General features: G+C 66.9%; 194 protein-coding genes and 2 pseudogenes (2 of these 196 only partly in view). 124 read left to right on the top strand and 72 right to left on the bottom strand.

The window, feature by feature from the left end:
- On the top strand, positions 1-2,292 hold the 3' portion of the coding sequence (locus Q9Q79_RS10280; RefSeq protein ID WP_049397284.1) for a hybrid sensor histidine kinase/response regulator. Its footprint begins 108 nt before the window's first position; the window shows 2,292 of its 2,400 coding nt (coding positions 109-2,400); the start codon falls outside the window, past its left edge; it ends in the stop codon at positions 2,290-2,292.
- Positions 2,293-2,294: 2 nt separating this feature from the next.
- On the opposite strand, the gene Q9Q79_RS10275 is transcribed toward Q9Q79_RS10280, so the two are convergent.
- From Q9Q79_RS10275 to Q9Q79_RS10265, 3 genes are read right to left on the bottom strand one after another with little or no spacing between them, the layout of a single operon-like run.
- On the bottom strand, positions 2,295-2,987 hold the full coding sequence (locus Q9Q79_RS10275; RefSeq protein ID WP_032963797.1) for an oxidoreductase: 693 nt from the start codon (positions 2,985-2,987) through the stop codon (positions 2,295-2,297).
- A gap of 11 nt (positions 2,988-2,998) precedes the next feature.
- Complete coding sequence (locus tag Q9Q79_RS10270) at positions 2,999-3,673, bottom strand: ChrR family anti-sigma-E factor (RefSeq protein ID WP_049397282.1); 675 nt, start codon at positions 3,671-3,673, stop codon at positions 2,999-3,001.
- Positions 3,670-4,293, bottom strand: coding sequence for a sigma-70 family RNA polymerase sigma factor (locus tag Q9Q79_RS10265; protein ID WP_201862052.1), 624 nt, complete (start codon positions 4,291-4,293; stop codon positions 3,670-3,672). Before Q9Q79_RS10265 ends, Q9Q79_RS10270 begins: the two co-directional genes overlap by 4 nt.
- A gap of 134 nt (positions 4,294-4,427) precedes the next feature.
- Here Q9Q79_RS10265 and Q9Q79_RS10260 point away from each other — a divergent pair, with 134 nt between their 5' ends.
- The 12 genes from Q9Q79_RS10260 (at position 4,428) to Q9Q79_RS10205 (ending at position 16,266) form a co-directional block, all read left to right on the top strand.
- Entirely contained in the window at positions 4,428-5,195 is a 768-nt protein-coding gene (locus Q9Q79_RS10260; RefSeq protein WP_049397277.1) for a hypothetical protein, read from the top strand.
- An 80-nt stretch (positions 5,196-5,275) separates the two neighbouring features.
- Positions 5,276-6,226 carry an acyl-CoA desaturase gene (locus Q9Q79_RS10255; protein WP_043033535.1) on the top strand — a complete coding sequence of 317 codons (951 nt, stop codon included), beginning with the start codon at positions 5,276-5,278 and terminating at the stop codon, positions 6,224-6,226.
- Between the two features lies 1 nt (position 6,227).
- The gene (locus tag Q9Q79_RS10250) at positions 6,228-7,505 is read left to right on the top strand and encodes an FAD-dependent oxidoreductase (protein WP_012480158.1); all 1,278 of its coding nucleotides are present in this window, start codon (positions 6,228-6,230) and stop codon (positions 7,503-7,505) included.
- Positions 7,502-8,269 carry a DUF1365 domain-containing protein gene (locus tag Q9Q79_RS10245; protein WP_012480157.1) on the top strand — a complete coding sequence of 256 codons (768 nt, stop codon included), beginning with the start codon at positions 7,502-7,504 and terminating at the stop codon, positions 8,267-8,269. The genes Q9Q79_RS10250 and Q9Q79_RS10245 overlap by 4 nt, the downstream gene beginning before the upstream one ends.
- A complete protein-coding gene (locus tag Q9Q79_RS10240; protein WP_012480156.1) occupies positions 8,266-9,525 on the top strand; it encodes a cyclopropane-fatty-acyl-phospholipid synthase family protein in 1,260 nt (419 codons plus the stop codon). Before Q9Q79_RS10245 ends, Q9Q79_RS10240 begins: the two co-directional genes overlap by 4 nt.
- A gap of 1 nt (position 9,526) precedes the next feature.
- Complete coding sequence (locus Q9Q79_RS10235) at positions 9,527-10,072, top strand: DUF2878 domain-containing protein (protein ID WP_099473148.1); 546 nt, start codon at positions 9,527-9,529, stop codon at positions 10,070-10,072.
- A complete protein-coding gene (locus Q9Q79_RS10230) occupies positions 10,069-10,854 on the top strand; it encodes a DUF1295 domain-containing protein (protein WP_012480154.1) in 786 nt (261 codons plus the stop codon). Before Q9Q79_RS10235 ends, Q9Q79_RS10230 begins: the two co-directional genes overlap by 4 nt.
- The gene (locus tag Q9Q79_RS10225) at positions 10,851-11,924 is read left to right on the top strand and encodes a cyclopropane-fatty-acyl-phospholipid synthase family protein (RefSeq protein ID WP_049397267.1); all 1,074 of its coding nucleotides are present in this window, start codon (positions 10,851-10,853) and stop codon (positions 11,922-11,924) included. Before Q9Q79_RS10230 ends, Q9Q79_RS10225 begins: the two co-directional genes overlap by 4 nt.
- Before the next feature lie 8 nt (positions 11,925-11,932).
- Entirely contained in the window at positions 11,933-12,466 is a 534-nt protein-coding gene (locus Q9Q79_RS10220; protein ID WP_049397265.1) for a lipocalin family protein, read from the top strand.
- A 54-nt stretch (positions 12,467-12,520) separates the two neighbouring features.
- On the top strand, positions 12,521-13,069 hold the full coding sequence (locus tag Q9Q79_RS10215) for a GNAT family N-acetyltransferase (protein WP_224481980.1): 549 nt from the start codon (positions 12,521-12,523) through the stop codon (positions 13,067-13,069).
- A 30-nt stretch (positions 13,070-13,099) separates the two neighbouring features.
- Positions 13,100-13,957 (top strand): response regulator transcription factor, encoded by an 858-nt coding sequence (locus Q9Q79_RS10210; protein ID WP_229302581.1) that lies wholly within the window; start codon positions 13,100-13,102, stop codon positions 13,955-13,957.
- A 2-nt stretch (positions 13,958-13,959) separates the two neighbouring features.
- The gene (locus Q9Q79_RS10205; protein WP_201862071.1) at positions 13,960-16,266 is read left to right on the top strand and encodes an ATP-binding protein; all 2,307 of its coding nucleotides are present in this window, start codon (positions 13,960-13,962) and stop codon (positions 16,264-16,266) included.
- Here Q9Q79_RS10205 and Q9Q79_RS10200 read toward each other — a convergent pair whose 3' ends face one another.
- The 9 genes from Q9Q79_RS10200 to Q9Q79_RS10160 all read right to left on the bottom strand — a co-directional run bounded on the left by Q9Q79_RS10200 (position 16,267) and on the right by Q9Q79_RS10160 (position 26,401).
- The gene (locus Q9Q79_RS10200) at positions 16,267-17,022 is read right to left on the bottom strand and encodes a SapC family protein (protein ID WP_005409617.1); all 756 of its coding nucleotides are present in this window, start codon (positions 17,020-17,022) and stop codon (positions 16,267-16,269) included.
- A 110-nt stretch (positions 17,023-17,132) separates the two neighbouring features.
- Entirely contained in the window at positions 17,133-17,405 is a 273-nt protein-coding gene (locus Q9Q79_RS10195; protein WP_005409616.1) for a hypothetical protein, read from the bottom strand.
- A gap of 250 nt (positions 17,406-17,655) precedes the next feature.
- Positions 17,656-19,692, bottom strand: a complete 2,037-nt coding sequence (gene fusA, locus Q9Q79_RS10190) for an elongation factor G (protein ID WP_201862054.1) — start codon at positions 19,690-19,692, stop codon at positions 17,656-17,658.
- A gap of 468 nt (positions 19,693-20,160) precedes the next feature.
- Positions 20,161-20,910, bottom strand: coding sequence for a hypothetical protein (locus tag Q9Q79_RS10185; protein ID WP_076738928.1), 750 nt, complete (start codon positions 20,908-20,910; stop codon positions 20,161-20,163).
- Positions 20,911-20,974: 64 nt separating this feature from the next.
- On the bottom strand, positions 20,975-21,736 hold the full coding sequence (locus tag Q9Q79_RS10180; RefSeq protein WP_076738927.1) for a heme ABC transporter ATP-binding protein: 762 nt from the start codon (positions 21,734-21,736) through the stop codon (positions 20,975-20,977).
- Positions 21,733-22,776: an iron ABC transporter permease gene (locus Q9Q79_RS10175; protein WP_201862055.1), complete on the bottom strand. Its 1,044-nt coding sequence runs from the start codon at positions 22,774-22,776 to the stop codon at positions 21,733-21,735. Before Q9Q79_RS10175 ends, Q9Q79_RS10180 begins: the two co-directional genes overlap by 4 nt.
- Positions 22,773-23,822: an ABC transporter substrate-binding protein gene (locus Q9Q79_RS10170; protein WP_060380375.1), complete on the bottom strand. Its 1,050-nt coding sequence runs from the start codon at positions 23,820-23,822 to the stop codon at positions 22,773-22,775. The genes Q9Q79_RS10175 and Q9Q79_RS10170 overlap by 4 nt, the downstream gene beginning before the upstream one ends.
- 51 nt (positions 23,823-23,873) lie before the next feature.
- Positions 23,874-25,250, bottom strand: a complete 1,377-nt coding sequence (locus Q9Q79_RS10165; RefSeq protein ID WP_201862056.1) for an ATP-binding protein — start codon at positions 25,248-25,250, stop codon at positions 23,874-23,876.
- A gap of 122 nt (positions 25,251-25,372) precedes the next feature.
- Positions 25,373-26,401, bottom strand: coding sequence for an alpha/beta hydrolase-fold protein (locus Q9Q79_RS10160; RefSeq protein WP_201862057.1), 1,029 nt, complete (start codon positions 26,399-26,401; stop codon positions 25,373-25,375).
- A gap of 321 nt (positions 26,402-26,722) precedes the next feature.
- Here Q9Q79_RS10160 and Q9Q79_RS10155 point away from each other — a divergent pair, with 321 nt between their 5' ends.
- Positions 26,723-27,097, top strand: coding sequence for a hypothetical protein (locus Q9Q79_RS10155; RefSeq protein WP_043033556.1), 375 nt, complete (start codon positions 26,723-26,725; stop codon positions 27,095-27,097).
- 73 nt (positions 27,098-27,170) lie between these two features.
- Here Q9Q79_RS10155 and Q9Q79_RS10150 read toward each other — a convergent pair whose 3' ends face one another.
- The 5 genes from Q9Q79_RS10150 to Q9Q79_RS10130 all read right to left on the bottom strand — a co-directional run bounded on the left by Q9Q79_RS10150 (position 27,171) and on the right by Q9Q79_RS10130 (position 34,461).
- Positions 27,171-27,560: a DUF805 domain-containing protein gene (locus Q9Q79_RS10150; protein WP_005413291.1), complete on the bottom strand. Its 390-nt coding sequence runs from the start codon at positions 27,558-27,560 to the stop codon at positions 27,171-27,173.
- 144 nt (positions 27,561-27,704) lie between these two features.
- Complete coding sequence (locus Q9Q79_RS10145; RefSeq protein ID WP_224481979.1) at positions 27,705-29,003, bottom strand: replication-associated recombination protein A; 1,299 nt, start codon at positions 29,001-29,003, stop codon at positions 27,705-27,707.
- 364 nt (positions 29,004-29,367) lie between these two features.
- Positions 29,368-30,006: an outer membrane lipoprotein chaperone LolA gene (gene lolA, locus Q9Q79_RS10140; RefSeq protein ID WP_005413289.1), complete on the bottom strand. Its 639-nt coding sequence runs from the start codon at positions 30,004-30,006 to the stop codon at positions 29,368-29,370.
- A 111-nt stretch (positions 30,007-30,117) separates the two neighbouring features.
- Entirely contained in the window at positions 30,118-32,061 is a 1,944-nt protein-coding gene (locus Q9Q79_RS10135; RefSeq protein WP_005409602.1) for a DUF3857 domain-containing protein, read from the bottom strand.
- Positions 32,062-32,100: 39 nt separating this feature from the next.
- Positions 32,101-34,461: a DNA translocase FtsK gene (locus tag Q9Q79_RS10130; protein WP_005409601.1), complete on the bottom strand. Its 2,361-nt coding sequence runs from the start codon at positions 34,459-34,461 to the stop codon at positions 32,101-32,103.
- Between the two features lie 233 nt (positions 34,462-34,694).
- Here Q9Q79_RS10130 and trxB point away from each other — a divergent pair, with 233 nt between their 5' ends.
- On the top strand, positions 34,695-35,666 hold the full coding sequence (gene trxB / locus Q9Q79_RS10125) for a thioredoxin-disulfide reductase (protein WP_005409600.1): 972 nt from the start codon (positions 34,695-34,697) through the stop codon (positions 35,664-35,666).
- A gap of 102 nt (positions 35,667-35,768) precedes the next feature.
- On the top strand, positions 35,769-36,893 hold the full coding sequence (locus Q9Q79_RS10120; RefSeq protein ID WP_201862058.1) for a GNAT family N-acetyltransferase: 1,125 nt from the start codon (positions 35,769-35,771) through the stop codon (positions 36,891-36,893).
- A gap of 123 nt (positions 36,894-37,016) precedes the next feature.
- Here the strand turns inward: Q9Q79_RS10120 and Q9Q79_RS10115 are convergent, their stop codons facing one another.
- The gene (locus Q9Q79_RS10115; RefSeq protein ID WP_201862060.1) at positions 37,017-38,285 is read right to left on the bottom strand and encodes a hypothetical protein; all 1,269 of its coding nucleotides are present in this window, start codon (positions 38,283-38,285) and stop codon (positions 37,017-37,019) included.
- Positions 38,286-38,357: 72 nt separating this feature from the next.
- Here Q9Q79_RS10115 and aat point away from each other — a divergent pair, with 72 nt between their 5' ends.
- From aat to Q9Q79_RS10100, 3 genes are all read left to right on the top strand, one after another.
- Entirely contained in the window at positions 38,358-39,098 is a 741-nt protein-coding gene (gene aat / locus Q9Q79_RS10110; RefSeq protein WP_099527800.1) for a leucyl/phenylalanyl-tRNA--protein transferase, read from the top strand.
- 86 nt (positions 39,099-39,184) lie between these two features.
- A complete protein-coding gene (infA, locus tag Q9Q79_RS10105; RefSeq protein ID WP_005409596.1) occupies positions 39,185-39,403 on the top strand; it encodes a translation initiation factor IF-1 in 219 nt (72 codons plus the stop codon).
- A gap of 200 nt (positions 39,404-39,603) precedes the next feature.
- Positions 39,604-39,987: a hypothetical protein gene (locus Q9Q79_RS10100; protein ID WP_099561828.1), complete on the top strand. Its 384-nt coding sequence runs from the start codon at positions 39,604-39,606 to the stop codon at positions 39,985-39,987.
- 78 nt (positions 39,988-40,065) lie between these two features.
- Here Q9Q79_RS10100 and clpA read toward each other — a convergent pair whose 3' ends face one another.
- On the bottom strand, positions 40,066-42,351 hold the full coding sequence (gene clpA / locus Q9Q79_RS10095; protein WP_005409594.1) for an ATP-dependent Clp protease ATP-binding subunit ClpA: 2,286 nt from the start codon (positions 42,349-42,351) through the stop codon (positions 40,066-40,068).
- A 138-nt stretch (positions 42,352-42,489) separates the two neighbouring features.
- On the opposite strand from clpA, the gene Q9Q79_RS10090 reads away from it, so the two are divergent.
- Positions 42,490-43,302, top strand: a complete 813-nt coding sequence (locus Q9Q79_RS10090; protein WP_201862062.1) for an APH(6) family putative aminoglycoside O-phosphotransferase — start codon at positions 42,490-42,492, stop codon at positions 43,300-43,302.
- A gap of 137 nt (positions 43,303-43,439) precedes the next feature.
- Here Q9Q79_RS10090 and clpS read toward each other — a convergent pair whose 3' ends face one another.
- Entirely contained in the window at positions 43,440-43,766 is a 327-nt protein-coding gene (gene clpS / locus Q9Q79_RS10085) for an ATP-dependent Clp protease adapter ClpS (RefSeq protein ID WP_005409592.1), read from the bottom strand.
- A gap of 112 nt (positions 43,767-43,878) precedes the next feature.
- On the opposite strand from clpS, the gene Q9Q79_RS10080 reads away from it, so the two are divergent.
- The 7 genes from Q9Q79_RS10080 to Q9Q79_RS10050 all read left to right on the top strand — a co-directional run bounded on the left by Q9Q79_RS10080 (position 43,879) and on the right by Q9Q79_RS10050 (position 48,874).
- A complete protein-coding gene (locus Q9Q79_RS10080; protein ID WP_005409591.1) occupies positions 43,879-44,349 on the top strand; it encodes a hypothetical protein in 471 nt (156 codons plus the stop codon).
- A 1-nt stretch (position 44,350) separates the two neighbouring features.
- Positions 44,351-44,812, top strand: a complete 462-nt coding sequence (locus Q9Q79_RS10075) for an NUDIX hydrolase (RefSeq protein WP_005409590.1) — start codon at positions 44,351-44,353, stop codon at positions 44,810-44,812.
- On the top strand, positions 44,809-45,951 hold the full coding sequence (gene mnmA, locus Q9Q79_RS10070) for a tRNA 2-thiouridine(34) synthase MnmA (protein WP_005413280.1): 1,143 nt from the start codon (positions 44,809-44,811) through the stop codon (positions 45,949-45,951). The genes Q9Q79_RS10075 and mnmA overlap by 4 nt, the downstream gene beginning before the upstream one ends.
- Positions 45,948-46,562 carry a high frequency lysogenization protein HflD gene (gene hflD, locus Q9Q79_RS10065; RefSeq protein ID WP_201862064.1) on the top strand — a complete coding sequence of 205 codons (615 nt, stop codon included), beginning with the start codon at positions 45,948-45,950 and terminating at the stop codon, positions 46,560-46,562. Before mnmA ends, hflD begins: the two co-directional genes overlap by 4 nt.
- Positions 46,563-46,725: 163 nt before the next feature.
- Positions 46,726-47,916, top strand: coding sequence for a methyl-accepting chemotaxis protein (locus Q9Q79_RS10060; protein ID WP_005409587.1), 1,191 nt, complete (start codon positions 46,726-46,728; stop codon positions 47,914-47,916).
- A 98-nt stretch (positions 47,917-48,014) separates the two neighbouring features.
- The gene (locus tag Q9Q79_RS10055) at positions 48,015-48,230 is read left to right on the top strand and encodes a hypothetical protein (RefSeq protein ID WP_032966708.1); all 216 of its coding nucleotides are present in this window, start codon (positions 48,015-48,017) and stop codon (positions 48,228-48,230) included.
- Between the two features lie 137 nt (positions 48,231-48,367).
- A complete protein-coding gene (locus Q9Q79_RS10050) occupies positions 48,368-48,874 on the top strand; it encodes a hypothetical protein (RefSeq protein ID WP_012480131.1) in 507 nt (168 codons plus the stop codon).
- A 142-nt stretch (positions 48,875-49,016) separates the two neighbouring features.
- Here Q9Q79_RS10050 and Q9Q79_RS10045 read toward each other — a convergent pair whose 3' ends face one another.
- Positions 49,017-51,776 carry a GGDEF domain-containing phosphodiesterase gene (locus tag Q9Q79_RS10045; RefSeq protein ID WP_049403812.1) on the bottom strand — a complete coding sequence of 920 codons (2,760 nt, stop codon included), beginning with the start codon at positions 51,774-51,776 and terminating at the stop codon, positions 49,017-49,019.
- Between the two features lie 131 nt (positions 51,777-51,907).
- Between Q9Q79_RS10045 and Q9Q79_RS10040 the strand changes: the two genes are divergently transcribed.
- The gene (locus Q9Q79_RS10040; RefSeq protein WP_062606983.1) at positions 51,908-54,010 is read left to right on the top strand and encodes a PAS domain-containing sensor histidine kinase; all 2,103 of its coding nucleotides are present in this window, start codon (positions 51,908-51,910) and stop codon (positions 54,008-54,010) included.
- Between the two features lie 4 nt (positions 54,011-54,014).
- A complete protein-coding gene (locus Q9Q79_RS10035) occupies positions 54,015-55,787 on the top strand; it encodes an EAL domain-containing protein (protein ID WP_005409582.1) in 1,773 nt (590 codons plus the stop codon).
- Between the two features lie 939 nt (positions 55,788-56,726).
- On the opposite strand, the gene Q9Q79_RS10030 is transcribed toward Q9Q79_RS10035, so the two are convergent.
- From Q9Q79_RS10030 to flgA, 4 genes are all read right to left on the bottom strand, one after another.
- Entirely contained in the window at positions 56,727-57,944 is a 1,218-nt protein-coding gene (locus Q9Q79_RS10030) for an ATP-binding protein (protein WP_005409581.1), read from the bottom strand.
- Between the two features lie 91 nt (positions 57,945-58,035).
- Entirely contained in the window at positions 58,036-58,374 is a 339-nt protein-coding gene (locus tag Q9Q79_RS10025; protein ID WP_005409580.1) for a flagellar protein FlgN, read from the bottom strand.
- A complete protein-coding gene (flgM, locus tag Q9Q79_RS10020) occupies positions 58,371-58,676 on the bottom strand; it encodes a flagellar biosynthesis anti-sigma factor FlgM (RefSeq protein WP_005409579.1) in 306 nt (101 codons plus the stop codon). The genes Q9Q79_RS10025 and flgM overlap by 4 nt, the downstream gene beginning before the upstream one ends.
- A 75-nt stretch (positions 58,677-58,751) precedes the next feature.
- Positions 58,752-59,408 carry a flagellar basal body P-ring formation chaperone FlgA gene (flgA, locus tag Q9Q79_RS10015; protein WP_099473118.1) on the bottom strand — a complete coding sequence of 219 codons (657 nt, stop codon included), beginning with the start codon at positions 59,406-59,408 and terminating at the stop codon, positions 58,752-58,754.
- A 265-nt stretch (positions 59,409-59,673) separates the two neighbouring features.
- On the opposite strand from flgA, the gene Q9Q79_RS10010 reads away from it, so the two are divergent.
- The 61 genes and pseudogenes from Q9Q79_RS10010 (at position 59,674) to Q9Q79_RS09710 (ending at position 124,499) form a co-directional block, all read left to right on the top strand.
- Positions 59,674-60,618, top strand: coding sequence for a chemotaxis protein (locus tag Q9Q79_RS10010; protein ID WP_005409577.1), 945 nt, complete (start codon positions 59,674-59,676; stop codon positions 60,616-60,618).
- 137 nt (positions 60,619-60,755) lie between these two features.
- On the top strand, positions 60,756-61,151 hold the full coding sequence (flgB, locus tag Q9Q79_RS10005) for a flagellar basal body rod protein FlgB (protein ID WP_005409576.1): 396 nt from the start codon (positions 60,756-60,758) through the stop codon (positions 61,149-61,151).
- 3 nt (positions 61,152-61,154) lie between these two features.
- A complete protein-coding gene (flgC, locus tag Q9Q79_RS10000; protein ID WP_005409575.1) occupies positions 61,155-61,562 on the top strand; it encodes a flagellar basal body rod protein FlgC in 408 nt (135 codons plus the stop codon).
- Between the two features lie 23 nt (positions 61,563-61,585).
- Positions 61,586-62,269, top strand: coding sequence for a flagellar hook capping FlgD N-terminal domain-containing protein (locus tag Q9Q79_RS09995; protein ID WP_005413273.1), 684 nt, complete (start codon positions 61,586-61,588; stop codon positions 62,267-62,269).
- Positions 62,270-62,301: 32 nt separating this feature from the next.
- The gene (flgE, locus tag Q9Q79_RS09990) at positions 62,302-63,525 is read left to right on the top strand and encodes a flagellar hook protein FlgE (protein WP_012480126.1); all 1,224 of its coding nucleotides are present in this window, start codon (positions 62,302-62,304) and stop codon (positions 63,523-63,525) included.
- A 32-nt stretch (positions 63,526-63,557) separates the two neighbouring features.
- Positions 63,558-64,307: a flagellar basal body rod protein FlgF gene (locus Q9Q79_RS09985; RefSeq protein WP_049402746.1), complete on the top strand. Its 750-nt coding sequence runs from the start codon at positions 63,558-63,560 to the stop codon at positions 64,305-64,307.
- 102 nt (positions 64,308-64,409) lie between these two features.
- A complete protein-coding gene (gene flgG / locus Q9Q79_RS09980) occupies positions 64,410-65,195 on the top strand; it encodes a flagellar basal-body rod protein FlgG (RefSeq protein WP_005409571.1) in 786 nt (261 codons plus the stop codon).
- A 22-nt stretch (positions 65,196-65,217) separates the two neighbouring features.
- Positions 65,218-65,910, top strand: a complete 693-nt coding sequence (gene flgH, locus Q9Q79_RS09975; RefSeq protein WP_005409570.1) for a flagellar basal body L-ring protein FlgH — start codon at positions 65,218-65,220, stop codon at positions 65,908-65,910.
- A 2-nt stretch (positions 65,911-65,912) separates the two neighbouring features.
- Entirely contained in the window at positions 65,913-67,049 is a 1,137-nt protein-coding gene (locus Q9Q79_RS09970; RefSeq protein ID WP_032966707.1) for a flagellar basal body P-ring protein FlgI, read from the top strand.
- A gap of 1 nt (position 67,050) precedes the next feature.
- Entirely contained in the window at positions 67,051-68,250 is a 1,200-nt protein-coding gene (flgJ, locus tag Q9Q79_RS09965) for a flagellar assembly peptidoglycan hydrolase FlgJ (RefSeq protein ID WP_059034399.1), read from the top strand.
- Between the two features lie 8 nt (positions 68,251-68,258).
- On the top strand, positions 68,259-70,139 hold the full coding sequence (gene flgK, locus Q9Q79_RS09960; RefSeq protein WP_012480121.1) for a flagellar hook-associated protein FlgK: 1,881 nt from the start codon (positions 68,259-68,261) through the stop codon (positions 70,137-70,139).
- The gene (flgL, locus tag Q9Q79_RS09955) at positions 70,136-71,338 is read left to right on the top strand and encodes a flagellar hook-associated protein FlgL (protein ID WP_005413268.1); all 1,203 of its coding nucleotides are present in this window, start codon (positions 70,136-70,138) and stop codon (positions 71,336-71,338) included. Before flgK ends, flgL begins: the two co-directional genes overlap by 4 nt.
- A 417-nt stretch (positions 71,339-71,755) precedes the next feature.
- Positions 71,756-72,976, top strand: coding sequence for a flagellin (locus tag Q9Q79_RS09950; protein ID WP_005413267.1), 1,221 nt, complete (start codon positions 71,756-71,758; stop codon positions 72,974-72,976).
- Positions 72,977-73,048: 72 nt separating this feature from the next.
- Positions 73,049-74,224 (top strand): flagellin, encoded by a 1,176-nt coding sequence (locus tag Q9Q79_RS09945; protein ID WP_099473109.1) that lies wholly within the window; start codon positions 73,049-73,051, stop codon positions 74,222-74,224.
- An 86-nt stretch (positions 74,225-74,310) separates the two neighbouring features.
- On the top strand, positions 74,311-75,528 hold the full coding sequence (locus tag Q9Q79_RS09940) for a flagellin (RefSeq protein WP_060380936.1): 1,218 nt from the start codon (positions 74,311-74,313) through the stop codon (positions 75,526-75,528).
- 440 nt (positions 75,529-75,968) lie between these two features.
- On the top strand, positions 75,969-77,387 hold the full coding sequence (gene fliD, locus Q9Q79_RS09935; RefSeq protein WP_088429061.1) for a flagellar filament capping protein FliD: 1,419 nt from the start codon (positions 75,969-75,971) through the stop codon (positions 77,385-77,387).
- 128 nt (positions 77,388-77,515) lie between these two features.
- Positions 77,516-77,932: a flagellar export chaperone FliS gene (fliS, locus tag Q9Q79_RS09930; protein WP_049448908.1), complete on the top strand. Its 417-nt coding sequence runs from the start codon at positions 77,516-77,518 to the stop codon at positions 77,930-77,932.
- Complete coding sequence (locus Q9Q79_RS09925; protein ID WP_005413263.1) at positions 77,929-78,222, top strand: hypothetical protein; 294 nt, start codon at positions 77,929-77,931, stop codon at positions 78,220-78,222. Before fliS ends, Q9Q79_RS09925 begins: the two co-directional genes overlap by 4 nt.
- Positions 78,219-78,797, top strand: coding sequence for a PilZ domain-containing protein (locus Q9Q79_RS09920; RefSeq protein WP_005413262.1), 579 nt, complete (start codon positions 78,219-78,221; stop codon positions 78,795-78,797). The genes Q9Q79_RS09925 and Q9Q79_RS09920 overlap by 4 nt, the downstream gene beginning before the upstream one ends.
- A gap of 92 nt (positions 78,798-78,889) precedes the next feature.
- Positions 78,890-79,522 (top strand): response regulator transcription factor, encoded by a 633-nt coding sequence (locus Q9Q79_RS09915; RefSeq protein WP_005413261.1) that lies wholly within the window; start codon positions 78,890-78,892, stop codon positions 79,520-79,522.
- 438 nt (positions 79,523-79,960) lie between these two features.
- Complete coding sequence (gene rpoN / locus Q9Q79_RS09910; protein ID WP_012480114.1) at positions 79,961-81,370, top strand: RNA polymerase factor sigma-54; 1,410 nt, start codon at positions 79,961-79,963, stop codon at positions 81,368-81,370.
- A 14-nt stretch (positions 81,371-81,384) separates the two neighbouring features.
- Positions 81,385-81,762: a response regulator transcription factor gene (locus tag Q9Q79_RS09905; RefSeq protein ID WP_005409556.1), complete on the top strand. Its 378-nt coding sequence runs from the start codon at positions 81,385-81,387 to the stop codon at positions 81,760-81,762.
- On the top strand, positions 81,759-83,264 hold the full coding sequence (locus Q9Q79_RS09900) for a sigma-54 dependent transcriptional regulator (protein WP_012480113.1): 1,506 nt from the start codon (positions 81,759-81,761) through the stop codon (positions 83,262-83,264). The genes Q9Q79_RS09905 and Q9Q79_RS09900 overlap by 4 nt, the downstream gene beginning before the upstream one ends.
- A 140-nt stretch (positions 83,265-83,404) precedes the next feature.
- The gene (locus Q9Q79_RS09895) at positions 83,405-83,884 is read left to right on the top strand and encodes a hypothetical protein (protein WP_012480112.1); all 480 of its coding nucleotides are present in this window, start codon (positions 83,405-83,407) and stop codon (positions 83,882-83,884) included.
- A 177-nt stretch (positions 83,885-84,061) separates the two neighbouring features.
- Positions 84,062-84,478 carry a hypothetical protein gene (locus tag Q9Q79_RS09890; RefSeq protein ID WP_201861713.1) on the top strand — a complete coding sequence of 139 codons (417 nt, stop codon included), beginning with the start codon at positions 84,062-84,064 and terminating at the stop codon, positions 84,476-84,478.
- Between the two features lie 447 nt (positions 84,479-84,925).
- Complete coding sequence (fliE, locus tag Q9Q79_RS09885) at positions 84,926-85,291, top strand: flagellar hook-basal body complex protein FliE (protein ID WP_005409552.1); 366 nt, start codon at positions 84,926-84,928, stop codon at positions 85,289-85,291.
- Between the two features lie 13 nt (positions 85,292-85,304).
- Entirely contained in the window at positions 85,305-86,951 is a 1,647-nt protein-coding gene (gene fliF, locus Q9Q79_RS09880) for a flagellar basal-body MS-ring/collar protein FliF (RefSeq protein WP_012480110.1), read from the top strand.
- Between the two features lie 7 nt (positions 86,952-86,958).
- Positions 86,959-87,945 carry a flagellar motor switch protein FliG gene (fliG, locus tag Q9Q79_RS09875; RefSeq protein WP_024958226.1) on the top strand — a complete coding sequence of 329 codons (987 nt, stop codon included), beginning with the start codon at positions 86,959-86,961 and terminating at the stop codon, positions 87,943-87,945.
- On the top strand, positions 87,942-88,583 hold the full coding sequence (locus tag Q9Q79_RS09870) for a FliH/SctL family protein (RefSeq protein WP_012480109.1): 642 nt from the start codon (positions 87,942-87,944) through the stop codon (positions 88,581-88,583). Before fliG ends, Q9Q79_RS09870 begins: the two co-directional genes overlap by 4 nt.
- Complete coding sequence (locus Q9Q79_RS09865) at positions 88,580-89,965, top strand: FliI/YscN family ATPase (RefSeq protein WP_005413257.1); 1,386 nt, start codon at positions 88,580-88,582, stop codon at positions 89,963-89,965. Before Q9Q79_RS09870 ends, Q9Q79_RS09865 begins: the two co-directional genes overlap by 4 nt.
- Positions 89,966-89,968: 3 nt before the next feature.
- Positions 89,969-90,436: a flagellar export protein FliJ gene (fliJ, locus tag Q9Q79_RS09860; protein ID WP_201861715.1), complete on the top strand. Its 468-nt coding sequence runs from the start codon at positions 89,969-89,971 to the stop codon at positions 90,434-90,436.
- Entirely contained in the window at positions 90,436-91,593 is a 1,158-nt protein-coding gene (locus Q9Q79_RS09855; protein WP_099561932.1) for a flagellar hook-length control protein FliK, read from the top strand. Before fliJ ends, Q9Q79_RS09855 begins: the two co-directional genes overlap by 1 nt.
- A 246-nt stretch (positions 91,594-91,839) precedes the next feature.
- Positions 91,840-92,355, top strand: a complete 516-nt coding sequence (locus tag Q9Q79_RS09850; RefSeq protein ID WP_099523900.1) for a flagellar basal body-associated FliL family protein — start codon at positions 91,840-91,842, stop codon at positions 92,353-92,355.
- A 10-nt stretch (positions 92,356-92,365) separates the two neighbouring features.
- A complete protein-coding gene (fliM, locus tag Q9Q79_RS09845; protein ID WP_005409544.1) occupies positions 92,366-93,370 on the top strand; it encodes a flagellar motor switch protein FliM in 1,005 nt (334 codons plus the stop codon).
- Positions 93,367-93,702: a flagellar motor switch protein FliN gene (fliN, locus tag Q9Q79_RS09840; protein ID WP_005409543.1), complete on the top strand. Its 336-nt coding sequence runs from the start codon at positions 93,367-93,369 to the stop codon at positions 93,700-93,702. The genes fliM and fliN overlap by 4 nt, the downstream gene beginning before the upstream one ends.
- Positions 93,699-94,118: a flagellar biosynthetic protein FliO gene (fliO, locus tag Q9Q79_RS09835; RefSeq protein WP_005409542.1), complete on the top strand. Its 420-nt coding sequence runs from the start codon at positions 93,699-93,701 to the stop codon at positions 94,116-94,118. Before fliN ends, fliO begins: the two co-directional genes overlap by 4 nt.
- A 1-nt stretch (position 94,119) precedes the next feature.
- A complete protein-coding gene (gene fliP, locus Q9Q79_RS09830) occupies positions 94,120-94,899 on the top strand; it encodes a flagellar type III secretion system pore protein FliP (RefSeq protein WP_049404621.1) in 780 nt (259 codons plus the stop codon).
- A gap of 82 nt (positions 94,900-94,981) precedes the next feature.
- A complete protein-coding gene (locus tag Q9Q79_RS09825; RefSeq protein ID WP_005413254.1) occupies positions 94,982-95,251 on the top strand; it encodes a flagellar biosynthetic protein FliQ in 270 nt (89 codons plus the stop codon).
- 13 nt (positions 95,252-95,264) lie between these two features.
- Positions 95,265-96,056, top strand: a complete 792-nt coding sequence (gene fliR / locus Q9Q79_RS09820) for a flagellar biosynthetic protein FliR (protein WP_005409539.1) — start codon at positions 95,265-95,267, stop codon at positions 96,054-96,056.
- A 164-nt stretch (positions 96,057-96,220) separates the two neighbouring features.
- Positions 96,221-98,356: a bifunctional diguanylate cyclase/phosphodiesterase gene (locus Q9Q79_RS09815; protein ID WP_005409538.1), complete on the top strand. Its 2,136-nt coding sequence runs from the start codon at positions 96,221-96,223 to the stop codon at positions 98,354-98,356.
- Between the two features lie 116 nt (positions 98,357-98,472).
- On the top strand, positions 98,473-100,722 hold the full coding sequence (locus Q9Q79_RS09810; RefSeq protein WP_201861718.1) for a CocE/NonD family hydrolase: 2,250 nt from the start codon (positions 98,473-98,475) through the stop codon (positions 100,720-100,722).
- An 84-nt stretch (positions 100,723-100,806) separates the two neighbouring features.
- On the top strand, positions 100,807-101,937 hold the full coding sequence (flhB, locus tag Q9Q79_RS09805) for a flagellar biosynthesis protein FlhB (protein WP_012480102.1): 1,131 nt from the start codon (positions 100,807-100,809) through the stop codon (positions 101,935-101,937).
- Between the two features lie 44 nt (positions 101,938-101,981).
- Positions 101,982-104,042: a flagellar biosynthesis protein FlhA gene (flhA, locus tag Q9Q79_RS09800; RefSeq protein WP_169449112.1), complete on the top strand. Its 2,061-nt coding sequence runs from the start codon at positions 101,982-101,984 to the stop codon at positions 104,040-104,042.
- Positions 104,043-104,187: 145 nt separating this feature from the next.
- The gene (flhF, locus tag Q9Q79_RS09795) at positions 104,188-105,810 is read left to right on the top strand and encodes a flagellar biosynthesis protein FlhF (protein ID WP_164173460.1); all 1,623 of its coding nucleotides are present in this window, start codon (positions 104,188-104,190) and stop codon (positions 105,808-105,810) included.
- Positions 105,797-106,684 (top strand): P-loop NTPase, encoded by an 888-nt coding sequence (locus Q9Q79_RS09790; protein ID WP_005409532.1) that lies wholly within the window; start codon positions 105,797-105,799, stop codon positions 106,682-106,684. Before flhF ends, Q9Q79_RS09790 begins: the two co-directional genes overlap by 14 nt.
- Complete coding sequence (locus Q9Q79_RS09785; RefSeq protein ID WP_005413248.1) at positions 106,681-107,424, top strand: RNA polymerase sigma factor FliA; 744 nt, start codon at positions 106,681-106,683, stop codon at positions 107,422-107,424. The genes Q9Q79_RS09790 and Q9Q79_RS09785 overlap by 4 nt, the downstream gene beginning before the upstream one ends.
- Before the next feature lie 57 nt (positions 107,425-107,481).
- Positions 107,482-107,874, top strand: a complete 393-nt coding sequence (cheY, locus tag Q9Q79_RS09780) for a chemotaxis response regulator CheY (protein WP_005413247.1) — start codon at positions 107,482-107,484, stop codon at positions 107,872-107,874.
- Positions 107,874-108,479 (top strand): protein phosphatase CheZ, encoded by a 606-nt coding sequence (locus Q9Q79_RS09775; protein ID WP_010482455.1) that lies wholly within the window; start codon positions 107,874-107,876, stop codon positions 108,477-108,479. Before cheY ends, Q9Q79_RS09775 begins: the two co-directional genes overlap by 1 nt.
- A 2-nt stretch (positions 108,480-108,481) precedes the next feature.
- Positions 108,482-110,311, top strand: coding sequence for a chemotaxis protein CheA (locus tag Q9Q79_RS09770; RefSeq protein ID WP_100438500.1), 1,830 nt, complete (start codon positions 108,482-108,484; stop codon positions 110,309-110,311).
- Between the two features lie 101 nt (positions 110,312-110,412).
- Positions 110,413-111,153, top strand: a complete 741-nt coding sequence (locus tag Q9Q79_RS09765; RefSeq protein ID WP_005409527.1) for a flagellar motor protein — start codon at positions 110,413-110,415, stop codon at positions 111,151-111,153.
- Position 111,154: 1 nt separating this feature from the next.
- Positions 111,155-112,000 (top strand): annotated as a pseudogene (gene motD, locus Q9Q79_RS09760) (flagellar motor protein MotD); the annotation flags it as partial.
- Positions 112,001-112,175: 175 nt separating this feature from the next.
- A complete protein-coding gene (locus tag Q9Q79_RS09755) occupies positions 112,176-112,958 on the top strand; it encodes a ParA family protein (RefSeq protein WP_099484538.1) in 783 nt (260 codons plus the stop codon).
- Positions 112,955-114,169, top strand: a complete 1,215-nt coding sequence (locus Q9Q79_RS09750) for a chemotaxis protein CheW (RefSeq protein ID WP_012480095.1) — start codon at positions 112,955-112,957, stop codon at positions 114,167-114,169. The genes Q9Q79_RS09755 and Q9Q79_RS09750 overlap by 4 nt, the downstream gene beginning before the upstream one ends.
- 286 nt (positions 114,170-114,455) lie before the next feature.
- Positions 114,456-114,764 carry an STAS domain-containing protein gene (locus tag Q9Q79_RS09745; protein WP_012480094.1) on the top strand — a complete coding sequence of 103 codons (309 nt, stop codon included), beginning with the start codon at positions 114,456-114,458 and terminating at the stop codon, positions 114,762-114,764.
- Positions 114,761-115,126, top strand: coding sequence for a response regulator (locus tag Q9Q79_RS09740; RefSeq protein WP_005409521.1), 366 nt, complete (start codon positions 114,761-114,763; stop codon positions 115,124-115,126). Before Q9Q79_RS09745 ends, Q9Q79_RS09740 begins: the two co-directional genes overlap by 4 nt.
- Before the next feature lie 45 nt (positions 115,127-115,171).
- Positions 115,172-117,163 (top strand): chemotaxis protein CheA, encoded by a 1,992-nt coding sequence (locus Q9Q79_RS09735; RefSeq protein WP_005409520.1) that lies wholly within the window; start codon positions 115,172-115,174, stop codon positions 117,161-117,163.
- 370 nt (positions 117,164-117,533) lie between these two features.
- Positions 117,534-119,783 carry a methyl-accepting chemotaxis protein gene (locus Q9Q79_RS09730; protein ID WP_201864111.1) on the top strand — a complete coding sequence of 750 codons (2,250 nt, stop codon included), beginning with the start codon at positions 117,534-117,536 and terminating at the stop codon, positions 119,781-119,783.
- Positions 119,784-119,987: 204 nt separating this feature from the next.
- Complete coding sequence (locus Q9Q79_RS09725) at positions 119,988-120,761, top strand: flagellar brake protein (RefSeq protein ID WP_005413239.1); 774 nt, start codon at positions 119,988-119,990, stop codon at positions 120,759-120,761.
- 246 nt (positions 120,762-121,007) lie between these two features.
- Entirely contained in the window at positions 121,008-121,499 is a 492-nt protein-coding gene (locus Q9Q79_RS09720; RefSeq protein ID WP_005409516.1) for a chemotaxis protein CheW, read from the top strand.
- 136 nt (positions 121,500-121,635) lie between these two features.
- Positions 121,636-122,019 carry a hypothetical protein gene (locus tag Q9Q79_RS09715; protein ID WP_005409515.1) on the top strand — a complete coding sequence of 128 codons (384 nt, stop codon included), beginning with the start codon at positions 121,636-121,638 and terminating at the stop codon, positions 122,017-122,019.
- 101 nt (positions 122,020-122,120) lie between these two features.
- Positions 122,121-124,499: a methyl-accepting chemotaxis protein gene (locus Q9Q79_RS09710; RefSeq protein ID WP_012480092.1), complete on the top strand. Its 2,379-nt coding sequence runs from the start codon at positions 122,121-122,123 to the stop codon at positions 124,497-124,499.
- A 278-nt stretch (positions 124,500-124,777) separates the two neighbouring features.
- Here the strand turns inward: Q9Q79_RS09710 and Q9Q79_RS09705 are convergent, their stop codons facing one another.
- Positions 124,778-125,692, bottom strand: coding sequence for an IS110-like element ISStma7 family transposase (locus tag Q9Q79_RS09705; RefSeq protein WP_012479096.1), 915 nt, complete (start codon positions 125,690-125,692; stop codon positions 124,778-124,780).
- 760 nt (positions 125,693-126,452) lie between these two features.
- Here Q9Q79_RS09705 and Q9Q79_RS09700 point away from each other — a divergent pair.
- The 6 genes from Q9Q79_RS09700 (at position 126,453) to Q9Q79_RS09675 (ending at position 134,007) form a co-directional block, all read left to right on the top strand.
- The gene (locus Q9Q79_RS09700) at positions 126,453-128,723 is read left to right on the top strand and encodes a methyl-accepting chemotaxis protein (RefSeq protein WP_201864110.1); all 2,271 of its coding nucleotides are present in this window, start codon (positions 126,453-126,455) and stop codon (positions 128,721-128,723) included.
- 37 nt (positions 128,724-128,760) lie between these two features.
- Positions 128,761-129,630 carry a CheR family methyltransferase gene (locus Q9Q79_RS09695; protein WP_185695447.1) on the top strand — a complete coding sequence of 290 codons (870 nt, stop codon included), beginning with the start codon at positions 128,761-128,763 and terminating at the stop codon, positions 129,628-129,630.
- Positions 129,627-130,223 (top strand): chemoreceptor glutamine deamidase CheD, encoded by a 597-nt coding sequence (gene cheD, locus Q9Q79_RS09690; RefSeq protein WP_005409511.1) that lies wholly within the window; start codon positions 129,627-129,629, stop codon positions 130,221-130,223. The genes Q9Q79_RS09695 and cheD overlap by 4 nt, the downstream gene beginning before the upstream one ends.
- A complete protein-coding gene (locus Q9Q79_RS09685) occupies positions 130,220-131,293 on the top strand; it encodes a chemotaxis response regulator protein-glutamate methylesterase (RefSeq protein WP_005409510.1) in 1,074 nt (357 codons plus the stop codon). Before cheD ends, Q9Q79_RS09685 begins: the two co-directional genes overlap by 4 nt.
- A gap of 92 nt (positions 131,294-131,385) precedes the next feature.
- Positions 131,386-132,972, top strand: coding sequence for a hypothetical protein (locus Q9Q79_RS09680; protein ID WP_201862415.1), 1,587 nt, complete (start codon positions 131,386-131,388; stop codon positions 132,970-132,972).
- 90 nt (positions 132,973-133,062) lie between these two features.
- Positions 133,063-134,007, top strand: a complete 945-nt coding sequence (locus Q9Q79_RS09675; protein ID WP_201862413.1) for a hypothetical protein — start codon at positions 133,063-133,065, stop codon at positions 134,005-134,007.
- Positions 134,008-134,098: 91 nt separating this feature from the next.
- Here the strand turns inward: Q9Q79_RS09675 and acnB are convergent, their stop codons facing one another.
- The 3 genes from acnB to Q9Q79_RS09660 are packed head-to-tail and all read right to left on the bottom strand — an operon-like array spanning position 134,099 to position 137,363.
- Positions 134,099-136,690 carry a bifunctional aconitate hydratase 2/2-methylisocitrate dehydratase gene (acnB, locus tag Q9Q79_RS09670; protein WP_005409507.1) on the bottom strand — a complete coding sequence of 864 codons (2,592 nt, stop codon included), beginning with the start codon at positions 136,688-136,690 and terminating at the stop codon, positions 134,099-134,101.
- A gap of 43 nt (positions 136,691-136,733) precedes the next feature.
- The gene (locus tag Q9Q79_RS09665) at positions 136,734-137,132 is read right to left on the bottom strand and encodes a type II toxin-antitoxin system VapC family toxin (protein WP_005409506.1); all 399 of its coding nucleotides are present in this window, start codon (positions 137,130-137,132) and stop codon (positions 136,734-136,736) included.
- 6 nt (positions 137,133-137,138) lie between these two features.
- Positions 137,139-137,363 carry an AbrB/MazE/SpoVT family DNA-binding domain-containing protein gene (locus Q9Q79_RS09660; protein ID WP_005409505.1) on the bottom strand — a complete coding sequence of 75 codons (225 nt, stop codon included), beginning with the start codon at positions 137,361-137,363 and terminating at the stop codon, positions 137,139-137,141.
- A gap of 193 nt (positions 137,364-137,556) precedes the next feature.
- Between Q9Q79_RS09660 and bamE the strand changes: the two genes are divergently transcribed.
- Both bamE and acnA read left to right on the top strand, forming a co-directional pair.
- Positions 137,557-137,928: an outer membrane protein assembly factor BamE gene (bamE, locus tag Q9Q79_RS09655; protein WP_005409504.1), complete on the top strand. Its 372-nt coding sequence runs from the start codon at positions 137,557-137,559 to the stop codon at positions 137,926-137,928.
- A 260-nt stretch (positions 137,929-138,188) separates the two neighbouring features.
- Positions 138,189-140,942: an aconitate hydratase AcnA gene (acnA, locus tag Q9Q79_RS09650; RefSeq protein WP_201862411.1), complete on the top strand. Its 2,754-nt coding sequence runs from the start codon at positions 138,189-138,191 to the stop codon at positions 140,940-140,942.
- A gap of 151 nt (positions 140,943-141,093) precedes the next feature.
- On the opposite strand, the gene Q9Q79_RS09645 is transcribed toward acnA, so the two are convergent.
- Positions 141,094-142,644: a BCCT family transporter gene (locus tag Q9Q79_RS09645; protein ID WP_005409502.1), complete on the bottom strand. Its 1,551-nt coding sequence runs from the start codon at positions 142,642-142,644 to the stop codon at positions 141,094-141,096.
- A gap of 170 nt (positions 142,645-142,814) precedes the next feature.
- Here Q9Q79_RS09645 and betI point away from each other — a divergent pair, with 170 nt between their 5' ends.
- The 5 genes from betI (at position 142,815) to Q9Q79_RS09620 (ending at position 149,669) form a co-directional block, all read left to right on the top strand.
- Positions 142,815-143,405 carry a transcriptional regulator BetI gene (gene betI / locus Q9Q79_RS09640; protein ID WP_005409501.1) on the top strand — a complete coding sequence of 197 codons (591 nt, stop codon included), beginning with the start codon at positions 142,815-142,817 and terminating at the stop codon, positions 143,403-143,405.
- Between the two features lie 38 nt (positions 143,406-143,443).
- Positions 143,444-144,916: a betaine-aldehyde dehydrogenase gene (gene betB / locus Q9Q79_RS09635; RefSeq protein WP_005409500.1), complete on the top strand. Its 1,473-nt coding sequence runs from the start codon at positions 143,444-143,446 to the stop codon at positions 144,914-144,916.
- 101 nt (positions 144,917-145,017) lie between these two features.
- Positions 145,018-146,700: a choline dehydrogenase gene (betA, locus tag Q9Q79_RS09630; RefSeq protein WP_012480082.1), complete on the top strand. Its 1,683-nt coding sequence runs from the start codon at positions 145,018-145,020 to the stop codon at positions 146,698-146,700.
- Positions 146,701-146,922: 222 nt separating this feature from the next.
- On the top strand, positions 146,923-148,599 hold the full coding sequence (locus Q9Q79_RS09625; RefSeq protein WP_012480081.1) for a long-chain fatty acid--CoA ligase: 1,677 nt from the start codon (positions 146,923-146,925) through the stop codon (positions 148,597-148,599).
- A gap of 200 nt (positions 148,600-148,799) precedes the next feature.
- Positions 148,800-149,669 (top strand): crotonase/enoyl-CoA hydratase family protein, encoded by an 870-nt coding sequence (locus Q9Q79_RS09620; protein ID WP_012480080.1) that lies wholly within the window; start codon positions 148,800-148,802, stop codon positions 149,667-149,669.
- Positions 149,670-149,681: 12 nt separating this feature from the next.
- Here Q9Q79_RS09620 and Q9Q79_RS09615 read toward each other — a convergent pair whose 3' ends face one another.
- From Q9Q79_RS09615 to Q9Q79_RS09580, 8 genes are all read right to left on the bottom strand, one after another.
- Positions 149,682-151,862, bottom strand: a complete 2,181-nt coding sequence (locus tag Q9Q79_RS09615) for a response regulator (protein WP_180881253.1) — start codon at positions 151,860-151,862, stop codon at positions 149,682-149,684.
- Positions 151,863-152,406: 544 nt separating this feature from the next.
- Positions 152,407-153,546, bottom strand: coding sequence for a two-component system response regulator (locus Q9Q79_RS09610; protein ID WP_006364528.1), 1,140 nt, complete (start codon positions 153,544-153,546; stop codon positions 152,407-152,409).
- 205 nt (positions 153,547-153,751) lie between these two features.
- The gene (lysS, locus tag Q9Q79_RS09605; RefSeq protein WP_201862409.1) at positions 153,752-155,263 is read right to left on the bottom strand and encodes a lysine--tRNA ligase; all 1,512 of its coding nucleotides are present in this window, start codon (positions 155,261-155,263) and stop codon (positions 153,752-153,754) included.
- Positions 155,264-155,492: 229 nt separating this feature from the next.
- A complete protein-coding gene (locus Q9Q79_RS09600; protein ID WP_099527240.1) occupies positions 155,493-157,133 on the bottom strand; it encodes an acetolactate synthase large subunit in 1,641 nt (546 codons plus the stop codon).
- 63 nt (positions 157,134-157,196) lie between these two features.
- The gene (locus Q9Q79_RS09595; protein WP_049460614.1) at positions 157,197-158,582 is read right to left on the bottom strand and encodes an NAD-dependent succinate-semialdehyde dehydrogenase; all 1,386 of its coding nucleotides are present in this window, start codon (positions 158,580-158,582) and stop codon (positions 157,197-157,199) included.
- A gap of 695 nt (positions 158,583-159,277) precedes the next feature.
- Positions 159,278-160,060, bottom strand: coding sequence for a helix-turn-helix transcriptional regulator (locus tag Q9Q79_RS09590; protein ID WP_087803342.1), 783 nt, complete (start codon positions 160,058-160,060; stop codon positions 159,278-159,280).
- A gap of 154 nt (positions 160,061-160,214) precedes the next feature.
- Positions 160,215-161,340 (bottom strand): peptide chain release factor 2 gene (gene prfB, locus Q9Q79_RS09585; protein WP_014037064.1). Its coding sequence is split into 2 segments (ribosomal slippage): positions 160,215-161,264 and positions 161,266-161,340, totalling 1,125 coding nucleotides; the frame shifts between segments, so codons are not numbered across the junction.
- A 144-nt stretch (positions 161,341-161,484) separates the two neighbouring features.
- A complete protein-coding gene (locus Q9Q79_RS09580; RefSeq protein WP_005409489.1) occupies positions 161,485-162,405 on the bottom strand; it encodes a LytTR family DNA-binding domain-containing protein in 921 nt (306 codons plus the stop codon).
- Positions 162,406-162,580: 175 nt separating this feature from the next.
- Here Q9Q79_RS09580 and Q9Q79_RS09575 point away from each other — a divergent pair, with 175 nt between their 5' ends.
- On the top strand, positions 162,581-163,780 hold the full coding sequence (locus Q9Q79_RS09575) for an acyltransferase family protein (protein ID WP_201862139.1): 1,200 nt from the start codon (positions 162,581-162,583) through the stop codon (positions 163,778-163,780).
- Positions 163,781-163,882: 102 nt separating this feature from the next.
- On the opposite strand, the gene Q9Q79_RS09570 is transcribed toward Q9Q79_RS09575, so the two are convergent.
- Both Q9Q79_RS09570 and recJ read right to left on the bottom strand, forming a co-directional pair.
- Positions 163,883-166,795 (bottom strand): VIT domain-containing protein, encoded by a 2,913-nt coding sequence (locus Q9Q79_RS09570; protein ID WP_201862137.1) that lies wholly within the window; start codon positions 166,793-166,795, stop codon positions 163,883-163,885.
- Positions 166,796-166,939: 144 nt separating this feature from the next.
- Positions 166,940-168,697: a single-stranded-DNA-specific exonuclease RecJ gene (recJ, locus tag Q9Q79_RS09565; protein ID WP_201862154.1), complete on the bottom strand. Its 1,758-nt coding sequence runs from the start codon at positions 168,695-168,697 to the stop codon at positions 166,940-166,942.
- 145 nt (positions 168,698-168,842) lie between these two features.
- Between recJ and Q9Q79_RS09560 the strand changes: the two genes are divergently transcribed.
- The gene (locus Q9Q79_RS09560) at positions 168,843-169,883 is read left to right on the top strand and encodes a DUF1176 domain-containing protein (RefSeq protein ID WP_201862135.1); all 1,041 of its coding nucleotides are present in this window, start codon (positions 168,843-168,845) and stop codon (positions 169,881-169,883) included.
- Positions 169,884-170,192: 309 nt separating this feature from the next.
- Here Q9Q79_RS09560 and Q9Q79_RS09555 read toward each other — a convergent pair whose 3' ends face one another.
- The 5 genes from Q9Q79_RS09555 to Q9Q79_RS09535 form a co-directional block, all read right to left on the bottom strand.
- The gene (locus Q9Q79_RS09555) at positions 170,193-171,110 is read right to left on the bottom strand and encodes a phosphoglycerate mutase (protein WP_099527200.1); all 918 of its coding nucleotides are present in this window, start codon (positions 171,108-171,110) and stop codon (positions 170,193-170,195) included.
- A 4-nt stretch (positions 171,111-171,114) separates the two neighbouring features.
- Positions 171,115-171,579 (bottom strand): transcription elongation factor GreA, encoded by a 465-nt coding sequence (greA, locus tag Q9Q79_RS09550; RefSeq protein ID WP_026347191.1) that lies wholly within the window; start codon positions 171,577-171,579, stop codon positions 171,115-171,117.
- Between the two features lie 8 nt (positions 171,580-171,587).
- Positions 171,588-174,830: a carbamoyl-phosphate synthase large subunit gene (carB, locus tag Q9Q79_RS09545; protein ID WP_049448962.1), complete on the bottom strand. Its 3,243-nt coding sequence runs from the start codon at positions 174,828-174,830 to the stop codon at positions 171,588-171,590.
- Between the two features lie 149 nt (positions 174,831-174,979).
- Positions 174,980-176,107 carry a glutamine-hydrolyzing carbamoyl-phosphate synthase small subunit gene (gene carA / locus Q9Q79_RS09540; protein WP_005413213.1) on the bottom strand — a complete coding sequence of 376 codons (1,128 nt, stop codon included), beginning with the start codon at positions 176,105-176,107 and terminating at the stop codon, positions 174,980-174,982.
- Positions 176,108-176,416: 309 nt separating this feature from the next.
- The gene (locus Q9Q79_RS09535; RefSeq protein WP_032966043.1) at positions 176,417-177,088 is read right to left on the bottom strand and encodes a dihydrodipicolinate reductase C-terminal domain-containing protein; all 672 of its coding nucleotides are present in this window, start codon (positions 177,086-177,088) and stop codon (positions 176,417-176,419) included.
- A 120-nt stretch (positions 177,089-177,208) separates the two neighbouring features.
- On the opposite strand from Q9Q79_RS09535, the gene Q9Q79_RS09530 reads away from it, so the two are divergent.
- The 4 genes from Q9Q79_RS09530 to Q9Q79_RS09515 all read left to right on the top strand — a co-directional run bounded on the left by Q9Q79_RS09530 (position 177,209) and on the right by Q9Q79_RS09515 (position 179,634).
- Positions 177,209-177,988, top strand: coding sequence for a 3-oxoacyl-ACP reductase (locus tag Q9Q79_RS09530; RefSeq protein WP_201862149.1), 780 nt, complete (start codon positions 177,209-177,211; stop codon positions 177,986-177,988).
- Between the two features lie 4 nt (positions 177,989-177,992).
- Positions 177,993-178,388 carry a MerR family transcriptional regulator gene (locus Q9Q79_RS09525; protein WP_012480067.1) on the top strand — a complete coding sequence of 132 codons (396 nt, stop codon included), beginning with the start codon at positions 177,993-177,995 and terminating at the stop codon, positions 178,386-178,388.
- A 55-nt stretch (positions 178,389-178,443) separates the two neighbouring features.
- The gene (locus Q9Q79_RS09520) at positions 178,444-179,025 is read left to right on the top strand and encodes an NAD(P)H-dependent oxidoreductase (protein ID WP_109337580.1); all 582 of its coding nucleotides are present in this window, start codon (positions 178,444-178,446) and stop codon (positions 179,023-179,025) included.
- 147 nt (positions 179,026-179,172) lie between these two features.
- Positions 179,173-179,634 carry a DUF4304 domain-containing protein gene (locus Q9Q79_RS09515; protein ID WP_012480065.1) on the top strand — a complete coding sequence of 154 codons (462 nt, stop codon included), beginning with the start codon at positions 179,173-179,175 and terminating at the stop codon, positions 179,632-179,634.
- 54 nt (positions 179,635-179,688) lie between these two features.
- Here the strand turns inward: Q9Q79_RS09515 and Q9Q79_RS09510 are convergent, their stop codons facing one another.
- Genes Q9Q79_RS09510 through Q9Q79_RS09500 form a run of 3 tightly spaced genes read right to left on the bottom strand, consistent with a single transcriptional unit; the run spans position 179,689 to position 182,059 of the window.
- Positions 179,689-179,943, bottom strand: coding sequence for a DUF6587 family protein (locus Q9Q79_RS09510; RefSeq protein WP_005409475.1), 255 nt, complete (start codon positions 179,941-179,943; stop codon positions 179,689-179,691).
- Positions 179,943-181,808, bottom strand: coding sequence for a ferrous iron transport protein B (feoB, locus tag Q9Q79_RS09505; RefSeq protein ID WP_088430887.1), 1,866 nt, complete (start codon positions 181,806-181,808; stop codon positions 179,943-179,945). The genes Q9Q79_RS09510 and feoB overlap by 1 nt, the downstream gene beginning before the upstream one ends.
- Positions 181,805-182,059, bottom strand: coding sequence for a FeoA family protein (locus Q9Q79_RS09500; protein ID WP_005409473.1), 255 nt, complete (start codon positions 182,057-182,059; stop codon positions 181,805-181,807). Before Q9Q79_RS09500 ends, feoB begins: the two co-directional genes overlap by 4 nt.
- Before the next feature lie 119 nt (positions 182,060-182,178).
- On the opposite strand from Q9Q79_RS09500, the gene Q9Q79_RS09495 reads away from it, so the two are divergent.
- The 5 genes from Q9Q79_RS09495 to yeiP all read left to right on the top strand — a co-directional run bounded on the left by Q9Q79_RS09495 (position 182,179) and on the right by yeiP (position 185,751).
- Positions 182,179-182,967, top strand: coding sequence for an enoyl-CoA hydratase/isomerase family protein (locus Q9Q79_RS09495; protein ID WP_087803362.1), 789 nt, complete (start codon positions 182,179-182,181; stop codon positions 182,965-182,967).
- Positions 182,968-182,969: 2 nt separating this feature from the next.
- Positions 182,970-183,371 (top strand): VOC family protein, encoded by a 402-nt coding sequence (locus tag Q9Q79_RS09490; protein ID WP_005409471.1) that lies wholly within the window; start codon positions 182,970-182,972, stop codon positions 183,369-183,371.
- Positions 183,368-184,264 (top strand): hydroxymethylglutaryl-CoA lyase, encoded by an 897-nt coding sequence (locus Q9Q79_RS09485; RefSeq protein ID WP_088430885.1) that lies wholly within the window; start codon positions 183,368-183,370, stop codon positions 184,262-184,264. Before Q9Q79_RS09490 ends, Q9Q79_RS09485 begins: the two co-directional genes overlap by 4 nt.
- A gap of 100 nt (positions 184,265-184,364) precedes the next feature.
- Entirely contained in the window at positions 184,365-185,135 is a 771-nt protein-coding gene (locus Q9Q79_RS09480) for an SDR family NAD(P)-dependent oxidoreductase (RefSeq protein WP_005409469.1), read from the top strand.
- Between the two features lie 49 nt (positions 185,136-185,184).
- On the top strand, positions 185,185-185,751 hold the full coding sequence (yeiP, locus tag Q9Q79_RS09475) for an elongation factor P-like protein YeiP (RefSeq protein ID WP_005409468.1): 567 nt from the start codon (positions 185,185-185,187) through the stop codon (positions 185,749-185,751).
- A gap of 154 nt (positions 185,752-185,905) precedes the next feature.
- Here the strand turns inward: yeiP and Q9Q79_RS09470 are convergent, their stop codons facing one another.
- The 4 genes from Q9Q79_RS09470 to Q9Q79_RS09455 form a co-directional block, all read right to left on the bottom strand.
- Entirely contained in the window at positions 185,906-186,598 is a 693-nt protein-coding gene (locus Q9Q79_RS09470; RefSeq protein WP_005413200.1) for an MliC family protein, read from the bottom strand.
- A gap of 83 nt (positions 186,599-186,681) precedes the next feature.
- Positions 186,682-187,074 carry a nuclear transport factor 2 family protein gene (locus Q9Q79_RS09465; protein WP_005413199.1) on the bottom strand — a complete coding sequence of 131 codons (393 nt, stop codon included), beginning with the start codon at positions 187,072-187,074 and terminating at the stop codon, positions 186,682-186,684.
- On the bottom strand, positions 187,055-190,204 hold the full coding sequence (locus tag Q9Q79_RS09460; RefSeq protein ID WP_201862133.1) for a multidrug efflux RND transporter permease subunit: 3,150 nt from the start codon (positions 190,202-190,204) through the stop codon (positions 187,055-187,057). The genes Q9Q79_RS09465 and Q9Q79_RS09460 overlap by 20 nt, the downstream gene beginning before the upstream one ends.
- A gap of 36 nt (positions 190,205-190,240) precedes the next feature.
- On the bottom strand, positions 190,241-191,386 hold the full coding sequence (locus Q9Q79_RS09455; RefSeq protein WP_024958332.1) for an efflux RND transporter periplasmic adaptor subunit: 1,146 nt from the start codon (positions 191,384-191,386) through the stop codon (positions 190,241-190,243).
- Between the two features lie 129 nt (positions 191,387-191,515).
- Here Q9Q79_RS09455 and Q9Q79_RS09450 point away from each other — a divergent pair, with 129 nt between their 5' ends.
- Together Q9Q79_RS09450 and Q9Q79_RS09445 are read left to right on the top strand one after the other, a co-directional pair.
- Positions 191,516-192,232, top strand: coding sequence for a response regulator (locus Q9Q79_RS09450; RefSeq protein ID WP_005413196.1), 717 nt, complete (start codon positions 191,516-191,518; stop codon positions 192,230-192,232).
- A complete protein-coding gene (locus Q9Q79_RS09445; protein ID WP_005409462.1) occupies positions 192,232-193,308 on the top strand; it encodes an ATP-binding protein in 1,077 nt (358 codons plus the stop codon). Before Q9Q79_RS09450 ends, Q9Q79_RS09445 begins: the two co-directional genes overlap by 1 nt.
- Here Q9Q79_RS09445 and Q9Q79_RS09440 read toward each other — a convergent pair.
- The 3 genes from Q9Q79_RS09440 to Q9Q79_RS09430 form a co-directional block, all read right to left on the bottom strand.
- Positions 193,286-195,082: a DUF4105 domain-containing protein gene (locus tag Q9Q79_RS09440; RefSeq protein WP_201862132.1), complete on the bottom strand. Its 1,797-nt coding sequence runs from the start codon at positions 195,080-195,082 to the stop codon at positions 193,286-193,288. The two genes, Q9Q79_RS09445 and Q9Q79_RS09440, sit on opposite strands and share 23 nt — an antisense overlap.
- Before the next feature lie 40 nt (positions 195,083-195,122).
- Positions 195,123-195,422: a DUF2388 domain-containing protein gene (locus Q9Q79_RS09435; RefSeq protein WP_005409460.1), complete on the bottom strand. Its 300-nt coding sequence runs from the start codon at positions 195,420-195,422 to the stop codon at positions 195,123-195,125.
- 62 nt (positions 195,423-195,484) lie between these two features.
- A complete protein-coding gene (locus Q9Q79_RS09430; RefSeq protein ID WP_100437311.1) occupies positions 195,485-196,873 on the bottom strand; it encodes an FAD-binding oxidoreductase in 1,389 nt (462 codons plus the stop codon).
- A gap of 169 nt (positions 196,874-197,042) precedes the next feature.
- Here Q9Q79_RS09430 and serA point away from each other — a divergent pair, with 169 nt between their 5' ends.
- Positions 197,043-198,284 (top strand): phosphoglycerate dehydrogenase, encoded by a 1,242-nt coding sequence (gene serA / locus Q9Q79_RS09425; RefSeq protein WP_005409458.1) that lies wholly within the window; start codon positions 197,043-197,045, stop codon positions 198,282-198,284.
- Between the two features lie 79 nt (positions 198,285-198,363).
- Here the strand turns inward: serA and Q9Q79_RS09420 are convergent, their stop codons facing one another.
- Positions 198,364-198,978, bottom strand: coding sequence for an NUDIX hydrolase (locus tag Q9Q79_RS09420; protein WP_012480055.1), 615 nt, complete (start codon positions 198,976-198,978; stop codon positions 198,364-198,366).
- A gap of 133 nt (positions 198,979-199,111) precedes the next feature.
- Here Q9Q79_RS09420 and Q9Q79_RS09415 point away from each other — a divergent pair, with 133 nt between their 5' ends.
- On the top strand, positions 199,112-200,587 hold the full coding sequence (locus Q9Q79_RS09415; RefSeq protein ID WP_099497646.1) for an amino acid permease: 1,476 nt from the start codon (positions 199,112-199,114) through the stop codon (positions 200,585-200,587).
- Positions 200,588-200,669: 82 nt separating this feature from the next.
- Positions 200,670-202,097 (top strand): amino acid permease, encoded by a 1,428-nt coding sequence (locus Q9Q79_RS09410; protein WP_043035619.1) that lies wholly within the window; start codon positions 200,670-200,672, stop codon positions 202,095-202,097.
- A gap of 264 nt (positions 202,098-202,361) precedes the next feature.
- Here the strand turns inward: Q9Q79_RS09410 and Q9Q79_RS09405 are convergent, their stop codons facing one another.
- Both Q9Q79_RS09405 and Q9Q79_RS09400 read right to left on the bottom strand, forming a co-directional pair.
- Positions 202,362-202,487, bottom strand: coding sequence for a hypothetical protein (locus tag Q9Q79_RS09405; RefSeq protein ID WP_254913578.1), 126 nt, complete (start codon positions 202,485-202,487; stop codon positions 202,362-202,364).
- Between the two features lie 342 nt (positions 202,488-202,829).
- Positions 202,830-203,204 (bottom strand): hypothetical protein, encoded by a 375-nt coding sequence (locus Q9Q79_RS09400; protein ID WP_032957971.1) that lies wholly within the window; start codon positions 203,202-203,204, stop codon positions 202,830-202,832.
- Positions 203,205-203,456: 252 nt separating this feature from the next.
- Between Q9Q79_RS09400 and Q9Q79_RS09395 the strand changes: the two genes are divergently transcribed.
- The 3 genes from Q9Q79_RS09395 to mtnC all read left to right on the top strand — a co-directional run bounded on the left by Q9Q79_RS09395 (position 203,457) and on the right by mtnC (position 205,447).
- Complete coding sequence (locus Q9Q79_RS09395) at positions 203,457-204,098, top strand: methylthioribulose 1-phosphate dehydratase (RefSeq protein ID WP_032967162.1); 642 nt, start codon at positions 203,457-203,459, stop codon at positions 204,096-204,098.
- Between the two features lie 92 nt (positions 204,099-204,190).
- A complete protein-coding gene (locus tag Q9Q79_RS09390) occupies positions 204,191-204,748 on the top strand; it encodes an acireductone dioxygenase (RefSeq protein ID WP_005409451.1) in 558 nt (185 codons plus the stop codon).
- Between the two features lie 3 nt (positions 204,749-204,751).
- Positions 204,752-205,447, top strand: a complete 696-nt coding sequence (gene mtnC / locus Q9Q79_RS09385; protein WP_033833463.1) for an acireductone synthase — start codon at positions 204,752-204,754, stop codon at positions 205,445-205,447.
- A 390-nt stretch (positions 205,448-205,837) separates the two neighbouring features.
- On the opposite strand, the gene Q9Q79_RS09380 is transcribed toward mtnC, so the two are convergent.
- The 6 genes and pseudogenes from Q9Q79_RS09380 to Q9Q79_RS09355 all read right to left on the bottom strand — a co-directional run.
- Entirely contained in the window at positions 205,838-208,456 is a 2,619-nt protein-coding gene (locus Q9Q79_RS09380; protein WP_201862130.1) for a glycoside hydrolase family 2 protein, read from the bottom strand.
- A gap of 91 nt (positions 208,457-208,547) precedes the next feature.
- Positions 208,548-209,774 (bottom strand): AGE family epimerase/isomerase, encoded by a 1,227-nt coding sequence (locus Q9Q79_RS09375; RefSeq protein WP_012480048.1) that lies wholly within the window; start codon positions 209,772-209,774, stop codon positions 208,548-208,550.
- The gene (locus tag Q9Q79_RS09370) at positions 209,771-210,766 is read right to left on the bottom strand and encodes a carbohydrate kinase (protein WP_012480047.1); all 996 of its coding nucleotides are present in this window, start codon (positions 210,764-210,766) and stop codon (positions 209,771-209,773) included. Before Q9Q79_RS09370 ends, Q9Q79_RS09375 begins: the two co-directional genes overlap by 4 nt.
- 7 nt (positions 210,767-210,773) lie before the next feature.
- Complete coding sequence (gene fucP / locus Q9Q79_RS09365) at positions 210,774-212,087, bottom strand: L-fucose:H+ symporter permease (RefSeq protein WP_005409446.1); 1,314 nt, start codon at positions 212,085-212,087, stop codon at positions 210,774-210,776.
- Positions 212,088-212,147: 60 nt separating this feature from the next.
- Positions 212,148-213,197 carry a LacI family DNA-binding transcriptional regulator gene (locus tag Q9Q79_RS09360; RefSeq protein WP_005413180.1) on the bottom strand — a complete coding sequence of 350 codons (1,050 nt, stop codon included), beginning with the start codon at positions 213,195-213,197 and terminating at the stop codon, positions 212,148-212,150.
- Between the two features lie 96 nt (positions 213,198-213,293).
- Positions 213,294-215,633 (bottom strand): annotated as a pseudogene (locus Q9Q79_RS09355) (GH92 family glycosyl hydrolase); the annotation flags it as partial.
- A gap of 1,164 nt (positions 215,634-216,797) precedes the next feature.
- On the opposite strand from Q9Q79_RS09355, the gene Q9Q79_RS09350 reads away from it, so the two are divergent.
- Both Q9Q79_RS09350 and Q9Q79_RS09345 read left to right on the top strand, forming a co-directional pair.
- Complete coding sequence (locus tag Q9Q79_RS09350; protein WP_109337437.1) at positions 216,798-219,875, top strand: TonB-dependent receptor; 3,078 nt, start codon at positions 216,798-216,800, stop codon at positions 219,873-219,875.
- A gap of 200 nt (positions 219,876-220,075) precedes the next feature.
- Positions 220,076-220,270: a heavy-metal-associated domain-containing protein gene (locus Q9Q79_RS09345; RefSeq protein ID WP_005409441.1), complete on the top strand. Its 195-nt coding sequence runs from the start codon at positions 220,076-220,078 to the stop codon at positions 220,268-220,270.
- Between the two features lie 80 nt (positions 220,271-220,350).
- Here the strand turns inward: Q9Q79_RS09345 and cueR are convergent, their stop codons facing one another.
- The 8 genes from cueR to Q9Q79_RS09305 form a co-directional block, all read right to left on the bottom strand.
- Positions 220,351-220,806 carry a Cu(I)-responsive transcriptional regulator gene (cueR, locus tag Q9Q79_RS09340; RefSeq protein ID WP_005409440.1) on the bottom strand — a complete coding sequence of 152 codons (456 nt, stop codon included), beginning with the start codon at positions 220,804-220,806 and terminating at the stop codon, positions 220,351-220,353.
- An 11-nt stretch (positions 220,807-220,817) separates the two neighbouring features.
- Positions 220,818-223,319, bottom strand: a complete 2,502-nt coding sequence (locus tag Q9Q79_RS09335; RefSeq protein ID WP_201862128.1) for a heavy metal translocating P-type ATPase — start codon at positions 223,317-223,319, stop codon at positions 220,818-220,820.
- 173 nt (positions 223,320-223,492) lie between these two features.
- A complete protein-coding gene (locus tag Q9Q79_RS09330; RefSeq protein WP_099527185.1) occupies positions 223,493-226,450 on the bottom strand; it encodes a TonB-dependent receptor in 2,958 nt (985 codons plus the stop codon).
- A 400-nt stretch (positions 226,451-226,850) separates the two neighbouring features.
- Positions 226,851-227,582: a copper homeostasis protein CutC gene (locus tag Q9Q79_RS09325; protein ID WP_024956874.1), complete on the bottom strand. Its 732-nt coding sequence runs from the start codon at positions 227,580-227,582 to the stop codon at positions 226,851-226,853.
- Entirely contained in the window at positions 227,579-228,577 is a 999-nt protein-coding gene (locus tag Q9Q79_RS09320; protein ID WP_201862126.1) for a N(4)-(beta-N-acetylglucosaminyl)-L-asparaginase, read from the bottom strand. Before Q9Q79_RS09320 ends, Q9Q79_RS09325 begins: the two co-directional genes overlap by 4 nt.
- A gap of 51 nt (positions 228,578-228,628) precedes the next feature.
- Complete coding sequence (locus Q9Q79_RS09315) at positions 228,629-229,651, bottom strand: glucokinase (RefSeq protein WP_138969631.1); 1,023 nt, start codon at positions 229,649-229,651, stop codon at positions 228,629-228,631.
- An 84-nt stretch (positions 229,652-229,735) separates the two neighbouring features.
- Positions 229,736-230,020, bottom strand: a complete 285-nt coding sequence (locus tag Q9Q79_RS09310; protein ID WP_012480039.1) for a hypothetical protein — start codon at positions 230,018-230,020, stop codon at positions 229,736-229,738.
- Between the two features lie 35 nt (positions 230,021-230,055).
- Positions 230,056-230,686 carry the final stretch of a calcineurin-like phosphoesterase family protein gene (locus Q9Q79_RS09305; protein ID WP_172711738.1) on the bottom strand. The gene runs 959 nt beyond the window's last position, so the window shows 631 of its 1,590 coding nt (coding positions 960-1,590); the start codon falls outside the window, past its right edge — the gene reads right to left on this strand; the stop codon is at positions 230,056-230,058.

The raw sequence follows: 230,686 nt of genomic DNA, 5'->3' as shown, positions 1-230,686 counted from the left end.
TTCGAGGCCGAGCGCCTGTGGACCCGCAACGCGTTCATCGAGGCCATCGACAGCCGTGCGTTCGACGTGATCCTCGCCGACCACGTGCTGCCCGGATTCGATGGCGATGCGGCCCTCGCACTGGCACGCGAGCGGACTCCGCAGACCCCTTTCATCTTCGTCTCCGGCACGCTGACCGAAGAGCTGGCGGTGCAGGCGCTGACCCGTGGCGCGCGCGACTATGTAGTCAAGCAGCGCCTGCAGCGCCTGCCGGATGCGATTCGCCGCGCCCGCCAGGAAGCCCATGAGCGCAACCAGCTGCTTCATGCGCAGGCTGCGCTGAATGAGAGCCAGGCGCAGCTGCAGCAGGTGACGGATGCCGTACCCGCGCTGATCGCCCAGCTCGACAACGCGCATCGCTACCGGTTCGCCAACAAGGCGTTCCTGGACTGGCATGGATTCAGCCTGGCCGAGCTGCTGGGCCGGACAGCGCGCGAGGTCAGCGGCATTTCCGCCTTCGAACACGCCCTGCCGAGCCTGGAACGGGTACTGCAGGGCGAGCGCACCAGCTTCCAGGTCGAACTGGTGCACCGCAGCGGGCAATCACGATTCGTGCAGATGGACTGCGTGCCTGAGCATGCGGCCGACGGCAGCGTGGCCGGCTACATCTGCCTGGGTAGCGACGTCTCGCAGCTGAAACAGGCCGAGCTGGCCCTGCGCGAGGACAACCAGCTGCTCGAGCAGCAGGTGCAGGCGCGCACGGCCGAGTTGCGCGCCAGCAAACGGCGCCTGCAGGCGATCTTCGAATCCAGCTTCCAGCATCAGATGCTGCTGGATCTGTCCGGGCGCGTGGTGGATGCCAATGACGCGTCACTGGCCGCAGTGCTGGCGGAAAAGAAGGACGTGCTTGGCCAACGCTTCGGTGAATCGCTCTGGTTCGCCACAACCGATGGCATCGGCGCGCTGATCGATCGGGCCGTCGCTGCAGCCGTGCAGGGCCGGAGTTCGCTGCATTCATTGGAGCTGGAACTCCCGACCGGGCCGCGCAGCTTCGATTTTTCGTTCCGCCCGCTGCTCGATGCCGAAGGCGTGGTCACCGCCGTGGTCTCCGAGGCCGTGGAAACCACGGCGCGCCTCCAGGCCGAACATGCACTGCGCCAATCACAGAAGATCGAGGCGGTCGGCCAGCTCACCGGCGGCATCGCGCATGATTTCAACAACATCCTGACGGTCATCTCCGGCAACGTCGAGCACGCCATGCTGCTGAATGAGCGCGCGGGGGAAGCCGGGGCGATGGTCAGCCGGGCGCTGGACAACGCGCTGAAGGGTGTCGGGCGTGCCGCCAGCCTGACCCAGCGCCTGCTGGCGTTTGCCCGACGCCAGCCGCTGCACAGCCAGGCCGCCAACCTCCACGAGCGCCTGCTGGACATGCACGACATGCTGCAGCGTGCACTGGGTGAGCTGGTGCAGCTGGAGATCCGCAGCGCCGAGGACATCTGGTGCGTGGAGATCGACATCAGCCAGCTGGAGGCCTCCGTACTGAACCTGGCGGTGAATGCCCGCGATGCGATGCCGCACGGCGGGCGGTTGGTGATCGAGGTCGACAACAGCCACCTCGACCACGACTACGCTGCCCTGTTCCCGGATGCAGCACCAGGCCAGTACGTGATGTTGCGGGTGCGCGACAACGGCCATGGCATGGACGCGGCCACCCTGGCCCGGGTGTTCGAACCGTTCTTCACCACCAAGCAGGTCGGCCGCGGCACCGGGCTGGGACTGTCGATGGTGCATGGGTTCGTCAAGCAGTCCGGCGGCCACGTGCTGATCGATTCGGTGGAAGGCGGCGGCACGAGCATTACCATGATGTTTCCGCGCTCGCCGCTGACCCTGCCCCGCGAAACACGCACCCCGCAGACCGGCCTGGCCGACTACTCGCCGCGCGAGGAAACCATTCTGGTGGCCGAGGACAACGACGATGTCCGCGCCTACACGGTGGATTCGCTGCGGCTGCTCGGCTACCGCGTGCTGGAAGCCCACGATGGCCCCTCCGCGCTACGGTTGCTGGAGCGCCCCGACACCAGGGTGGACCTGCTGTTCTCGGACGTGGTGATGCCCGGCATGTTGGGCTGGGAGCTGGTCCGTCAAGTCCGCGAACGCTGGCCGGAAGTCGCCGTCCTGTTCACGTCGGGCTATCCACGTGACCACGATCAGGCGGGCAGCCAGGGACGCGCGGTTGCCCTGCTGCCGAAGCCGTTTACGCGAAGTGACCTGGCGCTGGCGGTACGCACTGCGCTGGAGGCCGCGCCGCACTGAGCTCAGGAGGCCGGGTCGACTACGCCAGCGGCGATCCGGTTGATGTCCGCGCACTCCACCGTGGCCGGCGGATGCTCCCTGCCGGCCAGTGCAATCATCGCCTGACCGAGAGCCAGATTGCTGGTCATCAGCGATGGCGCAATCGCGCTGGCCAGCTTCATCAACGGCGCGCCGCCCCAGTACAGGGGCTTCAACAGGGCATGACGGGTGCCGGTGCCCGGGACCGGCCTGACACCGCCCGGGCGCAGCATCACGGTGCGCACCGGCAGGCCCTGCAATGCGACCTCGGTCTCGCCCTTGATCCTCAACGGCATCAGCCGGCTCCGAGGGTCCGCGCCGGCACCGGATACATACAGAAAGCACCCTTCGGGATTCGCAACCGCCCAGGCACGGGCCACCGCCAGGGTGGTGTCCAGGGTCACGCGTCGGTACTCGGCCTCTGCCGTGCCAACAGGTGGCGCCCCGGCACAGTAGAAGCAGGCATCGAACCCGGCCAGTTCATCCGACCGGTCCTGGATGCGCAGGAAGTCCGGAACGATCAGTTCGCTGCCGGCGCCGCTCAGACTTCCCGGATGGCGGACCAGCGCTGTCAGGCGGGACACCTGTGGTGAGCGTTGGCAGGCCAACGCCACACCCTGCCCGACCAGGCCTGCGGCACCGGTCAACAGAATCCGTAATGCGCCCGTCCCGGCCATCGTCGTCCCCGCTAGAGTTTCACGAAACGCTGGATCTTCCGCGCCAGCCAGCCACTGAACACCAGCGGCGCATCCAGCGCTGACACGCAGATGCAGGGGACACCGGGCGCGGTCACCGGTTGATGCTCCACGTCTTCGTCCAGATCTGCCACGTCGCCCGGCGCGAACAGCCCCAGCGCATCGTTGTACGAACCCCGCAGGATCTGGGTCAGTTCGCTGCGGCCATGGCTGTGCATGGGCAGGCATTTGCCCGGGGCGATCTTCAGCATGATCAGCGAAGGCATCTGCTCTGCACGGATGCAGTGCACGCCCGGCGCCATCCAGCGCCAGCGCAGGTCGCTGAGCGAGGCGCCGAAGTACGGATGCAGCGATGCAGGCAGACGGTCCGGATTGGCCTCGGGGCGCTCCTTCGGCACGGGGCGTGCGACCCCAGCCATGGGCACCGGCGCCTCCGTGGCCAGCTGCATCAGCATTGCCTCGCGCAGTTGTTCGCGTCGCGTCTCCGCTGCAGGTGGTTGGGTCTGCTCCAGCAGCACCGAGCCGATCGCTTCGGCGTCACGCAGGCGCTGACGGCAATGCGGGCACTGCTCCAGATGGGCACCGGCGACGATGCTCAACGGCGCCGGCAGCGCGCCGGCGGCATAGCTCATCAGGGTCGATTCGTGCAGATGGTGGTGCGGATTCACAGCGCACCTCCCACTTTGGCCTGAAGCTGCAGGAAGGCGCGGCGCAGGTGCGATTTGACCGTTCCCAGCGGCATGCCCAGCGCCTCTGCGATCTCGCTGTGGCTCTTGGCCTCGAAATAGGACATCCGCACCAGCCGCGCCTGTACGGCGGGCAGTTCGTTGATGCGCTGGCGCAGACGTGCCTGGTCGGCGAACTGCTCGGCACTGCTGCGCTCGATCACATCCAGTGTGGCAGCGTCCTCCACCGCTGCCTGCACCTGCATCCAGCTGCGCTCGCGACGGATGCGATCGATATGCAGGTTTCGCGCAATCCGGTACAGCCACGTACTGAGGGCGCCTTGGGCTGCATCGTAGTCGGCTGCCCGCAGCCACAGGCGCAGCAGGCATTCCTGGGCCAGTTCCTCGGCGACGCCGTCGGGTGCACCCAGGCCACGCAGGTACACGCACAGCCGCGGCATGAAGTAGTCATAGATCCGCATGAAACAGTCGCGGTCGCGCAGGCGCGCCACGCCGTCCATGTCACCGGCCCAGTTCATCGGCTCGCTGCTCGGCTGCTGGGAACTGGACACGGTGCGTGCGCTATCGAAGTTGAGGAGTGTGCTGGCGGCGTCAGGGTACATCTGGGTTCGCGGCGGGAGGGTGAAGGTCTGTCCTCTGTACGCGCAGGGGCAGCAATTGGATGCAGACGGCACGACGCATCCAACCGGCCGCCCCCGCCGTATGACCTGGGCCCTCCTCTTCCGGATGAAGACCCATGCGCACTGCCTGGCTGCTGCTGTGCCTGCCCCAAGCCGCGCTGGCGGCACCCTGGTTGCGGAGCGAGGGCGTGGCCACCTCCGCGCAGGGCGACCTCCTCTACCGTGAAGTGCACTGGCGACGCGAGGCAACGGAGGGCGCCGAGCGCTGGGTGCTGTACCAGTGCCCGGATGGCCAACCCTTCGCCCGCAAGCATCTGCCCGCCAGCGCCCGCCCGCAGGCGCGGGGATATTCGCTGGAGGACCGCCGCAGCGGCCAGACCGCCGAGGTCGACGCCGCTGGCGACTCGGTGTCGATTGCATGGAAGGAGGATGCCGCCAGTGAGCTGCGCAGGCGCCGGCTTGAACAGCCGGCGGACGCGGTGATCGATGCGGGGTTTGATGCCGCAGTACGCCTGCACTGGCCGGCGCTGCTGCGCGGCGAACGCATCACACTGCCGTTCCTGGTGCCTGCACGCCAGCGCTACTTCCCGGTGCAGGTGCGGCGCGTCGGCCCGGTACGCTGGCAGGGCATCGACGCCCAGGCCATCGAGGTCAGCCTGGACACCTGGTACGGCGGCATCGCGCCGCGCCTGGCCCTGGTCTACGCCACGGCCGACCGTCGCCTGCTGGAGTTCCGCGGCACCAGCAACCTGCGCGATGCGCGCGGCACTTATCCGCAGGTGACGGTGCGCTTCCGGTCGCCAGCTGCCGAGCGACCGGCAGGTGACTGGCAACAGGCGTGGGCGCAGCCCCTGGCCGAGCGTTGCGCCGTGACGCCCAGGTGAAGCGAAATTCAGTTCGAAGTGGCGCATCCATTGCGCACCCTGCTGCGTAAAGGAAGACACGACACCCGCCGAGATCCGCCATGGCCTCTGTAGCGCCCCTCCCCCGTCGACGCTGGCGCCTGCTGCGTACGTTGCAGCGGTGGGTGGATACCAGCAACGCCACAGAGACCACCGGCGAACAGCCAGGACGCATCGACTGGGTGCGCGCGGTACCCTTTGCACTGATGCATCTGGCCTGCATCGCGGTGATCTGGGTGGGCGTGTCATGGACGGCGGTCGTCGTGGCCACGGCGCTCTACGCCGTGCGCATGTTCGCCATCACGGCGTTCTATCACCGCTACTTCTCGCACCGCACCTTCCAGGCATCGCGTCCGGTGCAGTTCGTGTTCGCGGTCATCGGCGCCTCCAGCGTGCAACGCGGTCCGCTGTGGTGGGCTGCCCATCATCGCCACCACCATCGGCATGCCGACCAGCCGCTGGACCCGCATTCGCCGCGCGAAGGCGGCTTCTGGCGCAGCCACATGGGCTGGTTCCTCACCCGCGAGGCATTCGCCACCGATCTGTCGCGGGTACCTGACCTGGCGCGCTTCCCCGAACTGCGCTGGCTCGACCGTTTCGATACCGCCATTCCCGTGCTTCTGGCCGTCGGACTGTATGCATTGGGTGCAGCACTGGAACGCTGGGCGCCCGGCCTGCACACCACGGGCCCGCAATTGCTGGTGTGGGGCTTCTTCATCTCCACCATCGTGCTGTTCCACGCCACCGTCACCATCAATTCGCTGGCCCACCGTTTCGGCCGCCGCCGCTTCGAGACCCGCGACGACAGCCGCAACAACCTGTGGCTGGCGCTGCTCACCTTCGGTGAGGGCTGGCACAACAACCATCACTTTTTCCCCGGCACCGTGCGCCAGGGCTTCCGCTGGTGGGAGGTGGACCTGACCTGGTACGGACTGCGCGCGATGGCGGCGCTGGGCCTGGTCAAAGGGCTCAAGCCCATCCCCGAGTGGGTTCTGGCCAAGGCGAGGTACTGAGATGCGCATCGCGGTCATCGGCTCGGGTATCGCGGGGCTGGCCAGTGCCTGGTGGCTGGATGGCCAGCACGACGTCACGCTGTTCGAGGCCAACGATTACCTCGGCGGCCACACCCATACCCACGACGTGCAGGTGGCGGGCCGAGGCATGGCGGTGGATACCGGTTTCATCGTCTTCAACCCCCAGCACTATCCCTTGCTGTCGGCGCTGTTCGACGAGTTGGGCGTGGCCTCGCAACCGACCACGATGAGTTTCTCCATGCACAGCGAGCGCAGCGGCGTGGAGTACAACGCCACCTCGCTGGATGGGCTGTTCTGCCAGCGCCGCAACCTGGTATCGCCGCGCTTCTGGGGCATGCTGGCCGACCTGCGCCGGTTCTATCGCGACGCGCCGTTGCTGCTGGCCGAAGAAGACGGGCCCACGCTCGGTGATTACCTGCGAAGCCAGCGCTATGGCGAGGCGTTCATCGACGAGCACCTGCTGCCGATGGCCTCCGCGCTGTGGTCCTCGCCGACGGCCACCGTGCAGGCGTTCCCGGCGCGCTACCTGGCCCAGTTCATGGCCAACCACCAGATGCTGCAGATGACCGGGCGGCCAAGCTGGCGGGTGGTCAGCGGGGGATCGACGCGCTACGTGGATGCGCTGCGTCGCCGCTGGCGCGTGCATGAGCGGCTCCAATGTCCGGTCAGCAGGGTCGAGCGCATGCCCTGGGGTGCACGCGTGCACAGCAGCGCCGGCGTGGAGGCCTTCGACGAAGTGATCCTGGCCTGCCACAGCGACCAGGCACTGGCGTTGCTTGCCGACGCAGATCCCGTCGAGCGTGAGGTCCTCGGCGCCATCCGCTATCAGTCCAACGAAGCGGTGCTGCATACCGATGCGTCGTTGCTGCCGCGCAACCGCAAGGCGTGGGCGGCCTGGAACGCGCACGTACCACAGGATCGCGCGGCGCCCTGCACGGTCAGCTACTGCATGAACCTGCTGCAGGGCCTGCCGGGCGACATCCCCCTGGTAGTGACCCTCAACCGCAGCGAGGCAATCGATCCGGCCAAGGTGCTGCGGACCCTGCATTACGCGCACCCGGTACACGACCACGCTGCAGTGCGCGCACAGCAGCGCTGGGCGGAACTGCAGGGCCGCCGCCACACATGGTTTGCAGGCGCCTATTGGGGCTGGGGATTCCACGAGGATGGCATCCGCAGTGCCCGCCACGTGGTCGATGCCCTGCAGGCCTGCGCTCCGCATCGGAACGTATCCGCCTCGGATGAGGTGGCGGCATGAGTGCCAGCGCGCTCTACATCGGGCAGGTGATGCATCGCCGGCATCATCCGCATCCGCATGCATTCCGTTACCCCATCGCGCAGCTGCTGCTCGACCTGGATGAACTCGACACGGTGTTCGCCGGGCGCTGGTTGTGGTCGGTCAATCGCCGCAACCTGGCCGAGTTCCGCCGCAGCGACTACTTCGGTGATCCCGCCCGGCCGCTGGCCGATGCGGTGCGCGACCACGCTGCGGGCACGCTTGGCTACCGGCCAACCGGTCCGGTGCGCCTGCTCACCCATCTCCGCTTCGCCGGGCATGTCTTCAACCCGGTCAGCTTCTACTACTGCTACCAGGCCGACGGCAGCACGCTGGACTGCATCGTGGCCGAGATCACCAATACCCCCTGGAAGGAACGGCACGCCTATGTGCTGCCGGTTGCCACGGCGCTCCACGAAGGGGCGTCATTGCGTTGGCAGTTCGACAAGCGCTTCCATGTCTCGCCGTTCATGCCGATGGATTGCCGCTACGACTGGCGCTTCAACCGACCGGACCAGGACCTGCGCGTGCACATGCAGGTCTGGCGCGACGGGGTGCGCCAGTTTGATGCGACCCAGGCCATGCAGCGACATGCCTTGAACGGCCGCGGGCTGGCCCGGGTGCTGGCCTGCTATCCGCTGATGACCACCCAGGTGGTGGCCGCCATCCACTGGCATGCACTTCGGCTGTGGATGAAACGCAACCCCGTGCACGACCACCCTGCTCTTGCCGAGAAACCACGATGAACTCGATGACCCCTCTGGTCGCCCTGCCGCGCCCCGGCGCCCTGGATGCGTTCCTGCGCCGCCGCCTGCTGGCCCAGCTTGCCCCCATGCGCGACGGTCGCCTGTGCGTACGTGACGCATTGGGCGAGGTCTGGCTGGGCGATGCCTGTGGCGAACTGCATGTCACCGTCACCATCGATGACCCGGGGTTCTATCGCAAGGTTGCAGCGCAAGGCAGTGTGGGCGCAGGTGAAAGCTACATCCAGGGCGAATGGCACTGTGATGATCTGGTGGCACTGATCCGGCTGTTGGTACGCAATCGCGACCTGCTGGACGGCATGGAGCGTGGCCCGGCCCGCGTGGGTGGCTGGCTGCTGCGGGGCTGGAACCGCCTGCGCCGGAACAGCCGTGAGGGCAGCCGCCGCAACATCGCCGCGCACTATGACCTGGGCAACGATTTCTTTGCCCTGTTCCTGTCGCCGGACCTGATGTACTCGTCGGCGTTGTTCGCCAGTGAGTCCGAACCACTCGAATCGGCCTCGCGGCGCAAGCTGGACCGCATCTGCCAGCAGCTGCAGCTCAAACCCGGCGACCGCGTGGTGGAAATCGGCACCGGCTGGGGTGGTTTCGCGGTCCATGCCGCCCGGCACTATGGCTGCCATGTCACGACCACCACCATCTCTGCAGAACAGCATGCGCTGGCCGCCCGGCGCGTACGGGAGGCGGGCCTGCAGGACCAGGTCACGCTGCTGATGCAGGACTACCGCGACCTGCAGGGCCAGTTCGACAAGCTGGTGTCGATCGAGATGATCGAAGCGATCGGCGCCGAATACCTGGACACCTACATGGCCACGCTGCAGCGCCTGCTCAAGCCTGATGGCGTTGCCCTGCTGCAGGCCATCACCATCGAGGACCACCGCTACGAACAGGCCCGGCGCAGCGTCGATTACATCAAGCGCTATGTGTTCCCGGGCAGCTTCATCCCATCGATCAACGCGATCATGGCCGCCAAGAGCCGATCCAGCGACCTGCAGCTGATCGCCCAGCAGGATTTCGGCCACTCCTACGCATTGACCCTTCGCGCCTGGCGCCAACGTTTCCTGGCCCAGCTGCCGGCAGTGCAGGCGCAGGGTTTTGACGCGCGCTTCTGCCGGCTGTGGGAATTCTACCTGGCCTATTGCGAGGGTGGCTTCCTGGAACGTTCGATCGGCGTCTCGCATCTGCTGCTGGCCCGTCCGGACCACCGGCCCATTTTCGCTGCGACCGACAGCCACTGACATGCATCGCTTCTGGGCCAATCTGCTCGGCAACCAGCTGGTCTGGCTGTGTGCCGTGGCCGGCGCGGGCCGCGGCTGGCAGTGGCCCGCGCTACTGGCCGCTTCGCTCTACATCGGCAGCCAGCTGTTGACCTCACCGCGCCCCCGGCTGGATCTGCGGCTGTTGATGTTGGCACTGGCCTGCGCATGGCTGGTCGACGCCAGTGCCGCCGCCAGCGGCACGGTGCGCTACGCGGCGGCCCCACTGGGTTGGGCGCCACCGCCGTGGATCATGGCGTTGTGGGCGGCGTTCGCGATGACGCTGACCACGTCGATGCGCTTCCTGCAGCACCACCCGGCCCTGCCGGCCCTGTTCGGCCTGCTGCTGGCACCGCTGGCCTATCTGTCTGCCGCACGCGGTTTCGACGCAGTGCGGTTCGCAGATCCCGTATGGCCAGGACTGCTGGTGCTGGGCGCGGGCTGGAGCATTGCGCTTTCCCTGCTGTGCCGGACCGCCCGTCGCGGCATGCACATCCCGCAGCCGCCCTTCGCAGGAGCGTCGTCATGATCAATCTGATGTGGGTCCTGCTGTACGCCGTACTGGTGATGAGCTGGGGCTGGGCCTGGCAGCGCCGCCACCACAACATCGGCGTGGTCGATGTGCTCTGGGCAAAGGGCGTGGGCGCCTCGGCGCTGTTGCTGGCGCTGCTGGGCGACGGTGCGGTGATGCCGCGGATCGCGCTGGGCGTGCTCGGCGGCTTGTGGGGCAGTCGACTCGCCCTGCATCTGTGGCACCGGGTCCGTCACGAAGAAGAGGACGGACGCTACCGCTACCTGCGCCAATACTGGCACGGCCACCAGGGCAAGATCTTCGGCTTCTTCATGGCGCAGGCGCTGCTGATCCTCCTGTTCGCCCTGCCCTTCGTGGCGGTGGCTGCCAACCCTCGGGCCGACCTGACCCTGTGGGTGGTGGCCGCAGCGCTGGCCTGGCTGCTGAGCGTCGGCGGCGAAAGCCTGGCCGACCGCCAGTTGGCCCGCTTCCGCGCCGACCCGGCGAACAGGGGCCGCACCTGCCGCGCCGGGCTCTGGCGCTATTCCCGCCACCCCAACTACTTCTTCGAGTGGCTGCACTGGTTCACTTATGTCCTGCTCGCGGTCGGCTCGCCACTGTGGTGGCTGGCCTGGGCCGGCCCGCTGCTGATGTACGTGTTCCTGCGCTATCTGAGCGGCGTTCCATTCACCGAGAAACAGGCGCTGCGCAGCCGCGGCGACGACTATCGCGCCTACCAGCGCAGTACACCGATGTTCTTTCCCTGGTTTCCCCGTTCTTCCAAGGAGCATTCCGCATGAGCGCGATCCCGTCACTGAACCCAGCCGAAGATGCGGAAACCGGGTTGATCGCCTGGGCCGAACGCGGGCTGATCCCCGATGCGGCGCTGCGTGCGGGCATCCGCCGCTTGTGCGCGCAGCGCCTGCATGAAGAAAGCGAGGGTGGCATCGAAGGCCAATCGGCACGCTTCAGCCGGCGCATCGTCGAGCTGGCCGACAGCCCGCTCGCGTTGCATACCGACGCAGCCAACCGCCAACACTATGAAGTGCCGGCAGCCTTCTTCCAGGCCTGCCTGGGCAAGCGACTGAAGTACAGCAGCTGCTACTACCCCACCGGGCGCGAAACGTTGGACCAGGCGGAGGACGCCATGCTGGAACTGTACGGCCAGCGCGCCGGACTGGCCGATGGCCAGCAGATTCTTGAGCTGGGCTGCGGCTGGGGCTCATTGACCCTGTGGATGGCCGAACGCTACCCGCAGGCGCATATCACTGCCGTCTCCAACTCGCACAGCCAACGCCAGCACATCATGGCGCAGTGCCAGGCGCGCGGCCTGGACAACGTCAAGGTGCTGACCTGTGACGTCAACCAACTTGATCTGCCGACAGCCCGGTTCGACCGGTGTGTCTCGGTGGAGATGTTCGAGCACGTACGCAACTACGAGCGCCTGCTGGCAGGCATCGCACGGTGGCTGAAACCGGATGGCGCGTTGTTCGTGCACATCTTCGCCCATCGCACACTGATGTATCCGTTCGAGACCGAGGGTGGCGACAACTGGATGGGCCGCCACTTCTTCACCGGCGGCCTGATGCCGGCCGCCGACACGCTGCTGCATTTCCAGCGCGACCTGAGCCTGGATCAACGCTGGTTGCTGGACGGCACCCACTATCAGCGCACGGCCGACCACTGGCTGGCCAACCAGGATGCCGCCCGCGAGCAGGTGATGCCGGTGCTGATCGCCACCTACGGCCAGGCTGCAGCGAAGGTCTGGTGGCAGCGCTGGCGGATGTTCTGGATGGCATGTGCCGAACTGTTCGGCTACGACGACGGCCAGCAGTGGCTGGTCGCCCACTATCTGTTCCGACCCCGCTGAGGTGCCCCATGCGCATGTTCTCGCTGCTTCCGCTGATCGCAGTCGGCCTGTTCGGCTCAGGCTGCTCCTCCAGCGACACCCGGCCGCTTCCGCGTGCGCCGTCGGTGGATGTGCCACGCTTCATGGGCGACTGGTACGTGATCGCCCATATTCCGTCCTGGCCCGAACGCGATGCCTACGATGCGGTGGAAAGTTATGCCTTGAAGCCCGACGGGCGCATCCAGACCACCTTCACCTATCGCAAGGGCAGCTTCGATGCGCCGCAGAAGTCGATGCACCCCGTCGGCCGTGTCGAGAAGGAAGGCAATGGCGCGATCTGGGGCATGCAGTTCATCTGGCCGATCCAGGCCGAGTACGTGATCGCCTGGCGGGATGACGACTACCGCCAGACCATCGTGGCGCGCAGCAAGCGCGACTATGTCTGGTACATGGCGCGTACGCCGCAGGTGTCCGACGGCGACTACCAGAAAGCCGTGCAGCGCATCGCCGAAATGGGCTACGACATCCGCCGGCTGCGGCGCGTGCCGCAATCCATCCGGTAGTGCGTGGCAACAACGACCCGATTGCGCCCTGCGTCATGCATCACCCGGCAGAGGATGCCAGAATTCCCGGACAGACCTGAGCCGGGGATCAGCACGATGGGCAGCCACGCAGAAGCGACATGGAACGGGCTTGAAGTGCGGCAGATCCGTGCGAGCGACCTGGATGTGATCTGTGCCCACCGCGAAGCCATGTTCCGCGAGAGTGGGCGGACCGAGGAGGTCCTGCGGGCGATGGCGGCTCCTTTCCGTGCCTGGCTGGCGCCGCGCCTGGCCTCGGGCGAGTACTTCGGCCATGTTCTTGCAGACCAGGGCAGAACCATCGCCGGCATTGGCCTGATGCTGATCGACTGGCCACCCCACCCTGCCCATCCGGAACAGGGCTGCCGCGGCTACGTCCTCAACGTGTATGTGGAACCGGAGTACCGCCGCCGGGGCATCGCCCGGAAGCTGATGGTCCTGGCAGACCACGCCTTCGCCGAGCGTGGCGCCACCTACGCGGTCCTGCATGCCACCGCGCAAGGGAAGCCGCTGTACGCCGACCTTGGCTGGGCCGGAACCAGCGAGATGGCACGCAGCCTGCGCGACGAGGGGCGAACGCCCTGAAGTCGATCCCGGCCGGTGCGGATCGGTGGCATGCCGCACCGGAAGCTTCCCGATGACATCCACGCCAAGCGCCATCACGCTTGCGGAAACGGCTTGTTTCCGCCCTGGCAATCCATCCCGCCAATGGATAGCCCCGAATCGATGGATAAAGCGCATCGATTCTTAGGAATAATCGCAAAAATCAAGCATTTTCGATGTTCGCCGCGACAGCAGCGCCAGAATGGTCATCACGCCCCATGGGCGCCGATCACCTCCCTGCGCATGAATGGACTTCCTGCCCCGCGCCCGCTGCGACTGGCACTACTGGACGACCACGAAGTCGTCCGTCGCGGCACTGCCCTGCACCTCTCCCGCGACGCCCGCTTCCGTATCGTCGCCAGCCACGCCCGCAGCGACGAACTCATCGACAGCCTCCAGCAGATGCGGGTGGATGTCGCGATCATCGATCTGACCCTGGCCCGCGATGATCGCAGCGCGTCCGAGCTGACCCCGCTGCTGCGCGAGCACTTTCCTCGCGTCACCCTGCTCGCTTTTGCGACCCTTTCACCCTCGATCCACATCAACCAGCTCATCGCCACGGGTGTCGGTGGCGTGGTCAGCAAGGCCGAACCACTGCCGATGCTCTCGGACGCGATCGTGCGCGTATCGCAGGGCCTTCCGCGACTGCCACCCGACTGCACGCTGCCGGGAGACTGCGAAGAGCTCAGCCGCAACGAGCGCGAAGTACTGGAGCTCCTGCTGGCGGGCCTGACCGTTTCGGAAATCGCGCTCCGCCGCCATCGCAGCATCAAGACCGTCAGCACACAGAAGGTTGCCGCCCTGCGCAAGCTCAGGCTGCGCAACGATGCCGAGATCTACGCCATGCGGCAGCAGCTGGAATCACCGTGAAGATGCGCGATCGAATGCGTACATCCGCCCTCCTGCTGTTGGCGCTCATCCTGCTTCCCGCCGCGTCGGCCGAGGATGCGTCATCACTTGAATGGGGGCCGGGGCGCGAAGTCCGGGTAGCGACCACGCCGTCGCTGCACCCGGTACCCGCTGCACTCGCTGGCGGCACGACGTTGCCAAGCCTGGCCCATGGCTACGCCAATCTGGTTGCACGGCGTTCGCAGCTGCAGTTCCAGGAGCACCAGCATCCCAGCACCGGCGCATCGGTGGCTGCCGTCTGCAGACGCGAAGCGGATCTGGTACTGGTGATTGGCAACCACCTGCAGCCACCCTGCCCCGGCCTGGTGGCATCCAGCACGTTCCGCGGTGGCAAGACGATGCTCGCCGGCCGCAGCGGCGAACGCCTGCCACGCGATATCACGGAGCTGGACCACCAGGTCCTGGCCGTGCTCGAAGGGGGGCCGTATGCGGAATGGCTGGCCGCGCGCCATCCGCACGTCCGCCTGCTACACCTGGCCGATCGGCACGCCACGCTGGCAGCTGTTGAAAACGGCACCGCCGATCTGGCAATCGGCCTGGAAACGACCCTGCGGCCCCTGATCCGTCGGCATTTCGCCGGGCACCTGCACCTGCAGCCTTTCGACAGCGATTTCTCCACCGACCTGCACCTGCTTGCGCGCCACGAAGATCGCCAGCTGCTGGAGCGCATCGAGCGGGCATTGCACGACATTACGCTGGAGGAACATGCCGGCCTGTTGCAGCTATGGGCCCAACAGGCGGCCCCCGCCTCGCTGGAGCACGTCCTGGACTGGATGCGTCAGCTGCCCCCGCAGTGGCTGCCGGCCCTGGCTGCCGCATTGGCAGTCGCCCCGTTCCTGTGGCATGCCTGGCACAGGCGCCTGCGTGCTGAAGGCCGTGCCCGCGCCCGCGCGATTGGCATGTTGAGCCACGAGGTGCGCAATTCGGCCCAGGCAGTCCTTGCCTCGATCGACCTGCTCAGCCAGCCGTCGGCGCCCATGGGGCAGCGAGAAGCGCTGGCGGCTGCACATGCCGCGGGCTCCTCGCTGCGCAACCTGCTCAACCGCTCGCTGGAGTTCTCACGCCTGGCCAGCGGCACCTTCAAGCCGCACGTAGAACCTTGCGACATTGCACGACTCTGCCGCCAATCGCTGGATGCAATTCGTCCCCAGGCTCGGCAGCGCGGGCTGGCGCTTCGCTTCGACTGCCTCCCCGAGCCCTGCCCCATTGTCGCCATCGATCCGGAAGGACTGCGCCGGATCATCGACAACCTGCTGGGAAACGCACTCAAGTTCACCGACGTCGGCGGCATCGAGCTGCGCCTTCAACTGACGCCAGGCAACCACCCTCGTGAGCTCATGCTGGATGTGATCGACAGCGGAATCGGCATCACTGCAGAGCAACTCACCGTGCTGTTCCAGCCATTCCAGCAGGGCGAAGACGGCAAGGAGCGCGGAGGCAGCGGATTGGGACTGATGATCGCGCATGCGCTTGCCCGCGCAATGGGCGGCAACCTGTCAGTACACAGCGTCCCCGGGCGCGGCAGTCGCTTCACCCTGCGCCTGCCGGTACGCCCGGCCAAGGCCAAGGTCACGTCAGCCGCCACCGCCGGCGCGGGAACGCCGCTGGGCGGGCTTGAGCTGCTGCTGGTGGAGGACCATGCCCTCAATCGCCGGGTCATCAGCGAGCAGCTGCGCCGCCTGGGTGCCGATGTACACGCGTCTGGCGACGCCGCCAGCGCGCTTGCCGAGCAGGCCGTGAGACCGCGCAGCGTGATCCTGCTCGACATCGGGCTCGGGGACATGGATGGCTATGCGCTGGCCATGCAGTTGCGCAGGCAGGCGCGCGCCCCGCTGCGACTGATCGCGCTGTCGGCACGCCGTGATCGTCGGCATGTGGCGCGCTGCCGGAAAGCAGGGTTCGACGCCACCCTGACCAAGCCACTACAGCTTGAGTCACTGCTGCGGGCGCTGGAGCTGCCGGCGACCGGACAGGCCATCGCAACGGGCACAGCCGCAGGTGACCCCGACTACATCACGGACATCGGCCACGAGCTGCTGCGGATCGAACAGGCCATCGATGACGCCAGTGCCACTGACCTATGCCATCACGCGCATCGGCTTCAGGGGGCCCTGCAGATATACGGGGCTGCCGCAGAGGCGGACACGGCGGGCGACCTGTGGGAGCTGGGTCGCGACGCCACACCCGACTGGGCCGATGCGCGACGCCTGTTGCGCGTCCTTCAGCAATGGCATGGCTCCCGCGCTGCGGAAGCCATGCCCGGGGCCTGATCAGGCCGCCAGACGCTCGACCTGGCGACGGGTCAGGTCGTTGAAGCGACCCAGCGACATCAGATGCTGGTGGATCAGCGCCAGCCAACCACTGCGATGCCACTCGATCACAGTGGCTTCCGGCAGCGCGACGAACTTCTCGACGTCGACGACCTGGAAACCATTGAGGTTGAATTCACGGCCATCCGGGGTACGCACGGTGGCGTTGCGCTCGACCAGCAGGCCGTTGTCGATCAGGGCCTTGGAGAAGGCCTGGGTCTGTTCGTGCTCACGGGTGAACTGGCCACAGAACTCCAGCGCCTGCTGCACCATGTCGGTGGCCTTGCCATCGACGAACAGCGGCTGGCCTTCGTCACCGCCCTTGACCACGCGCGAGCTCTCTTCGTCGATGCCCAGCAGGAAATCATTGTCCGAGCCGGTGTCGATGAAGATGAAGGGGTGGCGACGCAGGTAGGCCGGGATATAGGCCTCGTCTTCCCACAGGCCATCCTTGATGAACAGGTTCTGGTCGGATACGCCAACGGCAGCCATCGGCACTGCGGTCGGGCCAGCGAAGAGGATCGGGAAGTGGTGCAGCGCCAGCGAGAACTCGCCGAGCACCAGCGGAATGGCGTTGTTGCCCGCGGCAAACTCGAGCCTGCCCGGCAGGATGCGCAGGTCGGCGTGCACATCGGCCTGCAGCGGCACCGGACGGGTGTAGAACAGGGGGGCGTTGCTCGGCGCCGCTTCGGTGGTGGTGTCGCTGGTGGTGGTCATCTTGGGAACCGTTCGATCATGCGCGCCTGCCATCCCGGGCGCGCCAGCGGGAACAACCTGAATCCCGCATTATCAACAAGCTCGATGACAACGGCCACCCCATCGTCGGCCTATTTCAGCTGCAGGGGGTAGCGCTGCCAGAGCACATGGACCAGGAAACCGGCCAGTTCGGTGTCACGCGCGCTGACCGCCGCGCGGATCTTGTCCAGCAGCACCATGTCCGAACAGGACCGCACATCCGCGTGGTTGGCCTGCCCTGCCCGGCGCGCGCGGTAGCGCGCGGCCCGTTGCGCGTCACTCATGGCGTACCCGAACTTGGGCGGACGGCCGCGCTTTCGCGGCAGGGTCAGCTCCAGGGTTCCGGGGTCTTTGTCATCACGCATGAGAAGGGTGCGGGCGGCGGCGAGCAACGGGGGGTGCGCAATTTATCGTGAGGCATCACTTTAATCCAGCCTTTTCTGCAGTTTTGTTGCGATGCAATGCAAAAAATCGCATCCCGAGGACCCCATCCACGCATGGCGTGGATCTACTGCAGAGCTCGCGACCCGATCGCCCTGTAGATCACGCCATGCGTGGATGCGCGCCCCCGAACACAAAAAGGGGAGCCCGCGAACGGGCTCCCCCCACGTTTCCTCATGCAGCGCGTACCGGCTCGTAGCCGTGCAGGTGCGCCTCGCTACTCGCCCGCCCCTGGCTGAGCGAACGCAGCGACGTGGTGTAACCCACCAGCTGCGCCAATGGCGCAAAACCACTGACCTCAGCGCGACCGTCCTGGTCCTCGATGCGGGCGATGCGACCGTGGCGCCGGTTGAGGTCGCCGACCACATCGCCCACCGACGCCGACGGCGAATGCACCGTCACCGCCATCACCGGTTCCAGCAGCTGCGTGCCACCTTCGGCCAGCGCGGCCTTGATCGCCTCGGCACCCGCGCGATGGAACGCCATCTCCGAAGAGTCCTTGGCATGGGTCTGGCCATCGACAAGACTGACCTCGATGCCGACCACCGGATGACCCTGCGGCCCTTCCGACAGCGCGGCACGTACGCCCTTCTCCACCGCAGCGATGAAGCTGCGCGGCACCACGCCACCGACGATGCGGTCGTTGAACACCACCTGGTCGTCCTCGCGCGGCGACACATCCAGCACCACGTGCGCGAACTGGCCCTGGCCACCGGTCTGCTTGACCAGCCGCCCGACGACGCCGGTCATCGCACGCAGCGGCGTCTCCTGGTAGGCCACGCGTGGCGCACCTACGCCCACGTCGACCTTCCATTCGCTGCGCAGGCGCTCGACCATCACCTCCAGGTGCAGCTCGCCCATGCCCCAGACCAGGGTTTCCGCCGTGTCGCGATCGGTTTCGACGCGGAACGACGGATCTTCCTGGGCCAAGCTGGCCAGGCCCTGCGCCATCCTGATCAGGTCGGCCGCACGCGCCGGCTCCAGGCGCCACGCCAGCACCGGCGCCTGGGCCTGGATGTTCTCCAGGCGCAGCGGCTGCGCACGGCCGCTCAGCGTTTCGCCACTGACCGCATCCTTCCAGCCCAGCACCGCGACAATGTCACCGGCCACGGCCTGCTCGATGTCGTGGGTCTGGTCGGCCTGCACCCGCACCAGCCGGCTGACACGCCGTCCCTGTGGGTGCTGCGAGCTGGCCACCGCGTCGCCCACCTTCAAGGTCCCCGAGTACAGCCGCACGAAGCTCAGCGCGCCGTGTTGCTGGTGGGTGATCTTGAACAGCAGGCCCGCCAGCGGACCGTCCGGATCCGGCGGCAGCACCACCTCGCCGCTCTCGCTTTCGGCGGTCACGGCAGGGCGATCCAGCGGCGACGGCAGGTAATCGACCACGGCATCGAGCAGCGTCTCGATACCCTTGTCCTTGAACGCAGCACCGGCCAGCACGGGCACGCCCGCACCCGCCAGCGTCGCCCGGCGGATCGCCGCGCGCAGCTGTTCGGCATCGATCACGCGACCTTCCAGCCAGGCATCGGCCAGTTGTTCATCGTGATCGGCCACGGCCTCGACCAGCGCATCGCGCTGAGCCTGCCACTGCGCGCGTGCCGCGTCGTCCCACGGGGCCACCGTGGTTGCGGCGCCATCCTGCCACTGCAGCACGCGCTCATCGACCAGGTCGACCCAGCCATTGAAGCCGCTTTCGCTGCCCAACGGCACGCCCAACGCCCACGGTCGCGCCTGCAGTTTGTCCTGCAGCTGCTCCAGCACGCGCTCGAACGAAGCACCGACGCGGTCCATCTTGTTGACGAAGGCGATCAGCGGCACGCGATGGCGACGCGCCTGGCGCCATACCGTCTCGGACTGCGGCTGCACGCCGTCCACGGCCGAGAACACGGCCACGGCACCGTCGAGCACGCGCAGTGAACGTTCGACTTCGATGGCGAAGTCGATATGGCCGGGGGTGTCGATCAGGGTCAGCCGATGCGACGGCAGGTCACGTGGCGCCCACTGCGCCTGCACGGCGGCAGCGCCGATGGTGATGCCGCGTTCGCGCTCGATCGCCGAGAAATCGGTGGTCGCATTGCCGTCGTGCACTTCGCCGACGCGGTGGATCTCGCCGCTTTTCCACAGCAGGCGTTCGGTCAGCGTGGTCTTGCCGGCGTCGATGTGGGCAATGATGCCGAGGTTGCGACGGCGGGAAAGGACGTGGGTGTTCATAAAGAGGTTCCTGCAAAGCCAACTTCAGGGGCCGCACACCCCGGTTGGCGACAGGGTGCGCGGCTAGCGTTCGGTCTCGGCGATCTGGTGCATGGCACGTTCTCCTTCGCAGTACTGGGTAGAGTCGAGCAGGTAGCGTCGACTGGGTAGCGTCGACTGGGTAGAGTCGACTGTTAGTCGACTAATGAGAAACAAAAACAAAAAGAGCGCCCCGGAGGGCGCTCTGTCGAAGGTCCAGCGATGGCCGCTTCAACGGCCTCGTGGGGCTCCAGGCAGACACGCCCGTTCCGCGCTTGCGCGGGTCAGGGTGAAAAACTTCAGGAGCGGCATCCGGTTCATGGGGCGCATTCTAGACCTGCCAATCTGGCGCGCAAGTGAATATTGCACACATTAATAGAACGATGAAGCCGACCGACATCGGGGTCGGGTCCCTTTGCCCAAAGCAAAGGGCTCTGCCCCTGCCATGTCCTACTTGCAGTCGTGCAGCTTGCGCGCCTCACCCACGGTCGCCGCCTGGTCGTCGCCCATCGAGATCCACCCCTTCAGCGACGTCGCCGGGTCCATGTGCGGCAGCCGTGCGCCACCTTGGATCAGCACTTCGGTCCAGCTCCCCACCGGCGCCAGCTCGGACAGGCGTGCCGCCTGATCGTCCTCGGTACTGAACATGTCGTCCGGGCCCGCCGGAGGCGTGGTATTCACGGTTTCCGTCTTGTGGGTCCGGACCCGAAGTGCACCGTCCGGCAGCCGCTGGGTGATCACCTCGTATCGCTCAACACCATACGCCCAGCTGCTTTCGCCAACGCTGCGGGTCTCGCTGCCGTCATCGGCCACGGCCACCACCTCGCCGGCCGGCCCGATGACGCCCGCGACAGCCCCCAGGCCTGACATCAGCGCCTGATAGACGATCATCTGCCGCTGTTCGGAGGTCAACGCACCGGCCTTGAGCTTGGTCGCAGGAATCTTCAGGTACGCCGTCTCCCTGCACAGCACCAGCACCTGCTGGTCGTCCCAGCTCACCGACATTTCCTCGTTGGCGAAGTACTGCGTCTTCATCGACGTCACAGCGGCACCGTCGCTATTGGAATGTCGGGTCTCGATCAGCGAGGCGTTCTCGGCCGCGTCGGTCAGCGAAACCTGAGAGGTCGAAGCCGCATTGGCAGCGCAAGCGGAAGCAATCATTGCCGCGAGCAGCACGCTGCAGGTAACGGTGCGGAACATGGCATCAGTCCATTGAAGAAGACGAAGCAATCATGATACCCGGAGCAACCTGGCGGGCCCTCGCTCAGGTCACCACCACCAGCGGCACCCCGCGCCTTGGGTGCTCCAGCACCACCACATCCTGCTGGTAGACCCGCTGCAGGTTGTCTTCGGTCAGCACCTGCAGCGGCGTGCCATCGGCCGCCACCCTGCCCTGTTCCAGCAGCACGATGCGATCGGCGTAGCCAGCCGCCAGGTTCAGATCGTGCAGCACCACGATCACGCACGCACCAGCTTCGGCACTGGCACGCACGCTACGCAATGTGCGCTCCTGGTGGCGCAGGTCCAGCGCGGCGGTCGGCTCATCGAGCAGCAGCAGCGGCGTATCCTGCGCCAGCACACGCGCGAACGTGGTGCGGGCGGACTCGCCACCGGACAGCTGCTGCACCTCGCGCAGGCGCAGCGCCTGCAGTTCGGCGGCATCGATGGCCGCTTCCACCCGGGCTTCGTCCGTGACCGGGTCCGGCGGGTGTGGCAACCGGCCCATCGCCACCACCTCCTCTACGCTGAAGGCGAAACGAACGCCGTGCTCCTGCGGCATTACCGCGCGCTCGCGCGCCAGCGGCCCGGCCTTGTAGCTGGCCAGCGGTTTGCCCAACAGGCTCACCTCGCCCGCATCGGCGCGCAGGTCGCCGGCCGCTACCGCCAGCAAGGTGGACTTGCCTGCGCCGTTCGGGCCAACCAGCGCGGTCACCGTACCCGGCTCGAACGCGAGCGAGATGCCATGCAGGATCTCGCGCTGCTGGCGGCGCACCACCACCTCGTGCAGCTTCAGCAGTACGCTCATGGCGCCGCCTTGCGGCGCTGCTGCAGCACCAGCCAGAGGAAGAACGGCGCGCCCAGCGCGGCCGAGAACAAGCCCAGCGGAATCTCCGCCGGCGGATCGAGCGTGCGGGCCGCGGTGTCGGCCACCACGATCAGCAGCGCGCCCAGCAGGCCGGACAACGGCAGCAGCCAGCGATGCCCGGGGCCGACCAGCAGGCGCGCCACGTGCGGCACCACCAGGCCAACGAAACTGATCGAACCGGCAAAGGCCACCGCCGCGCCCACCAGCAGCGCACTGAACGCCACCAGGCGACGCCGCGTGCGGGTCACGTCCAGCCCGAGGTGCTGCGCCTGGCGTTCGCCCAGCGCCAGCATGTCCAGCGGCGTGGCCAACCGCTGCAACGCGAACACGCCGATGGCAAACAGGGGCACCACCGCCGCCACATCGGCCCAGTTGGCACGCGCCAGCGAGCCCATCTGCCAGAACACCAGCGACTGCAGTTCGCTTTCGCTGGCGATGTAGGTGAGGAAACCGATCAGCGCCGAGCAGAACGCGGCCATCGCGATGCCGACCAGCAGCAGCGTGGCATTGCCACTGCCTTTGCCGGGTCGCGCCAGCGCGTAGGTCAGGCCGATCGCCAGCGCACCGCCGGCGAATGCCGCTACAGGCACCAGCCAACCGGCTGCGCCCGCAGCGCCGAGAACAATGGCTGCGACTGCACCCAGCGCAGCACCCTGGCTGACACCGACGATGCCGGGGTCGGCCAGCGGATTGCCGAACAGGCCCTGCAGGCTGGCGCCGGCCATCGCCAATGACGCGCCGACCATCGCGCCCAACAGGGCACGCGGAATGCGCAGCTGCCAGACCACGGCCAGGTCGCGGCCGCTGACCGCCTGCGGATCGTGCAGCCCCAGCTTCACCGCCAACGCCTGCATCACCTCCAGCGGCGGCAGCCGCAGCGGGCCCACGGCGAACGAGGCCAGCACCGCACCCAGCAGTGCCAGCAACGCCACCAGCAACATCGTCCGCCCGCGACGGCGGCGCCGATCCGCTGGACTCATGCCTTCGGCAACGCCGCCAGGGCCTTGGCCAGCGCCAGCGCGCCCGCACCGGAACCGACACTGGTGTACTTCAGCTGCACGTCCGGCATCACCCAGACCCGATTGGCCTGCCCGGCCGGGGTCTGCTTCAGCGTCGGGTACGCCTTCCACAGGCCCTCGGCACCGCCGAACAGCTGCAGGTCATGCTCGGTCACCAGGATCACCTCCGGCGCTGCGGCGACCACGCCTTCATTGCTCAGCTGCGAGTAGTTCTTCACCCCCGCCTCGGTGCCGATGTTGACGCCGCCAGCCAGCGCGATCAGCTGCGCCGAGGCGCTGTCGGCACCGGCAACAGTCGGTGAGCCGCCAGCGCCGGTGGCCGACACGTGGATCAGTCGTGGCGCATGGCCCAGGCCCTTGCCAATCGCTGCAGCCTCGTCGAGCTGACGCTGCACCTGCGTGGCCAGTGCTTGCCCTGCCTCGGCCAGCCCTAGTGCCGCGGCGACCTTGCGCACCTTGTCCGGCGCTGGCTGCAGGTCATCGATGACTACCGCCGGCTCGCCCACTTCGCGCAGCTTCTTGGCCAGTTCGGTATGGCGGCGCAGGCTGTTGCCGAGGAACAGCGAGCCCTGCAGGCTCAGCACGCCCTCCACGCCAGTGGTTCGGTTGAACAGGAACTGGTGCGGCGCGGCCAGGCCGGCCTGGGTGGTGGTGTTGGTCGGCGCGGCAAATACCTGCTTGCCCAGCCCCAGTGCTTCGATCACCGCGATGACGTCGTCGCCACCGGCGATGATCCGGCTGGTGTCGGCCACTTCGATATCGGCGCCATCATCGGAATGCACCTTGGCCGGCAGCACCGCCTTCTGGCCGTGCACGGCCGGCATTTCGGCTCCTGCCACGCGCTGCCAGCCTACCGGCAGCACGGTTTCCGCAGCGGCCGCCGTTGCTGCGGGCGACTCGGCAGGCGTATTGGCATCAGAGGGAGCCGACGAGCCGCCACAGGCAGCCAACGCCAGCGAAACAGCGAACGGAAGCGCACACAGGCGCAGACGGGACGCGATGTTCATGCACATTCTCCTTGCTGGCAGGGCGACGCGCACGCCACCCTGCCCTGTGACTTACTGCTTCGGGGTGATGCGGGTGATGCGGTCACCCTTCGGGTCTTCAGCGCCGCGCGACTTGTTCACCGCGAACACGTTGCCCTTGCCATCGGCGCGGACGTGGTTCGGCAGCGTGCCGCCATCAAGATTGGCGACCACCTTGCCGTCACCGTTCACCACGGTGACCGTGCCAGCGCCACGGTTGCTGACGTAGGCGAGGCCGGAGGCATCATCGAAGGCGACGTTCAGCGCGCCGGCGCCGACCGGCACATCGTGCAGCACCTTGCCGGCGGCCACGTCGACGATCAGCAGGTTGTCGGTGCCCTGCGAGGCCACGTACAGGCGGTTGCGTGCCGCGTCGTAGGCCACGCCCGAGGCACTGATCGAATTGCCCAGATCGATGACCTTCTCGACCTTGCCGCTGGCCACATCGATCACCGCCGCTTCCGGGGTGCCGATGCTGACGGTGAACAGCTTGCCGCCCTTCTCATCCAGCACCAGGCTCATCGGGGTGAACTTGCCGTCGTCCACGCCGGATTCCAGCGTCACCTGCGGCAGTTCCTTGAAGGTCTTCGCATCGAACACCGACAGGTGGTCCTCGCCGGTGGCAGAAGCGAACACCTTGCCGCGCGTGCCGTCGACCACCACGTCGCGCGCGTGCGGCACGGCATCGACCGGGAACTGATGGACCAGCGACAGGTCCTTCTGGCGATAGACCGCGATGGAGTTCTGGCGGGTGTTGGTGACCCAGACATTGCCGTTGGCGTCATCCACGCCCACGCCGTAGACCGCGTACACCGCGCCATTGGTGCTGCCCGGCACTTGCGCCGGGGTGATCGCCTTGGTCACCTTCAGCGACTTCGGGTCCAGCTTCAGCAGCTGCGACTGGGTCACCGGCGGGCGGCCCACCGCCGAGGTCACGAACACCGCATTGCTGGCGGCGCTGTAGGCCGACTGGTACAGGCCCGGCACCAGCTTGTTGGACTGGGTGGCGAACTGCGCCTGGCCGGACAGCGGCAGCTGCGGCGAGACGCGCAGCTTCAGCACGGTGGCCGCAGCCGGTTGGCTGGCGCGCACCACCACCGGATGGGTGCCCGGCACCGCGTCGGCCGGAATGCTCAACTGGGTCTTGAAGTTGCCATCAGCGTCGACCACCAGCGGCTGCGCGTTGAGCACGCTGTCACCGCGCAGCAGGCTGACCTTCTGGCCCGGCACGAACCCACGGCCGACCACGTCGGCAGTGCTGCCGGGAACCACGTTCTCACCGCGTGAGACGACTTCACCCTTGAAGGTGGCGTTGGCCGGCTGGTCGAACACCGGCTGCGCGGTGGCGGTCACCGCCAGCAACAGGCCGGCGGCGAGAGAGGTGAGACGGAAAGACGGACGGAACGACATGGAAGGCTCCTTGCACACGTAGGCCGCGCCACGTGACGCGGGATTCATCGGTTGCCTGGGCCGCTGCACGCCGGCAGCCTCGCCTGGGTAGTGGGGTCGCACGGCATCGCGTGCGAAGGGATTCACTCGGCGGCGTTGTCACCACCCGTGGGGGCACCGTCACCGGCGCTGCGGTCGGTCACGCCGTACAGTTCATGCAGCGCGGCATGGAACGAGGCCGGCAGCATCGGGCCGTGTCCCAGCCCCGGGAACTCGCGGTACTGCACGCTCATGCCCGGCACCTTGGCCAACCGTTCTGACAACTGCCACGCCGCATCCGGCGTGGCGCCACCGATGCGGCGCAGGTGCGCGACCACCCGTGGGTTGCTCATGTCACGCTTGCCACGATCGCCAACACGCTCGGCACCGCCCAGCATCAACCAGAGCTTTGCCGGCTGGCCATGCACGTTCTGCACGAACTGCTGTTCCGGATCACCCAGCGCCGCGCCCTGGCTCCACCACAGCGAGGGACTGGCCGCCAGATAGGACTGGAAGGCGGCGGGACGGGTGTACAGCGCATTGAGAACGAACAACCCACCCAGCGAGTGGCCCCACAGCGCTTGCTGCTGCGTATCGATGCGTGCGCGACGCTCGACTTCCGGCTTGATGCGGCGTTCGATCACATCCAGGAAGGCCGCAGCACCACCGCCGACCGCCTGGGTCGTACCGCTCTCATCGTCGGCGCGGTCGATCCACGCGGTGTAGTCGCGGGTGCGCGCCTTGGAATCGATGCGCAGGTCATTGTCGTAGCCGATCAGCACCAGCACCGGCGGCGCCTCGCGCGCGGCCAGTTCGGCCAGCAGCGGCTGGTCCAGCACCATGGCGACGGCATTGCCGTCCAGCGCGTAGAGCACCGGGGATGGCGTCTTGCCGGCCTTGGCCGGAATCGCGAGGTTCACCCGCCAGCGGCGTTGCTGGTCGGGACTGTCCACCACGAAATGCTCGAAGCGATAGCTGGCCGCCGGCTCGTCGAGTACGGTATGGCCGATCTTCTGCAGCGGATTGCGCTGCTGCGCATGGGCGTACGGGGTGGCCAGGAGCAGACCCATCATCAAGGCGGCCAGGCCGCGGGCCAGCGGACCACGGCGCGAAGGCGGGACGAAATGCATCATCGGCGGCGGCAGGAGCGGCCAATGGCCGCCCGTTCATAGGGGACCGCAGTCTACCTTAAACGCGAATGATTATCACATCGATCAAACGTCACACTGTGTATCACGCGCGCGCTACGTTCATTTTCCCGGTTGCACCGGAAACACTGAATCCACTATTTTGCCCGGCAGCGGGACGCAGGAGCGCCCTACCCTCGCAGGGCTGCGGATGGATGGGTGATCGAGCCATCGGCCGCGCCCTGTCTATTGCCAAACCTATCCACGCATGGCGTGGATCTACTGACCACCACCCACGGGAATGGATCCCGTGACTGCGAGAACGCCTTGAAGCGCACCACCCTGATCGTCCTTTCCCTTGGCCTGCTCGCACCGCTGGCCGCCCATGCCGCACAGGACCTGCCAACGCTCTACCAGGCCTTTGAAGAGGCCGGCAATTCGTCACTGGGCATGGACCAACTCAACCAGACGGTGACATTCACTGCCGTAGCACTGAGCGTCTCCAGCAACCTGGCGGGCGAGCCACTGATCGAGGCCGGCGATGACCAGGGCAATGTCCTGGCTCGGCTGACCAGCGACGACGAACAGCAGGCGGCCAAGCTGGGCGCACTGGAAGAAGGCGCGACCTTCACCGCCAGCTGCACGTTGCAGTTCAGCTCGGGCACCGATTACCTGTCCTTCGGCGATTGCACCATCAAGTAAAGATGAAGCCGGCAAAATGCCGGCTTCATTTCTTTGCCTCTGTAGCGTCGAGCCATGCTCGACTCATGCATCATCACGGCCCCGTAGGCACCGGACCATAAACGTTCTCCTGCGGCGTGCCCGGCAGCAGCGAGAAGATCATGATCACGATCCCGCCCCCCGGCACCAGCGCCAGCAGGAACAGCCAGCCCGACTGGTTGCAGTCATGCAGGCGGCGTACGGTCACTGCGATCAGCGGCACGATCGTGGCCAGCCACATCACACACAGCAGCACCACCATGCCGATCAGGATGCCGGCCAGCGCTTCGGCACTGTTGCGCAGGAGGATCGCCAGCACGCCGGCCAGCAGCATCACTGCCGTTGCGACCAGGAACAGGAACAGCTGGTACATCCAGTACTCGCGGCGGTTCGCGCGGCCTTCGAACTGGGCGTAGCGCTTCAACGGCAGAATCATTTCCTGCACGGCATCGATCCTTGAAAAAGTAGCCGCGCAGTGTGCCAAATGAACGCGTGCAGGACAATGTAGAGCCAAGCCATGCTCGGCTGTCGGGAGCCGTGAAGTGCTGCGAAAAGCAGTCGAGCATGGCTCGACGCCACATGAACCGGGTCAGCGGCCCTTCGCGGCCCTTGCCGCCTCACGCTCGGCGCGCAAACGATCCAGCTTTTCCTTCAACTTGATTTCCAGCCCGCGCGGCACCGGGTTGTAGTACACCCGTTCGCCCATCGCATCCGGGAAACCGGTCTGGTCGAGCGCGATGCCACCCTCCGCATCGTGGTCATACTGGTACTCGGCGCCGTAGCCCAGTTCCTTCATCAGCTTGGTCGGCGCATTGCGCAGGTGCAGCGGCACTTCTTCTGTGCCGCTCTCGCGCACGTCGGCCTTGGCCTGGTTGAAGGCCGCATAGCCGGCATTCGACTTGGCGGTGCTGGCCAGATAGAGCACCAGTTGCGCGAACGCGAGCTCGCCCTCTGGGCTACCCAGCCGCTCGTAGATGTCCCAGGCTTCCAGCGCCATGCTCTGCGCGCGCGGATCCGCCAGGCCGATATCCTCGATGGCCATGCGGGTCAGCCGGCGCGCCAGGTAGGATGGATCGCAGCCACCATCGAGCATGCGGGTCAGCCAGTACAGCGCGGCATCCGGGTTGGAACTGCGTACCGACTTGTGCAGTGCCGAGATCTGGTCGTAGAACTGCTCGCCGCCTTTGTCGAAGCGACGGGTACGGTCGGCCAGCACCTGGGTCAGGGTCTGCGGGGTGATGCGACCGCCCTCCCCGCCCGCCAGCTCGGCGGCGATTTCCAACAGGGTCAACGCACGGCGCACGTCGCCATCGGCGGCGGTGGCGATTTCCAGCAGCAGTTCGGGAGCGACCTCGATGCCCTCCTCGCCCAGGCCGCGTTCGCGGTCGCCCAGCGCACGTTCCAGCGCCTCGACGATGTCGGTCGGCGAAACGCCTTCCAGCACATGCACGCGGCAACGCGACAGCAGCGCCGAGTTCAGCTCGAACGATGGATTCTCGGTGGTGGCGCCGACGAACAGGATCGTGCCGCGCTCGATGTGCGGCAGGAACGCATCCTGCTGCGCCTTGTTGAAGCGATGCACCTCATCCACGAACAGCACGGTACGCCGGCCTTCGGCAAACCGCTGCGCGGCCTCGGCCAGCACCTGGCGCACCTCCGGCAGGCCGGATAGAACCGCGGAGATGGCGCGGAACTCCGCATCGGCGTACTCGGCCAGCAACAGCGCCAGCGTGGTCTTGCCACAGCCTGGCGGCCCCCACAGGATCATCGAATGCACGCGACCGGATTCGACCGCGCGGCGCAGCGCACTGTCCGGCGCCAGCAGGCGCTTCTGCCCGACCATTTCGTCCAGGGTGCGGGGGCGCATGCGCTCGGCCAGCGGGCGCATGTGTTCCCGATCGACGCTCAGCAGATCGGGTCCGGGGAATGAAGTGGAGCGATGTCTTGGCACCCGGTCATTGTACCGCGCCGCCCAACGGTAGCGCCGGACCGTGCCCGGCGGGCGGGACGCGATGTCTGGTAGTGCCGGCCGCTGGCCGGCAGATCAAAAGCATGTCAACCAAGGTTGACACCCACCAAAGCGGTGCCGGTTGAAACCCACCAGAGCGGTTGGCGCCGGGCCACAGGATTCGGTAGTGCCGGCCGCTGGCCGGCAGATCAAAAGCGTGTCAACCAAGGTTGACACCCACCAAGGCGGTGCCGGTTGGCACCCACCAGAGCAGGTAGCGCCAGGCCATGCCCGGCGACCACCATTAATTACCGATGACGTCGGTGCCCTTCGGCGGCGTAAAGCTGAAGGTGCCGGCGGCGAAGCCCGGGTTGCGCTTCCAGCCACTGAAGCTGATCACGGTACGCTGGCCAACCGCATCGGTGATTTCCATCTTGGCCAGCCCCTGCGCGTTGAAGCCCAGCGCGGCGTACTGGAAGCTGGCTTCGGTCTCGCGCTTCGGCGACAGCGACAGCCACTGCAGGCCGTCGCGCTGCGCGGCCTCTTCGCTGACGTCGTACTGCTGCTCCAGCAGCGCCGGGTTGATCAGCGCGGTCAGCGGGCTGTTCTGCTCTTCCTTGCCCTGCTCGCGCACGGTGGCCTGCTCCAGGTCCGGCTCATACATCCAGACCTTCTTGCCGTCAGCCACGATCAACTGCTCGTGCGGGCGCACGTATTCCCAACGGAACAGGCGCGGCGCCGACAGGGCCACGCGGCCACTGGTCGATTCCTTCACCTTGCCGCGGCTGTCGAACACCTGCTGGCTGAACTGGCCATCCAGGCCCTTCAGGCCGCTGGTGAAGGTCTTCAGGTCATCGCGGGCGCCAGCCCAGGCGCTGCCGGCGGCGGCGCAGGCCACGGCCAGGGTGGTGGTGGCAAGGAAACGGCGGAAGCGGAAGTTCATGCGGGAATCCTGTGGGCGCGGGCGCCAGGAAAGGTGGTTGCCAGTGTGCCCGGGGAAAGATGAATGGGCGATCAGGACGACATTATGCCGCCCTGAACGTCCATCGGCGATTCAGCCACCGGATCCCGGCAGCTTGCCGTACAGCACCTGGCCGCGGAAGCCACGCCGCACTTCGCGATACAGCGCGCGGAACGCCGGATAGTCCTGCGGCTGGCACAACGCCTCTGGCCCACGCACTGCATTCTGCTGCAAGCGGTGGTGCACGATCACCTCCTGACCCTCGCGACTCCAGTCCACCCGGTACTCGCCGGCGGCATTGGCGAAACGCTGGCTGGCCGGGATGGCGATGATCGGCGCATTGGCCGGGAACTGCAGGCGATAGGTTTCCTCGCGCAGGCTGGCATTGCAGTAGAACGGTGTCTCGTTGGCCGGCGCCGAGGCGGTGGCGTACAAGCCACGCACCGACTCGCCACCCGGCGGGTCCGGCACGGCCATGCCGCCGGCCACGCTGAAGTCGGCGTAGTCCTCGGCCTGGAACGCCATGCGATAGCCAAACGGCCGGGTCAGATCGACCGGCACGCCCTGGATCTGCAGCTGCCCTCGCCCATCGAAACCTGAGGCGGCCATGATCTGCTCTTCAGCGCGCGCACGGTTCTGCGCGTTGAGCTGGGAGAACTGGGCGCGCATGCCGATCTCGGCGTTCTCGCCCAGCTTCGGAATGGTCTCTCCACGCAGGTTGCCGTTGGCGTCGAAGGTGAAACGTACTTCCATCGAGGTGGCATTGCGCTCGGGCGTGTTGGCCGGGGTGCGTGCCAGCGTGGCGTCGCGGGTACGCATCACCGGCGCACCCAGGTCACCTTCCGGCAGCTGACCGAAGCGCGCCCACGCGGTGGTCGAATCCAGGTACAGATCAAACTCGGGAATGTAGGTGATGGCGTGGTTGAAGCGGCCCAGCACCGGAATCTTCGGCAACGTCGGGCCACCGCCGGCACCGATCAGCACCGGCGAGCTGGCGATGCCCTTGGCTGCCAGCAGCGCCTCCAGGATCGTCACATGGTCCTTGCAGTCACCATAGTGGTTGTCGAGGATGCTCTGCGCGCTGTTCGGCTCCAGCCCGCCATTGCCCAGGTACACCGCCACGTAGCGGATGTTCTGCGCAACCCAGCGATACAGCGCATCAGCCTGCTCGCGGCGGTCGCTGATACCCGCGGTGATCTCATCAGCCAACGCCTGCAGCGCCGGGGTCACCTCAGCCGCCGGGCCCGCCTTGAGCTGGTAGGCGCGACCCATCTGCGACCAGTCACGATAGGTACTGGCCATGATGTTCGGACCGAACTCCCAGCCCGCCGCCGACCAGTTCTGCGCCGGCATCGCCTCGCGACGCTGGTAGCGCCAGCGCCACTGCGCCTGGCCATTCTTCACCGTCGGGCGATCGCTGCCCTGCACGCCGCGGCTGTCGATGAACATCGGCAGGTTGGCCGGCGCACTCAGGGTGACTTCGGCGTCCTCGTACTCGGTGAACACATTGAAGGTCTCCCACAGGCCGAAATAGCCCGGGAAGTACGGCGTGGCCTGGGTGCGGCGCACCTGGTAGTAAAGGCGGGTGCCCGGGGCCAGGTTCGGGAACACGATCACCCGCACCTTGCGGTCGGCATACATCGCCGCCGAGGCGCTGGAGTAGCTTTCCTGGGTGTAGATGCGGTCGGCCGGCACGTCACGGCGCTGGCCGTCGGCGGTGATGGTGTAGGCGCCAAGCACCTCCAGGGTTTCCATCTTCTCGCTGTAGCTCAGCCGCACCTGGCTGAACTGCTCGACCGAGGCCTTGGTCTTGAGCAGCACTTCGTAGGTTTCGGTCTGCACATTGCCGGCATCCGGCCGCACCTGGTAGTCGGCGCGGTAACGGACAATGCTGAAGTTATTGCTGGCTTCGGTATCGCCGCTGGTGGAAGGCGGCGCCGTGGCGGGCGCGGAGGTGGCGGTGTCTGCCAGTGCCGGGCCGGCAGCCAGGAAGGCTGCCAGCGCCAGTGCCAGCGCGCTTGGTACGGGGTGAAGCATGCGTCGGTTCCTTGGACGTCGTGGGGGATACGTCGGGTCTTACTTCGGCGGCGGCGGTGCCAGCACCGTGCGGTCGCCGTTGTGCTCGGGCGGGCTGACCACGCCGGCCGCTTCCATGGCCTCGATCAGTCGCGCTGCACGGTTGTAGCCGATCTTCAGCCGGCGCTGCACGCCGGAAATCGATGCACGGCGGGTCTCGGTGACCACCCGCAGCGCTTCGTCATACAACGGGTCGGACTCGTCGCCGGACGAACTGTTCTCGGGCAGGCCGGTGGCGCCGACGACCACGCCGTCGCCCATCGTCTGCACTTCGTCCAGCACGCCGTCGACATAGTCGGCAGGTCCCATCGCCTTGAGGTGCTCGACCACGCGATGCACTTCATCGTCGGACACGAACGCACCATGCACGCGCTCGGGCAGCGCGGTGCCCGGCGGCAGGTACAGCATGTCGCCGTGGCCCAGCAGTGTTTCCGCGCCGGACTGGTCGAGGATGGTGCGCGAGTCGATCTTGGAGCTGACCTGGAAGGCGATACGGGTCGGGATGTTGGCCTTGATCAGGCCGGTGATCACGTCCACCGACGGGCGCTGCGTGGCCAGGATCAGGTGGATGCCGGCCGCACGCGCCTTCTGCGCCAGGCGCGCGATCAGCTCTTCCACCTTCTTGCCGACGATCATCATCATGTCGGCGAATTCGTCGATGAAGATGACGATGAACGGCAGCGTTTCCAGCGGGCGCGGCGCCTCGCCCAGTTCCGGGTTCGGCTTGAACAGCGGGTCCATCAGCGGCTGTCCTGCGTCCTGGGCTTCCTTCACCTTCTTGTTGAAGCCGGCCAGGTTGCGCACGCCCACTGCGCTCATCAGCTTGTAGCGGCGCTCCATCTCGGCCACGCACCAGCGCAGGCCGTTCGCGGCCTCCTTCATGTCGGTGACCACAGGTGCCAGCAGGTGCGGGATGCCCTGGTAGACGCTCAGTTCGAGCATCTTCGGGTCGATCATCAGCATCCGCAGGTCTTTCGGCGAGGCCTTGAACAACAGGCTCAGCACCATCGCGTTGACCGCCACCGACTTGCCCGAACCGGTGGTACCAGCCACCAGCAGGTGCGGCATGCGTGCCAGGTCGGCCACGGTCGGGCGACCGGCGATGTCCTTGCCCAGCGCCAGGGTCAGCACACTGGTCGACTTGTCATATTCCTTCGAGCGCAGCAGCTCGGACAGGAAGATCATCTCGCGGGTGACGTTGGGGATTTCCAGGCCGATCACCGACTTGCCCGGAATGACGTCGACCACGCGCACCGACTTCACCGACAAGCCGCGCGCGATGTCCTTGTCCAGCGAACTGATCTGGCTGACCTTGATGCCCGGTGCCGGCTCGATCTCGAAGCGGGTGATGACCGGGCCGGGATTGGCGCCGACCACCTGCGCATCGATGCGGAAGTCCTTCAGCTTGAACTCGATCTGCCGCGACAGGGTCTCCAGCGTCTCTTCGTCGTAGCCCTTGGGCTGCGGCTTGGGATCATCCAGCAGCGCCAGCGGCGGCAGGTCCGAGCCATCACCGTTGACGCCGCGGAACATCGGAATCTGGGTATCGCGCTTGGCCCGATCGCTCTTCTCGATCACCGGCTCCGGACGCGGCTCGATCTTCACCGGCTCGCGCTTGGCGCGCACCTCGGCGTCGGCCTTGCGCACTTCCTGGCGCTCCTCGCGCATCACCCGGGTCTGCTTCCACTCGGTGACTTCTTCCTTCTTGCGTTCCAGCAACGGCGCCAGCGACATCACGCCGCGGCCGATCTTCTCCATCACCGTGAACCAGGACAGCCCGGTCGCGAGCGTGATCGAGGCCAGCAGCAGCACCAGCACGAACAGGTTGGCGCCCAGCGCGCCGAAGCCCACCGTGAGCGAATTGCCCACCAGCTTGCCGAGGATGCCGCCGGCGCTGGAGACGTCGCCACTGAACAGGCGCACGTGCAGGAAGCCGGTGCCGGCGATGAGGAAACCGACCAGGCCGACCAGGCGCAGCGCAGGATCCAGGTCGTTCTCGCCCTTGCTCTCGCGCTTGAGCCCGAACATGGCGATCCACGCCAGCGCGCCGAGCACCACCGGCAGCAGGAAGGCGATGTAGCCGAACAGCTGCAGCAGCACGTCGGCGATCCAGGCCCCGGCGCGGCCACCCAGGTTGTGCACCGGCGCGACCACGCTGCCGGTATGCGACCAGCCCGGATCAGTCGCTGAATAGGTGAAAAGACTGGCCGCCAGGTACAGCAGGGCCGGCGCGATGGCGATCAGGCCCAGATCGCGCCAGAGACGCTGGCGGCGTGGATTGTCGGTCGTCGCCGCCGCGGCCGTGCGACGTGACGCCTTGCTGTCGTCGGACTTGGAGCGTTCGGGGACCTGCTTCGCCACCTTAGACCATACCTTTGGAATGCGCTGTTAGTGATTGATAATAAATGAGACGGCGTCAGTTTTCAGTTATGCGACGTCCGGCAGGCCAATCCGGGGGCCGAAACCACTGCTGGATGACGGCGTTCCGTTCATCGGCTTGAATCGCCCTGCCCCAGCCGCCACTCTATGACCAGCCAAGGATGCTGCGCAAACATCGCCAGCGCCTTGTCCCATCTACCTTTTCGCGAGTTTACATGAGCACCAGCCTGCCCTCCCGCCACCAGCGCCTCGTCATCCTCGGTTCCGGCCCGGCCGGTTGGACCGCCGCCGTCTACGCCGCCCGCGCCAACCTGAAGCCGGTCGTCATCACCGGCCTGCAGCAGGGCGGCCAGCTGATGACCACCACCGAGGTGGACAACTGGCCGGGTGACGCCCACGGCCTGATGGGCCCGGACCTGATGGCGCGCATGCAGGCCCATGCCGAACGCTTCGAGACCGAGGTCATTTTCGACCACATCCACACCGCCGACCTGTCGCAGCGCCCGTTCAAGCTGATCGGCGACAGCCACGAGTACACCTGCGATGCGCTGATCATCGCCACCGGCGCCACCGCCAAGTACCTTGGCATCCCGACCGAAGACGAGTTCAAGGGCCGCGGTGTGTCCGCCTGCGCCACCTGTGACGGCTTCTTCTACCGCGACCAGGACGTGGTCGTGGTCGGTGGCGGCAACACCGCCGTGGAAGAGGCCCTGTACCTGTCCAACATCGCCCGCAAGGTCTACCTGGTCCACCGCCGCGACACACTGAAGGCGGAAAAGATCATGCAGGACAAGCTGTTCAAGAAGGTGGCCGAAGGCAAGATCGAGACCGTCTGGCACCACCAGGTGGAAGAAGTGCTGGGCAATGATGCCGGCGTGACCGGCGTGCGCGTGAAGTCCACCCTGGACGGCAGCACTCGCGACATCGACGCCCACGGCTTCTTCGTGGCCATCGGCCACCACCCGAACACCACCCTGTTCGACGGCCAGCTGGCGATGAACAACGGCTACCTGGAAATCCGTTCGGGCCTGGGCGGCAATGCCACCCAGACCTCGGTGGAAGGCGTGTTCGCCGCCGGCGACGTGGCCGACCAGCACTACCGCCAGGCGATCACCTCGGCCGGCTTCGGCTGCATGGCCGCGCTGGATGCCGAGCGCTACCTGGACGCGCAGGGCAAGGCCAGCTGAGAGGCTGACCCGCTCCTGTAGGGCCGAGCCACGCCCGACTCCGGATGAAAGGCCGACGCCAGTGCGTCGGCCTTTCTGTTTCATCTGCCCTATCCTTCCCTCATGCCTTCCCCCCGCTTCCTCGACTCCCTGCAGTCCATCCCCGCCACCGACTGGGATGCCCTGCACGACGGTCAGAACCCCTTCGTCAGCCACGCCTTCCTCTCAGGCCTTGAACAGCACGGCTGCCTGCGCGAGGACTGGGGCTGGCAGCCCCGGCACTTCACGCTCTGGGAAGGCGACAGCTTGGTCGGCGCCATTCCGGGCTACCTGAAGACCAATTCGCACGGCGAGTTCGTGTTCGACCATGCGTGGGCCAACGCGTATGCCCGTCATGGCCGCGACTACTATCCGAAGTGGCTGGGCGCGGTGCCGTACTCGCCGGTCACCGGCCCGCGGTTGCTGACCCGTCACGATTCAGGTCGCGCCACCTTGCTGTCGGCATTGCGCGAGGCGCTGCCTGCACTGGACGTGTCCTCGGCCCATATCAACTTCCATACCGCAGTGGACGAGGCGCTGTTCGGCGATGACTGGCTGCTGCGCGAAGACGTGCAGTTCCAGTGGCAGAACCCGGGCGATTGGGCCACATTCGAGCAGTTCCTTGGCGCGATGAACCACAAGCATCGCAAGAACATCCGCCAGGAACGGGCCAAGGTCACCCGCCAGGGCATCACCTTCCGCGTGGTGCACGGCGATGAAGCCCGCCGTGCCGACCTGCAGGCGATGTATCGCTTCTACCTGCAGACGTTCCTCGAGTACGGCAACGCCCCGGCGCTGACCGAGGCCTTCCTGCGCCATCTGGCCATTTCATTGGGCCGCGGGCTGGTGCTGTTCCTGGCCGAACAGGACGGCGAGCCGATTGCCGGCGCGCTGTGCCTGCGCGGTGGCGACACGCTGTACGGCCGCTACTGGGGCGGCGCCACCCTGCCCGGCCTGCACTTCGAGGCCTGCTACTACCAGGGTATCGAATACTGCCTGCGCGAACGGCTGACCCGATTCGAACCGGGTGCACAGGGCGAGCACAAGCTGGCGCGCGGTTTCCTGCCGACGCTGGTGCGCAGCCGGCACTGGGTGGCTGATGCGGATTTCGCAGAAGCACTGCAGGACTGGTGCCGGCAGGAACGGCGCGATGTGCGGCGCTACCAGCAGGAGCTGCAGGGGCATGGACCGTTCCGCGTAGAGCCGTAGAGTCGGGCTTGCTCGACTGGCGCGGCGCCGAGAAGCGTGCCAACCAAGGTTGGCACCTACCAGGGCAGTGGGGCGCGCCAACCAACGTTGGCACCTATCAGGACAATGGCGAGCGCGCTGCGCTCAGGTGCACTGCCAGAAGTGCCCACTCACCCGACACGTCGCGCACCAGAACGTATAGAGCATGCCGCCGCTGCCCCACAGCAGCGTGCCCTCACTCGTGGTCGGCAGCGTCGAATCCAGCTGCATCACGAAGGGCATCTCCTCGCCGCAATCGATGCACGCCGGGTACCAGGCACTCTGCACCCAGCTGGGCGCGCCGCCCACGCGCGACAGGTTCTGCCGATGGTTGGACTGGCCCCAGTCCTGCTGCTGCCACCGCATGGTATCCATGGCGACCAGGCCGATCTCGGCACGCATCAGGTCACCGCTGTCGGTCGGCGTGGCCGGCACCTCCAGACGCTGGCTGGGGTGGCAGCTGGGCAGGCCGACGGCATCGTGGCGATAGAAGCGCACGGGCGGGTCTCCCCAGCCGCAGCAGTCCAGGCACAGGCACAGCGTGATCTCACCCGCCGCGCCCGGCTGCAGCGCGGCAGCGTCGGTTCGCAGCAGGCGCTGCAGCGGTGCATGGCAGCTGCCACACAACGCTTCCAGCGGCCCTCCCATCTGCCCGGCATGGTGCACCTGCCCACCATTCCAGGTCGGGTGCAGGCGCCAGATACGCTTGCGCCAGCTCGGTTCGTCCGCCTGCTGCGCGCGATGCTGCTCGCGGCCAAAGCGGATGTGCAGCGGCCGCTCCCCATGCAGGCGGCGCGGCAGCGGCCCATCCGCCACGCCGGCCCAATGCGCCCAGACCTCAGCATCCAGCGCGCCCCAGTCAGCGAGGTAGCCGCGGGCAACGGCATAGCTCTCGGGCTGCGCCGCGAGCAGCAGCGCCCTGGCCCGCGCCATTTCGCGATCGTCATCGGCTTCGGCCAGAATCTGCGCCCACTGCACGGCAGTGGCAGACGGCAGGCCCCGCCACACCTGCGAAGCCAGCTGCAGCTCATTCTCACTGGCAATCGCCAGCAAGGCCTCCCAGTCGTCCTGCAGCACCTGCGGCGCCTGGTAGCTGGCGAATTCGATCACGCTGGCCAGCAGCTCACCGCGCTCGCCATCACGATAGCGACGCCGGGCCTCGGCACAGACCGGCGCAACCGCTTCGTCGGGCAGCAGATCCAGCGTCATGTCGAGAAAGGCCGAGCTGGGTGAACGCCGGGCAAGGGCCAGCCGCATCAGCGCACCGAGCTGGCCCGGCTGCTCAGTCGCCAGCGCCAGCAGCATGCTCTGGCTGTCGTTGCACGTGCGCGGGTTGTCGTGCACATCGAGGATGGCGGTAATCGCGTCACTCATGCGTGGGCTCCTTGCCGTTGGACGCTGATGGTGCCAGACATCAGCGGTCACCACGGCGAATACAATGGCGGCATGACCCGCCAGCTGCCCTGGCGCCTGGCTGATGCGCCGGACGCCCCCTTTCCTCCAGCCGAGACCGCGCTGCGCCAGCCCGATGGCCTGCTCGCCGTCGGCGGTGACCTGAACCCGGTGCGCCTGCTCAATGCCTACGCTGGCGGCATCTTTCCGTGGTTCAGCGAGGGCGAGCCGATCCTGTGGTGGTCGCCGGACCCGCGCATGGTGTTCCGCACCGAGGGCGTGCATCTGTCCAGCCGGTTCCGCCGCCAGCTGCGCAGCAGTACGTGGGAGGTCACCGCCGACACCGCCTTCAGCCGCGTGATGCGCGCCTGTGCGGCAGCACCGCGGCCCGGCCAGGACGGCACCTGGATCAGCCCGGCGATGGTCGAGGCCTACGGCCAGCTGCACGACCTGGGCTTCGCCCATTCGTTTGAAGTCTGGGACCGGCAGACCCTGGTCGGTGGCATCTACGGGGTGGCAATCGGGTCGATGTTCTTCGGCGAAAGCATGTTCAGTGGTGCCAGCGGCGGCTCCAAGATCGCCCTGGCCGCCCTGGCATCCACCCTGCATGGTTGGGGCTGGGAACTGATCGATGCCCAGGTGGAGAATCCGCACCTGCTGCGGATGGGCGCCGAGCACCTGCCGCGCGCGGAATTCCTGCAGCACGTGCGCCGGGCCGTGCGCGGTGACGGCCGGGAAGGCCCGTGGACCCAGGCGGTTGGACGCTTGCCAGCACGGCGTTTGGCCGGGGGTTAACACAAACTTTGCAAGCTGGCGCCGTCACGCGTAAAATACCGCGCCTTAGGCCCAGCGTGGCCGTTTTCTGAACCGCACAGGACTACATGTCGAAAGACGATTCCATCGAGTTCGAGGGCACCGTCAGCGAGACGCTGCCGAACACCACTTTCCGCGTTCGCCTGGAAAATGGGCACGAAATCATCGCCCATATCTCCGGCCGCATGCGCAAGAACTACATCCGCATCCTCACCGGTGACCGGGTCAAGGTTGAAATGACCCCGTATGACCTGACCAAGGGTCGTATCACCTACCGCATGAAGTAAGCGGTCGGCGCCTGGCGCCACTCGACAAGGCCAGCCCTGGTTGCTGGCCTTTTGTCATGACCGGAATCCGGCCCTGCCGGAGGTCACCGTGACCGAGCTCACCGTGGCATCGGTCAGCCCCGCTTGCGGCAGATTCGCGCCTGCAGCCGCCGCGGCATCGTGGGATCCGATCCAGTCCGGATCGCCACCCCCTCCCGATCATGAACGCCCTGCTCCCGCACGTCCTGCTGCCGGCAGTTCTGCTGGTCAGCCTCCCCCTGGCGGCATTCGCCGCTGAACCCAGCAAGCCCTCCAACGCGTCCGAGTGCATTGCCCTCGGCGCCAATCGTGAAATCCGCCCCTCCAGCACGGAACGCGAGGTGCTGCTGCGCGACGGTGACAACCACTATCGGGTGCACCTGCAGAAGCGCTGCCTGGGCGCTGCCGCCTCGGCCAGCTATGTCTTCTTCACGCCCAGTACCCCTGAACGGATCTGCGGCGATGCCCGCAGCACACTGAAAACCGACAGCAACCACTGCACCGTGACCCGGATCGAACCGATCGATGCGGCGACCTTCAGGCGGCTGGCGCAGCAGGGGCGTTGAGTTGCAGTGCATGCGACAAGGGCGGCCGAAGCCGCCCTTGTCATTTCCAGTCTTTCGCGCCAAGCCTGCGGCGTCAGCTCATTCCACCGTGACCGGCAGCAGCCGCTCCGGCTCGGCCTGGGTCTCGACCACCAGCTCGTCGTCGCGCACGTCGATGCTGACCTTGCCGCCGTTGACCAGCTTGCCGAACAGCAGCTCGTCGGCCAGCGGACGCTTGATCTTGTCCTGGATCACGCGGGCCATCGGACGGGCACCCATCAGCGGGTCGAAACCATGGTGGGCCAGCCAGTCGCGCGCGGTCGGGGTGGCCGACAGGCTGACGTGCTTGTCCTGCAGCAGCATCTCCAGCTCGATCAGGAACTTGTCGACCACGCGCAGGATGTGCTCGAAGCCCAGCGCCTGGAACTGCACCACCGCGTCAAGACGGTTGCGGAATTCCGGGGTGAAGCTGCGGCGGATGGTCTCCATCGCGTCGGTGGCATGGTCCTGCTTGGTGAAGCCGATCGACCGCCGCGAGGCCTGCGCGGCGCCGGCATTGGTGGTCATCACCAGCACCACGTTCTTGAAGTTCGCTTCGCGACCGTTGGTATCGGTCAGCACACCGCGGTCCATCACCTGCAACAGGATGTTGAAGATGTCCGGATGCGCCTTCTCGATCTCATCCAGCAGCAGCACGCAATGCGGCGTCTTGACGATCTTCTCGGTCAGCAGGCCGCCCTGGTCGAAACCGACGTAGCCCGGAGGCGCGCCGATCAGGCGGCTGATCGAATGCGGCTCCATGTACTCGGACATGTCGAAGCGGACCAGCTCGATGCCCAGCTGCAACGCCAGCTGCTTGGTCACTTCGGTCTTGCCGACACCGGTCGGGCCGGCGAACAGGAAGTTGCCGATCGGCTTTTCCGGGTTGCCCAGACCCGAACGGGCCAGCTTGATCGCCGAGGACAGCGTCTCGATGGCCGGGTCCTGGCCGAAGATCACCATCTTCAGGTTGCGCTCCAGGTGCTGCAGCACATCCTTGTCGGTGGCACTGACCTGCTTGGCCGGGATCCGCGCCATCTTTGCGACGATCGCCTCGACCTCCTCGACGTCGATCAGCTCCTTGCGCTGCTCCTCGGGCAGCAGGCGCTGGCGGGCACCGGCCTCGTCGATCACGTCGATGGCCTTGTCCGGCAGCAGGCGGTCGCCGATGTGCTTCACCGACAGGTCCACTGCGGCCTGCAGGGCCTCGTCGGAGTAGGTCACACCGTGATGCAGCTCGTACTTGGACTTCAGGCCCTGCAGGATCTCGTAGGTCTCGCCCACCGTCGGCTCGACGATGTCGATCTTCTGGAAGCGGCGCGCCAGCGCGCGGTCCTTCTCGAAGATGCCGCGGTATTCCTGGAACGTGGTCGAGCCGATGCAGCGCAGCTCGCCCGACGCCAGCGCCGGCTTGATCAGGTTGGACGCATCCATGGTGCCGCCCGACGCCGAACCGGCACCGATGATGGTGTGGATCTCGTCGATGAACAGCACCGCGTTGGGCACCTTCTTCAGTGCCGTCAGCACGCTCTTCAGGCGCTTCTCGAAGTCGCCACGGTACTTGGTACCAGCCACCAGTGCGCCCAGGTCGAGCGAGTAGATCACCGCGTCGGCCAGCACGTCGGGCACCGAGCCTTCGATGATGCGGCGGGCCAGGCCCTCGGCGATGGCCGTCTTGCCTACGCCCGCCTCACCGACGTACAGCGGATTGTTCTTGCGGCGGCGGCAGAGGACCTGGATGGTGCGCTCGATCTCGTCGGCACGGCCGACCAGCGGGTCGATGCGACCGGCCCGGGCCTGGTCGTTGAGGTTGCTGGCGAATTCGGTCAGGGCATCTCCCTTGGGCTCGCCCTCCCCGCCTTCCATGCGGCTCTCGCCCTCCGGGGACGAAGACGACTGCTCGCCTTCATCGCCCAGCTTGGCGATGCCATGGGACAGGTAATTGACCACATCCAGCCGGGTCACATCCTGCTGGTTGAGGTAATAGACGGCGTGGGAGTCCTTTTCGCCGAAGATGGCGACCAGCACATTGGCGCCGGTGACCTCCTTCTTGCCCGAGGACTGCACGTGGTACACGGCCCGCTGCAGCACACGCTGGAAGCCCAGGGTCGGCTGGGTGTCGCGGCCATCGTCTTCCGCCAGGCGGGACACGGAGGCCTCGATGGCCTGCTCCAGCTCCTGGCGCAGGCGGTCGGCATCGGCACCACAGGCCTTCAGTACGGCCTGGGCTGACGGGTTGTCGAGCAGTGCCAGCAGCAGGTGTTCGACCGTCATGAACTCATGCCGGGCCTCACGGGCGCGCTTGTAGCACTGGCCGATGGTGTGTTCGAGGTCTTTGCTGAACATGGATTACTCCGGCGGCAGATGGGGACAATATGCGGCCTGACTACGCGATTTCCATCACCCTAGCGGATTGCTGCGTTCAGATGGCGTTAGCAGTACAGATCGCTTGATCTTCATTCACTCCAGGACAGCCCACCCAGCATGAGCGAACCCTACCTGAGCCGCTGGCGATTGCGGCGTGATGGCCCGGCCATCCGTACGCCCCACGCCCGGCTCTGGCCGGTGCTGACCGCTGCGGACGAGCCAGCGATGCTGAAGATCAGCAGCGAGACCGAGGAGCAGAACAGCCATCGCCTGCTACGCTGGTGGAACGGCGATGGCGCCGCCCGCCTGCTGGCCCACGAGGGGCCTGCGATCCTGATCGAGCGTGCCCGCGGTGACTCGCTGCGGCAACGCTCGATCGAGGGCGACGATGACGCCTGCACCGCGATCCTGTGCCAGGTCCTGCAGCGGTTGCACCGGCCACGGGGCGCGCCGCCAGCGGAACTGGTCTGCCTGCGTACATGGTTCGCCGACCTGCTGCAGCCAAGGGCTGTGCTGCCGCCACTGCTGGAACAGTGCAGATCACTGGCGGAGGGGCTGCTGCGTGACGAACAGGAGATCCGGCCGCTGCACGGCGACCTGCATCATGACAATGTGCTGGATTTCGGCCCGCGCGGCTGGTTGGCGATCGACCCGAAGCGACTGCTGGGGGACCGTGCGTTCGATTACACGACGATGTTCAGCAACCCGGACCTCTGTGGTCCGGGCATCCACGTTGCGACGCGGCCCGAGCGGTTTGCGATCCGCCTTGAGCAGGTCTGTGCGCTGGCCGAACTGGAACGCACGCGCCTGCTGCGCTGGATCGCGGCCAGCACTGCGCTGTCGGCAGTGTGGTTCAGGGATGACGGCGACCCGGCCGATATCGACGAGACATTCGCCCGGATGGCCCTGGAGGCGCTGGCGGAGAGGTGAGACCCGCGCTTGGCAGGTGCGCACCTTGGCGGGCACGCCCCATCCACGGTCGATACGGGCTTCTGCCTTGGTAGGTGCCCACCTTGGTGGGCACACCCATCCGGGATTGATGTGCCCGGACGAGAATCGGCAGCTGGTCAGGCCTTTTCCATCGTGCACAGCAGCGGGTGCTGGTTCATCCGCGAGTACTCGTTGACCTGGGCGACCTTGGTCTCGGCCACTTCGCGGGTGAACACCCCGCACACGCCGCGGCCGCGGGTGTGGACGTGCAGCATCACCTGCGTGGCCTTGTCCAGGTCCATGCTGAAGAACTGCTGCAGCACATCCACCACGAAATCCATCGGGGTGTAGTCGTCATTGAGCAGCATCACCTGGTAGAACGGCGGCGGCGCCACTTCCGGGCGCGCGGCCTCTACGGCGACGCCGTGCTCGTGCTGGGAATCGGGGGAAGACTCATGGGGCATCGGGCCATTATAGAGGCTCGGGCGCGCCTGCGTCGGCCTGCCGCAGATTGGACGGCACGCACGCCCACCGTCACAATTGCACCCTCTCTCAACACTGTTTCACAGGATCTTCATGAAAAGGACCCTTCTCCCCGCCCTCCTGATCGCTCTGGCTGCCACCGGCTCCGCTGCCGCCGCAGACGCCGACAAGGCCGTGGCCCGCCATCTGGACAAGCTGGGCTACACCTACGAAGTCGATGAGGACGGCGACTACCGCATGGTCTTCGACGTCGAGGGTGACCGCACCCAGATGGTCTATGTGCGTTCGTCGGTGGAGGATTTCGGCACCCACAACATCCGCGAGATCTGGTCGCCGGCCTACAACGCGAAGACCAAGCAGTTCCCGGTGGCCGTGGCCAACCGCCTGCTGGAAGATTCGCAGGATGCCAAGATGGGCGGCTGGGTAAAGCAGGACACCACCGCCATGTTCGTGGTCAAGATCGACGCCGATGCCACTGCCGACCAGCTCAGCGACGCCATCGATGCGGCCATCCGCACCGCCGACGCCATGGAGCTGGAACTGACCAAGAAGGACGAGTTCTGAGTTGAACGCCACGCCGGACCCGCGCTGGGCACCGCACGCCACCGTTGCCACGGTGGTGGTCGACGGCGGCCGTGTGTTGCTGGTTGAAGAGACCATCGATGGCCGGCAGGTGCTGAACCAGCCGGCCGGCCACCTCGAGCCGGGCGAAAGCCTGGCCGAGGCAGCCCTGCGCGAGACCCGCGAGGAAACCGGCTGGACGGTGCAGCTGACCCATTTCATCGGCTGCTACCAGTGGACTGCCGGCGACGGCACCGCCTTCCTGCGCTTCTGCTACGCGGCGCGCCCGGTCTCGCACGACCCGGCGCAGCCACTGGACACCGGCATCGACCGCGCGCTGTGGCTGACCCCGGCCGAACTGCAGGCCGCCGGCGAGCGCCAGCGCAGCCCGCTGGTCTGGCAGGTGGTGGCTGATTACCTGGGTGGCCAGCGCCATCCGCTTTCGCTGGTCCGGGAGGTCGCATGAGCACTCCGCGCGTGATGGTGGGCGTCTCCGGAGGTGTCGACTCTTCGGTCGCCGCCTGGCGTCTGGTACAGCAGGGCGAAGCCGTGGCCGGCCTGTTCATGCAGAACTGGGCCGACGATGGCAGCGGCGACTGCCGCGCCGAGGACGACCGCCGCGACGCGGTGGCCGTCTGCGGCCTGCTGGGCATCCCGTTCCACTTCCGCGACTTCTCCAGCGAGTACTGGCAGGGCGTGTTCGAGCACTTCCTGGCCGAGTACGCGGCCGGCCGCACCCCGAACCCGGACGTATTGTGCAACCGCGAAGTGAAGTTCAAGCACTTCCTGGATGCCGCCCGCGAGCTGGGCGCCGAACGCATCGCCACCGGCCACTATGCACGGGTGACCCAGCGCGGCCACCAGTGGCTGCTGCTGCGCGGCGCCGACCGTTCCAAGGACCAGAGCTACTTCCTGCACCAGCTGGGCCAGGAGCAGCTGGCGGCCACCCTGTTCCCGATCGGCGACCTGGAAAAGACCGACCTGCGCCGGATCGCGCGTGACGTCAGCCTGCCGACCCACGCCAAGAAAGACTCCACCGGCATCTGCTTCATCGGCGAGCGTGACTTCCGCGAGTTCCTTGGCCGCTACCTGCCGGCCAGGCCCGGCCAGATCCTCGACCCGGCCGACGGCAGCGTGATCGCCGAACATCCGGGCGTGTTCTATTTCACCCTGGGCCAACGCGAGGGCCTGAACATCGGCGGCGTGCGTGGACGCCCGGCCGCGCCGTGGTACGTGGTCGGCAAGGATGTGGCCAGCAACGTGCTGTACGTGGACCAGGACCGCGACAGCAAGTGGATGCTGTCCGAGCGGCTGCGTTCGGAAACCGCGCACTGGATCGCCGGTTCGCCGCCGGCACGGCGCTTCGAATGCACCGCCCAGACCCGCTACCGCCAGCCCGATGAGCCGTGTACGGTCCAGGTGCTGGACGATGGCAGCGTGCTGGTCACCTTCGCGCGCCCGCAGCGCGCCGTTACCCCCGGTCAATCGCTGGTGCTGTATGACGGTGACGTGTGCCTGGGTGGCGCGGTGATCGCCGCCACCGATGCGCCGCTGGAACAGCGCCTGCGCACCACCCCTTCCCCTTTTGAGGTAATCGCTGCATGAGTTTCACTGTCGACGACCGCGTCCTGGCCCTGGCCGGCATTGCCCAGGCCCTGCAGCAGGTACGCCGCATCGCCGATACCGGCCATTCCGACGCCGCCGCCGTGCGCACCGCCGTGGACAGCGTGTTCCGTGTCGATGCGTCCTCGCCGCAGGAGGTGTTCGGTGACCGCCATGCACTGAAGTCCGGCCTGCGCCTGCTGCACAACTACTTCCGCAGCCAGGGCCAGGACCCGATCCTGCCCAAGCTGGCCCTGTCGGTGCTGCAGCTGGAGCGCCGCTTCGTTCAGGATGGCGCCACCGTGAACAAGGTCGCCTCGGGCATCGAGCGCGCCCAGCGCCAGGCCAGCGAACTGGGCGACAGCGGCCACCCGGACGTGCTGGCCAACCTGGGAGGCCTTTACGCCGACACCATCAGCCACCTCAAGCCGCGGGTAATGGTGCAGGGCAACCCGCACTACCTGGGCCAGGCTGGCGTGGTGGCCGAGATCCGCGCCCTGCTGCTGGCCGCGGTGCGCGCTGCGGTGCTGTGGCGGCAGCTGGGCGGCAGCTACTGGGACTTCCTGTTCAGCCGCAAGGCGATGATCGAGGCCGTGGACCGGCAGCTGGCCTGAGGGTGTGGGGTCGGATCCCTTTCCGGCACGGAAAGGGCTCGGACCCCGAAGCCGCCAAGGCGCCGGAAAACCGGCGCATTCAGAATGCACTTCGAGGCACATCGACGTTAAAGAGAAAGGGGGTACGGCCGATACATCCTCCGTGCACCTCCCGAGAACGTCCATGTACTCACGCATTTTCATCCGTCTGGCCGCCCCCCTGGCTCTGACCCTGCTGCTCCCCTTCGCCATCGGTTTCGAATGGCCGGCCGCCCTGCGCTGGGCGATCCTGACCACGATGACGCTGAGCTGGCTCGGCTTTGCGTGGTGGACCACCCGCGCCCAGGCACACCGTTCCCCGGAACACGCCCGTGTCCTGCGTGAGCAGGACCAGCTGCTGACCGAACTGCGCAATTTCGTCGGCAACGAGATCGAGGGTTCGCGCGGCGAAGTGGAACGCGCCCGTGACCTGATCCGCCAGGCCGTCTCCAGCCTCGGTGGCAGCTTCGATGCGATGAACCGCAAGTCTCGCCAGCAGAGCCAGGCCCTGTCGCGCATCGTCGACCGCGCCGGTGACGAAGGCAATGCCGGCCTCGACGTTGCCCGTTTTGCCCAGCACGCCAGCCACCGCATGGAACAGCTGGTCGAAGCGCTGGAACAGGTGAGCGGCCAGAGCAGCACCACCGTGCAGCACATCGACCAGATGGCGCAGCACCTTGATGGCATCTTCGCGCTGCTGGAGGACGTCAAGTCGATCGCCGACCAGACCAACCTGCTGGCCCTGAACGCTGCCATTGAAGCGGCACGTGCCGGTGAAGCCGGTCGTGGCTTCGCGGTGGTCGCCGACGAAGTGCGCAACCTGTCCGAGCGCTCGACCACCTTCAACGAGCAGATCCGCAAGCTGGCACACAGCTCCAAGGACGCCATCGCCAAGGTGCGCGAGACGGTCTCGCACATGGCCTCGCGTGACATGGACCGCTCCCGCGAAGCGCGCCAGGAAGCGGCGGCGATGCTCGACAACGTCGCGCAGATCAACGCCTCGCTGGGTGACGGCATGCGCGAAGTGTCCGAGTGCGCCCGTTCGATCGATGGCAGCGTAGCCGAAGCCGTGCGCGCCCTGCAGTTCGAAGACATCGCCACCCAAGCGCTGGGCGGCGTGCACACCCACCTGGACCGCCTGACCGCGATCAACCGCGAAGCGGTGGCCCTGCAGGAACTGCTGCACCGCAATGGCGGCGTATTCGACGAAGAGATCGCCACCGCCCTGCAGCGCACCGGCAGCCGCCTGCGCGAACTGCGCAGCGAATGGGAGCGCCCGCCGCACAAGCCGGTTGCCCAGCAGAGCATGGGCGCCGGCACCGTCGAGCTGTTCTGATCCTGATGTCCGCTGCCCTCGCCGGCAGCCCGCAAGGCCCCGGTTCGACCGGGGCCTTTGCCTGTAACCCGCCGTTGGATGCATCCTGTACCCGCACGATGACACTGATCCGCGCCCTGCCCTCTCTCACCGATACCGAGCGCCCGCGCAACGCGAGCGTGCGTGAGCAGCTGCAGCAGCTGGAGGATGTGGCACGCGAGGAGATCCGCGAACTGCAGCAGCTGGCGGACGCGCGCCCCGCCCCGTCGCGGGCGGACGAGGCACTGCTGGGACTGGCCTGGGACCTGGGGTTGGACGGGGAAGCGCTGAAGTAGATCCACGCCATGGGTGGACAGCTTTCATCCGCCGGTGTGACGCCTGGCCCTCGCCGCAACATCCACGCATGGCGTGGATCTACCGGGGTGGCGAAATCGTTGTGGCATGATCCACCGATCCCGTTCATGGAAGACCGATGGCCATCACCCTGATCGCACTCCTGCTGATCGAGACCGTCCTTCTGATGGCCTGGGTGGCCGGTTATTTCAGTTGGGGCATCACCCTGTTCAACGAACGCATCGCGGCGTCACCGGCCATGCAGGCCCGGCTCTCGCTGGGCAGCCTGGAACGTGACCTGCCGCAGGACAGATGGCTGCAATTGGCCTTCCATGCGCTGCCCGATGGCAGCATGGCGTTCCGCGAGAGCTTCGCGCCAAGCTTCGGCCTGCGCTACTTCCCGGTGATGCGCGGTCGCATCGTACTCAACGCGCGACGGCACGAAGTGCGGGTGATCGGCCTGTGCAGCTGGTTCGTGGCGATCCTGTCGCTGCTGCTGTTGCCGCTGGTGGCGATGCGCCCGATGGTGGCGCCCATGCTGCTGGTGCTGCCGCTGTTCCTGGCCAGCTATCTGGTCCAGAAGCGGCGCTATGCGGCCATTGTAGAAGCACTGCGCATGCAGCTGAGGGCGGATTTTCCGAGGTAGATCCACGCCATGCGTGGATGATCGAGAGGCACAGGCATCCGTGCCGACCAACGGTCGGCACCCACCAAAGCGGGTTGTGGTAGATCCACGCCATGCGTGGATGGACACAGCAGCCAGGGTCAGTTCCAACCAGTGCAGCTGATCACCGCACCAGCATCACTTCCCCACTGGCATCGGTGCGCAGCGAAACCGGCTGTGGCTGGCGCAGCCACTGCGCCAGGTCGCGCGGGCTGAGCGGGCGCGAGTACAGGTAGCCCTGGATCTCGTCGCAGCCCTGGCGGCGCAGCATGTCCTCTTCCTGGTGCGTTTCCACGCCCTCGGCCACCACCTTCATGCCCAACGCGTGGCCCAGGTGCACGATGGCCTGGGTCACTTCAGCCGTACCCGAATCGTGCAGCATGCCCTGCACGAAACTGCGGTCGATCTTCAGGCGCCCCACCGGGAAGCGGTTGAGGTAGTTGAGATTGGAGAAGCCGGTGCCGAAGTCATCCACCGCCAGCGGCACGCCGTGCCGTTCCAGCACGTCGAAGCAATGGCGCAGGATGTCGGTGTCACGGATCAACGCCGACTCAGTCAGTTCCAGCTCCAGCCGCTGTGGTGGCCAGCCATGGGCGTGGCAGATTTCGATCACGCGCTCGGCAAAGCCGCGGTCTCGCAGCTGTACCGCAGAAACATTCACCGCAATGCGGTCGAAACGCAGTCCGGCACGGTCCCAGGCGGTTGCCTGGCGGCAGGCCTCATTCAGCACCCAGTCGCCGATCCGCACGATCTCGCCGCATTTTTCGGCAATGGGGATGAACTCGGCCGGGCTGCAGTAGCCGATCCCGGGGCGGTGCCAGCGCAACAGTGCCTCGATCGCCGGCGGCTCGCCGTGGTGGGCGTGCAGCAGCGGCTGGTAGGCCAGGCTGAACTCTTCGCGCTCGATGGCGCCGTGCAGGGCATGCTCCAGCTCCAGCTTGCGCTGGATGCGGGCCAATGCGTCCTGGCTGTAGTACTGGTAGGTGTTGCGCCCCGCTTCCTTGGCCGCGTACATCGCGGCATCGGCGGCACGCAGCAATGAATCGAAATCGGTCTGTGCATCGCCCAGCATCGCGATGCCGACGCTGGCGCCGACCTTCAACGTGGTCTCGCCACGCCGCAGTGGCTCGGCCAGCGAAGCGATCAGCTTGCGCGCGACGTGGCCGGCGTCTTCCGGCTCGGCCAGGTCGCGCAGTACCACGATGAATTCATCACCACTGAAGCGGCCGAACAGATCGTTGTTGCGCAGGTTCTGGTGCAGGCGCGTCGCCGCGGCCTTCAGCAGTGCATCACCGGTGGCGTGGCCGAAGCTGTCGTTGATGGTCTTGAAGCCATCCAGGTCGATGAACAGCATCGCCAGCGATGTGCCACGGTCACGTGCTTCTTCGATGGCCTCTGCCGTCTGCTCGCCGAGCAGCACGCGATTGGGCAGGCCGGTCAGCAGATCGTAGTGGGCCAGCAGTTCGATGCGCTCGTTGGCCTCGCGTTCGCGGGTGATGTCACGGAACAGCACCACGAAGCGCGGTGGCAGGCCGTCACGGCGGTCCAGCTCGATCAGCACCTGCACCCAGACGCGCAGGCCGGACTGGCGGTAGAAGCACAGGTCCAGCTGCTCGGGCAGCCCGCCGTTGGCGATGCGCGCCAACGCCGCTTCGAAGGCATTGCGTGAGTCCTCGGTGTACAACGCCAGCGCCTGGTCGAGGGTGATCGGTTCCTTGCGCAGGCCGTGAATGCGATAGCACTCCTCGGTCCACTGCATGTGCCGGGTCTTCACCTCGATCTCGCAGCCGCCGATGCGGCCCAGCGCGGAGACGCGGTTGAGCAACTCGGTGCGCCAGCGGATCAACGCGTCGGTCTGGTGCTGCTCGGTGATGTTCTGCACCTGTCCGAGCAGTCGCTTGGGCTGTCCGTCCATGTCCAGCAACGGCTGCATCCACAGCCGCAGGTGCTGCGACGGCTCATTGCCCCGGGTCAGTTCCAGTTCGAGATTGGCGGCACGGCCATCGCGCCACAACCGCCGCCACGCCGCACGCAATGCGCCACGTGAACGTGGGTGCAGCTGCTTCAGCCAGCGCCGCTGGCCGGGTACGGCGCCCTGCTCCAGCGCAAGCATCGAACGCAGCTCCGGCGACCACCAGAAGTCACCACTGTTGGGGTCGAACGACCAGCTGCCCATGCTGGCGATGCGCTGGGCCTCGCTCAGGTGCAGCTGCTGTTCCTGCAGCAGCCCTTCCAGCTGCTTCTGCTGTTCGATATCGGTATGGGTACCGACCATGCGCAGCGGCTGGCCATCGGCGGTGCGCGCGACCACGCGGCCCCGGTCCAGTACCCAGCGCCACTGGCCATCGGCCTGGCGGAAACGGAACTGCGCGCTGTACTGCTCGCTCAAGCCACGCAGATGCTCTTCCAGTGCGGCCCGCACCTGGGCGATGTCCTCGCCGTGCACGCGGGCCAGCATCTCGGTGGCGGTTTCATCGCCCACTGCCGGGGTGCGCACCACACGGTCACTGGGAATGTCCCAGTCCCACAGGCTGTGGCCGGCACTGTCCAGCGCCAGCTCCCAGCGCCCACCGCCGCCGAGCGGCACCGGTTCGGGAATGCTCAACGTGAAGGCCAGCAGGTTGCCGGCGCCATCGTGCACGGCGCGCAGGTGGCCATCGTAGTGCCCGTGCGGGCCACCCGGCAGCGTGCAGGCCACGATGCCGCCATCGGCAGCCATCAGGCGCAGATCTTCCAGCATCGGCGCATACGCAGCCACGGTGGCCGGCAGGCCATGCTCGCGCGCAGCCGGATTGGCCGCCAGCGGGCGACCCGTGCGGTCGACGATGACCAGCGCCGACGCAAGCGGGTGCTGCAGCAGGCTGGCGATGATCCCTTGGTCCACGCGATCTTGCTCCGGATGACACGCCCGTCAGCGGGGCACGCAGTGGTTAACGGCGCCTGCGGCGGATAATTGAGTGGTCTGGGCGCACCTGCGCGGTAAGATGGCCGGCGCCCCTTTCAACCAGCCCGTCCATGCCTGCAGAACCGACCGGCACCGCCCTTGTACCCGATCCGCGGATGGCGCAGGCGCTGAGCCGCGACCGGCGACGGGTGGTCCTGAGCTACCTGGTGATGGCATTGGCCTGGATGATCGCTTCCGACAGTGCCGTGCAGGCGCTGGTGCCGGATCCGCAGCAGGCGGCGATGTGGCAGAGCGTGAAGGGCTCGTTCTTCGCGCTGGCCAGTGCCGGCCTGCTGTATCTGCTGTTGCGGCCGCTGGCCGAGCATGTGCTGCACACCCATGCGCGCCAGCAGGCCTCGGAGCTGCGCCTGCGGCAGATGTTCGAGGGCAACCCCGGCCCGATCCTGGTCTACGACCTGGACACGCTGGCGATCCTCGATGCGAATCCGGCTGCCTGTATCGCCTTCGGCTGGGAGCGTGACGAACTGCTGGAGCAGACCATCGACGCGTTGTGGCCGCCAGGCCAGGACCAGGCGCTGCAGACCAAGCTGGAGGCGATCCGCGAGGCGCCGGAGGAACTGTGCATCCTGCGTGCCCAGCTGCAGCTGCGTGACGGCTCGCTGCGGCAGATGGAACTGCGCTCCAACGCCATCAGCTATGACGGCCACAACGCCCGCTTGTTGATTGCCATCGACCGCACTGCCGAAGACCTGGCCCAGCTGCGCCGTGACCAGGCGCTTGCGCGGGTGGAAGAAGCCCACGAACTGGCGCGCATCGGCGCCTGGGAACTGGACCCGTCCACCGGCATGGGCCGCTATTCCAACCAGGTCTACCGCCTGCTTGGCCGCCGGCCGCCGGAAGCCCGCCGCTGGCACCGCTTCGACGAGCTGCTGGTTCCCGCCGACCCTGCCACCGCCACCCAGACCGAACAGCTGCTGGCCGACCTCTGCTCGGGTGATCCGGTGCAGGTGGACGTACTGCTGCCCCTGCTGTCGATGGACGGACGCGCCCTGATGGTGCACCTGCGTGCCGCCAGTGGTGTCGATGAGTCCGGCCGCAGCCGCGTGCTGGGCACCCTGCAGGACGTGACCGAGCGGGAGCAATCGCGGCGCCTGCTACGCGAGCGCGAGGAGCAGTTCCGCGAACTGGTGCGGGTGCTGCCCGATGGCGTGGTGATCCTCTCCGACGAGCACGTGCTGTACACCAACGCCTGGGCGGCCAGCCTGTTCGGCTATGGCAGCCATACCCTGCTGGGTGAGCCGCTGTCGGCGCTGGTCGCTGCCGGTGATCTGGCCCGCGTCCGCGGCCAGCTGCGTGCAGGGCAGCCACACCTGGGCCCCGGCCACAGCAGCGTGGTGGCCATGCAGCGCGCCGACGGCCGCAGCTTCCATGCCGGCCTGGCGGTGGGCGAGGTTCGCTATGGTGGCCGCGACTGCAAGCTGCTGATCGTGCGCGACCTCAGTGATTCCGAACGGACGCGCAGTGCACTGGAAACCAGCAACCGCGAACTGCAGGCGATGGCCGGCCGCCTGTTCTCCCTGCAGGAAGACGAGCGCCGCGCGATCTCGCGCGATCTGCACGACGACATCGGCCAGGCGATCACGGCGATCAAATTGTCCGCCCATGCCGCGCAGGACGAGCACGATCCGCAACGCCGCGCCGAGGACCTGGCACAGATCGTCAGCCTGGCCGACACCACGGTAGCCAAGCTGCGCGACATCTCCACCCTGCTGCGCCCTCCGCAGCTGGACGCGCTGGGCCTGGAAGCGGCCCTCAGCTGGCAGGCACGGGTGCTGTTCCGTTCTTCGCAGGTGGAGCTGCTGGCCGAGATCGAGCCCCTGCCTCATCGCCCCGACAACAGCATCGAACAGGCCTGCTTCCGAATCGCACAGGAGAGCCTGACCAACGTGCTGCGGCACGCGCGCGCGAGCCAGGTACACCTGCAACTGCGCGACATCGGCAAGCGCAGCCTGCACCTGCAGATCCGCGACGACGGCGAAGGTTTCGACCCGGACGGCCCGCGCGGCCTGGGCCTGATCGTGATGCGCGAGCGCGCGCAGAGTGTCGGCGGCCATGTGCGCATCGAGTCCGCACATGGCGAAGGCACCCTGATCGACGTTCACCTCCCCTACCAGGCGGCCAGCATGGCCGCCGTTGAGTCACCGGAATACTGAGCCTATGTGGAATCCCAACCAGCCGCCGGTCAGCATCGATGATGCACCCGATCGCCTCGGTGCCGGCAACCCCGAGCTGCAGGCGATGGTCGCCGAAGCGGCCTCCGGCGGCACCGCGCTGATGCTGATGCACGTGGACATCGACCACTTCGCTTCCGTCAACGAGAACATGAGCGCCGAGGTGGGTGACCAGGCGCTGGTGCTGGTGGCGCAGCGGCTGCAGTCCTACCTGCGGGGTCGCGGCAAACTGTGGCGGCATGGCAGCGACGAGTTCCTGATCGCAGTCCCGCGCAACGCCGACGTGCCGCTGCCGGAGGACTTCGCCGAGGAGATCCGGCAACAGATGGAGTTGCCCCTGTCGGTGCTGCCGTACACGCTGTTCATGACTGGCAAGCTGGGGGTGAGCCTGTGCCCGGAACACGCCAGTAACGCCTCGCGACTGCTCGACCACGCCGAGGATGCGCTGTACCAGGCGGCCCGCGAAGGTGGAAACGCGGTGCGCATCCATGCAGTGGATACCCCGCCGAGCGCGCACAGCGAGAGCATCATCGCGCGCCAGATCGTCGACGCGATCCCCAACGGCGAGCTGAAACTTCGCTACCAGCCGCTGGTCAGTGCCCGCGACGGCCATGTGGTGGGCATGGAGGCGCTGCTGCGCTGGCAGTCCCCCACGCTGGGCATGCTGGTGCCGGAGCGCTTCATGCGCACCGCCGAGCGGCTGGGCATCATCGTGCAGATCGGCACCTGGGTGCTGGAAGGCGCGCTCAAGCAGGCCCGCCTGTGGCGCGACCAGGGCTTCGACGACTTCACCATTGCCGTGAATGTCTCCACCCTGCAGCTGCTGCGGCCGAACTTCTTCGCTGAAGTGATGGGCCTGATCCAGGCCGCGGGCGTGCCGGCACAGATGCTGACGCTGGAGATCAACGAAAGCGCGCTGACCAACAATGTCAATTTCGTGCACGAGACACTGGCCAACCTGCGCAACGAAGGCATCAGCCTGAGCCTGGACAACTTCGGCACCGGCGATTCCAGCCTCAGTGCGCTGGTGCGTTACCCGGTGGACAAGCTGAAGATCGACCGCAGTTTCATCAAGAGTGCACCAGCCGGCAACCGCGAGGCAGCCATCGCACGCGCGATCATCGCCATGGGCCACCAGCTGGGCATGACGGTCATTGCCAACGGCGTGGAATCGCAGGCGCAGCTGGGCTTCCTGCGCCGCAACGACTGCGACGTGTTCCAGGGCTACCTGTTCGGCGAACCGATGTCGGCCGATGCCGCCGGCATGACCCTGCGCCGCCGCTACCTGCGCCCGGAAGCCTTCGCCGAGACCCGCCCGGACCGCACACTGCTGCTGCTGGACGACGAGGAGAACGTGCTGCGCTCGCTGGTGCGCCTGTTCCGCCGCGATGGCTACCGCATCCTGGCCGCCGGCAACGTGCGCGATGCGTTCGATCTGCTGGCGATCAACGACGTGCAGGTGATCCTGTCCGACCAGCGCATGAGCGACATGAGCGGCACCGAGTTTCTGGGCCGGGTGAAGATGCTGTACCCGGACACGATCCGCCTGGTGCTGTCCGGCTACACCGATCTGAACACGGTGACCGACGCGATCAACCGTGGCGCGATCTATCGCTTCCTGACCAAACCGTGGAACGACGATGAGCTGCGCAAGCACATCCACCAGGCGTTCCGCACCTATGAGGAGCAGCGTCGCAGCAACGCCGGTCCGGCGCCTGCGGAGAGCGGCGATGGCGGCGAGGATCGCCCGCTGCGGTAACGATCCCGTCTGGTAGAGCCGGCCGCTGGCCGGCTGCTCTCGATGCCTGGCTCAAAGGGGTTGCCGGCCAGCGGCCGGCACTACCCGAAGCGCGAATCCGGTCGGGGACAAGCCCTGGCAGAGCCGGCCGCTGGCCGGCTGCTCTCGATGCCCGGTTCAATGGGTTGCCGGCCAGCGGCCGGCACTACCCGAAGCGCGAATCCAGGTCGGGAACAAGCCCTGGTAGAGCCGGCCGCTGGCCGGCTGCTCTCGATGCTGGATTCAATGAGGTTGCCGGCCAGCGGCCGGCACTACCCGAAGCGCGAATCCAGGCCGGGGACAAGCCCTGGTAGAGCCGGCCGCTGGCCGGCTGCTCTCGATGCCTGGTTCAAAGAGGTTGCCGGCCAGCGGCCGGCACTACCCGAAGCGCGAATCCAGGTCGGGGACAAGCCCTGGTAGAGCCGGCCGCTGGCCGGCTGCTCTCGATGCCTGCTTCAAAGGGATTGCCGGCCAACGGCCGGCACTACCCGAAGCGCAAACCCAGGTGGGGGACAAGCCCTGGTAGAGCCGGCCGCTGGCCGGCTGTTCTCGATGCCTGGTTCAAAGAGGTTGCCGGCCAGCGGCCGGCACTACCCGAAGCGCGAATCCAGGTCGGGGACAAGCCCTGGTAGAGCCGGCCGCTGGCCGGCTGCTCTCGATGCCCGGTTCAATGAGCTTGCCGGCCAGCGGCCGGCACTACCCGAAGCGCGAATCCAGGTCGGGGACAAGCCCTGGTAGAGCCGGCCGCTGGCCGGCTGCTCTCGATGCCCGGTTCAATGGGGTTGCCGGCCAGCGGCCGGCACTACCCGAAGCGCGAACCCAGGCCGGGGACAAGCCTTGGTAGAGCCGGCCGCTGGCCGGCTGCTCTCGATGCCGGATTCAATGAGGTTGCCGGCCAACGGCCGGCACTACCCGAAGCGGTCAGCGCGGCTGCTTCACCGGCAGCACCACGCGGAAGCGCGAGCCCACGCCCGGGGTGCTGTCCAGGTCGATGCGGCCATGGTGCTTGTTGATGATGCTGTAGGAGATCGACAGGCCCAGGCCGGTACCGCTGCCCACCGGCTTGGTGGTGAAGAACGGATCGAAGATGCGCTGGCGCAGTTCCGGCGAGATGCCGCCGCCAGTGTCTTCAAATTCGACCCATACCTGGTCACCGTCGACACCAGTACGCACGGTGATCGTGCCACGCTCGGCAATGGCGTGGCCGGCGTTGAGCAGCAGGTTCATGTAGACCTGGTTCAACTCGGACGGCAGGCATTCCACCAGCGGCAGCTGGCCGAACTCACGCACCAGGGTGACCTTGTACTTGAGCTCGTTCCAGATGATGTTGATGGTCGATTCCAGCCCGGCGTGCAGGTCGACCAGCTTCCACGATTCGTCGCGGCCGGAATACGAGAAGTCCTTCAGATCACGCACGATGCGGGTCACCCGTTCGATGCCTTCGCGCGATTCGGCCATCAGCTGCGGCAGGTCGCGGCTGATGAAATCGATGTCCAGGCGGTCACGGATATCGTCGATTTCCGGAATCAACGCCTTCGGGTCGGGCGCACGAAGGGCGCGTTCGTAGGCTTCGATCACCGTGAACAGGCTGCGCAGGTACTCCTGCAGGCTGCCCAGGTTGGAGTGCACGTAGCCGATCGGGTTGTTGATCTCGTGCGCCACACCGGCAGCGAGCTGGCCGATGGACGCCATCTTTTCCGACTGCAGCAGCTTTTCCTGGGTACCGTTGAGGCGCAGGTAGGCCTGGCGCAGCTCGGCATGGCGCTGCTGCAGCTCGCGCTCGTAGTCTTCCTGCCCTTCGATATGGCGGAACAACGCCAGGAAGTGCCCTTGGCCGACCGGGCCGTGGTGGTAGAGGTGGGCGATGACCACACCCTCCCCCAGCGGCAGGCTGCCGTTCCAGTGACCATGCTGCCGCGCCTGTTCCAGCGCATCGGGTGGCAGCAGCTCACGCAGCCGCTGCGGCGGCAATGCACCGTCCTCCCCACCGGCCAACAGGTTCTGCGCAGCCGGATTGGCCAGCGCCACCTGCCCGTCTTCAGTGAACAGCAGCAACCCTTCGCGCAGGCGCTCAAGCAGGGCCTGCAGCACCGGCTGCGGAGGAAGGGGGGCGGTAACCAGGGCGTTGGCAGCGGACACGGCGACTCGGGACGTTCGAACAGGCGCCCAATATACGCGGTCACGCAGCGGGCTTCAGCCCGCGGGGGTGGGTAGTGCGACCGCCGTCGCGTCAGGCGACGGCGAGTGGGCGGCGGGCAGTGACGGTGTGTGACTGGCCCTTGGCGTCATAGGCCGAGGCGTCTTCGGTACGGCCCAACTGGCGCAATGCCCAGTTGACTTCGCGTCGGCGCCGCGAAAGCAGCACGCCATTGGCGCGGTTGCGCTCGGCCAGTTCCTGCAGCTGCTCGCCCTGCCCCACCGGCGGCGCGCCTTCCAGCGCACGCAGCGCTTCCAGCTTGGCGCCGGTGGCCCGGATCAAGGCGTGTACGTCGTGCTCGACCAGGGCCTGGCGTTCAACGTCCAGGGCCTGGGCGAGGCGCTGCAGCGGCTCGCTCATCGCCGCGGTCATCCGTGCAGCTGCTGGTCCAGATCGAGCATGCGCGATGCGATCGCGTCCGGATTGATCTTGTAGGTGCCGTTCTGCAGCGACTCGCGCACGGCGGCCACGCGCTGGGCGTCGATCGCCGGGGCGGTGGTCAGCTCACGCTCGATGGCCTGCAGATTGGTGGCCTCGCCGGTCAGGCGCAGGCTGTCGGCCGCCTCGACCGGGCGCGCCGCCGCATCGGTGCTGACGCCGGGCTTGTTGGCCGGGGTCGTCACGCTGCGCAGTGCCTGGGGGACCTGCAGGTTGCCGTCGATTTTCTGGCTCATGGGGTGTCCTGGAGTTGCCGTTCACAAGGGATAACGGCCGCAGGGCCGTGATCTTTAGGGATATTTTGCGGTAATTCAACGCGCCACGATTACGTCACCTGCGGCATCAACCGTGCCCTGCACGATCCGCCGCGAGGACAGGTTCTCGACCGAGACCCGCTCGTTCTCACCGGCATCACCCATCGCACGGCCGGCAATGCGGACCTCGACCGAACCGCGACGCGACACCAGGGCCACATTGTCTCCTCGCTTGATGAGACGCTGAACCACGAGGTCGTTGTTCGACAGCAGGGCTCCGGCCTGCAACGGACGGCGGGCGATGCGGCCGATCGCTGCATTGGGATCGGCCAGCACCGCACCGGCAATCCGGGCAGCGTCACGCTGGGCAGTGGTGATATCGGCGGCGGTGAGGGTTTCTCCAGTGCCGATTCCACGATTGAGCACCAGCACGGTCTGGTTGCGCCGCACCTTCACCGGCACGAACAGGCGCCAGCCCCCCGCATCAGGGCAACTGACCTCCACCGTGGTGTTGGCGGTAGGCTGCACCTGCAGCGCGCCGCCACACTTGGGCAGGCGCAGCGCATCGGCCACTTGGGCCTCACCCTCGCTGCCGGCAGGCAGCGTCGACAACGCTGCGGTGCGGATGCTGGCTACGGGTTGCCAGTCGGCGGCCGCCGCCCACGGCGAGGCCAGGGCAAGCGCGATGGCCAATAGAGATGTGACCCGGCGCATGGCGCCTCCTGTCGATGGGACCTGGCCCAGCTGCGTGCAAGGTGTGTGCCAGAGACCGGGTCTCGGGATGGGGCCTGTAGAGTCGACTGTTAGTCGACTTTCGCGTCAGTCGACTTTCGCGCGAAGCGCGGGATTTCCCGCGATCGGATAAGAGCAGTCGACTATAAGAGCAGTCGACTCACAGTCGACTCTACAGAAGCGGTGTGGAGCGCGTGGGCGGCAGAGCGCCCTCAAGTTCGGCGCCTACCCCGCCGATACAGCAGCCATGTCCCATGACCTGCTCAACCGGATCGACCAGCGGACCCGTCTGGCCGGCCACAATCGCCTGGCGCTGCTGCTGTTCCGTCTCGGCGGACGTCAGCTTTTTGGCGTCAATGTCTTCAAGGTGCAGGAAGTCCTGCGGCGCCCGGAACTGTTCCAGGTGCCCGGGCTGCCCAGCCAGTTCTCCGGCGTGGCCGACGTGCGCGGCCGCTCGGTGCCGGTGCTGGACCTCGGCCTGGCGATCGGCCATCCCGAGCGCGAGCCGGAGGCGGACACCTCGCCCGGCTACCTGGTCGTCACCGAGTTCAACCGCTCGATCCAGGGCTTTTTGGTCAGCGGCGTGGAGCGCATTGTCAACATCGCGGTGGAAGACATCCATCCGCCGCCGGAACTGGGCGCCGAATCGAGCTACCTGACCGCAGTGACCCGCTTCCAAGGTGAACTGATTCAGGTGATCGACGTGGAAAGCGTCCTGGCCGACATCGCCCAGGTGCGCGGCGAAGCGGTGCTCGATCCGGCGATGGCGATGCCCTCCGACGGCCCGCAGCTGCAGGTGCTGGTGGTGGATGACTCGCGCGTGGCCCGCCAGCAGATCCGCAGCGTGCTCGACCAGCTGGGCGTGGGTGCCACCCTGCTCTCCGATGGCAAGCAGGCGCTGGACCATCTGCTGCAGATCCACGCCTCGGGCGAGAACCCGGCCGAGCGCTATGCCATGGTCATCTCGGACATCGAGATGCCGGCCATGGACGGCTATACGCTGACGACGGAAATCCGGCGCCATCCGGGCCTGGCCGGCCTGTACGTGCTGCTGCACACCTCGCTGTCGGGCGTCTTCAACAACGCCATGGTCGAGCGCGTGGGCGCCAACGCCTTCGTCGCCAAGTACTCGCCGCACGAGCTGGCCGATTTCGTGCTGGACCGCCTGCGCAAGGTGGCGCTGGCGGCCTGAGGCCACTGATCCGGTAGTGCCGGCCGCTGGCCGGCAACCGCAGATCCATCGGGGAGCCGGCCAGCGGCCGGCACTACCCTCTCGAATTTGGCACACCCCTTGCAGCTTCCCGGGCAACGTTCCCGTGGGAGTGCACCGTGCGCAACCTGATTACCGACTACCTGGGCGTCCATGCCCAGGCCATGCCGTTGCGCGAACAGCGGATGAAGCTGATCGCCAGCAACCTCGGCAATGCCGACACTCCCGGCTACAAGGCCCAGGACCTGGACTTCGATGCCGCCCTGCGCCATGCCCAGGGGCAGGATGCCAATGGCCTGATGGCCACCACCCATGAGCAGCACTACGAAATCAGTAGTGGCCTGAACCCGTTCCAGATCGCGCGCGAAGGCGTGCAACCCAGCCTGGACGGCAACACCGTCGATCCCGATGCCGAGCGTGCGGCCTATGGCCGCGCCGCGCTCGAGTACCGCGCTTCGCTCAGCTTCGTCGAGAGCAAGGTGCGTTCCATGTTGACCGCGATCACGGGGCAATAAGCCATGAGCAACCTGCCGATCTTCGATATCGCCGGCTCCGCGCTGCAGGCGCAGTCGGTGCGCATGAGCACCATCGCCTCCAACCTCTCCAACGCCGATACCGTCGCCGGCTCCGCCGACGCGGTGTACAAGCCGCTGGAGCCGATCTTCCAGGCCGTCACCAGCAAGAACGATCCGAACATCACCTCGGTGAAGGTGAAGGAGATCACCCAGAGCGATGCGGCGCCGATCAAGCGCTATGAGCCGGGCCACCCGCTGGCCGATGGCGATGGCTACATCTACCAGCCCGACGTCGACCCGGTGGCGCAGATGGTCAACCTGATCTCGACCTCGCGCAACTACCAGGCCGGCGTGGAGATGCTGACCACCGCCAAGGAACTGGCCCTGGCCACCCTGACCATGGGCCGCTGAGGCCCGCAGTACCGGATACCGCCATGACCACCGCCGTCAACAACCAGACCAACCAGGACGTCTACACCGCACTCGGTCTGAACGCCCCGAACAGCAACGCCACCAAGAAGAAGAACACGCTGGACCAGGCCGATTTCCTGCGCCTGATGACCGAACAGCTGCAGCACCAGGATCCGCTGAAGCCGATGGACAACACGCAGATGGTCGCGCAGATGGCGCAGATGTCCACCGTGCAGGGCATCACCGATCTGAACAAGACGGTGAAGGGCTTCCAGGAATCGATGGCCAGCGACCAGGTGCTGCGTGGTGCGGCGCTGGTCGGCCACCAGGTGCTGGTGCCGTCGGAAAAGCTGGTGCTGGAAAAGGAAGGCAACGTTGAAGGCACGGTGGCCGCGCCCTCGGCCGGCATCATCACCGTCGACATCACCGATGCCACCGGCGCCAAGGTCACCTCGCTGAGCGTGGAAGCCAAGGCCGCCGGCGAGACTGCGTTCCAGTGGGACGGCAAGGATGCCAACGGCAAGCGCATGGAGCCGGGCAAGTACTCCATCGTTGCCAACCACGTCGATACCGCCGGCAAGAGCACCAAGCTATCCACCTACGTGCAGGCGCCGGTGGAAAGCGTGACCGTCGGTTCCGACGGCCTGTACCTGAACCTCAAGGGCCTGGGCACGGCCCCGATCGACTACGTGCTCCGCGTCAGCTGAGCCGCACACCCCGCACTTACCAGGAGCATCCCATGGGCTTCAATGTCTCGCTGTCCGGCATCAATGCCGCCAATTCCGACCTGAGCGTCACTGCCAACAACGTCGCCAACGTCAACACCACCGGCTTCAAGGAATCGCGCGCCGAGTTCGCCGACCTGTTCTCGGCCACCGGCTATGGCCTGTCGAAGAACGCGGTCGGCTCTGGTGTGCGCGTTTCCAATGTCGCCCAGCAGTTCAAGCAGGGCCACAACGAACAGACCGGCCGCAGCCTGGACATGGCCATTTCCGGTGAAGGCTTCTTCACCATGAACATGAACGGCACCCGCGTGTACTCGCGCGCCGGCAACTTCCAGACCGATGCATCGGGCTACGTGGTCAACCCGCAGGGCGCGCGCCTGCAGGTGTTCGCACCGAATGCCGACGGCACCAACTTCGATGCCGGCCGCATGGTCGACCTGCAGCTGCTCACCACCGACAGCCCGCCGAAGCAGACCAGCGAAGTGAAGGTCGGCTTTACCCTGCCGGCCAACGCGAAGCAGCCGACGGTCACCACCTTCGATCCGACCGACTCCAACAGCTACAACCACTCCAGCGGCGGCATCACCGTGTACGACTCGCTGGGCGTCAGCCACATCCAGGTCTCGTACTTCGTGAAGGGTGCCAACCCGAACGAGTGGACCGTGCGCAACTACGTGGACGGCCAGCCGGCCGGCGCGCCGACCCCGGTCACCTTCGACAACAGCGGCAAGCTGACCGCACCGGCGGACGGCAAGGTCAGCCTCGGCACTTTCACCCCGACCACCGGTGCCGGCGTGCTTAACATGACGCTGGACGTGAGCGGCTCGACCCAGTACGGCGAAAAGTTCGCGCTGCGCAACACCCAGCAGGACGGCTACGCCGCCGGCAAGCTCAATGAGATCACCGTGTCGGAAACCGGCGTGGTCTACGCGCGTTACTCCAATGGCGCCGACAAGCCGCTGGGCCAGGTCGCGCTGACTACCTTCAACAATCCGCAGGGCCTGGAATCGAAGGGCAACAACCTGTGGGTGGACACTTTCAGCTCGGGCACCCCGCGCACCGGCATGCCGGACACCTCCAACCTCGGCAAGATCCAGGCCGGCTCGCTGGAAGCATCCACCGTCGACCTCACCGAGCAGCTGGTCAACATGATCACCGCGCAGCGCAACTTCCAGGCCAACGCACAGATGATCACCACCCAGGACCAGATCACCCAGACCGTCATCAACATCCGTTGATGAGCTGCTGACCCTGTCACGGAACTCCCCGCATGGATAAAGCCCTTTACGTGGCGATGACCGGTGCCCGCGCCTCCCTGCAGGCGCAGGGAACGCTCAGCCACAACCTCGCCAACTCGGACACCCCTGGCTTCAAGGAAGCGCTGGCCAACACCGAAGCCTTCCCGATCAAGGGCCCGGGCTTTGCCTCGCGGGTGGATGCGCTGCACGTCGATGCCGGCTTCAACCGCACGCCCGGCTCGCAGCACATTACCGGCAAGCCGCTGGATCTGTCCCTGCAGACCGGCACCTGGCTGGCGGTGCAGTCCAGCGACGGCAGCGAGGCGTACACGCGCGGTGCTGCACTGTCGGTCACCCCGAACGGCCAGCTGGTGACCTCCAGCGGGCGCACGGTACTGGATGACAACAACAATCCGATCGCCATTCCGCCCTACCAGGCCATGGAGATCGGTGCCGACGGCACGATCTCGATCATTCCACAGGGCGAAGGCCCGCAGACGATGGCGCAGATCGGCCGGATCAAGGTGGTGCAGGCGCCGGACGAGCGCCTTGAGCGTGGCCTGGATGGCCTGTTCCGCAACACCGACCCGCGCCAGCCGTTCGCCCCGGCACAGGGCACGGCCGTGCACAGCGGCCAGCTGGAAGGCAGCAACGTGGACGCCGCTGGCGCGCTGGTGCAGATGATCCAGCTGCAGCGCCAGTACGAAATGCAGGTGCAGGTGATCAAGCACGGCGACGAGAACGCGCGCAGCGCCAACAGCATGCTGCGCCTGGGCAGCTGACGGAATTCCGGCGCCGGCTGACAGCGGCGCTGGCACACCGCTTGCACACCCGCATACAAGGGCCGCACCACGCGGCCGGCTTCACCAGACAGGACATCGAAGATGAACCAGGCATTGTGGATCGCGAAAACCGGACTGGATGCGCAGCAGATGCGCATGTCGGTGGTTTCCAACAACCTCGCCAACACCAACACCACCGGCTTCAAGCAGGACCGTGCCAGTTTTGAAGACCTGCTGTACCAGCAGGTGCGCCAGCCCGGCGGCTCCTCCTCGGCACAGACGCAGCTGCCAACCGGCCTGCAACTGGGTACCGGCGTGCGCGTGGTCGCCACCGCCAAGAATTTTGAACAGGGTGGCCAGCAGCAGACCGGCCGCGCCCTCGACGTGATGGTCAATGGCCGCGGCTTCTTCGAGGTTCAGATGCCTGATGGCAGCTCGGCCTACACCCGTGATGGCTCGTTCAAGATCAACCAGGACAGCGAGCTGGTCACCAACAGCGGCTACCCGGTGCAGCCAGGCATCCAGATTCCCGAAGGCGCGCAGTCGGTAACCATCGGTACCGACGGCACCATCAGCGTGAAGATGGCCGACGGCGCCGCCTCGGTGGAAGTCGGCGCGCTGACCCTGACCGACTTCGTCAATCCGGCCGGCCTGCAGGCCCGTGGCGAGAATCTGTTCCTCGAGACCACGGCCTCCGGCCCGGCACAGAACGGCAACCCCGGCCTCAACGGCCTCGGCACCGTGGTGCAGGGCGCGCTGGAAGGCAGCAACGTCAACGTGGTGGAAGAGCTGGTGTCGATGATCGAAACCCAGCGCGCCTACGAAATGAACGCCAAGGCGATTTCCACCACCGATTCGATGCTCGGCTACCTCAACAACAAGCTCTGACCGGCCAACCCGGGAAACCGCCATGTCGCCCATTTCCAACTTCGCCCGCACTGCCCTCGCCTGCACCGTGGCTGCCCTGCTCGGTGGCTGCGTCATTGCCGGCGATGTGCGCCCCTATCCGGCAATGGCACCGATCCAGCCGATCATGCCACCGCAGGCCGAACCGACCGCCGGCGCGATCTACGCGGCCGGCCCGACCCTGCAGTTGTATTCGGACCGTCGCGCGCGCGATGTCGGCGACCTGCTGACCATCACCCTGCTGGAGAACACCACCGCGCAGACCAGCGCCAACACGGCCACCAACAAGGAATCCAACCTGAGCCTGGGCACGCCGTCCATCCTCGGTGCGCCGGTCACCCTGGGCGGCAAGGACATCCTCAGTGCGACGGCCAAGGGCGCGCGTGACTTCACCGGCAAGGGCAACAGCGCACAGAGCAACCGCCTGCAGGGCAGTGTCACGGTCACGGTGATCCAGCGCCTGCCCAATGGCAACCTGGTGGTACAGGGGCAGAAGAACCTGCGGCTGAACCAGGGTGATGAACTGGTGCAGGTGCAGGGCATCGTGCGCCCGGGCGACATCAGCCAGGACAACACCATTCCTTCCAGCCGCGTGGCCGAAGCCCGCATCGTCTACGGCGGCCGCGGCCCGGTCGCGCAGTCCAACGCGATGGGCTGGCTGAGCCGCTTCTTCAATTCCGGCCTGACGCCGTTCTGAGTATGGCCATGAAACTCCTCCCCTCTTCTTCCTGGCAGCGCCGCGTGGCGTCGTTCGTCGCGCTGATGCTGATGATCGTGGCAGCCCCGGCCAGCGCCGAGCGCATCAAGGACCTGGCCCAGGTCGGCGGCGTGCGTGGTAACGCCCTGGTGGGCTACGGCCTGGTGGTCGGCCTGGATGGCAGCGGCGACCGCACCAGCCAGGCGCCCTTCACCGTGCAGAGCCTGAAGAACCTGCTCGGCGAGCTGGGCGTGAATGTTCCGCCGAACGTCAACCCGCAGCTGAAGAACGTGGCCGCCGTGGCGATCCACGCTGAACTGCCGCCGTTCGCCAAGCCGGGCCAGCCGATCGACATCACCGTGTCCTCGATCGGCAACGCGGTCTCGCTGCGTGGCGGTTCACTGTTGATGGCCCCGCTGCGCGGCGCCGACGGCCAGATCTATGCCATCGCCCAGGGCAACCTGATCGTGGGCGGCTTTGGTGCACAGGGCAAGGATGGTTCCCGTGTCTCGGTGAACGTGCCCAGCGTCGGCCGCATTCCCAACGGTGCGACCGTGGAGCGTGCGCTGCCTGATCCGCTGGCCAACGGCGGCGAGATCACCCTGAACCTGCACAACAATGACTTCACCACGGTCTCGCGCATGGTCGCTGCGCTCAACAATGCGTTCGGCGACGGTGCGGCGCGTGCGGTCGACGGCGTGACCGTGGCGGTTACCGCGCCGACCGATCCGGGCGCACGCATCGGCCTGCTGGCGCGCATCGAGAACCTGGAACTGACCCCGGGCAGCGCTCCGGCCAAGGTGGTGGTCAATTCGCGTACCGGCACCGTGGTCATCGGCCAGCAGGTGCGCGTGGGACCTGCCGCGATCTCGCACGGTTCGCTGACCGTGACCATCCAGGAAAACACCAACGTCAGCCAGCCCAATGCGCTGTCCGGCGGCCGTACCGTAGCCAGCCCGCAGTCGACCATCACCGCCACCAACGACGGCAGCCGCATGTTCAAGTTCAGCGGCGGCACCACCCTGGACGAGATCGTGCACGCGGTGAACGCCGTGGGCGCAGCACCAGGCGATCTCATCGCGATCCTGGAAGCCCTGAAGCAGGCCGGCGCATTGAGTGCCGAGCTCGAGGTGATCTGATATGCGCATCAATCCCGCATTCGATCTGCACCCGGCACAACAGAACGATCCGGCGAAGATCGACAAGGTCGCGCGCCAGCTGGAAGGCCAGTTCGCGCAGATGCTGGTCAAGAGCATGCGTGACGCCAGCTTCGGCGACTCGCTGTTCCCCGGCGAAAACAAGATGTTCCGCGAGATGTACGACCAGAAGATTGCCGAGGCGATGACCCGCGGCAAAGGCCTGGGCCTGTCCGGCATGATCAGCCGGCAGCTGTCCGGCCAGGCCGCCGATGGCCCGGCGCTGGATACCCGCGTGGACCCGGCCAAGGCCAGCCGTGCCTATCAGCTCAATGCACCGGCCAAGCCGGCACCGTCGCTGCCGCTGGAAGACGGTAGCCAGGCCGTGCGTTTGCTGCAGCAGATGGCCGCCGGCGCCCAGTCCGGCGCACACGCGGCGGTTGCACCGATGGAACAGGCGCTGGACCTGATCGCCGGGCGCGAAAGCAGCAGCATGCACCGCTCGCTGGGTACCGAAGATCCTTACATCGGCGGCCTGCAAGGCGAGGACTGGGCTGCCAACAGCGACCAGTGGTCGGCCACCGCCAGCAACCGCGGCACGGCAATCAGCCCGGCCGATGCGATGGCGACCCGCACCGCCGTCGCCCAGCTGGGCGAACACACTCCGGAAGGCTTCGTCGCCAGCATCTGGCAGCACGCGCAGCGTGCGGCCAAGGAACTGGGCGTGGATGCCCGCGCCCTGGTTGCCCAGGCGGCGCTGGAAACCGGCTGGGGCAAGCGCCACATCAAGCATGCCGACGGCAGCACCTCGCACAACCTGTTCGGCATCAAGGCCAATGGCTGGAACGGCCAGCGCGCCGTGGCCGGCACCCACGAGTACGTCGACGGCGTGCGCCGCAACGAGACCGCCAGCTTCCGTGCCTACAGTTCGCCGGCCGAGAGCTTTGCCGACTACGTGCGCCTGCTGAAGACCAGCCCGCGCTACCAGCAGGCCCTGCAGGCCGGCACCGACGTGCAGGGCTTCGCCCGTGGCCTGCAGCGCGCCGGCTATGCCACCGACCCGCGCTACGCGGCCAAGATCGCCGCGATCGCCGGCGGACCGACCATCGAGCGCGCCGTCAGCGCCGTGGCAGACGCCGGCTCGCGCCTTGGCCAGACCTTCGCCAGCACCGCAACCGCGGCGCTGGGTATCACCCGTCGTTGAGGAACCCCATGTCCAGCGTACTTTCCACCGGTACCGGTGCCCTGCTCGCCTTCCAGCGTGCGTTGGCGACCACCAGCCACAACGTGGCCAACCTCAATACTCCGGGCTATAGCCGGCAGAAGGTCAACTTCGCCACGGCTGATCCCCAGAACTACGGCTACGGCACGGTCGGCAACGGCACCCGCATCACCGACATCCGCCGTACCGCCGACCAGCTGGCGATCTCGCGCCTGCTCGACAGCAGCGGCGAGCTGGCGCGCCTGAAGCAGCTCTCCGGCATGGCCGACCGGGTCAATTCGTTGTTCTCCGACGCGGCAACCAACGTGTCCGGCGTCTGGTCGAAGTTCTTCGATTCGGTCAGCGGCCTGTCCTCCAATGCCGCCGGCACCGCCGACCGCCAGAACATGCTGGATGGTGGCAAGGCGCTGGCCAACCGCTTCGTGCAGCTCAACACGCACCTGAACAACCTCAACAGCGAGGTCAACAACGGCCTGCTGGCCGGTGCCACCGAGGTCAACCGGCTGGCGCAGGAGATCGCGCAGATCAACGGTGCGATCGGCACCAACATCGCTACCGCCGCACCGGACCTGCTTGACCGCCGCGACCAGCTGATCACCCAGCTGATCGGCTACACCGGTGGCACAGCGGTGATCCAGGACGGCGGCATCATGAATGTCTACACCGCCGGCGGCAACGCACTGGTGGTGGGCACCACGGCGACCAAGGTCACCACCGTGGCCGACCCGTACCAGCCCGAGCGCCTGCAGGTGGCGCTGGAAACGCAGGGCAACACCATCCGGCTCGACCCGAAGGCGGTCGGTGGCCAGATCGGCGGCCTGCTGGAATTCCGCGACACCGTGCTGACGCCTGCCCAGGCCGAGCTGGGCAAGCTGGCGGTAGGCCTGGCCGAGAGCTTCAACCAGGTGCATCACCAGGGCGTGGACCTGTATGGCCAGCTCGGGGGGGACTTCTTCAATATCGGCAACCCGCGCGTCACCGCCAACAATGCCAACACCGGCACCGCCAGCCTCAGCGCCACTTACGGCGACCTCGGCAAGCTGGACGCGCAGAACGTGGTGCTGCAGTTCGATGGCACCAACTGGAAGGCCAGTCGTGCCGACACCGGTGCGAACGTTCCGCTGACCGGCACCGGTACGGCCGCCGATCCACTGGTGATCAACGGCGTCAAGCTGGTGGTCGGCGGTACCCCGGCGGCCAACGACCGCTTCCTGCTGCAGCCGACCGCAGGCGTGGCGGGCAGCATGGAAGTGGCGATCACCGATCCGTCGCGCATCGCCGCTGCCGCGGCGGTGAAGGGCGCGGCGGCGACGTCCAACACGGGCACCGGCAAGCTGAGCGGTGTCACCGTCAGCGATTCGACCAACGCCAACCTGCGCAATCCGGCCGCGATCGTGTTCACCTCGGCCACCACCTACACCATCGATGGGGGCCCGCCGCAGACCTACACGCCCGGCCAGACCATCAGTGCCAATGGCTGGAGCTTCGTGCTGGACGGTGCGCCGAAGGTCGGCGACACCTTCAATATCACCCCGACTCCGGCGGGCTCGTCGGACAACAGCAACGCCTCCAGGCTGTCCAAGGTGGAGAGCGCCAAGGCATTCAACAGCGGCACGGTCACCCTCAACGGCGCCCTGGGGGGCCTGACCACCCAGGTCGGTGCAGCCGCCCGCTCGGCCGAGTATTCGCTGGAAGCGCAGCTGGTGATCAATGACAAGGCGCAGGAAGCGCGCGATGAGGTATCCGGCGTCAACCTGGACGAGGAGGCGGCCGACATGCTGCGCCTGCAACAGGCCTACCAGGCAGCCTCGCAGCTGATCTCCACCGCCGACAGCATGTTCCAGACCATCCTGGGAGCCGTCCGTCGATGAGCAGCCGTATCTCCACCAGCATGATGTTCAACCAGTCCGTGTCGCTGATGATGGCCAAGCAGGCCAAGCTCAGCCACCTGGAGCAGCAGATCGCCACCGGCAGCAAGATCGTCAGCGCCAAGGACGATCCGGTTGCCGCTGGTGCGGCGGTCGGGCTTGACCGCAGCCTGGCCGCACTGGACCGGATGAAACTCAATGCCGGCAACGTGCAGAACCGACTGGGCGTACAGGAAAACACCCTGGCCCAGGTCAACGACCTGATGGCGCGCGTCAACGACCTGACCATCCAGGCCAGCAATCCGGCACTGGGCGCCGCCGACAAGAAAACGCTGATCACCGAACTGAACCAGATCCGCGAGGGCCTGCTGTCGCTGGCCAACGCCGACGACGGCACCGGCCGCTACGTGTTCGGCGGCACCAACGATGGCGATCCGCCGTTCGCCAAGATCAATGGCAAGGTGGTCTACCGTGGCGACCAGACCCAGCGCCAGATTGAAGTCGGCCCCGATACCTATGTGCGGGATGCCCTGCCCGGCAGCGAAATCTTCATGCGCATTCCTACTGGCGACGGCTTCGTCGATGGTGTTGCCGCGGCCAGCAATACCGGCAATGGCGTGCTGACCAACATCACCCGCGATGGCAGCGACAGCTGGAACGGCCAGTCCTTCAGCATCCGCTTCACCGCCGCCGACCAGTACCAGGTACTGGACGGCGCTGGCAACGTGACCGGCACCGGCACGTTCAAGGCTGGTGACAACGTCGAAGTCAACGGTGTACGCCTGCAGATCACCGGCGCACCCGCTGCCGGTGACAGTTTCAGTGTGAAGCCGGCAACCAGCCGCGACATCTTCGACACCATGGACAAACTGATTGCCGCGCTTGATGCCGACACCGGCACCACCGCCAAGATGAGCGCGCAGCAGAACGAACTGCAGAGCGCCCTGCGCGATGTGGCCCGTGCGTCGGAGCGGATGATCGATTCACGTGCGGCCGGCGGTGCGCAGCTGAAGGCACTGGACAATGCCGCCGACATGCGTGAAGCCAACAGCGTGACCCTGAAGACCACGCTGTCGCAGATGCGCGACCTGGACTATGCCGATGCACTGAGCCAGTACCAGCTGCAGAGCACCGCGCTGCAGGCGGCACAGACGATCTTCTCGCAGATGCAGTCGATGTCGTTGTTCAACAAGATCCGCTGACGCATCTCCTGCGTCACCCCTGAAAGGCCGCGATGCCCTGCATCGCGGCCTTTTTCGTTCCTGCGTGCCCGTTCCGTCGCACTCGTCGGGCGTGGGCTGGCGCTACCGGAAACATGCTGCACGCATTTTCCGTGATTGCCCATCAAGCCAGGCCCTGCCCCGCCGATACCTTCATCAGCGCTGGTTGGGCATGCCCAACCGCCCCTTCCGGGGTCGCCTTCACGCCCGGCCAGGGCTGGAAAACCCCGGAAAAACAGCCTCCGGCACCGGATTTCAGCGTCGACGGAATTCACGGCTAAAGGTTGTTGACAAAGCGCCGTTATTCATTTGGCAACAGCGAAGCACACAGCCACACAAAAAAACAGGCGGCGCTTCGTTTCATTCACCAACGGGTTCCATATAAGAGGAGACGACCCCATGGCACAGGTAATCAACACCAATACGATGTCGCTCAACGCTCAGCGCAACCTGAGCACCAGCGGCAGCTCGCTCGCTACCACCATCCAGCGCCTCTCGTCCGGCCTGCGCATCAACAGCGCGAAGGACGACGCGGCCGGCCTGGCCATCAGCGAGCGCTTCACCACCCAGATCCGCGGTCTGGACGTGGCCATCCGCAACGCCAACGACGGTATCTCGCTGGCCCAGGTCGCCGAGGGTTCGCTGAGCGAAGTCGGCAACAACCTGCAGCGCATCCGTGAACTGGCCGTGCAGTCCTCCAACGCCACCAACTCGGCCAGCGACCGCAAGGCCCTGCAGGCTGAAGTGACCCAGCTGGTCTCGGAAGTCGACCGCGTGGCCAAGCAGGCTGACTTCAACGGCACCAAGCTGCTGGACGGCTCCTTCACCAGCCAGCTGTTCCAGGTCGGCGCCAACGCCGGCCAGGCCATCGCCATCAACAGCGTGGTCAACGCCAAGGCCGATTCGCTGGGCGCGGCAACCTTCGCCAACGGCTACACCGGCACCAGCCTGGCCGCCGCCGACAAGGCCACCGCCGACACCACCTACTCCGGCCTGCAGATCTCGGTGACCCCGCCGGGCGGCACCGCCACCACGGTCACCATCAACGACTTCACCGTGAAGGCGGGCGAATCGATCACCTCGGCCACCTCCGCCGCGATCAACAACAAGCTGGGCGAAACCGGCGTCATGGCCTCGGTCAATGCCGGTGTGATCAGCCTGGCCTCGGTCAAGGACGGTCAGACCTTCACCCTGGGCGTCAGTGCCGCAACCCCGCCGGCTGGCGCCACCGCCGCGACCATCGCCGGCCTGGGCCTGACCGAAACGAGCACCAACGGCGGCCTGCTGACTGGCGCCACGGCCAACTTCGTCAAGGACCTGAACGTCACCACCGCCGAAGGTGCGCAGAAGGCGCTGTCGATCGTCGACAAGGCCCTCGAGTCGGTCAACAGCGTGCGCGCCGACCTCGGCGCGATCCAGAACCGCTTCACCTCGGTGGTGGCCAACCTGCAGACCTCCTCGGAGAACCTGTCGGCCTCGCGCAGCCGCATCCGCGATACCGACTTCGCCAAGGAAACCGCCGAACTGACCCGCACCCAGATCCTGCAGCAGGCCGGTACGGCCATGCTGGCCCAGGCCAACCAGGTACCGCAGAACGTGCTCAGCCTGTTGCAGCGCTGACATGAGCCGCCCCCGGGGCACGTCGGGGGCGTCTAACCCAACTCACGTGCAACCGCTCAAGGACCTCTCCTCATGGCACAAGTCATCAACACCAATACGATGTCGTTGAATGCTCAGCGTAACCTGAGCACCAGCGGCAGCTCGCTGGCCACCACCATCCAGCGCCTGTCCTCCGGTTCGCGCATCAACAGCGCCAAGGACGACGCCGCCGGTCTGGCGATCTCCGAGCGCTTCGGCACGCAGATCCGCGGCACCGACGTCGCCATCCGCAATGCCAACGACGGTATCTCGCTGGCCCAGGTCGCCGAAGGTTCGCTGACCGAAATCGGCAACAACCTGCAGCGCGTCCGCGAGCTGTCGGTGCAGGCCTCCAACGCCACCAACTCGGCCAGCGACCGCAAGGCCCTGCAGGCCGAAGTGACCCAGCTGGTTTCGGAAATCGACCGCGTCGCCAAGCAGTCGGACTTCAACGGCACCAAGCTGCTGGACGGCACGTTCTCCAGCCAGCTGTTCCAGGTCGGCGCCAATGCCGGCCAGGCCATCGCCATCGACAAGACCATCGATGCCAAGGCCAACGCCCTGGGTGGTGCACAGTTCTCCAGCGGTACCGCAACCGCAATCGCCGGTACCGCTGACACCGACACCGCAGTGGGTGCGTTCACCATCACCGACAGCAAGGGCACCGTCTTCAACTTCGGCGCCATGACGGTCAAGAGCGTCGGTGACGCTGCCGCCAACACCGCTGCGAACGGCAAGGCCGTCGCTGCCGCCATCAACGCCAAGATCGGCGAAACCGGCGTGCTGGCCGAAACCGATGCCGCCGGCGCACTGACCCTGACCTCGGTCAAGGACAGCGTGAACAACGCGGGCGCTTTCACTGCCATCGGCAGCTCGCTGGCCGGCTTCGCCGCGGCAACCCCGGTCCCGGGCAAGCAGTTCGCCGACAAGATCGACGTGTCCACCGTGAAGGGTGCACAGCAGGCAATGGAAGTGGTCGACAAGGCCCTGGGTGCGATCAACAGCACCCGCGCCGACCTCGGCGCGATCCAGAACCGCTTCACCTCGGTCGTGGCCAACCTGCAGACCTCGTCGGAGAACCTGTCGGCTTCGCGCAGCCGCATCAAGGATACCGACTTCGCCAAGGAAACCGCAGAGCTGACCCGCACCCAGATCCTGCAGCAGGCCGGTACGGCCATGCTGGCCCAGGCCAACCAGGTGCCGCAGGGCGTGCTCAGCCTGCTGCGCTGATCCGCTCGCTGATCGACCTCCGGGCGCTGCATGACGCGGCGCCCGGATCCTGAAACACGTTCCACCTTCGCCAAAGGAAAAGCACCATGGCACAAGTCATCAACACCAATACGATGTCGTTGAATGCTCAGCGCAACCTGAGCACCAGCGGCAGCTCGCTGGCCACCACCATCCAGCGCCTGTCCTCCGGTTCGCGCATCAACAGCGCCAAGGACGACGCCGCCGGTCTGGCGATCTCCGAGCGCTTCGGCACGCAGATCCGCGGTACCGACGTCGCCATCCGCAATGCCAACGACGGCATCTCGCTGGCCCAGGTCGCCGAAGGTTCGCTGACCGAAATCGGCAACAACCTGCAGCGCGTCCGCGAGCTGTCGGTGCAGGCGTCCAACGCCACCAACTCGGCCAGCGACCGCAAGGCCCTGCAGGCCGAAGTGACCCAGCTGGTCAGCGAAATCGACCGCGTCGCCAAGCAGTCGGACTTCAACGGCACCAAGCTGCTGGACGGCTCGTTCTCCAGCCAGCTGTTCCAGGTCGGCGCCAATGCGGGCCAGGCCATTGCCATCGACAAGACCATCGATGCCAAGGCCAATGCCTTGGGTGGTGCGATGTTCGATTCGGTCAGCTTCACCACGGCCGTTCCGGCTGACGGTGCAACCGGCCTGAAGATCAGCGGCATGACCATCACCAATGGCGCAGGTACTGCCGTTGCGATCGACACCGTTGACGTTGCAGCACAAGGCGGTGCCGATGGCACCAAGACCCAGGATGCTGCGACCAAGGCGCTGGTCAGCGCGATCAACGCCAAGATCGGTGAGACCGGCGTCCTGGCCGAGGTCGACGCTGCCGGCGGCGGCAAGATCAACCTGAGCTCGGTCAAGGACAGCGTCGACAAGAACGGCGCCTTCCTGGGTATCGCCGTCGAGACTGGCACTTGGTCTGCCGGCACTGCGCCGACCGACATCGCCGCCAGCACCACCGCAGTGGGCAAGAGCTTCGCCGACAAGATCGACGTGTCCACTGTGAAGGGTGCACAGCAGGCGATGGAAGTGGTCGACAAGGCCCTGGGTGCCATCAACAGCACCCGCGCCGACCTCGGTGCGATCCAGAACCGCTTCACCTCGGTCGTCGCCAACCTGCAGACCTCGTCGGAAAACCTGTCGGCGTCGCGCAGCCGCATCAAGGACACCGACTTCGCCAAGGAAACCGCAGAGCTGACCCGCACCCAGATCCTGCAGCAGGCCGGTACGGCCATGCTGGCCCAGGCCAACCAGGTGCCGCAGGGCGTGCTCAGCCTGCTGCGCTGATCCACGGCAAGAAGGCGCCGCTACCGTCGGGTCGAACCGACGGTAGCGGCAACCGGGAAGCCACGATGCACGAAGGCGCGGGCCATGCCCGGCCCGGGATCACTCCCGAACCGGCTTGGCATCGCCCGCTCCTGCGGACCTCTCTTTCAGCGCTGTACCTTTGACTGTACGTACCGGGCGGCTTCGTCTCCCCCCGATTGTCAGTAGCCTGATCCCTCCCCTGCATTGGGGGAGGGCTTTTTGCAGACTCCCGGCAGCCCGCGGTGAACCTACCCGCACCCTGCCCCAGCCCTCCTGCAACCCGCGTGCCAGAACCTGCGCCAGACCATTGGCACGGCACGTGCATCAACGAAGTCCTCAAGACCCAGCGGCGCAGGCCGCTATTTTCGTTGACGACGGGCCACCGCACGACGGCCAGGCCCGGATACCAGGAGAATCACATGGCAAGCTTTGGATACGGTGGCATTGGCTCGGGGCTCAACATCTCGGACATCGTCAACCAGCTGGTCGCGGCCGACCGCAAGCCCGCCGACAACGCGCTGAACCTGCAGCAGTCCAAGGCCAAGATGCAGCTGTCGTCGATCGGCACCGTCACTGCGGCCTTCGACAAGCTGAAGACCGCGCTGACCGCACTGAAGGCCACCACCGCCTTCGATACCCGCACCGTGACCGCCACCGGCAAGGCGCAACCCGCCAACACCGACGACGTGCTGACGGCCTCGGTGGCACTGTACGACCTTGGCACGACCAAGGCAGCGGCCTCCAATGGCACCCACCAGGTGGAGGTGAAATCCCTTGCCACCGCACACAAGCTGATTGCCAGTACCTCGGTGGGGAAGACCGACACCTTCGGCGCCGGAACCTTGACGCTGACCGTTGGTGTGGGCGACAAGGCAAAGACGATGAAGGTCGAGGTGGAAGCCGGCGATACGCTGACCACCGTGCGCAACAAAATCGACGCCGCAGGCCGCAAGGAAGGCGTGCAGGCGACCCTGATCGCCTCGGGCGACAACCAGTATCTGTCGATCGCCCAGGAAAAGACCGGTGCCGCCAATGCCATCAAGCTCGAGTACGGCGGCAGCGACCCGAAACTGACCGCACTGGTGGGTAGCCTGCAGGAAAACACCGCGGCAGCCGATGCCGAGCTGACCATCGATGGCGTCACGGTGGTCAGCGCCAGCAACACCGTGGCCGATGCCGTGCCGGGCCTGACCCTGAACCTCAAGGTCAAGGGCAAGAGCACCGTCGTGATCAGCACCGATACCACTGCAGCCACCAAGGTGATGCAGGAGTTCGTGACCGCCTACAACGCAGCAATCGCGGCGATCAACACCGAGACCAAGTACGACGCCAAGACCAAGGAAGCCGCCACGCTGACCGGCGACGCGCAGATGCGTGGTGCCTCCAGCCAGTTGCGCTCGGTGATGTCGGGCGTGCTGAAGGAGCTGTCCGCCGATGGCCTGGACCCGAAGACGCTGGGACTGCAGACGCGCGGCTATCCCAACGCCGACGGCAGCCTGGTGCTGGACGCCACCAAGTTTGCCGCCGCGCTGGCCAGCCAGCCCGAGAAGATCCGCTCGGCGATCACCGGCGACACCGGTGGTGCCGGCACGCTGTACACCATGGTCGACGGCTACGTCAGCACCACGGTCGGCAAGGAAGGCGCCTTCGTCGCCCGCACCAAGGGCCTCAACACCACGCTGGACAACATCGACAAGCGCCGCAAGGACCTCGACACGCGCATGAAGAACGTGGAAGAGCGCTACAAGAAGCAGTTCATCGCGCTGGACAGCCTGATGGGCAAGTTGCAGCAGAGCAATACGTCGCTGCAGCAGCAGCTGGCACAGCTGAACCGCTAAAGGACTGCGTGCAACGCTCAAGTTTGGCGTGTAACGCACCGATAACGGACGCAACAGCAATCAACGCCGCACCGCCGGCAACGGTCCCCACGACCCGCCGGCGGCACCCCGCGCAAGGAGAATCACGAATGTACGGTTCCAGCCGTCAATATGCCGAGCAGTACCGCCAGGTGGGAGTGACCAGTGCGGTCGCCGATGCCGATCCGCACAAGCTGGTGGCGATGCTGCTGGCCGGCGCGCTGGAGCGCGTGCGGCGCGCCCTGGCCAGCCTCGAGCGTGGCGACCAGGCCGGCAAGGGCAAGGCGATCGGCGAGGTCTGCGCGATCGTCGGCCACCTCAATGGCTCGCTGGATCATGAGGCTGGCGGTGAAATCGCCGGGAACCTGTCGGCACTCTACGACTACGTGCTGCAGCGCCTGACCGAGGCCAACCTGCACAACGACCGTGCCGCCCTCGATGAGTCCCTGCAGTTGCTGGGCGAGATCGACAGCGCCTGGAATGCGATCCCGATGGAACAGCGCCGCCCGGCTGCGGTGGCGCCATGAGCCTGCACGAACTGCACGCCCAGCTGGACGCCTTCGAAAAGGCCCTGGGCGAAGACGCCCTCGACCAGGCCGACAGCCTGCTCGACGGTCACGACAGCACGCTGCATGCCCTGCTCAGCCAGCCGCTGACCTCGGACGACCACGCACCGCTCAGTGCGCTGTTCGAGCGCCAGCAGAACCTGCTGGGCCTGCTGCGCCAGCGTCGCGATGCGGTGGCAGCACTGATGAATGACGGCCAGCGCTCTCTTCGCGCGGCCCATGCCTACCTGCAGGCAGAATCGCTGGCATGACCCAACTGCCGACAACGTCACTGCACCATCCCGCCGAAAGCGAGCTGTTCGACGAAACGCTCAGCTGCGAGCTGGCACTGCCCGCCGAATTCCAGGCAGGCAGTGGCACCGGCCGTACCGGCAGTGCCGAGGGCCTGCTGCGCAGCCTGGCGCTGGTTGAAGACAGCCGCGTTGACGAGCATGACGACCGCAATGAAGCCAGCCTGCAATTGCAGCGGCTGGAGGCGAAGCTGGATCTGGCGATGGTGTTGCTTGGCCGCCTGGTCCGCCAGCAGGGCCAGGAACTGACCCTGCGCCCGGTGCGCTGGTCGCGCCGTGGCATCCGCCTGCAACTGGGCCCGCGCAGTGGCGCCAGCCCCGGCCAGGCGGGCCTGGTCCGTCTGCAGCCCAGTGATTGGCTGCCCGACCATATCGACCTGCCGGTGGAAGTGATTGCCGAAGCGGCCGATGGCGGCGGCGGCCACTATCTGTGGCTGCGCTTCCAGCGCCTTGGCGATGGCCTGGAAATGGCCATGGAGCGCCACCTGTTCCGCCTGCACCGGCGCCAGGTGGCCGAGGCACGCCGGGCGCGCTGAAACCTGCCACCATCACGCTTGGCGGGCAAGCCTTGGCGCGCCCGTTCAGCTAAGTTAAGGTGGACTCCCCTACACGGACCTGCTGCGTGCCTGTGCGAGTTCTCATCGTCGACGATCACACCCTGGTCCGCGCCGGCCTGGCGCGGCTGCTGCAGGGGTTTGCCGACGTGCAGCTGGTTGCAGAGGCCAGCAACGCCGAACAGGCGCTGCAGCTGGCCCTGCAGCACGCCCCGGACGTGGTCCTGATGGACCTGTCATTGCCTGGCCGTACGGGTCTGGAAGCGCTCAGCGATATCCGGCTGCGCGCGCCCGGTACCCGGGTTGTGATGATGACCATGCACGACGACGCCGCGCACGTGCGCGATGCCCTCGACCGCGGCGCGGTCGGGTTCGTGGTCAAGGATGCGGCGCCGCAGGAACTGGAGCTGGCGCTTCGCGCGGCGCATGCCGGCCAGGTGTTCCTGAGCCCGCAGATCTCCGCCAAGATGCTGGCACCGATGCTCGGGCGCGAGAAACCCACCGGCATCGCCGCACTGTCGCCGCGCCAGCGCGAGATCCTGCGCCGCATCGGCAAGGGCGAGAGCAACAAGGAAATCGCCGCCGACCTCGGCATCAGCGTCAAGACAGTGGAAACCCACCGCGCCCGCATGATGGAGTCACTGGGCTGCCGTCGCGCCAACGATCTGCTGCTGCTGGCCGCGCGCCATCAGCACGAGCTGGAGTAAGCGCCAGCCTCGGCGTGACGAAGCGATGGCTGGGTAGAGTGGGCTGTTGGTAGAGTCGACTGTCAGTCGACTTGCGCGCGGAGCGCGGGACTTTTCCTTGGTCTGATCGGAGAGCAGTCGACTGACAGTCGACTCTACCGGTGATCGTCTCTATCGACAGCCGACGCAGCCAACCCGCACCCGGCGTCGAATTCCCGTCATCCCGACATTCCCCGACAGGAATCCGTACACGGTGCAGCCCGATCAATCCCGGCCTTGCACCGAAAATCAGCAACTTAGCAGCGATCATCGTCAACATTCCGCACCACTGTAGGGAATACCCCTACACGCCGTAAGGAAATTCACCAAGCCCCTCAGGAACCCCCCGATTCCGCCACCGCCGGATCAAAAGCAAGATGCGTTCCACAAGGCGCCGGGGAGCGGCGCCGGGGAACCACGATGAAGGCTGCACTCTCGACCCAGCTGGGCCAACAACTTCACCTCACCCCGCAGCTGCTGCAGTCGATCCGGCTGCTGCAGCTTGATGGCCTGCACCTGGAACAGGAAATCCAGCGCCTGCTGGACTCGAATCCCCTGCTGGAAATCGAAGAACCCGAAGCACCGGCCGCCGACGCCACCGACGTTGCCACCGCGACGCTGGAAACCGCCGCGTTCGACGAGCTGCCTGAGTCGTCGATGTGGGACGTGGCCGGCGCCAGCTGGCAGGACGGCGACGACGACCGCATGGCGCGCATCGCCGCCGGCGAATCCACCGACCCGCAGCTGCGCGTGCTGCAGCGCCTGTCGCTGGACATGGATGATCGCCAGCTGGCAGTGGCCGCATTCTGGCTGGACCACTGCGACGAGGCTGGCTACCTGCAGGCGCCACTGGGCCAGCTGCAGCTGCTGGCCAGCGCCCAGTTCGACATCGACGCCGACGGCGTCGAAGCCATCCGCCAGCAGCTGCTGCACGGTGACCCGGCCGGCATGGCCGCCCAGGACCTGCGCGAGGGCCTGCAGGCGCAGCTGCGCAGCCTGCACGGCGCGGTGCCTGCCCGCCACCTGGCCACGCGCATCCTGGACGGCGCACTCGATGCGCTGGCCGCACATGATTACCCCGCCCTCGCCCGCCAGCACGACGCCGAGATCGACGATGTGCGCGAATCGGTACGCCTGATCCTGTCGCTGCAGCCACGCCCAGGCGACAGCCTGCTGCCGGAACGCAATGCCGTTGTGGTTCCGGATGTGGTCGCCTGGCACGCCGATGGCCAGTGGAAAGTGGCATTGAACCCGGCCACCAGTCGCCGCGTCTCCATCAACAGCCAGTACGAACAGGCGCTGGCAGAGACCAGTGAGGCCGCCCCGGCACTGCGCGAGATGCTGCAGGAAGCGCGCTGGTTCAGCCGCGGCCTGTCGATGCGCTACGACACCCTGCTGCGCACCGCACGGGTGATCGTTGAGCGCCAGGCCGCGTTCCTGGTGCGTGGCGAGGAAGCCATGGCACCGCTGACCCTGAAGGAAGTGGCCGAGGAAATCGGCATGCACGAGTCCACCGTCTCGCGCATCACCACCGGCAAGTTCCTGCAGACCCCGCGCGGCACCTTCGAACTGAAGCATTTCTTCGCCGTCCGACTGGAAGGCGCCAGCGTCTCCGGGCAGGCGGTCAAGGCCATGGTCCGCCGCCTGATCGACGCCGAACCGGCCGGTCGGCCACTGGCCGATGAGGCGATCGCCGGCCTGTTGTCACGCCAGGGGGTGAACATTGCCCGCCGAACCGTCGCAAAATACCGGGAACAACTGGACATCGCCCCGGCCCGTGAACGGCGCCGGCTCGGCGCCAGGCAACCACAGCTGGCCCGGGTGGGCTGAAAAGGATGTTGCACATGAACAAGCTTACCGTCCTGCTGGTCGATGACCACGAGGGCTTCATCAACGCGGCAATGCGCCACTTCCGCAAGATCGACTGGCTGCAGATCGTCGGCAGCGCCGGCAACGGCCTGGAAGCGATCGAGCGTTCGGAAACGTTGCGCCCGCAGGTCGTATTGATGGATCTGGCAATGCCTGAGATGGGCGGCCTGCAGGCCACCCGCCTGATCAAGTCGCAGGACGACGCACCGTACATCGTGATCGCCAGCCACTTCGACGACGCCGAGCACCGCGAGCACGCGCTGCGTGCCGGTGCCGACAATTTCGTCAGCAAGCTGTCCTACATCCAGGAAGTCATGCCGATCCTGGAAGGCCTCAGGGAGGAACAGTCGTGAGCGAATCGCGCATCCTTGTGCTGGACAACGACGCCGTGCGTGCAGAGCGCACCGTTGCCCTGCTGGAGTTCATGGACTTCAACCCGCGCTGGGTCTCCGACGCGGCCGACTTCGATCTGGGCCGGCAGCGCCAGAACGATTGGATGGCAGTGATCGTCGGCAGTCTGGACGACAACGCCGCCAGCGCCGCACTCTACAACTGGCTGGGCGGCAGCAGCCTGCCACCGCCGGTACTGCTGGCCGACGGTGATGCCGCAGCCTTCGCGCAGCAGCACGGCCTGCACGAAGCCAACATCTGGCCGCTGGAGACGCCGCTGCGCCACGCGCAGATGGAAGCCCTGCTGCGCCGCGCCAGCCTCAAGCGCCTGGATGCCGAGCACCAGGCCGGTGCGGCGCAGGAGCAGGGACCGACCGGCAACGGCCCGGCGGTCACCGCGCTGCGCACCATGATCGAGCAGGTCGCCGCGTTCGACACCACCGTGCTGGTGCTGGGCGAATCCGGCACCGGCAAGGAAGTGGTGTCGCGCGCCATCCACCAGCGCTCGCCGCGCCGTGATGGCCCGTTCGTGGCGATCAACTGCGGCGCCATTCCGGCCGACCTGCTGGAAAGCGAACTGTTCGGTCACGAAAAGGGTGCCTTCACCGGCGCATTGACCGCGCGCAAGGGCCGCTTCGAGATGGCCGAAGGCGGCACCCTGCTGCTGGACGAAATTGGCGACATGAGCCTGCCGATGCAGGTGAAGCTGCTGCGCGTGCTGCAGGAACGCAGCTTCGAGCGCGTCGGTGGCAACCAGACCATCCGCTGCAACGTGCGTGTCGTGGCCGCGACCCACCGTGATCTGGAAACCCGCATCGCCGAAGGCAAGTTCCGTGAGGATCTGTTCTACCGCCTCAACGTGTTCCCGATTGAAGTACCCGCGCTGCGCGAGCGTCGCGAGGACCTGCCGGCACTGGTGGAAACCATCGCCGCACAGCTGGCGCGCACCGGCCGTGGCGAAGTGCGCTTCACCCCGGAAGCCCTGCAGGCACTGGCGGGCTACGAATGGCCGGGCAACGTGCGCGAGCTGACCAACCTGGTCGAGCGCCTGGCCGTGCTGCATCCGGGTGGATCGGTGCGCGTACAGGACCTGCCGGCCCGCTACCGTGGCGATGCCGCGCTGGCCGCCGTCGCTACGCCGGCGCCGGCACAGCCCGCCACCAGCGAAGAGCGACTGGACCTGCGCAGCTTCTCGTTCCACACGCCCGGCAGCGGCAACCAGCCGGCGCTGGAGCACGGCATCGCTGTCAATCGCCCGGCGGCACCGGCCGCCCTGCCCGACGAAGGCATGGACCTGCGCAACCACATGGCCAACATCGAACTGGGCCTGATCAACGAAGCACTGGAACGCACCCAGGGCGTGGTCGCCCACGCCGCCCAGCTGCTCGGCCTGCGCCGCACCACCTTGGTGGAAAAGCTGCGCAAGTACGGCATCGAACGCGAGCAGGCCGAACTGGCCGGCTGAAGCGCGCTACCAGCATGAAGGGGGCACGAACGCCTGGGCTTGCCCGGGCGTTCGTGTTTTTGAGATTTACAACTTTTCCCAATGCGTTCTGCTTCGTTACGCAATAGCCTCAAGGGTTGTGATTTCGACCAGGGAATGCCATGAACGGGACCTTCGAAGATTCCATGCAGGAAATACTGGAATCAATGCTGAGCGTTTGCCTGGAGTACGGAGAGCATCGCGTGGATGGGGTCTACCTGTACGGTGCAGCGGAAGATGGGACGTCATCTGCAGACGTCTTCTATGACATTGGCGGTCACCTCTACAGGACCAACCAGTTGAACGACGCTCCCGCGGCCGGAAGTGGTCAGCCGTTTGACCTTTCCGATTCCCGTGGCAGCGCCCTGCTGGATTTTCTCTTGGACGATCTTGATCGCCTACTTGAACTTCATAAGAATCATGATCGAGAACCCCCTACCCAGCTGAAGGCGCACTTCGACGCCGTTACGGAAAAGCTGAGCGTCAAGTTCAGCCACGATCTCCATTTCTCCAATACCGAAGATCTCCTGCCTTCCGATATGTTCGAAGCGTGGCTGCAGGAAGTGAAGGAACGCTCCTCAAATGCCCGAGGCAACGGTTAACCCGAAGCCCATGCGAGGCGTCGAATGCGAGCACGCCGCGCCGACCAGCTGAACGAACTCGCAGGGGTCAAAGTGCCACCTGCGGTAGGGAGCCGAAACTCCCGCGTTTACAAGTCTTCCTAAAGACAGCAGCGCCGAACTGCGGTGCATTGGCAAGGACATCCCAAGGAGGTCCACATGCATCGCTTGATCCTGCTCGCCGTCCTGCTCTGCCCGGCCCTGGCCACCGCGGCCAACTGCATCCTGCCCGCCACGCTCGACCAGCGCCAGTTCACCAACCTCAGCGACCCGCTGTACGCCCCGGACAACCCCAATGCCGGACGCATGGTCCAGGTCAGCTTCGCCGGCAGCCAGTACGTGCTCGACATCCTCGGCACCGACCTGCGCATCGGCGGCAGCTACCGCTACCAGCGCCTGGCCCCGCATATCGCGGAACTCCACATGACCGAGGCCCACCCGGCCGGCCCCGCCCACTACACCCTGCTGCTGACCTGCCAGAGCGACCGCCAGGGTCGCTTCATCTACACCCAGCACGACGGACCCATTGCCCCGCTCCAGCGCCAGAATTCCGGCCGCTGGACCCTGCAGCCGTAGGCCAGAAAACCGACGCCGGTTAAATGGCGCCACGACCGGAGTCAGAGCCCGTTGCGTTGCAACGGGATCCGACCCCGTGCCGACCAACGGTCGGCACCCACCATCATCAGAAGCACCATCAGAAGCACCATCAGACGCAGGTTCCAACAGATCGCGGCCACCTGTCGAAGGCGGGGTGGGTCCGGTTGCGGGGGCGTGAGCGCCATGGATGGCGCGACCGAGCCTCCATGGACGGATTTACGGCGTCCCCCGTAACCGGACCCACCCCGCCACCCCACGGATAGCCCGATTTTGACGTTGATGTTGACGTGGCCTCTGCGGGTGCAGGGCGCAGCCCTGCCACCAAACACCCCCACCCTCACTTCACTGAATCGAAAACCGGTTTCGGCACGGCACTTGCACTGGCTACAGCAGACAACCCCATCCCTGTTTCTGGAACCGTTGCAGATGTCCCACTCCGTCACTTCGATCCTTTCGCAGATCCGCTCCTATCAGACCCAGATGGGACAGCCGGCGCTCAACCCGCTGGGCGAAACGCCTCGCAGCAACGCCCTGCCGGGCACGGTGCTGGATGCACCGCAGGCCCAGCCGGCCAGCTTCACCGAAACCCTGCGTGGTGCGATTGCCGGCGTCAACGATGCGCAACAGAAATCCGGCGCCCTCGCCAAGGCCTTCGAAATGGGCGACCCCAGCGCCGACCTCGCCAAGGTGATGGTCGCCTCGCAGCAGTCCCAGATCGCCTTCCGCGCCACCGTGGAAGTCCGCAACCGTCTCGTCCAGGCTTACCAGGACGTGATGAACATGCCGCTGTAAGGAATAGAGACGCATGGCACTGACGCTCTCCAAGGACAGCCTGAACGCCGAAAAGGCCGGGCAATGGTTCGACCGCCTGCAGAGCCTGCAGATCACCCGTCGGCTGGGCCTGATGGCGATGATCGCGGTGGCGGTGGCGGCAGGCCTGTCCGTGTTCTTCTGGTCGCAGAAGCCGGGCATGGTCCCGCTGTACACCGGCCTGGACCAGAAGGCCACCGCTGAAGCCACCGACCTGCTGCGCGCCGCGCAGATTCCGTTCGCGCTCGACCCGGCCACCGGTGGCATCACCGTGCCGGAAAAGAACCTGCACGACGCCCGCCTGAAGCTGGCCGGTTCCGGCCTGACCGACAGTGGCAAGCTCGGCTTCGAGCTGATGGAACGCGACCCGGGCTTCGGCGTCAGCCAGTTCGTCGAAAGCGCGCGCTACCAGCACGCGCTGGAAACCGAACTGTCGCGCACCATCAACACGCTGCGCCCGGTGCGCGATTCGCGCGTGCACCTGGCCATTCCCAAGCCCAGCGCCTTCACCCGCCAGCGCGACGTAGCCAGTGCCTCGGTCACCCTGGAACTGCGTGGTGGCCAGCAGCTGGAACGCAGCCAGGTGGATGCCATCGTGCACATGGTTGCGGCCAGCATCCCGGATCTCGCGCCGGAGCGGGTGACCGTCGTCGACCAGAGTGGGCGCATGCTCAGCATCACCGACCCGAACAGCGAAGCGGCGGTCAACGCTGCCCAGTTCGAGCAGGTGCGCCGCCAGGAAACCTCGTTCAACCAGCGCATCCGCGAGCTGCTGGAACCGATGACCGGCCCTGGCCGCGTCAACCCGGAAGTGAGCGTGGACATGGATTTCTCGGTGACCGAGGAGGCCCGCGAGCTTTACAACGGTGAGCCGCAGAAGCTGCGCAGCGAGCAGATGAGCGAGAACACCACCAGCACCCCTGGCCCGCAGGGTGTGCCGGGTGCGACCAGCAACAGCCCGCCGGGCCAGCAGGCTGCACCGGCCACCGCGCAGACCCCGACCGAAAGCAGCAAGAACGCCACCCGCAACTACGAGCTGGACCGCACCCTGCAGCACACCCGCCAGCCGGCAGGCCGCATCAAGCGCGTCTCGGTGGCGGTGCTGGTGGACAACGTGCCGCGCGCCGGCGCCAACGGCAAGATGAGCCCGCAGCCGCTGTCGGCCGCCGAACTGACCCGCGTCGAAGCGCTGGTCAAGCAGGCCGTCGGCTTCAACGCCGAGCGTGGCGATACCGTGTCGGTGATGAATGCCCCGTTCGTGCGGGATACCACGCCGGTCGAAGGCCCGGCCTGGTGGGAGCTGCCGTGGGTGCACGATGCCGGCCGCATGCTGCTCGGCGCGGTGGTGGTGCTGGCGCTGCTGTTCGGTGTGCTGCGCCCGGCACTGCGTGCGATCACCGGCCAGAACAAGAAGAACGACGAACCAGCACTGGAACCGCACACCGCGGATGTGCAGCTGGTCGATGACGATGGCATGCCGCTGCCGGCGCTGGGCGCCGACCGGGCCAGCCTGGCCGGACCAGACGCACTGGCCCTGCCGGTGGATTCTTATGAGGAACGACTGCGGATGGCGCGTGAAGCCGTGAAGACCGACTCCAAGCGCGTGGCCCAGGTGGTCAAGGGCTGGGTGGCCAATGACTGAGGCACAACTGACCGGCGTACAGCGCGCGGCCGTGCTGCTGCTGTCCCTGGGTGAGCTGGATGCGGCCGAAGTGCTGCGCCACATGGAACCCAAGGAAGTGCAGAAGATCGGCATCGCCATGGCCACCATGACCGACATCACCCGCGAGCAGGTGGAACGGGTGATGGACCAGTTCGGCCAGGAGCTGGGCTCGAAGACCTCGCTGGGCGTGGGCTCGGACGACTACATCCGCAACATGCTGGTGCAGGCGCTGGGCAGCGAGAAGGCCGGCAACCTGATCGACCGCATCCTGCTCGGCCGCAACACCACCGGCCTGGACGCGCTGAAGTGGATGGACCCGCGTGCGGTGGCCGACCTGGTGCGCAACGAGCACCCGCAGATCATCGCCATCGTGATGGCGCACCTGGAAACCGACCAGGCCGCCGACGCGCTGAAACTGCTGCCGGACCGTACCCGCGTGGACGTGCTGCTGCGCATCGCCACCCTCGACGGCATTCCGCCGAACGCACTCAATGAACTCAACGAGATCATGGAGCGCCAGTTCGCCGGCAACCAGAACCTGAAATCGTCCAACATCGGCGGCGTGCAGTGCGCGGCCAACATCCTGAACTTCATGGACAGCGGCCAGGACCAGGCGATCCTGGGAGAAATCGCCCGCATCGATGCGCCGTTGAGCAACCGCATCCAGGACCTGATGTTCGTGTTCGACGATCTGGTCGACCTGGATGACCGCGAAATGCAGCTGGTGCTGCGCGAAGTGAGCGGCGAGCGCCTGGGCCTGGCCCTGCGCGGTGCCGACATCAAGGTGCGCGACAAGATCACCCGCAACATGTCGCAGCGCGCGGCCGAAATCCTGCTGGAAGACATGGAAGCTCGTGGCCCGGTGCGCCTGTCCGACGTGGAAGGCGCACAGCGCGAGATCCTGGCCATCGTCAAGCGCATGGCCGATGAAGGCACCGTCACCATCGGTGGCAGCGCGGAGGCCATGCTGTGAGCAACGTCGTGCGCTGGCTTGCCCCGGACCTGCTGGCCCAGCCCGAACCGGTGCTGGAGCAGGAGGATGGGTTCGAACTCACCGAGCCGGACCCGGAGCACGAGCCGGAGCCGCCGCTGCAGCTGCCGACCCTGGAGGAAATCCAGGCCATCCAGGACAGCGCCGAGAAGGAAGGCTTCCAGCACGGCCATGCCGAAGGTTACGGCCAGGGCCAGGCCGAAGTGCGTCGCCTCGCCGCGCAGATCGAAGGCATCCTCGACAACTTCAGCCGACCGCTGGTGCGGCTGGAGAACGAAGTGGTCGGCGCACTGGGCGAACTGGCGGTACGCATCGCCGGTGCGCTGGTCGGCCGCGCCTATGAAGCTGACCCGGCACTGCTGGCACAGCTGGTCGGTGAGGCCATCGACGCGGTGGGTGGCAGCACCCGCGAGGTCGAAGTGCGACTGCATCCGGATGACATCGCCGCCCTCGCCCCGCTGTTGAGCCTGCCGCCACAACAGCGCCTGGTGCCAGACACCAGCCTCAGCCGCGGCGATCTTCGCGTGCACGCCGAGGCCGTGCGCATCGACGGCACCCTGGAAGCCCGCCTGCGCGGCGCGCTGGACGCGGTGATCCGCCAGACCGGAGCCAATGCATGAACCCCGATCCGCAGCCGACGCCGCCACCGGCCGACTGGGCCATGGCCCGCAACCTGCGCCTGGCCCGTCGCCTCGATGGACTGCGCGTGGATACCGCCCATGGCCGTGGCCTGATCCGCGAAGGCGTGCTGCGCCGCGCGGTCGGACTGACCCTGGAAGCTGTCGGCTGCGAGGCGCCGCTGGGGGCCAGCTGCAAGGTGGAAGTGGTCGACGGCGGCTGGGTCGATGCCGAAGTGGTCGGCTTCGCCGGCGAGCGCACTTACCTGATGCCCAGTGCCGAGCTGCATGGCCTGTTGCCCAACGCCCGCGTGGTGCCGTCGGCGCGCCGCGGTGGCGTGGAAGTGGGCGAAGGCCTGCTTGGCCGCGTCATCGACAGCGATGGCGTGCCGCTGGACGGCAAGGGCCCGATCCGCGCCGAAGGCCATGTCGGCATGGCCGGCGTGTCGATCAATCCACTGGCGCGTGAACCGATCACCCAGCCGCTGGACGTGGGCGTGCGCGCGATCAACGCGCTGCTGCCGATCGGCCGCGGCCAGCGTGTCGGCCTGTTCGCCGGCTCCGGCGTCGGCAAGTCGACGCTGCTGGGCATGATGACCCGCTACACCGCCGCCGACGTGATCGTGGTCGGCCTGATCGGTGAACGTGGCCGCGAAGTGCGCGATTTCGTCGAGACCACGCTGGGCGAGGAAGGCCTGCGCCGCGCCGTGGTAGTGGCCAGTCCCGCCGACCGGCCGCCGCTGGCGCGCCTGCACGGTGCCTACCGCGCTACCGCCATCGCCGAATGGTTCCGCGACCAGGGACTGAACGTGCTGCTGCTGATGGACTCGCTGACCCGCTTCGCCCAGGCACAGCGCGAGATCGGCCTGTCGGTGGGCGAGCCGCCGACCACCCGCGGCTACCCGCCGTCGGTGTTCGCCAAGCTGCCGGCACTGGTCGAACGCGCCGGCAATGGCGCCAAGGGCCGTGGCTCGATCACTGCGTTCTACACGGTGCTGACCGAAGGCGATGATCCGCAGGACCCGATCGCCGATGCGGCGCGCGCGATCCTCGACGGCCACATCCTGCTCTCGCGGCGCGTGGCCGACAGCGGCCTGTACCCGGCCATCGACGTTGAATCGTCGGTCAGCCGTGTGGTCACGGAAATCGCCGACGAGCCGTGGCGCCTGCGCATCCGCAAATTGAAGCGACTGGTCTCGGCCTACTCGGCCAACCGTGACCTGATCGCCATCGGTGCCTACCAGCGCGGCAACGACGCGGCCACCGACGAAGCCCTGGAACGCTGGCCGGAAATCATGGAGTTCCTCGGCCAGGACGTTGCCAAGGCCGCAGATCTCCCGCACAGCCAGGCGGCGCTGCAGCGCCTGGTGGAACAAGAGAGTTAAGCCATGAACCAGTCCAAGCGCATTGATCCCCTGCTCAAGCGGGCCCAGGAACACGAGGACGCGGTCGCCCGCGACCTGGCCGAACGCCAGCGCGTGCTCGATACCCATCTATCGCGACTGGACGAACTGCGCCGCTACGCCGAGGAGTACGCCAACGCTCAGATGGCCGCCACCAGCCCGGTGCAGCTGCTCAACCGACGCGCTTTCCTCGACCGGTTGGACAGTGCCGTCGAACAGCAGCAGGCCACGGTCAATGGCAACCGCGAAAAGGTGGAAGCCGAGCGCGCCCGGCTGATCCTGGCCAGCCGTGACAAGGCCGTGCTGGAACAGCTGGCCGCGAGCTACCGCGCGCAGGAAAAAGTGGTGACCGACCGCCGCGACCAGCGCGAGATGGACGATATCGGTGCGCGCCGCGCGCGCCTGGTCCAGGCCGAAGACCAGGACGGCACCGAGCAGGGAGGTCGCTCGTGATGCCCTCCCCACTCGCCGGCAGTGCCAACCCTGCCACGCCGGCCACCAGCAACAGTGCGGCGCGCGCCCCGCGCAGCGAAGGCGGAAAGGACTTCAGCCAGCTGCTGCAGGACGGCGCGCCCTCTGCACCCGCCCCTGCCGGCAGCGCCACCACGCCGTCGCCATCCACGTCGAGCCAGCCGTCGACCACTGACAGCAGTGGCCAGGCACCAGGCGAACGCAGCGACGCCGAAGCGGTAACCGCTGAAGCGCCGCCGCTGCCGCCCGTTGCCGTGACCCCGGCTGCACCCGCTACCGACAAGGACAAGCCCGCCGCGACCGAAGACGCCCCTTGGCCGCCGCTCGGTCTGGCCGGCCTGGTGCTGGCGATGCCGACGCCCGTGGATGCGGCCGCTGCCCTGCCGACCACCGCTGCACCGTCGCAGGCCAGCGACGGCAGCGCACTGCCCGTTGCCCCTGCCGCGAACCCGGCACTGCCTGCAACCGCGCCAGCAGCGGCCACCGCAGCGACGGCCGACGGCAAACCGGCGGCGACCAGCGCGGACGATGCCACCGCGCTGCCACTGCCGGAGATGATCCTGCCCGGCAAGCGCAGCGAGCGCGGCGAAGGCAGCGACGTGGCTGTCCTCGGCGACCGCGCCAGTGCACCACTGCTGCATGCACCGGCGGGGGCCGCCGTACAGGACCTGAAGGCGGCGCTCGCCACCGGCAACGCGATCTTCAATGGCGAACCCACACCGAAGCCCGTGCTGGGTGACGACGGCTTCGACCAGGCCATCGGCGCACGCCTGGGCTGGCTGGCCGACCAGAAAATCGGCCACGCCCATATCCGCCTGAGCCCGGACGATATGGGCCCGGTCGACGTGCGCCTGCAGTTGAACGGCGACAAGGTGCACGCCAGCTTCAGCAGCCCGCACGTGGACGTGCGGCAGGCGCTGGAAAGCAGCCTGCCGCGCCTGCGCGAGCTGCTGGGCGAACAGGGCTTCCAGCTGGCACACGCTGATGTTGGCCACCAGGCCCCGGGGGGCGACGGCAATGCGTCGGGAGCATCTGGCAACGGTGGGACGGCCGGTGACGGAGAACCGTCGCCCGGCGACACCAACGTGTCGTCCGCACAGTTGATCCGCCAGCGCGGGTTGCTGGACGCCTACGCCTGACAGGCGTGCCAACCAAGGTTGGCACCCACCAGGGCAGTGCGGTTGGCACCCACCAGAGCGGGGCGGTCGGCACCCACCAGGGCACCGGGGCAATAGAGCCGCACCGGCCAGTATCGCGTTGGTGGGTGCGGAGCTTGCTCCGCACGGCCCCACCGCCCCCCGACGGAATTCCGTCGCACCCCTCTGCCCCGCCTTCGGCACACCCCTTGCATATCCCGGTGAAGCAACCCTCAGGAGCTTCACCCCGTGGCCGCAGCCGCTGACAAAACCAAGAAGACCGCCGAGAAGGACAAGGCCGCCAAGCCGCGCAGTCCGATCCTGATCACCGCGCTGGTGGCCGTACTGGCCGCCGCTGCCGCCGGTGGCGGCGTCTGGTTCTTCACCCAGTCCAAGCACGAAGACAAGGCCCCGCAGGCCCCGAAGAAGACCATGACCCCGGCACCGGCCCAGTATTTCGCGCTGGACCCGGCCTTCGTGGTCAACCTCAACGGCCCGGTCGACGGTCCGCGCTACCTGCAGCTGGAAGTGCAGCTGATGACCCGCGACCCGTCCGCGCTGGAAGCGATCAAGACCCATGCACCCGCCATCCGCGCACGCCTGCTGATGCTGTTCTCGCAGGTCAGCCCGGACCAGATCGCCGATGTCGCCGGCAAGCAGAAGCTGCAGGCTGCGTCGCTGGCCGAAGTGCAGAAAGTGCTCAAGGCCGAGACCGGCAGCAATGGTGCCGACGACCTGCTGTTCACCAGCTTCGTGACCCAGTAAGGGCCCACCGATGAATGATCTGTTGTCCCAGGACGAGATCGATGCCCTGCTCCACGGCGTGGACAGTGGCGCGGTCGAAACCGATCCGGAACCGCCGTCAGGCGAAGCGCGCTCGTACGACTTCGCCAGCCAGGACCGCATCATCCGCGGTCGCATGCCAACCCTGGAAATGGTCCACGAGCGTTTCGCGCGCCTGTGGCGGATCGGCCTGTTCAACCTGATCCGTCGCTCGGCCGAGCTGTCGGTGCGCGGCATCGAGCTGATCAAGTTCAACGACTACATGCACTCGCTGTATGTGCCGACCAACCTGAACCTGATCCGCTTCAAGCCGCTGCGCGGTACCGGCCTGATCGTGTTCGAGCCGACCCTGGTGTTCGCCATCGTCGACAACTTCTTCGGTGGCGACGGGCGCTACCCCACCCGCATCGAAGGCCGCGAGTTCACCGCCACCGAAATGCGGGTGATCCACCTGCTGCTGAAGCAGACCTTCGCCGACCTGCGCGAGGCCTGGGCACCGGTGATGGACGTCGACTTCGAGTACATCAACTCGGAGATCAACCCGCACTTCGCCAACATCGTGACGCCGCGCGAATACGTGGTGGTGTGCCGCCTGCACGTCGAACTCGATGGCGGCGGTGGCGACATCCACGTCACCCTGCCGTATTCGATGCTGGAGCCGATCCGCGAGCTGCTCGACGCCGGCATCCAGAGCGACCGCAACGACCGCGACGAGAGCTGGGGCAAGACCCTGCGTGAACAGCTCAACATCGCCGAAGTCACCCTGTCCAGCGTACTGGCCAGCAAGCGCATGACCCTGCGTGACCTGACCCAACTGAAGGTCGGCGACATCCTGCCGATCGAGCTGAGCCCGCAGGTGCCGGTGTGCGTGGAGAACATCCCGGTGTTCACCGGCGAGTTCGGCATCGCCAACGGCATGAACGCCGTGAAGATCACCGCTACCCATCCGCCGGGCACCCGCCCGCGCGTACCCGTCATCCAGGAAGACCCGCAATGAACGATATCGACGCCCTCGAACCCACTCCGGCCCAGTTCAGCAGCCTGCAGGCCGATGAGGCGAACGGCCCGGACCTGAACCTGGACGTGATCCTCGACGTACCGGTGACGCTGTCGCTGGAAGTCGGTCGCGCGCGCCTGCCGATCCGCAACCTGCTGCAGCTCAACCAGGGTTCGGTGGTGGAACTGGAACGTGGTGCCGGCGAGTCGCTGGATGTGTTCGTCAACGGCACCCTGATCGCCCATGGCGAAGTGGTGGTGATCAATGACCGCTTCGGCGTGCGCCTGACCGATGTGGTCAGCCCGAGCGAGCGGATCCGGAGACTGCGTTGAGCCTGCTGGCCTCCACCCTGCTGGCGGTCGGCAAGACCGCCGCTCCGGCCGGCCCGCAGATCGGCCAGCACGCAGCCGCCGCACCGAGCCTGTTCGGCGCGGTGCTGGCGCTGCTGGCAGTGCTGGCGCTGGTCATCGGCCTCGGCTGGCTGCTCAAGCGCCTGCCCGGCAGTGGTTTCCGCCCGGCCGAAGGCATGAAGGTGGTGGCCAGCCTGAGTGTCGGTGCCAAGGAGCGCGTGGTGGTGGTCGAGGTCAACGGCCAGCAGCTGCTGCTGGGCGTCACCGCCGGCGGCATCAACACCCTGCACACCCTGCCCGAACCGCTGCCGCCGCCCGCGCCCGTGCGCGTGCCGGACTTCAAGAATCTTCCGAATTTCGCCCAGCTGCTGCAGCAGCGGCTGCGCAAGGACCCCTGACATGCGTGTCGCCCGTACCCGTCTTGCCACCCTGATGCCGTGGCTGCTGATGCTCGCCCTGTGCCTGTTGCCGGCACTGGCCTTCGCTGCACCCGGCGCACCGACCACGCCACTGCCGGACATCAACGTCGGCAAGATCGGAGGTGCGCCGGTCAGCCTGCCGCTGCAGACCCTGCTGCTGATGACGGCGATCACCCTGATCCCGTCGATGTTGCTGGTGCTGACCTCGTTCACCCGCATCATCATCGTGCTGGGCCTGCTGCGCCAGGCGCTGGGTACCGGGCAGACCCCGTCCAACCAGGTGCTGCTGGGCCTGGCCCTGTTCCTCACCGCGATGGTGATGATGCCGACCTGGGACAAGGCCTGGAGCACCGGCATGGCGCCGTACCTCAATGGCGAGATCGACTTCCAGACCGCCTGGACGCTGACCACCACGCCGTTGCGCGGCTTCATGCTGGCGCAGATCCGGGAGACCGACCTGATGACCTTCGCCGGCATCGCCGGGCACGGCACCTACGCCAGCCCCGACGCGATCCCGTTCCCGGTACTGGTCGCATCGTTCGTCACCAGCGAACTGAAGACCGCCTTCGAAATCGGCTTCCTGATCTTCATCCCGTTCGTGATCATCGACCTGGTCGTGGCCAGCGTGCTGATGTCGATGGGCATGATGATGCTGTCGCCGATGCTGGTGTCGGCACCGTTCAAGATCCTGCTGTTCGTGCTGGTGGATGGCTGGGTGCTGACGGTGGGTACGTTGGCGGCGAGCTTCAATCCGGCGTGATTGAGAGGCAGTCGGGCATGGCTCGGCTCTACAGAAGCACAGTCGAGCGCGGCTCGACTCCACACAAGCAGATGGACCCCGAATGTCTCCCGAACTTGCCTTGACCGAACTGCGTGGCGGCCTGATCACCGTGTTGTGGGTGGCCGGCCCGCTGCTGCTCACCGTGCTGGTGGTGGGCGTGGTGGTGGGCGTGGTGCAGGCCGCGACCCAGCTCAACGAACCGACCATCGCCTTCGTTGCCAAGGCGGCGGCACTGACCGCGGTGCTGTTCGCGCTCGGCAGCCTGCTGATCGGCCACCTGGTTGAATTCACCACGCTGCTGTTCCAGCGCATTCCACACCTGATCGGCTAGGACACGCGCCTCGATGGACGCCGCCACCCAGATGGCTGCCGACGGCCTGCAGGCCTTTGGCATGATCGGCACCGTGCTGTGGACCATGCTGCGCATCGGCGCGGTGGCCATGGCCATGCCCATGGTCGGCACCCGTGCGGTGCCGGCACGGATCCGCGTGATCCTGGCCGGTACCCTTGCCATCGCGTTGGCACCGCTGCTGCCGCCGGTTCCGGACTGGACCGGCTTCGATGCTGCCACCGTACTGACCATCGCCCGCGAGCTGGCCATCGGCGTGTCCATCGGCTTCCTGCTGCGGCTGGTGTTCGAGGCCGGCGCGATGGCCGGCGAACTGATCGCCCAGGGCACCGGCCTGGCCTTCGCGCAGATGAGCGACCCGCTTCGTGGCGGCACCTCCGGCGTGATCGGGCAGTGGTTCTACCTGCTGTTCGGCCTGCTGTTCTTCACCGCCAACGGCCATCTGGCGCTGATCTCGCTGGTGGTGGACAGCTACCGGGCGCTGCCGATCGGCGCCCCGCTGCCGGACCCGCACGCCTTCTTCAGCATCGCTCCGACCTTCCTGCTGACCGTGCTGCGCGGCGCACTGACCCTGGCTATTCCACTGACCGTGGCGATGCTGGCGGTGAACCTGGCCTTCGGCGTGCTGGCGCGTGCTGCCCCGGCACTGAATCCGATCCAGCTGGGCCTGCCGGTCTCACTGCTGCTGGGCCTGTTCCTGCTGGCCCTGCTGGCCGGGGAAATGGGCCCGCCGGTACAGCGCCTGTTCGATGCCGCCTTCCAGGCTGCGGACGCGGTTACACACTGACCCGATCATCACGTTTTACTGCTTGCCCTTCCCCCGGGTCTGCGCGCTAGAGTGAATGCGCGGCAACCGGGGGGATGCCGCACGTGGCCGCCGCCCTGCGTCGGCCTGCCTCATGCATGCCCCACCGTGGTTTCCGTCGACAGGCAGGTCCGGGAGACTGACGAATGCTGGTAGGCACGTACAACCCGTGGCTGGTGGCGATCTCGTTGCTGGTTGCCGTGATGGCGTCATACACCGCGCTGGCGATGGCCGGGCGCACGGTCACCGCACCCGGCAAGGGCGCGGCCTGGTGGTGGCGCCTCGGTGGTGGCTTCGCCATGGGCCTGGGCATCTGGTCGATGCACTTCATCGGCATGCTCGCCTTCGACCTGCCCATTCCGCTCGGCTACGACCTGCCGATCACCCTGCTCTCCCTGGCCCTGGCCATCGCCTCATCGGTGTTCGCGCTGTGGCTGGTTTCGCTGCGCACCCTGCCGCACCCACGCCTGGCCGGCGGGGCATTGCTGATGGGTACCGGCATTGCCGGCATGCACTACGTCGGCATGGCGGCGATGCGCATGCAACCCGGCATCGACTATGACCCGGGCTGGCTGCTGTTCTCGCTGATCGTGGCGGTCGCCGCCTCATGGACTGCGTTGTATGTGGCATTCCGCCTGCGCGCGCAGCGCACCCGTGTCGGCGACCGGCTGGCAGCCGCTGGCCTGCTCGGGCTGGCCATCGTTGGCATGCACTACACCGGCATGGCCGCCGCACGCTTTCCGGAAGGCAGCATCTGCGGCGCGGCGGTCGGCGATGGCCTGCAGAACGAGTGGCTGGCGATGCTGGTAGTGGTGCTGACGGTCGCGATCCTCGCGGTGGTGCTGGTGGTGTCCTGGCTGGACCAGCGGGTGGAGGCGCAGCTGCTGCGGCTGCGCAATTCCATGCTGAGCACTTCGTTGACCGATGCGCAGCAGGAACTGACCCAGGCCGCACTGCATGATCCGCTCACCCGCCTGCCCAACCGCCTGCTGTTGCAGCGCCGCATCGTGCAGGCACTGGCCGAGGCCGAACAGGGCGGTAGCCGCTTCGCGGTGATGTTCATGGACCTGGACGGCTTCAAGCAGGTCAACGATGCCTATGGCCACCAGGCGGGTGACGCATTGCTGGTGGCGGTGGCCGAGCGCACCCGCCAGCTGCTGCGCCCGCATGACATGCTGGCGCGCCTGGGCGGCGATGAGTTCGTGCTGGTGGTGCGCATCGAGCACGATGAGGATCTGCCAACCCTCGCCCGGCGCATCCTGCAGGCGGTCGGCAGTGGGCCGTTGCTGCCGGACAACGAACTGCAGGTAACCGCCAGCATCGGCGTGGCGATCTGCCCGGATCACGCCGCCAGCGAGCGGCAGCTGATGGCCTTTGCCGACGCGGCGATGTACCAGGCCAAGGAATCCGGGCGCAACGCCTTCGTGCTGTTCGCCGACTGGATGAATGACAGCGCCGAACAACAGTTCCGGCTGCTGGCCGACCTGCGCCGGGCCATCGGCAGCGAGCAGCTGTTCCTGCACTACCAGCCCAAGATCCGCGTGGCCACGCAGAAGGTGGCCGGTGCCGAAGCATTGATCCGCTGGCACCACCCGGAGCATGGCCTGATTCCGCCCGATCGGTTCATCCGCCTGGCCGAGCGCAGTGGTGCGATCAACGAGATCGGGCGCTGGGCGCTGGACCAGGCCTGCCTACAGCTGCGGCGCTGGCACGATGCCGGTCACGAAGGCTGGTCGATGTCGGTGAACCTGTCGCCGGTGCAGTTCAGTTCGCCGCACCTGCTGCAGGATGTGCGCGCGGTGATCGAACGCCACAACATCGCCCCGCGCCACCTGGTGCTGGAAATCACCGAAAGCACGGTGATGCGCGATACCGACACCAGCCTGCGCCTGCTGCAGGCGCTGTCGGCGCTGGGCGTAGGCATCTCCATCGATGACTTCGGCACCGGCTATTCCAGCCTGCTGTACCTGAAGCGGCTGCCAGCCACCGAGATCAAGATCGACCATGCGTTCGTGCGCGACCTGGAACACAGTGCAGAGGACGTGGTGATCGTCTCGGCGATCGTGGCGCTGGGCCATGCGCTGGACATGGACATCGTCGCCGAGGGCGTGGAGACCGCCGCCCAGCGCGCCTACCTGGAGCGCCTGGGCTGCGACTACCTGCAGGGCTACCTGCTGGGACGGCCGGTCGATGCGGCGCGCTTCATGCAGCTGCACGACCTGCCCCGGCCGCGGGTGGAACTGGCGCAGAGCCCACCGCCCAGCGACAACGCGCCCCGGTAGCGCCGAGCCTGCGCTCGGCTCCCGCCGGGCACGGCCCGGCGCTACCATTGGTTGGCCTTCGGTAGATCCACGCCACGCGTGGATGCGCCGTTCCACCCTCATCCCAGGAAGCGCCCGTGGCCCTACGCACCCCCCTTGCTGGCCTGTTGCTGGCCCTTGCTGTTGGCCACGCTGCTGCCGCTGATCTGCCGTGGTCATTGCCAGCCGATGCTTCCCCGGCCCAGGTCGACGCTGCCCTGCAGGCCCTTGGCAAGGGCGTGCTGAAGTCGCCCAGCCTGACCGAGGTACAGCGCGGCCACGCGTTGGTGGCGGCGGGCCAGACGGCCGAAGCGCGGCAATCGATCCAGCGGGCACGCGCATCGCTTGCAAGCGACGGTGATACCGCAGCAGTGCAACGCTGGGTGCCGATGCTGCTGCTCGTCACCGCCGGCGAGCAGGACGCAGCGGAGTATGCGCGCGCCTTCCACGCCACCTTCGCCGCCCTCGACGACGTTGCGGCGGTGCAGGCCGGTGCCGCACTCTCGGCTGAGCCAGCCCCGGTGCGCGCCCAGCTGGAGCAGGCCGTCGCGGCACAGGCGGGGGCGACGACCATTGCCGAGGCCGTCGCCCTGGAACTGCTGCGCCTGCGGGCGGTACTGCGTGCGCAGACCCTGGCCGCTGCCCTGGCCCCTCCGCTGGTCGCGGCGGAAGAGCAGCGCCGCTTCGCCATAGACGACGCATTGCGCATCCCCGTTGGCGATGGCGTCGTGCTGTCGGCGCAGCTGGCCCGCCCTCGCGCCGCATCGGCGCCCCTGCCTGCGGCCATGCTGTTCACCATCTACACCGATCCACCCAAGAACCGGCAGAAGATGCTGCTGGCCGCCGCGCATGGCTACGCCGGCATCGTGGTCGATGCGCGCGGCAAGGGCCAGGGCAGTGGCACCATCGCCCCCTACGAGCATGACGGCGCGGACGCCAACGCGGCCATCGACTGGATCAGCCGCCAGCCATGGAGCGATGGCCGGGTGGCCATGTATGGCGGCAGCTACGAGGGCTTTACTGCCTGGGCGGCGGCGCGCCATCACCATCCCGCATTGAAGACCATCGTGCCCTACGTTGCCGCCATCCCCGGCCAGGGCCTGCCGATGGAGAACAACGTGTTCCTGAGTGCCAACTACGGTTGGGCGTTCTATGTGGCCAATGGCCCGATGCTGGACAACGATACTTACAACCAGAACGAACGCTGGTCACAGCTGCCCCGCCGCTGGTATGCCTCCGGCCGCCCTTACCGGCAGATCGACCAGATCGACGGCACGCCCAACCCCTGGCTGCAGCGCTGGCTCGATCACCCGACGTACGACGCCTACTGGCAGTCGATGGTTCCCTATGGCGACCAGTTCGACGACATCCGCATCCCGGTACTGACCATCACCGGGTACTACGACGATGGCCAGATCTCGGCGCTGCAGTACTTCAAGGAGCACCTCCGGCACCGCCCCGATGCCGACCATGCGCTGCTGATCGGCCCCTACGACCATCGCGGTGCGCAGTCGGCGCTCAAGCCGATGCAGCTGCGTGGATACGACCTGGACGCCGTCGCGCAGTTCGACACGCCCGCACTGACCTTCCAGTGGCTGGACCATGTGCTGCGCGGCGCGCCGCGCCCGGCGCTGGTGCCTGACCGCGTGAACTACCAGCTGATGGGCGCCAATCGCTGGGGGCATGCGGCAACACTGGACGCCGCCGCGGGTGCCCACCGCCGCTACCACCTGTCGGCTGCACCCGCTTCGCCCGATGGCTACCACCGCCTGCAGGAACAGCCGCCAGCGCCGGGCCAGCTGGGGCAGACCGTGAACATGGCCGACCGCAACGAAATGCGGCACGGCTACTACCCGTTCCCCATCGTCGCAGCACAGGATGAAGCCGACACCGCGCTGGCCTATGTCTCGGAACCCTTCACCGGCCCCATGGACCTGGTAGGCAGCTTCTCCGGAGACCTGAAGGTACGGATCAACAAGCGCGACTTCGATTTCACCGTCACCCTGTACGAGCTGATGGCCGATGGACACCGGATGCAGCTGTCCTATTACATGGGCCGGGCCAGCCACGTGCGTGACCCGGGTACGCGCCAGTTGCTGCAGCCCGGCCAATGGACCCACCTGCCCTTCGATCGCACGCGCATGGTCGCCCGCCGCCTGGCTGCCGGCAGCCGCCTGCTGGTGAAGGTGGATGTGCTGAAGGACGCCATGCACCAGGTCAACCACGGCAGCGGCCGCGATGTCAGCGACGAATCGGCCGCTGATGGGGGCACCCCGCTGCAGGTGGATTGGCACAGCGACAGTGTTCTGACGATTCCCCTGCGCCCCGCCAGCGACTCCCTACAGTAGATCCATACCATGCGTGGATAGGCAACGGCCCATCACGGAACACTTCTTGCACGCACCCCGGCATCCCCTGCCGCAGTGCCCGTGATGTCCGAGAACGAATCCGCCGGCGAAAAGACCGAACAACCTACCGAAAAACGCCTGCGCGACGCCCGTGAACAAGGCAACCTGCCGCGCTCGCGCGAACTTGGCACCGCCGCCGTGTTCGGTGCCGGCGTGCTGGCGGTGATGGCCATGAGCGGCTCGATCGGCCGTGGCGCCAGTGCCTGGATGAAGCACGCGCTCAGCCCGGAACAGGGCCTGCGGCAGAACCCGAAGGAACTGTTCGGCCACTTCGGCGACCTGCTGCTGCAGTTCATGCTGGTGATCGCACCGCTGGTGCTGGTCTGCCTGCTGGCCAGCTTCGTCGCCCCGTTGGTGATGGGCGGCCTGCGCTGGTCGCAGAAGGCGTTGCTGCCCGACATCAACCGCATGAACCCGATGAGCGGGCTCAAGCGCCTGTATGGCCCGGAGGCGATTGCCGAATTCACCAAATCGCTGCTGCGCGTGGCCTTCGTCGGCGTCGCCGCAGGGCTGGTGGTCTGGACCGGCTTCGACACCCTGCGCGGGCTGATCCACCACCCGCTGGAAACCGCCATCACCGATGGCCTGGGCTTCACCCTGCGCCTGCTGCTGGCCACCGCCGGCGCGATGCTGGTGCTGGCCGCCATCGATGCGCCCTACCAGCGCTGGAACTGGATGCGCAAGCTGAAGATGACCCGTGAAGAGCTGCGCCGGGAAATGAAGGAGAGCGAGGGCAGCCCCGAGGTGAAGGGCCGCATCCGCCAGCTGCAGCAGCAGATGGCCAACCGTCGGATGATGGAAGCGGTACCCACCGCCGACGTGGTGGTGGTCAACCCGACGCACTACGCGGTGGCCCTGAAGTACGAGGGTGGGACCATGAATGCTCCCACCGTGGTCGCCCTGGGCGTGGACGAAACCGCCCTGCGCATCCGTGAGGTCGCCGACGGCAACAAGGTCGCGATCGTCTCCGCCCCGCCTTTGGCACGCGCCTTGTATCGGGAAGGCCAACTCGGAAAGGAAATCCCCGTGAGACTGTATTCGGCCGTCGCCCAGGTCCTGTCCTACGTCTACCAGCTGCGCGCCTGGCGCACTGGCCCGATGCCGGACGCCCCGCACATCCAGGTGGATGAATTCGGCAAGGGGGGCCGCCCGTGAGCGCCCAGCCCTCCGCCGGCTTCAACACCCGCCGTGCCCTGGAAATGATCCGCCAGGGCCTTGGCGCGCCGCTGATCGTGCTGGCCCTGCTGGCCATGGTCGTGGTGCCGCTGGCCGCGCCGGTGCTCGATGCGCTGTTCACCTTCAACATCGCCATCTCGCTGATGGTGCTGCTGGCGGTGGTCTACGTGAAGCGCCCGCTGGACTTCACCATCTTCCCGATCGTGCTGCTGATCACCACCATGCTGCGGCTGGCGCTGAACGTGGCCTCCACCCGCGTGATCCTGCTCAACGGCCAGAACGGCCACGACGCCGCCGGCAAGGTCATCGCCGCCTTCGGCGAATTCGTGATCGGCGGCAACTATGCGGTCGGCATCGTGGTGTTCGCGATCCTGACCATCATCAACTTCGTGGTCATCACCAAGGGCGCCGGCCGCGTTTCGGAAGTGACCGCGCGCTTCATCCTCGACGCGATGCCCGGCAAGCAGATGGCGATCGACGCCGACCTCAACGCCGGTTTGCTGACGCGTGAAGAAGCCAAGCTGCGCCGCGAGGAAGTGCGCGAGGAAGCCGACTTCTACGGCGCGATGGACGGCGCCAGCAAGTTCATCCGCGGTGACGCCATCGCCGGCATCCTGATCCTGTTCATCAACATGCTCGGCGGCCTGGCCGTGGGCGTGTTGCAGCATGGCATGCCGTTCGGCGAAGCCGCTGCCACCTACACCCTGCTGTCCATCGGTGACGGCCTGGTGGCGCAGCTGCCGGCCCTGCTGGTCTCCAGCGCGGTGGCGATGCTGGTGACCCGCGCCTCGCGCTCGCAGGACATGGCCCAGGCGATGACCGGCCAGGTGTTCGGCCAGTACCGCGCGCTGGCGATCACCGCCGGCATCATCGGCGTGGTCGGCCTGGTGCCGGGCATGCCCAACGTCGCTTTCCTGACGCTGGCCGCTATCCTCGGCTTCATCGCCTGGAAGGTCTACCGCAAGGGCAAGGCCGCAGCCACCGACCCGGCAGCCGCCGGCAATGACGCGGCCGCACTCAACGCACTCGGCCGCCCGGCGGCACCTGCGCCGACCGCCGAACTGAGCTGGGACGAGCTGCGCCCGGTCGATCCGCTGGGCCTTGAGGTCGGCTACCGGCTGATCCCGCTGGTGGACAGCAACCAGGGCGGCGAACTGATGGCGCGCATCAAGGGCGTGCGCCGCAAGCTGACCCAGGACGTCGGCTTCCTGATTCCCTCGGTGCACATCCGCGACAACCTGGAACTGCCGGCCAACGGCTACCGCGTGCTGGTGCATGGCGTGCCAGTGGCCACCGCCGAGATCCACCCGGACCGCGAACTGGCGCTGGACCCGGGCAGCGCGCTGGGCACCCTGGAGGGCATTGCCGGCAAGGATCCCGCGTTCGGCCTGGATGCCACCTGGATCCAGCCGCACCAGCGTGCCCAGGCTGAAACGCTGGGCTACACCGTGGTCGACCCGGCCACCGTGGTGGCCACCCACCTCTCGCACCTGATCCGCGAACATGCGCCGGAACTGCTCGGCCACGAGGAAGTGCAGCACCTGCTGGCCAACCTGGCCAAGAGCGCGCCCAAGCTCGTCGAAGATCTGACGCCGAAGGCGCTGCCGCTGTCGGCAGTGGTGCGCGTGCTGCAGAACCTGCTGGTCGAGCGCATCCCGATCCGACAGCTGCGCAAGATCGCCGAAGCGCTGGTCGAACACGCGCCCAGCAGCCAGGACCCGGCGGTGCTGACCGCTGCCGTGCGCACCGCGCTGGGCCGCTTCATCGTGCAGGAGATCGCCGGAATGTCGGCGGAGCTGCCGGTGTTCACCCTCAACCCGCAATTGGAACGTGTCTTGCAGGAGTCCACGCAGGGCAACGGCGCCGCGCTGGAACCCGGACTCGCAGAGCGACTGCACCAGAGCCTGGCCGAATGTGTCAGCAAGCAGGAAGCGCGAAACGAGCCGGCGGTCGTGCTGGTACCGGGCCCGGTGCGCGCCGCGCTGGCGCGCCTGGTCCGCCACAGCGTTCCGTCGTTGTCGGTCCTGGCCTACAGCGAGGTGCCGGAGGACAAGCGCCTGAAGCTGGTCGGAACGATCAGCTGACGCCGCCCACCGATGCGCCAGAAAACAGACACCACCTTCGAACCAACGCAACAGACAGATACCAAGGGGAACCCGCACCGTGCAGACCACCGACCACCCGAGTTCTCCGACCGCCACCCCGCCGTCTTCGTCCCGTGACCACAGCATGAAAATCAAACGATTCGTCGCCGCCGACATGCGCTCGGCCATGAACCTGGTGCGCAAGGAACATGGTCCTGACGCCGTGATCCTGTCCAACCGCCGGATCGAGGAAGGCGTCGAGATCGTCGCCGCGGCCAACTACGACGAGAGCGCCGTGCAGCGTGCACTGGAAGCCTCGCGCCGTGATGTCGCACCGCCGCCGGCTCCCAAGCCGCGCACCGCTGCTGACGCGGTGATCGCCGCGGTCACCCGCCGCCGCAGCGCTGCCCCGGCGCCGGAGCCGGTGGCCGCCACCACCTCGGCCGTGGCCGCCCTCGCCCGTGCGGCCGTGGGTGCCACCGGCCGCACCTTGGACAGCGCCGACGAGATCGTGCCGACCCGCGGCAGCACCGGCTTCGCAGCCACCCTGGCGCGCGCCGCCGTCAACGAACCGGCGCTGCCCGAACAGATCTTCGCCCCGTTCGCCGAGGCCATCGTTGCACCGGGCCCGGCCGTCACCGCGCCGGCCAACCGCGCCCGCTTCCAGATCGACCCGCCGCACGACACGCATCACGAAAGCGTGCCCCCCGCCGTGCAGCCGCCGCCGCTGCCGGGCGCTGCCATGGCCGATGTCCAGCCTGACATCGCCGCCAGCGAAACGGCAGCGCTCGAAGCCGCCGGCGAAGCCAGCCCGGCCCCCATGCTGGCCCCGGCACCGACGCTGACCGTGGTTGCCCAGGACGACGCCGAAATCCGCCAGCTGCGCCAGGAAGTGGCCGGCATGCGCCAGGTGATCGAGCGCGAGATGAACCGCTTCACCGACGAGCGCCTGCGTGGCAGCCCGGTGCGCGCCACCGCGCTGGACCTGATGGACGAGTACGGTTTCGACGCCGGGCTGGCCCGCGACGTGGCCATGCAGATCCCGCTGGAGACCGAAGCCCATCGTGGCCGAGGCCTGATGCTGGGGCTGATCTCGCGCAAGCTGCCGATCGCCCCGGTCGACCCGCTGGAAGAAGGCGGCGTGATCGCCCTGGTCGGCCCGACTGGCGCCGGCAAGACCACCACCATCGCCAAGCTGGCCTCGCGCTTCGCCGAGAAACACGCGCCGCGTGACGTCGCCCTGGTGACCACCGACACCACCCGCATCGGCGCCCGCGAGCAGCTGTACGGCTACGGCCGCCAGCTCGGCATCGCGGTGCACGAAGCCAACAGCGGCACCGACCTGGACCAGCTGCTGGAACGCCTGAAGGACTACAAGCTGGTGCTGATCGACACCGCCGGGCTGGGCCCGCGCGACCGCGCGCTGGCCGCGCAGCTGCAGTGGCTGCGCGCCGCCCGCCAGGTACGCACCCTGCTGGTGCTGCCGGCCAACACCAGCTTCGGCGACATGGACGAGGTGGTCCGCCGCTTCGGCGCCGCCAACCTGCAGGGCCTGGTGTTGAGCAAGCTGGACGAGACCGGCCGCTTCGGCAACGCCCTGTCAGTGGCCGTGGACCACGCCCTGCCGATCACCTGGGTGACCGATGGCCAGGATGTTCCGGAGGACCTGCACCGGGCCAGTGCGGCCAATCTCGTACTTCGCCTTGAAGATTTGCGCCGCGCGGCCGATATGCCCTGCAACCCGGAGTTGAACCATGCCGTCGCGTGAGTACGCCAAGCTGACCAAGACCTTCCCGCTGTCGGCCACCCGCAGCGAGCCGCTCGGCCCTGTGCGCACCATTGCCGTAACTGGCGGCAAGGGCGGCGTGGGCAAGACGAATGTGTCCGCCAACCTGGCGGTGGCACTGGCCGGGATGGGCAAGCGCACGCTGCTGCTGGACGCCGACCTGGGCCTGGCCAACATCGACGTGATCCTGGGGCTGAACCCGACCTTCACGCTGGCCGACCTGGTCGCCGGCCGCTGCTCGCTGGACGACGTCATCGTCGAAGGCCCGAACGGCGTGCTGGTGGTGCCGGCCGCGTCCGGCCGCCGGCACATGGCCGAGCTGGCCCCGGCCGAGCACGTCGGCCTGGTCAACGTGTTCTCCGAGCTGGAACGCGAACTGGACATCATGGTGGTGGACACCGCCGCAGGCATCACCGACGGCGTGCTGACCTTCTGCCAGGCCGCGCAGGACACCGTGGTGGTGGTCTGTGACGAGCCGGCCTCGATCACCGACGCCTACGCGCTGATCAAGGTGCTGTCGCGCGAACGCGGCGTGGACCGCATCCAGGTAGTGGCCAACATGGTGCGCGACCCCAACGAGGGCCGCGTGCTGTACGAAAAGCTGACCCGCGTGTGCGAGAAGTTCCTCGCCGATGTTTCGCTGAACTACCTGGGCTGCGTGCCGCAGGACGACTGGCTGCGCCTGTCGGTGCAGCGCCAGCAGCCGGTGGTGAAGGCCTACCCGTCCAGCCCGGCCGCGCTGGCGATCACCGAGATCGCGCGTCGCACCGCACGCTGGCAGGCGCCGACCGAACCGCGTGGCGGCGTCGAGTTCTTCCTCGAGCGCATCCTCAAGCAGCGCGGGGTGGCCGCATGAAAGGCGCAGCCCAGTACAGGGAAGTCCAGCGCTCGGCGGCCAACGAGGTCATCGCCCAGCATTCGGACCTGGTGCGGCGCATCGCCCACCACCTGGCCGCGCGGTTGCCGGCCAGCGTTGAAGTGGACGACCTGATCCAGGCCGGCATGATGGGCCTGATCGAAGCGTCGCGCAGCTACGACGCCGACCAGGGCGCCTCGTTCGAGACCTATGCCTCGATCCGCATCCGCGGTTCGATGATCGACGAGATCCGCCGTGGCGACTGGGTGCCGCGCTCGGTGCACCGCCGTGCACGCGATGCCGCCGCCACCATCCGCCGCCTGGAACAGAGCAGCGGCCGCGCCGCCAGCGCCACCGAAGTGGCCGCAGCGATGGAGATGCCGCTGCCCGAATACCTGCGGTTGATGGAAGACGCCGCCCGTGGCCAGGTGCTGAGCCTGGAGTCGCGCATCGAGGACCAGGGCGAGCTGGACACCGTCGCCCAGGGCGGCCCGACCCCGCAGCAGGTACTGGAGCGTGGTGAGTTCGGCCGCGAGCTGGGCAAGGCCATCGGCCACCTGCCCGAGCGCGAACAGCTGGTGCTCTCGCTCTACTACGAGCAGGAACTGAACCTGAAGGAGATCGGCGCGGTGCTCGGCGTGAGCGAGTCGCGGGTCTGCCAGATCCACGGCCAGGCGGTGCTGCGCCTGCGTGGCCGGCTCAAGATTTTCGAGGCGGCGGACGCCGGCCTGGAAGAATGAACATGCCCGAGGCGGCTGCCCCCGGCCGCCCGGAATGAACAACAAAGGAACTCTGCTTTGAACAAGAACATGCGCATCCTGATCGTCGATGACTTCTCGACCATGCGTCGGATCGTCAAGAACCTGCTGGGCGATCTGGGCTTCACCAATACCGCCGAAGCCGAGGACGGGCATGCCGCGCTGTCGCTGCTGCAGAGCCAGCCGTTCGATTTCGTGGTCACCGACTGGAACATGCCGGTGATGACCGGCATCGAGCTGCTGAAGGCGATCCGTGCCGATGCCAAGCTGAAGACCCTGCCAGTGCTGATGGTCACCGCCGAAGCCAAGCGCGAACAGATCATCGAAGCCGCCCAGAACGGCGTGAACGGCTACATCATCAAGCCGTTCACTGCGCAGACGCTGGAAGAGAAGCTCGGCAAGATCTTCGAACGCCTGGCGGCCAGCGCCTGATGGATACCACGGTCGACAAGAGCGCCCTCGCCCTGCGCCTGCAGGAAGCCCTGGACGCACTCGAGTCCGGTGACGAGGCCGCCTGGCGGCAGCGCATCGACGGACTGGTCGCGCTGCGTACGCAGCCGATGATGAGCGGCCTCTCGCGGCTGGCCCGCGAGCTGGGGCAGGCACTGGGTGAGCTGCCGACCGTGCCCAGCGAGGCCGGTGAGCTGGACGACGCCTGCGCACGCCTGGACCACGTGGTGGCAATGACCGAACAGGCCACGCACCGCACCCTGGACCTGGCCGAGGAATGCCGCAGCCTGACCGAACAGCTGCGTGCTGAAGGCCTGCAGCCGGGCCAGGACGCGCAGCTCGAGCGCATCCGCCACAACCTGACCGAGATCGCCCTGACCCAGAGCTACCAGGACCTGACCGGGCAGATCATCCGTCGCGTGGTCGGCATCGTCCGCCGCGTGCACGAGGGCTTCGGCGCACTCGGCCTGCCGCCGGAACAGCATCGCACCGACCCGGAACTGGCCGGGCCGGCACTGAAGGGACTGGACCGCCACGCGGTCTCGCAGAACGACGCCGACGACCTGTTGTCGGATCTGGGGCTGTAAGCATGAGCGCGGTATCCGACGACATCACTGCCGACTTCATCATCGAGGCACAGGAAATCCTGGATCGCCTGGGCGAACAGCTGGTGTCGCTGGAGCAGGCACCGCAGGACACCGAGCAGCTCAACGCGGTGTTCCGTGGATACCACACGCTCAAGGGCGGTGCCGGCTTCCTTGGCGTCACCGCGATGGTCGAACTGTGCCACGCCGCTGAAGAGGCCCTGGGCATCGCGCGTGCCGGGCAGGCGGTGCTGCAGGCCCACCACTTCGACGCCGCCCAGCAATCGCTGGACTACCTGCAGTCGATGCTGGACGCCGTGTCCTCCGGCACCGAGCCAGGCTATGCGCCGCCGGACCTGATCGCGCAGTTCGACATGAACGGTGGCACTGCCGCGCCGGTCGCTGCGGCCGCCCCTGCGGCAGCTGGCAGCGACCTGATCACCGACGACGAATTCGAGGCCCTGCTCGACCAGCTGCATGGCGGCAACGCACCGACCGCGGTCGCGCCGGCCCGGAAGGCCGACGACGGCCTGATCAGCGAAGACGAGTTCGAAGCGCTGCTGGACCAGCTGCACGGTGGCGCTGCGCCAGGCGCGAAGCCTGCTGCCACCGTCGTGGCGGCACCTGCCGCTGCACCGCGCCCGGCGCCCGTACCGGCGCCCGCCGCCAAGCCGGCGGCCAAGCCGATGGCCGAGGCCGAGCACACCGTGCGCGTGGACACCAAGCGCCTGGATGCGATCGTCAACCTGATCGGCGAACTGGTGCTTTCCCGAAACCGCCTGAAGACCCTGCGTGCACGCCTGCGCGACGAGGAGCTGGACCGCGCCGTATCGACGCTGGACATCGCCACTGCCCGCCTGCAGTCGGCGGTGATGCGTACCCGCATGCAGCCGGTGGGCAAGGTGTTCTCGCGCTTCCCCAAGGTCGCCCGCGACGTCGCCCGCTCGCTGAAGAAGGAAGTGGACCTGGAGCTGGTCGGCGCCGAAACCGAACTCGACCGCAACCTGGTCGAAGCACTGGCCGATCCGCTGGTGCACCTGGTCCGCAACGCCATCGACCATGGCGTGGAAATGCCCGATCTGCGCGAAGCACAAGGCAAGCCCCGGATGGGCCATGTACGCCTGTCGGCGCAGCAGGAAGGCGACTACGTCAGCATCGAGGTGCAGGACGATGGCGCCGGCATCGACCCGGAGAAGCTGCGCGCGAAGGCGCGTGAGAAAGGCCTGATCGATCCGGAAGCCGCCGCCCGCCTGAGCAGCGAGGAGTGCCTGCACCTGGTGTTCCTGCCGGGCTTCTCGACCAAGCAGCAGGTCACCGACATCTCCGGCCGTGGCGTCGGCATGGACGTGGTGCAGTCGCGCATCCGCGAACTGAGCGGCCAGATCCAGATCCAGTCGGAACTGGGTCGTGGCAGCCGCTTCCTGATCCGCGTGCCGCTCACCCTCGCGATCCTGCCGACTCTGCTGGTGCAGGCCGGCGAGGACGTCTACGCGCTACCGCTGGCACGCGTGATGGAAGTGCTTCACGCGCCGCGCACCTCGCTGGGCTGGTTCGATGGCCGCGCCGTGCTTGATCGCCGCTCGCACACCCTGCCGCTGGTCGACCTGCGCCAGTGGCTGGATGTGACGCCGGCCGCGTCAACCCTGCTGACCATCGTGGTGCTGCAGGCCGGCGAAGCGCGCTTCGGCCTGGTCGTGGACCAGGTACGCGGGCGCGAGGAAGTGGTCATCAAGCCACTGCCAAAAGCCCTGCGCGGCCTGCGCGGTTATGCCGGTGCAACGTTGATCGGCGATGGTCGCATGGCACTGATCCTGGACGTGGACGGCATACGCTGAACGCCGCCGGGCATGGCCCGGCGACCCGAAAACTGTGACTACCGTCTGTACGCGTTCTCCCGGTGTCTCAAGTCCCATTCATACAAGCCGATACCGGAACCATGGATAGACTCAGCCTCATTGGACTCTTTCTCGCCCTGGCCTCGCTGGTCGGTGGCAGCATCCTCAAGGGCGCCGGCCTGGCGTCGCTGTGGTCGCCTGCGGCGTTCGTGATCGTCATCGTCGGCACCGTTGCCGCGATCCTGCTGCACACTTCGCCGGCGGTGTTCAAGCATGCGTTCAAGATCGTGCGCTGGGTCGTGCGCCCGCCGCACAGCGATCGCCGCGAACTGATCCAGCAGATCGTCGAGTGGAGCAACATCGCCCGTCGCCAGGGCCTGCTGGGCCTGGAATCCCAGGTGGAAGCGCAGCAGGACCCGTTCCTGCGCAAGGGCCTGCAGCTGCTGGTGGACGGCGTCGAGCCCGAATCGATGCGGCACATGCTGGAAATCGAACTGGGCAGCCAGGAACACCAGGACCAGGCCGGTGCCAAGGTATTCGAGGCGATGGGCATCTACGCGCCCACGCTCGGCATCATCGGTGCCGTGCTCGGCCTGATCGCGGTGATGAAGAACCTGGCCGACCCGAGCAAACTCGGCCACGGCATCGCCGCCGCATTCACCGCCACCATCTACGGCATCGCCTCGGCCAATCTGCTGTTCCTGCCGATCGCCGCCAAGCTCAAGAGCGTGATCTCGCACAACACCCGCGACCGCGAGATGGTCATCGAAGGCCTGATCTCGATCGCCCAGGGCGAGAACCCGCGCAACATCGAAACCAACCTCTCCGGCTTCCTGCACTGACATGGCCCGCCGCAAGCACCACGAAGAGCACGCCAACCATGAAGCATGGGCGATCCCCTATGCCGACCTGATGACGCTGCTGCTCGCCTTCTTCGTGGTCATGTACGCGATCTCCTCGGTCAACGAGGGCAAGTACCGGATCATGGCCGACGCGCTCACCGATGCCTTTGGTGGTGCGCCGCGCACGATCAACCCGGTGCAGGTCGGCAACAAGCAGGTGCAGGGCGGCGGCTGGGACAGCCCTTCGGTGATCAAGTCCGGCACCAAGATCGGCCCCTCCGCGCCGGCGCCGTCGCACGACCCGACCCTGCTGCCGTCGATGGCCTCGCAGATGCGCATGCCGGTCTCCGTCCACAACCAGGAACAGATCGCCCGTGCCGAGCGCCAGCTCAACGGCATCGCCGACCGCCTTACCGCTGCACTGGCGCCGCTGATCGACCGCGGCATGATCAGCGTGCGCCGCACCGAGTTGTGGATCGAAGTGGAGATCAACAGCGACATCCTGTTCCCCACCGGCTCGGCCGCGCTGGACGTGCACGCCCGGCAGACGCTGGCCAGCCTGGCCGAAGTGCTGCGTGACGTGCCCAACAGCGTGCGCGTGGAGGGCCACACCGACAACGTGCCGATCGCCACCGCCACCTTCCCTTCGAACTGGGAGCTGTCAGCCGGACGCGCAGCCAGCGTGGTGCATCTGTTCGCCGACCAGGGCGTGCAGCCGTCGCGGCTGGCAATGGTCGGCTATGGCCAGTTCCGCCCGCGCGAAGAGAACGACAGCGCGCAGGGCCGCAACCGCAACCGCCGGGTGATGGTCATCATCCTGGCTGACACATCGCACTCGGTGGATCCGCTGGGCCAGCGCCTGAACGCAGCCACCGGCGCCACCGACAGCACCGTCACCGAACAGGCCGCCGCAACTCCGGCCAGCGCCCCCACCTCCCCCATCGCACCGGTGAAGTTGCCGCCGGTGCCGGCTGGCAGCCGCGTCGGCGCCGCCGTTCCCCCGGCAATGAAGGAGTAATCCGATGCGCATCTGGGCAGTCGCCAACCAGAAGGGCGGAGTCGGCAAGACCACCACCACCCTCGCCCTCGGCCGTGGCCTGGCCGCCCTTGGCCATCGCGTGCTGCTGATCGACCTCGATCCGCATGCCTCGCTCAGCCGCGCCTTCGGCGTGCCGGTGGATCCGCCGCCGGCCGGCGTACTGGAACTGTTCGGCGCCCCGCCGGCCGATCTTTCCAGCCTGTGCCATGCCAGCAGCATCCACGGCCTGGACTACGTCTGCGCGCAGTCGGCGCTGGCCACGCTGGAGCGCCGCAGCGCCAACCAGCCCGGCCTCGGCCTGGCCCTGCAGAACGCACTGGCGCGTCACCAGGGCCAGCACGACTACATCCTGCTGGACTGTGCCCCCACCCTTGGCCTGTTGATGATCAACGCACTGGCCGCTGCCGACCGCCTGATCATTCCCACCCAGGCCGAGCCGCTGGCCCTGCATGGCCTGGACGGCATGGTCCGCACCGGCGAGATGGTCGAGCGCTCGCGCCGCCGCCCGCTGCCGATCTCGATCCTGCCGACCCTGTTCGACCGCCGCACCCGCGCCGGCAACGAATCGCTGCGCACGATGCAGGATCGCCACGGCACCCGCGTCTGGGAAGACGCCATTCCGATCGACACCCGCATCAGCAATGCCGCAGGCCTGACCCTGCCCAGCGCTGGTGAGGACTACCCGGGCCGCGGCCTGGCCGCCTATCGCCGCGCACTGAACTGGATCCTCGGTGAGGATGCCCGTGCCCTGGAGCAGGCCGCATGAACAGCACCGGCGTACTGGACGACTACCTGGACGAACTGCTGGGCGAAGCGATCGCCCCGGCGGCCGTCGTGCTGCCAACGCCGGACAGCGCCGCCCCGGCTCCGGACAGCACATCGGAACCGGAACGCGAGCCGACCTGGGATGACCTGCCGGCCGAGGTGATCTACGAAACCGACACCGTTGCCGCGGGGCCTGCCGTGGACAACGCCGCGCTCGAAGCCGCCTTCGAGGCGGCCACAACGGCCGAGCGCGAACCCACCTGGGACGATCTGCCCGCCGAAGTGATCTATGAGACGGGCACTGTTGCCGCTGCCCCGGCACAGGACGAGGCAGCACTGGAAGCCGCCTTCGAGGCCGCCGCAATGCCGGTCGCCGCTCCCGAGCGCGAACCGACCTGGGATGACCTGCCTGACGAGGTGATCCACGAGACGACCCCGGCCCAGGCCGGCCCGGAGCCCACCTGGGACGACCTGCCCGACGAAGTGATCTACGAGACCGACGCGGCCGACAGCCATCAGCTCGCCCACACTGACAGCCCCGGTCTGCAGGCTGCGTTCGAAGCCGCTGCGGGTGGCGAGGATGTCCCCACGCCGCCACCGGCCGTGGTTGCGCCCCCGGCACCGCGCGCTGCACCCGCGCCCGCCCCGGTCGCGCGTGCTGCCGCCGCGCCGCCGCCCCGCGTTGCCCTGGATGCCCCGGCCACCAACCGTCCCGGTACCTGGCAGGAGCTGCAGGCGCAGGCGCACCAGCCCGCCAGCAGCCCGCACCCGCAGAACCGCCGCGCCGGCGAGCGCACCTCGCGCTGGCTGCGCCTGCGCTGCGGGACCCAGGCCTATGCGCTGGAACTGCTGAAAGTGCAGGAAGTGGTGTTGCCGGTGCCACTGCTGCCGTTGCGTGGCACGGCACCGGCGATGCTCGGGATCATGAACCTGCGTGGCCAGGTGGTGCCGGTGATGGACCTCGGCCTGCACCTCGGCGCCGCAGCGGCAGAAGACGATGCCCAGACCCGCATCGTGGTGCTGGAAGAGGACGGCGAGACCATCGGCCTGCGCGTGTCGGCAGTGGAAGATGTCGCCAACCTCACCGATTCACAGATCGAACCCCCGGATACCGCCCGCATCTGCCAGATCTCCAATGATCTGTTCCGCGGCGTCGCCCGGGTCAGCCAGCGCCCGATGATCCTGCTGGACGCCACACGGCTGCTGAGTTGATCTGGAAAAAAGGGGACGGAGGGGATTAAGTCGCAAGTGGCTCGGCGCTTTGCGCCGAAGCGGTGCCTGTCGGGGACGCAAGGAGTTGATCCGTTGGATCAACACCTTGCGTCCCCACTGCGCGGTCGCCGTTGTCGAGGGGGCTGCAGTAGAGCCAGGTCGCTTGCGACTTGATCCCCGCCGTCCCCTTTTCAGCTGCGACCGCATCGACGCACCGCGTCGATTCCTCTAAAGAACCCCGCCGGGGTGCCGTTATGGATCACGGAACCGTTTGTCCGGAGCAACGATGAGCACTGTCGAACTGGGTGAGGATCTCGGCATCGAGAGCAGCACCGAGCTCAAGAACCGCCTCGCCCCGCTGGTGGCGCAGGCAGGCGAGCTGACCCTGGATGCAAGCCAGGTCGCCCGCATCCACACGGCCGCCGTGCAGGTGCTGTGTGCATTCGTGCAGGCCCGCCGCGATGCAGGCCTGGGCACCGGCTTCCACGGTTGCACCGCAACCTTCCGTGACGCCGCACGCCTGCTGGGCGTCACCCAGGCCCTGGGCCTGGACGTAACCCATGACAACCTGAAATCTGTGGAGAACGCTGCATGAGCGCACGTATCTTGGTGGTGGACGATTCGGCGTCGATGCGCCAGATGGTTTCCTTCGCCCTCACCTCGGCCGGTTTTGCCGTCGAAGAAGCCGAAGACGGCGCGGTCGCGCTGGGTCGCGCCAAGGGCCAGCGCTTCAACGCGGTGGTCACCGACGTCAACATGCCGAACATGGACGGCATCGCGCTGATCCGCGAACTGCGCCAGCTGCCGGACTACAAGTTCACCCCGCTGCTGATGCTGACCACCGAATCGGCCGCCGACAAGAAGTCCGAAGGCAAGGCCGCCGGTGCCACCGGTTGGCTGGTCAAGCCGTTCAATCCGGAACAGCTGGTCGCCACCGTGCAGAAAGTGCTGGGCTGATCGCCCCGCACCGCTCCCCTTCTTCGCTTCCGGACCACCACTGCCATGAGCATGGACCTGCAACGCTTCCACGCCACCTTCTTCGAGGAGAGCCGCGAAGGCCTCGACGCGATGGAGGCTGGCCTGCTGGCCCTGGAATCGGGGCAGCAGGACGCGGAGATCATCAATTCGGTGTTCCGCGCCGCCCACTCGATCAAGGGCGGCGCCGGCACCTTCGGCTTCGATGCCATCGCCGGCCTGACCCACGTGCTGGAAACGCTGCTCGATGAGCTGCGTGCCGGCAAGCGGGCCCTGGAAGGCCATGCCGTCGATGCCATGCTGTCCTCGGTGGATGTACTGCGCGCCCTGCTGCGCGAAGCCGAACATGGCCAGGCCGCAGACCCCGCTGCGGTCGCCGCAGTGAAGGCGCGCCTCGAAGCCGTTCTCTCCGGCCAGGCCGCACCGAGCGCGCCGGCCGCTGCCGCAGCCAAGGTGGACGATACGCCGGAAGCCTGGCAGATCGGGTTCACCCCGGCACCCTCGCTGTTCATGAGCGGCAACGACCCGTTGCGCATCATCCGCGAACTGGAACACCTCGGCTCGCTGCAGGTGGCCGCGCGCATGGAACGCCTGCCGGGCTTCGCCCAGCTCGACCCGCTCGAGGCCCACCTGGCGTGGGACCTGGGCCTGGTCGGCAAGGTGCCGCGCAGCAAGATCGAAGACACCTTCGCCTGGGTACTGGACGACTGCGAGCTGGACATCCGTCCGGCAGCGCCGCCGAGCCTGGCGACCCAGGCGCCCGTTGCTGCATCCCCTTCCACACCTGCTGCCGTCGTGCCGGCAGCGCCTGCTGCGCCTGCCGCCGGCGGTGCTGCCACCCAGGAAGCCGAAACGTCGATCCGCGTCAGCGTCGACAAGGTCGATGCGCTGATCAACCTGGTCGGCGAACTGGTCATCACCCAGGCCATGCTCAAGCAGGTCTCGCACGCGCTGGACCCGGTCCACGCCGAGAGCCTGTTCGCCGGCCTGGACCAGCTGGAACGCAACACCCGCGACCTGCAGGAAGCGGTGATCGGCGTTCGCATGCTGCCGGTCGACGCGGTGTTCCGCCGCTTCCCGCGCCTGGTCCGCGACCTGTCCAGCCGCCTCGGCAAGCAGGTGCGCCTGCGCACCGTCGGCGAGGGCACCGAGCTGGACAAGGGGCTGATCGAAAAGATCGCCGATCCACTGGTGCACCTGGTGCGCAACTCGATCGACCACGGCCTGGAAATGCCCGACGTGCGTCGCGGCGCGGGCAAGGACGAAACCGGCACGATCACCCTGGCCGCTTCGCACCAGGGCGGCCATATCGTCATTGAAGTGAGCGACGACGGCCGCGGCCTGGATCGCGCCAAGATCCTGGCCAAGGCCACCGAACGCGGCCTGGCCGTACCGGACAACCCGACCGATTCGCAGGTCTGGGACCTGATCTTCCAGCCAGGCTTCTCCACTGCCGATGCGGTCACCGACCTGTCCGGGCGTGGCGTCGGCATGGACGTGGTTCGCCGCAACATCCAGGCACTGGGCGGTGAGGTCCAGATCGAAAGCAGCCTGGGTACTGGCACCCGCACGCTGATCCGCCTGCCGCTGACCCTGGCCATCCTCGACGGCATGACCGTGGCGGTTGCCGGCGAAACCCTGATCCTGCCGCTGGCCTATGTGCTTGAGGCGTTGCAGCCGCAGGCCGAGGACATTCGCAGCATGGCCGGCGAAGGCCGCGTGCTGCGCGTACGTGGCGAGTACCTGCCGATCCTCTCGCTGAGCGAGTACTACGGCTACGGCAACCGTGCGCCGGGCAGTGAATCGCTGGTGGTCGTGGTCGAAGGCGATGGCCAGAAGATCGCACTGGAAGTGGATGAACTGGTCGGCCAGCAGCAGGTGGTGGTGAAGAACATCGAGAACAACTACCGCCGTATCGGCGGGGTGTCCGGTGCCACCATCCTTGGCGACGGCCGCGTCGCGTTGATCGTCGACATTGGCGGACTGGTGCGCTCGTTGCGGATGCCGCAGGCCGCCTGATCCACGCTGCATGCGTGTACTGGACCGCCGCCCTTCGGGGCGGCGGTTTTTGTTTGTGCGCGCTCTACCAAGGGGGTCGGATCCCTTTCCGCAGGAAAGAGCTCCGACCCCATCCCTTCTGTGAACTCCGTCGCCATGGTGGTTGCGGGCGCAACTACTTCATCCAAGCGAAAGCACGCCGCTGCAACGCTTTCGCGCTGTCATCCCTACGCAACCGAATGTGATCTGCGTCCATAAAGTCCACGCGGACGGCGCCGTTATTTCGCAATGACGGTCGTCACCGAACCCCACCGGGCACCCCCGTTCGCTCTGCAACCACCCCCGAACCGGCGCACAGACGCCGGCACTCTGCCCACCTGGAGCACCCTGCATGAAGTGGTTCCAAGATCTGCCCATCGCCCGCAAGCTGGCCGTGGGGTTCACCCTCACCACCTTGATGACCGTCGTACTGGGCGCCTTCGCCCTGGTCCGCCTGTCCGAGGCCAACGCGCAGTTGAGCGCGATGGCCTCCAACGATATTCCGTCCGTGCAGTACCTCGGCGAAGTGCGCTCGCAGCTGGGTGAGTTCCGCACCTATGAGCTGGCCCAGCTGAGCATGCTGGACCAGCCCGAGAAGGTGGCCGACTACAACAAGCGCATGGATGACACCGCCGCCGTTGTGCGCGAACAGCTGGCCGCATACGCCAAGCTGCCGGCCGGCGCCAAGGAACGCGAGCTCTACCGCGCCGTGCAGGCCGACGTCGATGGCTACTTCGCAGCCAATGCCAAGCTGCGCGAAGCGGCCACCGCCGGCGATGGCGTCGTCGCACGGCAGATCTCCGACGACCAGTCGCGCCCGCTGCGCCGCAAGGCCTTTGAAGACCTCAAGGCACTGGGCGCGTACAGCAGCTCGCTGATGCAGGGCAAGATCGACAACGCCAATGCCACCCACCGCAACAGCATGCTGGCGATCATTGCCGCCGTCGTATTGCTGGTTGTGGTCGCCGCAACACTGGCGGTGGTCATCTCGCGCGCCGTGACCGGCCCCCTCGGCAAGGCCGTGAACGCCATCCAGGCCGTCGCACGCGGCGACCTCAGCGTCACCACCCAGAGCACCGGCAAGGACGAGGCTGGCCGCATGCTGGCGGCCACCGCCGACATGACCGCGATGCTGCGCCGCTTCAGCGAACAGACCCAGCTGATGGCACAGATGCATGCCGGCCCGGACATCAGCCACCGTATTCCGGAAGACTTCCCGGGCGTCTACGGCCAGCTGGCCAGCGGCATCAACACGGTGATCTTCGAACACCTCGATGCGATCGTCGATGCCATTGAAGTGCTCAACCAGTACGCCATCGGCAACCTCGCCCCGGACGCCCGCCGCCTGCCCGGCAGCCGCGCGATCCTGCACGAGTCGATGGACGCGGCCAAGGCCAGCCTGCTGGCCATCAACACGCAGATCCAGCAGCTGGCCTCGGCCGCCGCCGCCGGCGACTTCAGCCAGCGCGGTGATGCGCAGCGTTTCGATCACGATTTCCGCGTGATGATCGAGCAGCTCAACAGCATGATGCAGGTGGCCGACGGCAACCTCGGCCAGCTCTCGCAGCTGCTGCAGTCGATCGCCGCCGGCGACCTGACCGCACGCATGGACGGCCAGTTCAACGGCGTGTTCGCGCGCATGCGTGACGACGCCAACACCACCGTCGCACAGCTGACCCAGATCGTCGGCCAGATCCAGGCCAGTGCCTCCAGCATCACCTTGGCCGCTGGCGAGATCGCGTCCGGCAACAGCGACCTGTCGCGCCGTACCGAGCAGCAGGCCGCCAACCTGGAAGAGACCGCCGCCTCGATGGAGGAACTGACCTCCACCGTGCGCCAGAACGCCGAGCACGCCCGCCAGGCCAACCAGCTCGCCATCGGCGCGCATGGCGTCGCTTCGCAGGGCGGCGAGGTGGTCGGCCAGGTGGTCACCACCATGTCGGCCATCGAAGCCTCGTCGAAGAAGATCGCCGAGATCATCTCCGTCATCGACGGCATCGCGTTCCAGACCAACATCCTGGCGCTGAACGCCGCAGTGGAAGCCGCGCGTGCCGGTGAACAGGGCCGTGGTTTCGCCGTGGTCGCCAGCGAAGTGCGTACCCTCGCCCAGCGTTCGGCTGCGGCGGCCAAGGAGATCAAGGGCCTGATCGATGATTCGGTCGGCAAGGTCGCCGAAGGCTCCAGCCTGGTGCACCAGGCCGGCAGCACCATGGGCGAGATCGTCGCCTCGGTGCAGCGCGTGACCGACATCATGGCCGAGATCTCCGCCGCTTCGCAGGAACAGTCGGCCGGCATCGAGCAGGTCAACCAGACCGTGGTGCAGATGGACGAAACCACGCAGCAGAATGCCGCGCTGGTGGAGGAAGCGACTGCTGCGGCGCGCGCCATGGAAGACCAGGCCGTGCAGCTGGGCGAAGCCGTGGCGCGCTTCCGGCTGGCATCGCAGGGCGTCGCCGCTGCGCCGGCACGCTTGGCAAATGCACCGCAGCCACGTCAGGTCGCGGCCGCCCTGCCCGTCACCAAGGCAGCACCGACACGGCCGCTGCGGGCGTCGGCCGCCCAGCCGGCGCTGGCTGCCGAGGGTGATTGGCAGGAGTTCTGACCCCACGCAGAAAGCATCCGCCCATGGGGTGGATGCACCAGCATGGCGGGCCACGGGGCCAGATCCCTTTCCCACGGGAAAGGGATCTGGCCCCTTATGCATGGAAAGTGATGCAAATCCCACTTCATAATCCAATGAAGAGGCCGATATCCCCATCGAGCCTGCAACAACGCGTGCTGGCGCCCGCCCCTGATCACAGACTCCATGTCCGACGGCCACGACACTGAACTGCATGATGTCCACGCGGCCGACGCCGCGGACGAACGCTTCCTGGTCCGCAACCCCCGCCAGCTGCGGCAGCTGCTGCGCTCGCTGATCGACCAGCGATCACTGATCAACGCGCATATCGACGGCCGGGATCGTTCCTTCCCGACCGCCCTGCTTGATCTCGACGAGGACGAAGACTACCTGCTGCTCGACGGCAGCCCGCAGGAGGCGTCGAACCGTGCCGCCGAGCAGGCCGACCACCTGCTCTGCTTCGCCCAGCTTGAACGTGTCCTTGTGCGGTTCCGCCTGCACGAACTGCAGCGCGTGGACAACGATGGCCACGTCGCCTTCCGCGCCCCGTTGCCGGACGAACTGGTGCATCTGCAGCGCCGTGAGCTGTACCGGCTGGAGACCCCGGTCACCGACTCGCCGCATCTGCTGCTGCCACCCGGCGAAGCACGTGCCGAAGCGCTGTCGATGCGGGTGGTGGACATCAGCGGTGGCGGCCTGGCCGTAGTGGTTCCCAACGACTGCGCCGTATTCGGCCTGCAGAAGCGCTACCCGGCGCAGCTGTCGCTGCCCGATGGCCCCGACCTGGACATCGAACTGGTGGTCTGCAACCTGCTGCCACAGCGACAGCCCAATGGCATCGAGGTCAAGCGCGTGGGAATGCGCTTTGACAGCCTGCCGCGCGGCGGCGACAGCGCCATCCAGCGCTACATCTTCCGCATCGACCGCCAGCGCAAGGCGCGCCGCAACGGCGAGCTCTGAGGCGCCTTCGACCGTTCGTGCCGGCCGGCGGCCGGCGGCCGGCGGCCGGCAACCCGCATGATGCCGTCGCCGGCCAGCGGCCGGCACTACCGATCTTCGGCGGATCCACGCCATATGCGCGTGCCGGCCGCGCCGCGGTAGATCCACGCCATGCGTGGATGCCTCTCCCCCGGCACCTAAAGTCCCCCCACGCGGGGCCGATATCGAGCCTGACACCGGGACTTCCGGCAGAACCAGGACCCCTCGATGAACGACAAGACCAGCTCCGCCGCCAGCGCCGGTGGCGAATTCCTCAGCTTCACCCTCGGCGCCGAGCACTACGGCGTGGACATCCTCAAGGTGCAGGAGATCCGTGGCTACGATGCGGTCACCCGCGTGCCGGACGCCCCGGACTACATCAAGGGTGTGATCAACCTGCGCGGCACCATCGTGCCGGTCATCGACCTGCGCTTGAAGCTGCGCCTGGACAACGCCCGCTACGACGCTTTCACCGTGATGATCGTGCTCAACGTCGAAGACCGCGTGGTCGGCATCGTGGTCGACAGCGTGTCGGACGTGATCCCGCTGTCGGCCGAGCAGATCCGCCCGACCCCGGAGTTCGGCGCTGCAGTCGACACCCGCTTCATCTCCGGCATCGGCACCCACGACGACCGCATGCTGATCCTGCTGGACATCGAGACCCTGCTCGACAGCGCCGACATGGGCCAGGCCTCCCTCGCCGAAGACGCTGCCGCCTGATCCATCGGACCTGCTTCACGTTCTGGTCACAAAACCCTTCAGTTCCCCCCAGCAGTGCCGATAGGGGGACAGAAGCCGGTCGCGCAGGAGCGCGCGGAACCGGAACGACCATCACCATCCCCGGAGATACACCTCGATGAAGTCCCTGCTTGCGTTCGTTTCGGCCGCTGTCCTGGCCACCACCGCTTCCTCCGCGTTCGCCCAGGCGGCCGACATGATCCCGCCGGAACTGGCCCCGCGTTCGGTCGGCAAGGACGGCATGGTCTGTGGCAAGGTCGAAAAGGCCCGCTACGCCGAAGGTTCCGAAGGCCAGCCGACCTTCCTGTACATGGGCGGTGCCTTCCCGCGCCACACCTTCTCGGCCCGCATCGCCGGCGAGAACCGCGGCAAGTTCTCCTTCCCGCTGGAAACCCTGGAAGGCAAGACCGTGTGCGTGATCGGCAAGATCCAGCGCGACGCCTCGCGCGCGGAAATCGAAGTCAGCTCGCCGGCGGGCCTGAAGCTGGCCAACATCAAGTAATCCGCTGTCCGTCGAACCACGCCGGAGCTTGTGCCGGCGTGGTTTCTGCTGCAACCGGGCCCGACGCCCGGACGCGTCTGCCTTAGGAGATCGCAACGCCCATGCCGTGGATCAACAACCTGAAACTGATGCCGAAGCTGCTGTTGACCTTCGGCGTCCTCCTGCTGGTGATGCTGCTGCAGGGCATCGTCGCCTATCGCGGACTGCATTCGCTGAACAACGTCACCACCGAGTTGGCGGGTTCGCGCATGGAAAGCATCCGCATGGCCGGCGAGATGCGCGGCATGCTGGGCGAGTACCGCAATGCTGCCTACCAGCAGCTGATCCGCGCCAGCGATGACGTCAAGTCCGACGCGCGCAAGCAGGCCGTCGACCTGCGCACCAGCATGGACACGTCGATCAAGGAATACCCGAAGCTGGTCGACAACGCGCAGCAGAAGAAGCTGTTCGATACCTTCGCCAAGGAATGGAAGGACGCCCTGGCCTCCTACGACAGCGTCACCGAGATGCTGGAGCTGGACCTGCCGGACGATGCCATCGATACCTTCGTGGGCGAGACCCGCACCAAGCACCGCAAGGCTGCATCCGCGCTGGAAGCGCTGATCGCCGAAGACAACCGCCTCGCCCGCGCCTCGCGCGAAGAGGCCGCGTCCACCTATTCCGCCTCCGCCGTGCTGACCGTGATCGCCCTGCTGGGCGGCGCCGCGCTCGGCCTGGTGCTGGTCTGGCTGTTCGCGCGCGCCCTGGTCGGCAGCGTGCGTGGCGCCGTGTCGGTTGCCAACGACGTGGCCGGTGGCAAGCTCGATGGCCACATCGACGTCAGCCGCCAGGATGAAGTGGGCGAACTGATGCAGGCCATGCAGCGGATGCAGCGCGACCTGCGCGAACGCATCGAAACCGACCAGGCCGTTGCCCGCGAGAACCTGCGCATCCGCACCGCGCTGGACTACAGCTCGACCGGTGTCTACCTGACCGATACCAGCAACACCATCGTCTACAGCAACCGCGCCCTGCAGCAGACCCTCAGCCAGTACCAGGATGAAGTCCGCCGCGACCTGCCGGACTTCGACGCCCAGGCCTCGTTGATCGGCAAGCCGGTCACCGTGCTGGAACACCGCGGCGAGATGGACCAGACGCTGTTGGGCAACCTGAAGGCCCACGGCGTCGCCCGTCGCCCGATGCAGTACGGCGATGCCCAGTTCGCGCAGGTGGTGTCGACCATCCGCAACGAAGGCGGCGACACCGTCGGCTACGTGGTGGAATGGCGCGACCGCACCCAGGAAGCACTGGTCGAAGCCGAAGTGGCGCGCGTGATCGCCCAGGCCGCCGCCGGCGACCTGTCCGGCCGCATCGACGCCAGCGACAAGGAAGGCTTCTTCCTGCAGCTGGCCCAGCAGATCAACGGCCTGCTGGACGCCAACGCCGGCAGCATCGAACAGATCTCCGGCCTGCTTGCCGCGCTGTCGCAGGGTGACCTGACCGTGCGCATGCACGGCGACTACCAGGGCGTGTTCGCCCGCATGCGCGACGACGCCAACGCCACCGCCGCGCAGCTGAGTGAAATCGTCACCCGCATCAAGCAGTCCAGCCGCGCGATCAGCTCGGCCGCCGGTGAGATCGCCTCGGGCAACAGTGACCTGTCGCGCCGTACCGAGCAGCAGGCCGCCAACCTGGAAGAGACCGCCGCCTCGATGGAGGAACTGACCTCCACCGTGCGCCAGAACGCCGAGCACGCCCGCCAGGCCAACCAGCTCGCCATCGGCGCGCATGGCGTCGCTTCGCAGGGTGGCGAGGTGGTCGGCCAGGTAGTCACCACCATGTCGGCCATCGAAGCCTCGTCGAAGAAGATCGCCGAGATCATCTCCGTCATCGACGGCATTGCCTTCCAGACCAACATCCTGGCGCTGAACGCTGCGGTGGAAGCCGCGCGTGCCGGTGAACAGGGCCGTGGTTTCGCCGTGGTCGCCAGCGAAGTGCGTACCCTCGCCCAGCGTTCGGCCGCTGCCGCCAAGGAGATCAAGGGCCTGATCGACGATTCGGTCGGCAAGGTCAACGACGGCTCGGCGCTGGTGCACAAGGCCGGCGCGACCATGGGCGAGATCGTCGCCTCGGTGCAGCGCGTGACCGACATCATGGCCGAGATCTCCGCCGCCTCGCAGGAGCAGTCGGCCGGCATCGAGCAGGTCAACCAGACCGTGGTGCAGATGGACGAAACCACCCAGCAGAATGCTGCGCTGGTGGAAGAAGCCACCGCCGCCGCGCGTGCGATGGAAGAACAGGCCGGCCACCTCAGCGAAGCGGTGTCGATCTTCGTGGTCGACGAAGCCGAGACCGTGGTTGCCCCGCGCATCGCCGCTGCCCCGGTCCCGCGTGCTGCCGCACCGGCCGCACCGGCCCCGGTCGCGCCGCCGGCCCGCCGCACCGCCGGTGGTCGTCCGATGGCCACCGAACTGGCCGACGGAGACTGGCAGGAATTCTGAGGCCTGCCTGACCTGACGCACGAGAACGCCCTGGCCCTGCGCTGGGGCGTTTTTGTTTACGGGGTATCTGGATATCCAGCCAGCGGCGAAGCCCCTCGGGATGGTCGGTCGAAGCGCTGGGTTACTGAGGGTTGGCCGCGAGGGTGGGCTGCGCAGGGCACGCCGTGAATACGTCCTTGTAGCAACTGTGTTGATGGAGGGACTTGGCCCCTCCATGAGACGGGCACGGTAGTGCCGGCCGCTGGCCGGCAGCCTTTGGTCTTGCGCCCTGGCTGGCCTTAGGCAGGGACCAGCCCGTTTTCAGCGTCGCGCACCCGGGCGTTGAGGATCACCAGCATCTTCCTCATCACCGCCACGATCGCTACTTTTCCTTCCTTGCCGCGGGCCCGCAGCGACCGGTAAAAGTCCCGCAATCGTGGCTCATGTCGCATGGCCGACATGGCTGCCATGTAGAGCACCTGGCGGATCTCGGCCCTGCCGCCATGGATGCTTCGCCTCCCTCGCATGGCTCCGCTGTCGTGGGAGATCGGCGCCACGCCGACCAGGCTGGCAATGGCTTTTCCGCTGATCTGACCCAACTCAGGCAGGTAGCTGGCCAGTACCGCCTGCAATGCCGGGCCGACCCCTTTCATTGACTTCAGCACTGCCAGTTGAGGCTGCTGCGCGACCTGTTCAGAGATCTGCTTGCCCAGCCGCTCGACCAGTGTTTGCAGGCGAATGATGTTGCCTTGCATCTGCCGGCGTAGCTCGCGGTCAGTCACCATTTCCTGCTGTTGGCGGGCTACGGTCAGTGCCTGCATCGTTTGTCGACGCGCCCGCACAAACTCACGCAGTTTCCGCTGCCAGGGCTCCAGCGGCTGATAGGAAGGCAATTCCACCAGCGCGGCCATCTGCGCCAATACAAGAGCGTCCAAGCGGTCCGTCTTGGCCACTTTACCCAGCCCCTGAGCCAGTCTACGCGCTCGCAGTGCGTTGGCACGGATCACCGGATGGCCGGCCTTGTGAAGGAAGTCCAGGACAGTCTGCTCATAGCCGCCGGTGGCTTCCAAAACGATCTGAATGGCCGGCCGCGTACTCAACCAAGTGCTCAACTCGGCATAGCCAGAGGGGCTATTGCTGACCTGCAGGGTCTGGCCGTCTGTCGTGCCGATATCCAATCGGCGCTTGCTCACATCGATCCCGATCCCGTTCATTGCCCGACTCCGTATAGTCTGGAAGGGTCGAGAGCTCCCCCGCTTGCCCAGTCTTATCGCTTCGAGTGTCAGCTCCAGCAACTGTTCGGGCGGATCAAGGGAGATTCCGGCGTGGGCGCCAAGCTACATGGCGATCGTCGAGATCCAGGCTCGTACGGCGGCCCACGCCGGCTCTCGACACCTACGCTGACAGATTTTCATCAGATAAGGCTCGGTCGCCGCATCCATGCGGCTCACGCCCCTGCGCAGCCCACCCTCCCGGCCACGGAAAATTTCCGTGCGCGTCCACCCCGGATTGAAGAAAGAAGAGCAAGAGCAACAGCCGTATTGCTTCCGGGGTCAGATCCGTTTTCCGCAGGAAAACGGATCTGACCCCTCTTTCCACTTGGAAACCCAATGCTCTTGCCGTCCGACACCGGGATATCGAATGGGCCGGGCAAGGGTGGGTTGGCGGGGGTGTCCGCGGCATGGATGCCGCGGCCAAGCCCCCAAGGACGGGTTTACGGCGTCCCCCGCCAACCCATCCTGGCCCGGCCCTTCTCGCAACCCCTGACCACCGACCAAGCGCCGTTGCTGTTGCTGTTGCTTCAAAACCAGCCTGCCGCAGGCAGCGCCGCAGCCGCCGCTGCAAGAAAACCTGAATACGTTCGGACACCGCACCTCAATCCCCCGCCCCAGCGGCCGATAACGGGGTTGTCACGGCATATCCCGCCGCTGACCGGCTCGGCGCCGCCCGCCCGTTTCGACCTGGTCCTGCTCGATGAATCTCCTGCATCGCTGGCAACACTACTTCAGCAATCTCTCCGTCCGGCGCAAGCTCAACCTGCTGACGCTGCTCATCGCGCTCTGCGTGATCGCGCTCTCGGTGATCGCCGCCCGCATGCAGTACCTGGACCTCACCGAGACCCGCAAGACCGCGCTGAAGACCCAGGTCGAACTCAGCTACGGCATCCTCCAGCACTACCACCGCCTGGCCGGCACCGGCGAACTCAGCGAGGACGCCGCGAAGAGCGCCGCGTTGCAGGCCCTGGAAGTGATGCGCGCCGAGAACGATACGTACTACTTCAACATCTACGACACCGGCTACCGCCTGCTGATGCACCCGTTCCGCAAGGACCTGGTCGGCAAGGACATGAAGGACTTCCGCACCGACGACGGCGTGCGCATCTATTACGACCAGGTCGAAGCGGCCAAGGCCGGCGGTGGCTTCGTCAACTATCGATGGGCCAAGCCGGGCAGCAAGGGCGAGGTCGAGAAGGTCGCCTACGCCGGCCTGTTCGCGCCGTGGAACTGGGTGGTCAGCAGCGGCGTCTACATGGACGACGTGCAGCGGCAGGCGCTGGTGTTCACCGCCATCATGGCGATCTCCGGTGGTGTGCTGGTGCTGATCGTGCTGGCCCTGAGCTGGGTCATCGGCAACCGTATCGCGCGCCCGCTGAAGCAGGCTACCGCCGTCGCCGAAGGCATCGCCAATGGCAAGCTGGACAGCCATATCGGCCCGCAGCCGCATGACGAACCCGGTCGCCTGCTGGAGGCCATGTCCGGCATGCAGCAGCAGCTGCATTCGGTCATCGGCGGCCAGCGCGAAATGGCCCGCCGTCACGATGCCGGCGAACTGAGCTATCGCATCGACGCCAGTGTCTTCCCCGGCGAGTACGGGCTGATGGTGCAGGAGACCAACACCCTGGTCGGCAGCCATGTGCAGACCCTGCATGACGTGCTGGACGTGGTACAGCAGTACGCAGTCGGCGACCTGAGCCGCGACATCGCCCGCTACCCCGGCGAAAAGGCGGCGATGACCACCACCGTCGACACCGTCAAGGCCAACCTCGGCCGCATCAATGCCGAGATCAAGCAGCTGGCCAGTGCCGCCGCCGCCGGCGACTTCAGCCAGCGCGGTGATGCGCAGCGCTTCGATCACGATTTCCGCCTGATGCTGGAAAACCTCAACGCAATGATGGCGGTCAGCGATGACAACCTCGGCAAGCTCTCGCAGTTGCTGTCGGCCATCGCCGAAGGCGACCTGACCGCACGCATGCACGGCAACTATCAGGGCGTGTTCGCACGCATGCGCGACGACGCCAACACCACCGTTACGCAGCTGACCCAGATCGTCGGCCAGATCCAGGCCAGTGCCTCCAGCATCACCCTCGCCGCTGGCGAGATCGCGTCCGGCAACAGCGACCTGTCGCGCCGTACCGAGCAGCAGGCCGCCAACCTGGAAGAGACCGCCGCCTCGATGGAGGAACTGACCTCCACCGTGCGCCAGAACGCCGAACACGCCCGCCAGGCCAACCAGCTCGCCATCGGCGCGCATGGCGTCGCTTCGCAGGGCGGCGAGGTGGTCGGCCAGGTGGTCACCACCATGTCGGCCATCGAAGCCTCGTCGAAGAAGATCGCCGAGATCATCTCCGTCATCGACGGCATCGCTTTCCAGACCAACATCCTGGCGCTGAACGCCGCAGTGGAAGCCGCGCGTGCCGGTGAACAGGGCCGTGGTTTCGCCGTGGTCGCCAGCGAAGTGCGTACCCTCGCCCAGCGTTCGGCTGCGGCGGCCAAGGAGATCAAGGGCTTGATCGATGATTCGGTCGGCAAGGTCGCCGAAGGCTCCAGCCTGGTGCACCAGGCCGGCAGCACCATGGGCGAGATCGTCGCCTCGGTGCAGCGCGTGACCGACATCATGGCCGAGATCTCCGCCGCCTCGCAGGAACAGTCGGCCGGCATCGAGCAGGTCAACCAGACCGTGGTGCAGATGGACGAGACCACCCAGCAGAATGCTGCACTGGTGGAAGAAGCCACCGCCGCCGCACGTGCGATGGAAGACCAGGCCGCGCAGCTGGCCGACGCCGTGGCGATCTTCCGCCTCGACAACCAGGTCTCGGCCGCGGTGAAGGCTGTCGCCGAACGCGTGGAACCGGCGCGCATCACCACCGTGGCACGTCCGCAGCCGACCAGCACGCCCACGCCGGTACGTCGCAGCAGCAACGCCAGCACCTTCGCCGCCAGCGACAGCGACTGGCAGGAATTCTGAGACCCACCCGCGGCGGCTTCGGCCGCCGCCTCTGCCGATGGACACGTCCCCCGTGCAAAGTCCTACTCCCATCGTCACCGGCCCGCGCGAGTTCGAGTTCGCCGACCGTGATTTCCGCCGCGTCTGCGACCTGATCTACCAGCGCGTGGGCATCGCCCTCGCACCGGCCAAGCGCGACATGGTCTATGGCCGCCTGTCGCGCCGCCTGCGCACGCTGGGCATGCGCAGCTTCCAGCAGTACCTGGACCATCTTGAGCAGGAAAACGGTGACGAGTGGCAGGCCTTCACCAACGCACTGACCACCAACCTGACCTCGTTCTTCCGCGAGCCGCACCACTTCGACAAGCTGCGCGAAGAACTGCAGCAGCGTTCCAGCCGTTCGCCGCTGCTGCTGTGGTCGTGCGCGGCGTCCACCGGTGAGGAACCCTATTCGATGGCGATCACCGCCTGCGAGGCCTTCGGTACGCTGAAGCCGCCGGTGCGCATCATCGCTACCGACGTCGATACCCAGGTACTGGCCACCGCCGGCCGCGGCGTCTACAACATCGACCGTGTCGCCAATCTCGACCCGGACCTGCGCCGCCGCTACTTCCAGCGTGGCAGCGGTCCCAACGAGGGGCAGTGCCGCGTGCTGCCGGCGCTGCGCGAGCTGATCGAGTTCCGTCCGCTGAACCTGCTCGCCCCGCGCTACGACGTCGGCGGCCCGTTCGACGCGCTGTTCTGCCGCAATGTGATGATCTACTTCGACAAGCCGACCCAGCGCGCCATCCTCGGCCGCCTGGTGCAGCACCTGGCCGACGATGGCCTGCTCTACACCGGACACTCGGAGAACTACCTGCACGCCGCCGACCTGATCCAGCCCTGCGGGCGCACCCTGTACCGCCGCGCGGCAAAGGCCGGCGCATGAACGCCTCACTGCGTACCGACGACGTGATGCGCTACCAGGATGCGCGCTTCCAGACCCTTGCCGCCAAGCTGCTGCCCACCCAGTACCTGGTGGTCGATGACACCACCGCGCTGACCACCACCCTGGGTTCGTGCGTGGCCGCCTGCCTGCGCGACCCGGTGCTGAAGATCGGCGGCATGAACCACTTCCTGCTCCCGGAGGGCAACGCTGGCGACGGCGCGCCCGCGCGTTACGGCAGCTATGCGATGGAACTGCTGATCAACGACATGCTCAAGCGCGGCGCGCACCGCAAGCGCATCGAGGCCAAGGTGTTCGGCGGCGCCAACGTACTCAAGGGCTTCACCAGCAATCCGGTCGGTACCCGTAACGCCGAGTTCGTGCGCCAGTACCTGCAGGCCGAGCATATTCCGATCATCGCCGAGGACCTGTGCGGCATCCATCCGCGCAAGATCTGGTTCTTCGCCGACACCGGCCGCGTGGTGGTGCAGCGCCTGCCGCATGCCCACGAAGCCGAAGTGGCTGCCACCGAATCGGCAGTGCGTGCGCGCCTGTCCAAGGCCCCGGTCACCGGTGGCGTGGAGTTGTTCGAATGACCCTGACCGGCAACGCCCCCTGCCGGGTCCTGATCGTCGACGACTCCGCCGTCGTGCGCCAGATGCTCACGGAAATCCTGTCCAGCGATCCGGCCATCGACGTGGTCGGCACCGCTGCCGACCCGCTGCTGGCGCGCGAGAAGATCAAGCGCCTGGCCCCGGACGTGATCACGCTGGACGTGGAAATGCCACGCATGGACGGCCTCGCCTTCCTGGAAAACCTGATGCGGCTGCACCCACTGCCTGTGGTAATGATCTCCTCTTTGACCGAGCGCGGCGCCGATACCACGCTGCAGGCACTGGCACTGGGCGCCGTGGACTTCGTCTCCAAGCCCAAGCTGGACGTCGCACGCGGCCTGCAGGGCTACGCCGACGAGATCATCGCCAAGGTGAAGATGGCGGCGCGCTCGCGGGTGCGCCCGCTGGTGCGTGCTGCCGCTCCGAAACTCCTGCTGGAAGCAGCTCCTGCAATGCGCCCGGCTGCACCGCAGTTCCGCACCACCGACCGCCTGATCGCGATTGGTTCTTCGGCCGGCGGCACCGAGGCGCTGCGCGTGGTGCTGGAAGGCATGCCGGCCGATGCGCCTGCCGTGGTGATGACCCAGCACCTGCCTGCCAGCTTCAGCAGCGCCTTCGCCGAACGCCTGGACCGGCATTCCGCGATGGCCGTGCGTGAGGCCAGCGACGGCGAGGCAGTGCTGCCTGGCCATGCTTACCTGCCACCGGGCGGCAAGCACCTGCGGATCATCCGCGACGGTGCGCGCTGGCGCTGCCGCGTCGATGATGGCCCTGCAGTGAACCGTCACAAGCCCGCGGTGGACGTGCTGTTCCGTTCGGTCGCGCAGAGCGCGGGCGGCAACGCCATCGGCGCCATCCTCACCGGCATGGGTGACGATGGCGCGCGCGGCCTGCTGGAAATGCGCCAGGCCGGCGCGCCGACGCTGGTCCAGGATGAAGCCACCAGCGTGGTCTGGGGCATGCCCGGCGCTGCCTTCAAACTGGGAGCGGCCGAAGAACAGGTGCCATTGGAACGAATCGCCGAACGACTCTTGGCGCTCGCCCGCGGCTGATCGTCCGCGGCATCGCACCGCCTGATTTCCTCTTTCAGATGCCGGCCCCGGAAGGGCCGGCACGGCTGTCGTGTTTTCCAAGGAGTTTGACCATGGCCCTGCGTCTCTTCCGTTACCAACCGTCACTGCTGGCGGCCGCTCTGCTGGCTCCGCTGGCAGCCACCACTGCCGGCGTGCCGGCATCGCCGCAGGCCACCCCGGGCCTTCCCCCCGCCCCCGTCGCGAAGGGCACCGCCTGGACCGATCGCGTCCACATCCAGAGTGGTCCGGATACCGCATCGAAGCGCCTCCACGCACCCGACGTGGCGTTGCGCATCGTCACCCCCGATGACAGCGAGTCGCTCACGCCAAAGGGCCTCGCACTGCTCTTCAGCGGCAATGAGCCGGACTACTTCCGGCGCAACACCCTGCCCGGCAGCATCGTCGAGAGCCAGGCCAGCCCCGCCATCACGCTGATGCCCAACGTAGCCAGGGCGCTGGTGGGTGGCTACTTCAGCTATGCGCCCGACGCGCTGCCCAACCAGAGCAGCACCCTGCGTTTCAGTGCGGACACCTGGGCGCTGGTGCACCAGGGCAACACGCGGAAGGATCCCCTTTACCGCCTCAACCACGTCAGCACCATCGAGCAACGCCGTGCCGATGGCACCCTGGCTGAAATCATCAGATGCAGTGACAGCGACGACCGGGCGACCCTGGGCGAGTGGCAGGCCAATGACTACGCCAGGCTCAAGATTGCCGCCCAGGTGATCACGATGAAGTGCACCGAGCAGCTCATCAAGCGAATACCGGCGATGTACCCTCGCCCGCTTGCTGCTGAAGATCTCACGGCCTACGCAGGCGGTGCCGTGCCGCCGGCACGGGTGCGCATCTATGCCAGCCTGGGGCGGACCACCACCCTGTACACCGACGCCGCCTGCCGCGAGGATTACCGTGACAGGATCGACGTCAAGTACAACAACGCCGGTGACAAGGGCGTGCTCGGCATCCCCGCCACGGAAACCCTGCGCAGCAAGGAGAACGAGCGGTTCTCCATGCTCAGCTATCAGGAGTACGAAGTCGCCGGCGGCAAGCCGCTGATCGTCGAAGCGCGCTTCGACGCATCAAGCCGCATGTACTGCGACGGGCAGTTGTCGGGTCAGTTCGTGGCCAAGCCCGGACAGGACTACGAAGTGGAAATGGAAGTGGCCGACAAGATGTGCCGCCTGCATCTTCGCCAGGTACACGCCGATGGCAGCACGACGCCACAGGTTGCGCGCAAGACCCCCAGCACCTGTGAGGGCACGCGTGCGCCGGTGCGCGTTGAACCGCGGCAGGACATGCAGGTCCTGCTGTTCAGCCCAGGCCAGCTGCAGATCCAGGATGCCAGCCAGGGCAGCGCACCGGAACGGTTGACCGACGACGCGGGCAGCACCGAGGCACTGCGGAAGATGCTGCAGCAGGCCAGCAGCAACCCCGGCACACGCCTGTGCGTGGTGGTACCGGCTACCGATTACAGCAGCGCCCTTCACGATGCCGTGCGCGAACGCGTACTGGACGCACCGCAGGTATTGCCCAGCCTGTGGGAAGAGGCGGCCACGGTGAACAGGCGCCGCAGTGCCGCCGCCGATGCTCCGGTCGACATCGCCGCTGCGATCGCCCATTGCAATGCGTTCCCGATCAGGGAATTCGCGCCGCGCTGAGCAATCGCTCCCCTACCTTCGGCCTTCGCCGGGCATCAACCACCAGAGTGCACACAGCGCCTCATCTTCGTTTCCCCAAGGAGTACTACCGTGGCATTACGCCCAACCTGCCTCACCGCCGCGATCGCGGTCACCCTGCTGCTGGCGCCGTCGGCCTACGCCAACGACGAAGCACCCACACCCACGCCTGCCGTGGATTCCGCAGTCACCCGCGGATCAACGCTCGATCCAGCAACGGATGCGGCGACCGCGCCAGACGCGGTGCACGCCCCCACCGCGGCCGATCCGGCCATCGGGAATGTCACAGCCGCCGTGGCACCTCCTGTCGACTACAGCAGCCTGCAGCACATCAAGGTCACCTCCGGACTGGGTGCAGGCCCCAACGGCAATCGCGTGGGCGATCACGTGCTGCGCCTGGTGATGCGTGCCGACACCGCTGCCGTCACCGCGGCCAAGGTCGGCCTGTCTGCTCTGGCGTTCGTCACTGGCGTGGGTGACATCGGTACCAGCAACAGCTTCAGCAAGAACAACGTCCGTGGCGAGGACATCCACTCTGTGCCCAGCCCGGCCTTCGGCGCATTGCCCGGCATGATCCGCGAGCAGCTGGCACTCTATTTCGCGGCCCACCCCGGCGCCATTCCCAGCGACGAGCGCACCGTGGAAGCCAGCGCCGGCCAGTGGTCGCTGGTGTACCAGAAGCTCAGCGATGCAGAGACCCCCTACGAGCTGCGCCACGATGTAACCATCGGCTTCCCGGTGGTGCGCAAGCTGTTCCGCAGCGCCAGTGGCGGCCAGGGCGTGCACTGCCGGGACGAAGCACGGGTTGCCCCGCTGCAGGAATGGCAGGCAGACGACTATGCGAAGGCCAAGGCGGCGTCGCGTGAGTTCGCCGAGGCCTGCATCGCGCGTTTCGTGGCTGAGCTGCCCCGCCTGTTCCCCGACCATGGCGCTCTGCCGCAGCCTGCGGTGGAAGCCGAGCTTCCGGCGGAAACGCCGGCCGTGACCGAGGAAGCGGCGGCCGTTACCCAGGCCTGAACCTGGGTACGCCCCCAAACGAAGAACCCCCGGCTCTCACCGGGGGTTCTTCGTTTCAACGGCGTGCCGGCCAGCGGCCGGCACTACCGCATCAGGCAGCGACCGTGTTGGCCACGTCCTGGTATTCCTCGATCTGGTCGAAGTTCATGTAGCGGTAGATCTCCGCACCATTGGCGTTGATTACGCCGATGTCCGCCATGTACTCCTCCTTGGTCGGGATGCGGCCCAGACGCGAGCAGATCGCGGCCAGTTCGGCCGAACCCAGGTACACGTTGGTGTTGCGGCCCAGGCGGTTCGGGAAGTTGCGGGTCGAGGTCGACATCGCGGTGGAGCCTTCGCGGATCTGCGCCTGGTTGCCCATGCACAGCGAGCAGCCCGGCATTTCCATGCGGGCGCCGGTGGCGCCGAAGGTGCCGTACACGCCTTCCTTGGTCAGCTCCGAAGCATCCATCTTGGTCGGCGGGGCCACCCACAGGCGGGTCGGCAGGTCACGCTTGCCTTCCAGCAGCTTGGCAGCGGCACGGAAGTGACCGATGTTGGTCATGCACGAACCGATGAACACTTCGTCGATCTTGGCGCCAGCGACTTCGGACAGGGTCTTCACGTCGTCCGGATCGTTCGGGCAGGCCACGATCGGCTCGTGGATGTCGGCCAGGTCGATCTCGATGACGGCGGCGTACTCGGCGTCGGCATCCGGCTCCAGCAGCTGCGGGTTGGCCAGCCACGCCTCCATCTTCTCGATGCGACGCTGCAGCGAACGCGGATCCTGGTAGCCCTCGGCAATCATCCACTTCAGCAGCGTGATGTTGCTGGTCAGGTACTCGATGATCGGTTCCTTGTTCAGGCGCACCGAGCAACCGGCCGCCGAACGCTCGGCCGAGGCGTCGGACAGTTCGAACGCCTGTTCGACCTTCAACTCCGGCAGGCCTTCGATTTCCAGGATGCGGCCGGAGAAGATGTTCTTCTTGCCAGCCTTGGCCACGGTCAGCAGGCCCGACTTGATCGCGTACAGCGGGATCGCGTTGACCAGGTCACGCAGGGTCACGCCCGGCTGCATCTTGCCCTTGAAGCGCACCAGCACCGACTCCGGCATGTCCAGCGGCATCACGCCGGTGGCCGCAGCGAAGGCGACCAGGCCCGAACCGGCCGGGAACGAAATGCCCACCGGGAAGCGGGTGTGCGAGTCACCACCGGTACCCACGGTGTCCGGCAGCAGCATGCGGTTGAGCCAGCTGTGGATCACGCCGTCGCCCGGGCGCAGCGAAACGCCGCCACGGGTGGAGATGAACTCCGGCAGGGTGTGGTGGGTCTTCACGTCCACCGGCTTCGGGTAGGCGGCGGTGTGGCAGAACGACTGCATCACCAGATCGGCCGAGAAGCCCAGGCAGGCCAGGTCCTTCAGCTCGTCACGGGTCATCGGGCCGGTGGTGTCCTGCGAGCCGACCGAGGTCATCTTCGGTTCGCAGTAGGTGCCCGGGCGCATGCCCTGGCCTTCCGGCAGGCCACAGGCGCGGCCGACCATCTTCTGTGCCAGCGAGAAGCCCTTGCCGGTGTCGGCCGGCTGCACCGGCAGGCGGAACAGGTTGGTCGGGGCCAGGCCCAGCGCTTCGCGCGCCTTGCCGGTCAGGCCACGGCCGATGATCAGCGGAATGCGGCCACCGGCACGCACTTCGTCGAACAGCACTTCGGACTTGACCTGGAACTCGGCGATCACTTCACCGTTCTTCAGCGCCTTGCCTTCGTACGGACGCAGCTCGACCACATCGCCGTGCTCCATCTTCGACACGTCCAGCTCGATCGGCAGTGCGCCGGCATCTTCCATGGTGTTGTAGAAGATCGGGGCGATCTTCGAACCCAGGCAGACGCCACCGGCGCGCTTGTTCGGGATGAACGGAATGTCATCACCGGTCCACCACAGCACGCTGTTGGTGGCCGACTTGCGCGAGGAGCCGGTACCGACCACGTCGCCGACATAGGCAACCAGGTGGCCCTTGTCCTTCAGGTCGAGGATCTGCTGGATCGGGCCGCGCTTGCCGTCTTCTTCCGGGGTGAACGGCGCGTCGTCGCGCTTGTTCTTCAGCATCGCCAGGGCGTGCATCGGGATGTCCGGGCGGGTGGTCGCATCCGGTGCCGGCGACAGGTCGTCGGTGTTGGTCTCGCCAGGCACCTTGAACACGGTGACCGTCAGGCTCTGCGGCACTTCCGGGTTGCTGGTGAACCACTCGGCATCGGCCCAGCTCTGCAGCACGGCCTGGGCGTTGGCGTTGCCGGCCTTGGCCTTTTCCTGCACGTCGTGGAACGCGTCGAACACCAGCAGGGTCTTCTTCAGGCCGTTGGCGGCAATGGTGCCGACGCTGGTGTCGTCAAGCAGCTGCACCAGCGGCGCAACGTTGTAACCGCCGAGCATGGTGCCCAGCAGTTCGGTGGCGCGCTCGCGGCTGATCAGCGGGTTCTGCTCGCTGCCCAGCGCGATCGCGGCCAGGTACGAGGCCTTGACCTTGGCTGCGTCATCGACGCCGGCCGGCACGCGGTGGGTCAGCAGGTCGAGCAGGAACTCGGCCTCGCCCTGCGGCGGGTTCTTCAGCAGTTCGATGACATCGGCCGTCTGCTGCGCGCTCAGCGGCAGCGGCGGGATGCCAAGCGCAGCGCGCTCGGCGACGTGGTGGCGGTAGGCTTCCAACATGACAACTCCCGGGTAATGCGTAGGTTGAAATAACAAAGTGGGCTCAGGCTTGCGGCACGATCAGCTTCAAGCCCTTGAAGTAGTCGCGGTAAAACGTGTCGTTCCAGGTGATCAGGCCGTCGCACTGCAGCAGTGCGTGGGCGCCGACCATGAATTCGTCCAGGCTGCGGCGGCTGCCGCCGCGCTGGCGATGACGGCGGTGCATCTCGCCGGCGCGCAGTGCCGACTTGGCTTCCATCGGGTTGAAATGCACGCCCATCTCTTCCAGCGCTTCGAGCACTTCGGCACCGCCGCGCAGCGATGCGCAGACTTCGGCCAACGTTGCGCCACAGACCACCACGCGGCCGCCGACCAGGCTCTGCCGCAGGATGGCTTCCACCGCATCGGCCTGCGGACCATTGCTGAGCAGCTCGACCAGAACTGGTGAATCGACGGCGATCATCACCGCTTACTCCTCGTCACGCACCGCGCGCACCGCCGCGTCGGACGATTCGAAGCCGTCCAGCGCGAACTTGCCGCGCGCCCGTGAGATGGCATCGTCAACACTCTTGCGCAGGATGATGCGGCTGCCGTCCAGCTCGACCTTCAGCAGCGTGCCCTTGGTCAGGCCGAGGGCATCACGCACCGCCTTGGGCAGGGTGATCTGTCCGCGTTCAGCGACGGTGGCTTCCATGGGGGGGTACGCCTCAAAAAGTATGCATGAATTATACATACTCGCGGCATCTGGAACAAACCCGCCCAATCCGTGACCGCGATCCTGCGCTGGTCGCATCCGGGGGTTAGACTGGCTCCGCAGCGACCTGCTGCGGCCCCGGGCTGGACGCACCGCGTGCCGCCCGCACCTACCCGCCATAAAAGGATGTTCCATGCGCGCCTTGACCCTTGCCCTGATGCTGGCTGCCCCGCTGGCCCTTTCGACGACGGCAGCCCACGCCAATCCGTTCGGCGCCTACACCACCGGCGTCGAGATCACCCAACAGCAGATGGACACCCTGGAAGTCGGCAAGACCAGCCAGGACCAGGTCCGTGAGAAGTTCGGCGCACCCGGCCGCCGCGAACAGCTGGGCGACACGCAGGTCTGGTACTACGACTACGTGAAGATCAAGACCTTCGGCAAGAACATCCAGGAAGCGACCGTCCTGGAATTCAACAAGCAGGGTGTGCTGACGGCCAAGTCCAAGAGCAACGCTGTTGGCAAGACCGGCAATCCGCTGCTGGATGCCGCCAACGGCAAGTAAGTCCTGCTCGACACGCACTTCCGGACGGGGCGCCCATGGGCGTCCCGTCTGCGTTCGGGCCAGCGGGCGACGACCGCACGCGCTGACACGAAGGCTACACACACCGCTGTAACCTTGCGTTCCAAGCCAGCCGGGTCATTGCCGGGCGCTGGATCGCCGATACTGGGCAGGATCCGGGGCCGGAATGCCACCGGCGACCGCAAGCAGGCCCCTGCACGCACGGGCCAGAGCAAGCCATCCGCAAGAAGGAGTTACCCCGCATGAGCGATTCGTTCTCCACCCGCAGCCAGCTGAACGTCGGCGGCAAGACCTACGACTACTTCAGCCTGCCCACGCTGGGCCAGCGCTTCGATATCTCCCACCTGCCCTACTCGATGAAGATCCTGCTGGAGAACCTGCTCCGGCACGAGGACGGCGGCATCACCGTCGGCAAGGACCACATCGAAGCCGTGGCCCGCTGGAATCCGGCGGCAGAACCGGACACCGAGATCGCCTTCATGCCGGCGCGCGTGGTCCTGCAGGACTTCACCGGCGTGCCCTGCGTGGTCGACCTGGCCGCGATGCGCGATGCGGTGGTCAAGCTCGGCGGCTCGCCGGAGCAGATCAACCCGCAGATTCCCTCCGAACTGGTCATCGACCACTCGGTGCAGGTCGATGTGTTCGGCAAGCCGGACGCACTGGACCTCAACGGCAAGATCGAATTCCAGCGCAACCAGGAACGCTACGGCTTCCTGCGCTGGGGCCAGAAGGCCTTCGACAACTTCAAGGTGGTGCCGCCGAACACCGGCATCGTCCACCAGGTGAACCTGGAAAACCTCGCCCGCGTGGTGATGACCGCGGAGAAGGATGGCAAGGCCGTGGCCTACCCCGATACCGTGTTCGGTACCGACAGCCACACCACGATGATCAACGGCATCGGCGTGCTGGGCTGGGGCGTGGGCGGCATCGAAGCGGAGGCCGCCATGCTCGGCCAGCCATCGTCCATGCTGATCCCGCAGGTGGTCGGCTTCAAGCTGACCGGCAAGCTGCCCGAGGGTGCCACCGCCACCGACCTGGTGCTGACCGTCACCCAGATGCTGCGCAAGCTGGGCGTGGTCGGCAAGTTCGTCGAGTTCTACGGTGACGGCCTGCAGCACCTGCCGCTGGCCGACCGCGCCACCATCGGCAACATGGCCCCGGAATACGGCGCCACCTGTGGCATCTTCCCGATCGACGCCGAGTCGCTGAACTACCTGCGCCTGTCCGGCCGCAGCGAAGAGCAGATCAACCTGGTCGAGGCCTACGCCAAGGCGCAGGGCCTGTGGCACGAGCCGGGCAGCCCGCACGCCCAGTACAGCACCACGCTGGAACTGGACATGGGCACGGTGAAGCCGTCGCTGGCCGGCCCGAAGCGCCCGCAGGACCGCGTGCTGCTGGAAGACGTGCAGAAGAACTACCGTGAAGCCCTGGTCGGCATGACCGCCAACCGTGACAAGCGCAGCGACGACGTCTCCTCGTTCGTCAACGAAGGCGGCGGCGCCGCGGTCGGCAACGAGCAGCTGGCCAAGGGCTTCGCCGACATCGAGATCGAAGGCCGCAAGGTCCGCCTGAAGGACGGCGCGGTGGTCATCGCTGCCATCACTTCGTGCACCAACACCTCCAACCCGGCGGTGATGATCGGCGCCGGCCTGCTGGCCCGCAACGCGGCCGCCAAGGGCCTGAACCGCCAGCCGTGGGTGAAGACCTCGCTCGGGCCGGGCTCGCGGGTGGTCACCGATTACCTGGAAAAGGCCGGCGTACTGAAGGAGCTGGAAAAGATCGGCTTCTACGTGGTCGGCTACGGCTGCACCACCTGCATCGGCAACTCCGGCCCGCTGCCGACCGAAGTCAGCGCCGGCATCGCCACCGGCGACCTGGTGGTCACCTCGGTGCTGTCGGGCAATCGCAACTTCGAGGGCCGCGTGCACCCCGAAGTGAAGATGAACTACCTGGCCAGCCCGCCGCTGGTGGTGGCCTACGCCATCGCCGGCACCACCGACATCGACCTGACCACCCAGCCGCTGGGCACCGGCAGCGATGGCCAGCCGGTGTTCCTGCGCGACATCTGGCCGAGCAACAAGGAAATCGGCGACGTCATCGCCGCCACCATCGGGCCGGAGATGTTCAAGCAGAACTACGCCGACGTGTTCAAGGGTGATACCCGCTGGAACACCATCGCCTCGCCGGACGGCAACCTGTACGCGTGGAGCGATGCGTCCACCTACATCAAGAACCCGCCTTACTTCGATGGCATGACCATGCAGACCGGCAGCATCGACGACGTGCACGGCGCACGCGTGATGGGCCTGTTCGGCGATTCGATCACCACCGACCACATCTCCCCGGCCGGCAACATCAAGAAGGACTCGCCGGCGGGCCGCTTCCTGCAGGAACGTGGCGTGCAGCCGGCCGACTTCAACAGCTACGGCAGCCGCCGCGGCAACGATGACGTGATGGTCCGCGGCACCTTCGCCAACATCCGCATCAAGAACCTGATGTTCGGTGGCGAGGAAGGCGGCAACACCCTGTACTACCCGGCCGGGGGCGGCCAGCCGGAAAAGCTGGCGATCTACGATGCGGCCATGAAGTACAAGGCCGACAAGGTGCCGCTGGTGGTGCTGGCCGGCAAGGAATACGGTACCGGCTCGTCGCGTGACTGGGCTGCCAAGGGCACCCTGCTGCTGGGGGTGAAGGCGGTCATCGCCGAAAGCTTCGAGCGCATCCACCGCTCCAACCTGGTCGGCATGGGCGTGCTGCCGCTGCAGTTCCGCAACGGCGAGAACGCGCAGAGCCTGGGCCTGGACGGCTCGGAAGTGATCGACATCACCGGCCTGCAGGACGGTGCCAGCAAGCGCGCCACGGTCACCGCGACCAAGACCGACGGCACGAAGAAGACCTTCGAGGTGTCGGTGATGCTGCTGACCCCGAAGGAAGTCGAGTACTTCCGTCATGGTGGCCTGCTGCAGTACGTGCTGCGCCAGTTGGCCAGCAAGTAACGTTCCGCTCTCGGTAGAGTCGACTGCTGGTCGACTACCCAACAAAAGGGCCGGATCCTCGCGGATCCGGCCCTTCCTGTTTCTCTGCAGACAGGCATGGCCTGGCTCTACCGCATCTCCGGCGGCACCGGGATGGGCGCCAGGTGCGCGCTCAGCGGCGCGGCGCGTCCGGGTCGGTGCGCAGCGCCTTCAGCAGGCCCCACATGTAGAACGCCAGGGTGAACGAGAATGGCAGGCCGCACAGCACCACCGCCGTCTGCATTGCGCTGAAATTGCCGGCCAGCAGCAGCCCGACGCTGGCCACGGTGATGCCGACGGCCCAGAACACGCGCAGCCAGATCGGCGCGTCATGACCGTCTTCCACGCCATCGTCAACGCGACGGGTACACAGGTTGGCGATCATCAGCGTGCCCGAATCGACCGGGGTCAGGAACAGCACGAAGCCGATCACCACCGCGGCACCGGCCACGTACGGCGCGGCGGGCAGGTATTCCAGCAGCTTGAACAGCGTCATCGCCGCATCGTGCTGGGCCACGTCACCCAGGATCGCCTGGCCATGGTTGAGCACCAGGTCGATGGCGGTGTTGCCGAAGATCGACAGCCACGCCAGGGTGAAGCCGAGCGGGATCAGCAGCACGCCCATGATCACTTCACGGATGGTGCGGCCACGCGAGATGCGTGCCACGAAAAGGCCGACGAACGGCGCCCAGGCGATCCACCAGGCCCAGTAGAACAGCGTCCACGAGCCCATCCACTCACGGCCCTTCGGGTCGTTGAGGTACATGTCGAAACTCTTGCGCACGAACGCACCGAGGTAATCGCCGGTGTTCTGGATCAGGCCATCGAACAGGTGCAGGGTCGGGCCGGTGACCAGCACGAACAGCAGCAGGCCGCACAGCAGACGCACGTTGAGGTTGGACAACCAGGCAATGCCCTTCTCCACACCGGCGACCACGCCGATGGTGGCCACCACCATCATCACCAGCACGATCGCCACCAGCACCTGCGGCGTATCCGGGATGTGGAACAGGTAGACCAGGCCGGACTGCACCACCAGCGCGCCGATGCCGAGGTTGGTGACCATCGAGATCAGCGTGGCGAGGATGCCGAAGCCATCGACCATGTCGCCGATGCGACCATGGATGCGCTCACCGAAGATCGGGTACAGCGCCGAGCGCAGCGCCAGCGGCAGGTCACGGCGGTAGGCGAAATAGCCCAGTGCCACGCCGACCAGCGCATACAGCGCCCAGCCGTGCAGGCCCCAGTGCAGGAAGGTCAGCACCATCGCCTCGCGGCCGGCGGCCACGGTGCCGCCGGGTTGCCCGGGCGGATGCAGGAAGTGGTCCAGCGGCTCGTAGGCGCCGTAGTACAGCAGCGCGATGCCGATGCCGGCCGAGAACAGCATCGAGACCCAGGCGACGTAGCCGAAGGCCGGCGATTCCTCGTTGTGACCCAGGCGGATGCGGCCATACGGCGAGAACGCCAGCCACAGCACGAAGCCCAGGCACAGCACGATCAGCAGCATGTACCACCAGCCGAACGCGGCCGACACCTCGGCCTGCGCCCATTGCAGCCAGTGCTCGCTGCCTTCGGGATAGAGAACGGTGAGCAGCCCGAGGATGCCGATCGACACCGAGGAGCTGAAGAAGACAAAACGGTTCAAGCGCAGGGGCGAACGCTTGGGATGAGCCAGGGAAGACATGGGGTCGTCTCATCAAGTCCGAGGGAGCACATGGGCGGGGCCGGACCGGTAAACCGGGCCCATGGCGTGGGGCGCGAGCGCATCCTAGGGTTTATTGATTGAACGTTCAATCAATAAAAAGCATAATGGCGGGCAGCCCGATCCTTCGGGTCGCAATCCGTGGAGAGACAATGCCGAAGAAAGGCGTGGAACCGGTACGGCGCGAACAGCTGATCCGGGCCACTTTCCAGACCATCGACGAGATCGGCATGGCCGATGCGACCGTCGCCACCATCGCGAAGAAGGCAGGGCTGTCCAGCGGCATCGTCGCCCACTACTTCGGCGACAAGGACGGCCTGCTCAATGCTGCAATGCGGCAGATCCTGCGCGAGCTGAAGGACGCGGTCGCCCGCTACCGCGCCGACGCCAGCGACGACCCACGCGAGCAGCTGCGCGCCATCGTCGACGGCAACTTCGACGACAGCCAGATCAACGGCACCGCGATGCGCGTCTGGCTCACCTTCTGGGCCGCGAGCATGCACCAGCCGGAACTGGCCCGGCTGCAGCGCGCCAACGACCAGCGCCTGTTCTCCAACCTGTGCCACCAGTTCAACCGCCTGCTGCCCCACCCGCAGGCCCGCCTGGCCGCCCGCGGGCTGGCCGCGATGATCGATGGCCTGTGGCTGCGCGGCAGCCTGGTCGGCGGCCAGTTCAACGCCGAGAAGTCCCGGCGCATCGCTTACGGCTACATCGACTTCCAGTTGCAGGCTGTCGCGCTATAAGCGCTCCAGCACCCGCCCCCTTCCAAGGAGTACGCCCCATGACCACCCTGCCCGTCCAACAGCTCTACATCCACGGCCAGCGCGTCGATGCCACCAGCGGCAAGACCTTCAAGACCGTCAATCCGGCCACCGGTGAGGTGATCGCCGAAGTGCAGGTTGCCAGCCAGGCCGACGTCGAGCGTGCCGTGCAGAGCGCGTCCGAAGGCCAGAAGGTGTGGGCCGCGATGACCGCGATGGAGCGCTCGCGCATCCTGCGCCGCGCCGTTGAGATCCTGCGTGAGCGCAACGACGAGCTGGCCCACCTGGAAACCCTGGACACCGGCAAGGCGCTGGCCGAAACCACCACCGTGGACATCGTCACCGGCGCCGACGTGGTCGAGTACTACGCCGGCCTGGCCACCGCCATCGAAGGCATCCAGCTGCCGCTGCGCGAATCGAGCTTCTTCTACACCCGTCGCGAGCCGCTGGGCGTGGTCGCCGGCATCGGCGCCTGGAACTACCCGATCCAGATCGCCATGTGGAAGTCGGCCCCGGCGCTGGCTGCCGGCAACGCGATGGTGTTCAAGCCCTCCGAAGTGACCCCGCTGACCGCGATCCGGCTGGCCGAGATCTACACCGAAGCCGGCGTGCCGGCTGGCGTGTTCAACGTCGTGCAGGGCCCGGGCCGCGAGATCGGCCAGTGGCTGACCGAGCACCCGGTGATCGAGAAGATTTCCTTCACCGGCGGCGTCGCCACCGGCAAGAAGGTCATGGCCAGCGCCGCGTCCTCCTCACTGAAGGAAGTGACCATGGAGCTGGGCGGCAAGTCGCCGCTGGTGATCTGCGATGACGCCGACCTGGACCGCGCCGCCGACATCGCGGTGATGGCCAACTTCTTCAGCTCCGGCCAGGTCTGCACCAACGGCACCCGCGTGTTCGTGCCGCGCAGCATGCTCGCCGCGTTCGAGGCCGCCGTTGTCGAGCGCGTCAAGCGCATCCGCATCGGCGACCCGATGGCCGCCGAAACCAACTTCGGCCCGCTGACCAGCTTCCCGCACATGGAAAACGTGCTGCGCTACATCGAAAGCGGCAAGGCCGAAGGCGCCCGCCTGCTGACCGGCGGTGGCCGTGCCACCGAAGGCGCGCTGGCCAATGGCGCCTACGTTCTGCCGACCGTGTTCTCCGACTGCCGCGATGACATGACCATCGTCAAGGAAGAGATCTTCGGGCCGGTCATGAGCATCCTCGCCTACGACGACGAAGACGAAGTGGTGCGTCGCGCCAACGACACCACCTTCGGTCTGGCCGCCGGCGTGGTCAGCAAGGACATCAGCCGCGCCCACCGCATCATCCACCGCCTGGAAGCCGGCATCTGCTGGATCAATACGTGGGGTGAGTCTCCGGCCGAAATGCCGGTCGGTGGCTACAAGGAATCCGGCGTCGGCCGCGAGAACGGCATTTCCACCCTCGGCCACTACACCCGCATCAAGTCGGTGCAGGTGGAACTGGGCGACTACGCCAGCGTGTTCTGACCGGCGCGCCCCGAGCGCGCACCCTCGTCCGGCCACCGCGCCGATCCGACATTCCGCCGGGACGCCTGCACGCAGCGCGCCCCGGCCTGCAGGAGACACCCATGAGCACCCACAACGAGTACGACTACATCATCATCGGCGCCGGTTCGGCCGGCAACGTGCTGGCTACCCGCCTCACCGAAGATGCCGATGTCAGCGTGCTGCTGCTGGAAGCCGGTGGCCCGGACTACCGGCTCGACTTCCGTACCCAGATGCCGGCGGCACTGGCCTTCCCGCTGCAGGGCAAGCGCTACAACTGGGCGTACAAGACCGATCCCGAGCCCTTCATGAACAACCGCCGCATGGACTGCGGCCGCGGCAAGGGCCTGGGCGGCTCGTCGCTGATCAACGGCATGTGCTACATCCGCGGCAACGCGATGGATTACGACAACTGGGCCAGCATGCCGGGCCTGGAAGACTGGACCTACCTGGACTGCCTGCCATACTTCCGCAAGGCGGAAACCCGTGACATCGGCCCCAATGACTACCACGGTGGCGACGGCCCGCTGCGCGTGACCACGCCGAAGGCCGGTAACAACGAGCTGTTCGCTGCGATGGTCGAAGCCGGCGTACAGGCCGGCTACCCGCGCACCGACGACCTCAACGGCTACCAGCAGGAAGGCTTCGGCCCGATGGACCGCACGGTGACCCCGAAGGGCCGTCGCTCCAGCACCGCCCGTGGTTACCTGGACCTGGCCAAGCCGCGCCCGAACCTGACCATCGTCACCCACGCGCTTACCGACCGCATCCTGTTCTCGGGCAAGCGTGCGGTGGGCGTGCAGTGGCTGCGCAACGACCAGCCGCAGCGTGCCACCGCGCGCCGCGAAGTACTGCTGTGTGGCGGCGCCATCGCCTCGCCGCAGATCCTGCAGCGTTCGGGCGTCGGCCCGGCCGACCTGCTGCGCAGCCTGGACATCGACCTGGTGCACCACCTGCCGGGCGTCGGCGCCAACCTGCAGGACCACCTGGAGATGTACCTGCAGTACGAGTGCAAGAAGCCGGTCTCGCTGGCACCGGCACTGAAGCTGTACAACCAGCCGGCCATCGGCGCCGAGTGGCTGTTCCTGGGCACCGGCATCGGCGCCAGCAACCAGTTCGAGGCCGGCGGCTTCATCCGCAGCGACGCCGAATTCGACTGGCCGAACCTGCAGTACCACTTCCTGCCGGTGGCGATCAATTACAACGGCTCCAACCCGATCAAGGCGCACAGCTTCCAGATGCACGTCGGTTCGATGCGCTCGCCCAGCCGCGGCCGCATCCACGTGCGTTCGAAGGATCCGCGCGAACATCCGAGCATCCTCTTCAACTACATGTCGCATGAGCAGGACTGGCGCGAGTTCCGCGCGGCGATCCGCATCACCCGCGAGATCTTCGCGCAGCCGGCGCTGGCACCGTACAGCGGCCGCGAGATTTCCCCGGGCAGCGCGCTGCAGACCGATGCGCAGATCGATGCGTTCGTCCGCGAACATGCCGAGACCGCCTACCACCCGTCGTGCTCGAACAAGATGGGCCACGCCGATGACCCGATGGCGGTGGTCGACGGCCAGGGCCGCGTGCACGGGCTGGAAGGCCTGCGCATCGTCGATGCCTCGATCATGCCGCAGGTGGTGACCGGCAACCTCAACGCGCCGACCATCATGATGGCCGAGAAGCTGGCCGACGTGATCCGCGGCCGCACCCCGCTGGCCCGCAGCACCGCGCCGTACTACAAGGCCAACGGTGCACCGGTGCGCAAGCAGGACTGACGCAAGCGCCCGGCTTGGCGACACGGTCGTGCCGGCCGCTGGCCGGCATCCACCGGAATCCCGATCGAGCGCAGACGCCGGCCAGCGGCCGGCACGACCAAGCAAAGAGGCCCTTCGGGGCCTCTTCGCGTTTTCCCTACGGCGGGGTATGCTGCAATGAACGGCCATTGTCGCTACGCTCAGGGCCGGAACCTAATACATCACGATTCCTGGAGGGGGAATATGAGTCTGGATCGTCCCTGGCTGCAGAGCTATCCGAAAGGCGTTCCCGCCGAAATCGACGTCAACGAGTTCCATTCGGTAGCTTCGGTCTTCGACGCTTCCGTCGCGAAATTCCGCGACCGTCCGGCCTACTCCAGCTTCGGCAAAGTGCTCACCTACGGTGAGACCGATGCGCTGGTCACCCAGTTCGCCGCCTACCTGCTGGGTGAGCTCAAGCTCAAGAAGGGTGACCGCGTCGCCCTGATGATGCCCAACTGCCTGCAGTACCCGGTGGCCACCTTCGGCGTGCTGCGCGCCGGACTGACCGTGGTCAACGTCAACCCGCTGTACACCGCGCGCGAACTCAAGCACCAGCTGGTCGACGCGGGCGTCAGTGCGCTGGTGGTGGTCGACAACTTCGGCGACACCGTCGAACAGGTCATCGCCGATACGCCGGTCAAGCACGTGGTCACCACCGGCCTGGGCGACCTGCTCGGCGCCAAGGGCGCGATCGTCAACTTCGTGCTGAAGTACGTCAAGAAGATGGTGCCCAACTACCACATCAAGGGCGCCGTCCGCTTCAGGCAGGCGCTCAAGCTGGGCAGCCGCCACGCGCTTCCGAAGGTCGAGATCGACCACGACGACATCGCTTTCCTGCAGTACACCGGCGGTACCACCGGCGTGGCCAAGGGCGCGATGCTGACCAACCGCAACCTGATCGCCAACATGCAGCAGGCGTCGGCGTGGCTGTCCACCTCGGGCATCGAGCCGGGCAAGGAAGTGATCATCACTGCCCTGCCGCTGTACCACATCTTCGCGTTGACCGCGAACGGCCTGGTCTTCATGAAGTTCGGTGGCTGCAACCACCTGATCACCAACCCGCGCGACATGAAGGGCTTCGTCAAGGAGCTCAAGGGCACCCGCTTCACCGCCATCACCGGCGTCAACACGCTGTTCAACGGCCTGCTCAACACGCCCGGCTTCGACGAGATCGACTTCTCTTCGGTCAAGTTCACCCTCGGCGGCGGCATGGCGGTACAACGTGCCGTGGCCGAACGCTGGAAGAAGGTCACCGGGGTGACCCTGGTCGAAGCCTATGGCCTGACCGAGACCTCGCCGGCGGCCTGCATCAACCCGCTCACCCTGCCCGAGTACAACGGCGCCATCGGGCTGCCGATCCCGTCCACCGATGCGTGCATCAAGGACGACAACGGCAACATCCTGGCGCTGGGCGAAGTGGGCGAGCTGTGCATCAAGGGTCCGCAGGTGATGAAGGGCTACTGGCAGCGCCCGGAGGAAACCGCCACCGCCATCGACGCCGACGGCTGGCTGCACACCGGCGACATGGCGAAGATGGACGAACAGGGCTTCTTCTACATCGTCGACCGCAAGAAGGACATGATCCTGGTGTCCGGCTTCAACGTGTACCCGAACGAGGTCGAGGACGTCATCGCGATGATGCCCGGCGTGTTGGAAGTGGCTGCGGTCGGTGTCCCGGACGAGAAGTCCGGCGAGGTCGTGAAGGTCGTGATCGTGAAGAAGGACCCGAACCTGACCGCGGAAATGGTCAAGGAACATGCCCGGGCCAACCTGACCGGTTACAAGCACCCCAGAATCGTAGAATTCCGAAAGGAGCTGCCGAAGACCAACGTCGGCAAGATTCTCCGTCGCGAGCTGCGTGATACGCCCGCCCAGTAAGGGTTTCCGGGCGGCACAACAGTACAGGGGACCCCGCCGGAGACGGCGGGGTCTTTTTATTGCCGGAACATGGCCGGCCCGGCGCTTGCGGGCGGTTCACGACGGGTGCATAGAATCAGTCGCCGCCGCATGTTCAGCTCGCCCCCTCACTCCTCTCCGTCCGCTCTGCGGTTGGCCGGACGGTCACACGGAGAACTCCCATGTCTGCAGTACGTCCCATCATTACCCGTCCCTCGCAGCACCCTACCCTGCGTATCACCGAAGAACCCGAGCGGGATGTTTACTGGATCCATATGCACGCCAACCTGGTCAACCAGCCAGGCCGGCCGTGCTTCGCCTCGCGCCTGGTCGATGACATCGTCGACTACCAGCGCGAACTGGGCGATCGCCTCAGCGCCTCGCACGCTCTGTCACCCCATGTCGTACTTGCCTCGGACAGCGACGTGTTCAACCTGGGCGGCGATCTCGAACTGTTCTGCCGCCTGATCCGCGAAGGCGACCGTGCCCGCCTGCTCGACTATGCCCAGCGCTGCGTGCGCGGCGTGCATGCCTTCCATGCCGGCCTGGGCACCCGTGCCCACAGCATCGCCCTGGTCCAGGGAAACGCACTGGGGGGCGGCTTCGAGGCCGCACTGAGCTGCCACACCATCGTCGCCGAGGAAGGCGTGTTGATGGGCCTGCCGGAGGTGCTGTTCGACCTGTTCCCCGGCATGGGTGCCTACTCCTTCCTGTGCCAGCGGATCAGTCCGCGGCTGGCGGAGAAGATCATGCTGGAAGGCAACCTCTACACCGCCAGCCAGCTGAAGGAAATGGGCCTGGTCGACATCGTGGTGCCGGTGGGCGAAGGTGTTGCCGCAGTCGAACAGGTGATCAAGGAAAGCCGACGCATCCCGCACGCCTGGGCGGCGATGCGTGAGGTCAACGAGATCGCCACCATGGTGCCGCTGCATGAAATGATGCGGATCACCGAGATCTGGGTAGACACTGCGATGCAGCTCGGCGAGAAGTCCCTGCGCACCATGGATCGGCTGGTACGGGCGCAGGCCCGACGCAATGGCGACCCGGCCTGATCGTCTGGCGGGTCAGGACGGGCTGCGCTCGCTGTCGTCGCGGTGCGGTGCCCCCGCACTACGGGCAGCCAACGCATTCCTGCCGTTGCGCAGAGCGGTCGCCAGGTTGCCGAGGCGGGAGCTCCATTCACCCTTCAGCTGCCAGTCCGCCATGCGCATGATTTCGCCACTGGAGGCGGCAACCTGGACAAGCCCCAGGTTGCTTGCCACGCCGCGCAGCGCGTGGGCGTGCTCGCGGAAATCCTCCCAGGCCTGGCGCTCGCCGCAGCCTTGGAGCTGGCCCATGCTCGCGTCGACGTCCGCCAGGCACTGGTCGATGAACTTGCGTTCGAAGCCATCGCCCATGCCCAGCGACGCCAGCTCGTCCAGCACCGCGGTATCGAGCACGCCATCGCCGACCGGCAATGCAGGCACCGACTGGATGCCGGGCTCGGCGCGGGTGTTGGCGGCGACATCGGCCAGCACTTCCAGCAGGCGGGTGGCCACCACGGGCTTGGCAAGGAAGGCGCGGGCGCCGGCCTGCTCGCAACGCAGGATGGACTCGGGGGTGACGTCTGCGCTCAGCACCATGACCGGAACGTAAGGCATGCCGCTGGCCTGCATCACCCGCAACTGCTTGAGCAGATCCAGTCCGCTCATGCCGGGCATGTGCAGGTCGACGATCGCTGCGTCGTAACTGGCCTGCTCCAACGCATCGAGCACTTCGGCGCCGCCGTTGACGCAGGTGACCTTGTGGCCGGCCTTCTCCAGCAGCCGCTGCAGCACCATGCGGTTGGCCTCGTGGTCGTCGGCGACCAGAACCCGCAGGCTCCGCACCCGTGCACGATGGCGCAGGAAGGGGTTGGAAAACGCGATGACATTGCCGGCTTCAGCCACCTCGGACGGAACCGCCGGGGCTGATGAGGTGTCTGCGACGTCCAGCGTGATCTCGACCCAGAACACGCTGCCGCGCGGGCTGTTCGGCGCATAGCCGACCTGCCCGCCCATCGACTCGACCAGGCCCTTGGCAATGGCGGTGCCCAGACCGGTGCCTTCATGGCGACGGGCCAGGCCGACATCGCCCTGCTCGAAGGCATTGAACAGGCGTCCGCGCAACGCCACCGGCACGCCGATGCCGGTATCGACGATCTCGAATCGCAGGCGCATCCGCTCGCTGCCCAGCGCATCGGGGCTGGACACGCGCAGATGCACGTAGCCACTGTCGGTGAACTTGACCGCGTTGCCCATCAGGTTCAGCAGGATCTGCTGCAGATGCCCGGCATCCCCGAGCAGGCGCGGCGGCACGTTGTCGTCCACCTGCACGCGATAATCCAGCGATTTGGAGCGGGTCTGCGGGGTCAGGATCAGGTTGATCGCCTGCAGCACGTCGGCCAGCGCGAACTCGTGCCACTCCACGCGCACCTTGCCGGCTTCGATCGCGGAGATGTCCAGCACCTCTTCCACCAGCGCCAGCAGACTGCGGGTCGAGGCCTGGATGGTGTTCAGGCACTCGCGCTGTTCGTCGTCCAGGCGGGTGGTGGCCAGCACTTCGGTCATGCCGGCCAGCCCGTTCAACGGCGTGCGGAACTCATGGCTCATGTTGGCCAGGAAGCGGCTCTTGGCTTCGTTGGCCTGGCGCGCCTCGGCCACCGCCCGGGTCAAGGCATGCAGCAGCGAATCGAAGTACAGCGGAATCGCACCCAGGCCCAGCAACAGGCCCCAGCCCAGATAATCGTGACCGCGCCAGTACGGCGACAGCATCACCGTGCACAGGAAGGCCAGGCAGCCCATGGCCGTGGCCACGCGCAGGTAGGTGCTGCCGTAGCGCATGCCGTTGCCGATCGTCACCCACAGCATCACCGCATACAGCGGTGCGGCCGGCTCGCCCTGGATGGTCATGATCCAGGCCATGCAGGTGTAATCGGTCAGCATGCCGATCACCCGGCGCACATGCGACACGCCCGGATTGACCAGGATCGCGGTCAGCAGGCCGGCGGAAATGGTCAGCTCGAAGGCGAGGATCAGCCACGTCGCCGTCAGCGCCTCACCGCCGCCGCTCAGCGAGCGCCAGCCGAGATAGCTGATGAACAGTGCCGTGATGATGATGCGGATCAGGTTCTGCGCGTGCTCGCTGTCCTCGCGCCCGGACAGGCGCTGCTTGAAGCGGGCCAGCAGCGAGCGCTTGTCGGAGCCAGCGGCGGGCGTCGTATCCATGGTCGGATGTCGCATCCTTCGGCGCAGCAGGGAGGAGCAGCACAACGGTACTGCCAGCAACCCCAACCACAGGGAAATGGCCAGGCCCAGGTTGGCCTGCCAGTAAGGGGTCAACAGCACGGTGGTGCCGAAACTGACCATCGCCAGCACGATGGCAGCAGCCAGGTAGCGCGGCCCGAAGCGCAGGCCGTTGCCCACCGTGACCCACATCACCACCGCGTACACCCACGCCAGCGGCTCGCCCATCTGGATCATGCCGACCGCGATCAGGCCGTAATCGGCCAGCATCCCGGCCACCCGCCGCGGGTCCGAGCGCTCAGGCTTCCACAGCAGCCAACCGAACAGCAGTAGCGACAGGCCCAGCCCGGTCAGCACCGTTGCCAGCACGCCCTGGTACTGGTCCAGCCGGTGCAGGCGGGCACCGGACAACAGTACATAGACCAGGATCAGCGAGATCAGCACCACCCGCACGATCGCCTGGCCATGTTCCGAATCCGGACGCTGCGCCAGCCGACGCCTCACGCGTGCGAACAGGTCCTGCATGTCACCCACCCGGTCGCGTCGATGCCGTCGAGTGCTGGGCGCAGATATCCATCAACTGCTGGTGACCGCGCATCAGCGCATCCACGCAGCGCGGGTCGAACAGTCGGCCACGCTGGGCGTACAGATAAGCCAGTGTGGCTTCCATGGTCCATGCTTCCTTGTACGGACGGGGTGAGATGAGTGCGTCGAAGACATCGGCCACGGCGACGATGCGCGCTTCCAGCGGAATCGCCTCACCGACCAGCCCATCCGGGTAGCCGCTGCCGTCGTATCGTTCGTGGTGGCGCAGCGCGATCAATGCGCCGACCTGGATGAAGCGGTTCTGGCTGCCGCTGAGCAGTTCATGGCCGATGCGCGGGTGCCGGCGCATGATCGCCAGCTCCTCGTCGTTGAGCTTGCCCTGCTTGAGCAGCACGGCATCGGGAATGGCGATCTTGCCCATGTCATGCAGCGGCGCCGCCATCTCGATCAGTCGCACGTCGTCTTCGGGCAGGCCCAGCTGCTCGGCGATCAGCCCTGCCACACGCGCCATGCGCTCGAGGTAGGCACTGGTGCCGGCATCACGGAACTCGATCGCCCGCGCCAATCGCGACAGGGTCTCGCGTTCGCGTTCCTCGACCTCGTGCATGCTCGCCAGCAAGCGCTGTTCCAGCGACAACGCGCGTTGCTTCACGTTCTCGGTCTGCTGGCGCAGCTGCAGCAGGTTGTAGCAGCGCGCGCGCAGTTCGCGCGGGCGGATCGGCTTGACCAGGAAATCGATGACCCCCGCTTCCAGCGCCGCCTGACGAATCGGCTCGTCGCCGACCACGGTGATCAGGATCACCGGAATGTCGCGATGCTTGGGCAGGCGGCGGAAACGGCGGGCGAACTCCAGCCCGTCCATCTCCGGCATGCGGTAATCGAGCAGCAGCAGGTCGACCGGATGCGCCTCGCACCAGGCCAATGCGGTCAGCGGATCACCGAAGTCATACACGCTCAGTTCGGGCGCGATGTCCTCGATGACGTGACGCAGCATCGTCCGGGCGGACGTCTGGTCGTCAACAATGACGATGTTCAACGCGTACTCTGCCTGGTTTCTCGACCATGCTGGATCATCAGCAGGCGAGGATACCCTGCCGCTGCGAACGCTCGCACCCTGCATCGGCCTGACTCCCGTGTCATGCGTCCCGGTTCATGATCGTCATCACATTGTGAAGCGGACTCTCCACAATGCGTACTCCCCCTGGCGCCGATCAAGCCATAACAGACGTCAAGGTAGTGCATTAACGATACGCCGAGTGCGGGAGGCGTCAATCGCGCCGTCTCATTTCGCGACGGCGCGCACAAACAGGAGTCAAAAAGACGACTTACTGCTCCGGACGCATGTACGGGAACAGCAGCACGTCCCGGATCGAGCTGCTGCCGGTCAGCAGCATCACCAGGCGATCAACGCCGATGCCGAGGCCGCCGGTCGGGGCCATGCCGTACTCCAACGCACGGATGTAGTCGGCGTCGTAGTGCATGGCCTCGTCGTCGCCACCCTCCTTCGCCGCCACCTGGGCCTGGAAGCGCTGGGCCTGGTCTTCCGGGTCGTTCAACTCGGAGAAGCCGTTGGCCAGCTCCTTGCCGTTGACGAACAGCTCGAAGCGGTCGGTGTAGCCCGGATCGTTGTCGTTGGCGCGGGCCAGCGGCGAGACTTCCACCGGGTGGTCGGTGATGAAGGTCGGCTGGATCAGCGTGTGCTCGACCGTGGCCTCGAAGATCTCGAGCAGCAGCTTGCCCCAGCCGTAGGACGGCTTGACGCGGATATTCAGGCGCTCGCAATGGCGCAGCAGCGCGTCGCGGTCGGTGCAGTCGGCGACGGAAATCTCGGGGTTGTGGTGGCGCACCGCCTCGTCCATGCGCCAACGGCGGAACGCCGGGCCCAGGTCGATCTTCGCCCCGTCCCACTCGACCTCGGTGCTGCCGTTGACGGCCTTGGCCACGTCACGGATCACGCCTTCGGTCAGGTCCATGATCTCGTTGTACGTGGCGTAGGCCTCGTACAGCTCCATCATGGTGAATTCCGGGTTGTGGCGGGTGCTGACGCCTTCGTTGCGGAAGTTGCGGTTGATCTCGTACACGCGCTCCAGGCCGCCCACGGTCAGGCGCTTGAGGTACAGCTCCGGCGCCACGCGCAGGTACAGGTCCAGGTCCAGCGCGTTGTGGTGGGTGGTGAACGGCTTGGCCGCCGCGCCGCCGGGGATGTAATGCATCATCGGCGTCTCGACTTCCAGGAAGTCGCGGCTGTCCAGCCAGGCGCGCATGGCGCGGATGATCTTCGAGCGCTTGATGAACACCGCGCGCGATTCCGGGGTCACGATCAGGTCGACGTAGCGCTGACGATAGCGCTGCTCGACGTCGGCCAGGCCATGCCACTTGTCCGGCAGCGGGCGCAGCGACTTGGTCAGCAGGCGGATCGATTCGGCCTTGACCGACAGCTCGCCGGTCCTGGTGCGGGTCAGGCCGCCTTCGACGGCGATGATGTCGCCCACGTCCCAGCCCTTGAAGGCGGTATAGGCATCGCCCAGCACCGTGCCCTGCAGGAACAGCTGGATGCGGCCGGACTCGTCCTGGATCTGCGCGAAACTGGCCTTGCCCATGATGCGCTTGGCCATCAGGCGGCCGGCCATCTTCACCTGGCGGCCATTGCCTTCCAGCGCCTCGGCGGTCCACTGTTCGACATCGGCGAACTCGTCCTGCAGGCGGCCGGCGAAGTCCTCGCGACGGAAATCGTTCGGATACGCGATGCCCTGCCCACGCAGCGCTTTGAGTTTCTCACGGCGCTCGGCGATCAACTTGTTTTCGTCGACGGGGGGGGTATCGGTAGCTTCGCTCATGGATCTGCGGGAATCGTGTAGTGAGGGGGATCTTGCGCCCGGCACAGCCGGTTGCCCAGCATACCAAAACCGCCCCGCCCCGGCCGGGAGAGGGGTCAGATCCCTTTGCGCAGCAAAGGGATCTGACCCCGTTTGGCGATGCCCCCGGTAGCCGACAACCTGGGTTGGCGTCCTGCGTGCCGACCAAGGTCGACACCTACCGGGCGGATCGGCCGACCCTGCTTCGCCGTTACCTGTTCCCGGGGAACGCCTGCCGCAGCTCGTCCACCAGCACCCGCTGGTTCTCCGAGTAATCAACCGGCACCGACACCAGGTGCACCCCGCCCTCGTTGAAGGCCGCCTCCAGCGTCGGGATGAACTGCTCGATGGCGGTCACCTCGTGGCCCTTGCAGCCGTAGGCTTCCGCGTACTTCACGAAATCCGGGTTGCTGAAGGTCATGCCGTAGTCGGTGAAGCCATCTACCGCCTGCTTCCAGCGGATCATGCCGTAGGCGCCGTCGTTGAGGATCAGCACCACCAGGTTCAGGCCCAGCCGACGCGCGGTCTCCAGCTCCTGGCTGTTCATCATGAACCCGCCATCGCCGCACACCGCCAGCACCCGCCGCTGCGGGTACAGGATCGAAGCCATGATCGCCGACGGCAGGCCCGCGCCCATGGTCGCCAACGCATTGTCCAGCAGCAGCGTATTGGCCACCTGGGTGCGGTAATTGCGCGCGAACCAGATCTTGTACATGCCGTTGTCCAGCGCCACGATGCCGTCCGGCGGCATCACCTGGCGCACGTCGTGCACCAGCCGCTGAGGCGTGAATCCAGCCTCCTCGGCTCGGTCAGCCAGGTGTTCCAGAATGGTCGCGCGCAGCGGCAGCAGCGCGTCAGCGTTCGGCACCGCGCCTTCGATACGATCGGCCAACTGGGTCAGCGAACGACCGATGTCACCGATCACTTCCACCTGCGGGAAGTACACCTGCTCCACGGCCGCCTGCGAGTAGCCGATATGGATCACGGTCGGCCCACCCGGGCGCATCACGAACGGCGGCTTCTCGGTGACCTCGTGGCCGATGGTCACGATCACGTCGGCCTGGTCGATCGCCATGTGCACGTAATCGCGCTCGGTCAGCGCCGCGGTGCCCATGTACAGGCCCGAACCACCGGCCACCGCGCCCTTGCCCATCTGCGTGGTGAAGAACGGAATGCCGGCGCGCAACACGAACGCCGACAGCGCTTCGCTGGACTGCGGCCGCGACGCCGCCGAGGCGATCATCAGCAGGGGGCGCTTGGCGTTGCGGATGATCTCCGCCGCCCGATCCAGCGCCTCCGGACTGGCAATGGGACGATCCACCGCGTGCGGCGGAATCAGCGCCACGCCCTCGACCTCATCGGCGGCGATATCTTCGGGCAGCTCCAGCAGCACCGGGCCCGGGCGCTCTTCCTGGGCGACACGGAACGCCTCGCGGACGATGGTCGGGATGGTGCGCGCCGAGACGATCTGACGCGCCAGCTTGGTCAGCGGCTTCATCGTGCTGACGATGTCGACGATCTGGAAGCGCGCCTGCTTGCTGGCGACGATGCCCTTCTGCCCGGTGATCATGATGACCGGCCATGCGCCAAGCAGCGCATACGCGGCGCCGGTGGTGAAATTCAGCGCGCCGGGGCCGAGCGTGGCCAGGCACACGCCCGGCTTGCCGGTCAGGCGGCCATAGGTGGCCGCCATGAACACGGCCGCCTGCTCGTGGCGGGTGATGACCAGCTCGATGCTGGAATGGCGCAGCGACTCGACCACGTCGAGATTTTCTTCGCCGGGAATGCCGAAAATGCGCTCGACGCCTTCGTTCTCAAGTGCGGCGACAAGCAGATCTGAACCCTTGGACATTGGAATGCCGTCCTTTTCGCTGGACTGATGGTGGATCGTTGCAGGAAGGATGGAAGCTGCGCGTCAACGCTTGTCGAACCACACCGTCTGCGCGTTGACGAATTCGCGGATGCCGAAGTGCGAGAGCTCACGGCCGAAGCCGCTCTTCTTCACGCCGCCGATCGGCACGCGCGGATCGGACGCGGAGAAGCCGTTGACGAATACACCGCCGGTCTGCAGCCGGCGCGCCAGCTGCATCGCACGGGCGCGGTCGCCGCTCCACAGGTTGCCGCTGAGGCCGAACTCGCTCTGGTTGGCCAGTTCCACCGCATGGTCGGCGTCGCGGGCGCGGCTGATCGAGGCCACCGGCCCGAACGTTTCGGTATCGAAGGCCTGCATGCCCGGCTCAACCCCGGCCAGCACGGTGGGTGCATAGAACGCACCCGGACGATCCAGCTGGTGCCCGCCGACCAGCAGCTGCGCACCGGCGTCGACCGAAGCGCGTACCTGCGCGTCGAGCTGCTCCAGCAGATCCTGGCGCGCCATCGGGCCGATGCGGTTTGCCGGGTCACGGCCGTCGCCAATGGTCAGTGCCTGCACCTTCTGGCAGAACTGCGCCACGAAACGATCGTAGACCGCGTCTTCGACGATGATGCGCTTGCCGGCGATGCAGACCTGCCCGGTGTTCTGGAAGCGCGAGGCCACCGCCGCATCGACGGCCGCATCAAGATCGGCATCGGCCAGGACGATGAACGGATCGGAACCGCCCAGTTCCAGCACCACCTTCTTCAGCGCCTGCCCGGCCTGGGCAGCAATGCTGCGGCCGGCGGCCACACTTCCGGTCAGGGTCACCGCCGCGATGCGGTCATCGGCGATCGCGCGGCTGGTGCCCTCGCGGCTGATGTTGGCCGCGATGAAGGTGCCCTCCGGCAAGCCGGCATCGCGCCATGCGGCGTCGAGCAGCTGCGCGGTACCGACGATGTTCTCGGCCGGCTTCAGCAGGAAGCCGTTGCCGCCCATCAGGATCGGCACCGCCGCGCGCATCACCTGCCAGTACGGGAAGTTCCACGGCATGATGCCCAGCACCACGCCCAGCGGCAGGTATGACACGTAAGCCTTGTCGTCGGGCACCTGGGTCGGTTCGTCGCGCAGGAACTGCGCACCGTTGTCGGCGTACCAGTCGCACAGCACAGCACACTTCTCGATTTCGGCCAGCGCTTCGGCCTGGACCTTGCCCATTTCGGCGGTAGCCAGCGCGGCCAGCTTTTCACGGTCACGGCGTAGTACCGCGGCCATCGCACGCAGTACGTCTGCGCGCTGTTCGAGGTTCTTGACGCTCCAGGCCGCAAAGCCGACCTGGCCGCGATCCAGGATTGTTTCCAGCTCGGCGTCGGTGGCGAAGGGATGGCTGGCGATCTGCTGGCCGGTGGCCGGATCGCGGGAAATGGCGGTGGTGGGGGCAGCGGACATGCAGGGCTCCTGTTGTCTCGACAACGGGCGGTGGCCCGTCTCCTGCACAGGAATGTGGACCCGAATGGCGGAGGCAACAAGGCGTCTGCTTATCCTGTGACCTGCACTTACCTGCCTGAATGGGGTTTTCGGCAGGGCTGCGCCCTGCACCCGCTACGATCCAGAGCAACAGCAACAGCAGAAGCTGGTTTCCTGAGGGATGGCGGGGTGGGTCCGGTTGCGGGAGACGCCGTAAACCCTTCCATGGGGGCTTGGCCGCGGCATCCATGCCGCGGACACTCCCGCAACCGGACCCATCCCGCCTTCGACAGAGTTCTGCGATCTGTCGGGACGGCGCTCTGCGTTGCTGTTGGTGGGTGTCGACCTTGGTCGACACAGTAGATCCACGCCATGCGTGGATGACTCATTCGATATCTGAGAGAAAAATCGTGTCGACCAAGGTCGACACCTACCAACAGCCGCGCGGAACAAAGCCGCAGCTGCCAACAGCCGCGCGAAATCTGTCTGAGGTGGGGTGGTGTGGGTTGGCAGGACCGTTGGCGCCATGGATGGCGCCATCGAGCCCCCATGGACGGGTTTACGGCGTGTCCTGTCAACCCACACCACCCCGCCATCCCTCGGATAGTCCGCTGTTGCTGTTGCCGTTGCTGTCGCTTCGGCCTCTGCGGGCGCAGGGCGCAGCCCTGCCGACCAACCTACTTCCGCGGCAGGTAGGTCACCAGGGAAAGGTCATGCCGGCTCTCCGGCATCAGCGCCACGTACTGCAGGTCCAGCAACCCGCGCGTGGGATGGTTCAACTTCTTCGCACCTTCATCGAATCGGCGCACATCGTGCTCCGGCCACCACTGGCGGAACTCCTCGCTGTGCGCCGAGATGTCCTCGACCAGCGCCAGGAACGGGGCCTTGTCCGGCGCCTGCGCCATCGCCGCGCGGAAGCCTGCCAGCAGGCCGCGGGTCATTTCTTCCCAGTTGAGGATCAGCGTGCGGTACGGCGGGTACAGGAACATCAGCCGCAGCGTGTTGCGCTCATGCGGTGCCAGCTGGCTGTAGTCCACGAACAGCTCGGCGATGGCCGGGTTCCAGGCCAGGATGTCGAAGCGGGTGTTGCGCACGTACGCCGGGATCGGCTGCATCGCCTCCACCAGCTGGCGCAGGCCGTCGGTCACACTCTCGTCCGGTGATTCCAGCGGCACGCCGTAGCCGGACAGCGCGAACGCGTAGGCGCGTTCGTCGTCGCTCATGCGCAGCACCTGCGCCAGGCGCTCCAGCACCTCGGGCGAGGCGCGCACTTCACGGCCCTGCTCGATCCAGGTGTACCAGCTGACGCTCACCCCGATCGCCAGCGCGACTTCCTCGCGCTTCAGGCCTGGGGTGCGCCGCCGCCCGGCCGGCAGGCCGAGCGTGGCGGGGTCGACACGGGCGCGGCAGGCCTTGAGGAAGCCGCCAAGTTCCTTGCGTTCACTTTCGCTGCGCATCATCGCTACCGCCGTACCCGTTGTAGCGTCGAGCCATGCTCGACGCATCTGCTACTGCGCCAACAGCAGCCGAGCATGGGCTCGGCTCTACCGGAAGCGTGATCAGCCACCCTCGGCGTTGCGCACGAGGGTGAAGACATCCGCGCAGGCGCGTCGATCAGGCATCGACGCGCTTGGAGCCCACGGCCAGACCGGCCTTCAGGCTGGCCTCGACGAACTCGTCCAGATCGCCGTCCAGCACCTTCTGCGTATCCGAACGTTCGATGCCGGTGCGCAGGTCCTTGATGCGGCTCTGGTCGAGCACGTAATTGCGGATCTGGCTGCCCCAGCCGATGTCGGACTTGGTCGCTTCCACGGCGTCCTTTTCGGCGTTGCGCTTCTGGATCTCCAGCTCGTACAGCTTGGCGGCCAGCATCTTCATCGCGTTGTCGCGGTTCTGGTGCTGGCTGCGGCCGGTCTGGCAGGCCACGACGATGTTGGTCGGGATGTGGGTGATGCGCACCGCCGACTCGGTCTTGTTGACGTGCTGGCCACCGGCACCCGACGAACGGTACACGTCGGTACGCAGGTCGGCCGGATTGATGGTGATGTCGATGTTGTCATCGATTTCCGGCGACACGAACACCGAGGTGAAGCTGGTGTGGCGGCGGTTGTCCGAGTCGAACGGCGACTTGCGCACCAGGCGGTGCACACCGGTCTCGGTCTTCAGCCAGCCATAGGCATAGTCGCCTTCCACGCGCAGCGTGGCCGACTTGATGCCGGCGACGTCGCCGCCGGAGACTTCCATCAGCTCGGTCTTCCAGCCGCGCGATTCACACCAGCGCAGGTACATGCGCAGCAGGATCTCGGCCCAGTCCTGGGCTTCGGTGCCACCGGCACCGGCCTGGATGTCGACGAACGCAGCGGCATTGTCCATCTCGCCGGAGAACATGCGCTGGAACTCCAGCTTTTCCACGTGCGCCTGGTGCTTGTCCAGGTCGGCGACCACCGCCAGTGCGGTGTCCTCGTCCTGCTCGGACTCGGCCAGCTCGAGCAGTTCGGTGGCGTCGTTCAGGCCATCCAGCACCGAGGCGATGCCGCCCACGGTCTTTTCCAGGCTGGAACGTTCGCGGCCCAGGTTCTGGGCGTACTCGGCGTTGTTCCAGACGTCGGGGCTTTCCAGCTCCCGCGTTACTTCTTCAAGACGCTCTTTCTTGGCGTCGTAGTCAAAGATACCCCCGAAGCGACAGCACGCGATCGGTCAGATCGGTGATGCGCTGGCGGACAGGATTCAGTTCGATCATGTCGGCGGTTATGCATTCAAAAGATGACTGCCAATGATACCGCAGGCCGGGGGCGCCCGGAATGAGGGACCAGGCCTGCCGCTGGGAGCCAACCACTGGTAGACCCGCCTCTGTAGAGTCGACTGTCAGTCGACTGCTTTTCATTCAGGTTGCGGTGGAGCCCGCGCTGCGCGCGATAGTCGACCAACAGTCGACTCTACCCGCGCCCGCGCCGCCCAGCGCCTGCCGCAGGACCGGCAGCTGGCGCCGGCTGCAGGGCACTTTGGCTCCATCGGCCATGTGCAGCAGGGCCTCGCCTCCGTCCAGCGGCTCGATCGAGCGCAACTGACCGCGATTGATCAGCCAGCTGCGATGCGGGCGCAGGAACTCGCCCGGGTCCAGCCGCTGCTCCAGCACCGCCATGGTGATGCGCAGCGGGTAGTCGTGGCCGCGTACCCGCAGGTTCACGTAGTTCCCCGCGGCCTGCGCGTACTCCACATCTGCGGTGGCAACCAGGAATTCCTTGCCCAGCTTGCGTACCAGGAAGTGCTGGGGGCGCTCGACCGGCTCCACCGGCGGGCCGACGTCGGGCTCGGCCAGCAGGCTCGCTTCGCCCTGCCTGCGCCTGCCGAACCAGCTGGCAAAGTGCTCGAGGGCCACGAACATCGCGAACGTGCGCACATCCTTCAGGTATTCGTAGGCAAAACGCTCCAGCCAGCCGGCATCGTCCTGGTAGCGGTAGCCCAGCGACGCGTAGGCCAGATGCCGCAGCAGCATCATCCCCACCACGTGCAGCAGCGACCAGCCGACGCTGGCCAGCAGATACAGCGGCAACCGCCGCCTCCAGGTATCAGCATGCAGCGGCCAGCGCTCGCAGCCCCACCACAGCAACGGCAGGGTCAACAGGATCAGGGCGAGGCTGCTGAACTCCCAGATCATCGGCTCCCACAGCCCGAGATCGGCGCCGCGGCGACTGGCGTCCATCACTTCCACCAGCGCATTGGTCACTGCCGAGGCCGACAGGATCGCCGCCCATACCAGCAGGCGGGTTGAAGTACGCCAGCGCGATGGTCGGCCCTGGGTCATTGCTGCATCCATGTCGTTGCGGTGCTCCAGCCTGCCTCAAGGGACAAAGGGTAGCGGCTCCATTGGTCCCACCACCCCCGCCATTGGTCACTGCGTCGGTTCCAGCGGCCCCTTGCCGGTCGCCGCACGGACCGGACGGCGTCACCTTGGCTCGACTCTCCGGCACACCACCACCATGACCCGACGCTACGACATCGACGCCCTGCGCGTGTTCGCCTTCGCCCTGCTGATCCTCTACCACACCGCCATGGCCTACGTGGACGACTGGGGCTTTCACCTCAAGAGCGTGCATACCGCCGAATGGCTGCAGTGGCCGATGCTGTTCGTCAACCGCTGGCGGATGTCGCTGCTGTTCCTGATCTCGGGTATCGCCATCGCGCTGATGCGGCCGGAAGGCAGGTTGCTGCGCTTCGCCGGCCTGCGCACCTGGCGGCTGCTGCTGCCGCTGCTGTTCGGCATGTTCGTGATCGTGCCGATCCAGCCCTACTGCGAAGGCGTAGCCAACGGCCACGTGGCACCCGGCTTCGGCCACTTCCTGCTGCGCTATTGGCAGGTGCGGCCGTGGCCGGAAGGGAGCTTTGCCGGTTGGCAGTACGGCATCACCTGGAACCATCTGTGGTACCTGGCGTATCTCTGGAACTACACGCTGGCCCTGGCCCTTTTGATGCCGTTGCTGGGAACGGCGGTGGTGCGCCGCGCGGTGGCGTTCTGCGCAGCATCGCCGATGCTGCTGATCGGCCTTCCGTCCGCCCTGCTGCTGGCCTGGGTGATCTGGCTGGAGCCGATCTACCCGTCCACCAATGCCCTGCTCAGCGACTGGTACCAGCACGCGAAGTACGCAACCGTATTCCTGGCCGGCTACCTGCTGGGTCGTGAGCCGGTGTTCTGGCAGCGCGTGGTCGCCCTGCGCCGCACCACTCTGTGGCTGGCGCTTGCTGCCGTTGGCTGGTATCTGGGGTTGCGCATCCTCGGCCAGGTGCTGCCCGCCGACTCACCGCTGCGGCAATGGCCCGAACCGTTCTGGGACCTGCAGGGCCGGGCCAGCCAGTCGCTGTACGTCTGGACCGCGCTGCTGAGCATCCTCGGCTGGGGCAAAGTCTTCCTCGACCGCCCGTTCCGCTGGCTGCCGTACTGCACCGAGGCGATCTATCCCTGGTACATGCTGCACCAGAGCCTGATCATCGCCCTGCTGTTCTGGCTCAGGCCGCTGCAGCTGGGCCCATGGCTGGAACCGGCGCTGCTGCTGGCCGGTACTGTCGGCGGCTGCCTGCTGATCCATGAGTTGCTGATACGTCGCGTGCGTTGGCTGCGGCCCCTGTTCGGCCTGCGTGCCGATCCGCCAGCGGCGTCAAAGGCGCGCACCGTGGCGTTGTAGAGCCGCGCCGAGGCTCGGCTGCCTGTGCCGTGAGCCGGGCATCGCCCCGGCTCTACAGCAAAGCAGTCGAGCAAGCTCGACGCTACGCGGACGTCCGAGCGATCAACGCACCTCAAACTCGCCCACCAGCACGGTCTCGGCGCGGTCCTTCAACCGCATCGTGACCATCTGGTCTTTCTGCTTGCCCGTGCCCCAGTGCGTGGTCAGGCGCAGCATCAGGGTCGTCGCACCGGTCACCAGCTGCTGGCGGCTGCCGAAGTAATTCGCCTCGACCTTGTACTTGCCCGGCTTGGCATCGCGCAGCGAGAATTGCTCGGGGCCATAGCCGCCGGTGAAGTCCTGCGACATCTGCCCACCCTGGTACGTCAGGCGGTTGCCGTAGTACGCGCGCTCGCCGTTCGGGTCGGTCACCCACAGATCCATGTCGCTGTTGTCGGCATCCCACGACAGCACCACGCGCAGGTCCAGCGGCATCGCCTGCAGCAGGCGCGGGTCGATGCTGGTGGTATCCAGCCGGGGCGTGCTGCGGGCCACCAGGTTGGTCAGTTCATCCAGTGCGATCAGGGCGATGCCATCGAAGCGGCTGTCCCACGGCCGCACCACCACCTGGTACAGCGGCGCCAGCGCCTGCTGCGGCTTGCCGGCCGCGGCCAGTGCCAGGCCCAGGTCGCGGAAGCTCTGCGGTTCTTCCTGGCCCATCGCCAGGACCTGCTCGAACACCGGCACCGCCAGTGCGGGGGCATCAGCCTGCATCAGCCGGTAACCGAGCACGCGCAGCAGGTGCCGGTTGTCCAGATCCATCTCGGCCAGGTTCGACAGCACGCGCAGTGCCAGGTCGCGCTGACCCTGCGCCAGCAGCAGGTCGGCCACATCAAGGAAGAAGGCGCTGCTGTCGGCGTGGGCATCGCGCTCGGCCAGGTAGCGGTCATACAGTTGCGACGGCGGGCCCTGGCGCAGACGCCGGGCGATGGCCGAGTCTGGCTGCCAGGCCGCCAGCTGGATGCCGAGTTGGCCGTCGTTGGCGGCAGCGGGCGCAGCGACACGGCCACCCGTGACCGTGATTGAATCCAGGGCCTTGTTCGATGCAGGCGCCGAGCGACGTGCACGCGCGCTGCTGGCTTCCATGCGCTGCTCGGCGGCGGCGGCCATCGGTGCCGGGGCGGGCGGTGCCGCAGGGGCCGGCGCGGCGAGCATCGCCACCGGCGCCGATTCCATCGCATGGTCCGCCGAGGCCACTTCCAGTGCCCCGCCCTTCGCCTGCGGTGGCACACCCTTCGGCCAGCTGCGGCTCCACCACTGCTGGCGCTCCTTCCAGCGTGCCGCCACCTCATCCAGGCGCTGGCGATCAGCAGCGGCGCGATCTCTTACCTGCACTGCAAACCTGGCGTCGTACCCGGCGCGCAGCGTGCCCGAAGGGCGGATCGCATAGCGCAGGTAGTCCTCCAACGTCTCCAGCACGATCAGCGAGGTGTCCGGGCCGACCAGGCCAAACTGCTGCGACAGCCGCTGCATCGCCTCGCGGTTGCCACGGCGGTCGGCGGCCAGCTGCTGCAGGCGCGCCTGCGCCCACAAGCCGGCCAGCAGCTCGCCGCCTTCACTCTTCTGCGTGGCGGGCAGCGCCTGCCATTCGCCGCCACCCACGCGCACCCGCATCGGCACACTGTCGGCCGCCAGTCGTGCATGCAGCCACAACCAGCCCTGGGCTTCACTGCGACGATCGATCACCACGTCCTGCACGCCGCGCCCCGCATCGACCTGCACATCCAGCGACGAAGACAGCAGCTCGCGCGCCGCCGCATCGACATCCTCGCCCAGCGCAACGAAGCGGCCGCCACGCGCTTCGCTCCAACCACGCAGTCGCACGGCATCGGTGCGCGCACCGGCGCTGCTGACCGCAAACAAGCGTTGATCCGGCGCCATCGCCGGCAGCTGTTCCGGGCCGTAGGTCAACAGTCCATCGCTGACCAGCAGGTATTCCTTCACGCCCGGCTGCGACTGCCACTGCGCCAGCGCGCTGGCACCGTCAGGGCGCACCGCCTGCAACGCTGCGCGCAGCTCGTTCCAGTTGCCGGCGCGGATACGGAATCGACGCACCGGCTCGGCGCGATCGCGCAGTACGGTCAAGGCCACGGTGCCGTCACCCAGCGCGGCGAAATAGCGATCCAGCAGGGCGAACTCACGCGTGCGATCGCGCAGCCCCGCCGAACCGGAGCCGTCCCACAGCAGGCCGATCTCGCTGGGCAACGTGCGGGGTGTACTGCTGGCCGCCACCGGCAGCTGTGCCAACAGGTAGTGCCCATCCTGCCAGGGCGCCACCTGCAACTGTGCGTGGCGGGCTGCCGGCAGGTTCCACTGGAGTTGCTTCGGCAGCTGCGCACCCTTGCCCTGCCACTGCAGCTGGCCCGCGCTGATGCGGAATGGCGCAGTACCTGCGGTGGCCGCGTCGGGAGCATGCACATTCAGTTCAACCGAGGCTGCACCGGCGGCGAACTGCAGCGGCAGCGTCCACTGCCAGCCTTGGCCGGCGAAGGCCAGCGGTTCGCGGATCACCAGCTGCACACGCCGACTGCCACCGGCCGGCAGCGGGTAGACGCGCAGGCGGAACTGGTTGCCGGCGGTCTGTTCCAGCAGGCCCGGATCGACACCACGACGGGCGATCTCCTCGAACACCTGGCGGCCGCGGTCCTTGGGCACCGGCACCGCGTCACGCATCTCGCCGTTGATATCCAGCGCGAAGCCGCTGATCTGCTGACCATCGCTCAGCGGGAACTGCAGCTCACCCTCCAGCACGCGCCGGTTCGGGTTGTGGAATTCCAGGGAGATCCGGGTCTGGGCGACGCCGGCCTGGACTTCGCCTTCGATGCGGGCGTGTCGCAGTTGGACCGCCTGCTCGGCAGCCGGGGCAATCAGCAACGGCGTGCTGGCCTGCGGCCGGGAGATCGGCGGCGACTGCGCGCCAGCGGGCCAGGCCACAAGGGCCAGCAACAACACAGTGCAGCAACGGGCGAAGACCATGACCGGACTCCAGTGGGATCGTGGATCGTTGAACGCACCAGCAACCGTAACGGGGTTGGCGGGCCCCCAAAAAGGGGACGGAGGGGATTAAGTCGCAATTGGCAAACAAGGCAAAAGCGGCTTAATCCCCTCCGTCCCCTTTTTCTAGGCGGGCAGGCAGTGTTCGATGATCAGCTGGATGGCACTGCCGCCACGGTAGTCATCGCAGGCCAGGCGGTAGGCGAGGTGCACGTGGCGGCCAGGCGCATTGCCGTGCCAGCCACCGAAGTGGATCGCGTTGATGGTGCCGGGCACGCCGGGCAGGCGCAGCTCCAGCTTGAGGTGGCGTTCCTTCAGAACGCGCCAGTTGGCCACTTCGAAGTGGCCGTCGAACAGTGGCTCGGGGAAACCCTGGCCCCACGGCCCGGCCAGGCGCAGCGCATCGGCGTGGCGATGGTCCAGCTCATCCGCCGCCAGTTCGCCGTCACTGAGCACCTGCTGCTGCAATGCGGCCGGATCGAGCATCTCCAGCACCACGGCGACGAAGGCGGCCTTGAAGTCATCGACGTGATCCAGCCGCATGCTCAGCCCGGCCGCCATGGCATGCCCACCGAAGCGCTCGATCAGGCCCGGATGGCGCGCATCGACCAACGCCAGCGCGTCACGGATGTGCAGGCCGGGAATGGAGCGCGCCGAGCCGCGCAGGGTGTCGGCGCCGGGTTCGGCCGGGGCAAAGGCGATCACCGGACGGTGCAGGCGATCCTTCATTTTCGATGCGACCAGGCCGACCACACCGGGATGCCAGTCGGCATCGAACAGGCAGGCCGCGACCGGTCGCTGACCGGCCATGTCCAGCACCACGCGGGTCAACGCTTGCTCGGCGTCGTCAGTCATCGCCTGCTGCACCGCGCGGCGTTCCGAGTTGATCTGCTCCAGCGTCTGCGCGATCTCGCGTGCCTGGCGCGGGTCTTCGGTCAGCAACAGCGCGATGCCCAGCGCCATGTCTTCCAGCCGGCCCGCCGCGTTCAGGCGTGGGCCGAGTGCGAAGCCGATGTCGGTGGCGGTCAGCCGCGCCGCATCACGGCCGCTGGCTTCGATCAGCGCTCGCAGACCGACGCAGCCCTGCCCCGCGCGCAGACGGCGCAGGCCCGCGCCGACCAGTGCCCGGTTGTTCGGATCCAGCACCACCAGGTCGGCGACGGTGCCGACCGCCACCAGGTCCAGCAGCGTGGTCAGGTCCGGCCCCTTGCCATCGGCAAAGACACCGGCCTCGCGCATGTGCCGGCGCAGGGCCATCAGCACGTAGAAGATCACGCCGACGCCGGCCAGCGATTTGCTGGGGAACGCATCACCGTCCAGATTCGGATCGACGATGACATCGGCCGGCGGCAGCTGCGGCCCGGGAAGGTGATGGTCGGTGACCAGCACCTGCCAGCCCCGCGCCTTCGCCGCGATCACGCCCGCATGGCAGGCGATGCCGTGGTCGACCGTAACCAGCAGGTCCGGCTGCAGCGCGGCCAGCTCCTCCACCAGAGAAGGTGACAGGCCGTAGCCGTGCACCATGCGGTTCGGCACCGCGTGGAAGACGTGTTGCGCGCCGAGCATGCGCAGGCCCCGCACGCCGACCGCACAGGCGGTGGCGCCATCGCAATCGAAATCGCCGACCACCAGGATGCGCTTGTCGTTGGCGATGGCCTCGATCAGCAGACCCACCGCATCATCGATACCGGTCAGCAGTTCAGGCGCGTGGAGGCTGCCCAGCTTCGGCAGTGCCAGCTCTGGCGTACCGGCGCCGCGGCTGGCATAGAGTCGCGCCAGCAGCGGCAGCGTGCCGTCTGGCCAGCTGCCGGGTACGACCGCATCGCGGCGGCGGATCATCGGCGTATCAGAGGACGGCTGCGCAGCATCGGCGGCAAGGGACATCGGCATCGCCGGGTTGCGGAAGACATCCCCATGATAGCGCGGGGTCGGATCTCTCTGCCCGCAGGAGGCTCCACCCCGATCGCTGGCATTTGGAATCTGCCAGCCTATCTTCCATGCTTGCCGGCCCGGAAATGGACTTCAACGCATGCATCGTACGCTCCTTCCCGCGCTGCTGGGCCTCGCCCTGGCCCCGGCCACCCACGCCGCCACGCCCGAACCGAAGGCCGGCGTGCAGTTCCAACACAACGACTGGTCGCTGGCCTGTGACAACACCCGCACCTGCCGCGCCGCCGGCTACAGTCCGGAACAACCCGGCAATCTGCTCAGCCTGATGCTGGAACGCGCGGGCGGCCCGGGTACGAAGGTGCTCGCGCGGCTGCGCAACGGCGAGGATGGCGAAAGCGCGACGCCGACCGGGGCGCTGCGCCTGCGCCTGAACGGCAAGGACCTGGGCCCGGTGCGCGACACCGGCGACGGAGACCAAGTACTGCTGCAGCAGGGACAGACCGATGCGCTGGTCGCCGCGCTGCCGCGCCAGGCACGCATCGAGATCATCGACGGCAAGGGCAAGGCGTGGCCGATCTCCGACAGCGGCGCAGCGGCCGTACTGCTGAAGATGGACGAGGCCCAGGGCCGGCTGGGCACGCCCGGTGCGCTGGTGCGGCGTGGCGACAAGGCTGAAGCGAGCGTGCCTGCGGCGTTGGCGGTGCCAGTGATCATGCGCGGCACGCTGGTGGCACCGCGCGCCTCGGACGCGGCACTGGCGAACGCGCCGGGCCTGCGCAAGGCACTGATCGCCAGCCTGCCGAAGCCGGATGAGTGCGGCCGCCTGAGCGAGGGTGGGACAGACGAGATCGAGATCCAGCGACTGGACGCCCAGCATGTACTGGCAAGCACCAGCTGCTTCATGGGTGCCTACAACTTCAGCAGCGGCTACTGGGTAGTGCAGGACAAGGCGCCGTACCAGGCGAAGTTCGTGACCTCCAACGCGGAGGACTTTGATCGCGATGACGCGACGCTGCGCGGGCGCTTCCGTGGACGCGGCATCGGTGACTGCTACTCCGGCCACGACTGGGCCTGGGATGGCGCGCGATTCGTGAAGAGCGGCGAGTTCACCACCGGGCAGTGCCGCGGCGTGGCGGGTGGGCATTGGCAGCTGCCGACGGTGGTCAGCACGGTGAGGTGATTGTTTGCAGGGCTGCGCCCTGCACCTGCCGAAGCAACATCCGAAGCAACAGCAACAGCGGGGAGTCCGTGGGTTGGTGGGGCGGTGTCGGATTGCGGGGACGCCGCAAGTACGTCCCTGTAGGCTTGGCAGCCGCATCCATGCGGCTGACACCCCGCAATCTGACACCGCCCCACCTTCGACAGGTTCACGCCGCTGCTGGTAGGTGTCGACCTTGGTCGACACATCTTTCAGATATCGATAGACAAAATGGGGTCAGAGCCGTTTTCCCTAGGAAAACGGATCCGACCCCGCTCGGCCGAGCCCCGATCAGTCGTGAAGCTGGCGCGGCTTCTTCCAGAACTGCCAGCGCTGTCCGCGATCCAGCTGGAACTGCAGGCCGTCCTCGAAATCCAGCACCAGCCGCTGCAGCTCGCCGCGCTTCAGCGCGGCCAGCAGCGGACGGATCGCATCGTTGCCGAGCTGCTGCAGCGAGCGCAGCTGGCGCAGATCAACCAGTGCATCGACCGCCTGCTCGCCATCCACGGCTACGCCAGCCGCAAGAGCCAAGCCCTGCAGCAGCGCATCGCGGCTGCGCACCTGCGCATGCGGCGTGCTGACCGATACCGGCATCACGCCACCACCCCAGAACCACAGCGAATTGATCGGCTGTTGTCCCTGCGCGGCGCGCTGCTGGTTCCAGGAATGGTTGTGCAGCAGTACCTGCGCTTCGGTCATCAGCGCCCGCCAACGGCGGCCGCCCTCGCCTTCCGGCAGGTGCGAGAACAGGTCATCGCCCAGCACCTCGTCCGGACTGTCGAAGTCCGGCAGGGCCAGGTCGATCGGAAGCCGCAGGTACCAGCGCGACGGGTCCGGTGCGTCGAGCACGAATCCGGCATCGGCAAACAGCGGCTGCAGCACCGGCAACAGGGCCAGGCAGTCCGCCAGGGTCGGCCGCAGCGTCTCGCCGTAGGCCATCATCCGCGCGCCGTGCATGTCCGGCACCATGCAGGCCGGGTCGGCACGCAGCCAGCTGGCGCCGGCTGCATCGCCGACGTCGCGCTGGCGGGTCAACGCGGCCACCGGCCAGTGCGGCGCGGCAACCGTGAAATGGCGCGTCAGTTGTGCGCGTTCCCCCGGTGCGACCTGCGCCGTAGTGGCACGGCCGAGCGCACGCGCCACATCGTCCGGCAGCGCAGCCGCGGCAAAGCGGCTGCGTGCAGGCAACAGCAGGGTCGCCGTCGCCACGTGGTCAGTCCACGTAGCTGACGCTGACGATCTCGTACTCGCGCTGGCCGGCCGGGGCGTCGATCACGATCGAATCGCCTTCCAGCTTGCCGATCATCGCGCGCGCCACCGGCGAGGAAATCGCGATCAGGCCCAGCTTGATGTCCGCTTCCAGGTCACCAACGATCTGGTACTTCTTCTCTTCGTCGGTTTCCACGTCGGCCAGCGTCACGCTGGCGCCGAACACCACCTTGGAGCCGGCATTGAGCTTGCTCACGTCGATGATTTCGGCGTGCGACAGCTCACCTTCCAGCTGCTTGATGCGGCCTTCGATGAAGCCCTGTTCCTCGCGCGCGGCGTGGTACTCGGCGTTCTCCTTCAGATCACCGTGCTCACGCGCCTCGGCGATGGCCGCGATGACCTTCGGGCGCTTGACCGACTTCAGGTGATCCAGTTCGTCGCGCAGCTTCTGCGCGCCCTTCATGGTGATGGGGGCTCTCATGCATTCAACTCCTTGTGCAGCTCCTGCAGCGACCAGACGGGGCCGGTGCCGCGGAATTCCAGTGAATCCACCAGCGCCTTGGCGCCGGCAATGGTGGTCGAGTAGGTGACGCGATGCTGCAGCGCCTCGCGACGGATCGAGAACGAGTCGTTGATCGCCGAACGACCTTCGGTCGTGTTGACGATGTAGACGATCTCGCCGTTCTTGATCGAGTCGACGATGTGCGGACGGCCTTCGACCACCTTGTTGATGATCTCGCAGTCCATGCCGTGCTGCTGCAGCCACGCGGCGGTGCCACGGGTCGCGACCAGGCTGTAGCCACGCGCCAGCAGCGCCTTGGCCACCGGCAGCACGCGCTTCTTGTCCGGATCGCGGACCGAAACGAAGGCCTTACCGACCGGCGGTGCCTTGATGCCACCGGCTTCCTGCGCACGCGCGAAGGCGGCGTTGAAGCTGCGGCCCACGCCCATCACCTCACCGGTGGAGCGCATCTCCGGCCCGAGGATCGGGTCGACGCCCTGGAACTTGGCGAACGGGAAGATCGCTTCCTTCACCGAGTAATAGTCCGGCACGATTTCCTTGGTCGCGCCCTGCTCGGCCAGGCTCTTGCCGGCCATGCAGCGCGCCGCGATCTTGGCCAGCGGCATGCCGGTGGCCTTGGACACGAACGGCACGGTGCGCGAGGCACGCGGGTTCACTTCCAGCAGGTAGATGGTGTCGGCACCTTCGTCGCTGGTCTGGATCGCGAACTGGGTGTTCATCAGGCCGACCACGTTCAGGGCCTTGGCCAGCTCCACCACCTGGCGGCGCAGTTCGGCCTGGGTTTCAGCCGACAGCGAGTACGGCGGCAGCGAGCAGGAGGAATCGCCCGAGTGCACGCCGGCTTCTTCGATGTGCTCCATCACGCCACCGATCAGGACGTTGCCCTCCTTGTCGGCGATGATGTCGACGTCGCACTCCACGGCGTTGTCGAGGAAGCGGTCCAGCAGCACCGGCGAATCGTTGGACACCTTCACCGCGTCGCGCACGTAGCGGGCCAGGTCGGCTTCGCCGTAGACGATTTCCATCGCACGGCCGCCCAGCACATAGCTCGGGCGCACCACCAGCGGGTAGCCGATCTCGCGGGCCAGCAGCAGCGCTTCCTGGTCGTTGCGGGCGATGCGGTTCGGCGGCTGCTTCAGGCCCAGCTTGTCGACCAGCTGCTGGAAGCGCTCGCGGTCCTCGGCCAGGTCGATCGAATCCGGGCTGGTGCCGATCACCGGCACGCCGTTGGCTTCCAGCGCCCGCGCCAGCTTCAGCGGGGTCTGGCCGCCGTACTGCACGATCACGCCCTTCGGCTGTTCCAGTTCGACGATTTCCAGCACGTCTTCCAGGGTCAGCGGTTCGAAGTACAGGCGGTCGGAGGTGTCGTAGTCGGTCGACACGGTTTCCGGGTTGCAGTTGACCATGATGGTTTCATAGCCATCCTCGCGCAGCGCCAGTGCCGCATGCACGCAGCAGTAGTCGAACTCGATGCCCTGACCGATGCGGTTCGGGCCACCGCCCAGGATCATGATCTTGTCGCGGTTGCTCGGCGCGGCCTCGCACTCGTCCTCGTAGGTCGAGTAGAGGTAGGCGGTACCGGTGGAGAATTCACCGGCACAGGAGTCCACGCGCTTGTAGACCGGGCGCACCTTGTGCGCACGACGCAGCGCGCGGATGGCGGCTTCGTTGGTGCCGGTCAGCTGCGCCAGGCGTGCGTCGGAGAAGCCGGCGCGCTTCAGCTTGCGCAGGCGTGCGGCGTCCAGTGCGTCGATGCCACCGGCGGCGACGTCAGCTTCGGCAGCGATGATTTCCTCGATCTGGTCCAGGAACCAGTGATCGATGAACGACAGCGCGTAGATCTCTTCCACGCTCATGCCGGCGCGGAATGCATCGGCGACGAAGAACAGGCGCTCCGGACCCGGTGCCTTCAGTTCGCGGCGCAGGGTCTGCAGGTCGTCTTCGTTGCCCAGGTCCAGGCCGGTCGGGTCGAAGCCGACCTTGCCGGTTTCCAGGCCACGCAGGGCCTTCTGCACCGACTCCTGGAAGGTGCGGCCCATCGCCATCACCTCGCCCACCGACTTCATCTGGGTGGTCAGGCGGGCGTCGGCGGCCGGGAACTTCTCGAAGGCGAAGCGCGGGATCTTGGTGACGACGTAATCGATGGACGGCTCGAACGAGGCCGGGGTCAGGCCGCCGGTGATCTCGTTCTTCAGTTCGTCCAGGGTGTAGCCCACGGCCAGCTTGGCGGCGACCTTGGCGATCGGGAAGCCGGTGGCCTTGGACGCCAGCGCCGAGGAACGCGACACGCGCGGGTTCATCTCGATGACGACCACGCGGCCGGTCTTCGGGTTGATGCCGAACTGCACGTTCGAGCCACCGGTATCGACGCCGATCTTGCGCAGCACGGCGATGGAGGCATCGCGCAGGCGCTGGTATTCCTTGTCGGTGAGGGTCTGTGCCGGCGCCACGGTGATCGAGTCACCGGTGTGCACGCCCATCGGGTCGAGGTTTTCGATCGAGCAGACGATGATGCAGTTGTCCGCGGTATCGCGGACCACTTCCATCTCGAACTCCTTCCAGCCCAGCACCGACTCTTCCACCAGCACTTCGGTGGTCGGCGACAGTTCCAGGCCACGGCTGACGATCTCGACCAGCTCTTCGCGGTTGTAGGCGATGCCGCCACCGCTGCCGCCCAGGGTGAAGCTGGGGCGGATGATGGTCGGGTAGCCGACGCGGGTCTGGATCTCCAGCGCTTCGTCCAGGGTGTGGGCGACGGCGGCGGTCGGGCATTCCAGGCCGATCTCACCCATGGCCACGCGGAACAGCTCGCGGTCTTCGGCCATGCGGATCGCTTCGCGCTTGGCGCCGATCAGTTCGACGTTGTACTTCTCCAGCACGCCATTGTCGGCCAGGTCCAGCGCGCAGTTCAGCGCGGTCTGGCCACCCATGGTCGGCAGCAGCGCATCGGGCTTTTCCTTGGCGATGATCTTCTCGACCGTCTGCCAGTTGATCGGCTCGATGTAGACGGCATCGGCCATCTCCGGGTCGGTCATGATCGTGGCCGGGTTGCTGTTGACCAGCACCACGCGGTAACCCTCGTCACGCAGGGCCTTGCAGGCCTGGGCGCCGGAGTAGTCGAACTCGCAGGCCTGGCCGATGACGATCGGGCCAGCACCGATGATGAGGATGGTCTTGAGGTCAGTGCGCTTGGGCATTTTCTTCTCTAAGTCAGTACAGCGTGACAAGGGGGAGTGATCGCACGCTGTCGATCAGGAATCTTGAACCGCAGCGCCGCGCCAGGGGCAGCAGCGATGCGGGGTTTACGGTCCATCGCGACGCCACCGGGGGGCCGGCGGCGTACTGATCACGCCTTGGCCTGCTCCATCAGCACCACGAAGCGGTCGAACAGCGGGCCGACATCGGTCGGGCCCGGCGACGCTTCCGGATGGCCCTGGAACGAGAACGCCGGCACGTCGGTGCGGGCCACGCCCTGGTTGGTGCCATCGAACAGCGAGCGGTGGGTCACGCGCAGGGTCGGCGGCAGGGTCGCTTCATCGATCGCGAAGCCGTGGTTCTGCGAGGTGATCATCACCCGGCCGCTGTCCAGATCCTGCACCGGGTGGTTGGCACCGTGGTGGCCGTGGCCCATCTTCATGGTCTGCGCGCCCGAGGCCAGGCCCAGCAGCTGGTGGCCCAGGCAGATGCCGAAGGTCGGGATCTTCACGTCGATGAAGGTCTTGATCGCTTCGATGGCGTAGTCGCACGGTTCCGGGTCACCCGGGCCGTTGGACAGGAACACGCCATCCGGCTTCAGCGCCAGCACTTCGGCGGCCGGGGTCTGTGCCGGCACCACGGTCACTTCGCAGCCGCGCTCGGCCAGCATGCGCAGGATGTTGGTCTTCACGCCAAAATCGTAGGCCACGACCTTGTACTTGGCCGGCACGCTGACGAAGGCATTGGCATCCAGGTCCAGCTGGCCCTCGGTCCAGGTGTAGGTCTTCTCGGTAGTGACGACCTTGGCCAGATCCATGCCCTTCAGCCCCGGGAACTTGCGGGCGGCTTCCAGTGCCTTTTCCACGTCGATGTCGCCGGCCATCAGCGCACCGTTCTGCGCGCCCTTCTCGCGCAGGATGCGGGTCAGCTTGCGGGTGTCGATGCCGGCGATGGCAACCACGCCACGCTGGATCAGCCAGTCCTGCAGCGACACCTGGCTGCGCCAGTTGCTGGGGCGACGCGGAACATCGCGCACGATCAGGCCGGCCGACCACACCTTGGACGCTTCATTGTCCTGGTCGGTCATGCCGGTGTTGCCGATATGCGGATAGGTCAGCGTGACCATCTGCCGGGCGTAGGACGGGTCGGTCAGAACTTCCTGATAGCCGGTCATGGCGGTGTTGAACACCACCTCACCGACGGACAGGCCGGGCGCGCCTACGGATTCGCCCTCGAATACGGTGCCGTCTTCGAGGACGAGGATTGCGGCTTGGGTCACGGGAATCTCACTTTGGCTACCGAGGGGGCTGCCGAAGTCACGCCTGCGCTTCACGGAAATCCGGTTGCAAAAAAGCGCGGACGTGCGGTCTGGGACCGGTCCGGCTTTCGTGATTCGGCGAGTGCGAATTGTAGCGCTGCCGGGGCGCTCGCGCCAGCGGTTATCGCGCTTCATGAACGGGCGATTGCGCATTCATTTCAATCCGGCGGCGTATGCGCGGTCCGCCGCCTGGTAGTGCCGGCCGCTGGCCGGCTATCCCCACGCCTTCGGGCGCCCGGAAGCTGCCGGCCAGCGACCGGCACTACCGCCCTACTGCAGCAGGTCCCGTACCCGGTAGCTGCCCGGGGCGCGGCCCTGCAGCTGGCGGGCGGCGAACAGGGCGCCGCGGGCGAAAATGTCGCGGTTGGTGGCCCGGTGCACCAGCTCGATGCGCTCGCCCAGCCCGGTGAACTGCACCAGATGCTCGCCGACGATGTCACCAGCGCGCAGGCTGGCGTAGTGCGGCTCCGCCCCGCCCCGCTGCGCGGCCGCGCCCAGGGTCAGTGCAGTGCCCGACGGCGCGTCCTTCTTCTGGGTGTGGTGAGACTCGACGATGTCGCAGTCCCAGCCGGCCAGCGCCTGCGCCGCGCGCTCGACCAGTTCGTCCAGTACCGCCACGCCCAGGCTGAAATTCGACGCCCAGACCAGCGGGATCCTCGCCGCCGCCGCCTCCAGCGCCTGCCGCTGCGTGCTGGAGATGCCGGTAGTGCCCGAGACCAGCCCCGCACCACGTTCCACGCACAGTGCCAGCATCGGGTCGAAACCCTCCGGCAGGCTGAAGTCGATCGCCACGTCGAATGCCGGCGCACCGGGCAGCTCGCTGGCCGCGAAGAACGGTACGCCATCGACCACGCGCTGGGCCGGCGCACGACCCGTCACCGCAGCGGCGATCTGCAGGGTTTCGGGATGTTCGGCGGCCAGCCGCAGCAGGGCCTGGCCCATGCGCCCGGAGGCACCGTGGATGAGCAATCGCAGGGGAGTCTGGTTCATGCCTGCAGGCTAGCGGCAGCACGCCCGCTCCGGCAAGCGCCATCGCTGCTACGCTGCATGCCCTTTCATGCAATGGATGGCAGCTCCCTCATGCAGATCAGCGAACAGCTGGTGCTGGTCACCGGTGCCGGCCGCGGCCTTGGCCAGCACATCGCCCGCGCCTTCGCCGCCCAGGGCGCGCGCGTCATCATCAACTACCACCGCAGCGAAGGCGCCGCACGTGCTCTGGCTGCCGAGCTGGGCGGACAGGCGATCGCGCTGCCGGCCGATGTCACTGAGCGCGCCGAGGTCGATGCAATGCTGCAGCACGCCCTGGCCCACTTCGGCCAGGGCGTCACCACCGTAGTCAACAACGCAGTGGCAGCGTTCTCGTTCAATGGTGATGCCCGCGACGGCGCCGCCGACATCGGCTGGCCGGCGTTCCAGGCGCAGTTCGAGGGCAGCGTGCGCGGCGCGCTGAACACCGTGCAGGCCGCCCTGCCCGGCATGCAGGCCCGTCGCTTCGGTCGGGTGATCAACATCGGCACCAACCTGTTCCAGAATCCGGTGGTGCCCTATCACGACTACACCGCCGCCAAGGCCGCACTGCTGTCGCTGACCCGTACCCTGGCCGGCGACCTCGGCCCGCATGGCATCACCGTGAACATGTTGTCGGGCGGCCTGCTGCGCACCACCGATGCCAGCGCCGCCACGCCGGAAGCAGTGTTCGACTACATCGCCGCCAACACTCCGTTGCGCAGCGTCACCACGCCGGCCGAGTTCGCCGATGCCGCGCTGTTCTTCGCCAGCCCCTGGTCGCGCGCGGTGACCGGTCAGAACCTGGTGGTCGATGGCGGCCTGGTGCGGGACTGAGTCGATGCGCATCTCCGAAGTCAGCCGCCTGACCGGCGCCAGTGCCAAGGCCATCCGCCTGTACGAGGCGCGCGGACTGCTGCCGCCGGTGCCACGCCTGAACCGCTATCGCGACTACAGCGAACAGGACGTGGCCTGGGTGCAGCTGATCCGCCAGGCGCTGGGGCTGGGCATCACCCTGGCCGCGATCTCACGCCTGCAGGGCCGCGATGGACGGCTCGACTGGCCAGCGGTACTGGCCTTGCTGGAGCAGCAGCGCGGCCGCATCGCCGACGAGCGGATGCGGCTGGCACAGGTCGAGCGCGACCTGCAGCTGGTCAGCGACGAACTGCAGCAGTGGCTGCACTCCGGCAGCGGCGACTGCATCCTGGAACCCAGCGGCTGCACCACCCCGGTTTGACTCTGCCCCTGGGGCAGACCCCAACCTCGCGCACTTTCCATTGCCCGAGGTTGCCGTGTCCCGTTCCATCCTGATCCTGCTCGGCCATCCCGACCGCGACAGCCTGTGCGGCGCCCTCGCCCAGCGCTACGCCACCGCCGCCGAGAACGCCGGTCACCAGGTACGCCTGATCGCACTGGGCGACCTTGAATTCGATCCGGTACTGCGCCACGGCTACCGTCAGATCCAGCCGCTGGAAGCCGACCTGCAGGACGCCGCGGAAGCGATCGAGGCCTGCGATCACCTGGTGCTGGTCTACCCCACCTGGTGGGGCGCGATGCCGGCACTGCTGAAGGGCTTCTTCGATCGCGTGCTGCTGCCGGGGTACGCCTTCCGCTACCGGCGCGATTCGGTGTGGTGGGACCGGCTGCTGGCCGGGCGCAGCGCGCGGGTGATCACCACGCTGGATACGCCGCCCTGGTACTACCGCTGGATCTACCGCGACCCGGGCGTCGCCCAGATCCGCGCCACCATCCTGCAGTTCTGCGGCATCCGCCCGGTGCGTGTCAGCCGCGTGGGCGCGGTGCGCAACAGCTCGCCGGAGCAACGCAACCGGTGGCTGGCGCTGGCAGCGGAGCTGGGCTCACGCGCCAACTAGCCAGAAGAGCGTGCGAACCAAGGTTCGCACCCACCCGGGGCGTTCGCACGCACCTGGGGCGCTCGTTGCGGGTGTCGCGTTTGCCAATTGACCGCCAGGCACCGCGTCTCAAGGCTGTGGCCCCCTGTTCCGGCCCGGGCAAAGCCCATGAAATCCTCGACTGTCTTCAGCAAGTGCGCCAGGAAGACCGGCTTTGCCGGGACCACGACCACTCGCTACCGCCTGCTGGATGACGCCCTGCTTGTCGTGAATCACCAGCGTGCCAGCGAAAGCCGGGGTTTCTATGTGAATGCTGGACTCTACTTTCCAGAGCTGCTCGAGCATCCCCTCGCACCTGACGATCTTGAAACGGCTTTCAGGTACCGCTCCAGCATTCCCACGCCCCATGTCGACTGGCGGATCGAAGAGACACCAGGCCTGCGCCGGGCCTTCATCCAGCAGGATCTTGAAGACCTGCTGCAGGCTGGTAACCGCGACGGACTGAAAGGCCTGCTGCTCGATGCCCTTGCCGACGTGGCCGGCTTCGCGGCAACCCATGGGAACCGGGAATCGGTGCGGCGATTGAATCGGGATGGACGCTTCCGGGCGATCATCCGCAGAGAGGTCTGAACCCCGGAAGCGTGCGAACCAAGGTTCGCACCCACCAGCGCAGGAGAAGCAGCGTCAGTGCCGCTTCGGCGGAGTCGGCCCGCAGCTGTCGCAACCGCCACAGGCGCCACCACTCCCGCTCGCCGGCGGCGCGACCTTCCGCCCCAGCGCCTGCAGCCAGGCAGCACGGCCCGGCTTCAGCAGGGCCAGCGCCAACGCACCGCGCAGCTTGCGCACGGTACCGGGGAACTGCTTCTTCAGCACCACCCAGGCACTGACCAGCACGGCCACCGCGATGATCAGGTACTGGATCAGCAGGCCGGCATCCATCAGCCGCCTCCCAGCGCCCTGGTCACCTGGTAGGTGATCAGCGCGGCCACGTAGGCCGCCGCGAACAGGTAGAACGCAGCGAAGCCCATCTGCTTCCACGAGTTGGTCTCGCGCTTGATGGTGGCCAGCGTCGAGATGCACATCGGGGCGTAGATGTACCAGACCAGCAGCGACAGTGCGGTGGCCAGCGACCAGCCATCGCTGATCAGCGGGGTCAGTGCCTGGCTGGCGGCATCGTCATCGGCTGCCGACAACGCATACACGGTGGCCAGCGAAGACACCGCCACCTCACGCGCGGCCAGGCCCGGGATCAGCGCGATGCAGATCTGCCAGTTGAAGCCCAGCGGCGCGAAGAACACAGCCATTGCATGGCCGATCTGGCCGGCGTAGCTGTAATCGATCGCGGGCATGGTGGCCCCCGCCGGCGCTGCCGGGAACGACAGCAGCACCCACAGCAGGATGGTCAGCGCCAGGATGATGCCGCCAACGCGCTTGAGGAAGATCATGCCGCGCTCGTACAGGCCGACCGCCAGGTCACGCACGTGCGGCAGGCGGTACGACGGCAGTTCCAGCATCAGCGGATGCTCGCTCTTGTCGCGGCGCCACTTCTTCATGATCCACGACATCGCCAGCGCGCTGAGGATGCCGGCCGCGTACAGGCCGAACAGCACCAGGCCCTGCTGGTTGAACACGCCCCATACCGTCTTCTGCGGAATGAACGCACCGATCAGCAGCGCGTACACCGGCAGGCGTGCGGAACAGGTCATCAGCGGCGCCACCAGGATCGTGGCCAGGCGGTCACGCGGGTCCTGGATGCTGCGCGTGGACATGATGCCCGGCACTGCGCAGGCGAAGCTGGACAGCAGCGGGATGAACGAGCGGCCGGACAGGCCGGCAGCGGCCATCATGCGGTCGAGCAGGAACGCCGCACGCGGCAGGTAGCCGGATTCCTCCAGCACCAGGATGAAGAAGAACAGGATCAGGATCTGCGGCAGGAACACCACCACGCCACCGACACCGGCGATGATGCCGTCGGTCAGCAGGCTGGCCAGCGGGCCTTCCGGCAGCACGCTGCCGACGAAGGCGCCGAGCCAGGCGAAACCGGCCTCGATGGCGTCCATCAGCGGCGTCGCCCAGGCGTACACGGCCTGGAAGATCAGGAACATCACCACCGCCAGGCTGATCAGGCCGAACACCGGGTGCAGCAGCCAGCGGTCCAGCGCGTCGTCGATCTTCGCGGTCCGCGCCGGCATGCGCACGGCCACCGACAGGATCTCGCGCACCTTGGCGTGGTAATCGATGCCACCTTCCGGGCCCGGCACCGGTGCATCCAGGTGCGGGACCATCGCATCCAGGCGTTCGACCAGGGCCTTGGCGCCCTGCTTGCGCACCGCCACGGTCTCCACTACCGGCACGCCCAGCTCGCGCTCCAGCGCGGCCACGTCCACCTGGATGCCACGGCGCTGGGCCGCATCAACCATGTTCAGCGCCACCACCATCGGCTTGCCCAGCTCGCGCAGTTCCAGCGCGAAGCGCAGGTGCAGGCGCAGGTTGGTGGCGTCGATCACGCACAGCAGCACATCCGGCGCGGCTTCGCCCGGGTAGAAGCCCCGGCACAGGTCACGGGTGATCGCCTCGTCCAGGCTGGCCGGATGCAGGCTGTAGGCGCCCGGAAGGTCGAGTACCGCGAACTCGCGGCCGGACGGCGCACGCAGACGGCCTTCCTTGCGCTCGACGGTGACGCCAGTGTAGTTGGCAACCTTCTGCCGGCTGCCGGTCAGCTGGTTGAACAGTGCGGTCTTGCCGCTGTTGGGGTTACCAACCAGCGCAACGCGCAGGGGGGCGGTAGTGGCAGTAGCAGTCATGCGCGTCGTTCCTGGCTGGCGGCGTCGACCACGACCCGCTTGGCTTCACTGATCCGCAGCGCGAAACGGGTGAACCCGACCTGCACCAGCAGCGGCTCTCCCCCCACCGGACCCTTGGCCACCAGGCGCACTTCCTCGCCCTTCACGAAACCCAGCTCGCGCAGGCGACGGGCGATGGCATCGTTGGCATGCAGGTCCTGCACGGACTCGACCACGGCCGAGGTGTGCAGCGGCAGTTCGGACAGCGTCATCTAGCGTGTTCTCTGCTGGATGTAAATGGTTCTCGATTCTAACATTCCCGCGTCGCGTCATGGCCCATGACCAATGGCCCGCTATGATCCATACAGGTATGGAGTGACCCTGGAATCCCATGAACGATGCTTTGCAGATCGAGCGCAGCGGCGCCGTCCTCACTCTCTGGCTGAACCGGCCGGAGCTGCACAACGCCTTTGACGCCGGGCTGATCGCCCGGCTGACCGCCGGACTGGAGGCCGCCGGCCACGATGCTTCGGTGCGCGCGGTGGTGCTGGCCGGCCACGGCGCCTCCTTCTCGGCCGGTGCCGACATGCAGTGGATGCGCGGCATGGCGGCGGCCAGCGAAGCCGATAACCGCGAGGACTCGCTGGCCCTGGCCCGGCTGATGCGCACCCTGGACGAGCTGCCCAAGCCGACCCTGGCCCGGGTCCATGGCGCGGCCTTCGGCGGCGGCGTCGGCCTGGTCGCCTGCTGCGACATCGCCATCGCCAGCACCTCGGCCCGCTTCGGCTTGACCGAAAGCCGCCTCGGCCTGCTGCCGGCGGTGATCTCGCCCTATGTGATCGAAGCCATCGGCCCGCGCCAGGCCCGCCGCTGGTTCGCCACCGGCGAGCATTTCGACGCCGACACTGCGCTGCGCATCGGCCTGGTCCACCAGCTGGTCGAGCCCGAACGCCTGGACGAGGCCGTGCAACGCCAGCTGGCCCTGCTCGACAAGGCCGGCCCGATCGCCTCGTCCACCGCCAAGCAACTGGTCCGCCAGGTCCGCGACAGCCATGACCGCGACACCCTGGATCGCGATAATGCCGCCCTGATCGCGCGCCTGCGGGTGTCCGCCGAGGGCCAGGAAGGCCTCGGCGCCTTCCTCGACAAGCGCGCGCCCCACTGGGTCACGGAAGCCTGAACATGCTCGATCATCTTGGTTTGACCAGCGCCGACCTGGCGCGCAGCAAGGCCTTCTTCCTGCAGGCACTGGCGCCACTGCAGATCGGCGTGGTGATGGAAGTGACCGCCGAACAGACCGGCGCGCACGACCACATCGGCTTCGGCAGCGACGGCAAGCCGTTCTTCTGGCTTGGCAATGGTGGCACCGCCAGCCATGGCGTGCATGTGGCCTTCGCCTGCGCCAGCCGCGACCAGGTGGACGCCTTCCATGCCGCCGCCCTCGCCGCCGGTGGCCGCGACAACGGCGCCCCGGGCCTGCGCCCGTGGTATCACCCGGACTACTACGGCGCCTTCGTGCTGGACCCGGATGGCAACAACATCGAGGCGGTCTGCCACCGCCCTGCAAATGGGGCAACCGCATGAGCGACTACGTCCGCATCGTCGAGGTCGGGCCGCGTGACGGCCTGCAGAACGAAAAGCAGTCGGTCTCCACCGGCGACAAGATCGAACTGATCAACCGCCTGTCGACCACCGGCCTGCGCAGCATCGAGGCGACCAGCTTCGTCAGCCCGAAGTGGATCCCGCAGCTGGCCGATGCCGCCGAGGTCTACGCCGGCATCCAGCGCCGGCCCGGCATCCACTACCCGGTACTGGTGCCGAACGAACAGGGCTACGACCGCGCCCGTGCGGTGGGCGTCGAGGAAGTAGCGGTGTTCACCGCCGCGTCCGAGGCGTTCAACCGCACCAACACCAATGCCGGCATCGACGAGTCGCTGGCCCGCTTTGAGCCGATCCTGCGCCGTGCCGCCGCCGATGGCGTGCGCGTGCGCGGCTACGTCTCCACCGTGCTCGGCTGCCCCTACCAGGGCGAAGTACCGCTGGCTGATGTGGTGCGCGTTGCACGCGCCCTGCACCAGATGGGCTGTTACGAAATTTCGCTGGGCGACACCATCGGCGTCGGCACCCCACGCAAGGCACGGGCGATGCTGCAGGCGGTCGCTGCCGAGATTCCGATGGAAGCACTGGCCGTGCACTTCCACGACACCTACGGCCAGGCCATCGCCAACATCGCCACCTGCCTGGAAGCAGGCGTGCGCGTGGTCGACAGTGCGGTGTCGGGTGCCGGTGGCTGCCCGTATGCCAAGGGCGCCAGCGGCAATGTGGCCAGCGAAGACGTGGTCTACCTGCTGCAGGGCCTCGGCCTGGACAGCGGCGTGGACCTGCCGGCACTGGCTGAGACCGGCCGCTGGCTGGCCGGCCTGCTCGGCCGCGCCACCGCCAGCCGCACCGGGCAGGCGCTGGCCGCCGCCGGTTGACCGCCGCGCTGCGCCGCCCCGCAAAGGCGGCGCAGTGCACAACAGCGGCGGTCGCGGCTTCCGTTAGAATCGGCGGTTCTCGAACCTGCAGGACCGTTCAATGCAGCTGTCTTCCGTACGTGCCGTGATCACTGGCGGCGTCTCCGGCCTCGGCCTGGCCGTGGCCCAGCACCTCGTCGCCCAGGGCGGCAAGGTGGCCCTGTTCGACCTCAACGACGACAAGGGCGCTGCCGCCATTGCCGGGCTGGGTGCCGACAAGGCCCGCTATTTCAACGTCAACGTCAGCGATGAGGCGGCGGTGACCGCGGCCATCGACCAGGCCCACGATTTCCTCGGCGGCCTGAACGTGGCGATGAACTGCGCCGGCATCCTCGGCGCCGGCCGCGTGCTGGGCAAGGAAGGCCCGATGCCGCTGGCCGGCTTCCAGGGCACGGTGATGGTGAACCTGGTCGGCAGCTTCAACGTTGCAAAGGCCGCTGCCAACCGCATGCAGCACAACGAGGCCGGCACCGACGGCGAGCGCGGCGTGATCATCAACACCGCCAGCATCGCCGCCTATGAAGGCCAGATCGGCCAGGCCGCGTATGCCGCCAGCAAGGGCGGCGTGGTCTCGATGACGCTGCCCATGGCGCGCGAACTGTCGCGCTTCGGCATCCGCGTCAATACGATTGCTCCCGGCGTGTTCTGGACGCCGATGGTCGACGGCATGCCCGAAGCCGTGCAGCAGTCGCTGGCCGCCTCGATTCCGTTCCCGTCACGCCTGGGCAAGCCGGAAGACTTCGCCAGCCTGGTCGGCTTCATCCTCGGCAACACCTACCTCAACGGCGAGACCATCCGCCTGGACGGCGCTACCCGCCTCGCTCCGAAGTGATTCCCCACGGGCGCCGGGACGGCGCCCTCCCCCAACGACCTAGATCACCATGAAAGCCAACGACATCAAGAAGGGCAACGTCGTCGAGTACAACAACGGCGTGTACCAGATCCGCGACATCGAGCGCAGCTCGCCGCAGGGTCGCGGCGGCAACGTCCGCTTCCGCTTCATCATGTACAGCGTGCCGGGCGGCAACAAGCTCGATGCCAGCTTCGATGCCGACGACAACCTGGTCGAGGTCGAACTGCTGCGCCGCCAGTCCACCTATTCGTACAAGGACGGCGACGCGTTCGTGTTCCTCGATGACGAGGACTACACCCCCTACACCCTGGACGCGGACGTGATCGGCGACGACGCTGGCTACATCACCGATGGCCTGACCGGCATCTACGTGCAGGTGATCGACGAGCAGCCGGTGGCGATCCAGCTGCCGGCCTCGGTGGTGCTGGAAGTGATCGAGACGCCGCCGGAACTGAAGGGTGGCACCGCCACCAAGCGCCCGAAGCCGGCCAAGCTCAACACCGGCATCGAGATCATGGTGCCGGAGTACATCGTCAACGGCGAACGCGTGCTGGTGAACACCGCCACCGGCGAATTCGCGGGCCGTGCCGACTAATCGCCTCGCGCTGATCGGCTGCCTGTCCCTGCCTGCGGCGCATTCGCCGCAGGCAGGCCATCGGATGTAGCAGTCGTGTAGCACCGAGCCCACGCTCGGCTGCTGTGCGTTGGACAGGGACTGCAGCCGAGCGTGGCTCGGCTCTACAGGTAGCTTACGGCTGCTTCGCGCCGAAATTGCCGCAGCCGTGGTACTGGCGGGTGCCGATGGTCAGGTTCACCTTGGCATCGAACGCCTCGCCACTCATGTCGTCCTGGCAGGTCGTGCGCTGGAAGCTGAGCTTGACGTCGGTGCCATCGGACGCCTTGCCACTCCAGCCGTCAGCACCTGCGGTGGGCTGGGCGACATCGAAACGACGCTCACCGTAATCCACTTCCACCTGCAGGCCCGGCGTGTCGCCGTCGACAACCGCCAGCCAGCCCGGCTCATTGCCGGTGGCACGGAACGCGGCATTGCCGGCGCTGCCATCGCCTTCAGTGGCTTCGACCGCATGGCACTCGCGATCGGCTTCGCCCTTCAGGCTCAACAGGCCGTCATCGCTGCCCTTGGTCCAGAAGCTGTTGCCCTTGCCATCGCCGTACTTGGCACCCGACGCCGCACGCTCGGAGCTCATGGCGAAGGTGCGTTCGCCGATCACCACCGTGGCCGCATCCTCGCCATTGAAGGTCGCGCGCACGCTCAGATCACCACACTGGTACGTGGTCTCGCTGCCACCTTCGGTGCTGGCGCTCGGCTGCGGCGCGGCAGGCGGGGCGTCATTGCCGCCTGCGGCGGGCGGCTGGGCCGGCTGGCACGCGGCCAGCACCAACCCGAGGGAGGCTGCCAACAGACTGGGAACTACACGCATGGCTCGACTCCTTGTCGACACTACAGAGAGGCTCGACCCTACCACCTGTCGGTGAGCGGGGCCTGAAAGCGGCCTGACCGCACTCATGCGGCCAGTACCGCCATCGACAACAGCTGCGCGCCGCTTTCGCCGGAACTGCAGGTCCACACCCGCAGCAGGCGCAGTTTCAGCTCGCGCTCCTGGCCCTGCCCGCGCACCGACAAGCGCACGTCGCTGGACAACAATGCCAGGCGTCCGCACAGCAGCGTTTCCACCGCGTACGACTGCAGGCTGCGCACGTGCAGGTTTCCGGCCAGCCAGTCGCCCAGCCACGGCAGGTCGAGCAAGCGTCCGCCCTGCCCGTCCATCATGAACAATGCCGGCGATACCAGCGCGGTCAGCGCATCGTGGTCGTCATCCAGCAATGCCTGCCGCAGGCGCTGTTCCAGCGCTGCCAACTGCCGCTCATGCAGGTCTTCAACGATGTCCCGTTCCATCCACGGATCCTTCCGGCATCGGCCGGCGCCTGCGCAGGCGTTGCGCGATCCACTGCCGCGCGCCCTGCACCACTACATAGAAGACCGGCACGAAGAACACCGCCAGCACCGTCGCACTGACCATGCCGCCGAACACACCGGTTCCAATCGCCTGCTGGGTTTCCTTCGACGCGCCCTGCGCCAGCATCAGCGGCACCACGCCCAGCGCGAATGCCAACGAGGTCATCACGATCGGCCGCAGGCGCAGCCGCGCCGCCTCCAGCGCTGCTTCAACCAGGCCGCGACCCTGCTGCTGCAGCTGGCGCGCGAACTCGACGATGAGGATCGCGTTCTTCGCCGACAGCCCGATCACGGTGATCATGCCGACCTTGAAGAACACGTCGTTGGGCATGCCGCGCAACAGCACCGCAGCAACCGCACCGAGCAGGCCCAGCGGCACCACCAGCATCACCGCCAGCGGGATCGACCAGCTCTCGTACAGTGCCGCCAGCACCAGGAACACCACCAGCATCGACAACAGCAGCAACCACGGCGCCTGCGCACCGGACTCCCGCTCTTGCAGCGACTGGCTGGTCCACTGCAGGGCAAAACCGGACGGCAGCTTCTCCGCCAACCGCTCCATCTCCGCCATGGCCTGGCCGGTCGACACGCCGGAGGCCGGTGCACCGGACAGGTTCAGCGCCGGGAAGCCGAGATAGCGCTGCAGCTGCAGCGGCGCCTCGGTCCAGTGCGGCGTCACCAGCTCCGACAACGCCACCATGCCGCCTTCGCTGTTGCGCACGTACAGCTTCAGCACGTCCTCCAGCTCCATCCGATGGGGTGCATCGGCCTGCAGGATCACCTGCTGCAGCCGCCCCTTGTTGGGGAAGTCGTTGACGTACTGCGAGCCCATCGCCGCCGACAGCGTGCTGCTGATCTGCTCGAACCCCACGCCCATCGCCTCGGCCTTGGCGCGGTCGATGTCCAGCCGCACGCTGGTACCTGCCGGCAGGCCATCGGCATGCACCTCCGACAGCAGCGGGCTGGCCTCGGCCAGCTTCAGCAGCTGCTGCAGGGCCGCACGCAGTTCGGCCTGGCTCTGCCCGGTACGCGCCTGCAGGGCCAGCGAGAAGCCGGACGAACGGCCCAGGCTGTCGATCGCCGGCGGCATTACGCTCATCACCTCGCCCTCGGCAATCGTCGCCATCGCCTTCTGCGCGGCCTCCACTTCGCCGGCCGCGGTGGCCCCTGCACGCTCGCCCCAGTCCTTCAGCATCGTGTAGGTCAGCGCCGCGCTCGGGCCGGAACCGGAGAAGCTGTAGCCGAGGATCGACTGGTTGGAGCCGATGCCCGGGCGTGACGCCACGTGCCGTTCGTAGGCTTCGACCACGGCCAGCGTGCGTTCGGCGGTGGCTTCGGCCGGCAGCTGGATCGAGGTCATGAAGTAGCCCTGGTCCTCTTCCGGCAGGAAGGCGCCCGGCAGCCAGTGCAGGCCCAGCAGCAGCGCCGCCACCAGCGCGGCGAACACGCCCATCACCCGCCCGCTCCGCTGCAGCACCGACGCCACGCCACGCTGGTAGCGCCCGGTCATCCGTTCGAAGCCACGATTGAAGGCGCCGAACAGACCGCCCCGACCATGGTGGCCATGGGTGTTCGGGCGCAGCAGGGTCGCGCACAGCGCCGGCGTCAGGCTCAATGCCAGCAGCGCCGAGAACAGGATCGACACCGCCATCGCCACGGTGAACTGGCGGTAGATCGCACCCACCGAGCCGCTGGCCAGCGCCATCGGGATGAACACCGCGGTCAGCACCAGGGTGATGCCGATCACCGCACCGGTCAATTCGCGCATCGCCTTGATGGTGGCCTCGCGCGGCGGCAGGCCTTCCTCGGCCATGATCCGTTCCACGCCCTCGACCACCACGATGGCGTCGTCGACGATGATGCCGATTGCCAGCACCATGCCGAACATGGTCAGCACGTTGATCGAGAAGCCCAGCGCCAGCATCACCGCGAAGGTGCCCAGCAACGCGATCGGTGCGACCAGTGCCGGAATCAGCGTGTAGCGCCAGTTCTGCAGAAACAGGTACATCACTGCGAACACCAGCAGCATCGCCTCCAGCAGCGTCTGCACCACCTTCTGGATCGAGATCTTGACGAACGGCGCGGTGTCGAACGGAATGCTCGATTCCACGCCGCGCGGCAGCAGCGGCGCCAGCTCGGCCATGCGCTCGCGCACCGCCGACGCGGTGCGAACCGCGTTCGCGCCAGGACGCAGCTGCACGCCGGCGGCGGTGGCCGGATGGCCATCCTCGCGGGTGCCCCAGGCATAGCTCTGCGCGCCCAGCTCGACGCGGGCGACATCGCCCAGCACCACCCGCGAGCCGTCGGCCCCGGCGCGCAGCACGATGGCAGCGAACTGCTCCGGCGTGGACAGCTGGCCATCGGCACTCAGCGGCACGGTGATGCGCTGGCCCGGAACACCCGGAGAATCGCCGATGCGCCCCGGCGAGATCTCCAGGTTCTGCTGCTCGATGGCAGCGGCCACGTCACCCATGGTCAGCCCATAGCCGGTCAACCGGGTCGGGGCCAGCCACACGCGCATCGCCTGTTCGGCACCGAACAGCTGCACCCGGCCGACGCCATCGATGCGGCGCAGCTCCTCGATGATGTTGCGCGCCATGAAGTCGCCCAGTGCGGCCTCGCTGACGCTGGCATCCGGCGAACGCAGACCGACCAGCATCAGGAAGCCGGAATCGGCGGCCTCCACGAACAGGCCGTTCTGGCGCACGCTGCGCGGCAGGCGCGGCTCGATCGCCTTGATCCGGTTCTGCACGTCCACCTGCGCCAGCTCCGGGTTGGTGCCCGGCTTGAAGGTGGCGGTGATCGAGGCTTCGCCGGACGTGTCCACCGACGACTCGAAGTACAGCAGGTGCTTGACGCTGGACAGCTCGCGCTCGATCAGGCCGACCACCGCGTCATTCAGCGTCTGCGGGCTCGCACCCGGGTAACTGGCGTAGATGCTGACGCTGGGCGGGGCAACCGCCGGATAGCGCTCCACCGCCAGCCGCGGGATCGCCAGCACACCGGCCAGGATGATGAAGATCGCCAGCACCCAGGCGAACACCGGGCGATCGATGAAGAAACGTGCCATGTTGGATTTTCCTGGAGGGACCGGCCCGGTAGAGGCTCAGCCCTTGCTGCCGGCCTGCACCGCGCCGGCGCTGGCGACCGGCATCTGCCAGTCGCGCGCATCGACCACCACGCCTTCCTGCAGGCGCTCCTGGCCTTCGACCACCACCTTTTCGCCCGCCTTCAGGCCGGTGCGCACCAGCCATTGGCGATCGACACTACCGTCCACTTCCAGCGTGCGGATCACCGCCTTGCCATCGCCACCGATCACCCAGGCATAGGCCTGGCCACCGGCACTGCGCAGCACGGCCTGCTGTGGCACGGTCAGTGCGCTGGCCGGCGCACCCCGCGGCACCTTCGCGCGCACGTACATGCCGGGCAGCAGCTGGCGCTGCGGGTTGTCGACCAGGATGCGCAGGATCACATCACCGGTGCGCGCATCGACGTTGATGCCGGAGAACAGCATCTGGCCACGTTCGGGCAGCGGCTTGCCGGCCGCACCGATGATCGTCACCGGCAGCTCGCCGCCACCGGCACTGCGTTGCAGCGACTCGAGCTGCGCCGCTGGCTGGCGCACATCGACGTAGACCTGGTCGATCTGCTGCACCACCGCCATCGGCTCGGCATCGGCCACGCCGACCAGTGCACCTTCGGTCACCAGCGCCTGGTCGATGCGACCGGCAATCGGTGCACTGACCGTTGCATAGCGCAGGTCGAGCTGGCGGCGGGCCAGGATCGCGCGCGCCTCGTTCACCGCGGCACGAGCCTGTTCGTACTCGGCACTGGCATCGTCGCGGTGCTGCTGGCTGACCGCCTGCGCGGCCGCCAGCGCATGCAGGCGCTGTGACTGCACGCGGCTGCGGCCCAAGGCGGCCTCACTGCGCTGCAGCGCGGCCAGTGCCGAGTCGACATCGGCACGGAACGCCGCCGGATCGATCTGGAACAGGGCCTGGCCGGCGCGCACTTCCGCACCCTGCTCAAACAGCCGGCGCTGCACGATGCCGCCCACCTGGGCACGGATCTGTGCGGTGCGTACGGCGGCCACGCGGCCGGGCAGTTCGTCATCGCGCTGTACGACCTGCGGGCCGACAGTAACCACGCTGACGCGCGGTGCCGCTTCGGGCGTGGCTTCGGGGGCGGAGCAGGCCGTCATGGCCAGGGCGAGGGCCGCGATCAACGCGACCGGAGTCCTGAAGGTTCTCATTGCTGTGCACAATGCCGCGCGGGCGGCTGATAGGTTCTGAAGCGTGCAGTCTGCGGGGCGATGATGGGGTTTCGATGGAGGAACTGTGGAGATACGATGGAGGCAAGCACCTTAAGGCCCCGCCCCTGCATGCATGCCTCCCCTGCCCTCGCCGCCCTCGTCCTGATCGTCGAGGATGAGGCCGAGATCGCCGATATTCTTACCGCCTACCTGGAACGCGAAGGACTACGCACCCTGCGTGCCGCCGATGGCCACAGTGCACTGGACCTGCACCGCAGCGCCCGCCCCGACCTGGTCCTGCTCGACGTACAACTGCCGCGGCTGGATGGCTGGAGCGTACTGACCCAGCTACGCCAGCGCGGCGAAACGCCGGTGATCATGCTGACCGCGCTGGACCAGGACCTGGACAAGCTGACTGCGCTGCGCATGGGCGCCGACGACTACGTGGTCAAGCCGTTCAATCCAGCCGAAGTGGCAGCGCGCGTGCGCGCCGTGCTGCGGCGTACGCTGCGTGGCTCGCGCGTGGACGCACCGACCGCACTGCGCGCGGGCCCGTTGCTGATCGACTCGGCCACCCATGCCGTGCATGTGGAAGGCGACGGCTACAGCCACGAAGTGCTGCTCACCCTCACCGAGTTCAAGCTGCTGCACTGCATGGCGCTGGCGCCGACCCGCATCTTCAGCCGCAGCGAACTGATGCACGAATGCCTGCCGGAAAGCGAGGCGCTGGAGCGCACGGTCGACAGCCATGTCAGCAAGCTGCGCCGCAAGCTGGATGAAGTGGGCATGGTCAATGTTCCGGCCAGCGTGCGCGGTGTCGGCTACCGGTTGATGGCCGACCGCTGATGGCCCGCCTGCGCCGCTCCGGGCTCAGTCGCCACATCATCGTCTCGATGTCGCTGATGGTGATCGGCGTCATCGTGATGATGATCCTGTCATCGTGGCTGCTGTACGCGGTGCTGGTCGAGTTCTTCCCCGGCAGTGCCGAAGAGCCGGAAAGCTGGCTGCCGACCGGGCCGGAGCTGGCATGGATGGTCGGGGTGATCCTGACCGGCCTGGCACTGGCCATCGCCGCCTCGTTCCGCCTTGCCCACCGCATCCTGTCGCCGTTGAATTCGCTGGTCGACAGCGTGCGCGCGCTTGCCGGCGGCGACCTCGGTGCGCGCGCCAGCGCCCAGGAAAACTCGCCCGGCGAAGTGGCCACCCTGGTCGAGGATTTCAATGCGATGGCGCGCCGCCTGCAGCACATGGAGAGCGAGCGTGCGATGTGGCATGCGGCCATTGCCCATGAACTGCGGACTCCGGTGACGATCCTGCGTGGTCGCCTGCAGGGGCTGGCCGAGGGTGTGTTCCAGCCAGACGAATCCCAGTTCCGCAGCCTGCTGGCACAGGTCGAAGGCCTCTCACGCCTGATCGAGGATCTGCGCGTGTTGAGCCTGTCCGACAACGCGCGGTTGGACGTACGCCGCGCGCGAACCGACGTGGTGGCCGAAGTGCATTCGGTGATGACCCTGGTCGACCCGCAGTTCCGCGCCGCCGGCTTCGTGCTGGAGCTGGAAACCAGCCGCGAGGAACACAACGCGCACTGTGACCCGACACGCTTGCGCCAGGCCCTGCTGGCACTGCTGGAGAATGCGCGCCGCTACGCCAGCCCGGGCAAGGTGCGGATTGCCGTGCACGACACGCCCGGACACGTGCAGGTGGCGATCGAGGACGAAGGCCCGGGCATCGACCCGGAACTTCACACCGACATCTTCACTCCGTTCATGCGCGCCGACGGCTCGCGCTCCCGCCAGGGCGGCGGCAGCGGGCTGGGCCTGGCGGTGGTCAAGGCCATCGCCGATGCACATGGCGGCCGCGTCTACTGCACGCCCGGCAGCGCCGGCGGCAGCCGCTTCGTCATCGAGCTTCCGCGCCAGTAGCGGGCGTGGCTGCCTGTTCCCGCAGGCGTGCGCCGAGCGCGGCGAGGTTGGCATCGATCGCATCCATCTCGTTGCGCTGGCCCGCCGGCAACTGCTGGCGCAGCTGCACGCGCAGCGCCTGCCAGGCCGGCACCGCCTCTGCGCTGGCAGTGGCAACCGCTTCGGCCAGCACCGCCTGCTCATCGGCAAGCGGCAATCCGTAGCCATCGTCGACCAGCAGCGTACCCGGGCGCAGCCATTGCCCACCCTGCTCCAGCAGCTGGCGCAGGCCGCGCGTCTCGGCACTGTCCGGTGCCGCCAGCAGGCGCCGTTTCAGCACATCGCGCGCGCGCAGTTCAGCGCGGCGTTGCGCAGCCTGTTCCAGCAGCAGCAGCCCGGCGCTGGCACGCAGGTCACCCTGCAGCAGCCAGGGCGCACGCTGCTGTGCGGGCAGCTTCAGCCAGGCGCGCACATCGCGCACCGGCAGCCCCAGCTGTGAGCTCGCCACCGCGAACAACTGCTGATAGTGATCGCGCGCCGAGGCAAAGTAGTAGCCCTGCGCCTGCGCTGCATTGCGGTCCGTCAGCACCTGCTCGTCCAGCACATGCAGCCGGGACAGCCGACGCTTCAACCCGCGCGGACTCAGCTGGGCCAGCCCGGCCGCCCCCAGGCGCGGCACACCCGCCTGCAGCAGCTTTGCAGTTTCCACCGCGCAGTTGTTGCTGACGAAGTAATAGCGCCCGTCATAGCTCCAGTGCACCTGTGCAGTGCGCTCGAGCAGGCCGGCGATCTCGCCGGGCGACAACTGCAACGGCAGCGACTGCAACCCACGCAGTTCCACCTTGGTGTACTCGTCCACCACCTGCTGCAGCGGCAGCACGAACAGGCGCGAGGGATAGCCGCCGGTCAGGCCACGCCAGTTGGAAATCTGCACATCACCTACGAATGCGCGGAACGACAGCACGCGGTGGTACTCCAGGTCCAGGCGGCAGTCTGGCCCCGGCGCACGGCCCGGCCGGCAGATCACCAGCCGCAGCATGCTGTGCCCCCAGCGGCTCATCGGCTGCGCACTGCCTTCGGCGAACAGGTAGTCCACGGCGTAGACGCGCGAAGGATCGAGCTGCAGCAGCGATGCCGCACCCTCTTCCGATTCGGCCTGCAGCAATGGCAACGTGGCCGCGCAGTGCGACTGCGGCAGCGATGGCGGGGTTCCGAAATGGGCCTGGTACCACTGCGCCAGCGCCGGGCGCCGGCAGGCAAACTCGCTGTCGAGCACGAAATGCTCGGCGTTCACTGCCAGGTACTCGGCCGGGTCCTTCAGCTCATAGGCATCCGGACTACGGTCACGGAAGTCGTTGCCACCACGGCCAAGATGCCAGGGCTTGCGCTGCCATCCGGCCAGGTCGCGCCAGCGCGCACTGCGCGACCAGTTCGCGCCGCTACGGTCTGCAACATGGGTCAGTTCATGCACCAGCGCGCTGCGTCGTGCACGGCGTGCGCCGGGCACGGCGTCATCCAGCAGCTCGCGACGCAGGTCGATGCGGCCGGCGAAAGCGCGACCGTGCACATCAGCCGGCAGGTGGTCGCTCCAGCGCACCTGCACGTGTGCTGGCAGTGCCCGCAGCAGGCCATCTGGCAGCAAGGACTGCACGTCGGCCAGGGTCTGCATCGCCACCTGCTGCTGTGCAGGGCTCAGCCCTTCCGGATCCAGGCGCAGGTCTCCGCTGGCATGTGCGGCCGGAACGGCCAGCAGTAGAGCCAGGCCATGCCTGGCTGCGCTCCGTGCAGATGTCATGGCGCTGCCGGCCAGCGGCTGGCACTACCCGAAGGCGGGATCAACGCGCCAGCAGCGCGCGGGCCAGTTCCAGGTCGCTCTGCTGCTGTGCGGCAGCGCTCTGCTCACGCAGGTGGACCAGCGCGGCCTGCAGGCGGGCGCCACGGATCTGGCCGTCGCTGGCGATGAACGCGGCGGCATCGTCGCGTGCGGCCTGCACCACCTTGTCGTCGCCCGAGCTGCTGGCCGAAGAGCCCGACGATGCACCGGTGGCGGAACCGGCCGAGGTGCCGGCGAAGCTGGAAGCGAAGCCGGCCAGCGGCAGGGACAGCAGGGCGAGCAGCAGAAGCGGACGGGTCATCGGTTCGAAGCCGGTTGTGAGGATGCGTGGAGCGTAACGGGTGCGTGAAGGATTTGCCCGGCTCAAACGTCGAACAGCTTGCCGGGATTCAGCCGCGCTTGGGGATCGAACGCGCGTTTGACCGCCTTCATCAGGGCGATCTCGGCCGGGCCGCGGGTGCTGTCCAGGTAGCCCTTCTTGACCAGGCCGATGCCGTGTTCAGCCGAGATGCTGCCATCGAACCGGGCCAGCACCTGCGCCAGCAGCTTGGTCACCTGCTCGCACTGCGCCACGAAATCGGCGTCGCTGGTGTCATCGGGCTTGAGCACGTTGATGTGCAGGTTGCCGTCTCCGATATGGCCGAACCAGACCACGTCGAAGTGCGGGTAGGCCTGGCCGATCAATGCCTGGGTCTCGGCCAGGAACGCCGGCATCGCCGAGATCCGCACCGAGACGTCATTCTTGTAGGGCTTGTAGCGCGCCAGCGATTCGGTGATGCCTTCGCGCAGGCGCCACAACTGGGCAGCCTGGGCATCGCTGGCACTGATCACGCCGTCGCTGACCCAGCCGTTGCCCATGCAGTCCTCGAAGGCCGCCATCGCCGCCGCTTCCTGCGCTTCGTCGTTGGCGGCGAACTCGGTGACCACGTAATACGGGTGCACCTCGTCGAACGGTGCCTGCGCACCATGCGCCAGCACGTGCTCCAGCGCGCGATCAGTGAAGAATTCGAAGGCCTGCAGCTGCAGCCGTGCGCGGAACGCGGCGAATACCTGCATCAGCACTTCGAAGCTGGGCAGCGCCAGCAGCATCACATTGCTGGCCGGCGGCGGATCGGTCAGCTTCACCGTCGCTTCGACGATCACGCCCAGCGTGCCTTCCGAACCGATCAGCAGCTGGCGGAAGTCATAGCCGCTGGAGTTCTTGATCAGGCCCTTGTTGAGCTCCAGCAACTCGCCACTGGCGGTGACCACCTTCAGTCCGGCGATCCACTCGCGGGTATTGCCGTAGCGGATCACACGGATGCCGCCGGCATTGGTGGCGATGTTGCCGCCGATCGTGCACGACCCGCGCGCGGCGAAATCCACCGGGTAGATCAGGCCGTGGTCCAGCGCGGCGTTATGCAGGGCCTCCAGCGGCATGCCGGCCTGCACCACCAGGGTGCGATCGACCGCGTCGTAGGCCAGCGCCTTGTTCATCCGTTCCAGGCTGAGCACCAGCTCGCCGTTGGCGGCCACCGCGCCCCCGGAAAGGCCTGTGCGGCCACCGGACGGCACCACGGCCACGCCCTCGCCTGCGCTCCAGCGCATCACCGCCTGCACTTCCTCGACCGTGGCCGGCAGTGCGATCGCCAGCGGCGCCGGCGTCCAGCGCCGGGTCCAGTCGCGCCCGTAATGCTCCAGGTCGGCCGGGTCGGTCTTCAGCTTCAGGCCGGGACAGGCCTGCTGCAGCGAGGCAATGCGGGAATCGGTCATGACGGTCCAGCGCGGTGCGTGAAGAACGGGCAAGCGTGCCAGCGGCACGCGCCAGCGTCCAGCCCCGCCGCGCTGCAGATAGCTACGGATGCAACCAATTGCGCACTGCACCATGGGCGCTTCGATCTGGCATAGTGGTCAGCCCCTGTCCCACTGGCCGTGTCGCCCCATGTCGCCGAAGAAGACCTCGTTCCCCAAGCAGGATATCCGCGTGCTGTTGCTGGAGGGGGTCAGCCAGACCGCCGTGGAGGTGTTCAGCGCCGCCGGCTACAGCCAGATCGAGGCGCACACCAAGGCGCTGCCCGAGGACGAACTGAAGGCGCGCATCGCCGAGGCGCACATCGTCGGCATCCGCTCGCGCACCCAGCTCAGCGCCGAGGTGCTGGCCGAGGCCAAGCGCCTGATCGCGGTGGGCTGCTTCTGCATCGGCACCAACCAGGTCGACCTGGACGCGGCCGAGCTGGCCGGCATCCCGGTGTTCAACGCGCCCTATTCGAACACCCGTAGCGTGGCCGAGCTGGTGATTGCCGAGGCGATCATGCTGACCCGTGGCATTCCGCAGAAGAATGCCGAGTGCCATCGCGGCGGCTGGTCGAAGTCGGCCAGCGGCAGCCATGAGGTGCGTGGCAAGACCCTGGGCATCATCGGCTATGGCCACATCGGCACCCAGGTCGGCGTGCTGGCCGAATCGCTGGGCATGCAGGTGATCTTCCACGACGTGGAAACCAAGCTGGCGCTGGGCAATGCGCGTGCTGCGGCCAGCCTGGACGACCTGCTGGCGCGGGCCGACATCGTCACCCTGCACGTGCCGGAGACCCCGGCCACGCAGTGGATGATCGGCAGCACCGAGCTGGCGAAGATGCGCAAGGGCGCGCACCTGATCAACGCCGCGCGCGGCACCGTGGTCGACATCGATGCGCTGGACGCGGCGCTGGCCAGCGGCCACGTCGGCGGTGCCGCGCTGGACGTGTTCCCGGTCGAGCCGAAGGGCAATGGCGATATCTTCGAATCGCCGCTGACCCGCCACGACAATGTGATCCTGACCCCGCACGTGGGCGGCAGCACGCTGGAGGCGCAGGACAACATCGGCGTGGAGGTGGCGGCCAAGCTGGTGCGCTACAGCGACAACGGCAGCACCCTGTCGGCGGTCAACTTCCCGGAAGTGACCCTGCCCGAACACGAAGACAGCCTGCGCCTGCTGCACATCCACCAGAACGTGCCGGGCGTGCTGTCCAAGGTCAACGAGATCTTCTCGCGCCACAACGTCAACATCGACGGCCAGTTCCTGCGCACCGACCCGAAGGTGGGTTACGTGGTGATCGACATCACCGCCAGCGAGGCACAGGCCGCCGCCGTGCGCGACGAGCTGGCCGCGATTCCGGGCACGCTGCGGACACGCATCCTGTATTGAAAAAAGGGGACGGAGGGGATTAAGTCGTTTGCGGCACATGCGCTATAAACGACTTAATCCCCTCCGTCCCCTTTTTACCTCAACGTGCCAGCCACCGGCGCGCCATGCGCTGCATGGACTCGTCCGATTCCGGATCGGACACGACTTCGGTCACCGGCCGCCATGCCAGGTCAAGTGACTCCTCGCTGAGCACGAAGGCTTCGCCACCCAGCGCGCGGATTACGAAACGCACGTCGTAGTGCCAGTGCCCCGGCACGTCCTTGCGCTCCGGGATCCAGTGCTTGTCCAGATCGAAGATCGCCGGGTCTTCCAGCACCAGGCCGCTCAGGCCCGACTCCTCTTCGGCCTCCTTCAGCGCCACCTGGGCCAGGTCACGGTCGCCGTCGGCGTGGCCGCCCAGCTGCAGCCAGCGTTGCAGCTTGCGGTGGTGGGTCAGCAGCAGGCGCTGGCCATCGGCACTGACCAGCCAGCAGCTGGCGGTGAAGTGGCCGGCCAGGCGCTCGCGGCGGAACGGATCTTCCGGATCGTCCAGCAATGTGCCGAATTCGGCAGCCAGTGCGTCGTGGGCAGGCTCACGGCGGGCATAGTCCCGCAGCAGGCCACGCAAGCGATCGTCAAGCACGGCAAGGGTTTCGGCGGTCTGGCGCATGAATGGGGGCGGTCTGGAAAAATACTGCTCATTATCGCCGTTCATTGTTGCGATTGCGCTTGTGCGTTGGCTTCAGCTTTGGCTAAGGTACAGCGGGCCGTTCGCGCGGCCTTCACCATTCCAGGGTTGCCGGCAACGTATCGGCGGCCCACCCCATCCGATCACTAGGAAGTACTGCATGCTGAAAGCTCTGTTGAGGGTCAAGCCGGTTGAACCGGCCGGGCACGTCGATGCCGGCGAACCCATCGAAGGCAGCCTGGACGGCGAAGCCACGCTGAAACGGACCCTCACGGCTAAACACCTCATCCTGCTTGGCGTGGGTGCGGTGATCGGCGCTGGTATCTTCGTGCTGACCGGCCAGGCCGCGGCCAACCATGCCGGCCCGGCGGTGATGCTTTCGTTCGTGCTGGCCGGTTTCGCCTGTGCCCTGGCGGGCCTGTGCTACGCCGAGTTCGCGGCGATGATGCCGGTCTCCGGCAGTGCCTACTCGTACTCCTACGCCACCCTGGGCGAAGGCATGGCCTGGTTCATCGGCTGGTGCCTGGTGCTGGAGTACCTGTTCGCCTCGGCCTCGGTCGCGGTGGGCTGGTCGGCGTACCTGATCAGCTTCATCACCACCACCTTGCACATGCCGTTCCCGGACCTGCTCAGCGCCGCGCCCATCGCCTGGACCGGCAGCGAGTTCGTCTCCTCCGGCAAGCTGTTCAACCTGCCGGCGGTGCTGATCGTGGCGGCGGTGTCCGGCCTGCTGTACGTGGGCGTGACCCAGTCGGCCTTCGTCAACGCCATCATCGTGGCAATCAAGGTCACCGTCATCTGCCTGTTCATCGGCATCGGCGCGGCCCATATCGACCCGGCCAACTGGCAGCCGTTCATCCCGGAAAACACCGGCGTGCCGGGTGAGTTCGGCTGGAGCGGCATCTTCCGCGCCGCCACCATCGTGTTCTTCGCCTACATCGGCTTCGACGCGGTCTCCACCGCCGCCGGTGAAACCAAGGACCCACAGCGCAACATGCCGATCGGCCTGCTCGGCTCGCTGGCGGTGTGCACGATCGTCTACATCATCGTCTGCGCGGTACTGACCGGCATGATGCCGTACCACCTGCTGGGCACCGACAAGCCGGTGGCCACCGCGCTGGAGCCCTACCCGACCCTGTCCTGGCTGAAGACGTTCGTGGAAATCGGCGCCATCGCCGGCCTGTCCTCGGTGGTGCTGGTGATGATGATGGGCCAGACCCGCATCGCCTACACCATCTCCCGCGACGGCCTGCTGCCGAAGTTCTTCGGCAAGGTCCACGCCCGCTTCCGCACCCCGTACGTCGCCACCATCGTGGTCGGCGTGATCGCTGCCGCGCTGGCCGGCCTGGTGCCGCTGAACGTGCTGGGCGAACTCGTCTCGATGGGGACCCTGCTGGCCTTCGCCACCGTCTGCGTCGGCGTGCTGGTGCTGCGCTATACCAAGCCGGACCTGCACCGCCCGTTCCGCGTGCCGATGGTTTGGATCATCTGCCCGCTCGGCGCTGCCACCTGCCTGTTCCTGTTCTGGCAGGCGTTCGTGGTGCATTGGCACCTGTTCGTCGGCTGGACCCTGCTCGGCCTGCTGATCTACCTGGGCTACGGCATCCGCAACAGCAAGCTGGCCAAGTCGCTCTGATCCGCCTACGGGCCGGCCTCGCGCCGGCCCGTCCGTTTTCCCCGCGCGCCGCCCGTGGCGCGCTTCGACAAGACCACCACACATGTTCAAGCAACTGTGGGCCACCAAGCACCCGCATGCCGCCCATGAAGAGGCCAACGGCCTGAGCCTGCGCCGCCACCTCGGCCCCTGGGGCCTGACCGCCCTCGGTATCGGCGCGGTGATCGGCGGCGGCATCTTCGTCATCACCGGCCAGGCCGCCGCCAACCACGCCGGCCCGGCCATCATGCTGTCCTTCGTACTGGCCGCCATCTGCTGCGCCTTCTGCGCACTGGCCTATGCCGAATTCGCCTCGATGGTGCCGGTCTCCGGCAGCGCCTACACCTACACCTACGCCACCTTCGGCGAGCTCTCGGCCTGGTTCATCGGCTGGATGCTGGTGCTCGAGTACGGCGTCTCCGCCTCGGCGGTCGCGGTCAGCTGGACCGGCTATTTCCTGAGCCTGCTCAGCCAGTTCGACATCCATCTACCGGCGGCGCTGGTCAGCGCCCCACTCGATGCACAGCTGCGCCCCACCGGCGCGATCGCCAACCTGCCGGCCGCTGCGCTGGTACTGCTGCTGACCTGGCTGTGCTACGTCGGCATCAGCAAGTCCTCGGCGATGAACATGGCGATGGTCGTGCTCAAGACCGGCCTGATCCTGCTGGTCATCGTGGTCGGCTGGAAGTATGTGGACACCAGCAACTGGACCCCGTTCATTCCCGCCAACGAAGGGCCTGGCAAGTACGGCATGGAAGGCGTACTGCGTGGCGCGGCGATGGTGTTCTTCGCCTACATCGGCTTCGAAGCGGTGTCGGTGGCGGCGCAGGAATCGAAGAATCCGCAGCGTGACATGCCGTTCGGCATGATGCTGTCGCTGGTGATCTGCACCGTGCTGTACATCGCGATGGCTGCGGTGATGACCGGCCTGGTGCCGTTCCAGCTGCTCGGCACCGACGAGCCGGTGGTGACTGCCGTGGCCGCGCATCCGCAGCTGGGCTGGCTGCGCTGGGTGGTCGAGGTCGGCGCGCTGGTCGGCCTGTCCTCGGTGGTGCTGGTGATGATCATCGGCCAGCCGCGCATCTTCATGATCATGGGTCGCGACGGCCTGCTGCCGCCGGTGTTCACCAGGATCCACCCGAAGTACCGCACTCCGCACATCAACACCGTGATCACCGGCATCGGCATCGCGCTGCTGGCGGCGCTGTTCCCGCTGGACATCCTGGGCGAGCTGACCTCGATGGGCACGCTGATCGCGTTCGCCGCAGTCTGCGCCGGCGTGCTGATCCTGCGCCGTACCCAGCCGGACCTGCCGCGCCCGTTCCGCATGCCGATGGCGTGGCTGATCTGCAGCCTGGGCGTGCTGAGTTGCCTTGCCCTGCTGTCGGCGATGACGATGCACAACTGGATGCTGATGGGGGTGTGGACGTTCGTCGGTTTCGTGATCTATTTCTGCTACGGCTTCAGGCACAGCCGCCTGCGGGTGAAGTAAAGGGATTGCAGGGCCTGCGGCCCTGCACCCGCCGGAGCCGGAGCAACTTCCAGAGCAACAGCTGGGTTGAGGGTTTCGCGGGGAGGCATGGGTTAGCGGGGGACGCCGTGAATCCATCCCTGGAGGCTTGGCCGCGGCATCCATGCCGCGGACACCCCCGCGAACCCATGCCTCCCCGCCCCTGACACTTTCCCGGCACGTCCGGTAGATCCACGCCATGTGTGGATGATGGTCATTCCCAGCGACCAAGGCGCCCGACGATGATCATCTGCGGCCAAACCAGATGGTCTTCTGTATCCAGCCTGCGCCGCCCATGCAACCCATGAAGTACTCATGGTTACCGTTGACGTTGACGTCCACGGTGTAGCGCTCGGTCTTTGGCATCAGCATCGCTCTGCCCTGCAGCGCCACCGCGACTCATCCAGCGGATCAGCATGATCACTGAAGCGGGCCCATTCGGTCGCACAACCGCCGGTCAACAGCGCAAGCCCCGCAGCAACGGCCATTCGCATACACGTAGCCATCTCCATCATCACTTCTCGATTTCCGGTCGCTGCACGCGTTCGTACTTTCCGTCCACGTCGTACGTGTTCTTGTCCTGCCCCCTGCTCGTCTCCAGCCTCAGCGCCTGAACGGTTCGCAGAGCCACGTCATTCTCCGCTGGCCCCTGTTGCCTCGAGTCCGTTGAGCAGCAACCGGTCGAGCCGCTGTCGTCCGCCGCGCCGGCTCCGCCTAGCGGCGATTGAACCAGATGAGCTGCTGCTGCCAGCCGGCACCGGCCATGCAGGCATTGAACTCGCTGCTGCGGTCGGACGCGTTGACGTCCACGATGTAACTCTCCTCTTTCGGCATGGGTACCATGTTGTACTTGCCGTCAATGGCGCAGACTTCATCAAGCCTGCAGGGCACCTTGCGGTCTTCGTAGACGGTGCGCGTGGCCACTTCATTCCTGACCGGCCAGTGATCGTCGGCCTGCGCCCTGCAACTCGAATGGGCGGGGCCGAATGACCGCGCACCCGCATCCATCTTCACCCATTCCATCGTGCAGCCACTGCTGGCAAGCATGATGCCAATCGCCCCCATCATCCCCATCGCGCGCGCGATCATCGAAGTACTCCTTTCCTTGGCGCTCGCCGGAACTTCTGCGGCAATCCGATGATGTTTCGCGGCAAGAGGGCTGTCCACGACCGGAATCGCTTCCAGCGGGAGCGCTGCCCTCCCCATTCAGCCAGCGCTGTGCTTGCCTCGATCCAACCCCTGCGCACCGCCTGCCAGCACACCGCTTCGCGTTGCCCACGCAGCAGGCAGGAGGTCGCCGCGCGGGCCCAGCATCGGGCCGGATCACGTAAAATGCCGTCCATGGACACCACCACCTTCCCCTACGACACCGCCCGCCTGGGCGAACTGGCCCAGCTGCTGATCGACAACGTCCGCGAACTGGCCCAGGCCGGCTGGACCCCGGCCACCAGCAGCAACTTCTCCCACCGCCTGGATGACCGCCACGCCGCGATCACCGTCTCGGGCAAGGACAAGGGCCGCCTGATCGAGGACGACATCATGGTGGTGGACTTCGATGGCAAGGCCGTGGGCCGCCCGCTGCGCCCCTCCGCCGAGACCCTGCTGCACACCCAGCTGTACCGCCGCTTCCCGGAAATCGGCTGCGTACTGCACACCCATTCGCCGGTGCAGACCATTGCCTCGCGCCTGTACGCGCCGCAGGGTCATGTGCACCTGGAAGGCTACGAACTGCTGAAGGCCTTCGCCGGCAACAGCACCCACGAGATGGCCATCAACGTACCGGTGTTCGCCAACACCCAGGACATGAACGTGCTTTCGAAGCAGGTCGATGATCTGCTCGACCGCCAGAACCTGTGGGGCTACCTGATCGACGGCCACGGCCTGTACGCCTGGGGCCGTGACATGGCCGAGGCGCGCCGTCATCTGGAAGCCTTCGAATTCCTGTTCCACTGCGAACTGGAACTGCGCAGGCTGCGCGGCTGAACCCGCGCGCAGGTGCAGATGCCGATCCGGAATCTGCACCTCGCCCCCACCCTGATACCCTGTCTTCCCCCCGAGACGTTCAAGCTGCCGCCATGAGCCGACTGCGCATCTACGACGACACCCGCCCCGAATCGCCGCTGCTGGACACCCAGGACGGCGCGGTCATCGCTGCCGAACTGCAGAAGATCGGCGTCACCTTCGAGCGCTGGCAGGCCACCGCACCGGTTGCGCCCGGCGCCAGCCAGGAGGAAGTGTTCGCCGCCTACCGCGCGGACATCGACCGCCTGGTCGCCGAGCGCGGCTTCAAGAGCGTGGACGTGGCCTCGATCGCCCCGGACAACCCGAACCGCGCCGAGCTGCGGAAGAAGTTCCTCGACGAACACTTCCACAAGGAAGACGAGGTGCGCTTCTTCGTCGCAGGCTCCGGCCTGTTCACCCTGCACGTGGGTGACAAGGTCTATGAGATCGAGTGCGTGAAGGACGACCTGATCGCCGTGCCCGATGGCACCACCCACTGGTTCGACATGGGCGATGAACCGAGCTTCGTGGCGATCCGCTTCTTCACCGAGCCGGACGGCTGGGTGGGTCATTTCACCGGCACCGACATCGCGCAGAAGTTCCCCCGTTACGTACCTACCCAGGCGTCCTGATCCATGCAGCCCCGCGTCATCCTGACCGACATCGAAGGCACTACCAGCAGCATCTCGTTCGTCAAGAACGTGCTGTTCCCCTATGCCCGCAAGGCCTTGCCGGCGTTCGTCGCCGAACATGGCCAGCAGCCGGAGGTCCGCCGCTGGCTGGACGCGGTGGCTACCGAGATCGGCGGCGCCTGCCAGGACAGCCTGGTGGCCGAGACGCTGCAGGGCTGGATCGACCAGGACCGCAAGCACACCGCGCTGAAGGCGCTGCAGGGCCTGATCTGGGATGAAGGCTACCGCCGCGGCGACTACACCGCGCACTTCTACCCGGAAGTGGCGCCGGTGCTGAAAGGCTGGCATGCCGCCGGCCTACCGCTGTACGTGTACTCCTCCGGCTCGGTGCCGGCGCAGAAGCTGTTCTTCGGTTTCAGCGATGCCGGTGACCTCAGCCCGCTGGTGTCGGGCTGGTTCGATACCGAGATCGGTGGCAAGCGCGAGGCCGACAGCTACCGCCGCATCGTGCAGGCGATCGGCGTGCCGGCCGGCGAGATCCTGTTCCTGTCCGATGTGGTGGAGGAATTGGACGCCGCCCGCGAAGCCGGCCTGCAGACCCGCCTGATCGATCGCCTGGATGATTACCCGATGCCGCGCATCGGCCAGGCCGCCAACGGCCACGAGCGGGTCGAGAACTTCCAGCAGATCCAGCTGTAAAGAAGAGATGTGTGCGGACCAACGGTCCGCACCTACCCGTCTCCGCGTCTGGTGGATGCCAACCTTGGTTGGCATGTTCGGTGTGTGCCAACCAAGGTTGGCACCTGCCAATGCGGGATACGCCGCCCTCAACGATCGAGGTGTGCGGACCAACGGTCCGCACCTACCCGTCTCCGCGTCTGGTAGATGCCAACCTTGGTTGGCATGTTCGGGGTGTGCCAACCAAGGTTGGCACCTACCAAAACAGGATGTGCCGCCCTCAACGATCAAGGTGTGCGGACCAACGGTCCGCACCTGCCCGTCTCCGCGTCTGGTAGATGCCAACCTTGGTTAGCATGTTCGGTGTGTGCCAACCAAGGTTGGCACCTGCCAATGCGGGATACGCCGCCCTCAACGATCGTTGAGGGTCTTCAGCTTCATTGCTTCGCGCAGGGTCGTCAGGTCCACCGGGCCACGCACCGCGATATCGCGGATTTCGCCCGGCAGCAGATCCAGCAGGTTGTCTTCGACCTGCACATCCAGCGCGCCGAAATCGATCCACGTCGCGCGCACGTAAGCCGCGCTTTCCAGGCGTAGACGATAGTGATCGCCTTCGATGGACAAGGTGGCCTTCAGCTTCTGCCGCGGCAACACCTGGTCTTTGGCTTCGACGAATCCGACGACCTGGCGGGCACTGACCGCCCCGTTCTGCAGCAGCTCGAACACGGCCACCGTGCGCTTCGGATCGGCACCGGCCAGCAGCTCGGCATCGCGGAAATCACCAATCGAGGTGACGCCAGCCGCCGTCAACGCCACCGCGTCCTCGCGACGACGCAGCATCTTGCCATCCACATCCATCACCCGCAGCCGCCAACGTGCGTCTGCGGCAGCGCCATCATTGATCAGGCGCACCCGCGTACTGCCCTCATCACGCAATGCCGCCAGCGTGACCGGCGCGAAGAAGCGCCGCGCGGCGTAGTGCAGCGCCTTCCAGCGACCGAAGTAGTCCACGCTGGACCATGAAGCACCCGGCCAGACGTCGTTGAGCTGCCAGTACAGCGAGCCCATCGTGTACGGCCGCGAGGCGCGATGGTGCAGCGCGGCCAGCGCGATGCCATCGGCCTGCATCACCTGGCTGAGGTAGACGAAGTCCTCGAAGTCCTTCGGCGTGCCGTAGCCCAGTTCGATGTAGTGCAGCAGGCGGCTGTTGCCCTCGCCGGCCATGAATTTCTGGTGCGCGCGGATCACCGGGCTGTCGATGCGCTGCTCGGCGCGGGTGGCAATCTGGTCCACGGTGGCCACCGACGGCCATGCCTGCAGGCCGTACTCGGACATGAAGCGCGGCGTCTCGCGCAGGTAAGCCTGCACCGGCAGCGCCGGATTGCCCCAGACCTGCCAGTAGTGCTTGTCGCCACGGGTCGAGTCGTTGGCTTTTTCGTCCAGGTCGTTACTGGGCGAGCTGGACCAGTACGGCACGCCCAGCCCCTCCTCACCCACTACCTGACGCAGATCATTGCCGAACAGGTCGACATAGCCCTGCCAGACCTTCGCTGCAAACGCCGGGTCGGCCGCCTTCAGGTCGCGACCGTGGCCCCAGTCCTTCCAGGCGGTTTCTTCCTCGTTGTTGCCACACCACAGCACGATGCTGGGATGATGGCGCAGCCGGCGCACATTGTCGCGTGCCTCGGCCACCACGCTGGCACGAAAGGCCGGATCGTAGCCCGGCTGCATGCCACCACCGAACATGAAGTCCTGCCAGACCAGCAGGCCCAGTTCGTCGGCGATGTCGAAGAACGCATCGTCCTCGTAGTAGCCGCCACCCCAGTTGCGCAGCATGTTCATGTTGGCGTCGCGTGCGGCGGTCAGCACCTGGCGCAGGCGCGCGGCGTCGACCCGTGCGGGGAAGGCATCGAACGGAATGACGTTGGCGCCCTTTGCGAAGATCTCCACGCCGTTGATGACGAAAGCGAAGCCCTGCCCGCCCTTGCCGTCTTCCTCGCGGCGCAGTTCAACCGTGCGCAGGCCGATACGCTGCTCGCGCACCAGCGCTGCATCGACACCATCATCCAGGCGGACCTGCACGGTGTAGCGGTCCTGTGCACCGTGGCCGACCGGCCACCAGCGCTGCGGCTTGACCAGTTCGACCGGTACTTCGACGGCGTTCTGGCCGGGCTTCAGCAGCACCGTGCGCTGCACCTGGGCCACGCTGCGACCCTGCGGATCGCGCACATCGACATGGACCACCGCAGAACCGGCCGCCGCGCCCTGCTCCATCTCCAGCAGCACGGCCAGCTTCGCCTGCTCCGCGCTCAATGCATCGGTACGCACGGCAAGATCGGTCAGGCGGTGCGCATCCCAGGCCTGCAGGTCGACCCCGCGCCACACGCCGGCGGTGACATAGCGCGGGCCCCAGTCCCAGCCGAAGTGATAGGCCGGCTTGCGCGCGAAGTTGCCGACCATCGCGTCCTTGGGCTCATCGCCATAGGGCGAAGGATAGTTGCCGGCGATCTTGTGCGGCATCGCCTGCACACCCGGCAACAGCGTGCGGATTGGTGAACGGAACACGATCTGCAGTTCATTGCCATTCGCGCGCAGGCGCCCGTCCACGCGCGCACGCCAGGTGCGGTGCGCGTTGTCCGCGCTCAGCAGCGGCCTGCCGTTGAGGCTGACTTCGGCATAGGTATCCAGCCCGTCGAAGCGCAGCTCGGCATTGGGCTTGGCCAGCGTCGCCGCATCCACGTCGAAGCGAGCGCGGTACTCCCAGGCAGCCAGCCCGATCCATTGCAGCTCGGCCTCAGGCGCACCGACGTACGGATCGCGGATCAGCGCATGGGCGAGCAGGTCGGTGTGCACGCTGCCCGGCACCTTCGCCGCACGCCATTGCTGCAGGCCCGGGTGGGCTGCACCCTGCGCATCACCGGGCAGCATGCGGAATTCCCACTGTGCCTGCAGCGGGGCTGCAGTTGCCGGGAAGGCGGAGACTGCGATCAGCAGCAGGAGCAGACGGACAACGAGGGAAAGACGATGCACGCGGAGCTCCTGTTTTTCCGCCGGGCGTCGCCCGGCGCTACCGATTCCGGATTGCCAGGCATGGCCTGGCATTACTGCATTCAAACGATCTTCAGCGCACCACGTTCAACACTTCGTAGCACGCACCCATGGTGTGGTAATCCACCTTGCCGGCCGGGCTCTTCTCGTCGCTGTACTTGCGGTTGTCGGCATCGAGGATGCGGAACCAGGCGCCGTACTGATGGTCGACGAAGTGCTCCCACGAGTACGCCCAGATGCGCTCGTACCACTGCCAGTAGCGGTCATCACCGGTGCGCTTGGCCATCAGTGCGGCGGTGGCCAGCGTTTCGGCCTGCACCCAGAAATACTTGTCGTCGTCGCAGACGAAGCTGTCGCCGCCGATCGGGGCACCGTCCATGCCCGCCTGTCGGCGCGTTTCCGGTGCGAAACCGTAGTACAAGCCACCGCGCGCCTCGTCCCAGCTGCGCGCCACAGCCACATCGAACAGGTGCTGCGCGGTCGGCACCAGCCAGTCGGCCTGCACGTGGCGATCAAGGATCAGCAACAGCTTGGCCCATTCTGTCTGGTGGCCGGGCTGGAAGCCCCATGGACGGAACAGGTGCTTGGGGTCGTCCAGGTTGTAGTCCCAGTCGATCTCCCAGTTCTCATCGTAGTGCTCCCAGACCAGCCCGCCGGCCTTGGCCGCCTGGCGGCGGGTCATGTTGTCGGCCAGCTGCAGCGCACGCTGGACATAGCGCTGCTCGCCACTGGCCTCGAACGCCGCCAGCATCGCCTCGCACATGTGCATATTGGCGTTCTGGCCGCGATAGCCGGTGAAGTTCCACTGGCCATCGGCCTCGTCCTTGTACAGGCCGTGCTGTGGCTCCCAGAAGCGCGCTTCCAGCAGCTTCCAGGTTTCGTCCATCCACACACGCGCCTGTTCGATACCGGCCTTCAGCGCGCAACTGTAGGCCAGCAGCACGAACGCCACGCCGTAGCAGTGGTTCATGTCGTCCTCGACCTTGCCATCACGCAGGGTCCAGGCGTAGCCACCGGTAGCCGGGTTGCGGTGCACCTCGCGCAGGTAGCGCACGCCGTGCTCGACCGCCTCGCGGTACTCGGCATTGCCGAATTCGCGGTAGGCCATCGCGTAGTTGAAGACGAAGCGCGTGCTGCTCACCAGGTGCCGGTGGCTGGCATCGTAGACGCTGCCGTCATCCCGGAAGTAGTGGAAGAAGCCGCCGTCCGGATCGATGCAGCGCGGATGGTAGAACGCCATGGTATCGGCGATGTGCGCGCGCAAGAACGCGGGCGAACGGAAATCGGGCGAGGTGCTCATGCGGTAATGTCCTGTGCCTGCAGCAGCTGCTGCACTTCATCGAGCGAGGGCATTGCGGCGAACGCGCCCTTGCGGGTAACAGCCAGCGCCCCCACGGCGGCGCCGAAACGCAGCGTGGCGGTGATCGCCTCCGGGTCCTGGCAGAACGCAGCGAAACCAGCGCCCGCCCCACCGCGCTCCAGCAGGCCGACCAGCACGCCACCGACGAAGGCATCGCCAGCAGCCGTGGTGTCGACCGTGGCCACGCGGAAACTGGTGACCGTGCCGTGGTTGTCGCGGGTATACCAATGCAGTGTGGCCGCACCGTCGGTGACGATCACCCAGCGCGCCTGCGCGGCCAGCAGGCGCCGCAGCACCGTCGCCTCGCCGTCATTGCCCAGCGGCGCGGCCAGGTAGTCCAGCTCCTCGCGCGACAGCTTCACCAGATCGGCGCGTTCCAGCGCCTGCCACAGGCGCGGCGTCGGATCCTCGTTCGCCGGCCACAGCGCGGGCCGCAGGTTGAGGTCCAGGCTGACCACTGCGCCGGCCGCACGTGCACGGTCCATGCCGGCAAAGGTCGCCTCGGCGATGCCCGGCTCGGTCAGGCTGTTGGAGCAGACGTGGAAGCACTGCGCGCTGTCGAGGCAGGCGGCCTGGAAATCGCTGTCACGGAACAGCAGGTCGGCCGCCGGCGGGCGGTAGAAGCTGAAGCTGCGCTCGCCACTGGCGTCGAGGGCGACGAAGGCCAGCGCGGTCTTCGCCGCATCGGTACGCACGATGTAATCCGTGCCCACGCCGTGCTCGACCAGGCTGTCGGCCAGGAAGTCACCGAACATGTCACGGCCGAGCATGCCGACGAACTGGGTCTTCGCGCCCAGCCGCGCAGCGGCCACGGCAACGTTGGCCGGCGCACCGCCGGCGTACTGCAGGAACGCCCGCGGCGTATCGGCCGAGGCCGGCGGCTGCGCTAGTAGATCGATCAAAATTTCGCCGAAGCAAACGATGGAACCCATTCCGGACTCAGCCTCCCTGCGTTGCGGAAGCCGGCGTACGTGCGCCGACCAGTCCGTAGAAAATGATGTAGCCGTAGCACAGCAGCGGCAGGATGAAGCTGGCCTGCACACCGATGTGGTCGGCCAGCACGCCCTGCAGGTACGGCACCACCGCACCGCCGACGATGGCCATGATCAGCAGGCTGGAACCCTTGTTGGTCAGCGGGCCCAGGCGCTCGATGCTCAGCGCGAAGATGGTCGGGAACATGATCGAATTGAACAGGCCGATCGCCACCACCGAGTACAGCGCGATGTTGCCGGAGGTCAGCATGGTCGTGACCAGCAGCCCCACGTTGACCAGCGCGAAGATCGCCAGCAGGCGGCTGGGCGAGAAGCGCGCCAGCAGCGCCGAGCCGGCGAAGCGGCCGATCATCGCCATCGTCCAGTAGGCCGACACGTAATGCGTGGCTTCCTGCTCGCTGAAGCCGCCGATGTTGGGCATCGACAGGTAGTTGACCAGGAAGCTGCCGATCGAAACTTCGGCACCGACGTAGAAGAAGATGCCCAGCACACCCAGCAGCAGGTGGCGCTTGCGCAGCGCATCCAGGTAGCTGTGGTGGTGGCCCTGGTCGGCCTGCTCGGTGGCGTCGCTCAGTGCCGGCAGGCGGAACAGGTATACGAACAGCGCCAGCAGCACCAGCGCAACGGCCAGCCCCACGTACGGGCCCTGCACGGCCTGCGCCTCGGCGGCACGGTAGGCCAGCTGTTCGGCGGCCGGCAGTGCCGCGATGTCATCGGCACTCTTCACCGTGTTGGACAGGATCAGCATGCCGCCGAAGATCGGGGCGATGGCCGTGCCCAGCGAGTTCAGTGCCTGCGCCAGGGTCAGGCGACTGGAGCTGGTCTGCTCCGGGCCCAGCAGCGCGACGTAGGGGTTCGCAGCAACCTGCAGCACGGTGATGCCGGTGGCCAGAACGAACAGTGCGCCCAGGAAGGCGCCATACACGCGCAGCTCGGCCGCCGGCCAGAAGCCCAGCGCACCGATACCGGCAATCACCAGGCCGGCCACGATGCCCTTCTTGTAGCCCAGCGCCGCCACCAGCCGACCCGCCGGCAGCGACATCAGGAAATAGGTGCCGAAGAAGGTGAACTGCACCAGCATCGCCTTGGCGTAGTTCAGCTCGAACACCGCCTTCAAGTGCGGGATCAGGATGTCATTGAGGCAGGTCAGGAAGCCCCACATGAAGAAGATCGTGGTGACCACGGCCAGCGCCTTGCCGTTGGTGACGGCAGGTGCGTTGCCCGAAGATCCCGTTGGACGGGGCGTTGCGGAGATCGGCATGCGGTACGCGCCTCGATGCGCGGAAGGTCGTTGTTGCGTGGAAGGGGTGTATGGAATAAATCAGTTCGGTCGTGCGGCACTGCTTTCGCGGATGCGCAACTGCACCGGCGCGACCGTGCGCCGTGGCGGCGCGTCCGGTTCGTCCAGTCGTTGCAGCAGCAGCGCCGCAGCTTGCCGGCCCCGCTCGCGCGGATCGGCGGTGAGCGTGGTCAACGGCGGCACCGCCACCGCAGCCTCGGAAATATCGTCGAAGCCGGTAACGGCAAAGTCACCTCCCGGACGGATGCCCCGTGAATTCAAGCCCAGCATCAGGCCCAGCGCGACGGTGTCGTTGTAGCAGACCGCCGCACTCGGCCGATGGCCATCGGCAAACAGCTCATCGGTGCGCGCAGCGGCTTCCAGACGGTTCGGCGCCGACTCGATCATCCAGCCCGGCGGCAGCGACAGACCGGCCTCGGCCAGCGCCTGCTGGAAACCGGCACGGCGCTGGTGGCACGAGCTCGATGCGGCGTGGCCGCCGAAGAAGGCGATCTGGCGATGGCCGCGCTCGATCAGGTGACGCGTGGCCAGATAGGCGCCGTGCTGGTTGTCCAGGGTCAGGAAGTCCCAGTCGGCCCCTTCCAGTTCGCGGTTGAACAGCAGCACGTTGGCATTGGCACCCAGTGCCTGTCGCAACTGCACGGTATCGCTGCCCTCGGCCGGCGACAGGATCAGGCCGGCCGGGGTGTGCTCCATCAACGTGGACAGCACTGCCTGCTGGCGCTCCGGCGATTCGCCAGTGCTGCCGAGCAGGGTCACGTAACCGCGTCCGCCCAGCGCCTCGTCCACGCCGGACGCGAATTCGGCGAAGAACGGGTTGGAAAGATCGTTGATCACCAGCGCGATGCTCGACGAGGTACGTCGACGCAGGTTGGCGGCAGCGCGGTTGTAGACATAGCGCTGCCGGCGCAGCTCGGCCTCGACCTTGGCACGGGTATCGACGTTGACCAGCGGGCTGCCGCGCAACACCAGCGACACGGTCGCCCGTGACACGCCGATGGCACGCGCGATGTCGGTCACCGTCACTGCCTTGCCGGCGCGCTTGCTGGGACTGCTGCCGTTGTCGTTCATCGTCTTCCCGGACTCCGCTGGAGGCTCAAGCCTAATGGATCAGGGCCGTGTCGTGCCGTGCCGTTCGCTGGGTCACCGCGAACGGCACAGTCCGGCTCAGCGCAGCTGGCTGCCCGGTGCCGCGCACCAGGACACCGGCAGGTCCTTCACCGCCGTACCCCAGCCCTGCTCCGGCGCCTTCGCGTCGAGCGCGAACTGCAGGCGCGGGCCCTGCTGCAGCTGGTTCCAGTCCAGCCAGACCGGCGCATGCGCCTGGCCATCGACCTGCACGCCCTGAACGTACTGCAGGCGGCGGCCATCGGCACCCGGCGCGTCGATGCGCAGCGTCCGGCCATTGCCCATGTCCAGTTCCACCTTGCTGAAGCGCGGGGTGTGCAGCAGGAACTGGCCGCTGCCCGGCACCGCCGGGTACACGCCGATGGCGCTGAACAGGTACCAGGCCGACATCGTGCCGAGGTCATCGTTGCCGGTCACGCCATTGGGGGCATTGGTGAACAACTGCTGCGCGGCACGCACCACGGCGGCGGTCTTCCACGGCTGGCCGATCAGCGTGTACAGCCACGGCGAATGCAGGTCCGGCTCGTTGTTCGGGTTGTAGCGGAACTGGTTGTAGTAGCTGTACGGCCCGACCACCCACTCCTTGCGGGCAGCGTTGAGCGGGTCGGCCTGCAGCGCATCCATCGCGAAGAACGCATCCAGGCGGCGGCCGGCCTGTTCGCGGCCCTGCATCGCTTCAACCAGCCCCGGCACGTCCTGCTGCGCCAGCCACTGGTACTGCCACGCCGTGCCCTCATGGAAACCGTGGTGCGAACGCGGACTGTAGTGGCCATCGGCCGGGGTGTACCACTGGCCATCCTCGGTGCGCGGGCGCGGGAAACCGGTGAAGCCGGTCTCGGCGTCGCGCACCTGCGGGTCCCACACCTTGCGCCAGTTGCGGCCGCGCTCACGCAGCGTCGCCGCGTCCTGCGCATGGCCGAGGCCATCGGCCATCTGCGAAAGCGCACAGTCGGCCAGTGCGTATTCCAAGGTAGCCGAACCGCCGTGGTGCGGATCGACGTCCATGCCCTTGGACGGGAACGCGCGGTCGTAGACCACATAGCCCTTGTCCAGGTAGGTCGGGTTGCCGGAACGGCCGGCCATGCGTGAGTTCAGCGGCGGCGTGCCGAAGGCATTGCGGCGCAGCGCATCCCAGGCCTGCGATTCACGGCCCTTGAGCGCACCGAAGCGCCACAGGTCGACCATGAACGGGGTGACAGGGTCGCCGGTCATGATGTTGGTCTCGAAGTTGGCATAGCCCCAGCGCGGCAGCCAGCCGCCCTGCTCGTCGATCGCCAGCAGGGTACGGCCGATGTCACGCGCCACGTCCGGGCGAGTCAGCGCCAACCACTGGTTCTGCGCGCGGTAGGTATCCCACAGCGAGAAGTACTCGTAGTAGGTCCAGCCATCGGCACGGTGGATGCCATCGTCATAGCCGCGGTAGCGGCCGTCGGCGTCGTTGCCGGTCATCGGCTGCAGCAGCGCGTGGTAGACAGCGCTGTAGAACACGGCGCGGTCGTCGGCGGTGCCGCCCTGCACGCGCACCCGGCCCAGCTGCTCGCGCCACGACTGCTGGGACAGCGCACGCATCCGGTCGAAACCGAGCAGCGCCCCGCCCTGCATGCCCTCCGCGCGCAGGTTGATGCGCGCGCCTTCGGCATCCACATGCGATATCGCGCTGATCGCCGTTACCGACTGGCCCTTGGCGAGGTCGAAGCTGAGCCAGGCACCGTTCGGCTTCTGTTCGCCTTCCATGCTGTGGCGCGCACCCGGCAGGCCGCCGCCCTCGCCCCAGGTGCCATGCGCCTTGAACGGGCGGTCGAACTCGATGCGGAACCAGGTGGTGTACTGATGGCCGCCGCAGAAACTTTTGGTCACCAGCTTGCCCTCGACCACGCGGTCGCCGACCACATCGACTACGCTGCCGATCACCGAGTGGCGTTCGTTGGCCTGGCCGACGTTGACCAGCACGTGGCCCTCGCCCTGGCGCTGGCTGAAGGTGTAGCGCTCGGCTGCGGCGCGCGTACGCGCGGTCGTTTCTGCGTCGATGCCGCCGTAGCTGGTCAGCCGCACCTTGTAATAGCCCGCCTGCCCGATCTCGCCGTCATGGGTGTAGGCCGAGGCATAGGCCTTGTGGTCGAACTGCTTGGCGTTGCCGGTATCGAAATCGCCGCCCGGGCCGATCGAACCGGTCACCGGCAGCACCGACACCTGGCCGCCCTGCTCCCAGCAACCCGCGCCGGAGATGAAGGAGTGACCGAAACCGCGGATCTTCTCGTCGTCGTAGCGCCAGCCCGAATAGTGGCTGCCGATCGGGCTGACCTGGATCAGGCCGAACGGTGCCGATGCGCCGGGGAAGGTATTGCCGTCGTCCTTGCTGCCGATGAAGGTGTTGACCTCGCGCTCCAGCGCCGCCGGCGCAGCCTGCAGCAGCATCGGCATGGCCGAAAATGCCAGCAGACAGGCCAAGCGCGCCAGCGGGCGGGAGGACAATGGGACGGCGGGAGCGGACGGCACTGGACGCATGTCGGGTTCCTGTAGTCGATGACGCGGAGGCAGACGGCCGGGATCGTTCGGCACCGTTCCGCTGAGCCCTGCCCTGCAGAGAGCTCCCCCTGGAATGACGTCCGACCCACCAGACCGTGGATTTAGATCGATTCAAGTAGAGCATGCGGATTCAGCCGAATGCATTCTGCGGCGCAGCATGAGAGGGGGTGTTCGGCAGGGCTGCGCCCTGCACCTGCCGAAGCCGAAGCCGAAGCCGAAGCAACAGCAAAAGCCGACTATCCGTGGGATGGCGGGGTGGGTCCGGTTGCGGGGGACGCCGTAAACCCGTCCTTGGGGGCTTGGCCGCGGCATCCATGCCGCGGACACCCCCGCAACCGGACCCACCCCGCCTTCGACAGATTTCCGCGATCTGTGGATCCACGCCATGCGTGGATGAATCTCTGTCGGATAACGAAATCGATTGGGGTCAGATCCGTTTTCCAAAGGAAAACGGATCTGACCCCAGGACCCCATGTCGTTCCAGGATCAGTCCAACCGTCACCGGGAAACTGTCAAAGGCGGGGCGGTGTGGGCTGGCAGGACCGTTGGCGCCATGGATGGCGCCATCGAGCCCCCAGCGACGGGTTTACGGCGTGTCCACCGCCCTGCCAAACCAGCAGAAAACCAGAGCCGCTTTGGCTTTGGCTTTGGGTTGTTGCCGGCCAGCGGCCGGCACACCGCGGGTGCAGGGCGCAGCCCTGCCGACCCACCCTCCCCTGCGCACGAAAACGATTTCACTGGTTTCAGCAAACCGTCATCCCTTCGCCACGCCAGTACCATATTGCGGAGCAGCATGCGCCCACGGGCGACCCATGCTAAAAAACGCCCGCCCATCGCTTAGATCGATCCAAGACGACATTGCGATGGCCGGGAGTTGGGGGAGCGGCAACAGGACGTACCAGGCCACGCGTACGGTGCAACTGCCACTGCATGGCGATAGCGACAATGTCACTTCAAATTAGATCGATTCAAGTTGTCCGTGCCATGTCACCGGATCAATCCAGGAGAGAGGGAGAGATGGGAATGAAGCATTCAACACGTACGCATGGCCAGGACGCATTGTCGCTGGCCGTCGCGCTGGCCTTGGCCGCCGCCGTCGTTCCGGCCGGCGCTGCCGCGCAGCAGGCAACCACCAGCGCCTCGCAGGAAGCCACCAACCTGGACAGCGTCCAGGTCACCGGCTACCGCTACGCCATCGAAAAGAGCCTTGAGCAGAAGCGCGACGCCAACGCCGTTGTCGAAGTGATCACCGCCGAGGACGTCGGCAAGTTCCCCGACAAGAACGTGGCCGACGCACTGCAGCGCGTGCCCGGCGTGGTCATCACCCGCAGCGGTGGTGAAGGCAAGAGTGTCAGCGTGCGCGGCCTTGCGCCGGACCTGACCCTGACCCAGTTGAATGGCAACTACGTGGCCACGTCGGAAACCAACGACGAAGCCACCCGCTCGTTCAACTACACCCTGCTGCCGTCGAACATGCTGTCCAGCGCCGAGCTGTTCAAGTCGCCGGAAGCACGCATCGACGAAGGCGGCATCGGCGGTACGGTCATCCTGCACACCCGCCGTCCGCTGGACATGGAGTCCAACTCGGGCTTCGTCACGCTTGAGGGCACCTCCTCCGATACCCACCACGATATCGACCCGCAGGCCTCGGCCCTGTATTCGTGGCACAGCAAGGATGAGCGTTTCGGCGTGCTGGTCGGCGTGACGCAGCAGAAGCGCACGACCCGTACCATGGAAGCCAGCACCGAGGACTACCAGTGGTACGGCGCCGGCAAGGCACGCGACGCCTATGGCAACGTGCAGCAGCAGGACGGCATCCACTACTGGTGGGGCAAGTCCGGCTTCAACAACCAGACCGGCGGCAACTACAGCGACTTCTTCATGCCGACCTCGGTCAACTTCGCCGTGAAGGAAGAAAAGCGCGAGCGCAAGGGCGGCCAGCTGACCTTCCAGTTCAAGCCGGTCGACAACGTCACGATGACCGCCAACTACTTCCGCTTCGAGCTGCAGGGTGACTACACCCAGAACATGCTGAAGATTCCGGAATGGAGCATGGCCCGCTTCAACGGCGATGGAAACTGGGCCGGCGGCCGCCTGCTCAACGGCCTGGATTTCGACCCCAGCGGCAACACCGTCACCGGTGCCCAGTTCGAAAAGCTGGCCGGAAAGACCTACTACTGCAGCGAAGACCAGGCCAAGGCCGCCGGCCTCAAGCCCGGCGGCTGGGGCCCGGACGACTGCACGATTCCGACACCGCAGCTGACCGGTGGCTACAGCAAGGAAAAGGCGCTGTCGCAGACCGCCGACCTGACCATCGACTGGGACATCAGCCCGCTGTGGAAGGCCTCGTTCACCGGTGGCCGCACCTGGTCTGAAGGTGGTCCGTCGATGAACTTCCGCATGTCGGCCAAGCCGCGCCGCAAGGTCGGCAACGACTACCTGTCCGGTAACCAGTACAGCGCATGGGACCTGACCGGCACGCCGTCTGCCACCTTCTCGCCCGACCTGCAGCAGCAGTTGATGAACGGCATCGCCGAAGTCGACACCGGCTCGACCGATTCGTCGTGGAAGCGCACCGAGGTCAAGCAGAACTACTTCCAGGCCGACGTGACCAAGCTGTTCGAGTCCGGTTGGCTGGATTCGATCCAGTTCGGTGCCAAGTACCGTGATGGCAAGGTCCACCGCAACACCGGCAACACCTACTGGGTATGCCCGGGCCGTGACCCGGCCGACTATGACAACAGCCGCTACCAGAGTGGCTGCGATCCGACTGCCGGCGATGCGCAGCCCGGCTTCTTCCTGTCGAACCCGATCAGCAACATTGCCGGTGGCTTCAATGCCAACGTGTTCCCGGGCATCAACTACCCGGCGTACATCGACTATCTGAACAAGACCTACGGTGGTTCGCACAACCGTACCGAGGAAGACTTCGTCTACAACGTCAACGAGAAGATCTACTCCGGCTACTTCCAGGCCAACTTCCGCACCGAGCGCCTGCGCGGCAATGTCGGCGTGCGTGTGGTGCGCACCAAGCAGTTCGCGCAGTCTTCCGACTCGATCGAGAAGTTCAACGACTACTTCCTGGACAACGCGTCCGGCGCGCCGATGGCGTGCACCGATCCCGCCGCTGCGGCCTACCCGACCTACAGCTGCGAGAGCGGCTTCGTGCGCCTGCCGCATGACCTGGCGCAGAGCAAGACCTACAGCCTGATCGGCGTGGACCGCACCTACACCGACGTGCTGCCGAGTTTCAACATTGCATGGGACATCACCGACACGCTGGTGCTGCGTGGTGCCGCATCGAAGGTGATCGCCCGCCCTGGCTACACCGACATCGCAGCACCGGGCGCACTGAGCTACTACAGCGAGGAGTACGTCAATGATCGCCGCGTTGCCGGTGGCGCATCGACCGCAGGCTGGGTCGGCCAGGGCAGCAACAAGCAGCTGGAGCCGTTCAAGGCCACCCAGTTCGACCTGGGCCTGGAGTGGTACTTCCAGCCGGGCGCGGTCGCCGGCGTCAGCCTGTTCCGCAAGAACGTGGACAACTTCACCCTGCCGGTGGTGCGCGACACGCCCATGGTCATCAACGGTGAAGCGGTGAACGTGCAGCGCTACGAGACCCAGGCCAATGGCCGCGATGGTGTGTCGCAGGGCGTCGAGCTGTATGGCCAGTACACCTTCGATTTCGGCTTCGGCGTGCAGGCCAACTACACCTACAACGACACCAACCTGGCTTCCATTGTTCTGGACGGGCAGGAAATCGGCTCCTCGCCGCTGGTCGGCAGCGCCAAGAACCAGGCCAACGTGACGGTCTTCTACGAGAACGAGAAGTTCCTCGCGCGCGCCTCGTTCAACCGTCGCGGCCAGGTGGTCGGTGGGCTCAACAATGGCCTCACCGTCTACACCGAGCCGTATGACCAGCTGGACCTGAACGTTGCCTACAACCTGACCCCGGACTGGACCCTGACCGCCTCGGTGATCAATGCCACCAAGTCCGAGCAGCGCGTGCACCTGGGAAGCGACACCAAGTCACGCCTGATCTCCAATACCTATGCAGGCCGCCAGCTGTACTTCGGCGCTACCTGGAAGTTCTAAGGCAACACCGGGTTGCCCGGGCGCGCCCCGGTGCAACCCACGCCCCGCCCTGGCGGGGACGTTCCTCCACGGCAGCCGCGCTGGTACAGGTGGCTGCCGTTTTTGTCGGCGCCTTGCCTGTCGTTCAGCCCGGCGCTTGACCCTGCCATCGTTGGAAGGTGCACACTGACTCCACCCCAAGAGCACCGAAGGAGCTACAGATGGAATTCCATGTCGATGGCATGACCTGCGGCGGCTGCGCGCGCAGCGTGACCCGTGCGATCCAGCAGATCGATCCCAACGCCAGCGTGGTCGCCGACCCGCCGACCGGCCTGGTCAAGGTGCAGACCACCGCATCGCAGGAAGACGTCTTCGCCGCAGTGAACGACGCAGGCTTCCCGCCGCGTACTGCCTGATCCCCTGCCCCCGTCTCACACAGGAAAGCCCGCCCGGTGCCGCTGCACCCGGCGGGCTTTTTCATGCATGCGATATCGAGTCAATGCTTGTGCGTACGCCGCCGCACCGCACCGGTCTTCGCGGTATCGACCGGCACCGGCGTCTGATCATCCTCACCCAGCCGCTGCAGGATCGGGCACTCCGGCCGCTCGTCGCCGGCACAACAACTGATCAGCGATTTCAGCGTGTCGGCCATCTGCCGCATGTGCTCGATGCGCTGTTCCAGATCGGCAATGTGCTGTTCGGCCAGGTGCTTCACGTCGGCGCTGTGCCGCGAGGTGTCGTTCCAGAGGCCCAGCAGATCTGTGATCTCGGCCACCTGGAAGCCGAGATCGCGCGCGCGGCGGATGAAGCGCAGACGGTGGATGTCCGCCTGCGAATACGCCCGGTAGCCCGACTCGGTTCTATCAGCGGCGGGAATCAGGCCGATCTGTTCGTAGTAGCGGATCATCTTCGCCGACACGCTGGAGGCCTTGGCGGCTTCACCGATGTTCATGCGGATCTCCTTCAGTGGGTGGCAGCGGCGGCATCCGCCATCGGCGGCTGGAAGCGGCGCAGGCGCAGCGCGTTGCCCAGCACGAACACGCTGGACAGGGCCATCGCACCGGCCGCGAACACCGGCGACAGCAGCACGCCCCAGACCGGGTACAGCACGCCGGCCGCTACCGGAATCAACCCGGTGTTGTAGGCGAAGGCCCAGAACAGGTTCTGCCGGATGTTGCCCAGCGTCGCCTTCGACAGCGCGATGGCATTCGGCACCCCCTGCAGGTTGCCCGACATCAGCACCACATCGGCCGATTCCACTGCGATATCCGTGCCGGTCCCGATGGCCAGGCCGACATCGGCTTCAGCCAGTGCCGGCGCATCGTTGATGCCGTCGCCGACGAAGGCGACATGGCCATGCGTGGCCTTCAAGCGGCGCACCGCCTCGACCTTGCCTTCCGGCAGCACCTCGGCCACCACTTCGTCGATGCCGAGCTGGCGCGCGATCGCCTGCGCGGTACCAGCGTTGTCACCGGTGATCATCGCCACCTTCAGGCCAAGCTGATGCAGTGCCGCGATTGCGGCCGGCGTGCTCGGCTTGATCGGATCGGATACCGCGATGATTGCGGCCAGGCGACCGTCGATGGCGGCATACAGCGGCGACTTGCCCTGGGTGCCCAGCTCTGCCGCCAGCGTCGCGAACAAAGTGATGTCCACGCCCAGGTCGCGCATGAAGCGATCGGCACCGACCTCCACCCGCGCACCATCAACGTTGGCACGCACGCCCATGCCGGTGACCGATTCGAAATCGACCATCGACGGCAGCGCGATGCCCTGCTCGGTGGCTGCATCGACGATGGCGCGGGCAATCGGATGCTCCGAGCGCGACTCCACCGCCGCCACCGCCGCCAGCACCGTGCCGTGATCAAAACCGCTGGCGATCTCCAGATCGGTCAAGCGCGGGCGGCCCTCGGTCAGCGTACCGGTCTTGTCCACCGCCACCACCTGCGCGTCCTTCAGCAGCTGCAGTGCTTCGCCCTTGCGGAACAGCACGCCCATTTCGGCGCCGCGGCCGGTACCGACCATGATCGAGGTCGGCGTGGCCAGCCCCATCGCGCACGGGCAGGCAATGATCAGCACCGCTACCGCGTTGACCAGCGCGAAGCTCAGCGCCGGTGACGGACCAAAGATCAACCAGACCAGGAAGGTCGCCAGCGCGGCCAGCATCACCGCCGGCACGAACCACAGCGTGACCTTGTCGACCACCGCCTGGATCGGCAGCTTCGAGCCCTGCGCCTGTTCGACCATGCGGATGATCTGCGCCAGCATGGTCTGCGCGCCCACCGCCGTGGCACGTACCGTCAGTGCGCCCTTCTGGTTGACCGTACCGCCCACCACGCTGCTGCCCGGCTGCTTCTCGACCGCGATCGGCTCGCCGCTGATCATCGATTCGTCGATGTAGCTGCGGCCTTCAACCACCTCGCCATCCACCGGCACGCGCTCGCCCGGCCGCACTTCCACCATGTCGCCGCTCTGCACTTCATTGACCGGGATGTCGACGGTGCGGCCGTCACGGATCACATGGGCGACCTTGGCCTGCAGGTTGACCAGACGCTTGATCGCTTCGGAGGTACGGCCCTTGGCGCGGGCCTCGAGGAAGCGGCCGAGCAGGATCAGCGCGACGATGACTGCTGCCGCTTCGTAGTAGACGTTCACCGTGCCCGGCGGCAGCAGCCGCGGTGCAAAGGTCGCCACCACCGAGTAGCCAAACGCCGCGGCGGTGCCCACCGCCACCAGTGAATTCATGTCCGGCGCCAGCCGCAGCAGTGCCGGGAACCCCTTCTGGTAGAAACGGCGGCCGGGAATGGCCAGCACCAGCAGGGTCAGTACGAACTGCAGGTACCAGCTCGCCTGCATGCCGATGGTGGCCATCACCCATTCGTGCATGCCGGGAATCAGGTGCGAGCCCATCTCCAGCACGAACACCGGCAGCGCCAGCGCGGTCGCCACGATCAGGTCGCGCTTCAGTTCGGCGCGCTCGGCATCCTTCTTTTCAGCGGCTTCATCATCGGACTGCACACCGGCCTCGATCGGGCGGGCGGCGTAGCCGACCTTGTCGATGGCCGCAACCAAGGCGGCCGTATCAGCCACGCCGCGCACGGTCGCACGCTCCGTGGCCAGGTTCACGCTGGCCTGGCTCACGCCTGGCACCGCCAGCAGCGCGCGCTCCACGCGGCCCACGCAGGAGGCGCAGGTCATGCCTTCCACGGCCAGTTCAACGGTGGCGGGGGACACGTCGTAGCCCACCCGCTCCACCGCCTGGATCAACGCGGCACGATCGACCGGACCGGACGGGCGGATATCCGCGCGCTCGGTGGCCAGATTGACCGAAACACTGCCCACGCCTTCGACCTTGGACAGCGCCGCCTCGACCCGGCCGACACAGCTGGCGCAGGTCATTCCCTCGATGGGCAGGCTGATGGTGGCAGGGCTTGCGGGGGCTGCAGTGGCGCGGGGCATGCTCATGATCGGATTCCCGGGGTTCCTTCTGGATGCGGACAGGCTAAACCTTGCCATCGTGGGAAGGTCAAATCCAGCCACCCCGGGGTTCATGATGGGGTTCATCCACGCATGGCGTGGAACTACCGAGCGGACGGAGGCGTCAGGCGGATCAAGCCCGGCGCCCCCTGCAGGTCCGCTCAGAAGGTGAACACGTACTCCAACGCGAACTCGCGGCCGACCGCCCCCAGCAGGCGGGTCGGGGCGAAGTCGTAATCCAGCTTGTACGGGTCCTTGTGGTTCCAGCTGGCGGAGTTGAAGGCGTTGTTGACGTACACGTTTACCTTCGCGTGTTCGGTCACCTGGTAGCCCACGTTGAAGTTCCAGGTGATGAACGGCCCCACTCGACCGTAGTAGCGCGCCGTCTGCTGCCCGGCATTGGGGTTCGGGTTCGGCGAGCCGTCGGGACGTGTCGCCGGCTCCAGGCAGTTCAGCGACGGGCTGTCGCTGGGCACGTAGCCGTCGGCGAACGGCAGGCAGCCGCCGGGGTTGTCCAGGCGGTCGGTGCCCCAGTGGTAGCGCACGCCCGGCACCGAGCCCACGCGGTCGGCATAGACATTGGCATTCCAGTTGCCGCGCTGCCAGGCCAGGCTCGCGCGCAGCTTGCTGCGCAGGTCGCGGTCGCGGCGTTCCGGGTTCGGGTCGTTGGCGTAGCGCTGTTCCTTGGTCGAGATCTGGTTGGTGTAGTTCAGACCCAGCTGGAAACTGCCCCACTGCGCGGTTTCCAGGCGATAGCGTGCGGTCAGGTCGACACCACGCACTTCGCGGCTGGCCAGGTTGAACGGGCCGCGCTCGATCGACACCAGGCGGCCGCTGCTGTCACGGTTCACGCGGGCCAGGATGCCGGCGCAGTATTCGCCACCGGCCGGATTGGCCCATGGCGTGCCATCGATGTTCTTGCCGGTCAGGCAGCCGGCCTCGCTGGCCAGCACCTCATCGGCGCCGACGTCGACGATCATGTCTTCCAGCTTGATCGCCCAGTAGTCGGCGCTGACCGACAGGTTCGGCATCACGTCCCAGACCAAACCGACCGTCCACGAATCACCGGTCTCCGAGCGCAGCAGCGGCGTGCCGCGCCGGTTCACGTCGAAGGTGTACCAGACATCGGTGTTGCCCACGCCGCAGTTGTTGACCAGGTACGCGCCACTCTGGATGCAGCGCAGGCGGTCATAGGTCTGCACTTCGGAGCTGCTCGGCTGGCCCAGCAGGTAATGCATGTCCGGCGCATGGAAGCTGGTGGCATAGGAGCCACGCACCAGCAACGATTCAACCGGGCGCCATTCCAGGCCGACGTTCCAGGTGGTTTCCTTCTGGCTGCCGATGTCCAGTGCTTCGCTGCTGTCGTCGGCCTTGTAGTTGCCATAGCGGTCATAGCGCGCGGCCGCAGTGGCGGTCACGCTGTCCAGCAGCGGAATCTTGAATTCGACGCCGGCCGAATAGCGGGTGCGCTCGCCGCCACCGCGATCGACGTTCTGCAGGTCGAAGTCGATGCCTGCGCGTGGGTCGGGGCTGAGGTGATAACCCTGCTGCGCGACTTCAGCCACTGCGGCGAACGAGATCGGGCCGGCCCAGCCCTGGAACAGTTCGCCGGTGATATCCGCCGAGGCCTGGTTGACCCAGGACGCCGCCCGGTTCTTCGCCACCGTACCCATCTGCCAGTACTGGTCCGGCGTCAGCGGATTCCACCAGCGCGATTCGTTCAAGGCGTAGATCGCCTCGCCATCGGCCGTGGTGCCCAGCTTCGGGCCGAGGAAGTAGTCGTACGACTTCTGCTTGTCGACCACGTTCTGCCGTTCTTCCACGCGGTAGTACGAGCGCCCCACCGTGGCGCTCCAGTCGAAGCGGTCGGCGAGGCGGCCACGCAGGCCGGCGCTCCAGTCCCAGGACAGTTCGCGGTTGGTGTTACGCAGCGTATCCAGGCCACCCACCTCGTTTGGAGTGAACTGGCGCACGCCGAGGATCGGGCGGTTGCGGTTGGCGTCCCAGTAGTAGCCGTTGTCATCGTCGACCAGCGACACGCCGGGCGGATTGGTGCCCCAGATCGCTTCGGAACGGTAGACCGCCAGATTGGTCCAGGCCTGCAGGTCATTGCTGAAATCGAAGGTGGCATACAGGTTGCCGGACACGTTCTCGGCGCCGCCGGTGAGCAGCCAGTTGGCGTAGTCGGCGCTCATGCCGCACAGGCGGCCGGTGTTGGTGATGGTGTTGGCGGCGTAGTTGTAGACCAGTCGATCGGCGGTGTAGTACTCACTGCCGAACTTCTCGCAGGTGCCGGTGGGCGGCGCCAGGCGCTGGCCCGTGGTGGGATCGATCAGCGCCAGACCGGCGGTAGGACGGAAGCCGACCTTGCGTTGTTCCATGTTCCAGGACGGGTACGGCGCATCATCGGCGTCGTCCATCTGCGGGCGGTCACGGCCGAACAACGGATCGCGCTTGGTGTACTGCAGCGCGTAGGTCACGCTCCAGTTGTCACCGGTCTTGCCGCCGGCCCAGGACAGGTCCCAGGTGTCGCGCCCACCCTCGGTGGAGGTGCCGCCACGCACGCGCACTTCGTCGCCGTCGTAGTTGGTCTTCAGAATGACGTTGACCACGCCGGCGATCGCATCCGAGCCATAGATGGCCGAGGCGCCACCGGTCAGCACTTCGATGCGCTCCACCGCCGCGGCCGGAATGTTGCCGTAGTTGGAGAAGTTGGTTTCACCGCCATAGGGCAGCGGGTAGTCGGCCACGCGACGGCCGTTGACCAGCAGCAGCGAGCGGTTCGGGCCCATCCCGCGCAGGTTCAGGCCACTGGCATTGGGCGTGTGCGAGCCCCACTGCGAGGCGGCTTCAACAGTGCCGGTCGCTTCGGTGAGGGTCTTCAGCGCGTCGTACACGCTGACGAAGCCTTCCTTCTGGATCTGCGCGGCGGTGATCACGTTGACCGGTGCCGGGCCTTCGACGCTGGCGCGCTTGATGCGCGAGCCGGTGACGGTGACCGCGTCGAGATCCTTGGTGGATGAACTGGCAGCCTCCTGCGCGCTGGCAGCCAGGGGCAACAGGGCCAGGACCAGGGCCTGGGACAGCAGGTGACGACGCTTGCGGACGATCTGAGCCATGGGTGGTTGCTCTTCGAAAGTGTGGACGCACGGACGGGTGGTGGCGCGGCACTACAGCTGATCCGGGCACCTGGATCGGTTCAAGACCGTCCCGACGCCCTCCCCTGTGGATCGATCCAAACTAAAGCACAGCTGAACCACGCCGGGCATGCGGCGACGCAGCAATGCCCGGTTCAATGCCGCTATCGGCCGCAGGTATCAAGAACAATCAAAGGGTTGCGAAACATCGCTGAGAGAACAGCGCACACGTCAATGACATGATCGCGACAATCGCGCGCGGAACGGATTTGTCCGGCGCAAGCCAGCGTCCGGGGTCGGATCCCCTCGCAGAGGGGCTCTGACCCGATTGCGTCGGGTGGGTCAGAGCCCTTCTGCGAAGGGATCCGACCCCGGCCAGCTCTCAGCCGTCCAGCGCCTGTCGCAGCGCGGCCACGGTCGCGGTGGCGGTCTGGCTCCAGTCCGGGTCCAGCCCGCGCAGGTCCGGGTTCTGGAACTGCATGGCCGAGCGCCGCAGGCCTTTGGCCGAGGCGTGCAGTTCGGTGCAGCCGCTGCGTCGTGCGACGGCGGCGACATTGGCCGGGCCCAGCCCGGCGCCGGCCATCACCGTGATACGTCCCGCCGCCTGGGTGACCAAGCCTGCCAGCACATCGGCACCGGCCTCGGCACTGACCTGGCCGCCCGAGGTCAGCACGCGCTGGCAACCCAGTTCGATCACCTGTTCCAGTGCCGCCGGCAGATCGCGGGCGGCATCGAAGGCGCGGTGGAAGGTCACCTGCAGCGGCCCGGCAGCCTGCACCAGTTCACGGCACAACGCCACGTCGATACCGCCCTGCACATCCAGCGCACCGATCACCACGCCATCGCAGCCGAGCGCGCGGCACTGCGCGATGTCACGCAGCATCAGTTCGGTTTCCAGCGCGTCGTAGTGGAAGTCGCCCGGGCGTGGCCGCACCAGCACGAACAGCGGAATCGACAGGCGTTCGCGCGCAAGCGCGATGGTGGCGAACGACGGCGTGGTGCCTCCCTCGGCCAGGTTGTCGAACAGCTCGATGCGGTCGGCGCCGCCGGCCTGGGCGGCCAGCGCCGAGGCCAGCGAGTTGCTGGCGATTTCCAGAGTGAGCCGGGTTTTCACGTCTGGGTGCTCGTGTAGATCGACGGTGAGTCGCGCAGGTCATCCTGGCGCTGCCCATCGCACACGGCGTAGACGAAGCCGCGATGCAACGCGTAGGCGCCCACCTCGCCCTGCTTGTTCATGGCCAGGAAGCACACCTGCAATGTCTTGCTCGCTTCGGGGCGCTTGCGCACCACGCGGTCGATGGCTTCACGGCAGGCCTGTGCCGGCGAGCGCCCCTGGCGCATCAGTTCGACCACCAGGAACGAAGCGGCGTTGCGGATCATCTCTTCACCTACGCCCGAAGCAGTGGCCGCCCCCACTTCGTTGTCGACATACAGGCCAGCACCGATGATCGGGCTGTCGCCGACCCGGCCGTGCAGCTTCCAGGCCATGCCGCTGGTGGTGCAGGCACCGGCAAGGTGGCCCTTGGCATCCAGCGCCAGCATGCCAATGGTGTCGTGGTTGTCGCTGTTGCCGGGAATACCACGGCGCTCGGCGTTGATCTGCGGCTGATACTTCTCCGTCTTCAGCCACTCGCGCCAGGCCGCTTCGGCCTGCGGCGTCAGCAGGTGCTTGCGCTCGAAACCCTGCTGCACCGCGAACTGCTGCGCGCCCTCGCCCACCAGCAGCACGTGTGGGCTGTTCTCCATCACTTTGCGGGCCACCGACACCGGATGCAGGATGTCGACCAGCGCGGCCACGGCGCCACAACGGCCATCGCCATCCATGATGCTCGCGTCCAGGCTCAGCACGCCGTCGCGATCCGGGTTGCCACAATGGCCGACGGTGGGGTTGCACAGCTCGCTCTCGGCCCAGCGTGCGCCTGCTTCCACCGCATCCAGCGCGCTGCCGCCCTGCGCCAGCACCTTCCATGCGGCCTGGTTGGCCGGCACGCCGAAATCCCAGGTTGATACGACCTTCGCCCCGCCCTGGCTGCGCGCCCGCACGCCCGGCAAAGCCGCCATGCCTGCAGCCAGTGCACCGGCCTGCAGGAACTTCCTGCGATCCACCATCTTCCCCTCCCAGTCTGCAATGCACGGCCGGCCCGATGCCGACCCTGCCGATCAGTCGTGCGTGGGCTGCCGTGCGGCGTGCCAGACCGCTGCGCCGAGCACGCCCAACTGGCCGTGCTCCACGCGCCATACCGGCACCTGGCGCAGCACCTCGGTCAGCACGCCCTTGTTGAGGAAGCGCTCACGGAAGCGGCCATCGGCCAGGAAATCCTGCACATGCGCGGAAATGCCTCCGGCCAGGTACACCGAACGTGCACCGACGGCGATCGCTGCGTCGCCGGCCAGGCTGCCCAGCCACGCACAGAACACCTGCAGTGTTTCCACGGCCAGCGCATCCTCGCCGCTGCGTGCGGCGCCGATCAGTGCCTCGGTGCTGGTCCACACCGGGGTGACGCCGCGCAGTTCGCACAGGCACGGATACAGGTTCATCAGGCCGCTGCCGGACAGCACGCGTTCGTTGTCCACGTGCGCCCAACGCTGCAGCAGCTTGCCCAGCACCTGCAGTTCCAGCGCGTTGCCGGCGCCAAGCGCGGCATGGCCGATCTCGCTGGCCAGCACCGGGCGCTCGCCGTCGGCAAAGCGCAGTGCGGCGCCCAGGCCGGTACCGGCACCCAGCACCAGCGCCGGGAATGCCTGCGCCGGATCAGCATCGCCGTTCAGCGGCACCAGCGTGTCCGGCTGCAGATAAGGGATGGCCAGCGCCACCGCCTCGAAATCGTTGATCAGCTGCAGTTCGCCCAACCCGGACTGCGCGCGGGTGGCCGACAGCGAGACCGTCCATGGCAGGTTGGAATTGATCAGCACATCGCCATCGAGCAGGCCGGCAATGGCCACCACCGCGGTCTGCACCGGCTGGCCAAGGCCTGCGGTGAAATCGGCCAGGATCGCCGCCAGGCTGGGATGCTCGGCGCAGGCATAGGTGCGATGGCTGCCCAGCAGCGGCGCCTGGCCGGGTTGGGTTTCAGCCAGCGCAAGGCGGGCGAAGGTGCCGCCGACATCGGCAACGACCAGACGGCGTGGAAGACCGCCGCGGGCGGAGTCAGAGGAAACCGGGGACGCTGCTGCGATGGTCACGCTGGCCTGCTTGGATCGATTGAATCGCCCCGATTCTCAGGCATCGGGGCGGCTTTGCCTAGCGCGCCGATGGTTCAGGTTGGCCTACATGCCTTCCTGTTCGGCCACCTGCACACCATCCACCAGCACTCGCAGCCGCTGCGGGCGGAAGCCGGCGAACAGCAGCGGCCGGGTGCGCTCGACCAGCACTTCATGGCCGGCGATGTGGCGCAGCCACGACTGTACCAGCGAGAACGAGAAGTGGGTGCCCGGATGCAGCGGGTGCTGCACCCAGACCGTCTCGGTGGCGCTCTGCAACTGCATCGCGCCGGTGAACCAGTGGCGGCTGAGGGTCACCGGCGTGGTGCCGGCCATGAAGCGGATATCCATGCGGGGTCCTTTCGCTGGAGCGGTGGTGTGCGGGGTCAGGGCTGGGCAGTCTGCAGGCTGTAGCTGGTGCTGGCGGTGAACACCGCGCCGTCGGGCTGGGTGGAGCGCACCTCGACCTTGTGGCTGCCCACGGCCAGATCGGTCGGCAGCGCGCCACGCCACAGGTGCGGCGATGCGGTGGCCTCCGGCGAGCGGTCGTAGCCACGCAAGCTGTCTGCAAGATCGTCGGCCACGTTCTCCACCATCAGGCGCGGATCGGGTTGGCTGACCTGCTTCATCGGCTGCCAGGCGCCTCCATCGACGCGGTACTCGACCACGCTGGCATCCTCACCCATGTAGACGTTGGCATAGATGCCCCAGGCCGGGTAGGCGCCCTGGCGCAGCACCTTCGGCGCATGCAGGCCGATCTGCTCGCTGGCCGGTTTTCCGGCCACGCGGTACTGCAGTCTGTAGCTGCCATTGCCGGCCACGTCGAGCAACGCATAGCCCTTCGGCGTGCCATCGCTCATGGTGCTGTCCGGCACGCCGGCGGCATTCTTGACGCCTGACCAGAACGCACCGCAGTTGGCACCGACGTTGTATTCGTGCAGCGGCTTGTCGCCGTTCCAGCCCTCGGCCTTGCCATGGTAGACGTGCTGCTGGGTGTGGCTGTGGCCGCTGAGCACC

Source organism: Stenotrophomonas sp. a6 (assembly GCF_030913325.1).
GTDB classification, from domain to species: Bacteria; Pseudomonadota; Gammaproteobacteria; order Xanthomonadales; family Xanthomonadaceae; genus Stenotrophomonas; species Stenotrophomonas maltophilia.
The sequence above is the reverse complement of the archived record's forward strand: the minus strand, read 5'-3'. Positions and strand labels throughout refer to the sequence as shown.

Coding starts and splice junctions, on each gene's coding strand:
- mtnC (WP_033833463.1), top strand. CDS start 204,752: ATGCAGCCCCGCGTCATCCTGACCGACATCGAAGGCACTACCAGCAGC.
- fliP (WP_049404621.1), top strand. CDS start 94,120: ATGCGTGTCGCCCGTACCCGTCTTGCCACCCTGATGCCGTGGCTGCTG.
- fliJ (WP_201861715.1), top strand. CDS start 89,969: ATGAACCAGTCCAAGCGCATTGATCCCCTGCTCAAGCGGGCCCAGGAA.
- infA (WP_005409596.1), top strand. CDS start 39,185: ATGTCGAAAGACGATTCCATCGAGTTCGAGGGCACCGTCAGCGAGACG.
- Q9Q79_RS09665 (WP_005409506.1), bottom strand. CDS start 137,132: ATGATCGCCGTCGATTCACCAGTTCTGGTCGAGCTGCTCAGCAATGGT.
- flhA (WP_169449112.1), top strand. CDS start 101,982: ATGATCCGCCAGGGCCTTGGCGCGCCGCTGATCGTGCTGGCCCTGCTG.
- Q9Q79_RS10255 (WP_043033535.1), top strand. CDS start 5,276: ATGGCCTCTGTAGCGCCCCTCCCCCGTCGACGCTGGCGCCTGCTGCGT.
- Q9Q79_RS10080 (WP_005409591.1), top strand. CDS start 43,879: ATGAAAAGGACCCTTCTCCCCGCCCTCCTGATCGCTCTGGCTGCCACC.
- Q9Q79_RS10055 (WP_032966708.1), top strand. CDS start 48,015: ATGACACTGATCCGCGCCCTGCCCTCTCTCACCGATACCGAGCGCCCG.
- flgH (WP_005409570.1), top strand. CDS start 65,218: ATGTCGCCCATTTCCAACTTCGCCCGCACTGCCCTCGCCTGCACCGTG.
- fliN (WP_005409543.1), top strand. CDS start 93,367: ATGAACGATATCGACGCCCTCGAACCCACTCCGGCCCAGTTCAGCAGC.
- Q9Q79_RS09370 (WP_012480047.1), bottom strand. CDS start 210,766: ATGGGTTCCATCGTTTGCTTCGGCGAAATTTTGATCGATCTACTAGCG.
- Q9Q79_RS09600 (WP_099527240.1), bottom strand. CDS start 157,133: ATGTCCAAGGGTTCAGATCTGCTTGTCGCCGCACTTGAGAACGAAGGC.
- Q9Q79_RS09920 (WP_005413262.1), top strand. CDS start 78,219: ATGACCCAACTGCCGACAACGTCACTGCACCATCCCGCCGAAAGCGAG.
- hflD (WP_201862064.1), top strand. CDS start 45,948: ATGAGTTTCACTGTCGACGACCGCGTCCTGGCCCTGGCCGGCATTGCC.
- rpoN (WP_012480114.1), top strand. CDS start 79,961: ATGAAGGCTGCACTCTCGACCCAGCTGGGCCAACAACTTCACCTCACC.
- Q9Q79_RS09400 (WP_032957971.1), bottom strand. CDS start 203,204: ATGATCGCGCGCGCGATGGGGATGATGGGGGCGATTGGCATCATGCTT.
- flgC (WP_005409575.1), top strand. CDS start 61,155: ATGAGCAACCTGCCGATCTTCGATATCGCCGGCTCCGCGCTGCAGGCG.
- fliR (WP_005409539.1), top strand. CDS start 95,265: ATGGACGCCGCCACCCAGATGGCTGCCGACGGCCTGCAGGCCTTTGGC.
- Q9Q79_RS09750 (WP_012480095.1), top strand. CDS start 112,955: ATGAACAGCACCGGCGTACTGGACGACTACCTGGACGAACTGCTGGGC.
- flhB (WP_012480102.1), top strand. CDS start 100,807: ATGTCCGAGAACGAATCCGCCGGCGAAAAGACCGAACAACCTACCGAA.
- Q9Q79_RS09450 (WP_005413196.1), top strand. CDS start 191,516: ATGCATGCCTCCCCTGCCCTCGCCGCCCTCGTCCTGATCGTCGAGGAT.
- Q9Q79_RS10115 (WP_201862060.1), bottom strand. CDS start 38,285: ATGAGTGACGCGATTACCGCCATCCTCGATGTGCACGACAACCCGCGC.
- Q9Q79_RS09740 (WP_005409521.1), top strand. CDS start 114,761: ATGAGCGCACGTATCTTGGTGGTGGACGATTCGGCGTCGATGCGCCAG.
- mnmA (WP_005413280.1), top strand. CDS start 44,809: ATGAGCACTCCGCGCGTGATGGTGGGCGTCTCCGGAGGTGTCGACTCT.
- flgA (WP_099473118.1), bottom strand. CDS start 59,408: ATGCGCCGGGTCACATCTCTATTGGCCATCGCGCTTGCCCTGGCCTCG.
- Q9Q79_RS09715 (WP_005409515.1), top strand. CDS start 121,636: ATGAAGTCCCTGCTTGCGTTCGTTTCGGCCGCTGTCCTGGCCACCACC.
- Q9Q79_RS10250 (WP_012480158.1), top strand. CDS start 6,228: ATGCGCATCGCGGTCATCGGCTCGGGTATCGCGGGGCTGGCCAGTGCC.
- Q9Q79_RS10100 (WP_099561828.1), top strand. CDS start 39,604: ATGAACGCCCTGCTCCCGCACGTCCTGCTGCCGGCAGTTCTGCTGGTC.
- Q9Q79_RS09515 (WP_012480065.1), top strand. CDS start 179,173: ATGAAATCCTCGACTGTCTTCAGCAAGTGCGCCAGGAAGACCGGCTTT.
- Q9Q79_RS10200 (WP_005409617.1), bottom strand. CDS start 17,022: ATGACCACCACCAGCGACACCACCACCGAAGCGGCGCCGAGCAACGCC.
- lolA (WP_005413289.1), bottom strand. CDS start 30,006: ATGAACTTCCGCTTCCGCCGTTTCCTTGCCACCACCACCCTGGCCGTG.
- Q9Q79_RS09940 (WP_060380936.1), top strand. CDS start 74,311: ATGGCACAAGTCATCAACACCAATACGATGTCGTTGAATGCTCAGCGC.
- Q9Q79_RS10275 (WP_032963797.1), bottom strand. CDS start 2,987: ATGGCCGGGACGGGCGCATTACGGATTCTGTTGACCGGTGCCGCAGGC.
- fliF (WP_012480110.1), top strand. CDS start 85,305: ATGGCACTGACGCTCTCCAAGGACAGCCTGAACGCCGAAAAGGCCGGG.
- flgK (WP_012480121.1), top strand. CDS start 68,259: ATGTCCAGCGTACTTTCCACCGGTACCGGTGCCCTGCTCGCCTTCCAG.
- acnB (WP_005409507.1), bottom strand. CDS start 136,690: ATGTTGGAAGCCTACCGCCACCACGTCGCCGAGCGCGCTGCGCTTGGC.
- Q9Q79_RS09415 (WP_099497646.1), top strand. CDS start 199,112: ATGCTGAAAGCTCTGTTGAGGGTCAAGCCGGTTGAACCGGCCGGGCAC.
- Q9Q79_RS09995 (WP_005413273.1), top strand. CDS start 61,586: ATGACCACCGCCGTCAACAACCAGACCAACCAGGACGTCTACACCGCA.
- flgM (WP_005409579.1), bottom strand. CDS start 58,676: ATGAGCCAGAAAATCGACGGCAACCTGCAGGTCCCCCAGGCACTGCGC.
- flgE (WP_012480126.1), top strand. CDS start 62,302: ATGGGCTTCAATGTCTCGCTGTCCGGCATCAATGCCGCCAATTCCGAC.
- Q9Q79_RS10205 (WP_201862071.1), top strand. CDS start 13,960: ATGCGCGATCGAATGCGTACATCCGCCCTCCTGCTGTTGGCGCTCATC.
- bamE (WP_005409504.1), top strand. CDS start 137,557: ATGCGCGCCTTGACCCTTGCCCTGATGCTGGCTGCCCCGCTGGCCCTT.
- fliS (WP_049448908.1), top strand. CDS start 77,516: ATGTACGGTTCCAGCCGTCAATATGCCGAGCAGTACCGCCAGGTGGGA.
- Q9Q79_RS09705 (WP_012479096.1), bottom strand. CDS start 125,692: ATGAACGGGATCGGGATCGATGTGAGCAAGCGCCGATTGGATATCGGC.
- Q9Q79_RS09685 (WP_005409510.1), top strand. CDS start 130,220: ATGACCCTGACCGGCAACGCCCCCTGCCGGGTCCTGATCGTCGACGAC.
- Q9Q79_RS10220 (WP_049397265.1), top strand. CDS start 11,933: ATGCGCATGTTCTCGCTGCTTCCGCTGATCGCAGTCGGCCTGTTCGGC.
- carB (WP_049448962.1), bottom strand. CDS start 174,830: ATGCCCAAGCGCACTGACCTCAAGACCATCCTCATCATCGGTGCTGGC.
- Q9Q79_RS10215 (WP_224481980.1), top strand. CDS start 12,521: ATGCCAGAATTCCCGGACAGACCTGAGCCGGGGATCAGCACGATGGGC.
- Q9Q79_RS09510 (WP_005409475.1), bottom strand. CDS start 179,943: ATGGATGCCGGCCTGCTGATCCAGTACCTGATCATCGCGGTGGCCGTG.
- Q9Q79_RS09865 (WP_005413257.1), top strand. CDS start 88,580: ATGAACCCCGATCCGCAGCCGACGCCGCCACCGGCCGACTGGGCCATG.
- Q9Q79_RS09490 (WP_005409471.1), top strand. CDS start 182,970: ATGCTCGATCATCTTGGTTTGACCAGCGCCGACCTGGCGCGCAGCAAG.
- Q9Q79_RS10160 (WP_201862057.1), bottom strand. CDS start 26,401: ATGATGCATTTCGTCCCGCCTTCGCGCCGTGGTCCGCTGGCCCGCGGC.
- Q9Q79_RS09985 (WP_049402746.1), top strand. CDS start 63,558: ATGGATAAAGCCCTTTACGTGGCGATGACCGGTGCCCGCGCCTCCCTG.
- betI (WP_005409501.1), top strand. CDS start 142,815: ATGCCGAAGAAAGGCGTGGAACCGGTACGGCGCGAACAGCTGATCCGG.
- Q9Q79_RS09375 (WP_012480048.1), bottom strand. CDS start 209,774: ATGAGCACCTCGCCCGATTTCCGTTCGCCCGCGTTCTTGCGCGCGCAC.
- Q9Q79_RS09970 (WP_032966707.1), top strand. CDS start 65,913: ATGGCCATGAAACTCCTCCCCTCTTCTTCCTGGCAGCGCCGCGTGGCG.
- Q9Q79_RS10180 (WP_076738927.1), bottom strand. CDS start 21,736: ATGAGCGTACTGCTGAAGCTGCACGAGGTGGTGGTGCGCCGCCAGCAG.
- Q9Q79_RS09725 (WP_005413239.1), top strand. CDS start 119,988: ATGTCCGACGGCCACGACACTGAACTGCATGATGTCCACGCGGCCGAC.
- Q9Q79_RS10165 (WP_201862056.1), bottom strand. CDS start 25,250: ATGTCGTTCCGTCCGTCTTTCCGTCTCACCTCTCTCGCCGCCGGCCTG.
- Q9Q79_RS10170 (WP_060380375.1), bottom strand. CDS start 23,822: ATGAACATCGCGTCCCGTCTGCGCCTGTGTGCGCTTCCGTTCGCTGTT.
- Q9Q79_RS09495 (WP_087803362.1), top strand. CDS start 182,179: ATGAACGATGCTTTGCAGATCGAGCGCAGCGGCGCCGTCCTCACTCTC.
- Q9Q79_RS10265 (WP_201862052.1), bottom strand. CDS start 4,293: ATGTACCCTGACGCCGCCAGCACACTCCTCAACTTCGATAGCGCACGC.
- Q9Q79_RS09790 (WP_005409532.1), top strand. CDS start 105,797: ATGCCGTCGCGTGAGTACGCCAAGCTGACCAAGACCTTCCCGCTGTCG.
- Q9Q79_RS10225 (WP_049397267.1), top strand. CDS start 10,851: ATGAGCGCGATCCCGTCACTGAACCCAGCCGAAGATGCGGAAACCGGG.
- recJ (WP_201862154.1), bottom strand. CDS start 168,697: ATGTCCCTTGCCGCCGATGCTGCGCAGCCGTCCTCTGATACGCCGATG.
- Q9Q79_RS09730 (WP_201864111.1), top strand. CDS start 117,534: ATGAAGTGGTTCCAAGATCTGCCCATCGCCCGCAAGCTGGCCGTGGGG.
- Q9Q79_RS10240 (WP_012480156.1), top strand. CDS start 8,266: ATGAACTCGATGACCCCTCTGGTCGCCCTGCCGCGCCCCGGCGCCCTG.
- Q9Q79_RS09500 (WP_005409473.1), bottom strand. CDS start 182,059: ATGACGCTGTCCGAACTGCCGCTGCACACCTCGGCCGTGGTCGAGTCC.
- feoB (WP_088430887.1), bottom strand. CDS start 181,808: ATGACTGCTACTGCCACTACCGCCCCCCTGCGCGTTGCGCTGGTTGGT.
- Q9Q79_RS09345 (WP_005409441.1), top strand. CDS start 220,076: ATGGAATTCCATGTCGATGGCATGACCTGCGGCGGCTGCGCGCGCAGC.
- flgL (WP_005413268.1), top strand. CDS start 70,136: ATGAGCAGCCGTATCTCCACCAGCATGATGTTCAACCAGTCCGTGTCG.
- Q9Q79_RS09455 (WP_024958332.1), bottom strand. CDS start 191,386: ATGAGAACCTTCAGGACTCCGGTCGCGTTGATCGCGGCCCTCGCCCTG.
- Q9Q79_RS10090 (WP_201862062.1), top strand. CDS start 42,490: ATGAGCGAACCCTACCTGAGCCGCTGGCGATTGCGGCGTGATGGCCCG.
- cueR (WP_005409440.1), bottom strand. CDS start 220,806: ATGAACATCGGTGAAGCCGCCAAGGCCTCCAGCGTGTCGGCGAAGATG.
- Q9Q79_RS10260 (WP_049397277.1), top strand. CDS start 4,428: ATGCGCACTGCCTGGCTGCTGCTGTGCCTGCCCCAAGCCGCGCTGGCG.
- Q9Q79_RS09945 (WP_099473109.1), top strand. CDS start 73,049: ATGGCACAAGTCATCAACACCAATACGATGTCGTTGAATGCTCAGCGT.
- cheD (WP_005409511.1), top strand. CDS start 129,627: ATGAACGCCTCACTGCGTACCGACGACGTGATGCGCTACCAGGATGCG.
- Q9Q79_RS09560 (WP_201862135.1), top strand. CDS start 168,843: ATGCATCGTACGCTCCTTCCCGCGCTGCTGGGCCTCGCCCTGGCCCCG.
- clpA (WP_005409594.1), bottom strand. CDS start 42,351: ATGTTCAGCAAAGACCTCGAACACACCATCGGCCAGTGCTACAAGCGC.
- Q9Q79_RS09720 (WP_005409516.1), top strand. CDS start 121,008: ATGAACGACAAGACCAGCTCCGCCGCCAGCGCCGGTGGCGAATTCCTC.
- Q9Q79_RS09420 (WP_012480055.1), bottom strand. CDS start 198,978: ATGAACGGCGATAATGAGCAGTATTTTTCCAGACCGCCCCCATTCATG.
- Q9Q79_RS10060 (WP_005409587.1), top strand. CDS start 46,726: ATGTACTCACGCATTTTCATCCGTCTGGCCGCCCCCCTGGCTCTGACC.
- Q9Q79_RS09765 (WP_005409527.1), top strand. CDS start 110,413: ATGGATAGACTCAGCCTCATTGGACTCTTTCTCGCCCTGGCCTCGCTG.
- Q9Q79_RS09950 (WP_005413267.1), top strand. CDS start 71,756: ATGGCACAGGTAATCAACACCAATACGATGTCGCTCAACGCTCAGCGC.
- Q9Q79_RS09530 (WP_201862149.1), top strand. CDS start 177,209: ATGGATGGCAGCTCCCTCATGCAGATCAGCGAACAGCTGGTGCTGGTC.
- Q9Q79_RS09620 (WP_012480080.1), top strand. CDS start 148,800: ATGTCTGCAGTACGTCCCATCATTACCCGTCCCTCGCAGCACCCTACC.
- Q9Q79_RS09645 (WP_005409502.1), bottom strand. CDS start 142,644: ATGTCTTCCCTGGCTCATCCCAAGCGTTCGCCCCTGCGCTTGAACCGT.
- Q9Q79_RS09590 (WP_087803342.1), bottom strand. CDS start 160,060: ATGATGCGCAGCGAAAGTGAACGCAAGGAACTTGGCGGCTTCCTCAAG.
- Q9Q79_RS09825 (WP_005413254.1), top strand. CDS start 94,982: ATGTCTCCCGAACTTGCCTTGACCGAACTGCGTGGCGGCCTGATCACC.
- Q9Q79_RS09445 (WP_005409462.1), top strand. CDS start 192,232: ATGGCCCGCCTGCGCCGCTCCGGGCTCAGTCGCCACATCATCGTCTCG.
- Q9Q79_RS10025 (WP_005409580.1), bottom strand. CDS start 58,374: ATGACCGCGGCGATGAGCGAGCCGCTGCAGCGCCTCGCCCAGGCCCTG.
- aat (WP_099527800.1), top strand. CDS start 38,358: ATGACCCGCCAGCTGCCCTGGCGCCTGGCTGATGCGCCGGACGCCCCC.
- Q9Q79_RS09615 (WP_180881253.1), bottom strand. CDS start 151,862: ATGGATACGACGCCCGCCGCTGGCTCCGACAAGCGCTCGCTGCTGGCC.
- Q9Q79_RS09610 (WP_006364528.1), bottom strand. CDS start 153,546: ATGCAGGGTGCGAGCGTTCGCAGCGGCAGGGTATCCTCGCCTGCTGAT.
- Q9Q79_RS09815 (WP_005409538.1), top strand. CDS start 96,221: ATGCTGGTAGGCACGTACAACCCGTGGCTGGTGGCGATCTCGTTGCTG.
- Q9Q79_RS09775 (WP_010482455.1), top strand. CDS start 107,874: ATGGATACCACGGTCGACAAGAGCGCCCTCGCCCTGCGCCTGCAGGAA.
- Q9Q79_RS09710 (WP_012480092.1), top strand. CDS start 122,121: ATGCCGTGGATCAACAACCTGAAACTGATGCCGAAGCTGCTGTTGACC.
- Q9Q79_RS09785 (WP_005413248.1), top strand. CDS start 106,681: ATGAAAGGCGCAGCCCAGTACAGGGAAGTCCAGCGCTCGGCGGCCAAC.
- Q9Q79_RS09480 (WP_005409469.1), top strand. CDS start 184,365: ATGCAGCTGTCTTCCGTACGTGCCGTGATCACTGGCGGCGTCTCCGGC.
- fliD (WP_088429061.1), top strand. CDS start 75,969: ATGGCAAGCTTTGGATACGGTGGCATTGGCTCGGGGCTCAACATCTCG.
- Q9Q79_RS09695 (WP_185695447.1), top strand. CDS start 128,761: ATGGACACGTCCCCCGTGCAAAGTCCTACTCCCATCGTCACCGGCCCG.
- Q9Q79_RS10175 (WP_201862055.1), bottom strand. CDS start 22,776: ATGAGTCCAGCGGATCGGCGCCGCCGTCGCGGGCGGACGATGTTGCTG.
- Q9Q79_RS09680 (WP_201862415.1), top strand. CDS start 131,386: ATGGCCCTGCGTCTCTTCCGTTACCAACCGTCACTGCTGGCGGCCGCT.
- flgG (WP_005409571.1), top strand. CDS start 64,410: ATGAACCAGGCATTGTGGATCGCGAAAACCGGACTGGATGCGCAGCAG.
- Q9Q79_RS09525 (WP_012480067.1), top strand. CDS start 177,993: ATGCGCATCTCCGAAGTCAGCCGCCTGACCGGCGCCAGTGCCAAGGCC.
- acnA (WP_201862411.1), top strand. CDS start 138,189: ATGAGCGATTCGTTCTCCACCCGCAGCCAGCTGAACGTCGGCGGCAAG.
- Q9Q79_RS09895 (WP_012480112.1), top strand. CDS start 83,405: ATGAACGGGACCTTCGAAGATTCCATGCAGGAAATACTGGAATCAATG.
- Q9Q79_RS09905 (WP_005409556.1), top strand. CDS start 81,385: ATGAACAAGCTTACCGTCCTGCTGGTCGATGACCACGAGGGCTTCATC.
- Q9Q79_RS10230 (WP_012480154.1), top strand. CDS start 10,069: ATGATCAATCTGATGTGGGTCCTGCTGTACGCCGTACTGGTGATGAGC.
- Q9Q79_RS09350 (WP_109337437.1), top strand. CDS start 216,798: ATGGGAATGAAGCATTCAACACGTACGCATGGCCAGGACGCATTGTCG.
- clpS (WP_005409592.1), bottom strand. CDS start 43,766: ATGCCCCATGAGTCTTCCCCCGATTCCCAGCACGAGCACGGCGTCGCC.
- trxB (WP_005409600.1), top strand. CDS start 34,695: ATGAGCACCAGCCTGCCCTCCCGCCACCAGCGCCTCGTCATCCTCGGT.
- yeiP (WP_005409468.1), top strand. CDS start 185,185: ATGAAAGCCAACGACATCAAGAAGGGCAACGTCGTCGAGTACAACAAC.
- Q9Q79_RS10120 (WP_201862058.1), top strand. CDS start 35,769: ATGCCTTCCCCCCGCTTCCTCGACTCCCTGCAGTCCATCCCCGCCACC.
- serA (WP_005409458.1), top strand. CDS start 197,043: ATGTCGCCGAAGAAGACCTCGTTCCCCAAGCAGGATATCCGCGTGCTG.
- betB (WP_005409500.1), top strand. CDS start 143,444: ATGACCACCCTGCCCGTCCAACAGCTCTACATCCACGGCCAGCGCGTC.
- Q9Q79_RS10135 (WP_005409602.1), bottom strand. CDS start 32,061: ATGCTTCACCCCGTACCAAGCGCGCTGGCACTGGCGCTGGCAGCCTTC.
- fliE (WP_005409552.1), top strand. CDS start 84,926: ATGTCCCACTCCGTCACTTCGATCCTTTCGCAGATCCGCTCCTATCAG.
- Q9Q79_RS10235 (WP_099473148.1), top strand. CDS start 9,527: ATGCATCGCTTCTGGGCCAATCTGCTCGGCAACCAGCTGGTCTGGCTG.
- Q9Q79_RS09700 (WP_201864110.1), top strand. CDS start 126,453: ATGAATCTCCTGCATCGCTGGCAACACTACTTCAGCAATCTCTCCGTC.
- Q9Q79_RS10050 (WP_012480131.1), top strand. CDS start 48,368: ATGGCCATCACCCTGATCGCACTCCTGCTGATCGAGACCGTCCTTCTG.
- Q9Q79_RS09435 (WP_005409460.1), bottom strand. CDS start 195,422: ATGACCCGTCCGCTTCTGCTGCTCGCCCTGCTGTCCCTGCCGCTGGCC.
- Q9Q79_RS09470 (WP_005413200.1), bottom strand. CDS start 186,598: ATGCGTGTAGTTCCCAGTCTGTTGGCAGCCTCCCTCGGGTTGGTGCTG.
- Q9Q79_RS09575 (WP_201862139.1), top strand. CDS start 162,581: ATGACCCGACGCTACGACATCGACGCCCTGCGCGTGTTCGCCTTCGCC.
- Q9Q79_RS10040 (WP_062606983.1), top strand. CDS start 51,908: ATGCCTGCAGAACCGACCGGCACCGCCCTTGTACCCGATCCGCGGATG.
- Q9Q79_RS09580 (WP_005409489.1), bottom strand. CDS start 162,405: ATGACCCAGGGCCGACCATCGCGCTGGCGTACTTCAACCCGCCTGCTG.
- Q9Q79_RS09395 (WP_032967162.1), top strand. CDS start 203,457: ATGGACACCACCACCTTCCCCTACGACACCGCCCGCCTGGGCGAACTG.
- Q9Q79_RS10010 (WP_005409577.1), top strand. CDS start 59,674: ATGTCCCATGACCTGCTCAACCGGATCGACCAGCGGACCCGTCTGGCC.
- Q9Q79_RS09855 (WP_099561932.1), top strand. CDS start 90,436: ATGCCCTCCCCACTCGCCGGCAGTGCCAACCCTGCCACGCCGGCCACC.
- fliM (WP_005409544.1), top strand. CDS start 92,366: ATGAATGATCTGTTGTCCCAGGACGAGATCGATGCCCTGCTCCACGGC.
- flhF (WP_164173460.1), top strand. CDS start 104,188: ATGAAAATCAAACGATTCGTCGCCGCCGACATGCGCTCGGCCATGAAC.
- Q9Q79_RS09745 (WP_012480094.1), top strand. CDS start 114,456: ATGAGCACTGTCGAACTGGGTGAGGATCTCGGCATCGAGAGCAGCACC.
- Q9Q79_RS10035 (WP_005409582.1), top strand. CDS start 54,015: ATGTGGAATCCCAACCAGCCGCCGGTCAGCATCGATGATGCACCCGAT.
- Q9Q79_RS09330 (WP_099527185.1), bottom strand. CDS start 226,450: ATGGCTCAGATCGTCCGCAAGCGTCGTCACCTGCTGTCCCAGGCCCTG.
- Q9Q79_RS09770 (WP_100438500.1), top strand. CDS start 108,482: ATGAGCGCGGTATCCGACGACATCACTGCCGACTTCATCATCGAGGCA.
- Q9Q79_RS09310 (WP_012480039.1), bottom strand. CDS start 230,020: ATGGATATCCGCTTCATGGCCGGCACCACGCCGGTGACCCTCAGCCGC.
- Q9Q79_RS09405 (WP_254913578.1), bottom strand. CDS start 202,487: ATGCTGATGCCAAAGACCGAGCGCTACACCGTGGACGTCAACGTCAAC.
- Q9Q79_RS09440 (WP_201862132.1), bottom strand. CDS start 195,082: ATGACATCTGCACGGAGCGCAGCCAGGCATGGCCTGGCTCTACTGCTG.
- Q9Q79_RS09485 (WP_088430885.1), top strand. CDS start 183,368: ATGAGCGACTACGTCCGCATCGTCGAGGTCGGGCCGCGTGACGGCCTG.
- Q9Q79_RS09625 (WP_012480081.1), top strand. CDS start 146,923: ATGAGTCTGGATCGTCCCTGGCTGCAGAGCTATCCGAAAGGCGTTCCC.
- Q9Q79_RS09660 (WP_005409505.1), bottom strand. CDS start 137,363: ATGGAAGCCACCGTCGCTGAACGCGGACAGATCACCCTGCCCAAGGCG.
- Q9Q79_RS09320 (WP_201862126.1), bottom strand. CDS start 228,577: ATGGTGGATCGCAGGAAGTTCCTGCAGGCCGGTGCACTGGCTGCAGGC.
- Q9Q79_RS09570 (WP_201862137.1), bottom strand. CDS start 166,795: ATGGTCTTCGCCCGTTGCTGCACTGTGTTGTTGCTGGCCCTTGTGGCC.
- Q9Q79_RS09360 (WP_005413180.1), bottom strand. CDS start 213,197: ATGAACGACAACGGCAGCAGTCCCAGCAAGCGCGCCGGCAAGGCAGTG.
- Q9Q79_RS09430 (WP_100437311.1), bottom strand. CDS start 196,873: ATGACCGATTCCCGCATTGCCTCGCTGCAGCAGGCCTGTCCCGGCCTG.
- Q9Q79_RS09755 (WP_099484538.1), top strand. CDS start 112,176: ATGCGCATCTGGGCAGTCGCCAACCAGAAGGGCGGAGTCGGCAAGACC.
- lysS (WP_201862409.1), bottom strand. CDS start 155,263: ATGAGCGAAGCTACCGATACCCCCCCCGTCGACGAAAACAAGTTGATC.
- fucP (WP_005409446.1), bottom strand. CDS start 212,087: ATGCCGATCTCCGCAACGCCCCGTCCAACGGGATCTTCGGGCAACGCA.
- Q9Q79_RS10185 (WP_076738928.1), bottom strand. CDS start 20,910: ATGTTCCGCACCGTTACCTGCAGCGTGCTGCTCGCGGCAATGATTGCT.
- Q9Q79_RS09535 (WP_032966043.1), bottom strand. CDS start 177,088: ATGGGCCAGGCCCTGCTGCGGCTGGCCGCCGAACATCCCGAAACCCTG.
- fusA (WP_201862054.1), bottom strand. CDS start 19,692: ATGAACACCCACGTCCTTTCCCGCCGTCGCAACCTCGGCATCATTGCC.
- Q9Q79_RS09335 (WP_201862128.1), bottom strand. CDS start 223,319: ATGAGCATGCCCCGCGCCACTGCAGCCCCCGCAAGCCCTGCCACCATC.
- Q9Q79_RS10195 (WP_005409616.1), bottom strand. CDS start 17,405: ATGCGTGATGACAAAGACCCCGGAACCCTGGAGCTGACCCTGCCGCGA.
- Q9Q79_RS09735 (WP_005409520.1), top strand. CDS start 115,172: ATGAGCATGGACCTGCAACGCTTCCACGCCACCTTCTTCGAGGAGAGC.
- Q9Q79_RS09390 (WP_005409451.1), top strand. CDS start 204,191: ATGAGCCGACTGCGCATCTACGACGACACCCGCCCCGAATCGCCGCTG.
- Q9Q79_RS10145 (WP_224481979.1), bottom strand. CDS start 29,003: ATGCGCCCGCTGGCCGAGCGCATGCGCCCCCGCACCCTGGACGAAATG.
- Q9Q79_RS10210 (WP_229302581.1), top strand. CDS start 13,100: ATGCCGCACCGGAAGCTTCCCGATGACATCCACGCCAAGCGCCATCAC.
- Q9Q79_RS09460 (WP_201862133.1), bottom strand. CDS start 190,204: ATGGCACGTTTCTTCATCGATCGCCCGGTGTTCGCCTGGGTGCTGGCG.
- Q9Q79_RS09890 (WP_201861713.1), top strand. CDS start 84,062: ATGCATCGCTTGATCCTGCTCGCCGTCCTGCTCTGCCCGGCCCTGGCC.
- Q9Q79_RS09465 (WP_005413199.1), bottom strand. CDS start 187,074: ATGGAACGGGACATCGTTGAAGACCTGCATGAGCGGCAGTTGGCAGCG.
- Q9Q79_RS09595 (WP_049460614.1), bottom strand. CDS start 158,582: ATGTCCGCTGCCCCCACCACCGCCATTTCCCGCGATCCGGCCACCGGC.
- Q9Q79_RS09925 (WP_005413263.1), top strand. CDS start 77,929: ATGAGCCTGCACGAACTGCACGCCCAGCTGGACGCCTTCGAAAAGGCC.
- betA (WP_012480082.1), top strand. CDS start 145,018: ATGAGCACCCACAACGAGTACGACTACATCATCATCGGCGCCGGTTCG.
- Q9Q79_RS10245 (WP_012480157.1), top strand. CDS start 7,502: ATGAGTGCCAGCGCGCTCTACATCGGGCAGGTGATGCATCGCCGGCAT.
- flgJ (WP_059034399.1), top strand. CDS start 67,051: ATGCGCATCAATCCCGCATTCGATCTGCACCCGGCACAACAGAACGAT.
- Q9Q79_RS09410 (WP_043035619.1), top strand. CDS start 200,670: ATGTTCAAGCAACTGTGGGCCACCAAGCACCCGCATGCCGCCCATGAA.